A 230,686-nucleotide genomic window follows, 5' to 3' on the forward strand; every position below is an offset into this window, starting at 1 on the left:
TTTGGAGTATCGCTCTCGTCGGCCCCGAACCGCTGGAGCGCTGCACCGTCAATGTTGTACGTCTTCATCCATTCGAAATGCTTGTTTACCGTGTCCTGATCGTACGAAGAGAACAGCTTGGCCGGGCTGCCGTTGCCCAGATTGGCCAGGTCGGTCTGATACAGCTTCGAATATTCGCGAGTATCCGGATACAGCTCGAAATTCACGTTTCCGCCCGCAGACGGGGCGCTGCTGTTTTTGGACCAATGCACCCAGCCGCCGTTTGGCGACCCGTCCCCCGCCGCATTGAACCAGCCTTGGTAGCCGGCAAAGAGGTGGCCCACGACGTCTCCGTCACCGGATGAGCCGCTGTTAAACTTAAACCACAGTACATTAAACAAGTTGCCTGTCCCACCGGTAAATTTCAAATACAGTGTATGCACCCCGGTGACGGAGCTGACCGGTGCCGAGCGGGTCACCCAGGACTGCCACCCTCCCGTACCCGGAACCGTCACCGTGCCGATCAGCGTTCCGTTCGGATTGTCCAGCCGTACCTCAATCTGCCCCCCGTTATTATTGCTGGCCACCCTCACATCGATGGAGGAAGCGCCGCTTCCGAAGTCCACGTTCGAAAATGCGATGTAATCGCCGTTATCGATAAACGCCACATTCTGTCCGCCTTCGGTGGAGTTTTCCAATTGAATGCCGGATTGCGAGCTGAAGCTGGAAGCGGGCGTTTGGCTGAAGGCCGATGCGGCCAAGACTGCCCCAGGGAATAATGACAGCACCATGACAACCAGCATGATGGCAGACAAGCTTTTGAAGACATATTTTCGGACTGGCGGAATGTACATCTCATTTCCCTCCTTGATTCATTTGAGCTGCTGTATACGCGCCCTTTGCGCGGGCTCAACCTGATGCCGACCTTTCGGCAGCCTGGATCATTTTGTCTTAAACCCCGGAGCTGCGCTGCCGGAACACTTAAGTTGAGCGTCCCTCCTTTCTGTGGATCCGTCTCTCTTTCCTCTCCACTCCCCTAGCATACGATTAGGAACCACCCGCCTTCCATGAGGCGATTTTAAACTATTCAGGCCTTATGAAAAGAAAACGCGCCTCCCGCCTCTTCACCACCGCCCCTGAATTCCATCTGATGAAAGGGCGCAAAAAAACCTGCGCACGATCGCTCGCAAGCGATGCTGTGCACAGGCATGTCATTGCCAACTTGCCCTAAGGCAGCAGATTGTACAAACGGTACACCAGAACGGCCGTCTCCGCCCGCGTAATCGGTTCTTTCGGATGGAACTTGCCTCCGTCCCCCTGCAGCAGCTGCACATCCGCCAAAATTCGGACGGCATCGCGGGCATAGGCTTCGATCGCATCCGAGTCGGCGAATCCGTCCGCAGAGGCTTGGCTTCCAGCCGCTGCCGGCAGGATGCCTGCCGCATCCATGGCGCGGTAGATCATGACGGCCGCGTCTTCCCGCTTGATTGGAGCGTCCGGCAGAAAAAGATTCCCGCCCCCCTGAACGATTCCGAGCGCTCTCGCGATGCCGACGGCCTCGTTATAATAAGCATCTTGCGGCACATCCGCAAACCGCTCCGCGCTTTGGGCGTGATTCCGGTTGAGTTCAAAAGCTTGAACCAGCAGAGCCGCAAAGTCCGCTCTTCGGATCATCGCCTGCGGTTGATAGGCAGACTCGGATACGCCGTGAACGATGCCTTTGGCCGCAAGAGCTTCGATGGCCTGACGGGCCCAAGCGAGGTTCCCGATATCCTGAAACGTATGCTCATCGTAACCAACGGCGTACACGCCAGGCTGCCAAGCCTTGAATACGATTTGCCCCGAAGATGGGACATACTTGCCGCTCGGAACCGGTGTATATTGCCCTTGTTCTCCGGCAAGCACTACGACAAGCTTCTCCGGATTCTTTGCTTCACCGGAGCCTGGCTGATAAGGCAGCGTGACCTTGATCGGCGAAGCCGCATCCGTCCATTGGAGCGATACTCCCTTGGCAGCAGCAAGCTGCAGGGAGATTGCCGGTCTTTCGCCTGAGACGGACGCCGCATTCTTGCCCGTTCCTGCGCGATTCGCCTTGCTGATGTTCACGACGATGAATTCACCAAGCTGTACCTTGGACGCGGCCAGCAGATCGCCCGGAATCCACAGATTCCCCAATTCCGTATGAATGTCCAGCGAGCGCGCTGCCTGCTTATCCGCAACCAGCTCTGATGGCAGCACCAGGGCATACCCTTCGGCCCCGGCAGCAGCCTTCAGCTGCACGACCAGCGTCTTCGTCCCGTCTTGACCTGCCTGGATTCCGCCGAATGCCTGCTCAGCCTCCTTGCTGTCCAGGCGGACGCTCGCCAGCTTGGACGCTTTATCTAATACCGGCGTTAGCGTCAAGTTGTTCTTTCCGGATGGATCCGGGTTGGAGCCTCCGCCGGTTGGTGAACCGCTCCCTGCCGAACCGGAACCTGAGCCGGAACCGGAGTTCCCTCCTCCATTCGATCCCGGTCCTCCGGGATGCTCTTCTCCGCCCGGATCCGTTCCGGGCTTCGTGCCAATGGCAGCGAGCCGGGCCTGTAAGGATTTCTTCAGCCCGCCTTCTGGCAGGAGAAGCACGAAATTGGCAGCGGCATCAACCGTACTGACGTCCTTCTTTTGCTCCGCCGACTTCACGCTGGCCCCAGCGGATTTCTCCAGCAGTTTCACATAATCGTCCTGGAGGAGGTACAGATTGCCGAATAATCCGGCATCCTTGCTTGTGCCAATGCCTCCGTTAAACTCCATGAATCCGGACCGTCCGTCCCCGTCATTTTCGTTGACGAGCAGCGCAAGCCCTATCGGTTTATCCACGTGGAAATCATACCCGGCGCCGTGGAGCGCCTGGAACGGAAGGGTCAGCTCATAATGCGTCACCTTGGCCGTTTCGTCGCGGGTAACGACCGCCTGAACGGATTCCAGCGGACCCGGCGTTATCCCATCCGGAGCACGCCATCTCCATTTCTGCACGCTGCCGTCCTCGTTCAGCGCAAACCCGAGCTCGTTCACCTGGCGGCTGGCCGCACCATCTTCCTTCGCCAGGTCGATACCGACCTGCAGGCTGTCGCCCTGCCATATATCGCCGCCTGTAAACGTCTGGCTGTGGACGTTGTCCTTGACATCAACGTTGACGTACAAATGGGCTTCATCCCAGGTGACCTTGGAAGTAAGCCCGAGATCATCGGCTCCTCCCCAGCTTCCGCCAACGCTGTAGTAATGCTCCGGACCGGACACTTCAATGGTTGGCGTGTGGTCCGCAGTCTCGCTTCGCGATGCGTAGGACTGGGACAGCTTGACCGACGTTTCATAACGTTCCCCGTTGTCCAGAGCAACTCTGAACTTCAGGGAATCGGCTGATAAGTACGGAATGGCCACACCGCGGGTTTCCCCCTGCTTCAGATTGTCAAAACGGATCGGCTTCAGCGCTTCTTGATACATGCCTGGACTGACCCATTCAATTTGTCCCTTCAGCGTTCCATCTCCGGCCGCATTGGTTATCGACAGCACCGTTCCTGTATTTTCCGGGTGTGAAGGATCGAAGGACGCCTTCTCTAACTTCAGCGTCACAGGATAGAGATTGCTTCCCGACACTTTGCCCGGCGCATCGTTCCGAATTTGAAGTCCCCCGCTGGCCAGGTTGTTGGATACGACCATCTTGTCGATGCCCGGCCCGGCATACACATGGGTCGTTTGGGACTGCTGGAAATAGGAATCGTACAGTCCGATGTCACCGCCGACGGCGTTAATGCCGATGTCGCCGACTTTGGTGAAGTTGGCCTGTTGAATCCGAACAGTGCCCCCGAAGATATCGAAGGAACGGTTCGTATCGCCCCACATCGAAGAATTGAAAAACACCGCTTTGGAGCCGAAGTCTTTGCCGACCTCAACGTAGACTTTGTCGGTCGTGCTGATCGAGACCAGCTCCGTGTTGATGAACTGGAGTCCCGCCTTGTCCGCGCCTTCCAGCACGGCTCCTTTTTTGCTTCCGTCCGTGCCGTGGCCGATCACGACGGCTTCAGGGCCCTGCCCGTCCTGTCCTTCGAAATGGATGCCGAACTTCGAACCGAAGACGAAGGTGTTAAAAATGGTCTCCTGTTTCACGTTGCCGATGCGGAAAGCATCCAGATGGTCCTTCTGGTAACTCCAGACCATGTCGGAGTCCGCGCCGGTGGATGGATGGTTCGGGTAATTGCTACGCCCGTAATAATGCGGATTGAACTGGACGTTCCGCAAGTATCCGCCCTGCGCACCTCCGCCCAGGTAAATCCCTTCCTTCAGCGGGGAACCTGCCACGTAATCGATGTAATGCCCGCTCGTATCGTATGTTCCAAAATCGACAGCCTGGTATGGATTGACCAGCGTCGTATCAATTAGGTAAACGTCCTTCCCTTGGCCTTGAACGGTCCATGGGTAAGGCTTGACCGGATTCGCTTCGGTCCAGGTTTGATGGTCGTAATATACGGATATCCCACGGAGGCCCGCCGACGCTTTTAATTGGATCAACGCCGGGGCGTCCGGATCATTTTCCCCGTAGTTCGTAAAAATGACCGTGCCGCCGCCAATCGTATGATGCGGAACATCAAAGTTTCCGCGCAATTCTACGCCTGTCGGTACAACGAGCGGCTGCTCGACCCGGTAGATCCCGGCCGGCATATACACCGTGCCGCCGCCAGCGTCACCGGCATCGCTTAGAGCCTGCTGGATCACCTGGGAGGCATCCTCATTCCCGGTCGGATCGGCGGAGTACGGAGCATTCACCACATTAAACAATCCGCTCGCCGCCGGCTTGGGACGTGCGGCGATATCCACGGATGACACCTCAGGAAGGCGGTCCAGGACATACTTGTCGTCTTGGCGGATATTCAGGTCCGTTGACTGGCTGTGATTGGTTACGGACAGCTTGCCGTCATAGCCCGAGTTGATGGAATTTACCGTTCCGACATTCCCTTCAAGCAGGAGATGGCGATCGGTTTTGGCGAAGCTGGTGGCCCCCAGTATCAGCGATCCGCCTCGTGCGACGATCGCATAGTCTTCGCTGCCGTCCCCCCAGTTTTCGAATGAGCTGTTTTCGAAGGATAAGGTGCCGCTGCCCTCGTTCAGAACCGCCTGATCGGGGTGCCCGCCAACCGTAACGCCGTTAAACTGAACAATGGAATTGAAGCCCTGCGTCGCGTAAATGGCAATCGGATGCTGCCCGGCTCCGGCTTCAAACCGGCTGTCCGAAATCAGCAGGCCGTAATTGTTGACGCCCTCGATCTTGAGTGCGACATGGCAATCCTCGACCTGGATCTTGTACAGCTGCGCATTGGCCGACTCCAGGCTGCCGGTTCTTGTCGTCATCCGCATGCCCGTCTCATATCCGGAAATATGGATGTCCGACATGTATTCCCAGTCGGAGCGGCCCATGACGATGCCCTCGGCATGGCTCGTCATGTAATCATGCAGTTCGCCGCGTTCGGGCGATCCCGTTAGGCCCGAGCCGGACCAGAGATCCGGGGACAAATGAATCCCCTCCAGCCGTCCGATATCCGTCGTATAATCGAGGAAAATGCCTGTCTTCAGCGTGGTACCATAGAGATTTTTGACGTAATGCAGCTCGTTCCAGTCCGGTCCGATCTTGATCCCCTGGTAAGCATTGACCAGCGTGACATTCTTGACGGTCGCACTGTCGCCGGGAAGCTGTTCGATCGTCCACGGATATGGTGACGGATCGGATGCGCTTTGTTCCGGATACCAGATGGACAGGTTCGTCACGCCGCTGGAAGGCTGCAGCTTGATGAAGCTCGTGCCTGTCTCCTGTCCCTTACCGGCGTAGACGGCAAGAACGGTGCCCAGAACCTTGCCGCCCTGCGCTTCCGGATTCGCCCAATCGCCGCGGAGCGTGACTCCTGTCGGGACGACAAGCTCGCTGGTCAACCTGTACGTGCCTGAAGGCACGAACACGACGCCCCCGCCTTGGCTTCCCGCATCGGCCAGCACTTCCTGGAAGGCGCGGGTGTCATCCGTGCTTCCATCCCCTTTGGCGCCATAATCCGTCACACTGCGGTCGGCAATGACAATATCGTCCGTCGGATATGCCGTGTCATAGACTTTGGTTTCGTGGCTCCCCGACGATTCACGGGGCTGCTTCGTCACGGTCACCTTCGCCAAATACAGCTCGGGATTCTGCGCCTTCGCTCCGGCGCCGGTGACGCCGATCCGGAAATCCGCACCGTTTGTGCGGTTCTCAAAACGCGCGTCGCTCAGCTTGAAGGTATGCGTCTTCCAGGTCCCCGAATCTCCGTACGAAAACAGCGGGGCGTCCTTAAAAGCGGACTGCTTGGAATCATACTGAAGCACCATGTCCCCATTGCCTTGGTCATAATATTCGGCCGTTACCAAAACGTCCTGGTCGCTAAGATCTCCCGCGAAGTCGTCATCCACATTGAAATAAAAGTAGAGAATGTTCTGTGCCGGATCATTCGGATTTACCGCTTGATTGGTCTTCCAGTACGTTTTACCGTCCATTTCGCCCACCTGAAGGCCTTCCTCCGGACCGTCCCCCGGACGGGCGGTTACGCCTTGTCCTTCCGGCGTTTCCCCGAGCGTAATGTATACGGAATCGGTGACCGTTACCGGTGCGGACGGCGGAAGCTGGCTGCCGCCATCTGCATCAACGCCATCGGCGGCGGCTCTAAGTGGAGCCGGGGCCATCCAGAATGAGGAGACGACCATTACGATGACGGTCATTTGCGCGATAAAGCGCCTAAAACTCAATTGATTGCTCACGATTATTCCTCCCATGCTTGATTTGCTTATCAAGCTGCACGAAAGCAACGCTGCTTCGCTGCGGGATCATGATTGTATTCGCTTTCAATTTTGCAGCAAAAAAACCATCGGCAATACATCCGAGCTTGTCCCGTATCCAATTTAGCTTGCGGCACCTCCCCCTTTCAGCAGGCGGCTTGCTTCATCTATGACCTTAAGGAAAACCGGCCTTAATGGCCGGCGTTCCTCCAGGAATGAGCAGGCTCCCAGTTCAGGACCGACTTCGCCCGGGCGTTCGACACGAGCGCCGTCAGCTTACCTGGGTCCTTGCCTGGAAAAGGCACCTGCGGATAATACTTGGCTGCCAACTCGCTGACGCTTGCATCGCTCAGCAAGTCGCTGGATGTGATGTTCAGGCGGCATGCCTCTGCCTGGCCTTGCACGGGTGCTTCCAGCGCAAGCCTGCAGGCTGAAGCGGCGTCGCGCGCGTCGACATAGCTCCATAGAATGCGGTGATGTCTGGCGGTATCGCTGAAGGCCGCGATCTCCCGATCGTATTCATTCGGCGCCAGAATCAAAGAGAAGCGGAGGGCATAGATCTCCATGCCTGTACGGCGGGCGAACATATCGCCCGTCTGTTCATTCACCTGCTTGGACAGACCGTAGCTCTCCTGGGGCAGCAGCACATGCTCCTCGTCAACGGGGAGCGTAAGCGGCGGGAAGGGATGCTTCGCCCAGCAGAATCCATAGGCCGATTCGCTTGATCCGAATACGACGCGCTGGATGCCGAGCTTCGAAGAAGCCTCCAAGATGTTGTATGTCGCCATGACATTGTTGGCGAAGATCCGCTCCGGCGAAAAGTTGACAGGATTCGGCACGGCAGCCAGGTGAACCACCGCATCCGACTCCGCCAAAATACCGTACACCTCGCCAAGCTGGGTCAAGTCCCCCTGAACATAACGGGCATAACGGTTTCTCCCGCTTGCCGGGCGGGCATCCGTTCCGATGACCCTGTATCCTGCATGGTTAAGCTCTTGAACGACGTAGTGGCCCAGTTTTCCTTCCGAGCCGGTCACGACGATTTGTTTCATCATCTTTTCCTCCTTCCGGCCGGACCTTACGGACGAATCAGCGTTCCATCCGGCTTGCGGTCCAGCTTATATGGGTGATGGTATGCTGCCAGGGAACCTTGATCCTTGACCAGGGCTGCCGCCTTATGCTCGTCGATGTCGATGCCCAGCCCCGGCTTATCGTTCAGCTTTAAATGCCCGTGTTCCAAAACCGCGTGGCCCGGGAAGGCCTCCTTCTCTTCACTGCGGAAATGGTTGACCTCCTGTACGCCAAAGCTCATGATCGCCATGTCCAGATGCGCGGCAGCGATTTGGTTGACCGGGTCGTTCTCCCCGCCTTCCTGCCACGCGGTGCGGACGCCGAAAGCTTCGCAGACGGCGGCAATTTTGCGGCATGGGGTCATGCCGCCGGCCTTGGAGACGCGCATCCGGACAAAGTCGATCAAGCGCTCCTGCACCAGCGGGAGCCACTCCTGCGGGTGCACAAACAATTCGCCGACGGCCTGCGGCGTGGTGCTCGTTTCTTTGACCCGCCGGTACCATCCCGTATGCTCCGATTGCAGCAAGTCTTCCACGAAGAACAGGCGGTACGGATCCAGCGCCCTCGATAAGCTGACGGCGCCGGAAGGCGTCAGATGCTCGTGAACGTCATGCGTAAAGCCGAGGTTCATGCCGAACCGTACACGCAGCTTCTCGAACATGTCCGGAATCGCCGTGATGTAGCTGGCTTCATCGAACACGCTGGCAGGAGGAAATTTCGAAGTACCCTGCGGAGTGACGAATCCGCCTCCGCCGTAGCCCCCAAGCTGGCAGCGGATCACGCCGAAGCCCTGCTCCTGGAAGGCATGCACCTCTTCCTCCAGCTGCTCGTAGGTGGCACCGTTGGCATGCGCATAACAAGGAACGGCCGAACGGACCGCGCCGCCCAGAAGCTGGTACACGGGCATCCCCGCTTCCTTCCCCTTGATGTCCCACAGCGCCATGTCAATACCGCCCATGGCGGTATGGAGCGTTGAGCCGTTGCGCCAGTAACCGCTCGTATACATCGTCTGCCACAGGTCCTCGATCTGGCCGGCATCCCGTCCGATAAGCACCGGTGCCAGCAGTTCCTCAATGATGCTGACCACGGCTCCCGGCTGGTAAATATCACTGGCCGAGCCGATGCCGTATAACCCATCCTGGTCCGTCATGACTTTGACGATGACCCAGCTTCCATCATGTCTCGTTCGAATGCAGCGTACTGCCGTTATTTTGGCCATACCGCTTTCCCCTCCCCAAAATGGACTATATTATCACAGAGCCGGACGAATGCCGACCGTCTGAATTTTTGCCGGCCCCAGCTCTGCCGTATACCGGCTTTGCTCGTTTCTTCCCATCTCTTCTCCGCGCTCTTCAATGATGGTGCTCTCATAGACGCCGTTCACCTGGAATGAAGGCGCGAATGACAGAGTCGTCGGCGCTGCCGATGAAACGTTAAATACCCGGAACATCAGATCCTCATTCTCCTCGCCCAGTTTGAGTGCGCTGAAGGCAAGGTGGTCGCCCTCCCATTCGAGGAACGTATGATTCGCCGGCAGCTTGCCGCCGTGGACTCCCGTCTGATGAACCGTCCACGGAACCGGGAATTGATAGGCCTCGATAAATGCGCCCGATTCAACTACATCGGCATCATGGGATATCAGCTCCATTTCCAGGACATGCGTTCCCAGGCACTGCGCTTCGGGCGTCGCAAATACTCCCCAATCTCCGAGCTCTCTGACGCCGCGCACGAGCGTGACCGCCATCATGTTATGCGCGGGCAGCACCTCGTATTCGTTCAGTCCCTGATTCGCAACGGTAAGGCCCGCGATGCCGTCGCTCAAGCTGATGAACGCGTTCTGATGCTGGGCGTTGCTCGGATTGCTCCACGCGGCTTCAGGTTGAATCGGGCGCCGCGCCACTTCATAAATGGAGTCCGCCATCACATGAGCCGTTGCCAGTCCGGTCTTGAACAGCATGCGGATGCGGTGGTCCTTCACCGTGTTGTCGATCATGCTGCGGATGCCGACGGAGCGGCTGTCCTTGCCCAGGGTGAGCTCCGTGACGATCTTCACCCCGGCCGTCTCGCTAACGCGGCGGGATTTCCGGTACCGGAAAGGGACCATGGAGCGAATCTCTTCGTCCAGCAGCGCATCCGCTCCAAGCGGCAGGTTCCAGACGCGCTCGATCCGGTATACGGCGGCCAGCGGCGTATGCTTCACCAGCCGGATATCCGCCGAAAGGCCTTCTGTCGTCAGCGGCACTTCTCCATCCGGCTGCCGGTACATGTATTCGTTCCCGATGTCGCCCGTGTCCTCGTAAATGCCAAGCCCCTCATACTCCCGGCCATTCACTTTATCCAACAGCGTAAATGAGCCGTCTTCTGCGATCTCCACCCGAAGATAACGGTTCTCCATCGCGTTTCCATCTGCCTTCACGCCGCCTGCAGCAGGCGAAACGGACCCGGCTTTGGTCAGGGAATCCTTGCGGACAAGGGCATAGGTCCGATAACCGATCCCCGGAACATCCTTGACGTAGAGCTCCACATCCACCTGAAAAGCCCAATAAGGCTGACGGAACCGGTCATCCGGGAGGTCATAGCCGAATACCGGGCCGAGCGGCTCGATGTTAGCCTCAACCGGCTTGCCTCCTTCGTCCGTTACGATCCATTCCTCCGGATCAAAAGTCTGATACTCTTCTTTGAACGCTTCGTATTTCTCGTGCGGAGCCTGATGATCGAAATAGCGGCGCTCTATGTCCACCGTCGTGCGAACCACGCCGGAACGGGAATGGCCCGACGTGTTAAAGACGACGAAAGGCCGCGCCGATTCCGGGTCAAAGCCGGAGGTGTCCACGGCAGCAGCTACCGCCGCGGCGCTGTCCGCAGCAATCGACTCCGCCACCTGCTGCGACTTGGCGAAGCGCGTCATCATCTCGCGGTGCACCTCATCAACGCTGCAGCCGCAAATACTGTCATGCGGATGGTTTTGCAGCAGCGTCTTCCACGCATACAGCAGCTCGTGCCGCGGATAGGCCGTACCGGTCAAATGGGCCATGACGGCGAGCGGCTCGGCCACCTTTTCCAGCAAGGTCTGGCTCCGCACGTTTTGCTGTTTGATGTACACCCGGGCCGACGCGGTATTGACGAGCGTGATCCACCCGTCCGTCCACTGGCTTCGGAGCTCGCCGCGCACGACATCGAGGGCTTCCGGGATCGCCTGACGAAGCGCTTCTATATACTCGGGGAAGCTGGAATGGCGGAACTTCACGTCCGGCAGCATCTCGCCGGCGGTGCGCAGCGCCCTGGACAGATCCTTCTGCAGCGGCTGGTGGTCGCAGCCGTTCATGAAGAGCAGCTCCGGTCCCGAGGCGAACGCTTCGGCGGCCGCCAGCTTTTCCGCCCAATACGCCTTTGCGGCTTCAGGGTCCGTCGGAATCTCCATCCCGTTGTTGTACCAGTTGGCGAACAGGATCGCCAGAACCCGGGAGCCGTCGGGAGATTCCCAGTACATCTCGGAGTATTTTGACGTATGTTCGTTACCGGACTGGACCTCGTTGTTGAAGCCCACCGGCTTGACGCCGCGCCCGTATACGGCGACATCGATGCCCGCCTGGCGAATGAGCTGGGGTGCCTGCCCCATATTGCCGAAGGAGTCGGGAAAATAACCGATTTTCGTGTATCCCCCCATCTTTTTCGAAAGGAGGATCCCGATCAACAGGTTGCGCGCATTCGCTTCGCTGCTGACCAGAAATTCATCCTGCAGAATGTACCAGGGACCGACGATCAGCTTCCCCTGTTCGACCAGCGAACGCACTTGTTCCGCCCGGTGCGGCATCATCTGCAAATAATCCTCCAGGACGATATATTGGCCGTCCAAATGAAAGCTGGCAAACTCCGGATCCTGTTCGAAGGCCTCGATCAAATCCTCCATCAGGCGGACCAGCTTCAACCGGTGTTTTTCGTATGGCAAATACCACTCTCTATCCCAATGCGAATGCGCAATAATATGCGCTGTTTTTATGGTCATCTCTTTCATCCCATTCTTGTATGTTTTCTAGTGCGCTATCGATGGTACGGCATGAATGATGCGTTTTACATTTTGACCGAACCGACGGTCATGCCTTTAACGTACATCTTTTGCATAAACGGAAACGCGATCAGGATCGGTATGACGGTGATCAGCGCTCCGGCCATCAGCTCGTTCCATTTTTTAAATGAGGAGGAATCCAGGTACATCAGCCCCATCGGCAGCGTGAACATCTCCTGCTTGTCGACGATAATCATCGGCCACAGAATGTTGTTCCAGCTTCCGATAAAGTTCAGGATGGCGATCGTTCCGATCGCCGGCAGGGCCAGCGGCAGATAGACCCGCCAGTAGATCTTGAAGTTGCCACAGCCGTCCAGAACGGCGCACTCGTACAGCTCATGCGATATGGTCCGGAAATAGCTCGTAAACAGGAAAATGGCAAATGGCGCAGCCCCGTTAATCATCGGCAGGATCATCCCGACGTACGTATTCTGCAGGCCGAGGTTCGTCATGTTGATATACAGCGGAATGAGCGTCGTCACGCCAGGAACGAGCAGCAGCGCGATAAACGTGTAATACACGAATTTTTTGCCTCTAAATCTGAACTTGGCGAACGAATACGCCATCATCGTATAAATCAGAACGACTCCAATAATGACGATGATGCTGACGACCACACTATTGACGAAAAAGCGGTAAAAGTTCAGCTTGTTCCACACTTCTGCAAACGTGGACCACTCAGGCGCCCCTTTGGGGAGGGGTGACTGCGGATTGGCCAGCGCATCCTGGGATGTTTTCAAAGAGGTGCCGATCATCCACAAGAAAGGATACACGCAGGTCAGCCCGTATAAAACCAGAATGATGTGTTTGATAGTCTTGACCATCTCGGGTCCTCCTCTAAATGTCGACTTTGAACGACCGGATACTGAACATGGCAATGGCTCCGGTAATCAGGAAGGATACCCATCCGATCGCGCTGGCCAGCCCGTAATCGTTATTCAGAAACGCCGTCCGGTACACGAGCGTCCCGATAACCTCCGAGCTGCCCGAGGGTCCGCCGCCGGTCATGATGAACACGTTCTCGAACGCCTGGAACGCGCCGTTGACCATCTGGATGACCGCGATCAGCGTAATCGGCTTCAGAAGCGGCCATGTGATTTTCGTGATCATCGTCAGCTTGCTGGCTCCGTCAACGTTCGCGGCCTCATACAAGGTAGGATCGATTGAGGTTAAGCCGGCATAATACAGAATCAGCGTGCCCGGAAGGCCGCCCCATATCGAGGTAATGATGATGCCGATCAGCGACGTGGACGAGCTCCCCAGCATTCCCCCGGGTACGGTCAGAAAGTCGAGTCCGATCGCATGAAACAGGGAGTTAAAAGCGCCGGTAGGCTCAAACAGACCTTTCCATACGTAAAAAATCGCCACGCCCGATGCGATCATCGGCAGGAAGTACACCGTGCGGTACAGCGACGCCATCTTCGTATTCTGCAGGACGAACGCCAGCACGATCGCGATGGGGATGACGATAACGACCTGGGCTGCACCGATCAGGACGTTATGCAGCAGTGAGTTGTAAAAGTTCTGAGTGACGATCGGGTCATCCCCGAGCAGAAACTGCCTGAAGTTAGCAAGGCCTTCAAAGCGGGCCGTTGAAAAGTCGATCCCCGACCAGTTGTAAAAACTGAGCAGGATCGAGAAGCCGACCGAATAGACGCCAACGGCTAGAAACAGGAGAACACCCGGCAGCAAAAACAGATACGGTACCCATTTATTTCTAGTTGTTATCATCTTCCATCACCTTTGGATTTGGATTAAGCAAGCGGCGGAAAGGCGCTTGTCCCTGCCGCCGTTTGCATCATACAGCCAGAGCCGGTTATCAGTTGCCGCTGGCCTGCAGGCTCTTCATCGTATCGTCGAATTTTTTCGCAGCCTGTTCGGCCGTCATTTTCTTTTCGATCATGGATTGGATGGACTGGGCATACACTTCCCACTCCTTGTTCTTGCCCCGGTAAGCGCTGATCGCCGGCTGCGCTTCCGAATACGGTCCGGGCTCGGTGGCGAACGAGTCAACGATCGCCTTCAGGTTCGGATCGAGATCTTTGGCACGGTCGCCCAAATTCAGGGCCGGAACCGTATAAGCCGCATTCGCGAACGCAACGGCCGCATCCGGATCCGTGGTCATATACTTGATAAAATCAAGCGCGGCATCCTTGTTCTTCGAGTCTTTATTCACGGACAGCATCGTCAGTGTGAACGGATCTGTCGTCCAGGAAGTGATCTTCGAGCCGTCAATCGGCGGCACAGGGAACGTGACGATATCCTCCGGTTTCATCCCCATCGCAAGCAGCGTGGACATCGTGAACGAACCGCCAAGGTCAAATGAGGCTTTGCCCGCGGCGAACGCCTGGTCCGCGCCGTCGATATCCGTTGACAAAATGCCGGGCATCAGCAAGTCTTTGTCAGCGAGCGTCTGTACCGCCTGAACAACCGGCAGGTGCTCCGGATCGCTCATTTTCGCTTTTCGTTCCAGCAGGTCAATATACGATTGAGGCCCGCCATACATGATCGCCAGCGCCGATCCGGCCCAGTTCTCCCACAGGTCGGACGTTTTGGCGCCAAAGACAAGTCCCGGTGTTCCCGTCTTGCTCTTGATCGTCTCCATCATCGTGACGAACTCTTCCCACGTTTTCGGAGCTTCGGCGGTAAGCCCCGCCTTCTCGATCAGCTGCTTGTTGCCGTAAAAGGTAAAGAATCCGCCGATATCGAGCGGAAGTCCGTAGAACTGCCCCGCCTTCAGCGACTTTTGTACGGTCGTGGCATTTTTGTCCTTCTGCCAGGAATCGACTTGGCTCTGGGTCACCTTGATCGGATCCATGGCCGTACCGTAATACTTGCTCAGCACGTCGTCGCCGACTTCGCCCGACAGCTCAAGCACGGATCCTTCGATGGAGTCGCCCGCTGTCGCCCACCAGTTGACGACGTCGGGGAGATTTTTCGAGTTGGCCGCCGCCTGAAACTTTTGTCTGTAAGTATCGTCAGGCGTAAAGGTCTCGACATCCACTTTCACTCCGGTCTTCTCCTCGTACAGCTTGGCTGCCGCTTCGATTCCCGGCGTGTAAGCGACCTTCCAGGTCCACATGGTCAAATGCTTGCTGCCTTCCGCGCTGCTGCCGCCCTCCTGCTTCTGTCCGCCTGAGCAAGCGCTTACAAACAAGCAAAGAACGGACAGCATCGTTACCATCAAGGTTGCTTTTCTTTTCATGGGATAACCACCTTTTCGCTTAATCGATTAATATCGGTTGTTATTTCTGAAGGGTTCTACAGATTGCAATCCCTTTCAATATGGCGGATTTGGATACCACCCCCTTGTTAAAATATGACAAGTGCGAACCTTGCCCCGTATCGCTTCCAGCCTTCCTTCCACGATGCCTTCACGATGTTCGACTCAACTTATGATAACAATATAAACATCTTATTTTTTAATGTAAATGTTTATTTTTTTATTACAACTTAGTTATAGATATGATCAATATTACGAAAAAGCAGTGAAACAACTCGTATTTTCCACTAGATCATTTAGGGAAATGAAATATAAAAACATACCATTCGATATAATAACTTGTATTTTATACTTGTTCGGGTTGGATAATTGTAATATATTTTAAACAGACCTATTCTCGAATGGAGCGCCAAACATGACGAAAAAGTTTACTCCCATGTATAAAAAGATCGAAAATTATATCCTGGAGCAGATCCGCAGCGGGAACTGGAAGCCGATGAGCCGCATCCCCTCGGAGAATGAGCTCTCGGATCAATTCGGAGTAAGCCGGATTACGGTCAAGAATGCGCTGTCCGACCTCGTGGACAGAGGCATCGTATACCGCATGCAGGGAAAAGGAACCTTCGTGTCGGAACAAAGAGCGGAGGCTCTGTTTCCCCCGCTGTCGACCGAAGCGGCACTGCCGTCAAGCAAGTCCGTCGGCTTTTTGCTGCCCCGTCTGGACAACCGTTTTACCGCCAATTTGCTCAGCGGTATTGAGGATTCTTTAGCGGAGGAAGGCTATCATCTGCTATTTTCCAAAACGAATGACTCCCAGGAGTGTGAAATCCGGAAAATACGCGAGATGAAGCAGGCCGGCGTTGCCGGACTGATCATCTATCCTGTAGAAGGCGAAAATTACAATAACGAAATTCTGTCGCTGACACTGAACCGATTTCCGCTGGTGCTGTTGGACCGGCTGCTGAAAGGAGTGGAGACCAACTCGGTCAGCTCCAACAATTACGAAGCAGGCCAACAGGCTGTACAGCATTTGTACGATCTGGGGCATCGGCATATCGGATTTATCTCCACCAAATCGGAAGGAACGTCGAGTATTGAGGATCGGCTTGCCGGATATGAACAGGCACTGGAAGACCGTCACATTCTCATCGACCGCAGCCTGCAGATGACCCGTTTGGGGATGGACAATAGCGACGAAGAGGTCATCGAGATGATCCAGCAGTTTTTGCAGGCCAACCCGCATATGACCGCGGCCCTTTCTTCGAATTTCAGCCCGCATGTCATCCAGGCAGCCTTGGCTATGGGACTGCGCGTACCTGAGGATCTCTCCGTGGTCTTCTTTGATGACGTCGTATACCCCGATTTCAGCATCGTTCCCCCGACGGCCGTGGTGCAGCAGGAACGGGAATTGGGTAGGGAGGCCGGAAAGCTCATTGTCGAGCAGATCGAAAATGACGCACCCGGGTACAAGCAGATCAAGCTGCCGACCCGCCTCATTCCGCGCCGTTCGACGTCGGTGCATGCCGGCGCTTCCGTTTCCCAAAGAGGGCTGTGACGACGCATTTAAAAAGCAAAAAACCGACGTTTTCACGTCGGTTTTTTAATAGATAGAGAACCTTACGGCCCTCCCTATCGATTGAAAAATTATAGATATTCGCATGTGAAATTCGTAAATCGGGCGGCAGCGTCTTTGCCGTATGCGTACAAACCGATGATGACACCTGTAAATCCTCCCGCTACTTCGGAAGAAAGGTATTTCGTCTGTGCGGTGCCAAGCTGTATTTCCTGGCCGTCAGCTCGCAGAAGGAACCGGTAGCGTGTGTGGCTCGCCTCGACCACCAGGGAGACTCGGCTGCTATTTTTCAAATCGACAGCCTTCTCGATGGACTTGATATCCCCCACATTCAGGCGCTCAATGACCTCATACCCGCTTCCGCCTTGACGTATCGCCATATCGTAATGATGGTTCTCGTCCATATAGAGCGTAATGCCGGCTTCACCTTGAGTGAGGCTTACGTCGCAGGAAATCACCGCTTCAAAATCCTTTTGACGAATCCCGATGAAAGTGGGAGAATCCGCTTGATCGAGCGTTATCTCGGTTCCTCTCAGCTCTAGCATACCATGCTCGTACGAGTAGTTTCCAAGATCCGGATGGCGCAGATAGCACCAGTCCTTGCCCCATTCCATATTTTCAAAAGTGTAGCGCTTCTTCTCCTGCTGCACGACTTCATCCGGAATGCGGTCGGTTTCAAAGGACGACAGTGTCGTGCCATGATGTCCTGCCGTGAACCAGCCGTCCTCGCCGAACGTAACCGGTGTCAAAAATACCTCGCGCCCCAGATGATGATAAGGAATCCACTGTCCCATCTGCCGGAATCCGAGGTGAAGCAGCCACCAGTTTCCTCTGCGGTCTTGAATGAGATCGCCATGGCCCACTGCCTGCACTTCATAGCCGCCCATATTCCGGTTGGTTAACACAGGGTTATGGGCATACGGTTCAAACGGTCCGGAAGGAGAATCTCCCCGCGCGTAGGTCACCATATGTCCGAACTCGGTGCCCCCTTCTGCGGCTACTATATAATAGCGTCCGTCGATTTTGTATAAATGCGGGGCTTCGAGATAGCGTCCTCCCGTTCCCTGCCAGATGGAGCGGCTTGGCGTCAGCTTCCGTCCGGTTTCGATGTCGATTTCACACTGCACGATGCCGCCGATGCCTTCATCGTCCACGCCGTTGCTCATAAAATAAGCTTTGCCGCCTTCAAAATACAAATCCGGATCGATTCCGCCCTGATCCACACCGATCGGGTCCGACCATTCTCCGTAGATGTCGTCCGTCCATACATAGAAGTTTTGGCGCGTCGTATCGTTGGTCGTGGTCATGTAGAACCGTCCGCCGTTATACCGCAGGGTGGGAGCAAATACACCGCCCGAACTGTTGACCTTGTCCAGCTGAATTTGGCTCTTGCGCGTCAGGCAGTGGCCGATCTGGGTCCAGTTGATCAAATCCTTGCTTTCAAATAGAGGGACGCCGGGAAAATACTGCATCGAACTGCAAACGAGATAATAAGTATCGTTCACCTTGCAAACGCTGGGATCGGGATAAAACCCTTTAATGACCGGGTTATCGTATTTCATGGGTTCACCTCTGTATGAGATCTGCATAGATGGTTTGAATTTTACCTTACAGCGGATAACAAAAATACCCGAAAAATCAGCAGAAAAATCATGTCAAATTAAAACTTTATGATCATCCTGTTACTTGTTCAGAGCATCCATTGGATATAATCGCTAAAAAAGGAGGTATGTAGATGCCGCGTTTATCTATACTTGCTCTGACCATGACTCTCCTTTCCGGAATGATTGGCTGCTCCCAGGGGACGGATCATCCGGAATCTCATCCCCCAGAGGCTGCTGTACACGAAACCGGAGGTAAGCTAAGTGAACAAGGCCCGCCTGATTCAAATGCGTTAGAGTATGCCAATTCGGGCACTCTGGATGATGCCACAGCAGAAACAAGTACGACAAAAGACAACCGCAGCAGTGAACCAACAGCTCGAGCAACTGAGGATTTCCCCGAACCAGCCCAAGTGCCGGAGAATGCCGAACGGATTTACGCCCATGCCACAGGCTCGGAAGGTTGGTTTATCTATTCCGCCCTTCAAGGCGGCCAAGCCAGCTTATTGACCTTTTACAGTCCGGATCGGGGAGCAAACTGGAAATCGTCCGCATGGAAGCTGGACCCCGACCTGAATCAAAGAATGACCGACAGTAATATTTTTGTCGCGATGGCTGAAGCAGGCGGGAAGAATCAGATCTGGTTCTTGCTCACTTCCGATCCTGGCGCGGGGTTAATGACGAAGAAATTGTACCTTTCAGACAACGAATTGCAATCTTTTTCCCTGGTATCCGACGTGTCCGATAAGGTTGATGGTTATGTATCCGGCGTTACTTTTGCTGATGCCCAGCATGGCTGGATTGCCGCAAGTTATCACGGCAGCGTAACCGTCCCTCTATACAGAACCACAAATGGGGGCAAAAACTGGGCTCTGCAACACATCGATATCCCTGAAGGCTTTAAATACGGAAACGTGTCCCCGCCTCAATTCGATGCTACCGACAGCAAGACCGGCAGCCTGGCCATAGAATTCGTCAGTGATACGGAGAACCGGACATACATCTATACAACAAAGGATGCCGGAGAGCATTGGGATAAATTGTTCCTTTCAAAATAAGGAGGTGTATTACAAATCACTAATCTAGTGATTGTAGGGATATTATTTCTGGCAGTTTGTTGTATCCTAAACGAGCTCATAAAGTATCTAGATAGGCGAGATCATGATGAGCCAGCACCGCGAAAAGTAAAAGTATGGCTTGTACCTTTATTAGCTGTGTTAATTCTAGGTCCACTTATGGCTTTTGGAGTGTTATACAGTTTGTTTTTTTACTCTTTTGCTGAAATAACTAATTTATTGGACTTCAAGCAATATGATGACCTATTCGTATTTTCTATCTTTATAATTTCAGGATTCCTAATTTTCGAAACCCTAATAAATCCTTTGTTAGTCACTTTTGTAAGGCTCACTTCCGGCAAGCAAGTGTCTGCTTACACGAAGAATGCCATTACTATTACTGCAGATAGTCTCATGATTTATTTAATTGCACTTATGTTTAATGGTATTTATATAAAAAGCTATTTAGCTGCCCTATCAATATCCGTTTTTTATCATATTATAGAATGGATTTTAACTTGGATTTCTGATTATTTAAAAAAGAGGAAGAATACACCCATGAATTAATACATGTTTTTAAAATGGAAATTCAAGCATTTCCCAGGTTAATGTTTATCAGTTCGTGTTTCCATAGAAAGCCAACGCTTACACCCTTAGTTCGGTACCCTTCCGGATCAAGGGTTATTTGTTTTCCTGCTTGCCCTCTTTGCCATCTTCAGATTTTCTTTAGATTTCCCCCCATAAAGTCCTCAGATTTTTTCGTTATGATGGTTCATGCCAACCACAAGCGATACAGCTTGATGAATCATAACTTTTCATAACTGTCCGATCACTTTATTGGGGGGAACACCGCTTGAACATCAATGAACATCTGCTATTTTTACAGGGATTTTTTAAAGAGCCCAAACGGGTAGGGAGCGTCATCCCGAGTTCCCGCTACCTTGCCGCTAAAATGGTTCAGTCCGTACCCTGGAACGAGGTAAAGGCTGTTGCGGAACTCGGATCAGGTACAGGCGCGATCACACGTTTCATAAAGCCGCAGTTACATGAATCTGCAAAAGTGTTATTGTTCGAAAGAGATAAAAAGATGCGAAATAATTTAAGGATCGAGTACCCGTATTTTCCGTGTTACTCGAATGCCTGCCAGCTCGTTAAAACCATCCATCAAGAAGGCATCGGCCAGCTTGACTGTATTATCAGCGGATTACCCTTTTTTAATTTCACGAGTGAAATGCGCGAAACCTTGCTTCATCAAATGGTTGAGGCGTTAAAACCAGGGGGCGTTTTTGTCGCTTTCCAGTACTCCCTGCAAATGAAAAAGCATTTTGCCAAGGCGTTCACCATTGAAAACATCGAGTTTGTCCCCCTCAACTTCCCTCCGGCTTTTGTTTACACCTGCCGTAAAAAGGAGATGCTGTAAAACATCTTGGCGCCGGATCGGCTTGGAAATTGGTTTCGGCCAACCCGTTATGTAGAATAAATATGGGCCGCAAATGTTGAACGGCTGTAGTACCCGTAATCCGAAAATAAAGGAGCAGCATACCATGAACACCGTGCTTGTCGTAGACGACGATCCGGAAATTCGAGACGTCATCCACGTTTATTTACGCAATGAAGGATACCATGTCCTGGAGGCGGCAGATGGTCTGGAAGCGCTGAGTATCATTCAGACAACTCCAGTTCATCTGGTCATCCTGGACGTGATGATGCCGCGAATGGATGGGATTAAAGCTTGCATGAAAATCAGGGAAATATCCAGCACCCCCATTATCATGCTGTCGGCCAAAGAAGAAGATATCGATAAAATTACGGGACTGACGACCGGAGCGGATGATTACATGGTCAAACCCTTTAATCCGCTGGAACTGCTTGCCCGGGTCAAAGCTCAACTGCGGCGGCAATCCTTAATCGGAAAAGAGGAGTTTCATTCTCTGATCATCCTTAAAGACCTTGTCATAGATAAGGCCAAGCATGCCGTCACCTTAAAAGGGAACCACATTTCGCTGACACCTCTGGAGTTTTCCATTCTGGAGCTGCTCGCGACTCATCCTGGGCAGGTATTCAGCTCCGAGAAGATTTACGAAAGCGTCTGGAAAGAACCGTACGGCTATTCGGACAATACCGTGATGGTTCATATTCGCAATTTACGGGAAAAAATAGAGGATCGCCCAAGAGAGCCAAAATACATTAAAACCGTTTGGGGAGTTGGCTATAAAATTGAATGAACATGGACAGGAGCCAAAAAGGAAGAAAAAGATCCAAATCAATATTTTAATCCGCATGGTGCTCAGTTTGATCATCGCTACGGCCATAAATGATCTCTGCATTTTATTATTTTTAAAGATATTGAAATGGAACGTCCTCCGAAATATCTTTCCTTACTTTCTTACGCCCCTCTTTTTTATCATCTTTATCCTTACCTTTTTTATGTTGACACGGCGGATCGTAAAAGACCTGGTTCATCTGGAACACGGACTGCAAAAGATCTCTGAAGGCGATTTAAATTATCGCGTGGATGTGAAGCGAAAAGATGAGCTCGGAAGGGTCGCTTACAACATCAATTTGATGGCGCAGCGTTTGCAGCAGCAGATTGATAAAGAGCGGGAATTGGAGAACTCCAAGATGGAGATGATCACGGGAATTTCCCACGACTTGCGTACGCCGCTTACGAGCATTATCGGCTATATCGAGCTTTTAAGGACAAATTCCTTCCAGGATACAGACGAGTATACGCGGTTTGTGCAAAACACTTATAACAAGGCTGTGCATTTAAAAAAACTGCTCGATGATCTGTTTGAATATACCCGGCTGACCTCAACCGAGCCTCACCTCGACTTAAAGCCGATCGACATATTCCAGCTTCTCGATCAGCTGCTTTTTGAATTCGAACCGATTGCCCAGGAGAATGAAATCACCATCGTGAAAGAGATTGGCAGTTCTCCTGCGATTACCCTCATTGACAGTGAAAAGATAGCCCGAGCCATCGATAATCTGCTGATGAACGCCTTGAAATACTCGGAAAAACCGGGGACCGTGCGCGTCATGATGAAGTCGGATCATCGGCATATCATCATTGAAATCGAAAATAAAGGAAACCCTCTTACCGAAGAGCAAGAACATAAACTCTTCGAACGTTTTTATAAGGTAGACCATTCCCGAAGCAGTGAAGGCATTCAATCCGGCTCCGGTCTTGGCCTTTCCATTGCCCGGAACATTGTGGAGCTGCACGGAGGTACTTTGACGCTCCAGCATAGGAATCGATTGTTTACCTTTCATCTGTCGCTGCCTTTAAGGGATAACACAGATGAATAGGTCCATTAGGTATATAAAAAAACTTAAGCCAGTAGGGACGCAGGAGTCCCCGGCTTAAGTTTTTTCTTTTCCAGACTAACCGGCTAACCGGCAATGTCGCCGCATGAAACATGCATTACAGGGTGATTATTTACGTACAACCGTATAACCTTTATCCTCGAGCAGTTTAATCACGCCATGTTCCCCCAGATAGTGGGCTGCGCCGACGACGATGAAGTACTCCGATTTCTTGTCGCTTTTCAGGTATCCGTCGATTTTATCGGCCATGCCGATGTTGCGGTCGATCAGCATCGCTTTGTTATACTCCGCGTCTCCTGCCATGCTGTTCGTCAGCTCCAGCAGCGCCTTTTCGTCCCCTTTTTTCCACATGTCCGCCATTTGGTCAACGCCGTCGTCCAGGACGTCGAAATTGTCCAGTGCTGCTTTGAGGTTCTTCTCCTGCAGCTCTTTGGAGAACTGATCGAACATGCTCAGTTGGGACTCGTAGGATTCCAGCTCCACGATCGGAATTTTGCGCTCCAGCGCCTTTTGAATGAAGTATAGGTCAATGCCTTCCGTTGCCTCGTATCCGGCCATGACCGATTTCAGGCTGCTGATGGTCGTCTCCACGACCCATGGTTTGAATGCATCCAGTGCATCCCGTTTCATTCCGTTTTGCTCCAGAATGTCCCCCACTTTTGCATACGTTTCCTTAGACACATGGTCCTTCAGCGTCGTGCCGTCCTGGTACATGCCCAGCTTCATGATCATGTTCTGCTGCTCTTCGTCGGCTGCCTTGCTGAGGTCAATCTCAACGCCTAAATAATCGGCTTCGGCAAAGGCCTGCTCGAATTCCGGGCGAAGCGGATAGAAGCTGTCGTCCGCAATATGCATGGATCCTACCAGGTACACCGTGTTCCCGTTATTTTGCACTTCCCACATGAAGCCGCGGCCGGCTTCTTTCGTTGCTTTCGAGAGCAGGAATACCGTGCGGGTTGCCGGATCCCAATAGACCGTGTAACCGGCGGCTTCACCAATGGTGCGGACCGGCACGTAAGTCACGCCGTTAACCTGTTTCGTCTTGCTGCTCAGCGTGATCTTCTGATCACCCGCAACGGCATGAATGGTTCCGTTCTCTACATCGGTCAGCTTTACGTTTAGCGCTTCAAGCGTCGTGCGCAGCGGGACCAGCGTAGTGCCCTGATCAACAATAGGTGCACTCGTGGCAAAATCGATGGTCTTGTTATTGACCTTGAGTTCCGGCTGCAGCGGAGCAGCCATGGCCGGAGCCGATATAGCGAGCATTCCTGCAGAAATCATAAGAGATAAGAGCGTTCGTTTCCAACTTTTCATTTAGAGATTCCCCTTATTGTAGTTTATAGACTGGGCTGTTACTGTTCTGCCGTCTTCCGCGGCATCTTGATCACCGCCAGCAGTATACAGCCCATTCCCGCCCCAGTCAGCAGGCCGTCCGCAAAGTCGTTTAATACCACACCCGTATGCTTCAGGGCCAGCGGACCGACGATCAGCAGCATACCTGCCGCGATGACGTATGGAAAAGCCTTTTTACTCATGCCGAGTCTCTCCTTATCAAACAAATTAAATGAGAATCCTTGCCTAAATCTTGTAAGCTTTCATGGCCTTGCGCAGCTCTTTGATGGATGGGCGCTTGCCGTACATCAGGACGCCGGTGCGGTAGATTTTCGCGGATAGCCAGCCAAAAAACAGTATGGACACCAGCAGCAAAACGAGCGATATGAGAATCTGCCAAGTCGGCACCGTCCCCATCCCGATCCGCACGAGCATCGCGGTAGGAGCGGTGAACGGAATGAAGCTCGTCACCTTGATCAGCATGCTGCCCGATGCAGTAATGCTGAACAGTCCGATGTAAAACGAGACCAGACCCAGCATCGTAATCGGCATTACGGCCTGGCCGAGATCCTCGGTACGGCTGACAATCGATCCGATGGCCGCGTACAGCACCGCATACAGGAAGTAACCCAAGATATAGAACACCAGTCCGTAGAGCAGCACCGGCAGGTTAATATCCGAGATGCTCAGGCTGTATCCTTGCAGAATGTCCTGGTTATGCGGCAGCATCAGGTTCGCCCCGACCACGACGCCAAACACTGCAATTTGCACAATCCCGACCAGGAAAATACCGATCACTTTCCCGAACATCTGGGCCAGCGGCGAAACGCTGGTGATGAGGATTTCCATGATCCGCGAGCTTTTCTCCGACGTTACTTCGGCTGCTATCATGTTGCCTGTCATCATATTGGAGGTAAAGAACAGAATCAGCAGCACATAAACGACTACATAGTTCATGGCTTTCTGCATGTCTTCGCGGTGGGTGTCTCCCCCAGCCTCCGTCTTACCCTCCGCGTTAATCCGCACCGTATCAAGCTTGACCGGTTCGTTCAGAGCGGCGATCTGCTCCGCAGACAGCGCATCCTTGGCGATTACGGTCGTTTTGACCGTCTGCAGCGCAGGCATCAGAAAGCTGCTGATTCCCTGCCCCATGCCGTCTTCACCGCCGGTGAAAGTGACAGCAGGAAATGCCCCCTCCCCGCCGTCAAAAGAGAGGTAACCCTCGATCTTCCCGTCTTCCAGGTCCTTTTTCGCCTGATCCGGAGCGGTCCCTTCGTATTTGACGAACGTATAGTCCTTATTGCCGGACTGCGCGGCATACTTCTCCAGTTCCGCGGCAATGACCGGCTGCGAGCCGTAGAGAATCCCGATCTGTTCGGCCTTGGATGCGTCGTCACCCTTGATCAGCTTAATGATATACGGCACGTTCATGCCGATCGTAATGAGCAGTGCAAGAATCAGAGTAGTAATCAGAAAAGATTTCGTTCTGGCTTTATTTTTAAACGTAAAACCGATAATCGTCCCGAGCTTATTCATGCGAATCACCCACCTCTTGAATAAAGATTTGGTTCAGCGTCGGCTCCTTGATTTCAAAGCGCTCCACCGTGGTTTCCTGCATCGCCTTCTGCAGAATGGCCTGGGCCGTTTCCGGCGCAGCGATCCGGATGTGGTATCCCCGATCAATGCGTTCCACAGCCGTCACTCCCGGAATCACATCCAGGCCGCCGACATCGCCTGTCGTATGAAGCAGCACTTCCTCACGGGGATAACGGCTCTTGATATCCCGGATATTTCCCTGAACGACCGTATTGGATTTGTGCAAAATCGTAATGCGCTGGCACAGCTCTTCGACATGCTCCATCCGGTGTGTGGAGAATAGAATGCTGGTTCCCTCGTCCCGCAGTTCCTTGACGGTCGCCTTCAGCAGTTCAACGTTGACCGGGTCCAGTCCGCTGAACGCTTCATCTAAAATGACGATTTGCGGCTTGTGCACGATCGCGGCGATAAAGCCCATTTTCTGCTGATTGCCCTTGGACAGCTCCTCGATCCGCTTATCGTAATACTCCGGAACGTCAAAGCGTTCCAGCCAGTAGCGCAGGCTCTTATCCGCGTCTTGCTGCGACATGCCCCGAAGACGGGCCAGATAGACGATCTGCTCGCTGACCTTGATTTTCGGATACAGCCCTCTTTCTTCCGGCAGGTATCCCATGATTTGCTGAAGCCCCGCATGATAGGGCTTGCCGTTATACAGAATCTCTCCCCCGTCCGGATAAATCAGGCCAAGCACCATACGCATCGTCGTCGTTTTGCCGGCACCGTTCGCCCCAAGCAGCCCGTAAATTTCTCCTCTGCCGACCTCCAGCGAGATTTGGTTGACTGCGGTTTTATCTCCGTATTGTTTTACCACGTTAACTAGTTTTAATGGTTCCATGTGTCTGCTCCTCCCCCTCCTGCACGCCGGCAGGCTTATATCCTTGCAACCACAACGTTAAAATCTCGTCCAGCTCCAAAGCCCGTGTCTTCAGCACGTTGATACCTGAATCGTACAGGATCTGTTCCAGCTCACGGCATGACGTCGTCACCACACGCGTAACGCCATGGGATTCCTGCTGCGTCTGCACAATGTTCGGCAGTTCTTCCAGATCGGTCTCGGGGCACCCTGCCCACACTTCCTTCCAGTTGTCCAGCAGACTGTCCTTCTCCGCCATCCCCATCCACTTGCCGTGGTGAATCAGCATGACGTAGTCCGCCAGCCTTTTCACCTCATCAATAATGTGCGTGGACAGTACAATCGTCGTATCTTCGGTCTGCAGGCATTCCCTAAGCACCTCGATCATCATTTTACAGGCAAAAGGGTCCAGACCCGACGATGGTTCATCCAGCAGCAGCAGCTTGGGATGCGGTGCAAGGGCCGCGGCAATTTCGTATTTGCGGCGCTCCCCCTTGGACATTTTGCGCAGCCTCGTCGCTTTCGGTACCTGAAACAGATCGCACAGCTTTTCAAAATAAGGCTGATCCCATTCCGGATACCAGTACGCCCGAAAGGCCGCGGCTTCCTCGGCGGTCAAGTTATCCTCCTCCAGGTTGGATTTTTCCGCCACATACCCGATCTGTCTGCGCACTTCCGTAGGAATGCCTTTACTGTAAGCGTGGCCGAACCAGGAAATGCGCCCCGAATCCGGAAACACCGTCTGCAGCAGCATGTGGATCAGCGTGCTCTTGCCGGAGCCGTTCTCGCCAATCAGCCCGTACACATAGCCTTTCGGCAGGGCCAGGTCGATCGGTCCGATCGTTTTATGCCGTCTCTGCTTGGTCACGCCTTCCATTCGTATGATGGGCTGTTCCATTTATGCCTCACCTTCTCCCTTCTCCGGATGGTACTTTCTTTTCAGTATCGATAAAAACAGCTCCCTCAGCTCATCTTCCTCGCATTTAACGGACATCCCGACATCCACAGCATGGCTGAGCGCCTCTTCTACCGCCTCCCGCCGGAATACTTCACGCTGTGAAGTACCAACCTTGGCGACAAATGTGCCGGTTCCCTGCTTCGTGCGCAGAAGTCCTTCGCTCTCCAGATCCTGATACACTCTTCGAACCGTAATTACGCTGCAGTTCAGCCCGTTGGCAAACTCTCTAATTGACGGCAAAAGGGTTCCCTCCTCGATCTGTCCGCTGATGATCAGCGATCTTAATTGGGATTCGATTTGATGATAGAGCGGTTCAGCGCTGTTCTCATTCACTTGTATAGGTATCCACACCTTTCGCACCTCACCTTGCTATACTCGTCAGTCCTCTTATTGGTTTCAAAGCTTACACCAGATCTCTAGATTCCAGCCTGCGGAGCGTTCCGATCGAGCACAGCACGAGGCTGATGACTCCGGCCAGCAGCATCCCCCACATCGCCGGCGATAGCAGGCTCCATCGTTTGGATACCTCCACCGTGTACACCAGCAGGTTCCCTCCCGCCGCATAAACGGCTGCTGCTGCCACTACGGAGCCAACGAGGAAAATGAGGGTCGACAGCAGATAAGCTTTGCCATGATTGGAAAACTCAAAATAGATATAGGGTCCTGTCATCATAAGCCCGTAACCGACCCACGTCAGCGCAAAGGCCAGGTAATGTTCAAACCGCATATGATCCAGCAAGGTCCCCTGCACGCAATACATAATCACAAAGAAAATGATGCCGTTCACGGCAAAGGCCAGCACCGATTGTATCACCCGATATACCAAGACCACGCCGTTAGAGATCGGAAGCACCCGGAAGAATGCCAGCATTCGCGTATAGGAATCTTCCGTTAAATACTTGAAGGATCTTCGGGAGAAGTAAAACCCCAGCATCGGAACTAACATCAGCAGGATGAAATCAGCTACCGGACCAAGGGATCGTGCCTCTTCTCGCCCCAGCATCATGACCCCTGTGGTTCCTCCCATGTAGGCAGCAAATATGATCGACCACAGGAGGTACCTTTTCTCGCTGCGCAGATCCTTTCGTACCATCATCCAAGCGTCTTTTATGGTGTTCAACAACAATCGCCCTCGCTTTTTCCGTAATCCATAAGGGTGTATATACAGCACAGGTTCACTGTGCTTATTCACCACTCAGTGTGTATACTGTGTATATGTTTATACACAGTATACAGTGTGCTTGCCGGAGATGCAACGGCGAAATGAAAATATTAACAAAAAAACAGCACCCCATTGTCGGGTGCTGCTTGAAGCAGTGCATGTTGAGTTAGGAAACGCTTGGCATTCCCAAGTATGGCTGAACCGAAAGATCGGCGGCAACGGAACTCGGAAAGCGTGCAAAGAAATCCAGCATGACGTTCGCCATATCCAAATCCTCCGGCGGAACGCTGATTTCGTAACGCGTAAACATCGCATCCTGGGGTTCATGGCGCTCAAACGCAGCGCCGACCGTCTTATAAGCCGTGCTGCCCGGTGCTAAAACGTACGTGACGACATGGTTCCGAACGTAAGCATGATGCAGGAACTTCATCGTCTTCCCGGGAAAGCCCTTTTCTTCGGCCCAATTCTTTAAGGCCGTGAAATAGGAACCGATTAACGCAATGTTGCAGCCCTGACAGGGGCCGCCGTCCAAGTAAACGGCCCTGCGGTCCGGGTGCTGCGGATCAGCAAGCTCAAGGCCCACCGATCCGTTGGCTCCGGTATCGGCCCGGACGACTTCCCAGTGTCTCGGGGCGAGGAGCAGATGCCCCCAGGTTCCGGAAGAATCGCTTAACCAGAACGCTCCCAGATCCGACAAAATCTTCTCCGGGATGACGGTGTCAATCTTCACCTGCAGCGGGCTTGCCGGCTGCATCATGGGTGTGTCTCCGGCATGATATTTCCCTTCGATGCAGTACAGCGGGATTTGATCATCCTGCGGTTTTCGAGCGCCATGTCTCAGCTTCATCACGCCGCATTGAACGCTGCTTGGTTTGAAGCCAGCTTCCTGCTGCTGGCCGGTGGTTCCGCCGCCGGGACTGCCGGCCCCTTGACCCGCTGCCGGATCCCTGTCTGTTCCACCGGCCTGGGCCGTACGATCACCGTCGGTCACAGCGGGTATGTATTTCGGGATGAGCGAAGTGGTAAACATGACAATGAAGCCGCAGAAGAGCAGCATGATGAAAACCCACACCATTTTTTTACTATGTATAAAATTCCTTCTTCGCCTCATGTCATCCCCATACCTTCTCTTAGCTTCGTTCAGTGAACCTTATATATGAATAACGTTTGAAGAAGCACAAAAGTTTCCGCTAGATTGAATGAACTAAAGAAATAATTGTAACAGGACCGCATGGGACCCTTATAACTGGAAGTTCAATGCAAAACTTTGGTTCAATCTATATATCTCGTCTTTCTAAAACTTTTTAACCATTTTAACTGTACCCGACGCCAATACCCTAAAAAATGCAATACAGCACTTCGGAACTGACATCTGGCAAAGAAAACTTGGCGTTATTTCATCCTATTAAACAAACACGAAAAACCTTGGCTTTCCAGCGGAATCAGCGGCTTTTCATAAAAAAAGCCCAGCGGATGTTTCCGCCGGACTCTCTTTGTACCCGATCCACTCGGGTTATGCTCCCAAAATAACATCCCATACCGGCTTTGTATGCCCGCCAGGATACAGGACGTACAGCAGCACGTAAACCACAACACCGGTGATGGCTGTGACAAACCAAATACTTGCCGTAACCCGGCCCCATTTCCGGTGCTTCGCAAACCTTTCCCGGAATGCCAGAACCAGCGTTGTAATCCCGAATACCGCAGCAACCGTCGCCAGAACGATATGGAAGATCAGGAAGATCTGATAGTAGATCTTCATTTCGTCCGAGCCGCCCCATGAGGTGTTGCCGACAAAGGCCGTTCTGGACACGTAAATAATGAAAAACAGCAGCGCTGCAATAGCGCCCCAGATCATCACTTTTTTATGGGCGTCCCGTTTGCCTTGAACGATCAAGGCCCATCCGATGGCCACCAGAATCGCACTGATGACGATGAATGAAGTGCTGATCGTAGGGAACAGCGTATACAAATCCATGAAAATCCTCCTTAACGCTTAGACCAACTCATGCCCGGTTCAAAGAACCGTCAGAAAGATCGGTTGGAATGATATCGTCGTCATCCTCTTTATTTTCGCTCTTGTACCAGCGGAAGAATACCCTCGCCAGCATCGAAGCGAATATAAATTCCTGAATGAACTTCATGACGATGCCGCCCAGTTGTTGGTCGACCTTGGTGCTCAGCCCATAGAAAAAGCTTGGTCCGCCGAAAGTCTGCAGCAGAGCCGACGTATCGCCCGATACGCAGTATCCCATCGCTTTGGCCCACGTATTGGGATCGCTGTAGGTCGCATACATCGGTTGCGTCGAGAAAATGATCAGGCCGCAAGCAGGCGTCAGCAGCACCATGTTCAGAAAAATAAACCCGATCTTCGCAAGGCCCGATGCCTGGTGTTTCTCCGGCAGCGGATTAATGAGCGTCCACCACATAAGCGCGGCAGCGATGAACAAAACGATATAGTACAGCCGGTGTACCGCAAAATGCAGCATGACATAGTCGTGGATCGCAGGGATATGGTAGAACGAAAACAATCCGTTAAATACGACAGCTGCGACCACCGGCTTGGTCAGAAAACCTAGCTTCTTGAACGGGTTGATCCGGTCAAAAGCACGCCACAGCCAGGTCGGAATCCCCAGCATAATAAGCGGCGTAGCTACCAGGTAAGACAAAGCCATCGATGTCATGTGGAACGTAAACATAATGTGGCCCAGCAGACTCACCGGTCCGCCCTGAGCGAGATACAGGAAGAACATACCGCTGACGAACATGATCTTTTTGCCGATCGATACGGGCTCGGCATCCGCGAACTTCTCACTGAGCGGGCCGATAACAACAAAATATGCGGCCGTTACCAGCAGCATAAACGCCAGAAACAACGGACTGAACAAGGCGGCAAAGCTAAAATATTCTAACCCCAGCATATGAAAACCTCCTCCCGCCGGGCGGAATTTCTGTCGATATTGTGACACCTTGATGCCATTTAAAAAAAGAGGGGGCATCCGGCCCGCCTCTTTTTATTTTACCACCAAACCCAATACAATGCTGTGACGATCGCAGTAAATGCGACAAAGCCACCACCGCACATGAAGATAATCGGCATCAAATGTCCTTTATCCTTCAAGTGCATCCAGTATCCCAACTGAACCAGTGCCTGCAACACCGCCATCACGACGAGAAGTATAACCGTGAAGGCGACGTTCACCCCGCCAGCCATAACCGAAGCAAAAGCGATGGCGGTCAGGATAATGGAGAAAATAAATACGATGACATGCTTTTGCGGTCCTTCATGACGATGACCGTGTTTTACCGTATCATCTTGATGCTGTTCAACCGTAGTCATAATCTTAGCCCACCTTTCCAAGCAGGTAAACGACCGAGAAGATGAAGACCCATACGACGTCGATAAAGTGCCAGTACATGGCCGACACGTAAACCTTCGGAGCCGTTACGACCGTTAACCCCTTTTTGTACAGCTGGCCGATCAGAATACCGATCCAGCATACACCGAATGCAACGTGAGCTCCGTGGAAACCGACCAGCGTGTAGAACGCCGAACTGAAGGCACTTGTCGTCATGCCGAATTTCTCGGCGGTGACATACTCGTGGAACTCGTAAATCTCGAGGCCAAGGAAGCCAAGGCCCAGAATAACCGTAATGATCAACCACAATCTGAGTGCAGCTGCTTTATGACGGTGCAACGCCTGTACGGCGAATACACTCGTCAAACTGCTGACAAGCAGGATCAACGTGGCTGCAGCCGTCGTTGGCAGCGAGAAGAGCTCATGGGCTGTCGGGCCGTCATTGGTCTGGTTGCGAAGCGCCAGGAACGTGGCGAACAGGGTACCGAAGAGCACGGACTCTCCGCCAAGGAAGAGCCAGAAGCCAAGCACTTTGTTGCGGCCTTCCAGGGTTGCTTTCTCCGGTTCATGCGGCAATGAGCCGTTTACCGATTCTGCGTGTGCCGATGTCATGCTTTAACCCCCTCTTCTTCCAGTTCTTCCGGTTCGATATGCCAGCCATGATCGTCAAACAGCGAACGAAGCAGCATCGATCCGAACGTAATGACAAGTCCGATAATGACGACGATCCAGTTGTTGAAGATCATGCTCATAAAGGAATTGTTGAATTTCTCACTGCTGAACATCAGTCCGAGACCGGCGATGAAAATACCGACGGACATTACAAAAGGCAAAATCGTTGGCGAAGGCATATGGATGGATCCCAGCGGTTCTGCAGGAGTCATCTCTTTGTTGCCTGCCATTTTTTCTTTCCAGTAAGCGTCAAGTCCGCGTACCAGCGGGATTTGTTTAAAGTTGTACTCAGGAGGTGGCGATGGAATCGCCCATTCGAGCGTACGTCCGTCTTCCCAAGGATCGTTGGCCACGCCTTTTGGCTTGGCGGCAGTAATAAAGCAGTTGAACAAGAACAGCAGAACGCCGACAGCCATCAGGAACGCCCCGACCGTACTTACCAAGTTCAATGTATCGAAGTCCTGGTTAGGCAGATACGTAAAGATACGGCGCTGCATCCCCATGAGTCCGAGGAAATGCTGTACGAAGAATGTCAAATGGAAGCCGATTGCAAAGAACCAGAACGTCCATTTACCAATCGTTTCGTTGAGTACGCGGCCGAACATTTTAGGCCACCAGTAGTGCAGACCCGCAAAGAGACCGAATACCAGACCACCTACGATTACGTAGTGGAAGTGGGCAACGACGAAGTAAGTATCATGGAACTGGTAGTCCGCAGGCGCGGATGCCAGCATGACCCCGGTAACACCACCCATGACGAATGTAGGAACGAAACCAATGGCAAACAGGTTTGCGCTCGTAAAGCGGATCTGTCCGCCCCACATCGTAAAGAGCCAGTTGAAGATCTTGATCCCCGTCGGAACGGCGATCAGCATCGTCGCGATCGAGAACAGCGCGTTCGCAATCGGTCCGAGACCGGTTGTGAACATGTGGTGAGCCCAAACCATGAAGCCCAGGAAGGCGATCAGGATGGTCGCGAACACCATCGAGCTGTAACCGAAAAGACGTTTGCGTGCAAAAGTTGGAATAACTTCAGAAATAACCCCGAAAGCAGGCAAAATGAGAATATATACTTCAGGGTGACCAAAGATCCAGAAAATATGCTGCCAAAGAACGGGGTTACCGCCATTGGATACTTCAAAGAAATTCGCTCCCAAAATACGGTCAAATGAGAGCAGCACCAGACCTACCGTAATGGCAGGGAAAGCAAACAGAATCATCGCGGAAGTAATGAAAGATGTCCATGTGAACATCGGCATCCGCATAAAAGACATTCCCGGTGCGCGCATCGTAATGATCGTCGCCAGGAAGTTGATGCCGCCGATCAGTGTACCGAGACCGGCGATCTGGAGACCGACCGTATAGAAGTCGACACCGTGCGTTGTACTGTAAGTTGAAGTCGATAACGGCGTATAGGCCGTCCAGCCGGCGTCAGGCGCGCCGCCCATAATCCAGCTCAGGTTCAGCAGGATTCCGCCGAACAGGAACGTCCAGAAGCCAAGTGCGTTGACGAATGGGAAAGCGACGTCACGGGCGCCGATTTGCAGCGGAATTACAGCATTCATCAATGCAAAGATCACTGGCATGACACCAAGGAAGATCATGGTCGTTCCGTGCATCGTGATCAATTCGTTAAAGGTTTGCGCTGATACTAAATCATTCATAGGCTTAATCAATTGCAGACGGATCAGCAAGGCTTCCACGCCGCCGAATCCGAAGAACAAGCCGCCTGCAAGCAAATACAGGATGGCTATCTTCTTGTGGTCCACGGTGGTGAGCCAGTCCATCAAGCCCGTATGACGCTTGACACTGTGAGTATGAGCCAAGGTTGGTACCCCCTCTTATTCAATCTTGCTGTTACTAGTAATTCAATTTATAGTTGGCCAAGTAATCGGCAATACCATCGATTTGTTCGTCAGTCAGACCGAGATCCTTCGGATTAGGCATTTTGTTGCCTGGCTTAACGGCTTGTGGATCCATCAGCCATTCTTTCAGGTTCTCTTTGACTGGTTTCCCGCCATCTTGGCCTTCGTTCAGCAAGATACCTGCAACCGATTCACGGGAACCGATGCCGGTAAGGTTAGGGCCTACAGGTCCGCCTTGGTCGCCAACAGCATGGCAGGACAAGCATTGTTTCTTGAAGGTTTCTGCCAAAGCCGGATCTTCAGGAAGCACAGCCGGTGCCTTCATGGCAGTTACCCAGTTATTGAAGGAATCTCCGTTAACCGCTTTAACCTTGAATTCCATGAAACCGTGGGAAGGTCCGCAGAGCTCCGCACATTTACCACGGTAAACGCCTTCTTTATCGGCGCTGAAGCTGAATCTGTTAATGGTACCATCCGGGTTGGTATCCATCTTACCCGAGAGCGAAGGAACCCAGAACGAGTGGAGTACATCCGCCGTTTTCAGCTCAAACGCAATCTTCTTCCCAGTCGGAATAACCAGGGTTTGGGCCGTTTTCACACCGTACTGCGGATACTCGAACTCCCACCAGTATTGGTGCGACGTAACCTTAACCTGTACGGCGTCCTTATCATTGTAATGATCGTCACCGAAAGCAAAGATCTGCTGTACGGTAGGAACAGCCAAAATAATAACCAGAACGAGCGGAATCACTGTCCAGATGATTTCCAGCTTGAAGTTGCCTTCAACTTGCTCAGGCACACCGTTCTGCCCTTTTCTTCTGCGGAACTTCACAAGCACGTATGCCGCAATCGCGAAAACGATTACGAGTACCACAATCATGATTGAGATTGCGAGCTTCATCAATCCCAGCTGTTCTTGAGCCACCGGTCCCTGTGGTCTCAGAACCGACAAGTCCTCGCGGCCGCACCCGGCTAAAAGCAGAGAAAATACTGCGAGCAAGGGAAGAAGTCGCTTTACAGCCTGCCACCGTTTCATCATTGATCTACCCCACTTTTTCCATTTTCGCAGGCTCCGCTGAAAGCACATTCAACGGCCATTCACCTGCACTATCACGAATGATTTGCTACTGTCAATTAAAACAATCACCTATTAAATATAAGTTTCCAGTACTATTTTGTCAATGTTTCCAACCTAGTTCACAAATTGTTCGAAAAGTGCCGAAAGTCGCGCCACAAAAGCTTTTGCAATCGTTTTCAGCGGGTTTACATCCCGCTTGCCAGCCCCATTACGTGCAACCCGGTCCATCCTCCTTCGTATACCCAAGTTTCAACGTTTACATTCATTTTTACCTGTTATGGAATTTTTGAATCGTCAAATTCAAACAAAAAAGAACCTGGGGACAGGTTCTTTTTGTCGATCGAAATATGACAAATTGTGGCGAATCCTTCCGGGTCACTGCTGTGTTAATATCAACGGGCCGTCCCGGGTGACGGCAACCGTATGCTCAAACTGCACACCCCTGCTTCCGTCCGCTGTTTGCACGCTCCAGCCGTCATCGTTCCAGAGCACCGCCCCCGAAGGCCCGAGGGTAAAAATCGGCTCGATGGTGATGACCAGCCCTTCAACAAGCTTCAACCCCTCGCGACGATTCCCAAACGCCGGCACGTCCGGCGGCTCATGCAGCGACCGGCCGATGCCGTGGCCTACCAATGGCTTGACGATGCCGTATCGGCTCCGCCTGGCCACCTTCTCCAACGCATAGCCGATATCTCCGATCGTGTTGCCCGCGACGGCCTGCGCGATGCCTTTGTACAGTGCCTTTTCGGTGCGCTTCAACAAACGCTCCAGCGGTTTGCTGACCCTGCCGACGGGATAACTCCATCCGGAGTCGGCCAGCCAGCCGTCTTTGTTGACTACGATGTCGATGGTGACCACGTCCCCTTCCGCCAAGGGAACCTCGTCGGGAAAGCCGTGACATACGGTATCGTTCACCGAAGCACATGTGGCATAAGGATATCCCTTAAACCCCTTCTGTTCAGGAACGGCTCCCTGCCTGGCCAAATATTCCTCAACCCAATCGTTGATCTGCATTGTCGTAATGCCGGGTGTGATTTTATCCGCAACTCCCCGATGACAGGACGAAAGGATGCGTCCCGCTTCCTGCATGTATCCGATCTCTTCCCTGCTCTTCAGCGTAATCTCCAAGCGCCGCACGTCCTTTCCGATGCTAAAGAATGATGAATTAGACCGTGGTTTAATATATGCCCGGAGTCGCGCATACAGGTACATGAAATACAAAAAACCGTATCCCGCGCAGGTTCCGCGGAATACGGTCATGTTATCAGGCTATTCTTCAGCTTCATCGTAATCGTGTCCAAATCTTCAACTGCAATTCAATAAGCGATACGCTCGTTACGGCCAGCTTTGTCAGGAAACAGACGAATTCATCCGCCCTAACTCATGTTCCACAACCGAGGTTAATTCCTCTTCGTATCCCCCCATAATATGATATTTCCGGACGTACTCCTTAACAAACTTCTTCGGATCCTTGGGCCGGAAAATTCGTGTCATCTCGCGCAGACTTTCTTTAACTTCATTGTGACCTTTCGTTGCCATGATAGTTCCCTCCCAAAACACTTGAATGGATTGCTCCAGTTTGAGAATGCCGAAAAGACCTTACCTGACATCTGTGAAGTCGTCATTTGCAGTTATAGGTTTGGGCTGAACGCTCCCGGCTGCCGCTAAAGGTATCTGACACTAAGAATACCCTAAGAGGATGTTATTGAATCACTCCCTTCATTGTATCATATTCTAATGCTGAAAACAGCTTTCCAAAAAAATGTAAGGAATTACTTTTTTTCGAGTGCAGTCCTGCCGGATTTAAAGTACTTTCCAGACTGCCCGTTTATTTGGATATCGGCATTTCGGGTTAAGTTAATGATACCGGTCAACCATCGCCCGTACCGGAGAACGATCCAGAAGAGAGGAGCCGGTCCCATTGAATCGTCCCGTTCTGCTGTTATCCTCCCCGCCGCTTCACACGCCTGCCTTCCCCACCTTCTCGCCGGAGCAGGAAGACGTCAGGCCTGAACCGCTTGAAGAGGCACACGCCCAGATCTTGAGGCGTTATCCGAAAATGCGCAGCTTTCTCGTCGTCAGGCACGGCAGGCTTATTTATGAGCGGTATTATAATGAAGCCGGACCCGGCACCCTGCATGATCTCCGCTCGGCGACAAAGAGCATCACGTCCACCCTCGCAGGGATTGCCGTAAGTAGACGAGAGCTTCCCGGCCTGGACGAACCGCTGATGCCTTATCTGCGGGACTATGCGCGGAAATTGACCGACCCGCTCTTAGAGGAGGTGCTGACGCTTCGGCGCCTGCTCACAATGTCGACGGGGTTCCGCTGGCAGACAGGCAAAACGCTCGGCGAACCGTTGATCCACCGATTTCACCGCAGCCGTGCCTGGACATCGTTCGCCCTCTCGCTGCCGGTAGATGCGCACATGGCCGGCGTCTTCCAATACAGAAGCATCGATTCGCACCTGATCTCGGTGCTGATCTCGGAGTGCTGCGGCACGGATGCATACAGCTACGCCCGCCAGCATCTGTTCGGACCGCTCGGGATCGAGTATGCCGCCTGGTCTTCCAGCCCCGAAGCCCATACGATGGGCCATATCGGCTTGTATCTGACCGCCCGGGACATGGCCAAGTTCGGTCTGTGCTGCCTGAATAAAGGCCTGTGGCAGAACCGCCCGGTCATCCCCGAAGCATGGCTCGAACAGGCACTGACCCGGCAGCTCGACGGTTACCCCGCCTTTGGCGACTACGGATACCAGTGGTGGACAGGCCGGATGTGCGGTCAGCCGTTCAGCTGTGCCCATGGTCACGGCGGGCAGCAAATCTACCTTTTTCCAGAGCTGGATGCGGTAGTGGTGTTCACTGCGGACAGCAAGGTCAGCCGCTGGAGAAACCCGCGGTCCCTCCTTCAGCAGCATATTCTCGGCAGCATGGAATGATTAGGCCCGGCGGGATAATCCGCTCCCGGTCCGGGTAACTTAAATGAGAATCAGTTCGTTGAAGGATTTCCTATGGAACGAAGGAGGACTTGTCATGACTAATGAAGATAAACGCATGCTGCCGATTTCCCACGATAAGGTTGAGGTCGATGGCGTATATACCAACGAATCGGGTAGAGAGGAATTGCTTCACCGGGGTGACGAGTTCCCGGCTGACCTGATTTTGGGTTCGACGGAGTGGAAGCTGACCGAATTTACATTCGATAACCACCATGAGGGCCGTACGGACCCGCGCCTGGTTCCCAAAGAAAACGACACCAACAAGCGTGAGAAAATCGTCGGCCCGCGGCGGCAGTTCGGCCAAGGCGGCCACGGAGGCCAGGCGTGAGAGCAGCCCCACTCGTTTAATGCTCTCTTGTATTAAGCCGATCCGACTTTTGAATGGACAGAGTGGATCACTAAGGGCATCCCGCTACCTGAACCCCAGGCGGCCGGGTGCCTTTTTCACTGCTCATAACTTGTCTCCGGGGTTCATATGATAGAAGACAATCCTGCCGTATAGAAGGAGTGGTCTATCTTGTCCCCTTTCAAATCATCCACCGGTCTGCCGGAAAATATGGCCGCCACGCTCTGCTACCTGTTCGCTTTTGTCGGAGGCATCGTCTTCCTTGCCGTTGAGAAGCGCAGCCGCTTCGTCCTTTTTCATGCCTTACAGTCCGTTCTGACTTTTGGCGCGATTATGATCGCCCACATTCTGTCCGGCCTGATCCCGCTGATCGGCCCGGTCATTGCCGCCCTGCTCTCCATCCTGACGCTCGTCGTGTGGGTGGTCATGCTGTTTACGTCCCTGCAGGGAAAATGGCTGAAGCTCCCCTGGATCGGCGACATCGCGGAAAAGCAGCTGCGGCACCTGTAATATGCCCCATTACTAAGGTAGCCCTATCAATATGCCCCGTCTAATGCAGCATAGATGCGGCCCGACTAAACCGTTCCCTTTTCGGTCCGGACTTCTTACAATAAGAATGAAGGGTTTACGTTAGCGTTGGGGGAAAAGCAATGTACTTATTTATCATTAATCCAAAGTCCGGCAACGGCAGGAGCCTCCGTACCTGGAAACGGGTGCGCGAGGCTCTCGATTTGAAAAAGATTGCATACGCATCGCTGTTGACTGCTAGTGCGGAAGAAGTTGATGCGATGGTGACGGAAACGCTGGATCAGCACGGCAGCTGGAACGCCATCGTCGTCATCGGCGGCGACGGCACGATCCACAGCCTCCTGCCGGTATTGAAGCGGACCGGCATCCCGCTTGGGGTGATTCCCGCCGGTTCGGGCAACGACACCGCCCGGGGGTTTGGCATCCCCCGCGATCCGCTCGCCGCGCTGGAGCTCATTCTAACCGGCAGCGCCCAAGCGGCCGATCTCATCTCGGTCGCGGGCGTGCCCGTCATGACGGCGGTGGCCGCCGGCTTCGATGCGCAGGTGAGCGAGAACGTGAACGGCGGCCGGTACAAAAAGATCTGCAACGCCATCGGTGCCGGGCGCCTCGCTTACGTCATCGGCGTGCTGCATACGCTGGTCACGTTCAAGCCGGGTCCCGTAAGCGTGACTTGCGGCGGCCAGACGGTCAGCTATCCGTCAGCCTGGCTGACCGCGGTCAGCAATGTGCCCAGCTACGGCGGCGGACTGCTCATCAATCCGCAGGCGAAGGCGGATGACGGCATGCTGGACGTCTGCGTAGTCCACGATTGCTCTCGGCTCCAGCTGCTGTTCCTGTTCCCGACGGTCCTGAAGGGAACGCATGTGAAGATGCCGATCGTGACCCTCTTTCGCGGAGACACGGTCGGCATCAGGTTTGACCGCCCGCGCCTGGCTCAGGGCGACGGAGAAGACGTATCCGCCCTCCCGATGGATTTCCGGGCGGATCCTGGCGCCATCCGGGTATTCTCGGCGCTTTCTGATATCTAAAAGAAAACCGTCTATCGACGCACAATCAAAGGCCCGCCCCGTAAGAACACGGGGCGGGCCTTTTGAACTTCTATTTTATTCAGAGGAATTAGGCGGCATGCTCATTCCTGGCGGCTTCTCCCTTTTCCGCTGAGGAGACCCCGCCTTTAAAACCGTTGAACATCAAATTCAGAACAATCGCCGTCACGCTGCCGGCCACGATGCCGTTATCCACGAGGATGCGGAGTTCTTCCGGGATGGCCTTGAACAGATCCGGCACGACGCTGACACCCAGCCCCATGCCGACGGAGCAGGCGATGACGAACAGATTTTCAAAGCGGTTCAGGTCAACCTGCCCGCCCAGCATGCGGATGCCGGAGGAGACGACCATTCCGAACAGGGCGACCATCGCCCCGCCGAGCACGGATGTCGGCACCAGCTGGGTCAACGCTGCAATTTTCGGCACAAACCCGATCACGATCAGCAGGCCGCCGGCCACGACAATAACGTCGCGCGTTTTGACGCGGCTCATTTGAACCAGACCGACGTTTTGCGAGTACGTGGTGTAGGGGAAGGAATTGAAAATCCCGCCGAGCACGATCGCCAAGCCTTCGGCGCGATACCCGCGGGCCAGGTCTTTGGAGGAAATGTCTTTGTCGACGATTTTGCCGAGCGCCATAAAGACGCCCGTGGACTCCGCCACGCTGACGATCGCCACCAGAATCATGGTCAGGATCGAGGAGGCATGGAACGTCGGCGTTCCAAAGTTAAACGGCTTGACTGCATGGAACCAGCCGGCTTCCTTGAGCGGGCCCAAATCTACATGGCCGAAAATTGCCGCGGCAACCGTTCCGGCGATCAGGCCGATCAGCACCGAGATGGAACGCAGAAATCCGGTAGCAAAACGGTTCATCAAAATGATAAAGATCAATACGCCGAAGCCAAGGCACAAATTCAGCGGACTGCCGAAATCCTCTGCCCCCTGGCCGCCGCCCAGATCGTTCAACGCGACCGGGATGAGCGTCACCCCGATAATGGTGACGACCGAGCCGGTGACTACCGGCGGGAACAGCTTGATCAGCTTGCCGAATATCCCTGAGAACAGAACAACGAAAATCCCCGACGCGATGATCGCGCCGTAAATGGCCGAGACCCCGTCCTTAAGACCGATGGCGATCATCGGCGATACCGCCTGGAACGCACACCCCAGCATGACCGGCAGCCCGATGCCGAAGAACCGGTTGCCCCATACCTGAAGCAGTGTAGCCACACCGCAGGCCAAGAGGTCGATCGAGATCAGGTAGGTTAACTGTTCGGTCGTAAAGTCCAGGGCCCCTCCTACAATCAGGGGGACGAGAACAGCACCGGCGTACATCGCCAGCACATGCTGAATCCCGAGCGAAAAGGTTTTAAGCGGATGGCGTTTGCCTGTAAGTTGAGTCGTGTCAGCCTGATGATTCTGTTCCATGCCGGTTTCATTCCTCCCGTGTATTGTTTATAAATGAGCTAGTCTTGCTCTGCAAAAGTCACTTTGCCGTCATCCAGTGCCGCCACGCGGACCAGTGACTCGACACGGTAACCGGCTTCCTTCAGCAGCCGCCCGCCGGGCTGGAACGCCTTCTCGATCACGATGCCGATTCCGGCAACGGTCGCGCCCGCCTGCTCCACGATCCGGGCCAGTCCAAAGGCCGCTTCGCCGTTCGCCAGAAAGTCGTCGATGATCAGCACCCGGTCCCCCGGCTGGATGAACTTTTTGGCCACCGTAATTTCGTTCGTTTCCTGCTTGGTGAAGGAGTATACTTTTTCTACAAAAATATCGTCACGAAGCGTCAATGACTTCTGCTTTCTTGCAAAGATCATCGGCACTTCCAGCTCCAAAGCGGTCATAATTCCAGGGGCAATCCCGGACGATTCGATCGTAAGCACCCGGTTTACGGCCTCCCCGGCAAACCGGCGCGTAAACTCGCGGCCGACTTCCTTCATTAGAACAGGATCCATCTGGTGGTTCAGGAACGAATCCACCTTCAGCACCTGATTGCTAAGCACGATCCCTTCATCCAGTACTTTCTGCTTAAGTAATTGCAACTTGCTTCCCCCTTTGATGACGTTCCATTCCTCTGTAAAAATACAAAAAAGCCCATCTCTTCCCCTGCCTTGATCGGCGGAAATAGACGGACTCAGGACAAACTCAAAAATTCCGGACAAGCGCCCGAAAAATATCGTTCATCCCGTAGTCCGATCATTCCGGTGATCGGGTAGAGACATGCAGGCCGATTCCTGCACATATACGAGAAACCTATATTCATTCATAGACTGATGAAATGACAATGCATGAAGTATAACGCATAATGGGCTGAAAAATAAAGAGGTATTTGATGGACAATTTGAAAACATTTCAGAAACAAATACCAGTTTCAATGTTACAATGCCCTATAGAAGATCTGCTAGAATAGATGCATGACATTCAGGAGGTTTAGTGAAATGAAAGGATTTATTCATGAGTTTAAAGAATTTGCAGTGCGCGGCAACGTGATCGATCTGGCCGTCGGGGTCATTGTGGGGGGAGCTTTCGGGAAAATCGTCTCCTCGATTGTGAGCGACATTATTATGCCGCCGATCGGGGTGCTTCTTGGCGGTGTGAACTTCTCCGATCTCATTATCCGCCTGACCGGAAAAACCATGAAAGACGGCAGTAAGGTGAACACGCTCGCGGAGGCGAAAGAGGTCGGAGCACCCGTCATTGCTTACGGGCAGTTTCTGAACACGGTGATCGATTTTCTGATTATCTCGTTCTGCATTTTTCTGCTCGTTAAGGGCATCAACTGGATCAAAAACCGGGAGCACGAAAAGCCCGAGCCGGAGAAAACAACCAAGGAATGCCCGTACTGCCTGTCGGAGATTCCTGCGGCAGCTACGCGCTGTGCGCACTGCACCTCTGTGCTGGATACCGATCCCGAGCCGCTGCAGGCTTGAGGGGACCGAGCAAGTAGACAGACCCTGACCGAGCGGACTTGATGGAGAGCTTGCTCTCCTGAAGGTTTGCAGGTGTTATCCTTTTCTATCAAAAAAGACCGCCAGCCCCTTTCGGAATTCACTTCCGGGATCAGAGGCCGAGCGGTCCTTTTGGCATCAGCGTGCTGATGACGTTTTTCAAATCACGGTCTTCCGTGTACTTCTCTTTTCCGGTGTCCAGCTCCGTGATCCGTATCGACGTATACCCCGCGCCCGGGTCGAGCGGAACAAATTGCAGCTGTTCCCTTTCGGAGGCCCTCACGTTATATTTCATATCCTTAAACATTTGAATAAGCTGATCTTCGGTGGGGCGTCCGTCCTCCCCCGTCCAGATCAAGCCTCGCAGCTGCTTGTTCCCTTCCGGATATTTGACCTCAAACCGTACGATGCATTCCATCAATGTTTCCCCCTTCCTCTGTTCATGATCAAAACGCTATACTTCAAAGCTTATTTTCAGCAGCCTGTCTCCAGTCTTGCTACTTTTCCGGTAATCCTCCATAATTCAAAAATAGGAATGGAGGTTTCGCCACATGAAGAAAGAGTTCTTCGACATTTATAACGACGACCACGAATGGATCGGCACCGCTCCGCGCGAAGAGGTTCATGCCAAGGGTTATCTCCACCATACGTTCCACTGCTGGATCGTGCGCGATACGCCGGGTGGACGTAAGGTTCTATTCCAGAAGCGCCAGACGTCCAAAGACACCTTCCCGGGTTATTACGATATTACCGCAGCCGGACATCTGGCGGCTGGAGAAACCGTCGCCGATGCAGTCCGGGAGCTCGAGGAAGAACTCGGCGTCACCGTCAGCCTGGACCAGCTGATCCCGCTCGGCACCGCCGATTATGAGAATCGGGGGACAGCCGGGGGAAAAGCTTTTATCGACAGGGAGAGATGCTTCATCTTCGGCGCCAAGCTAGATCTGCCGTTAGCCGCCTACAAGCTTCAGGCCGAGGAACTGACGGGTCTCTACGAAGCCGGCCTGGACGATGCCCTGAAACTGGCGAATGGCGAGATCGGGGAAATGCAGGCAACCGGCATCCTTTCGGAACCGCGGCCTGCTTCCGACACCGAAACCTTTGCGTGTACAGTGAGCTTACAGCAATTTGTACCGCATAACAGTGATTATTATCACACCGTTTTTATGAAGCTGCGCGAACTGTAACGGGATTCGCACATCCCAAAACCCCGAGACCCCGGTGCGGCCGATCCGTCGCAAAGAATCAGAGAATCGTTCATGCCATGAACCATCTAACGCCGGACTTCATTAGACAAAACGGGTCCCGTCTCAACGGTACCCGTTATCGTGCTTTATACTTCCTCCGAATCCTCAGTACCGTCAAAATCCCCGATGGCTTCCGAGTCATCCTCGCGCGGATCGACTTCCACATACTTGCGGTAAATCCGCTCGTAAGCCGGACCGTACCGCTCCGCCAGCTCGCCCCCAAGGTCCTGCTCCACCTCGTAGAGCACCATTTCCTGTGTAAAATGGTGAAGCAGCAGCTCCACCATCACGGGATGCTCGGTGACCAGCGCCTGCGTCGCGCAGTCTTCCCCGCGCATGCCCAGCATGCACCAGCGGCGGTCAATGACGAAAGAGAACTTGCGGCCTTTCAAAGTGTGCCGGCCCCCTGCGTCCTGATTCCACGCCGGCCAGGGAAGCAGCCGCTCCATGCCCGTATCGCTGCCGATACAGGACCAGAGCAGCTTCACCCCCCGCTGCTCCGCCTGCTCCAGCTCGCTGCGCATCAAAGCCGCTTCCTCGCGCCAGACGTCGACGACGATTTCGTGCTCCGCCCGCTCGAGCTCTCGGGCCAGCGCCTCCATGACGTTCCGGTCCCCTTCCACGTTGTAGAAGGGCTGCTGATCCGGCTCTACCCGCGGCATCCGGTTTTCGATGAACGAAAGCGATTCCTTCATCTGCCCGGCGATCATCCGGGTGAGCTCCTCCGTCTTCAGCATGCTGTAACGGACCGGATCCCCTTCGCTACGGTGCAGATATCCCTGCTGGCATAACCGCTGCAGCGTAGAGTACACATTGGAACGGGACACGCCCAGCCCCTTGGCCACCTCATATCCGGAGGACGGGCCCTTGCCCGCCAGCTCCACCATTATTTTCGCTTCCATCTCCGTGAATCCCAGATTCCGCAGATGATGTAGCAGTTGTTCCATTACGTTTTGTCCTCCCAAGCTGCCTAAAACCGCTGTCCGCCAAAAAAGCTTCTATTAAGCGTAATCGTTTGTTTCTCGCACCCCTAAATCTGTTCCGCACCGCATCTCGGGCACCACTTTGAGCCCTTAGGCAGGTCTGCACGGCAAATCTGGCATTTGACCGTATCGCGCGGACCTTCTTCACGCGCCCCCGTATCGCCGTCTCCGCTGTTTTCCTTCCAATAGCGGATGCGGCGGTCCAGCTCCAGCTGGCGTTCCCGCTCGCGTTCGAGCTCCTCGGCCTGGCGCCGCTCCCGCTCCGCTTCCGGGTCATTTTCGTCGGTAAGGTCAAGATCATCCCACGCTTCCCTCATCGGAAACTCATAGTCGTAGTCCTGTTCCACCGCGGCTGCGGCTTCCTGCTGGCCGGAATATTCCCGCTCCTCCGGTTCTTCCCGGTAGGATGGCTCATCTTGGGCCTTGCTCCCGAAAATCGCTTCTTCATCAAAAGCAAAACCGACCGGTTTGACGGGCTCGCTCGGCTTCACCCCATCATCCGCCAGCTTTCTTCCGCAGGACGGACAGAAGTTGGCATCCAGCGTGGCGACGTATCCGCATTTGCACAGCCGCTCGTTTTTCAGCTCGGCAATCCGGGTACGCAGCTCATCGATTTCTTCCTGAAGCAGGTCGCAGGATTTGCACAGGTCGACCATTTCCTTCTCGGCCTTGCTCATATCGCCAATGCGGTAGCCTTCGTAGAAGACTTTTCCCATCTCTCTGTAGTGAATGCCCATTTCCCGTTCGATGTCGGCAATCTGGCTGTTCAGCTTGCTGACCTCCAGCGTTCCCTGAGCCTTTTCCGTTGCGCGGTTAGCCCCTTCTTTGAGGCGCTGAATAATGTTCATGAGTTCTCTCCTCCAGTTTCCATGTCATCCCATTTATTCATTTCAAATGATCATTTACAATAGTAATCTGTGCCCTTGAGCTCATATCATCTGCCCAGGCCGCTGCCCGGGCTGCCTATTACCAAGATACCATGCCGGAGCTTTCCTGTGAAATCCGGGCCTGCCGTCAAACGGCTATGAATCCGGGAGCTTGGAATCGAGCGGCTGCAGGCGCATCCTTTCCGGATGTGCATATATCATACCAAATTTACAGTGCACTTGTGAAAAAGGCAATCCCTTACAGCCATAAAAGGAGGTCCTATCGATGGCTCAGCCCCCCATACATCTGAATGTTTCGATACATAGCGTGCCTGCGAAGGTGCCCTCTTCCTCACCGGTTCCCCAAGCACGCCCCGCGTCCCTCTCCACCAGCCGGGAGTTGGTGGGCGCAGGCGACGCGGACGCGTTTTTCTTTCGCGAACTGGAGCGGATGGGCATCCTGCTGAACGCCCCGCAGATCGATGCCGTACGCCACGGCGACGGGCCAATGCTCGCCCTTGCGGGCGCCGGCTGCGGCAAAACGACCGTTCTGGCCGCCCGGACGGCTTACCTGATCGCGGTCCGCGGCATTCCGGGTTCACGGATTTTGCTGGTCACTTTTACGAGCAAGGCCGCCAAGGAGATCAAGGAAAGAATCGGACGCATGCCCGGCATTTCCGCAGCCGCGGCCCGTGCCGTAGAAGCGAGGACGTTCCATTCCTTCGGACTGCTGCTGCTCCGCCAGCACGGATATACCGAGCAAATTTTTGGCGAATTCACGGCTCAGCACACCATTATGAAAATGATTTTGCGCCGCCTGGATCACACCGGATCCTATCAGCCCGAGACGCTGCTGGCGGCGCTGTCCGCCTGGAAAATGCAGGGCGGATGGCCGGCTGACCTGCCTGAGGCAACCAAAGAAGAATCCGCCGTCAAACGCATTCTGCTCGGCTATGAAGATTGGAAGGCACAGCGGAACCAGTGGGACTTTGACGACATCCTCCTGCATGCCCGGAAGCTGCTCGACAACCCGGCTACGCTGAAACGGCTGCAGGACCGCTTTCATTATTTGATGGTCGACGAATTTCAGGACACCAACGCGATCCAGTACGACCTGGTCCGGCGGCTGGCCGAGCCCCGGCACAATTTGGCGGTCGTCGGGGACGATGACCAGACCATTTATTCGTTTAACGGAGCCCGGCAGGAATCGATCCTTGAGTTCGACCGCGTCTATCCGGGTACCAAAATCGTGAATCTCAACATCAATTACCGGAGCGACAGCCGGATTCTCGGCCTGGGGAGCGCCCTCGTCCGGCATAACCGGCAGCGCCGACCCAAGGAGCTGCTGGCGGCGGGAGCCCGCGGCTTTAAGCCTGCCTACTTGACTCCGGCAACCCCGGATGAAGAGGCACGATGGGTCGTTCAGCATATCCAGGAGCATGTCGGCCGGGACGGGCTGGACTACGACGATATCGCCATTTTGCACCGGACGTCCGACAGCAGCCGTGCCGTACTGGAGCAGCTGCTGCTGTGCGGGATTCCTTTTGTCCAGTTCGGCAGCGCACCGGTGTTCTACGACCAGACATTGATCAAACCGCTGATGGATCACCTGCGGCTGAGCCTGACGCCCCGGCGGAAGGAATCGCTGCAGAGCGTGCTGGGTCCTTTGTATGTACCGAAAGAGGACGGTATGGCTTATATCCGGCAGCAGGAGAAGCTCCAGGCCAAAAAGTACCCGCTCATCCATCTCGCCCGGTGGGAACGGCTTCAGCCTTTTCAGCAGGAGGCGGTCAAGGAGCGCATCCGGTTCATCAAGTCGCTGAAATCCCTCAAACCGGCCTATGCCATTCAGGAAATGCGCAGACAGTTCTACGACAAGTACCTTCAGGCAGGCGATCCTCTCATTTATACCCAGTATAAAGAGATGGTGAGCGATACGCTGGAGGAGTTCGAGAGCGCGGCTGGACGCTTTGATACCGTCGAGGAGTTCGTGGCTTATGCGGACGAGCTGACGGCCCGCCATGAGCAAATGGAGGCAGCCCGGGAGGAACGGAACGGCAGCGCCGTTCAGCTCATGACGATCCACCGGGCGAAGGGGCTGGAGTTCCGCCAGGTGTATTGGATCGGCGCCAGCGAAGGGATTCTCCCGCACAGCTCCGCTTTGAAGAAGCAGCCTCCGGCCGATATCAAAGCCGGGCAAGCGCTGACGGACGAGCAGCAGCTGGCGGCCGCGGCGCTGGAGGAGGAACGGCGCCTCGCATATGTCGCGGTCACGCGGGCCAAGGAGAGGCTGTATATCAGCTCGCCCGCGTACTACCACGGCAAGCCGTCGGCGCCTTCCCGCTTTTTGCATGAAGCTTTTGGCATCCTGCCCCAACAGGACTCGCCCAAGCCCGTTTCACCCAGACGCTGAGGTGTTTTCCTGATTCAAACCGGCCGGTCCCGTGTAAAAAGCAGTAAAAGCGTTCATGCCTGTCCGGAGCATCCACCGGAACTTGCCAACACACGGGATGCGCGGATGCCATGGATAAGGGAGGAATCTGCCTTATGGATACCGATAAGAAGCGTTACTATATTTCTGTGAGCCATCAGCTGATTCAAGATGTGCCTAATGATTCTGCCGAATATGAGGTCCTGATGACCGAGACGGAAGTGTCGAAGCTGCGGGATCTGCTGGAGGATCTCACCAAGGAAGACGAGTATGCGTTCAAGCGCACCTTTGTTCCGTATAAATCGGCCGACCATGATGAAGCGGCTGATGAGTATAACGATAGACTGATCGCCGTGTATGCTTATCTGCATGAGATCGGGGACGAAAAAACGCGGCGCACGATCGAGGATATGAATATTTTAGGTAAAATGCAGCATACCGACTACCACGATGAAGGTTATGAAGGATCTCCTCTGAACAAATAAAGGGTGATTTCCATATTCCTTTCCGGCCCTTGCCCCGCCTGACTTTCCGGTACCCCGGTATATGGAATTCGGGCGGATGGCAGGGGCTTTTGCGGCCTTTACAGGATTGCTGCACTGCCGTCTTGCTTTGCTTCACCCTCCTATTTTCAGGTAAAATGATTACATAAATAGAATGAACTACAGCAGCCATTTCTTTCATTCATTCTATACAGCACCCCAATTTGCAGATAGGTAGGAGATTGGCATGAACGAACAGCAGAATCAACAGCTCGTCGTAAGTCCCGTAACGTTGAAAGACCTCCATCAGCTCGATATAGATAACAACCTGCTCCGTCAATTTGAAGAGTGGAAGAAGCTTCCGATGCTGTACAAACTGGCCCTGGAAGAGCTTCAGAGCAAAATCAAGCTGATCAAGACCGAACTGAAGCTGCAGGACGGTTACAGCCCCATCGAACATATCAAGGTCCGGATCAAGGAACCCAAGAGCATCATGAACAAAATGGAGCGCAAAGGATATGAGCTGACGATGGATAATATCCTGAATCATATCCACGATATCGCCGGCATGCGGATCGTCTGCGCGTTTGTCCAGGACATTTACCGGCTGCTTGACCATTTAACCCACCGCGACGACATCCGGCTGATCGAGGTCAAGGATTATATCGCCCATCCGAAGCCGAACGGCTACCAGAGCCTGCACGTCATCGTGGCCGTGCCGCTGATTCTGATCGAAGGCACCCGCTGGATGAAGGTTGAAATCCAGATGCGGACCTTGGCCATGGATTTCTGGGCGAGCATGGAGCATATTATTTTCTACAAATATGACAAGCAGGTTCCGCCTCATGTGGTGGCTGAGCTGAAAGAAGCTTCCCTGGCCGCCGACAAGCTGGATCACCAGATGCTCCGGCTCCGCCAGGAGATTCTTGCGGAGAACGGCGATTTGATCGAGGGAGCTCTGCATGAAATGCACGAGGGAGAAAGCTGATACCGGGTGAAATTTGAGGTTGCGAAAGACCAGCGACCATGGATCGAGTTATATAACGATTGAATAGTGAAACAAAGCCGTCCCCTAACTAGGGGACGGCCTATTGGCGTATATCTAGATGGAACATCATTACAGCTTCATGTTCGTTTCGTCAAAATAGTCCTCGAGCGCAAGCCCGCTCCGGGCGATGTCCGGTGCCAGGTCCGTTCCGATATAGCGGATGTGCCACGGCTCGTACACGTAGCCGGTCACGCTCTCCATTCCGTCGGGATACCGGACGATAAAGCCGTATTCCGCGGCATGCGCCGCAAGCCAGCGCCCTTCCTCGGACGAGCCGAATACCGCCCCCAGCACGTTGCCGACGCTGGGGCTCGAAACGTCCATCGTCAAGCCCGTCTGATGCTCGCTCGTCCCAGGGACGGCGCTGACGCGGGCGGCTTCCTCCGCCCCCTTAGTGCGGACATGCTGCCCGTAAACGGCCTGCTGGCGCTCATACGAGCGGTAGCCGGAGACGGCCCGAAGCTCCAAGCCGGCCTGCGACGCCCCGGCGAACAGCCTTTCGAGTGCAGCGGCGGCTTCCTTTCGCAGCTGCCGTTTCTCATGGTGCCCGTCGAACGTAAAGGGCACGTCCGGTTCCACGAGGTCGGGAGGGGCATACCCTTCCGGAAGGCTGCGCTGCTTGTTGACTACCACGGTGACCGCATCCGGATTGGTCACCACCTGCTTCCCGTTCATGGTTCGGGCCGTAGCCTGCAGCGAATTTTCGCTGCGCTTGGCCAGTACGGGGTCGGCGACCCGCTCAAGGCCCGCCTGCCCTCCAGCACCCGAATCTCCGGGGGCGTGCAGGGCTTGTCCGCTCTCCCGTCCTGCCCCCTCCGACCGCTCGCAGCCGCTGAGCACGACGGACGCCGAGAGGATCAGCGCCGCCAGAAGGCAGGCGCCCCGGCTTCCGGCGCGGGATGGCCCGGTCATGTTCTTTTCTCCGAAGCCGGAGCCGAGGCCGCGGCTGGGGCTGGGGCCAACCCAGCGGCAGCCGGTGGTACCCTCTTCAGCTGCTCTTTGGCTCTCGCCGCCGTCTGCGTCTTGATCGAGCGGATTACCTGCCGGGCTGCCGTCACCTTGGGCAGGAGGCCCGACCAATCCTCCTCCGGCATATCCTTGGCGGGCACCGCCTTCAAATGGACGGCCACCTCCCGGTACGGCGCTCCCGGTTCATGCAGCATGCCCTGCTGCGCCGCTTCTGCCAGCCATTCGCCGGGAGACGGGCCGCCTTTGCCCTTCTCCTCCAGGGAAGACAGGTCGCTGTCGGCCAGCTTGGCATTCCCCGGCGGCAGGGAATCAGCCCAGTCGCCGAAGACCCGGCCGAGCAGCTCCTCGCGGGGAAGCCCCAGCAGTGCCAGCATAAGAAGCGGATCATCCGCCAAGCGCTGTCGGATGGCCGGCATCGACTCCGAAGCATGGGGGCATCCGTCTGCGCCGCAGCTGCAGACCGCCTCGCCCCAGGTCAGGGCGGTTTGCCCCAGCAGCTCATCCAGCCAAGGCAGCCGGCTTTCCTGAAGCAGTAAATAAAGGTCGGCGGGGCAATCGGCCAGCCTCTCCACGATGGTGCCTGCGGGCACAGCTCCGTCTACCGTCACCGGAATGCCGAGGGTCCATTCCTCACGGCCTTCTGCGGTTGTCCCTTGGGCCCGGATCAATCCGGGTTCCGCCTCCACGATCAGCTCCGTTCGGTCTTTACCTTGTGCCTTCATCCGTTGTTCCCTCCTTTGAGAAGACTTGAATCAGCCAACTGCAGTGCTGCGCTGAACCATAGGATACCCTTGCAGAACCTACTTCATTTCATTTCCATCAGAAGCGAGATCAAAGTACAGCTTTAGTTTGGCTTAGAAGACTTAGAAGGTCCCAAGCCAAGCCTACATCCTACATCCAGTCTTCCCCTTGCAGCATGATCAATTCCTTCAGCTCGTGATCCGACATCTCGGTCAGCCACGTTTCTCCCGAACCGACGACCTGCTCGGAGAGCGACTTTTTATGCTCGATCAGCTCGTCGATCCGCTCCTCGAGCGTCCCCTGACAGATCAGCTTGTGAACCTGCACGTTTTTCTGCTGTCCGATCCGGAATACCCGGTCCGTCGCCTGATTCTCCACCGCCGGATTCCACCACCGGTCGTAGTGCAGCACATGATTGGCCCGGGTCAGATTCAGACCGACACCCCCCGCCTTCAGCGACAGTACGAAGAAGGAAGGGCCTTCGCCCTCCTGAAAGGCCATGACCATGTCGTCGCGCTCCTGTTTGGACACGCCGCCGTGAAGGAAGAACGGCGCCCTGCCGTAACGCTCCTTCAGCCTGGACACCAGAAGATGTCCCATCGCCACATATTGCGTGAAGATGAGCGCTGACTCCTGATTTTCCCGGATGTTGTCAAGCAGATCGAAGAGCCGCTCCATTTTCCCGGAAGACTCGGCTTTGGCGCCCCGCACGTCTTCCCTGCCGAGCAGAAGCGGCGAGTCGCAAATCTGCTTCAGCTTCGTCAGCGAGGACAGCACCAGCCCTTTCCGGGCGATCCCCGTCTGCTGTCCGATCTGGCCCATCATCTGGTCCACGACCGATTGGTACATCGCTCCCTGCACTTCGGTCAGCGTGCAGTAAGATTTGATTTCCAGCTTTTCCGGCAGATCCTTGCGGATGTCGGGATCGCTCTTCAGGCGTCTCATCATGAAGGGCGATACAAGCTTATGCAGCTCCTGCAGCTTCCCTGGCGCGACCTCTCCCGTCGTGTACCGCTGCCGGAACGACGTGGAAGAACCGAGATAACCCGGATTGAGGAATTGGAAAATCGACCACAGCTCACCGAGGCGGTTCTCCACCGGCGTCCCGGTCATCGCGATGCGGTGAGGCGCCGACAGCTTCATGACGCTCTGCGCCTGCTTGGTCCGGTAGTTCTTAATGTACTGCGCTTCGTCCAGCACGACGGTGGACCACAGCACCGAGGCCAGGTCGGAGCCGTCCCTTCCGGCCAAATGGTAGGTTGTCAGCACGACGTCATGCCGAAGCGCCTGCTCCAAAAATTCCTCTCCGTGAAGGCGGCGGTTGCCGTGATGAATGTACAGCGAGAGCCCGGGGGCGAAGCGCTGCATCTCGCGCTGCCAGTTGCCGAGCAGCGAGGTCGGGCACACGATCAGCACGGGAGGATTGCCTTCCTTGTGCTGCTCCAGCAGGCAGGTGATCACCTGCACCGTCTTCCCGAGACCCATGTCATCGGCCAGGCAGACGCCGAAGCCCATGTCCCGCATCGCCGCCAGCCATTGGTAGCCCCGCTCCTGATATGGGCGGAGCACGCCGTGCAGCGAAGCGGGAACCGGGCGGACAGGCACTTTCTTGGGCCCCTCCTCGCCAAGAAGGGACTGCAGGTAGCCCATCGTCTCCAGCTCCAGCACCGGAATGCCCTTCCAGGTGCGTTCACCGTCTTCTCCTGCACTGAGATGCATCCAGTCGGACATATTCATTTCGCCTTCGTCATGCTTCTTGATATAGCGCAGCACCTGGCGGATTTCCTTCAGATCCAGCTCGATCCATTCCCCGCGGAATTTCACGTACGGCAGGGTCGACTCGGCCAGCTCGGCCAATTCCTCCCGGGTGAGGGTATAGCCCTCAAGGGCGGCTTCCACCCGGAAGGAGACAAGCTGCTCCAGGCCGATGACCGGATGGCCGGGCGCGCCTCCGCCTGCATTTTCCGCCAGCATCTTCAGCGACAATCCCACGCGGCGGCGCCCCTTCCGGCTCCACCGGGAGGGCATCTGAACTGTGATGCCGGCTTTCGTCAGCTTCGGAACCGAGAGGCGGACAAAGGCGATCATTTCCTCCGTAGTGAGTTCGAGGCTCTCCGGAGCCGGGCCCCTCAGCGCTTCGGCCAGTTCCGGGGACAGCCTCGACGCATCGCCGAGCGCACGGAGCATTTGCTCCTGCACATTCGGAAAGACGCGACCGCGGCGGCTGATATCCCGTTCCCGATACGACCAGATAGCCCGGATGGGAATCCATGCCCCGAACTCATCCTGAAACTCAGCCCAGAACGAGACGCACCAGCGTTCCTCTTCCTCGGTATGGCAGGGCTCGAGCCGCAGTCCCAGCTGCATCCGGCCCTGTGCCGCAGCATCCCCGTTCTCCACGGCCGGAATCGAGGTCCCCCCCGTCTCACCAACCGCGGACGCCAGCTCCTCCATCTCTTCCGTGCTCCCCTGAACCGGGATCATCCGGCTGGCGGTCAGGGCGCTGTTCCACCACAGCTCCGCCACCGGGGAATATCCTCTCCGGTAATCGGCATGGTAGCGGGAAAATTTGCTCTCGTTCTCACGGATCACTTCCCGTACCTGTGCATGGATCATGGCGCCCATAAACGAGTGCAGCAAAAATGCCCCCGCTTCCTCCTTGGTCATCGCATCCCTGCCGGATAGCGCCGGTACTCCAAGCGCCACAGGCGGCATCGCCGCCGCCAGCTGCAGGAACCGCTCCGCGTCCTGCGGCTGGTTCAGGCTCGGCTTCCATTCCGCCGTCAGCGCCTGCTCGCCCGATTTGCGGCGGGTGCCGTTTGTCGGCACAGGGGCCGTACCCGGCGCGATACTGCCGCGCAGCATCAGCTCCAGGGCGAACCGGGCCGCTTGGGCCCAGTACCCCATCTCCGCCCCGGGCTCCATTCCCGCCTGCCGGATATAAGCTTCATCCCATGCGAGAAGCAGGCTGAAGGCGTCTGCGGCGCTCAGGGCAAGTCCCTCCAGCGTTCTGCCCATAAGCTGGCGCCGTTCCCCACGGCGGCTCGTACGCTGAACCGCATGCGCGGACGGGTACTTGAGCTCGGCCAGCCTGAGCGCAGCCTGGGCAAAAGGGCGCGTCCCGTCCGTCAGCGTCAGCTGCTTGACCACTTTGCTCCATGCATCCACTCTCGGTTCGGACATCTCTCCTGAAAAACAAAAAAACACATCGCCAAGCCATACGCCATAAAGCGGTTGATTCATGGTAGTCTCCTGTCGTATCCGTAATTACACATATACTTCCATCTTATACGAAAACGCATGAATTTAAAAACGAGATCCGGGTCTTTTTTAGGCATTTTTCACTATTTTTTTACGCTTTTTGCCCACCATGCGGCCGCCTGCCCTCTGCCGGACCTGATCATGCAGTATCAGAGTAAAAGCATCTCATTGACGAGCATTCAACGAAGCCTGACCGCATTTAACACCGTTTTTCTGGCAATACCAGGAATCAGACTCTCGAAAAATTAAATTTTCATTATCAAAAAAACTAAAAAAGCCGGAAACCGTCCCGGGAGCATGAATCTCCCTGAACCGGTTCCGGCTTGAATCCACCATAGATCTGTATATTGGCTGATCAGGCGGAGATTACCGCCCACTGTCCGCCTTCGGGCCGATCCTGGACCTGAATGATCAGGTCGCCGCTCTGGCCATCGACGGCCCACCCGAGCGCCCCCTGCTCCATTTGCTCAAGCGTCACCTGCCCGAGCCCTTCAACTTCAGCCGGGCGGATCTTCGGCCGGCGCAGCACAAAGCGGAGGCGTTCGCGATTCGCTTCATACTGCCGATGCGGGTACGCATACGACAGGACAAGCCGGCCTTGCTCGGCCCGCACCTTCAGCTCCAGCTCACTGTAAGCTCCAACTTCGTAGCCGTAGCTCACCCCGTCATCTTCATACAGGCGGTAAGAAGCCGCATAGTCACCTTCCGCTTCCGCGCCGTATACATGGAACGTCACCGCATCATCCGCTCCGTCTTCCGCATGCTGCTTCAGCGGACCTTCCGCAATCACGCTGCCCGTCTTCACGTAGATCGGCATAACGGACAGCGGGCTGTGGGCCAGGATATACCTCCCGCCTTCATGCGCTTCGCCCGTCCAGTAGTCCAGCCAAGTCCCTTCAGGCAAGTAGACAGCTCGATGGTCGGTGTCCGGGCGATAGACCGGCGCGATCAGCACGTTGTCGCCGAGCAGGAATTGATCGCACAGATTCGTTACGTTCGGATCGTGCGGATACTCCAGAATGAGCGGGCGAATGACCGGCAGCCCGGTCACGGCCGCCTCATGGAACAGGTTGTACAATTGCGGCATCCAGCGGTATCGCAGGCCGATGTACTCCCGCAGGATAGCTTCGGCCTCTTCCCCGAACGACCACGGCTCCTGCCGCACCGTTTCGAGCGCCGAGTGGTTCCGGCAGTACGGGAAGAAGACGCCCATCTGCGTCCAGCGGATCAGAAGCTCCGCGGAGGTATGATGGGCGAAGCCGCCGATGTCTGGACCCGCGAACGCCAGGCCGGAGAGCCCCATGTTCAGCACCATCGGCATGGCCATGGCCATATGCTCCCAGAAGCTGCGGTTGTCTCCCGTCCAGACAGCCGCATACCGCTGGATGCCCGCATACCCGGCGCGGGTCAGCACAAACGGACGGCGGCGGTCCAGCTGCTCTTTCAGCCCTTCAAAGGTCGATTTGGACATAAGCAGGCCGTAGATGTTGTGCAGTTCCTCATGCGTCAGCGGTTTGCCGTTGTTGCGGTGCATCACGTCCAGATCCATCGTCTTGGATTCGTTGAACACCGCCGGCTCGTTCATGTCGTTCCATATACCTTCGATGCCGAGTTCCGTATAGAAGGCATGCTGATCCGCCCACCACTTCGCCGTGCGGTCGTCGGTGAAATCCGGGAAAGCGCTTGTCCCCGGCCATACCTCGCCGAAGAACAAATCTCCCTCCAGCTTCCTGCAGAAATGGTCCTCCCGGATCCCTTCCTGATAAATCGGGTATTTCGCATCCTTCTTGACGCCGGGATCCACAATCGGCACGATCCGAATCCCCATCTCCCGCAGCTCGCGGATCATGCCGGCCGGATCCGGAAACCGCACCGGATCGAACGTAAACACCCGGTATTCGTCCATATAATGAATGTCCAAATAAATGACGTCGCACGGAATCTGCTTCGCCCGGAACGTCCGTCCGAGCTCCAGCACCTCCTGCTGGTTCATGTAGCTGTAACGGGACTGATGATACCCGATCGCCCATTTCGGCGGCAGGTTGATCCGCCCGGTCAGAGCGGTGTAACGCTTGACGACATCCTTCAGCTCCGGCCCGTTGATGAAGTACAGGTCGTAGCTCCCTGTCGTGCAGCTGACCGTGAAGGCGACCCCATGGCTGCGCATGTCGAAATCCGACCGTCCCGGATTATCGAGGAACAGTCCACAGCTGATGCCGCCGTGCATATGAATCAGCAGCGGAATCGACTCGTACAGCGCCTCGATTTCCGGCATATGCGGAGCGTATACGTCGGTGTTCCAGTTCGTGTACCGCTCGCCGCGTTTATCGAGAAAGCTCGATTTCTCCCCGAGTCCGTAGAAATGGGAATCCTGCGGCATGTCGTACACGCCGAAGGCCGATCCGTCCGGGCTGAAGGTGATGCTCTTCTGCTCGGCCAGCACGGTTCCTGCCAGGTCCCTGACGGTCATGGACAATCCCAGCTTGTCCAGCGTCACTTCCAGCGACGCCGTGCGGAACCGGACGCCCCCTTCCGTCTCCTCCAGCTGTGCCTGGACCTCGCCCCCTGCCGCAGTGGCCGGATCGATAGCGACCGTAGTCGACATTTCCGGATCATTTCCGAGGAAATATTTAATGCGCAGCATGTCGTCCGTGACGAATTCCACGGCCGCTCCCCCGCGTTCCGTTCGTACCCAGTAGGTTCCTTCTCTTTTTTCCACGCCGGTATAGATACCCAGGTTCTCCCAAGCCTCCTGCACAATGACAGGTCCGTCTTTATCCGGCCGGATTGCTTCGCTGCCCTCCATATCCTGCTTCCCTCCTCTAAGATGAAGAGGCTCCCTTTCATTGGTTCAAAAGGAAGCCTCCAGGTCATTCGTATGCTGCTTAAGCTATTATTTTTTTAAATTATCCCACGTTTTTTGGAAGTCCTCGAACAGCTTGGCCTTGTCGGTCTTGCCGGCGATATACCCCTGCATGCTTGCGCCAAATTCGTTCCAGGCGCCTTCCGGGAATCTCGCGAACTGCCAGCTCAGCAGCTTGTTCTCTTTGCTGTATTTCAACACTTCCGCGCCGAGCGCCCCCAGATCCTCTTCAGTGGCGTTAATGCTCTTGAAGGCCGGAATGAACTTGAATTCCTTGGTGATATAGTTTTTGCCCTCGTCGGAGGTGACGAGCCAGTTCAGGAATTCCTTCGCGTCATCCTTCACCTTGGAGTTTTTGTTGATGACCCAGTTGTTCGGTACGCCAACGAGCAGCTTGTCGTTCTCCTCCGCGTTGTCGTTGATCGGCATCGGCAGGATCCCGATATTCATGTTCGGCGTGATGCCGTCGATCTGCACCTGCGTCCAGTTGCCCTGCTGCGTCATAGCTGCCTGTCCGTTCGCAAACATCGTCATTTCCGTGTTGTAGTCGGTCGTCAGCGGATTTTTGTTGCTGTATTTCAGCGTCAGGTCAAACAGATTCATGAACTGGTCCATTTGCTCGTTGCCGGCAAACTTGGCCGTTCCGTTGTTGAGGCCCTCAATGTAAGCGCCCGGATCCTTCTGATGGGCAAAAGCCACGTTCAGCGAGTGCTGGCCGAGAATCCAGCCTTCCTGGTATCCGTTGACGAACGGGGTGATGCCCGCGTCTTGAAGCTTTTTGGCAGCTGCCTCAAGCTCGGTTAACGTCTTCGGAATATCGGTAATGCCCGCCTTTTTGAACAAGTCTTTATTGTAGACAAAGCCGTAGCCTTCAAGGTTCATCGGCATGCCATACACTTTGCCGTCCTTGGAGATTTGGTCCTTGGCGACATCCACCATATCGCCGACCCATTTTTCACCCGACAGGTCTTCCAGCTTGGCCTGCCACGTATCCAGATCGGTATAACCGCCTACGTTGAAAATATCCGGCTCCTCGCCCGATGCGAATTTCGCCTTCAGCGCCGCACCGTAATCCGAACCGCCGCCTACCGTCTGAATGTCAAGCTTCACACCAGGATGGCTGGCTTCATAGTCGGCTTTCAGCTTGTTGAGCGCCTCGGCAATCTCCACCTTGAATTGGAAAATGTGAATCGTCTTGGTGCCGCCGCTGCCGCCGCTCGCGCCTTCGGCGCTTTTATCTGTTTTGGAGCCGCAGCCGGCCAGTACTACGGAAAGTGCCAGCACGGAAGCCAGCGCCATTTTGGTCCGTTTTTTCATGATCAAGAATCCTCCCTTTTTGTTCTTGCGTATCAAGCGGAATGCTTCATTAAAATGTTCTCTCGTTGAAATCGCTTACTCCCTCATTATAGGGAACGGCCTGTCCCCCCGGCACTTACGATATTGATCAAACAGGGGGACGGGATTGACCTGTTGTTCGCAGCTGAAGGATTCAGCCTTTCACCGCTCCCTGCGTAATGCCTTCGACGATATATTTTTGCATAGCCAGGAAAAAGACGATGACCGGCAGAATGCCCAAGACGAGCGCCGGCAGGGCCAGATCCCACTGCTTTGTGAACTGTCCGAAGAAGGCGAAGGTCGCGATCGGAATCGTCCGCAGGTCCGGGCTTTGCAGCACCAGCGACGGCAGCAGGTAATCGTTCCAGATCCAGAGCGTGTTCAGAATGATAACGGTAACGAACATTGGCTTCATCAGCGGAACGACGATCCGGAAGAACGTGCCGTAAATATTCGTTCCGTCCACCGTGGCGGCTTCCTCGATTTCCAGCGGAATCGATTTGACGAAACCGTGGAACAGGAATACCGTCATCGGCACCCCGAAGCCGAGGTAACAGGCGATCAATCCCGGAATGCTGTTCATCAAGCCCAGCGTACTGGTGACTTTGACAAGCGGAATCATGATGGATTGGAACGGGATGACCATTGCAGCCACGAAAATCATAAACAGAAAGCGGTTGAACCGCGTATTGTGACGCACCATCCGGTACGAAGCCATGGCGCTGAACAGCGCCAGCAGCACGTTGCTGACCACGGTAATGACCAGCGAGTTCCACAGCGCCGACGGGAAGTTGGTAATGTCCCATGCCCGGCTGTAATTGTGCCACTCAAAGGTTTTCGGCCAGCTGGCGGAGTTCGTCAGCAGGTCGCCAAACGTTTTCACCGAGTTAACGAACAGAAAGTAGAACGGAACCAGGAAGAGCAGCGCAACCAGCACCATAATGATTTCGGTGACGAGCGTCCCCCAGCGGTATTGTTTGGATGCTTCCATTACGATTCGACCTCCTTGCTTTTCGTGATTTTAACCTGAAGGCTGGTAATGATGGCAACCACGACGAAGAAGATGATCGCTTTGGCGGTTCCAAGCCCGTAACGGTTGTTCTGGAATGCTTCATTATAAATGTTGAGCGCCACCGATTCCGTCGAGCGGAACGGTCCGCCCTTCGTCAGCGACAGGTTCAGGTCAAACATCTTGAACGACCAGGAAATGGCAAGGAACAGACAGACCGTAACGGCAGGCATCACCAGCGGCACGATGACCGATTTCAGAATTTGCAGCTTGCTGGCCCCGTCGATTTCGGCCGCTTCCAGAATATCTTTAGGGATATTATTAATCGAAGAAATGTAAATGACCATCAGGTAGCCCGCAGTTTGCCAGACGAACACGATAACGATGCCCCAGAAGGCGGTCGTTTCGTCCCCCAGCCAAGGCAGGTTGAAGAAGTGCCAGCCGGTAGCGCTGCCGAGCGCCGAGAAACCCTTTACAAAGATAAACTGCCAAATAAATCCTAGCAGCAGCCCGCCGATCACGTTCGGCATAAAGAAAATCGTCCGCAGCACATTGCGCGACTTCAATGGCTTGGTCAGGAAATAGGCAAGGAAAAATCCGAGCACATTGGTTACAATAATGCCGATGACCGTGAACCTTACCGTAAACCAGAAAGCCTTCCCAAAATCGGGATCATTGGTTATGATTTGTTTGAAATTGTCGAATCCGACCCAGGTGACGTCGCCGGATACCCCGTTCCAGTCGGTAAAGGAATAATATAAGCCCAGCAGGAACGGAACGACAATGATGATGAGAAAAAAAATCGTGGATGGCCCCACGAATATCAGCTGCTGGAGCAGCCCGGATGACTTTTGGCGATTCATCCTGATCTCCCCTTTACGATTCGTATATGACTATTTCAGTATGAGGGAAGCGGTTCTTCAATAACACGGAGGATCGTGAACCGTTAGGGGGAAAATATTGATATGACATACCTCACACACCCCGAAAGCGTGGTGTTTCCATGAAATTCCGCAGCATCCGTTCGCGGCTGATTCTGTTTATGCTGCTGGCAACGACCGTCCCGCTGCTGCTTTCCATTACGATCACATACATCCATACCAAGGAGACGATCAAAGAGCAGGCGCTCGAAGAAAACCGGAACCTGATCTACCAGGGCAAGGTCAATTTGACCAACTATCTGAACAGCATCAACCAGGCTTCGCTCACCCTGTACACGGACGCCAATTTCCTGCGCAACCTGCGGAAAATCCCGGACGATTACCGGGCGGTGGCCGAGGTGTACACGTCCTTGCAAAATATCGTCAATACGGTGCACGGCATCGAGCGGATTTATCTGCACGCCACCCAGTCCGGACAGTCCACCTTGGTCACCCCTGCGATTTTCCCGAAGCGGGAGTACCGGACCGAGCCCTACATATCGACCCAAGGGTATGAAAAGTATACGACGGCGATCGAGCCGACCCATAAAAGCCATGACTATGGTTTTCCCCCGTCGCCGACCTCCTACTCGGACAAAATGGTCTTCACCTTCCACCGGTCCATCACCAATGTGCCGTCGGAGAAGGTGCTGGCCCTGCTGGCGATCGACGTCAGCCTGGATTCGGTGGCGGATATTACCGAGCAGCTGTTCAACAAGGACAAGGAGCAGCTGCTGGTCGTCGACCAGGGCGGTACCGTCGTCTATTCCGGGCGGGACAGCCAGCTCGGCACCCAGATCACGGACAAGGAGCTGCTGACGCGGATCAAGGGAACGCAGACCGAGGGCTTTTTCGAAAGCGGCGGGGCCATGAACGTATTCGAGAAGATGCAGACGCCTTATACCGAATGGACGATTATTAAACGAATTCCGAACAGCACGCTGTATGAGCGCGCGCGACAGCTGACCCAGATCAATGCCGCCATTGCGGTTATCGCTCTGGGAATCATCATCTTTGGCACGCTGTTCATTTCGATCCGGATCACCCAGCCGATCAAGAAGTTGACCAGTTACATGAACCGGATTCAATCCGGCCAGCTCGACGTCGACATTTCCTGGAACCGGCAGGACGAGACGGGCATCATGTTCACCCGCTTCAGGCAGATGATGGATACGATCAACAACCTGATCCTGCGGGAATACCGGCTGGAGCTGGCGAACAAGACCAATCAGCTCAAAGCGCTGCAGGCCCAGATCAATCCCCATTTTCTGTACAACACCCTGCAGTCGATCGGAACGCTGGCGCTGCAAAATAACGTTCCGCGGATTTATGCCCTGCTCTCTTCCCTTGCCAAAATTATGCGCTACAGCATGCGCAACAACGATGTGCTGGTGACGCTGAGGGACGAGGCCGATCACGTCCGGCTCTATCTGGAGCTGCAGAAGGAACGCTTCGGGGACCAGCTCGTCTATACGCTGGACCTGGCGCCGGATACGCTGGATGTGTCCATGCCGAAAATGATTCTTCAGCCGCTGATCGAAAATTACTTCAAGCACGGTATGGATCACGAAGGCCGCCAGGGCATGGTTCGCATCGAAAGCCATATGCGGGAAGACGGCGTGCTGCAAATCCGGATTGAAAATAACGGCAGCCGGATCGAGCCGGAGAAGCTGGCCACGCTGCAGGAACAGCTGGCTGGCCGAGGAAACGGCGAATTGGAGGATGAATGGACAGGCGATAACGGAGAAATCGGCTTGCGCAACGTCCTGCTTCGTCTGCAGCTGTATACGCCGCATGACGTCAGCATGCGGATCGAAAACCTTGAGCCGTATGGAGTCCGCATTTCCTTGGAAATCGATACAGAAGATATGCAAGATATGCAAGATATGCACACCGGAGAAAATAAAACGGCTGAAGCCCGCACAGGGGCCGGGCCGGGGGAAGTTCATACAGAGGAGAATTGACAGCCATGAAAGTGTTAATTGTAGACGATGAGAAGCATGTCCGGGAGGCTATCAAGCTGCTCGGGGAATGGGAGCGCCATGGCATTACGGACATTCTGGAAGCGGCCGACGGGAAGTCAGCGACGGAGATGATCGAGGAGCACGCTCCTCAGATCGTGATGACGGATATGCGCATGCCGCGCATGGACGGCACGCAGCTGATGGAATGGCTGAGCGGGAGCCATTCCGGGATCAAGACGATCGTCATCAGCGGTTATGACGATTTCGATCTGGTCCGCCATGCCATCCGCCACGGCGGGATGGACTATATCCTGAAGCCGGTGGACCCCGCCGCCTTGAACGAGGCGCTCGCCAAAGCCGCGGCCGCCTGCCGGGAGGAGGAGCTGAAGCGGCGGCAGAGCAGCCGCCAGAGCATCGAGATGAACCGGATGCGGCCGCATTATGCCGACAAGCTGCTGTCCGACCTGATCGGCGGGCACGGGCGCCGGGAGGAGATTCTTCAGCAGCTGCGGGAGGAATACGGCCTGCCGGAGCAAATCGACCGCTGCGCCGCGGCGGTCATCAGCACGGCGCAGCTGGACGACGAGCTGCTGGAGAAGTTTGCCCGCATGAAGCAGCTGCTCTATTTTACGCTGACGAACATCGGCAACGAGCTGCTGTCGGCCAAACGAAAAGGGTTCGCCTTCCATCATCTGGCGAACCCCGAAGAAATCGTGCTGCTCCTATGGGATGACTCCATGCCTATGTCCTCCCTGCTGGAGGACATCCACCGCGGCATCGACGCCACCCTGCACCGCAGCGTGCATATCGGCGCCGGGTCCTTCCAGCCGTTCCCGGAGGGCCTCGTCCGCTCCTATCAGGAGGCGCACCGGGCGCTCTGGCAGCGCAGCTTGCAGGACCCCGCCGCCTGGCTGCATACGCTGAGCGCCGCCGGCCCGGCAGCTCCGCGGCCCCTGCGCCTGATCGCGCATGAGGAGCAGTTCCGCCTGGCAGCGCTCAGCGGCAGCCGCGAGCAGATCAGCGCCGCCGTGGACGGCTGGATGCAGGCCGTCCGGCAGCTCGATCGGGTGACGCCCGAGCAGCTGGTGCAGTGGAACGCAGAGTGGGACTGGATGCTGAAGCAATGGATGGATCAGGGCGCCGAAGCAGCGGCGCCAAGTCCCGACAAGGACGCCTTGCTGGAGCTGCCCCGCTCCCTTCCGCTCGACAAGCATGGGCGGCTGTCCTATGACCTGTGGACTTCCCAATACGAAGGGCGGCTGACCGCAGCCAGCCGCATTTTGACACAGAAGCACTCGCGGGAGAACCATATCATCCACGACATCGCCGCATACCTGGAAAGCCATTATGCCGAGGATATTTCCCTGCAGGAAATGGCTGCACGCTTTTTTCTCAGCCGGGAATACATCTCCAGACGCTTCAAGCAGGAGTTCCATGTGAACCTTTCCGACTTTCTCGCCCGGATCCGGATTGAGAAGGCCAAGCTGCTTCTGCACAATCCGCAGCTGCGCATCTCCCAGATTGCCGAAATGGTCGGTTATCAGGACGAAAAATATTTCAGCAAGGTGTTCAAGAAGCAGGAAGGCCGCACGCCCAACGAGTTCCGGAAGGACCTCGCGGCTCAGACGCACTGAGCCCGGCGGTCATTAGCGGACGCTCAAGTTGTCCCAGTTCTGCTGGAACTGCTCGAACATCTCCTGCTTCGTGATTTTGCCGCCGATGTATCCCTGCATGGCCGCGGCGAATTCGGGCTGCATGCCGAACGGGAACCGGAACCAGTTCCAGGTCAGCGTCTTGCCTTCGTCGGTGTATTTCTGCACTTCCATGCCCAGCTGTCCCAGGTCTTCGTCCGTACCTTTAATGGACTTGAAGGCCGGAATAAATTTGAACTCCTTCGTAATGTACTTCTTCCCGGTATCGGAGGTCACCAGCCAGTTCAGAAACTCCTTGGCCTCCTCCTTGACCGGTGAATCCTTATAGATGACCCAGTTGTTCGGCACACCGACGTACAGCTTGTCCCCCAGCTGCGGATCGTCATTGATCGGCATCGGCAGGATGCCCAGGTTCAGCTTCGGATTAATGCCGTCAATCTGCACCTGGGTCCAGTTCCCCTGCTGCATCATGGCGGCTTCCCCGCTGGCGAACATCGTGACCTGGGTGTTGTAGTCCGTCGTAAGCGGACCTGGATTGCCATATTTCAGCGTCAGGTCGAACAGGTTCGACCACTGCTTCACGACTTCGTTGTCCGCGAACGTTTCCGTCTTGTCATTCAGATGCTGGATAAAAGCGCCAGGGTCCTTCTGGTCGGCAAAAGCCACGTTGATGTTATGGTTGCCGAGCACGAAATTTTCCTGATACCCGTTGGCAAACGGGGTAATTCCGGCGGCCTTCAGCTTCTTGCACGCTTCCTCAAGCTCGCTGAGCGTGGTCGGACGCTGTGTGATGCCCGCGTTCTTGAACAAATCCTTGTTATAAATGAAGCCGTACCCTTCCAGGTTCATCGGCTGCCCGTACAGCTTGCCGTCCTTGGTCATCGGCTCTTTGGCGATGTCCTTCACATCCTTGACCCAAGGCTGATCAGACAAGTCTTCCAAATATTCCTGCCACATGTCCATTTCGGCATAACCGCCGATATTGAAAATGTCCGGCTCTTTCGAAGCTGCAAATTTGGACCGGAGCGAGGCGCCGTAGTCGCTGCCCCCGCCGACGGTCTGTATATCCAGCTTGATCCCCGGATGGGACTGTTCATACTCCGCTTTTAGTTTATTTAATGCATCCGCAATTTCCACCTTGAACTGAAAAATATGAATGGTCTTGACCCCGCCACTGCCACTGCCACTTCCGCTGCCGCATCCGACCAGCAGGGCGAACGAGGCCAGCAGCACGCCAAGGCGGACTCCAACGGCATAGGCCTTTTTCTTCAAGCCGCATAACCTCCTTTATGGAATATACTTGAGCTGCCGGGACGGACTGAGGCTGGGTTCACCCCTTCACCGATCCCTGGGCGATGCCTTCGATAATGTACTTCTGCATGGCAAGGAAGAAGATGACGATCGGCGTAATGCCGAGCACCAGCGCGGGCAGGGCCAGATCCCACTGCTTCGTAAACTGGCCGAAGAACGCATAGGTCGCAATCGGGATCGTCTGCCGCGACGGGCTCTGCAGAATGAGCGACGGCATCAGGTAATCGTTCCAGATCCACAGCGCGTTCAGGATGATGACGGTGACGATGATCGGCTGCATGAGCGGCAGGACGATGCGGAAGAAGATACCGTACGTGGAGCAGCCGTCAACGCGGCCCGCCTCCTCGATCTCCCGCGGCACCGATTTGACGAAGCCGTGGAACAGAAATACGGACAGCGGCGCGCCAAATCCGAGGTAGCAGATGATCAGCCCGGTTCTCGTGTCCATGAGGCCGAGCGTGCTGACGACCTTAACGAGCGGGATCATGATCGATTGGAACGGAATGACCATCGCGGCGACAAATCCGGCGAACAGCAGCCGGTTGAACACCGTGTCCCTGCGCACCATCCGGTACGCCGCCATCGAGCTGATCAAGGCAAGCAGCACGTTGCTGATGACCGCGATCAGCAGGGAATTGCCGAACACTTTCGGGAAGGCGGTAATTTTCCACGCCTGTGCATAGTTGTTCCATAGAAAGGCATGCGGCCAGCCCGCGGAGTTGGTCAGAATATCGCCGAAGGACTTGACCGAGTTGACGAGCAGAAAGTAGAACGGCACCAGGAACACCAGGGCCAGCAGAATCATCAGCAGTTCAACAATCAGCCGTTTGGCGCGATACCCGCGGCTTGTGCTTGCGCCGGCTCTTGGGCTTGGACCTCGGTTTGTGCCTGTGTTGGTGCCTGTATTGGTGCTTGTGTGCATCATACTTCCACCTCCTTACGCTTCGTGGCGCGCACTTGAAGGATCGAAATCAGGGCCACGACGATAAAGAAGATGATCGCCTTCGCCGAACCCATGCCGAAGCGGCTGATGTTAAACGCCTCATTGTAAATGTTCAGCGCGACGGATTCGGTTGACTTGAACGGACCGCCCTTGGTGAGCGACAGATTCAGGTCAAAGAGCTTGAACGACCAGGAAATGGCGAGGAACAGACAGACCGTCACAGCCGGCATGACCAGCGGAACGGTGATCTTCCGGAGAACCTGTCCCCTGGATGCACCGTCAATTTGAGCGGCCTCAATAAGGCTTTTCGGCACATTGTTCAGCGAGGAAATGTAGATGACCATCAAATAGCCTGCGTTCTGCCAGACAAAGACGATGACAACCGCCCAGAAGGCCGTCGCCTCGGTGCCTAGCCATGGCAGTTTGAAGAAGGAGAGCCCGGTGGCCGCACCGACAGAAGAAAACCCTTTCACGAAGATGAACTGCCAGATAAATCCGAGCAGCAGACCCCCGATAACATGAGGGACAAAAAATACGGTCCGCAGCGCATTTCGCGTCAGCAGCGACCGCGTCAGCACATAGGCGAGAATAAAACCGAGCACATTGGTTAGGATGACTCCAAGTACGGTAAATTTGACGGTAAACCAGAACGAATTCAGAAACGCCGGGTCTTCCGTGAAAATGTGGATATAATTGCGGAAGCCGACCCAGCCCGCATGCCTCGACACCCCGTTCCAGTCGGTAAACGAATAATACAGTCCTAAAAGAAAGGGAACGACAACAATGACGAGGAAGCACAGGGCCGACGGTCCGACAAAAATGAGCTGCTGCAGCAGCTGAGACGATTTTTTCGAGTTCATGCCCTCACTCCTTACACTTTCATGGTTTTTCATTTAATTACCTATATCGACAAGGATTGAATCTGCATCATTTTGTTCTTTTTGGGACAAATTCGGGTATATTGGTAGGGGAAAGGCCGCTTTGCGGCAAGCCGTAGACATCACTTCAGGAGGCTGGTACGATGCTTAGAAGCAATCCGTATAAATGGTGGAACTGGCTCGCGTTCGTCGCCGCGATGGTGGTCAACGCGCTGGCCAATACTGCTGTGCTCGGGGGAAAAACGACAGGGGAAATATCGGGCCAGTACCCAACCATGATCACGCCCGAAGGGTATGCCTTTACCATCTGGTCCTTAATTTATGTACTGCTGCTTGGCTTTCTTCTCTATCAAAGCGGACGGGTCACCGAAACCCGGGATTCGGTCCGGTCCATCGGTCCGTGGTTTATCATTTCCTGCGTACTGAACATCGCGTGGCTGCTCTTGTGGCAGTATGAATATATCGAGCTGTCGCTCGTCGCCATGGTACTGCTGCTGCTCTCGCTGTTTGTCATCTATCGGCGGACGCGCAGCATCTATTATCCGACATCCGGAGAGATGTGGCTGATCAAGCTTCCTTTCAGCCTGTATTTCGGCTGGCTTAGCGTAGCCGTCATTCTTAATATCGCGATCGTGCTGAAAAAGAACGGTTGGAACGGCTTCGGATTGAGCGAGCTGGTGTGGGCCGTGGTTTTCCTGCTCGCCGGTGCACTGGTCGCCATTCTGGTCAGCTACCCGTACCGGGACAGCATCTATCCGCTGGTCTTCGTATGGGGCTATGTCGCCATAGCCCTGGAGCAGCAGGATCAGGTGGAGCGGGCCTTTATAGCCGCACTCATTCTGGCGATCATTCTGTTCGTCTATGCGATCTATCTTTTCTTCGCCCGGAGCCGGGATCGGGACTGAATGTAACCCCGCAAAGCACGGCCACAGTTTCGGCGTATATCCGGTATTTTGCGGGGAGCCCCGAAAATCACCCCACAAAGTGGGGACTCTACTCAGGCGTATATCAGATACTTTGCGGGGAGCCCCGAGATATAAACAACACAAAAAAGCCGGGCTTTGCGGACGGGGCGGCACCCCGGGCAAAGTCCGGCTTTCTATAGGATATGTAGCTTCCGATCTATTTAACGGCGGCAATCGTCTCGATTTCCACCAAGCCGTCTTTCGGCAAGCGTGCGACCTCAACGGCGCTGCGTGCAGGGTAAGGCTCGGCGAAGAAGGAGCTGTAAATCTCGTTGACCGCGGCAAAATCGTTCATGTCTTTCAGGAACACGGTCGTCTTGACCACTTGATCCAGGCTGCTCCCTGCCGCTTCAAGAATCGCCTTCACGTTGTTCAGAGCCAGGCGGGCCTGCTCCTGAACGCCGCTGCCGAACTCACCGGTCGCCGGGTCGAGCCCCAATTGTCCCGATGTGAAAATAAAGTCGCCGACCTGAACGGCCTGGCTGTAAGGTCCGATCGCTCCTGGCGCGGACTCGGTCGAAATCACCTTTTTACTCATGGAAGTCACCCTTTCGTCTTCGTACTATCCTTCTCATTGTAAACAGAGGTAGGCCAAGTTGCAATACGGCACCGCGCTGCTCCAGGCGTGCGGCTGCCGCGGTTGCAAGCCACCCTTCACCCGCCTTCTCCAGCCTGGCTCCAAGGACCGCTCAGCGTATATGAGCAGCGGAAGGACGGTTATTCCAGGCCCGGAACCGTTCCGGTGCGTCCCGGAAGCAGCGCCTTCTGCTCCACTCCGCCGACGGATGGGGTGATTTCCAGGGTGGCACATTCCTCCGCTTCGTTGGCCAGCGGCAAATAGAGCGAAAAACAGCTGCCCCTCCCCACTTTGCTCTCCAGGCGGATAAACCCACCCAGCAGGTGTGCCAGGTCCCGGCTGATTGAGAGCCCGAGGCCCGTCCCGCCGTATTTCCGGCTGATAGAGCCGTCCGCCTGGGCAAACGCTTCAAAGATCCGCCGCTGCTGCGGCGGCGAAATGCCGATACCGGTATCTTGAACGTCGAACACGATCCATGAGCCCGCAAGCTTTCCCTCCGGATTATGCTCCGCACGGATGACGAGGCTCACCTTTCCCTGATGGGTAAACTTGAATGCATTAGACAGCAAATTTTTTAAAATCTGCTGCACCCGGCTCGGATCGGTCCGGAACGTTTCCGGAAGCGAGGGGTCCAGTTTGATGGAGAAGCCGACGTTTTCTTTTTGAGCGACCAGTTCAAAATGCATTTGCAGCAGCTGCGGAATTTCGCTGATATTCATCTCTTCATGCATGATTTCCAGCCGGCCGGCCTCCACCTTCGACAAGTCCAGAATGTCGTTGATGATGCGTAGCAGCTCATGGCCCGACTGGTGGATAATTTCACCATACTCGGCCATTTCCTCCTTGGTACGGCTGTCGTCGTTGTCGCTGATCAGCTCGGCAAAATTGATGATGCTGTTCAAGGGAGTGCGCAGCTCATGGGACATGTTCGCCAGAAACTCCGTTTTGTAGCGCGAGGACCTCGCCAGCTCTTTGGCCCGTTCCTCCAGCACGCGCTTGGCCTGATGCAGCTCTTCGGCCTGGGCCGACAGCAGCACGTTGCTTTGTTTGAGCTGGATGGTGCGGGCTGCTTCAAGCTGAAAATCGCGGAGGATCAAAGAAAAGATCAAACTCAGCAAGAGAGTGAGCGGAAGCGTGGCCGGCATGATCGTTTCAAAATAATGAGCGGCAGGAATAACCCCTAAAAATGCAATATCGATACAATTCAGTACGTTCAACACCAGAATGGCAAGGAAGCCGCGGGTCACAAGACTGAACCCCTTGCGTCTCATCCAAATATTGAGCAGTGCCGCCGCAGCACCCAAAATGCACAGATTGAACAAACCGGCGACCGAGGCCTCGTTAACGCCGAACGTAAGGCGCGCGAATCCGATGCCGATGCCGATAATGACCAGCGTCACCGGCTCAGCGTAAGCAACCGTCGCAATGATGAGTGGGATGATCCGGAGATCGAAAATCACATTTTCGCTAAGCTTGTATCCGAAAACCATGCTCAGCCACCCGCAAAAGATGATCAGCAGCACCGAGCAGGTGTATTTCACATGTTTAGGGGCACGGGCAAGTCCATATTTGTAGACCAGATTGGCCAAGTAGGCAGCCGCTATGAGCAGGGCTGTGTTACCAAGAAATATTTTGCAAAAATCCATGTACTCACTCCTGAAGATGGATATTAGCCGTGCTCTCATATCATATCATGGCAGATCCATATATCCAGAATTTATATATAAAACGATGCCGGGCTAAGCCGCGATTACCGCGACAGCCCGCCGAAGCTGGGGGATTCTTGCTGATTTTGCGGCCCATACCGGGTAAATGGGGAACCTTCTTGTGGGTAAACCGGTCAGACCTTTGAGGTAAGTCTATGGCGGATAGCGTGCTTGAAGTCATCCAGGTGAGGTCAGGTCGTACTTGGGTAATGTAGATGAACACCCGAAAGAAGCGCAGCGCTCCCCGGTTGCCGGAGATTCGCTGCGCCTTTTGATATTTCCACATGCCGGCCGCAGGACGAAGGGTCCTACAACTGACGCGAACGCGTCCAGTCATGGTACTCTTTTTCCGCGGCGTCCTTGGTATGGCCATAGCGCTCCTGAAGCTTGCCGATCAGCTTGTCCTTTTCGCCGTCGATTTTATCCAAATCGTCATCCGTCAGCTCGCCCCACTGCTTTTTGGCTTCGCCTTTCAGTTGATTCCATTTTCCCTTGAATACGTTATGATCCATGAGGATCAGCTCCTCTCGGTATAAGTTGTTGGTCGGCGGAACTATCCGCTCCGCCTGTAGTTCTTTATTACCCGCAGGAACGCGAGCTGAATCCATCGAGCACCAGCAATGCTGCCCCAGTCTTCATAGCCATGAACCGGTGCGAAAAAGATTTTAACCGAAATTTCGATCGCCTATTGCATTAGGTGTATTAAGTGATATAATACACTTAAATCACATAAGTGACCTGAACGTTTGCTCTTATGCCGATAAGGAAAGCTGTGCTTCCAGACCAGCAGAGCTTTTAGGAGGGAAGGCCATGGAAGACCAACAGGTTGGCCCGCTGCGGTTCCACATCGACTTCAGCCAACCTTTATATGAACAAATTCTGGATCAGGTGCGCAGCGCCATTGCCAAAGGAGAGATTGGATTGGGAGACAAGATGCCTTCTGTGCGCGAGCTGGCTCAAGAGCTTCGGGTGAACCCGAACACCGTCATGCGGGCTTACCAGGAGCTTGAACGGGACGGACTTACCGAGAAACGGCGGGGTCAAGGAACCTTCGTCACCTCTTCCCCGGAGCATGTCCGGTCGTTCCGAACGGCGCTCGCGGCCAAATATATCGACAGCTTTATGGATCAAATGGAAAGACTCGGACTAACCTGGAACGATATCCAGTCCTATATTGAACAAAAATACGACGCGGAGGAAGGAGGAACAACGCGATGACAGCACCGATACTGCGATGCGAACAAGTAAGCAAGGCCTATGGGAAGAAGCAGGCGCTAAACGGGCTGAACATCACCGTTCCCGAAGGGCGGATCACCGGTATTCTGGGCCCGAATGGCTGCGGCAAATCCACGTTATTCCGGATGCTTACCGGCCTCGTCCGGCCAGACCGGGGCACCGTGGAAGTGCTCGGCTCGAAGCCCGGTTGGGATACCAACCGCCACATCGCCTACCTCCCCGACCGGGCCCGCTGGTATCCGAACCATACGGTGCGGCAGGCGTTCGAATGGGGAGAGTCCTTCCTGCCTCGCTTCTCGATGGAACAGGCCATCCGCCTGGCGGATTATATGGATGTTGAGCTGGATGCAAGAATCGGCGGAATGAGCAAGGGCCAGGAAGCCCGCGTTATGCTGATTCTTTGCCTTGCCCGGGAAGTGTCCCTCATTATTCTCGACGAGCCTTTTACCGGCATCGACGTGATGTCACGGGAGGCGATTGTGGCCGGCATCATCGACTACCTCGAGGACAGCGGGCAGTCCGTCCTGATCAGCACCCATGATATTCAGGAGGTTGAAGGGCTGTTCGATTACACGGTCATGATGAAGCAGGGTCAGGCGATCTGGTCCGGCGACACCGAAAGCTTGAGGGCGGAATACGGTTCACTTCGCGATGTATTCCGTAAAATGTACGCAAAGGAGTGGCAGCGTTGATGTCATCAGGCACGTTTATGGACCTTGTCCAGCATGAGTTTATGGTGCGGGGCAGCTGGAGAAAACTGAACCGCGTCCGCTTATCCAGAAGCTGGTGTGTCGCTTATATCCTGATTGTTGCCGCAGCGGTGGTCATCGTCACCACTTATCTGGCGGCACGCAACGACCTGGAACTGAGCAGCTTCTGGTATATGACGCTGGCGTTCCCTTACTGGATCTTCTTCCTGGGATACGGCGCTGTAAAAAGAGAATGGTCCAACGATACGTACGGCTGGTGGCTGACGCTCCCGATCCCGAGATTCCGCCTTATTGCCGCCAAATGGCTCGGTAACTGCCTGAAGGTATGGATCGCAATGATCGCCATATATATCGCCTTATCGGCGTACGTGCTTATTCTGACCTCGACCATCGATCATTACACCTACGACATGGCCGTCTCCTTTATGATTACGGGCATTAACTGGCTGACCGTCGTCGCCGGCCTGACCCCATTCATCATAGCCGCAGGCATGCTGACCATTAGCGTCATGTACAGCACCGCCAAGCCGCTGACGCCGCTGTTCTGGATTTTATTTATGGGAGGCTTCAGCATCGTATACTCCAACATGAACGAGTATTTGCTGCCGGAAGGCCGGCTGGAAACCGCAGGACCGGCGACGTTCTTCCCCTTTCCATGGGAGCTTCCGGCAATCATCATCGGCAGCTGGGCGGTAGCCTATGGCCTGATCCGGGCGGTGACATACGTCATGGATAAAAAGCTGGATCTGTAGCAAATTCAACACGCTTTTCTTCTATAAACTTAACGGGATATTCAACGTGGCCGCCGGAAGCCGTTCGTTCATCCGCGCGAGCCGGTACTGCCGGCGGCCCTCATTTTGCAATCATGCTGCTTCACAAAACTTAAGCTGATGCTTCCGACGCAAGTTTTGCTGCGACGACTTTGCTTTGAGGTTATGCATCACAAAACTTAAGCTTATGCTTCCGATGCCAGTTTTGCTGCGACGATTTTGCTTTGAGGTTATGCTTCACAAAACTTTTAGGAGGTTGTCCCTATGATCCAAACGACGACTCGCAACAACGCCGAATCTAATCAAACTTCTTATAACAACGGTTATATGCTAGAGGTTTCCCAGCTCCGCAAATCCTATCCGAAGAAACAGGCGCTTCAGGACGTGAGCTTCTCTCTGAAAGCCGGCACTTCGTTTGGCTTCCTCGGACCGAACGGCGCGGGAAAGTCCACCACGATGAAAATTTTGACCGGCATTGTCCAGGCCGACAGCGGCTCCGTCCGGCTGCTCGGCAAGGAGGCGACCAAAAATCCGGACGCCGTATCGAAATATATCGGCTACGTCCCGCAGGAAATTACGCTGTACGATAAGCTGTCCGCTTACGACAATCTGGAGTTTTTCGGTGAGGCTTACGGCGTCCGGGGCAAAATGCTGAAGCAGCGCATCCATGAGGTGCTGAGCCAGACCGGTCTGCTGGACCGGGCCAAAGAGGAAGTCGGCACGTTCTCGGGAGGCATGAAGCGCCGGATTAACATCGCCGCCGCGCTCCTCCACCGTCCCAAGCTGCTGATTCTCGACGAGCCGACGGTTGGGATCGATCCGCAGTCGCGGAACCACATCTTCGAAATGATCCGCGACCTGAATCGCGAAGGCGTGACAATCATCTACTCCACCCACTACATGGAGGAAGTCGAAGCGCTGTGCGATGAAGTGGCCATTATGGATCAGGGCACGATCAAGGCGATGGGCCCGCTCGGGGAACTGCTGGAGAATTACGGACAGAAGGCCATTTACGTAGAAATTGCAGGAGCCCATCACCTGCCGGAAGACCCGGATGTAACCGCGGTCCGCAAGGAAGGCTCCGGATACGTGCTGGAAACGGAAAATCTGCACGGCGTGATGCAGCGTCTGCTTCGCCTCGCATCCCAGCACAGCTGGGACGTGAAGCAGCTGGAAATCGTCCGTCCCTCGCTGGAGAACGTATTCCTGCGGGTAACCGGTACCGCGCTCCGGGATTAATTCTTTCACAAGCTTCCCTCTTACTCATTAAGGTGATAAATCGTTCATCGTATGAAACAAACAAAGAAATTAACAAGCAAAGGAGCAAAACCCATGAGAGCCATTATTATCAAAGAATTGCGGCTGATCCGCAAAGACCGCAAAAGCTTCTTCTTCCTGCTGCTGATGCCAATCCTGTTCATCGCCATGTTCGGTACGATTTTCAATAGCGGCGGAGGCGACAGTTCCTCCGTATCCATCCGCACCATCGACCAGGATCAATCCGCCGCGTCCCAAGCCTTTGTGAAGCAAATGCAGGGGATTATGGACGTGAAGCTGGAATCGGCATCCAGCCTGGACGACCAGGTCGACAGAATGAAGCAGGGCCAGTTCTCGGCCATGCTCGTCATTCCCGCCGGATTCGAAAAAGCCATGAAGGAAGGCAGTCCCGCGGATATCCAGCTGTACCAGGATCCCACCGCACAGACCGAGCTTGCGCCGATTCAGGCGATCCTCAGCAGCATTTCCAGCCAATACCGCGAGCAGAAGCTGACGGATGTCCTGCTGGCTAAGGGAGATTCCAAGGAGCAGGCAGAGCAGGCGCTGGCCTCCCCGATCCAGATTAAAGATGTGGCGACGACGTCCGACCATATCAGCTATATGGACTCCATGGTCCCCAGCATGACCGTTATGTTCGTCTTCTACATCATGATCACGATGGCCCGCCGCTTCTTTGATGAAAAGAAGACCGGCCTTCTGTCCCGCATTCGCAGCACACGCGTAAAGCCGCTGCAATACCTGGTCGGGATGTGGGTGCCCTTCATCCTGACGGTTATCGCCCAGTGTGTCGTCCTGTTCGCCTTCGGCCACTTCGTCTATGATGTGAAGCTTGGCGACGTCGCCGCCCTTACCTTGATTGTGCTCAGCCTCAGCATCTGCGGAACCGGCATCGGGCTCGGCTTATCCTTCCTGGTGCCCGGCGAGGGAGCCGCCATGGTCATCACCCAGGTCATTGCCATGGGTGGTGCCATGCTGGGCGGCCTGTGGGTACCGTCCTATCTGCTTCCGCAATCCGTACAGACCGTCGGGCACTTTCTGCCGCAGTACTGGGCGCTGCACTCGCTGCAGAACATTATCGCCCATGGCGCCCATCTCGGCGACGTTGCGGGACCTGCCCTCATTCTCCTGACGTTCGGGGCCGCCGGCCTCCTGGTTGCATTCTTCCGTCTGCCAGGGTTCCTGCGCTCGGCTGCAAACTGATTCCTTATCAAACGCTCCAAACGACGAAAAAACCTCCCGGCCGGAAGTCATCCTTCACGGCCGGGAGGTTTTCTTGCTCTCCGAACCTTGGTCATCGCTTATGTATCGTCGCCTGCCGCTTTTTCCAACCTTTGATTTCTCATATAATCGACAAAAATGCGGGCGTATTCCGGATCCCACTGCGTCCCTCCACCCTCTTCGAGAATGGACAGCGCCTTGGCGACATCCATGCCTTTACGGTATGGCCGATCCGAAGTCATCGCATCAAAGGCGTCGGCTACGGCGATAATTCTCCCGAGCAGCGGGATATCGTCCCCGGCCAGTCCGTCCGGATACCCTTTCCCGTCGTATCGCTCATGATGGGACCTTACGCCGGGAAGGAGCGGCGCCAGAGCATCCTTCGGCTCGATCTGCTTCAGAATCGTCTCGCCAAGCACCGGATGGGCCTTGATTTGGTCGAACTCCTCTTCCGTCAGACGCCCTTCCTTCAACAGGACGGTGTCCCGGATACCGATTTTCCCGATGTCGTGCAGCAGCGCCGACTGGCGGATCACGTTGATATCCTCCTCCGTCATCCGGCTGAGCCGCCCGATCAGCTCCGAATATTCAGCCACCCGCAAGGAATGCCCTGCCGTGTAGGCGTCTCTGGCATCGAGCGCAACGGCGAGGGTCACAAAGTAGCTGTCCAGCATCGCCCTTGTCTGGGCTTCACGCGACTGAAGCGCCCGGACCATCATGTTGAAGCCGGTGGCCAGCCGGGAAAACTCGTCCGAATACACGTTTTGGACCGTCTTCAGCCGGCCGTCCTTGACATGATTCATGGCGTCGTATAGATGGGAGATCGGCCGCTCCACCTCATGGGTCAACAGCCTGGCACCCGTATACGTAAAAATGATGTCGACCAGCAGGATCAGCCCCGCCCAGCCCCAGTACCCGGTCATCATTTCCTCGTTTAAATTGCCCAGCCGAATCTGGGCAGCCAGGGTGAACAGCAGGAGCGGGGAGGTACCGATCAGCATGGCGCTGAGCAGAAACTTCGGACGGATGGACAAGACGACATGCCCCTCCGGATTCAGCTCAATGCGGTGCGTTTCCTGGGCGAGCCGGTGAAATTCCTCCATCAGCGGCCGGACCGTCGCCGTCGTCAGGAAAAACTCGATCATTGCATGCATGCTGGCTACGAGGAAGGCGCCGGCTACCGCAGCCGCAACATAAATCGGCGGAAAATGAAGAAGGCCACGGCTCATCTGCCACAGCGTCAAGCCGGCCGCAGGTATGGCAAGCCCGAGGAAATGCGGGACCAGAATCCGGAACACCGCCAGCTGCGGCAGCTTATGTGCCTGCCGGTAGGCTGTTTCAATGGTCTGAACCGTACAGGTCCGGCAGAACAAGCCCTGCCGGATCGGCCGAACGTGCCGCGTGAATACCCAGGATTCCACCGCGACCATGACCGCCATGGAGCAAGCAAAGATGATCGCCAGCCGTTTGATCTCCTCCGGAGAAATGCTGATCGTGGTCAGAACGAGAGCGCTGCCCACGATCCATACCGCGAATAGCGATCCGAAAATATAATTCCGTACCAATTTGTTCCGAAAAGCGTAATACAGGGCAACCCCCTGCAAACGGGTAGAATCGGTATCCATAAGCCAGCCTTCCTTTTTCATCAATATAGGCCGTTCGGCGCAGCACTATTAAGAATATCGGTTATTCCATCCCAAAATGTGACATGAACCTGCGACAAAAACCAACTTTTATCATAAAATCCCTCCGTATGAAATGGTGCTTTTGCACATTTATACAAGTCTGGTGGGCGATATAATTTCCTATTGCATTTATTAACAATATGTGATAAATTATATTAATATAACTTCATTTAACCCTTTTCGTTCCCCGCAAGAAAGAATAAATCTTCAACCTCGAAGACTTAATTTCCTATTTTGAAATAACCCAATGCGAAGTATGAGATTTAAGATGCTATTTCTGATTCACGCTGGCGCGGTCATCGGAGCCGCAAGGACAAAAGAGAGGCAGGGCTTTTGTTGTTTTGGAAGTCATTATTCTGTTAACGAACTAGAACAAGGAACCAGACTGCAGCCTTGAACGGCTGTCAGGGGTTAAATATATGAGGCGGCCGCAGCGCCGCCAAAGCCAAACCCCCCGGAGAAATGTCCGGGGGGTTATCCATATTTTCCAATGTATTTACGGCTTACTGCCACTTCCTTCTCTCGTCAGGAGGCTTAGCCGGCTTTGCTGTATCCGCGGAGCGACTCCGCATGCTTCATCGATTCAATGAGCGCGATCGGGTTATTGTCCATGCCGCCCGCGTTGACCCGGTATCCCATGTACTGCCCGGGGCCGTCGATTCCCGGTTTGACGGTAAAGACTACCTGAATGCCGAGATTGCGGCAGAGATCCAACACCTGCTGCGTATAGCCGCCGTAGGGAAAAGCGAGAATATCGCGGCGGTTGCCGATTTCATTCCGGAGGATTTGATCCGCCCGGGTTAAATCACCCTTCACCCGCCGGATATACTCCTGCTCCGTCTCCACATGCCCGGTGGTTTTGTTATGCTCCGGCCCCATCAGCATCGGCTCCAGCCTGTCATGGGTTTTCCCTTCGGGGCGTACATAAGCGTAAGCGTGCGAATCAAACGTATGGCTGTAAAAGTCGATACCGCTCCGGTGCATGAGCTTGACCTGGGCCCAGGTCAGCTTCGGCAGTCCGGGATGCTTCGGATTTCCCACCGTCGACACGATCAGAAAATTCGTTGCCGGCACGTGGTACTTCTTCAGGATCGGGAACACATTGGTATAGAACGTCTCATAGCCGTCGTCAAACGTCATCAGCACGGCGTTGTCCGGCACCGGCTGATGCCGGGTGACGAAGTCGGCGTACTGCTCCATCGTAATCCAATGAAATCCGTTCGCCTTCATGGCCTGGAGCTGCTCCTCGAATACAGCGGTATCCAGACTTTTGTCATTAATCGGACGCGGGGAGACATCATGGTACATCAGCGTGATGACTTTGTTTTTATAATACACCGCACCTGGCGTCGGTCTGGTGGAAATAAAGCTGTAAGCCGGAACACCGCTCTCTTCCTTTTTGATGTGGGGCCTTCCGGGATAACGAACCAGATGATACACATAAGGGCCCTGCCTCCAGACGAAAAACGCCGCGAACAGCACAAGCACAGAAAAGGTGCAGTAGAGGACAATTTTTTTTCTCAGCATCACGTTCCAATCCCCTTCGTTCCATAAATTCACTTGCAGAGGGATGCATTCCCCGCCCTATAAACATACTCTGGAAACAAGGAGTGATGCAAATGCCAAAATACCGGATCATCGTCGACCTGTCGGACCGCACGTTATATTTGCTGGATGGCGACCAGACCGTCAAATCCTATCCCGTAGGCATCGGAAAAATGGTGACGAAAACCCCGACCGGAGAATTCACGATCGTCAATAAACAGGAAAATCCCGGCGGACCGTTCGGGGTGCTCTGGATGGGTCTCTCCAAGCCCCATTACGGTATTCACGGAACCAATGATCCCGCCTCCATCGGACGGGAAGTCTCCCACGGCTGCATCCGGATGCACAATGAGGATGTGCTGGATTTGTCTTCCTACGTTCCCGTGAATACAAGGGTGACCATCCGGCCGTAATCGCTGTAAGTGCCGTCAATCTTGATCCGAAACGACCTTGATTCCCTTTTCCTTACGGTACTGGATCACCAGCTGCCGCCAGAAATCATAACTTCCCGTTTCATCTGCAATATAAGACTTGTAATAGCGGTAAGCCTCCTTTGCCCAGTCCGGGCAGGGCATGCTTAACAGCGCCTGCTGCTGCTTGATCCATTCTGCCTGCTTCGCAACCGTGTTCTGCAGCTCGCTAAATGCCGCCTTTTCCTCAGGAGTCATATGCGCCCCCTCCTTCCAGGCATCGTATTGGTCCAGATTATACTGGTCAATAATCCGGATGAGCTTATCTGCATACTCCGGGTCCGTGGCATAACCGGCGGCGCCGATCGCGGCGGCGGCCGATCGCCCGTCTGTGCGGAGCGCGCCGACATACTTGTCACGGTCCCAGGACACGCCGTTCACCAGCAGGCTTGAGTAATCGGATACCGATTCGGCCCAGCTGTTGTACGCGCGGAAGTCGGCTATCACCCGGCCGGCCACGCCGCGAACGTACTCGGTGGTCTGCAGGCGCATGCTTCCTGCGGTGCCCTGTCCCTTGATGCCGAACAAATTGTTGGCCTTCACCGCCAGCTCGCTCGTACCCCAGGCGGATTCGAGGGCCGCCTGGGCGATCGTGAGCGATGCCGGTACACCCGACTGCAGCTGGTCGAATTCAGCCAACGGTGCCATGATGGCGATAAAATTTTGTTTTTTCATAATCCTCCCTCCTAACTCTGGTACATACAATGTTGACCGCTTGTTAACGGCTTGGACGCGGCTGTCGCCACCCCGTATCCGAGCGTCCGCGTCACGTAAAACATATCCGGACCGTTCCGGTGTGAGGCATTTGCCTAATTCTTCACGGCTTCTTACAATAAGAACATATGTAACGCTTGGAGGGTGGATGTATGAAGCAGGCAAAAGCAGATCATTTTATCATCAATCAGGAGTGGGTTACCCCGGAAATCCGTGCCGTTCAGGCCGGTCCGGAAGATGTCGCAGCCGCGCAGGGGCTGCTGTTTCGAACGGCGCAATGGCTTCAGAGCATAGGCTCCAAGCAGTGGAATCAGCTGCTGACCGGCGAGGACAGACATCATATCGACGAGGCGGTCCTGCGAGGGGACGTCTTCCTGTTCAAAAAGGAGGAGCGCCTTGCCGCCATCGTCATCCTCCAGCAGCATGCGAGCGAATGGGACCGCAACCTGTGGGGCGAGGATGGGCACGATACCTCCGTCTATCTGCACCGGCTTGCCATTGACCGCGAATTCGGGGGGACGGGTCTTGGCAGCGCCATTCTGCACTGGGCCTTGACCGGAATAAGGTTCCAGGGTAAAGACCGAATCCGTCTCGACTGCATTGCCGACAACCCCGGCTTGAACCGGTTGTACAGCGGGGCCGGCTTTACGCTGAAGGGCCAGCATGAGAGCGGGTTTAATATTTATGAGAAAATAGTGAGGTAGCATTCGCTCCTCAAGCGGATAACTACGCAAAAAAGCCTTCCGGCATGCCGGAAGGCTTTTCTCCTATCGTATATAAAATGCAGGTTTTACGAGATGGTTAATGGGACGATACCGAGGCTACGCCAATCTTGTCGATAATACGCTGGCTCTCCGGATTCAATCCCCGGACGGACACCTTTTTGTCCAGCGCCTCATACTTGGCCAACACCTTGGACACGGCGTTCACGCCCGACTGATCCCAAACGTGGGAATGGGAAAAGTCAATCGCAATCTGCTCCGGATCCTCCTGGTAATGGAAGAGATGCACAAAATGGTTCATCGTTCCGAAAAACATCTGCCCTTTGATTTCGTATACCTTTACCCCATGCTCATCGATATGGGTCTGCGCTTGAATCCGTGCCATTTTCCACCCAAAATTCAGAGCGCTCAGAATGACTCCGGTCACAACGCCGATAGCCAGATTGGACGTGGCCACCACGATCACGACGGTCACGACCATGACGATCGTGTCGCCCAGCGGCACCTTGTTCATCGTTCGTAAAGAATGCCAGTCGAACGTGCCCACCGACACCATGATCATAACGCCCACCAGCGCCGCCATCGGCACCTGTCTGACGACATCGCCGAGCACGAGGATCAGGAACAGCAGAAAGGCACCGGCGATAAAGGTCGACAGCCGGGAGCGGCCCCCCGACTTCACATTGATGACCGTCTGGCCGATCATGGCGCAGCCGGCCATCCCGCCGAAAAAGCCGGTGAGGATGTTGGCGATGCCCTGCCCCTTGATCTCGCGGTTTTTGTTGCTGCCGGTATCGGTCAGCTCATCCACCAGGTTGGCGGTCAAGAGCGTCTCGGTCATGCCAACGACCGCGAGCGCCAGCGCGTAAGGCAAAATCGTCAGGAACATATGAAACGACAAGGGAACCGTCGGAACATGAAATGCGGGAAGCGACTGCGTAATGGTACCCATATCGCCAACGGTACGGACATCGGCATGGGTCAGCACCGAAATGATCGTCATGACGATAATGGCGACAAGCGCTGAAGGCACTGCTTTGGTGAGCAGCGGGAACAGATAAATGATCAGCAGCGTCGCGGCCACCATCAAGTACATGATCCAGGTAGCCCCTTCAAAATTCGGCAGCTGCGCCATAAAAATAACGATCGCCAGCGCGTTAACAAAGCCCACGATGACCGATTGCGGGATAAATGTAATGAAGCGCCCGAATTTCAGCGCCCCCATGATCCACTGCAGAATGCCGGTCAGCACTGTGGTCGCAAACAAATACTCAATCCCGTACTTGGCAACGATCGGTCCCATCAAGGATGCCATGGCACCGGTGGCCGCCGAAATCATCCCCGGGCGTCCGCCGAAAAACGAAATGCTGACGGCAATCACAAAGGATGCGTAGAGACCGACCATCGGATCCACGCCGGCCATAATAGAGAACGCGATCGCTTCGGGAATAAGCGCAAAGGCAACGGTTAGACCGGACAAAATATCTTTTCTGACATTGCTAAAGAAGCCTTGTTTGATCCAGTTCAAAAACAAGAAATAATCCCTCCTGTGGATATAAAGTTGTATCTGTAGGGCTGATCGTGCTGCTATCCGTTCATGAAATGTTGCGAGAGGTTCAAGCGGGCTCCCCACTCTCAGGTTCGCCGGGTCCGATGGTTCACTGTTTTTCATTATAGCGTTATAATCGTCCGAACCCAAAACTGCATGTATGCGCTATTTCCCTCTGTATACTAATCCATTCTCCCATTTACTCGTCGGTATTTCCTTTTTCAATCCATATGTATATACTGCGGAATCTGCCTTTCTTATGAAATGACGAAAGCCCCGCCGGAGGGCGGGAGCTTCGCTGCCCAAGGACCGCTTGGGTCCATGGATTAATAAATAAAGGATTTGGTAATGATGACGAGCAGAATAAACAGAACCAGGATGGCTCCCGTTGAGGTAAATGGGTTTCCTACACCACTCATGGTTTCTCCCCCTCTCTCCTGTTTATACTCTATCGTATGCCGCGTAAGGTGAATCGGTTTGGACAAATATCATTCAAGTCCATTTGCCCTATGAAAATGCGCGATGTTCCCGAGGTTAAAGGACCTTGCCACCACAACCCTCTCGAGCTTATCAATGCTGATCCGAGGAAGGAAAGATATAGGAAATACCTATAAGTATAATACAGTTTATATATTTCCATAATGAACGGACTGCCGGTACAATGAAGTCAATTCCAACAATCCACGGGTAAAGGAGAATGGTGATGGACAGATCTGTGATCAAGCTTTTTGACGCCAATGCAAAGGATTATGACCGGCAGCGGAGGGGACTGATTCCCTGCTTCGACGACTTTTACGGGATGGCCTTGTCCCTGGTGGAGTGCGGCAATTCTTCTCCATGTATTTTGGATCTGGGGGCCGGAACAGGCCTGTTCTCCAGCATGGTACTGCTCAAATACCCCGAGGCCCGGCTTACGCTGATGGATTTAAGCGACAGCATGCTGCAGGAGGCCCGCCGGCGGTTCCACGGGGCACCCAATGTAGATTATATTACCGGGGATTACAGCAGTTATCCGTTTACGCAAACTTACGATGCCGTCGTCTCTTCCCTCTCCATTCACCATCTGACCCACCCGGAAAAAAGGCAGCTGTTCGCCACGATCCATCGGCTGCTGAATGAAGGCGGCATCTTTGTCAATGCCGATCAGGTGAAAGGCCATACCGACCAGGCGGACGTATATTACCGGAGACGCTGGCTGGAAGAAATCAGGGCAAGCGGTCTGCCGGAAGAAGCCATTCAGGCGTCGATTGAACGCAGAAGCCTGGATATCAACGCTACCGCCGCCGACCAGATGCAGTGGATGGAGGAGGCCGGCTTTGAAGACGTGGACTGTATGTACAAGTATTTGGACTTCGCGGTGTTTTACGGAAAAAAATCAGGGCCGACTTCCTAGTCCCCCTGATTTTTTTGCTTAGCGCCGGATCAGTCGGTCAGCCTCTGCCGGAAGCCGCCCATCAGGACATCCAGCCCGAATTCGAATTCCTCCTGCCATCCGGTACCGGTCGTATGGGAAGCCAGCCGGATCATATTCGGAAACTTCTCCCTTGGCAAACTGCGGAAGAACCGGGCGTACTCCTCGCTGAGCTGAGCCTGGGCTTCCTCGCCGGAACCGGCCATCCCCTTCAGCCGCACCTCCTCGGCCACAAAGCCGAGCACATGGTTCTTCACCATGGATGCCATCCACGGGATGTGAACATCCGCAAATCCGGCCGATGCAAAAATTTGGTACAGTCTTTCAATTTGCAGCAGACGGTGGTACCCCATGGCGATGCCGCCATTGAACAGGTCCACCGCATCACGGTAGCGGTGCAGTACGCGCCGGAATGCATGGCCCCACTGGATCAGCTGTTCCTGCCAAGGCAGGTCCGGGTCGGGCCTGTCCATTTCTTCGCTTATTTTATCCCCGATAAGCTGGAGCAGCTGTTCTTTATCCTTCACATGATAATACAGGGAAGCGGTCTTTACCTGGAGCTCATCGGCAATCTTGCGCATGCTCAGCTCCTTCAAGCCAAATTCGTTCAACACGCGGAGCGCCGTCCAGACAATCCGGTCACGGTCTAGTGGAATGTGCAGCTCCTCCTGTTCCCCCGTGCCTGAGAAGGGATGCTGGGGCACCGTTCGTTTTCTGGCCATCGAAGAGCCCTCCTTTTCACTTGACAATTATAGCATATGCCATTATTCTAATCCCATTAGATTATTCTAAAACCATTAGATTAATGGGCAAATTTTACGATGTGAAGGGAGTTTTATATGAATCCAATTTATTCGGTAGTCCGGTCCATGAACCGGCACCTGAGCGAAATTTGGGAGGCGATTCTTCAAGAGCATGCGGCGGAACTCAGCAGCATGTTTGCGGAATTCGGCGACCGCGCCTACGGCGTCTATATTCAACAGCTGATGGGTCCGATCTGCGAGGAGGTGCGGAAGTCGGGATACGAGGTCTCCGCCGGATTCCGCTTGTCGGAGTCAGTCGAGAACTGGGGCCCGCCCGAGGAGCGTGAGCGATGCGTATGGTATGTGGTCAGAGACGAAACCGGCAATCCGTGCGGTACGGCAGTGCTGCAAATTTTCCATTCTCACGCCCAGTTTCATCTCCCGCAGCCGCCGCGCTTTTTAGCCTTGGAAGAAACGGAGCAAGAAGCCATTCTCCAAGCACTCTGCACCACAGGCGTGCGCCTAAGCGGACTCCCCCTGCGTTACCGTCATTCCGCCGGCGACGAGCCGCTGGAATGGGAATACGGGACGGACGCGGGGCTGCTCGAATACGTGCAATCATATCGCGGCCATACGGCGGTGGACTTTAATTATGCGCTGTCCTCGTGGGGGCGCCATGGCTGGGAGCTTGTACAGATCGTACCGCATCAGGACCGCCTGATCGGTTTTTTCAAGCGTCCGGTTCAGCAAGCCGGCGAAGGGCAATAACAGCAAAAAAACACCCCCGAAGTGCTTGTTTTGAACAAGCACCTGGAGGTGTCAGGCGGTGAGCGGTACCCGTTACACCGCGGGCTGCCGCTGCTGCTTTGCCGCATCGATCGTCGCATGGATGATCACGCGCAGCGCCTGCAGCATCATTTCCTGCGGCAGCGAAGGCAGGCCCGGCTTCTGCAGCGCCATTTCCGTGGAGGCCGGAAAATGAACAAAACCCGCCAGCGTGGACAGCTTCTGCTCACGGATATAATCCAGCACGGCGTACATCGTGTTGTTGCAAATAAACGTGCCGGCCGACTCGGACACGGCAGCCGGAATCCCTTCCGCCTTCAGCCGGTTCACGGCCTCGCGGATCGGCAGCCGCGAGAACAATCCGTCCGGTCCTGCCGGATTAATGGGCAGATCCTGCGGTCTCTCCCCTTTGTTGTCGGCGTATGCCGCTTCCGGCGCCACGTCCTTGACGTTCACGGCGATCCGCTCCGGCGTTACCGCTGTCCGGCCTGCGGCCAGACCGCAGCAGATTACGGCGTCCGGCTGAAAGTCACGCACCGCCTCAAGCAGCCTTTCGGCGCATTCGTCATAGTGTACGGGAAGCAGAACCGTCCGGATCTCGGCCTCCGCAAACGTCTCCTCTCGGATATCCCGCACGAGCTGCTCCGTCGGATTGACCGCATTTCCGCCAAAGGGCTCAAATCCTGATACCAGTATTTTCATGAAGCTTCTCCTCCCGGCAAGTCTTTCCTTCCATCATATCAAACGGGACGGATCGTTCCTACCTGAAATCGTTGCTGCCGAGAAGGGATGCTGCTTCCCCGCGGATTCAGCTGCTTTAAGTGGAAACCGGAATTCGGCAAAAAAATACCCTGCCCGGCAGCTGACGGCTGCACGGCAGGGTTCCCGTCTACAAATTATATCCGCCGCTGTTCGGCTTGGTCGGGTTGGAGATAATCCCCAGCGTCGCCAAAATTCCGAGCACCAGGTCCGCGGCCGCCACGAGCTCTTGCCGCTTCATATCCGACAGTTCAAACGCGCCTGTGAGATGGCCGATCAGCTGCACCAGCAGAAGCACCTGTGAGACCATACTGATCCAGAGCGCATAGTTGCGAAACCGTTTCTTCTTGAGCATCATATGACCTCCTTTAAGGTCATATATATTCATCCGCCCAGGCAAACTTGTCCGAAACTTTTACGGGATGGAGGGGCGATGCCAGCGATTTTAGAGAAGCCCTGAGTCCAGCGCCTCCAGAAACGTCTCTTCGGACATCACCCGAATGCCCTCCCGTTCCAGCAGGGCGGTCGTCACTCCGCTGCCGGCAACCTTCTCATTGGCGAAGGAACCGTTATAAATCATGGCGCTTCCGCAGGAGGGGCTGTACTCTTTGAGCACCACCATGGACGCACCGACTTCACGGGCTTTTTCCAGCGTCCGGTGAGCCCCCTGAATATACATACCGCTGACGTCCCGGCCCGATTTCTCAACAACCCTGGCCCGGCCCTCCAGCACGTCCCTCCCATCACCGCCTACGATCTCCGCAGGCTCTCTCGGGGTGACGAATCCCCCCAGCAGTTCGGGGCAGACCGTCACTGCCCTGTTCTGCTCCACCAATTGCTGAATCACGTCATTCAGGCTGTCCGTTCCGTTATAGCGGACCTTCAGTCCGGCCAGACAAGAACTGACCATAATCACACCCATTCACCTCCTGAACTGTTAATCCGTTTCACGTAAACTATTTATTCGGTCCACGTAAACTATTTATTACTTTAATGAAAGTATACTGTATAAGCGAACTGCTGGGGAGGCCCGTCTTCACGGTGTAGGATTTGGCAGAAAAACGAGGAAAGCCCGGGACCAGGCTCCCGGACTTTCCTCGATATCTCTTTTTCCCCTTGCCCCAAGCGGTGCAGATGTTACATGCTTAACGCCTTTTTCGCATTTTCCATATCATTGGCCAGGAGCCGCTCCAGATCGTAAGCAGGGTACAGCGAACGCTCCTCCATAAAATCAAAAACCTTGGCATGGAGTTTAATCGCATTGTTCAGATGCTTAACGAAAACATCCCTTAAGGCCGGTGTTGCCGTTTCCGTAATCGCAAGCGCGTAATTGCGAACCCAGCCTTTGGCCTTGCCCAGCAAATGGCCGGTATAAAAGCCCGTCATGTCTGCCGCTTCGGCTTTGCCGCCTCTCGCTGCCGGGATCGGTGCTTGCGGGTAAAACTGCAGCAGGTCCTTTATGTTTTGCTCCAGGCTCATAATAGCCTCTTTATACAGAGCGTGCAGCTGCGGATCGGTGACCTTGCCGATGTCCATTTTCAGGCAAATCAGGTCGTTGGACTGTGCTGCTACCAGCTCATGCATTTCCAACGTTTCGTGCCATGCTAAGTGTTTTACTTGGGCTTTCTTTCCAGAAGACAATGCAATCCCTCCAATCGATGATGGGATAGCATATGCCCAGGGCGCCCAGAGGGGAAGATGTCTTGCCAAAAAAATTAGGCGCGCTCCCTTTTCCCCTTCTGCCTTCCCTTCTTCCCTCGGACCGAAGCCAGCGTCGCTTGTTCCGGCAGGCGCAGCAGCCTGGACTTGGACACCCCAATCCGCTGCGACACATAGATGCCGGTATGCCCGGAAAAATAATAACTGACTACGCAGGCGATGAACATGTATACCAAATTCCCCGAACCAAACAGCTCGATCCCCATAATAAAGCAGGCAATCGGGGTATTGGTCGCACCACTGAACACTGCGATAAAACCGAGGGCTGCCATAAACGGCACCGCTAGATGGAGCAAGTCCGCCAGCGTGCTGCCCAGCGTTGCGCCGATGACGAAGAGCGGAGTCACCTCTCCGCCTTGAAATCCGGCCCCAAGCGTAATCGAAGTGAACACGGTTTTCCAGAGAAACGCCAGCTTTGGCGCCGTCCCTTCAAAAGCATCGCCGATCAGTGGAAGGCCAAGCCCGAGGTATTCCCTTGTGCCGAATGCATAGACAATGGCAATCAGGATGCAGCCCCCGGCGAAGCTCTTCACCGCCGGATTCCGGAACCAGCCGGTGAACCGCGCCTTCAGCCAATGCGTCAGCTCGCTGAACAAAATGCTGGCCAGGCCGAACACCATCGACGCGAGCACGACCTTCAGCACCGTGATCAGCGTGATCGCCGGAATCGTGTTTACGGAATAGTGAATATGATGAATTCCCCAGGCCTTTGTGGTCAAATCCCCGATAAAGCTCGCCACAAAACAGGCAAACAGCGCTTCGTAACGGATCATCCCTAGCGTAAGCACCTCAAGCCCGAAGACCGTTCCGGCGAGCGGCGTCCCAAAGACCGAGCCAAAACCGCTGCTGATGCCGCACATTAGAATGATGCGCCGGTCGGCGGGGCTCAGCCGAAGTCTCTTGCCAATCCATTCCGACAAGCTTCCCCCCATCTGCACCGCCGTTCCTTCCCGTCCGGCCGAGCCGCCGAACCAATGGGTCAGAATCGTTCCGAACAGGACGAGCGGAGCCATGCGCAGCGGAATAGCTCCGCCACCGTTATGAATCTGCTCCAGTATCAAGTTGTTGCCCTTGGACGCGTCCTTGCCGTATTTCCAATACAGGTAGCTCACCAAGGCTCCCCCAAATGGAAGCAGCCATAGGAGCCATGGGTGCTGCAGACGCTGCTGCGTAACGGCATCCAGCGCTGCCAGAAACAAGGCTGATCCGGAGCCTGTGAGTACCCCCACCAGACTCCCGATGACCGACCACTTCACGATATAGCCAAGCAGCGCGAGATGCATGAATTTGCCTGCGTATACATATAACCTGCGTTTTCCCCTCGTCATCCGTTTTCCCATTACAGCGGTTTCCCCCCAGCTATGATGTATTTCCTATTGTTCCTCATTCAGGGGCAAATTACCGCTCCCCTGCTTGTCCCGGTGCCGGAGTGTCTGCAAAAAAATAGACTCCTACCAGTGTCTGCACTGGTAGGAGTCATTAGCTCACGGGCGGTTAAAGGCGAACTCCATCGCCTATGTTGTTACAAATTATTGTAATGAGCGATTGGCCTGAAGTCAACAGAAAATCTGAACGTCACACTAGACGAAAAAGCACCCGTATCGCGCTTTCGCTTTACGGGTGCTTCTGCTGCGAACTAGTTTCCCTGCAGAGCCGTCCTCTTAATGGAGAGGTTCAGAAATTTGGCTGAGCGCATCGCCGGCTTCGTTGATGTGGATGTTCATCGTCGCCAGGTCGCCAATTGCGCAGATCCCTACCATTTCTCCGTTCTCTACAACCGGAATGCGGCGGATTTGATGGTCTGCCATCAATTGCGCGCACTCGTGGGCATCGGTGTCCGGCGAGCACGAAATGACATCACTTGTCATGCAGTCATGGCAGTGTACGCTGCTAGGGTCTTTACCCGCAGCTACGCAGTTCAGCACGATATCGCGGTCGGTAATCATACCTACCACTTTTTTGCCTTCGCAGACCGGAACCGATCCACAGTTGACATCGCGCATGATTTGCGCCGCAGCCGTGACCGAATCATGGGGTGCGCATACCTTTACGTCTTTGGTCATTACGTCGCGAACCATCGTCATTGCTGTTTACCTCCTCTTGGAATGATCCCCCGTATTTTACCCAGGGGTACCGGGATTATTCAGGCTTGGGACGCTGTACTAGGAACTATAGAAATCTGGGGCAGGCTGTCAGCCTTAACGATTCATATCCGTGATCCCAGGGCTGTGCTCATCGGCCAGCTCAGGCATCATCGGTACCGGGAAGCCCTCCGGCGGCTGGATCACTCTCAGCTCCCCGCCGTTACGGCTAGGCGTTTGTCCGCTGAAAATTTCGCCGATTCGGGTACTGTCCAACCGGAAGTTAAATTGTGCGTTATGGAAGCCCATATCGACATACTTGCGGCATTCCGGATACTTGTTGATGTCATAGTTAGGTACCGGAAACAGCTTGGCCCAATTGACACCGAGCGTTTCCAGCGCCTTGGCGAAGGCGTTCTGATGCGCATTGTCGCGTACGATCAGGAAGGCCAGCGTCTCGCGGAACGTCTGGTTGGTGCTCATTTCGTAAATCCGCGATTTTTGCAGCACCCCTGTCGATTCCAGCACCAGGTTGTCCAACAGGTTGCTGATCAGGTTGCCGTGGTCATACACATAGTTGCCGTTCCACGGGTTGCCGGCGGCATCGACCGGAAGCGAGCTTTGGGCTCCCATAATAAAATGGTGCGGGTTGGCGTGCTTGATCGCCTCATCCAGCGGCGCACCGTCCGACCCCGAATTTCCGGCACCTTCCGCGCCCGAGCCGGTAAGAAGCTGGTTGATGGTGTGCTGCACCAGCTCGACGTGGCTGATTTCCTCCAAAAACACGCCGCGGATCAGATCGCGGAACTGGGTGTCTTTCCCGCGGAAGTTGTTGCTTTGGAAAAAGAACTGCATCATCGTGCGCATTTCGCCGAAGCGTCCGCCCAGCGTTTCCTGCATCACCTTGGCGGCGCTGGGATCGGGCTTGTCCGGTACGATCAGGTTAATCAGGTCTTCTTTATAAAAATACATGGGGTGGTACCTCCTAATTCTCAGCAAATCGTATCCTACCCATTGTGGCTTCGGGGACAGGAAATTATGCACGGGTTACGTTCTATATGAAAAAAGCGCAGGATCCATAACGGATCACTGCGCTTCGCTTGTGTTGGTCTCATGCCTCCGGATCGATCAGGCAGGCTAAGGACCGTTCAGCAATTAATATCCCCAAGTTTTCGCGATGATGACAAGCAGAATAAAGAGGACGAGAATGATGCCGACGCTCGTCGACCAGCCGCCACCATAACCAACTCCACCAACTTCGCTCATGTGATATTCCCCTTTCTTCATAGGATCAGTTTTATTCTATGAAAGAAACCTTTCCGCGTTGTGGACAGAGTCAGCGGTTTAAAAGACTATTTTTCTCAGTCTCGAGAGAGCCCACGGCGGGCTGACGGGATTAGCACAACACGTGCTACCCTAGTAACCAACCTGTACGGACCTAGATAGTAAGAAACTACTTTATTTATAAATAAAAAAGCCCCTGCCAGCACTTTGCCAGCAGGGGCTTCCTCATTCCTGACTTTTTATTACCAACAGAATGCCTTAACGATAATTACCAAAAGAATAAAGAGGACCAGGATAGCACCTACATTGCTGTGCAAACCGTAACCGTATCCTACGCCACCAACAACACCGTCGCTCATACATGTCCCTCCTTTGTCAGAAGTTAATATTACAATATGTGTATTCCACTATTTTGTATGGGTAAACGCACTTAAAGGTAGAAAAATGGTAGAAGATTGCCCAAATCAACAAAAAAGACGCGGTCTCCGAAATCCGGAAACCCGCGTCCTGTAAGGCTTATGAAGGATGCTGGTGAAGGGAATTGAACCCCCGACCTACGCATTACGAGTGCGACACCGTAAGAATCGATAAGGTTTCTTAAGGTTTGCAAAGCTTAATTTTACAGCAAATTATGCTGTTGTCGGGTTTCTAAGGTTTGATTGGTATTTGCACGCCGTTAGAAGTTTGGTTAGAAGTTCTGTTAGAAGTAAATCCAGCAAAGAAAAAGGTACCTCCGGCCTCTGGAGGTACCTTTTGTTTATGTAGTAGCAGCAATGATATCGCCGAAATTAATCCATTCCCATTCGTCATCATAACACAACTTGATTTCATTTCTGTAGGTGTTGATGACCGTCACAAAACCAGAGACTGTCTTTGTCTCAAATGGGTCGAACAGCTCCAAGGTAACTCGAACATGTTGGTTAAATGATGCAGATAATACTTCACCGATCAGCTGCCATTCTTGCTCATCGATGACCGGCTTATTATTTCGGTTCAATTCATGCTGATGCTTCAGAATCTCCTCTTTATGCTGCGGCAGCATCATTCTGGAGCTATCAAACAATCCGTTATCGGTTAGCTTCTTGCTCATCATTTTCCCCCTCCTCAATACATTGTCCAGTAATCAGCTCCGCGACTTATGTTGGGGCTTTTAATCGAAGACATCCCGTTCTCCCATGCTTGTAAGATAACAACGTACTCCACCGAAGATTTGTTCTCCCAGCGGATGAATCCCTGTTTTTCGAGCTCCATTAGTGCCTGAATGATTTGATCTTTACGCTTGCCTGCCATAGTCTCCAGTTGTTCCAGCGTCGGCAGTTTGTTATGCCTAGACAGATAATTACTCAGGATCCGCAGCAGTTTTCGTTCGGAGTCCTTTAGCAATTCAATCCCTCCCACAAACATTCGTTCTCCAAAATTATAACCAAACATACGTTCGTTAATCAATGTAAATATTCCCCTGCACGTCCCCAAAACTTACCTCCTGATTAAGCACTGGTGGAAAGTTATAATTACGGAAAGAGGTGTTTTTATGTTTATTGAGCCTATGTTACTCGCAACCGCACCAGGGCCGTTCTCACATTCAAACTATATATTTGAGCCCAAAGTGGACGGACACCGACTTATATATTCGCAGCAATCCGGAATTATCCGGCTATATACCCGGCACAATAACGACTGCAGCCGGCAGTATCCCGAGCTGCTGCTTCCGTTTGATGATGACATTATTCTGGATGGCGAGGTAGCATGCGTCGATCCTGCCACTGGCATATCGGACTTTGAGGAAATCATGACGAGGTTTCAAGCAAAAAGGACGGATAAGATTGAACGCTTTCGTCAAACTAAACCGGCAACGTTCGTCATTTTCGATGTACTTCAATATAAGGGCCGCGACCTTCGTCAGCTGCCGCTCATGGAGCGAAAGGCAATCCTAAGCAACCTGGCCTTACCAGGCCCATCTTTTGGAGTGGTACCCTACATCGAAGGCGCTGGGGATGAACTTTTCGAGCAGGTGAGAGCTTGGGGCATGGAGGGCATGGTCGGAAAGCGCAAAAATAGCCAGTACGTCAGCCGAAGATCAGACGCCTGGCAAAAGGTCATTAATTGGTCGTATGCGGAAGTGTTTATTACGGGATACTGTAAAGAGGAATTTGGATGGCTTACTGCAGTCCCGGATGGAGCCGGCAGGCTCCGTTCGACTGGGATTATTGAGCACGGGCCTGGCACAAAAGAAAAAAAAGCTTTTTATGGAGTTACCAAGAGTATTATCTTAGGGGAAGACAAAAACTTTATTTATTTAGAGCCTCGGATACGTGCCGAGGTTAAAATGCGAAACTGGACCAAGTCAGGATTGCTACGGAGCCCAGTTTTTACAAGGTTTATTATCTAAAGGCATATTTAAACGTACATGCATCTCGAACATAGAATTCACCAGCGATTTTAACAGTATAATCCGTTATTTGATCAATTTTACCGCTGCCAACCATTTCTCCCCCAATAAATACAGCGACATCTGTACCATCTAACTTTGCAGTGTATAACTGTATTGGGGAATGTAATGGTTTCAATACATTCTTCATAATTTATCGCCAACCTTATTTATCATTTTTGTGTTATTTATTTCATAAAAGCATAATTTAAATAAAAAATAAATATTGAAACTTGGGTAAGTACAATAAATAATGGAAATTACCAATAATGTATGCAATAATCGAACTGATTAAATAAAGGACAAAAGGAGGGGAGTTTTATGAGCAAAAAGTTGTATATGTACAGACTTCTTTCAGATCATATTAAGGAAGAATATTTAATGTATGTTGGTGGTTTTTACTTTTCAGATAAATGGAATCTGGTTGGTTTAGACCGTCACTACTGGAAAGACGCAAACATACGCGACTTTTTTAAAGATGGGAATATCCGCCCTTTTGAAGTAAGACAAAATAATTTTGATTTATTGCTCTCTACAGCTCCCCTCCTTGATATTAAAATAATTAAAGTTGATTTTACAGATGAGCTATTAGAAGAGGAGCATGAGGAACTTATTCAAATTCTACGATCAGAATCCTACGATGATTTAAATGAATTTGTTGAAAACCAAAGGTTTGAATTTGAAAGAGACATAGAACAAATAACATTTAGATTTAATAATATTAAATCATATCACAACATTACTTTTTCTAGAGATGGTGTTCTTGTTATAGATACTACCGACGAAAACAAACTTCCTAATGTAATATCAACAGAACCAATAGGACTTTTATCTGGTGTTTATCTCCCTAATGATTCCGAGAGACTTCACTGAATGAAGGGAGCTTTATAAATGGAGCGCGGATCTATTATTCGAACCTTAATTAAGGATGCTATTACATTAGTTCTTTTTTATTTTTTAATGAGAATATGGTGGGGAAACGAATCCTGGTTTACCGATAAAGTGAAAGAGCTTGGTTTTTTTCTTTGCGTAGGATTTTTCTTTTTTATTATGTCCATATTTAAATCCTTAATTACTAGACCAGTTGCAGTAATAGTAACACAAGAAAACAAACATTTCAGGGAAAACAAAACTAATTTTTCTATTAAAGGAAAGAGAAAAACTCAGGAACATGAGAGAGAAGTTGAGTTTAACGTAATTATCAGCCGTAACAGCTCCGTTTGGGGCTGGCTAGCTTTGAAAATTGTAAATAAATTCAACTTAATACTTTTAATAGAGCCAAGTTCACCCGGAGTTCTTGTAGAAGCAGATAAAGCACCTTTAAGGAATGACATTTCAGAAACAACAACAGGCTTCACTCTTAATCTTTCATCTTACCTTTCTAGTATAATTTCTAATGTTAACTCAGGAGTTTTTAGTAAGGGTTGTCTATACATAATTCATGAAGATAGAGTTAATATGGTCACAAATGAAACTCTAGCAATTACTCCAAGACTTATACAATCCAACATGAAAAATATCCCCTGGTTTATTACTTGTTTGATAAAATTTGATAACTCAAAATCAATTCATATGGTCAACTTCAAATGGGATTAAGGAGATTATAACAATGGCAGGCAAGGATATAAAATTATCACTATGGGCTCTTGACCCCAGTATTAATATCGAAAGCGTCTCAGAGTTAATGACATTAAATTACAACAAACCTATCGATTACTTAAGCGATCGGCCCGGTATTTCAAGTTTCGACAGAACATTAATGAACCGCTGGAGAGAATATAAACCCGATCAAGGTTTTGAGGTTCAAGAAATTGAGGTATTTGATACCACTTTCAGATATATACCGGCTAAGGCTTATTTCGAAACAACTGTGGGACTTAACCAAGCAATAGTAAACGGTACGGTTCTTCCAAGGGAGTATAGAATATCAGATAATGAGCTACCCGTTTTTTTCTTTGAATATATTGGTCGTGTCTATGTTATTGTTTCTGGATCTGAATATAAAGTAAGCAGTATTCGCAAACTGCTAATGGGCCACGGCAGACACGCCACTGAAGAACAAAAACAATGGCAAAAGGTTCATCTCAAAGATATTCCAAATTATAATTTCACTAGTGATTTTTTCTACTGGTTGATAAGCAAAGAAAATCAAATTGTTGAAACTTCACTAGTGAAAATGGAGATTAGTGATATTCGTTTCCTTGCTCAAACAGGGACAGAGCGTTCTGATGTGCGTCACGAAAGTCAAGGAGCAAACATTTTAGACGAAGCCGTGTCTAAGACTGGTCTCGGTGTAAATAGTAGAGTTGACAAAATTGGAACAACTATTTCTTTTGAAGGTGGGCATATTAACCTTATTATTTTTGATAACGGTGCATGTTGGGTTGATAATTATAGTTCAGCAATGAACGGTGTGGCGGGTGAACTAGAAGCATTTGAGGAAAATCTTGAAACCGGTACATTAACATTATTCTGTGGTATTCTACCTGAACTGAGAACTGCGTATAACACCGAAAAGGATGATGATAAATGGACTACCGGACATCAAGCTGCTGCTAGAAAACTGTGGGCTCTCGGAGCAATTAACGAGTTATGTTCAGAAAACGAGATTACTTTAGATGAGATTTCACAGTTAGAATGGTTTTTTAATAAAAGATGAGCCGGCCTTTCGGCTCATCTTTTTTTAAATTCCCTATATTTTGTTTATCCAGATTAATCGCAGATCTTATTATGCTCGGAGATTAGTAGTAATAGATTTTTTCTTAGTCTATTTATTATGACGCAGACTTCTTCACGAGTAACTGTTGCTCCTGGTCGAGTCCCGTCAACATACCCATTCTTGGTCATTTCCTCCCAATCTTTTACCGCCCACTCGCTCACCTTGGTAATATCTCTTGGCACTTTGACTTCCTCCTTGGCCGGCAGCTGCGGAGCAGCACCCCACAGTCCCGCATCACTATATTGGTCATTCCAGTCAACCTTAATCCCGTTGGCCATAACGTCAATTTGTTTCTGGAAGATATTCGCTTTGGCCGATAGTAGGCCGCGGCTCCAGGCCAACGTCTGCCAAAAGTACGCTGCAGCTCCCCGGATCGCCATGGCCTCGATGACCGAGAAAGAGCCGTACACCCCGATTTTGTAACCCGGGATCTCTTTGGCAGCTGCTCGGAGATACGCTTCAATGTTATCGTGCTGGCTCGCCGGCGCGTCATAGTCGACAGCGAAATAAATGGCCGTACCAATCGGCTGGCCTATTGATCGAACATGGGCATAAGCCCGTCTACCGTCCTCCGCCCCGTTCGCTGCCCCGCCCTTCGTCCGGTCCGCCGTTCTCTCGAACACGGGGAGGATTTGCAGGCCGGCAGCGATAATCGTGTCCGCCTCTTCCTTGCACATCGACTTCCAGCTGTTTGGTGTGACGTAGCGGCCGATGAAGCTTACCCCGTCAGCCTTAAACTTCTTGGCGGCGGCAGCTGTCACTCGAGTAGAGCAGTCAATTCCCTTTGCTTTGATCTGCATCTTTATCAGCTCCGATCTGGGCCTGCTTCACAACCTGGTGGCCGAACACAGCAAAGGCGCCGGCCAACAAGCCCTGGACAATGGACTCCGCGCTCCAACCAAGCGATAATCCGGACAGAAGAACTGCAACTATAACGACGATATAAACAATGCCCCAATCTGGTACTACTGGCGTCCGCTTCAGCATAATCCCAACAATCCAGCAAGCAGCCACCACGCCGATCAGCTTCGGATCAATCAACTGCCAAATCATATTCCAATCCATTTTTCATCAACCTTCCTGTTTTTTATTGTCCTGTGAGCTTAATTGCAGTCACGATCGCGGCCATGACAATCGTGATCGCCGCCCCGCCTACCGTCCGCCACAACCACTTCTGGCCATCCTCAATCCGGTCCAAGCGGTGGTGTGCCGACTTGACCGATTGCATGGCTTCCCGAGAGAGCTCCTTGGCTGCCTCAGTCGTAGCCGTCAGCGTCGGCACCTGCTCCAAGGTCTTTTCAATGCGCGCTAGTTGGATTTGAATCTCCACCAACGCTTTGGTTGTTTCCTCCACGTCAATCACCCTTTCTTCTGGCACGGCTTTTCCCCCTTCGATATCTCTTTTTAGGCATAAAAAATACGCCTTGCGGCGCTTACTCTGTTCCTCTCTACTGTGAGTTTTTTGGTGTTTCCATAATTGTCTGAGCTTCTTCCTCGGTGATCAGCTGTTTCTGAACTGCAAGATCGATCTGCTCAACGGTAGCCCGGTTGTTTACCCAGTTACGAAGGAAAAGGTTATAAACTGCATTGCTCATTTTACGCGCCTCCCAACATGATTTGCATGATAAGCTCGTCCTGATCAGCTTGGGACTTTTCTATTTTTTCCATTCGATCTAGTTCGATCTGTGCATAGTCAGGAAGAAATTTTTCCTCTGACCATTCCCCATTCTCGTATTTGCGATATGAATAAAGCTCAAAATCCATCTTGTCAATTTCTACATGCTTTCCGTCATCTATCATTTCTCCAACCATTTTAACACCGACGCAAACGTTATTTTCATTCAATTCTGCTAAAATAACCACATTATCACCTCTCTAAAAATATTATTGGTATTCGACTACATACCATGTAATCGTACTTGAAAGCGGATAAGCAGTGCGAAGCGTAGCACTCGTAGGATTTTGTATTATTCCTCCGCGTCCATAAATCGTGGTGGTTGCAGCTGATATTCTATAAGAATAGTAAAACGTAGATTTTGCTGGATTTACTGCCGAAAATGTTATAGTTGCTCTGTCTGTGGTGAAAATTCCGGTACCAGATTGCACACTTTTTGCTCCTACAAATTCTATTACCTCCCAATAAACATCTACACCATACGGAGATGAGCTTGCTGCTCTATCTAAATATAATGTTGTTGGGTTAGTGAGTGCAGCTTTAACGTATGTTTCAGAGTTCATGGTATTTCCCGTAACGAATCCAATATTAACGATTGAGTTATTCACATTCACCGCATTTATTGTTGGTTGTACGAATAGTGATCCCGCCGGTATTAATGCGTATCCTCTTTGAACATTAATCGTTGCTCCGGTTGGTATCTGCTTAATCTTATCCGCTAAAACCGGGAATATATCGCTCCCTGAAGCCGGGACACCTTTGCCAGTAATGGCGGAAGCGATAGCATTTTTCCCATTACTGACAGATTGAAAAAGCAATTGATTGTCAATTTCATTGGAATAAGGCATTTCAATACTTCCAGAATTAATTTTAATTCTTGTATAAGCAGCAGTTCCAGAAGCTGGAATTCCTGTACATGCTAATCTTACAAGTATAGATGGAGTTCCAGAAGGAACATTGAATGTAACACTCTTTCTATGCCAATCCGAATTAGGATCAGCATTTAAAAATGCGATCAAATCATAAGGTGATGAAGCATATCTAATTTCTATTGATACTGTTCCAGAAACCACTCCACCAGAAAAGAAATCAGCAGATAATGTTTTAGGACCATCACCAACAAATATAGGTTCACTATCTAATATAGGATATTGTCCTGTGGGAACTTCTCCAGCAACCGTGAAATAACTACCTATATTAGTATTTCCTATCTGCCACCCTGAACCAAATTCTTGTACTTTCCTCCAATTCGTAAATCCAAATAGAGCTTCCGAATTCGGAACAAAATTTGGATATCTAAATGCGTCTTTACTGTAAAAATTATCATCAGAATATTTTTCACTTATTGTAATTGCATTTTGCTGAGCAATATCCGCCTTTTCTTGTGCGCCTTCCGGCGTTTCCGCTGCATCTGCCGTTGCTTGTGCTGCATCTGCTGTTTCTTGTGCTGTCTGCGCCGTTGTCAGAGCCTGCCCAGCAGTGTCAGATGCTGCTTGAATATCGGCAGCCTGATCCGCTACAACGCCCTGAAGTTCAACCAAATCTGGAATAGGGTCGGATCCGTCGGAATCATGCGAACTTCCGTGTGGCCCTGGCGTTGCTTCCCCTGTGGCCGTGACCGTAACTTTCTTGGTGACGGGATCAGTTGTTATTGTGATTCCGATGCCGCCAACAATAAAGAACTGGTCCGTGGTGGTAGAAGCATTGATATCATTCACCTTGACGAAGGCGTTCTGATTCTTCTGTGCTCCTTCCTCGATCCCGGTGAGCTTTTCGTGCTCCTGCTGTGTGAGGTGAGCGACCGTATCCGCGATATGTTCGTCAACTTCCCCCTGCAGCGTTCCGGCAGCCTTGCTGTCCCACTCTTCTTTCTGTACGGCGGTGACATGGATGTCCGCATTCTCAACGTGCTCGTCCAGCTCGGTTTGTGTGCTCCCCGGAGCCTTGCTGTCCCATTCGGCCTTTTTGGCAGCCGTTACGTGGATATCGGCATTTGCGATGTGATTATCCGCCGTGGTCTTGTTGGTATCCACATCCTGCTGGACCTTGTCAAAGCCCGCCGGAATCAGTGTATATGTGTCACTGATCTTCTTGGACCCGTCCAGTGTCAGGTACCGGTTGCTCATGGGTATCAGCTCCTTTCAATGCAATTTCAATATCTTCCTTGATCTTCCGAAGCATGAAGACCTGCTCTTCCTGCGTCTGCAGCGTAGCCAAGACAGCGCGGATCGCTAACTGCGTTTCTCGAACCGGATCCGACAGGTCAACCGAGAGCTCCAGGATCTTCCGTACTTTCACGGCAGCCCCTCCTTTGCATAATAAAAGGCCCCGCCTGTTGGCGAGACCTGTTCAGATTACTTATTTTCTATTGCAGCGAGTGCTTCGTCGATCAGCTGTACTTCCTTAGTGTATTTCTCGATGTCGGCATTCAGGCGAGCAATTTCTGCCTGAATATTCGCTATTGCCTTGTCATCTTGAGCAGCCGTTGCAAGAGAGAGCAAATTTTCTTGCCGTTTTAAGCTATCCTTTGCTGGTTCCAGAATGTTTTTCTGATAGCTCTCTTTCGAGTTCAATAAGCTCTCTTTCGTACCACCCATATATTTGTTCTGAGTAGTATTAGTAGGGCTGCCAGTGCTGCTTCCGCTGCTTGAATCCGGGGTAGTAACCCCTGGCTCAGTAGATGTAATCGAAATTGTCTTACCAGACACTTGTACATCAGCTCCTAACGCTTCCGACAAGGCGCGAACAGGAGCATTTGCTTTGCTATCGATTACCGCGCCTTTATCGCTTAACGTTTTGCCGTCTACAACAACCGTATATTCACCAGTGACCTTTTTACCTACCAGGCTTTTAACCTGGGCTGCAAAAGCACTGCTGGAAGTAGCGATAATTGCACCGATAACGACCCCACTAAGCAAATAAGTCCATTTCTTCATAACTTCTCACCTCCGTTGTCAAAATTATCCTCATGATAACATTACGGGGTTGAAGTTGTGAAGTTACCGCCATTCGCCGGCCAGTTTTGGTTTTGTGGGTTGCCATGATTGTGCGTGCCGATATTGACATTATGCGTATGGCTATAAAACGCCTGTGACAATGTATTGATCTGAGATTGTAAACTAAATAGTTGTGAAGAAAGTCCACTAATATTATCTACGGTTATTCCGCTTATTCCAGAATTGATTGTTACTAAACCATTGAATCTTGTCGCTCCATTCATGTAGATAGGGTTAGCATTGCTATTTGAGCCTATGAGAATGGAATCCGAAATAATATTCAGTTGGTTTTGCGATTGATAGGAGTTAATTTCTCCCGCGAAGCCCCCTCCTGTCCCATAGAAAGATATAGCGGATACGCCGTTATCATTGGCCGTAGTGATCCGGATCCGGTTGTTATTACTCGAGTCAAATGTCCGGAAACCACTCGTCGAATCGATCTCAATCCGTCGGCCGGACTGCGCTGTTTTCAGCACTGAGCCGATAATCGTTGATCCATTTATCGTTGTCCCAGTAATATCCCCGCCGACCACCTTGCCCGCCTGCAGCGTACCGGTAAACGTCCCGTCCACCCCCTGCAGCGTACCCGTGAAGGTGCCACCTACCGCGGAGAGGTCTCCAGTGAAAATCCCATCCACTCCATTTAGGGTCCCGGTAAAGGTCCCGCCGACAGCCTCCAGATCGCCGGCAAACTTGAACTTGCGATTCGGCAAGTCGAACCATAGAGCCTTATTCCCCCCGGCATAGAAGCTGAGCTCATCAGAATTAAAAACCGCCTTGCTCAAGTGATCCTCGCGCTCGATGGTGAGGCCGGCCGATCGGGTGATGGTTGCCCCGTAATACGCCTTGCCTTCCTTGACGGCATTCTTATTCAGATTATTCACCTGTGAAGTCAGGCTGCCATCGATCGCAAATTCGCTTTGCTGCTCGGAAATGCTCGGCGCCTCGATCGTCAGCTTCAAGCCACCTTTGAAACTCAGTACCTGATGGAGGATCAAGGTCTGATACTGGACAATCCCGCTCCAAGGGATATTTGCGCTATCCCAGGGGATCGTCGCGTCCAGCCAGGAATTCCCCTCGTATTTTGCAAAGCTGATCACATCACCGTGCTCCAGCTGTGGAAATCCCCGGGCCTCCATGGTCATAGGCAAATAGGAAAACCCGTTCAAGGTAGCCTGCAGGTTATTCACCATCGTCTGGGTCATAAACGGATTTTCATACTTCAGGGTATGGTTATCATCACCGGTACCGGCGGTATAGGTTAGACCGTCTTCTGTGTCATAGGTGACCTCGATCCGCGTGAAGGACTTCACTGGATTGGTTTGCTTGACGCGAATGTAATCGGAAGAGGTCATTTCAAAGACAGCCGGCGCCCCGGCCACGTAACGCTTGAATTTGATTTTTCCGTCCTTGCCTACAAATACGCTCGCACTGTTGGCACCGGCGATATAACCCATCATCTGTCTGCAGGTGAACCCGACCGGGCCCGCCTGAATCTTATAGGACGAATTGATCTGCACGCTGCTGTCATACGAGAAGCCCAGCCGCGCGCAGATCTCGTCCCAAACCGCTTTCATCGTCGCCGGGTAGGTGAGCTGGGATATATACGCCACGTCGGCCGTAACCAGCTTGTCATAGCAGGTATAGACCCATACATCATTGACCTTTTCGCGGGAGTCCACAAAGAACTCCCCGAGCGGCATCCACTCCGTCCCGCCTCCGGTCCAAGGAATCGTCATCTCCTGCCAAGGATAAGCCGCATTGTCCCATGTGAGCCCGCTCGTTGAAAGAGAGATGTATGGCATAATGCGGGCGTTAGAGGGAAGCTCATTCTTCAGCCTGAGCTTGATGGTCAGCTTCGAAGGGATCGCATTCCCGATTTCAAACCCTTGCGAGAGGGACAGGCTGTTCTCAATCGAATGCTCCACGATTACAGCGTTGCTGTACTCCTCGCCATTGATGATGGCCTTGATCAGGAACTCCCTGTCGTGACGTTTCAGGTAATCCGCAAATAGTGGTGATATTGGATACATAACATCACTTCTCCGTCAGAGTGACCTTCAGGCCATTCCATAGGATCTCATTGCCATTCTGTACTGCGAACGGCGCCGGCCGGTTTCCGACGTAGAACGACTTGGTCTCGTGTTGGCCTGTCATGGGATCCGGATAGGTGAAGTCAAAGAAAACGCCATCCATAGCCTGCAGAATGGCGGAGATCTGGGACCATCTCAGTACTCCCCATGTCATATCGACCTGTCGCTTGACGGTGATTCGGTCCCGGTTAAGCGTTCCGTCCGACGTTCGGACGGAGGATTCACCGTCGTCCAAGTCCAGCGTAGTCACCGAGAACTGAGACGGATAGACGGCGATATCCTGCCCGTTAATCTTCAGCATCCAGCTCCACCTCCTATACTTCTAATAATGTGCGCCCGGCCTGCCGCTGAGCGCTGTTGATTGCTTTAATGACCATCCGGCCGAATTCGGTTTCCCCGATCTGCAGCACGGCTTTGTTGTCCTGATTCCGAAGGGCGTCCAGGATCAATAAGAGCATGTCGACCACGGCCTGGTTACTGCCTCCCAGCAGTCCCTCCAACTTGGACAACGGCGATATGACTTCCGGATCCGCCGCAGCTCCCCGGTTATCGCCGACCACGGCCAGCGTCGGGCCATAGGCCAGACCTCCCTTGGCCAGCTTCGGAATGGTCGGAATGCTGAAGCCCACTGAACCGATCCCATCCGGAACACCTGGAATACTCTTGACCCAGTCCGGCACATCCACTTTGACTCGGTTCAGCGATCTGATCATGAAATTCAAGGCGTCAATGATCAGGTTCACCGCGCCTTTGAAAATGCCGACCAACGCGTCGCCGATGCCTTCGAAGAAGGTCTTAACGCCGTTCCAGGCTTTCTTCCAGTCCCCGGTGAAGGTTCCAGCGATAAAGTCCACGATCCCACCCAAGGCCTTGATGATACCCTTGGCCACATCAGCAATTACGCCCAGGGCTGTGCCAATCACCTCACCGATCAGGGTGAAGATATCCGAGAACGTTGGCCCGAGCTTTTCAACCAGCCAGGTAGTGATCGGCATAATAAATTTGTTGTTGATGTCCTGGGCTGCTGTGATCAGCTTCCCGATGAACGTCCCGACCTCCTCGACCAAGCCCTTCAGATGCTTATCCCAAAGCCAGGTCAGTGTGTCCAGCATGTTATTCACGAACGGCTGCAGGAAACCGGTCCACAGGGCGTCCCATAGTTTCTTGATGCCGTCCAGGTTGGCTTTGATGCCATCCAGGATCTTATGGCCCCAATCATCCCACCACTTGAAGATGATATCGAGCGTGTCCAGGATGACTTTGGAGATCAGCTTCATCGCCGGATCAACGACCCCGGACCACATATCATCAAAGATGTGTTTGACCAGGTCGAACATTTTGTTAAAGATTTCGTCAACCCCGAGCAGAAAATCTGTCAGCCGCGGTAAGCCGTCCGTGACAAACTTCTTCAGGATCGGGAACGCAGCGTCCCAGATGCTGGCCACCACCTGCAGCACAATATCCAGGAGGCCGGCTAGAACATGCCCAGCCGTCACAATGCCGGCCTGCCATAATGGCACCAGCCCGGTTTGGACCCAATTGGCCAAAGGAGCGCCCAAGGACATGATGTCCGAGAACATTGTCTTGAATTGCTCCTTCCAGCGGCCAAGAACTGGCGTCAGTTCGTTGATTGCCGTCTGGATCGACGGGCCGAAGGTCGTCTTTAGCGACTCCCATACGGCGTTGGCCATGTCCTTAATGCCGGCTAGTGACTGCTTGAAGGCGTTCAGCTTGGTGTCATCGAAGCCGAGATCAATGTTTCCGGTGGGCATGGATCCGAGATCCATACCGCCGATACCGCCAGCTCCTCCCAACTTATCAGCAGCATCGTCCAGCGCGGCCGCCGTGGACTGGCTCAGCGTATTCAGCTGGTCAAACCCAGCCAGGCTGCCCTTCACATCCTTGCCGGCCTTCTTGGCCGCTTTGCCCATGCCTTCCGTCGCCTTCTTCGCCCCATCCGTCGCTTGGCCCATGCCCCCGATGGAGTCGGTTGCAGCTGATGCCGCAGCGGTCGACGTCTGGGCTGCCGACGCAGTGGCTGCAGCATTTCCGAAGATCATTTCCGTGAACGCTTTGAAGTACTCCGCCGCGACCTGCAGCTTGCCGATCAGAAAGTTCAGCCATTTGACGACAGGCGCCAGAATATTAATAAAACCCGCCCCCATGGTGCCCTGGAAGATTCTCCATTGCTCCGTGAGTAGACGGGTTTGGTTGGCCCAGCTGCCGCTGGTTCTTGCAAAGTCCCCCTGCGCGTCTTTGGAGACGGATAACAGGTAGTTATAACGCAAAAGGGTTTGCTCTGCCTGGTTCATGGATTCCCAGCTTTTCGTGATGCCCTGGGAAAGGGCGTATGCCTCCAGATTCGCAACTGAAAGGTTGATCCCGAGCTGCTGCAGCGGATCGACTTCGCCGGCGAGACCCGAACGAATCTTCTCGAACGCCTCGTCGTTGCTCAGGTTGTAGAAAGATGCCATGTCCGCGGATAGCTCGGTCAGCTTCTTGGACATCTGCTCCATCTGGACGCCGGCAAGGCCGGAGCTTTTCATCATCGCGCCCAATGTCGACGAATACCTCTTGGCTGAGAGCTCGGATAGGCCAAAGCTCTGCAGCGTCGATTTTGACCAGCTATTGATATCGGCTGCCATGCTGCCAAACGTCACGTCAACGACGTTTTGGACTTCCTGCAGATCGGATGCCAGGTTGATCGCTTCACGTCCGAAGTCAACAATCCCCTTTACAGCAAAGGCTGCAGCAATAATGCCGCCAAGCTGCTTGAATGCCCCGCCGACAGCGCCAGTTGCCTTATTCGCAATGCCATTCAGCTCCGAGTTAAACGCGCCGTAATTGAGCCCTAGATCAAGGTCAATGCGGCCAACGCTATCCGACATCTGCCCCACCTCCAAACATCCGGGCCAGCGCGGCCTCCAGCGTCCTCATTTCCTTATCCAGCTTTGCGGGATCTTCTAGCTTGCGCTCGGCGCGGCGAAGGCGCCATTCGTTGTAAATGCGCCGTTGGTCGCCCGTGAACGACTTACGAATCTTCGCATCCTTCTCGCTACGGATAGCCACGATGCTACCCAGAGGTGTGTCCGGCATAAAGCCGGCCACCAGGGTGCAAAACTCGCTCCACGGCATATCTGCGTGGGAACGGATTCGGATACCGTACTGCTTCGCCAGACTGGCCTCAATCAAAGGCCAATCCTCGCGAAGGTCATACCAGTTATCAGGGGCTTTGTTATTGTTGAAATCGGGCAGCGGCTTCCTCATACGGCAGGTCTTGCATGGCCGCCATGACACCGAGCATCAGCACTTTCACATCGGATACCGGCAACTTCATAACACCGATCTCAGCAAATGCCTCTTTCCCCAAGATTTCCTCTATGGATGACAGCAATGCCTTGATGCTTCCGTCGCCGGCCATCTCCTCGAATTTCATTACAGCCTCTACCGAGTTATTGACCGGGTACTTCTTTTCACCGATCTGAATCGATGGCTTATCCTTGCTGAATTTATCCGTAATATTGATAGTCGCCATAAAGTAATGCCTCCTTAGGATCCGGACGCCGCCGTAAAGGTCGGCTTGCCGTCAGATAGTAATTCAAATTCCAGACCGTCAATGTTGGTCGAATCGCCCCCGGCCGGCTGCGTCAGGTTAATGACGCAATCCATGGTGAGCTTGGCGCCGCTCGGCATGGTCCACTCGAACTTGGTTTCCACCTCTTGGCCTGTACCGATCAGGAGACCGGCGATATAATCGTTGCCCGGGTCGCCATAATTCCGCTTTCCAGAAAAGCTGAAGGTCAGCCCTTTCCCGGTCACGGCCCGGCGCACCCAGCCTCCTTGATCCATCGGGGTCCACTCTTCCGTGTTGCCATCAATGGACGGGCTAAAGGTCTCCAGGTCCTTGACTGTGACCATGTCCTCCGCAGCTGAAGACCGGCCTTTAATGCCGATCTTAAAAACGTTGTTGTGAACCGGAAATACACCGGTCTCAGCAAATGTCTGCAGGTCCAGTTTCAGCATGTATTTTCCCTACCTTTCGTAATAGATCGTTGTATCGATCACGTATTCATAAATCCCCTCGTCGTCCGTGCCAACGCTGACAGGCTCAGCCGTCCGCATATCGAACGAAATCACCCGGTGCCCGGCAATCTCCCCAGCCTGGCCAAACAACGCCGTATAGACCTCATGGGCTTTCTGCTCGGCCACATTGGCGTTCTTGCCCCAATGGATCAGGATCGTGATGGCCTTACTTGCATAGCTCGTATTCTCCAGACCGCCGATCGCAATATTCGGTGCGCCCGCCTGCAGGTTATAAACTCCAATACACTGCTCCTTACTGCCGTCGATTTTCCCGATGTACCACTGCGGGCACTGCACCTGGGTTTTGAGCCAGTCACGGATATTAGCCAGCGTCATCATTGGATCGTCCCCCTGTTCAGCCGGCGGTAGAGCTCCTGGAACGCCTTTTTGGCAAAGGTACTGTTACTGCCGGTGATCCAGTCATCCAGCCAGCGCCCGCGGGCATTGGCATTCTTGTCCTGGCGAAAGGAATATTCCGGATGCCAGTAAAGTCTGCGGGCATAAGGGGTATCGTACACGAGCTTGACCCGACCCTTTTGGACCAGTGAGTCGTCTATATGCCCGCTGCGCTCCAGCTCCCCGGTCTGTTTCGGAACGACGGCCGCATTCATGACTTCCGTCTTCACGGCATCGGCTGTCATTACTAGCGCTCTGATCTGCGTATTTGAGAGCTGCCGGAGTGCGCGGTGATTCATGGTTGCCTTCACCTTCATATCAGCTCAGCTCCAATTCGGTCGAAAATACGGATCCGTCTGGATTTCGTGGGCGGGCCGATCGGAAGATAGTCCGCTTTACACTGCTGATCATCACGTATCCCTGGATGAGTTTGTCCGGTAGGATGTCCCCCTGGATAATCACCTTCCCAGAGAGCTGTACCAGCCGGCGCTCGGCATCCAACACCTGCCGAGCCGTCTCATCATAAAAAGCGAGCCCATCGAAGATCATCTCCTCGACAGGCTCGCCGTCCTCGCTCAAATCGGTTTGGTATACCTTAACTTGCGTCTTCAAGATCCACTTGGGAAACGGCAGCTTGCCCCGCATCAGCATAACCTCCGATCCATCAGCCCCGTGGCCCTCAGAATGCCCGTGACAAGCTCCGATGTCCGGACTCCTCCTGCACCCTCCACTGCCTTAAAAGACAGCGACACGCTGCCGGCAGAATAGCCAGCGAGCGGAAAGTCTAGGTACTCCCCATACTGGAAGACGAAGTCGGCTTGTTGGCAGACAGCCTTCCTTACATTTGTCTGCTGAAAAAGAGTGAGCTTGTCAAAGCCCCACGCCACAATCCGGTTATAGGTCAATGTGTCGATTTGGTCGGATGCCTGGTCCAGCTCTTTCTGCAGTTCCTCTGCAGGGATCAGCCCGGACCCATACCGGGTGTAATCCTCCGCCGTCGCGTAGGCCATATGATCACCGCCTATTCCTTGGCTGCGTCTTTCAGCTTCTTATTCGCTTCCTTCAGCGCCTTGTTTTCCTTGGTCAAGGTGTCCACCTGTTCCTGGAGGCTCTTCAGCGTCTCCGGAGTGCCGGAGCCCGCCGCCACCAGCTGCTCCTTCAGATCCGCATTTTCGGTAACAACGGCCTGGTAATCTTTCCAGGATACGGTTTTGCTTGGGGACGTCTCCACCGTCTTGAGCTCATTCCCCGATACCTGAGCGATATCATACCCGAGCTTCAGGTATGTTTCCTTTTCAGCCTCGTCGATCTTCAGCTGCTTATTGCCCTTCACTGCGTACAGCATTATGCGCCACTTCCTTCCACGTTAATTTGGATTCCGTCAGCCTTCCGCTCGATCAGGAACAGGTCCGTATAGCGGCGGTTCTGGTACAGGTACCCGTCGCCGCCAGTGTGCGAGCCCGGTTCCCACAGGTAAATGGCCGTGTGCTTAATTGGAGCAATAACGGCGGATGGATGGATCAGGATCATGTTGATCTGCTTCGCGCCTACACCAGGCACGGCACCATTCGTGAAGTCATAAACGGTCTTCATCCGGCTGGATGGAACCTTGACCAGCATTACATCGTCCAAACGGGAAACGGTCCGATCGACCACGCCATTGTTAGCCGTAACCGTTACGTTCCGGCTGACCTTGTCCGCTTCTTTCAGCAGCTTGTTAACGGTAGGCGTTGTATACAGGATCCGGCCCTCCAGCGGCACCTCGGCTTCGTCCATGTTGAGCATCAGCTCGTCGAATACCTCCAGCACGTTCGAGGCAGTCAGCGCCGTGGTATCCGGAGTCTTGCCCAGCGCCGTGTAGTCAGAATACAGTTTGCTGTAGCGATACTTATCCAGCTCCGGGATCGCCTGCTCCGTTTCAAAGACATTCGTCGTGTTGGCCGCAGAGAGGATTTGATTGGTCTCGTCCACATCCATCGCATCCACGTAAAACTCAACATCACGATCAAAGGTGAGGACCTTTGGTTCGAAGTCGTTGCTCATGGCTTGGCGATTCCATCCGCCGGCCCGGTTGTGGTCTTTGTATCCGCCAATGTCCAGACGCGGAATCTTGATGGTTCTTGCGTTCATGAACATAGCATTCTGCGTGGTCAATCCCGCCGAAGTCAGCTCCTTGGAGTACTTCTGCTGCAGTACCGTTTGAAAACTATCAACGTAGTTATAAGGCATGTTTACATCGCTCCTAATTTAAAATGTAGTGATTACTTCGATTCAGCGACACCGAAAATCGATGCCAGCTGTTCATTCGTTGCCTGGCCGGCATTTCCGCCTCCGGCTCCGCCGACTTTGAAACCTGGCTGCTGTTGTAGCTCTTCAGCCTTGAACAGGAATGCCTTCGACTCCTGCAGCGTCTTCAGCTGCTCGTCCAGGCCGACGACCTTGTCCCCATCGATCACCAGCTTGCCCTTGTCAAAAAGACCGGCCACAAGCGCCTCGTCATGGACCTTGCCATTCAGTGCCGACTTGATCGCGGAGGTTACCGTGAGATCCTTCAGTTCGGACTCATACTTCTCCTTGGCTGTCTTGTTTTCGTTCTGCAGAGTCTCGATTTGGCGCTTCAGATCTTCGCTAGAACCGGCCGCCTTCTTCAGTTCCTCCAGCTGGCCGTCCCTTTCAGAGATGTCCTTCTCCAGCTTCTTCCGCTGTTCGGCCAGGTCGTTATACTGGCTTTTGGGGACGAAGTGTTTCGGGATCTCCTTATTCACATCAGAGACAATGCCGTCAATCTTCGTTTCCTCAACGCCCAATTTCTTTAAAAGCTCTCTTAACCAATCCATTTATCTCGACCTCCATAGATTTTTATAGCTGCTCTCCAGCTAAGGGAGCCGGCCGTTATGCTCCGGCCAACGAGCAATAGGCCCCGGCAGTCTCAGCCGGAGCCCAAAATCAAACGGGTACCTGTATCTTCTCGCGTCCCCGGTCTCTCCGGAGTTGTGGGTTTTCAGCAATGTGCGTGCGGATCCGCCCCTGCCATTCCTTCACCTTCGCTTCAGCTGCCGCCTCATTCGTCGGATTAATACTGCCGGCTGCACGGCGCTTATAACGCCGCACCTGCCGTTCCATGTACCGCTGCGCCTGTTCCGCATGATAGTTCTTCAATGCTTCTCGGGCATTAACTGGTGCCGGCATTGAGCTGATCCCAGGAATGTATGTGCTCTTGTTGTGTCGGCAATTCGGATGGAACAGACCATTGGCCATGGCGGTGCTAAGCAGCGGATACGGACCATCGCCGGGTTTTCCGCCACTGTAAACGTCATCGATGTACACCTTGCCTTGCCATGGGAGACACAGGTTCGAGCAATTATGATGAGAGGAAACTACAACGGTATGAATGCCCCACTCGGCTCGGCGGGCGCCTTCGCCGGCGAATACGGCGCGCTGGGACGATGTCCGCAGTGCCATCTCAGCGTAAGAGGCGATATTCATCCGCCGGCCATCCTTAAACTGAATGCAGTTGAAGCCTTTATTCAGGAAGTCCATGGTCGCCATGTCTATCGCCTGCCCAAGGGAGGAAGCGCCGCTATTGAGGTATACCTGCGATTTGAAGATGGTCTGCCGGTATACGTCCTCGGCCTGTCGGAGCATGGCAGCCTGGCCATTCTCCAGATCCTTCAGTACCGATTCGATCAGGGCATTCAGCCGTCTTTCATTAATAGCGAAGAAGCTGTCATCTGTTCCGTCGACTCGAGTCACTGGGGCCGTCAGCCTTCCGGACAGCAGCCGGGCTTCCAGCTGCTCCTTCTTGATCAGACGGTTAATGAGACGATCCACGCCGGACGCTCCGGACAGAAAGGAGTCCTTGATCAGTTCCTTGGTCCCATCGTCAATATCTCGACTGTGTTTCTGCAGCTGCTTCCGGATCTCCCGGCGGTATCGGCTTAGCGCCTGCAGCTTTCGCCGCTGCCATTGCTCCCACTCAAATCCTTCCTTCGCTTCTTCGTCCTCATGGCTTGCCAGGTTGCGCTTCATACTGGCGATCAGATCAAGCTCCAGCTCGGCAAAGATCTGGGCGATGTCATAGGGCCTCATGCCGTTTCATCCTCGTTGTCGTCGGCGCCTGGCGGTTGATCCCGGTTAATGCCCGGATCCTCGACCATGCCCTGCTCTTCCTTCAGCCGGCGGACCTCCTCCGCCTTTTCCTCATCGGTCCAGGTATCGCCGTACAGCTCGTCCACGGCCCGCTCGACGGACATAATACCGAAGGTCCGGGCCTTGCCGACCGTCTCCACCACGGAATCAAAGGAAGGGCTGGCATATTCCCCGAAGCTTACGCTGACTTCATATTGGCCGGCATTCCGGTTCTGCATTGTGTCATACACCTTCATGATCACGCTGATCAGCTGAGGAATGACCTCATTCAGCCGCTCAATGATCTTGCCGCGGGTGTACAGCGTCGCCTTCTCCTTCTCGCGCTGCGCCTCGGCATTGTCCGTCTTCTTCAGGTCGATGCCAAGCGTGGCCGGGCTGATAATGCCCTGCAGACACATGTCCATGGCCGACGAATACGAATTGACGAACGCTTCATACAGGATCTGCGGCTGCACCATATCGATCTGGCCTTTGGAATCCTCAGCTAGGCTGGAGCCAAGCTTGATGAACTGATTGTCAAACGGGTTTGGTCGCATCGGTGCTCCGTTTTCGGGATTCTTCGGGATCAGATCGTCGGGAATGTACTTCTGCACACGGCCCGCGCGGATCGCGTCGATCCATTGGCTGATGACCTCGTCCAGGGCGTCGAAGCTATCCGACTTGGATTCATAGATCGACTTGCCACGTCCTGGCCATTTCTTCGAACGGAAGAACATGAGCGGAACGGCCATCATAAAGTCACTGGTAAACGTGATTTCCGGCACCAGCTCGGCCGTCTCCGGCACCGTGGCCAGCGGAACATCTTTGCCTTCAGCATTCAGCAGCCGGCACCTAATATATCCCATGCCATAGGTCTCCTCCAGCCGATAATCCTTATCCCGGTATCGGTAATCCGTGAAGAATACGACCTCCTTCAGCCGGCCGCGATCGCGTCTGTAATCGACCTGGTCGCCGCTGTAGAACTCGATGATCGGGTATGGTGTCACCGCCGGATCAATCGTAATCTTGAACGCCCCATCTCCTACTACCAGCGCCTCCCCGATGCTGTCCCCCAGCAGCTCGTCAAACTTATTGTCCTCCGCGATTTCATTCCAGAGATCTACTTGTTGCTTGTTGCCGAGGTCAATGCCGTCCAGGTCTGAGATCACGATATCAGCAAGCCGTTCGACGATCATCGCCGGCAGACCCGAGTGGATCTTCCGGATAGAGAGATCCGCCGAAGGTACAGCAGCCCAAAACCGTGAACGGCTCACCGCGTCGTTCTTCGATTGCTTATAAAACTGATCCAGCTCAGACGGGTCGCCTCGGTACCACAGCCGATTCCGGAGCACGTTGGTACGGTAGCTGAACGGCTCGGTGATCGTGATGATCTGATTCTCCGGCGCTGGATTGATTCGCAGCATTTTCATCATCATGTTTTTAAACCACCCCATTTCTATACCTCCAGTCTGCGTTTAAACGGCTGCACGGCGTACTCGCTGCTGTCCAGGCAATCCACCGGATAGCTGCCATCGTCCGTCCGGACCCATTCGCCCTTCTGCCGCTCGTCCTCATCCCAGGTCGCGTTCTCGATGGCCTCGATCCACGGCTTCATGTGCTGCATGACCTTGTAGCGGCCCTGATTGATCAGAATGTTCGTCAGCCGGATCCGGTCGACGATGCCCTCCTTCTTGTATGAAGGGGTCACGGTAATGTGGATCCCCTGCCGCTTCAGCTCATTGGCCAGCGCCTGCCGGAACAGCTTATCCGCCGACTCTGCAAAGATATGAGCACACGCAAAAAAAGCAGGGTACGTTTCACCCCACTCCTTGATCTTGGCCACGATCTCCTGCGCATATTGGTTGTGCGTATAACCGTTGTCTTTGCCCTGCTTGTGGTAATAGCCATCCAAGAGAATGACTTCCTTATAGCCCACAGTATAGCCCGTCAGCGTGGCCACCGTAGCGTCTGTGCCGCCGATATCGATCCCGATCGAGAACTCCAGGAATCGTTTGTCTCTGACCTGGTCCCGCGTGACGATGACTTCCTTACTCGAGTATCCAGTATAGATGCGCCCGGTCGCCGCGGTGCGCTTTCCTTTGATGTCGGCCAGATACCATAGGCTCGTCTTGTCATACGTCCGGAGCAGATCCTTCAGCCGATCGTCGGGAATAGACAGATTATCGAACAGCGTGAAGTGCTCATAATTATAGCCCGGGTTCTCCCCGCGCTCCCTCAGCTCATCTTGGTAATCCAAGACGTCACGATAAAACCAGTGTGCCGGCGGCTTCGGGTTGAGATCGAAGAACAGCTGCCGCTTGCTGCTGGCCAGCGTTCGGTCGAAGACTTCCTGAACGAATGACTGATGACACTCGTTCACCTCGGTAATGTATGCCGTACCGTAAGAGTTACCTTTGATCAAGGCAGCGTTATTCGCCTTTCCTCCGCCGGCGATGATAACGACCTTCTCGCCGGTTTTGGTCTGGATATACAGAGCAGCGCGGTCCTTATACTCTCTTTCCCGGCAGCGCCCCGCAAACAGGTGTTGCAGGCCAAAGCCGTTCGAGTCGATCACATTCATCTTCGCTGCAGCCATAGACACACCAGCGACCAGGTGCAGCTTGTCCGGATGAACCTCCAGGCACATGGCATAGGCGATCAGGTTAATGATGTTCTTGCCAGCACGCTTGCCGCCTTCCGCCACATTGAGCCAGGAGTCTGTACACCGCCGGATATATTTAGCCTGCTTGACGTTTAACGGAGCGTACTCAATCATCATCGATCACCCTTGCCGGCACTGGATTGTTGATCAGATCGGCAAGTGCAACGATCTGAGCGTTCATATCCTTCGTGTCCTGATTTGGTACCTTTGCACGAAGAACCTCAATGCGGGCCTTTTGCTCCTCGGTAGCAAGGTCACTTATTAGCAACTTGTTCATGAGCTCAATAGCCTTCAGTTTTTTGTCTTGGATCCGGGTCAGGGCCTCCTCGATCTTTACGATATCATCGATCGGCCGAAATTCATTCACCTCGATCTGTGATTCGACCATCTCGGTCCTTGTGATGGGAACCGTCTTTGTTAGCCCGGTTTTCTCATCATGGACGGTCATTACGTCTTTGATCGCTTTGAGCTCACTAAGAACGCGACGCTGATTTTCCGTCAAGCCATTCATAAGCTTGCTGATCCTCTGAAGCATGCGACGTTCCCGGATGGTCAATAGCTTTATGGAATCAGCAGCCTGCTGGATCGGGTCAGTGGCAACCTGATCCAGCAGTTCCTGCTCATCATCTTCTAGGGCATCCATCCAAATAGATTCGTATTCCCCAGTCGTCACGGCCTTTTTGTTTCCGACTGGCCCGCCTGGACCGCCTCGGTTTCCCTTAGCATTGTTATTTCCATTTGGAGCCCCGCCCCTATTACCCTGGGCATTCTTGTTCCCTTTGGGGGCACCTCGTTTAGTAACGTTCCCTTTTGATTGATTGGTAACGTTACTATTCAGATCGGCAGCCCAATTGTCCTGAGACTTCCACTTACGAACCTGCGTCTCACCAATAGAAAGAGCGGCGGCGATGCCCTTAAGCTTCATCGTACCGCCGCTATCCAGCCACATCTGCTTTGCCTTGTCCCGATCAGGACTTCTTTCCCTCGCCATGCTACACCATCACCACCCCCAACAATTCGTGCTCCCCGTTATTAATTACTTGGCGACAGAACGGGTTCAGTCGTGTAAGTGTATCCAAACCGCTCTTGATACTCCTGCACAAGGGTATTCTTGGATTTAAGAGAAGGAAGCCCGTAGACATCCGCCCCCATACTTTGTCTTTCTACAACCTTACGATTCCAAACTCCAACATTTCCAACGCCTTCAATGACATTGAATAGCTTTTTGTTGCGGTCAACCACCACAAAACATGACGCATTTCTCTTATGCATCAGTGCACCTCCAAATAAGTTGTAAAGCCCTTTAGGCTCCCGATCACATTATAAGGAGCAGTCCTAGGTTTTTAACACGTTTGAAAGTTTATAGGTCATCCCTTTGAAGCTCGATATCTATTTCTATCAGCTTTTTGAGATCATCCACCGTCTTGATCTCTATACGTCCATCTTGAAAGTCCTTAACCCACCGGGCAATCCCAGCCTTGATGATCTTCCGATATTGGGCCTTTGATTCAAGGATGCCTTCCATGACGGCAAGCTCATGCTGCAGTAGAATATCTTTTTCATGTTCTGTTCCCATTTACGTATCCCTCGGCTTCCGTGTAGAATGGAATGCGAGATAGCGGATGTCAGCTAAATGCCGCGCGCGGCGGGCCGCTATCTCAGCCGGGGGATACCCTGGTCGAAGGGGAGGACGTGTCAGCGTCCTCCTTTTAATTTGGGATCAAGCCATTGAAGGTGAATCTGCTCTGCGATCCGGTGCATCATGATCGGCGGAACGCTCATGCCACAGACGTACGAAACGTCAGCATCCATGAAGTCGTAGTCGTTTGGAAAGGTCTGAATTCTAATTGAATCCATATCGCTTATTCGGCAAGGTTCATCGTTCCGAAGCATCCATGACGAGCTGGCCAGCGTATTCGAGACCTTCTGATCCTTGAGGATTATTGTATTATAATCGCTTGCCTTGCCATCCTCTCTTTCAGTAATATCCCCGATGCTCAAATCACTTGGGCGTTTCCGCTTCCACCTGTGGTATGTTTTCTTCGAAGTGTTTAATGGCTTGCCTTCACCGAAACGGATAGTACGGTAAAGGATCGGCGGTTCGTTGAATTGAAGCCGCAGCCTCGGTAAATCTTGATCTTGTCTCGAAGCAATAAAAAATAGGCGTTCCCTCTTTTGAGGTACACCCATCGTTGCTGAATTAAGAAGGAATAACTGGGGGCTATAACCTATCTCTCGTAGCCTGGATAAAACAAGGCTTACAAATCCCTTGGCTTTGCCTATCAGCATTCCTTTGACGTTCTCGGCCACGATAACTCGAGGCTTTAGCTTGTTCGCCACATCCAAGAAATCAAAGAATAAATCATCAAGCCGCTGTACTGCCTGCCCCTCCCGGAAAGCAAACTCACCTCCCCATTTTTCTTCCCGAGCCCCAGCTGTCGAAAATACACTACAAGGCGGTGATCCGTCGAGGACGTCCAGATCAAACAACTCGGGTGGCAGCTCGCTGTCCGGCAAATGCTTAAAATCCTGAATCGGCATCAAGAATGGAAATTGTGGTTTGTGATTTCGTCGATAGATACGCATCATCTGCGGATCAATTTCAACATTCCCCAGCACTGTAAACCCAGCCAATTTATAGCCCATTGTGGAGCCACCACCGCAGGAAAAGCAAGAAAACACGGTCCGTCCATGCTTCTCTACCTTGTCCAAATCCGCAAGCTTCCAATCCCAATATGGCCGCTTCATAGTTTGCCTGCCTTGTCAAAGATGAACCCGCAACGCGGACACTTGCAATCGAAATTGGATTCGTCGAACTCGGATACATCCAACTCACTGTTGCTGAAATCACCCAATTTATCCTCTGGCGGCTCTGAAAAGTCGGCTATCAATTTATTGATCTCCATATCATCAAACCCAGACAACGCCAATTCAGCCCCTGCTGTCTGCAATTCACCCAGCAGTGCGGCCAGTGCTTCCTCATCCCAACGTCCCGAAACCTTATTTAAAGCTAGATTAAGCAGGCGTTCCTGCTGATCGTCCAGGTTGACGACGCTGACGGACAGCTCCGTGCATCCCTGCTCGTGAACCATGATCTTATACCGTTGGTGCCCGCCGACCATGTTGCCGGTGCGTTCATTCCAAACGATTGGTTCAACATACCCGAAAGATTCAATGCTCTGACGTAGTTTCTCGTACTCCGGGTCGCCCGGCTGGAGATCCACGCGTGGGTTATATGCTACCGGGTTGATCAGATCGATCGATATAACTCTGATGTCCATTGTTTGCCTCCTATTTGAGTTGAGTTGGTTTCTCCTATACTTGCATGCAAAATAGAGCCGTACAGCTATTCTACGGCACGCTCCCGTCTGTTTCTCTCCATTTCCCTCGACATGCAAAGGGTAATGGCTAAAACAAGCTTTTATTTGGTCTAGAGAGCAAAACAAAAGCACCCGAAGGTGCTTTTGTTTCAGTTGCCGTTTTATAAACTAATCTGATGTTTCAGTACTCTGATGCTTGTTTGCTAGTTCCATCATTTTGGTATAATACTTTCCAGGAAAAGTAAGGCCCACACCGTGAACTCTTTCGTTTTTTGATGGATCAAAATTCAAAAATTGCTCTCTACTTTCACATTCGTAGGTAGCGCCAAAGGCAGTGAATTCCCCTTTATGTTTATACGGTCTACCTAATAGCTTAATAGCGCGAACATAACCCTTCATGCAAAAGTCATCATTCTTAACTGGGGGTAAATATATCAGCATATGGGATTCAGTGAAACGATATTCCATAGTGTTATCACTAATTTGTATTCACCTCCAAACATCTGCGAATATACCACCATATTAGCATCGAGTGCTGTTTGAATTCAAACTCTATATGGTATAATTTCCAGAAAAAGAATACGAGGTGTTACATGAATGGATTTAATTTTGGCCCTGTTATAGTATTAATTATAATCCTGGTTATTGTTGGGATAATGGCGCTTAGGAGACGACGTTAGAAATTATTCCTATTAAGAAACAAATCAGCCCCAGGCCCGTAGTAAAAGGACTGAGGCTGATCTGTTTTGTATAACGTTTATTCAACAGTAAAATCAAAAGTAGAATCAACATTTGCTGCAAAATCAGCAGTACCAGCTATGAAAGGCGTGTCGCAATCAGGCGCAACCCAAGAGAATTCTCCGTTTGTATCCCAGCACCAGCCCGTAAGTGTGGCCGTATATCTTCCACTTTTCAGATTAACGCTTACCTTACCAGATGTTGTGAATCCAAAGAAATTATCCCCGATAGCCTCATATTCTGTCACATAATTACCAGTTGCGTAATCGGTAATCGTAATTGTGCCGGTAAAATTATAATATATACTGTAGCCTGGATTGACAGACCACCAAATTGAATTAGACCCTTGCTGTTCAATTCTTGCTGTTCCTGCATTCCCTTTGCACAATTTATATGGTTGAACAATCAAAGACTCTTGAATTGCTTGTGTTGCTTGATCGGTATCGTAACAAATCTTATCATCAGACTGAATCTGAGGAGTGGTGCTCTCCTGCGCCGAAGGCTGTTCAGCAGGATCAGCGAAAGCTGCAGGAACAATAGCCACCAAAGACAAAATAACTGCTAACAACATAGAAACTAGTTTTTTCCTCATGAAACGAAACACCTTACCTTTCTATATATGATTTTTATGTACAAAAAACAATATATTACATACTTAGTATATTTGTAAAGATATTCCTGTATTTGAAGAATTGATATCTTCTTTTAATACATGGGTTTAGATATGTAATATTACATATGAGGCGAGAAGAGGTACGCCCCGGTTATCCGCTGCATTGGCTGCCGTGCGTGTCATTCTCGCCTTTTTCTATGCTTACATCCTATCACGGGAAAACCGTCATATGGTGCTCAACTTGGGGTCAGTTTACGTTCAAGTTGTGCTCACTTTAGAGTCAAAATTCCGTTATGGCACCATCCTTATAATTGTCGCTCCCCAAATCACTTTTTAGAGTGAGAGAGCTTGTAAAGCTGCCTGCCAGCACCCCTAAGAGTAGGGGGAAAAGCCCTCAATACCTTTATGGGAGTGGTTTTTATGAAAAAGATTATATTTTGGTGCTATCTGAAAATGTTGTTGTACGGTGAAGAGATTGTAGAATTAATCGTAGACTTAGCCACGTCCGGGGGAATCACTTGGATCGTGGCTATTTCTTTGCTCAAATTTGGTTGCATGATATGGAAAAAAAGAGCGGGTAAATAAAACCCGCTCTTAAAACTCCACATTATCTTGATCAAAGAATCCCATCAATTTTAACGTGTTAGCCATACTCTCAGTGCCGTCAGATAGCTTTCGACGAATAGTGCTGTCACTCAGACCGTGCCGGAAGAAAAGCAATGTCTCCTTAAAAGAAAATCCTTGAATGTACCTGTAATCGATCGCTTTCTTCTCGTCGTCGTCCTGGATGAGTGACCAGGCTCTCCGCAATTGCTGAGTATAAAATCGATACTGCTGATATACCCAGCGCTGCTTCTCGATCAGAATCGTGGCATTAGCGGTTTTATCCGCATGCAGTTCATCCTGATCGATTCGGCGAGCCGTCTCTCCATCAATCGTAGTTTGCTTCAAATCGTTTTCAAATTCCTCAAAATCCTGCATCAATGAAATCATATTCGTGTATTTACTGAGCAGGAATTTCGTCCGCTGGATCTCTTCTAGATTTGCTTGTGGGAAAAGCTCCCCTTGTCCCCATGCCATCGCCATTCCCCTCATTCCCCTTTGTATGATATATTGGGTTTAAGGAAATGTTTACCACGCATTGACCCCCGCGCCGGCCAAGGTATTGGGGGTCTTTGCATTTTTACCGATTACCTGCAGAGTCTCTGATATTCCCCACGCTTACACCCCCAAGGACTGCAGCTCAGACCCTTCGGTATCTTCAAGGGTCACAGTGACCATTCCGTCCCATTGTTCCCGGATCTCTTTGGCTTTGGCCATAACTGCTTTCTTCTGCTTTGGCTGCAGGACGATGTCCATCGCCTCCAGATAATGTTGCTCAGCCTTTGCATATGCCCTGGAGTGGATGAAATTCATCCAACTCCAGAACTTATTATTCGAATAGGTCTTCACTTTTTGAAACGCCCGCCGGCGCTGTTCTTCAGTCATCGATTTCCCCTCCTATGTTTAGGTAAAGAGGGGCGGCTTACGCCACTCCTCCGTCGATCATTTGCTTCTTGACAGCGTCTCTGTACTTCGTGAGCTTCGCGTTCAGCTGGCCAGTGGTCATTCCGATGTCTTTAGCGATACTCCCCCAGGTCAGCCCCTGGTTTCTTCTCTTGTCGAAAAGGTCGGGAAAGTCGAGGGGAAGATCCGGGAAGGACGGGCGATGCTCTAGGATGTATTCCTCGACGGCGGACTTGTCGATTTCGATGTTGGCATCCTGCTCCCCATCAACGCCTTGGTTCTCCACTTGATCGTCCTGGCTCTCGGCCCCGCCTTCGGACTCGAAATTCATCTCTGGCGTATCTGCAGAACTATCACCGCCGGAGGCCTCCTGCATCCATTCCGGAAGGTCCGAGTCGGCATCAGCGTTACCCTCGCCCATGATTTCCTTCTCATAATCGTTCAGCTCGTCATCACCTGCAGGTGTATCCCCTACTGGGTTGTCGGTTTGTTCCTCACTTTGACTAGCGTCACCCTCAGCTGCAGTTTCCTCGGTAAAAAGCTCCCCCTGATTCTCGTCCTTTTGCTCCTCTGGCTGCTGGATCGATGTCACGACTCCGGATGCATCTGCTATAACCCGACGCCCGCCGGTGTAAGGCTTGTACATATCGTCTTCCTCATCAAAATCAAAAGCCATTTGCGGATCCCCAAGGATAACGTGAATCTCCTTGTTCAAGCTGCTAGTCAAGAACTCCAGGTTTTGCTGAGCAACCTTGTGTGGAATGGTCAGCTTGAGCTCAACGTCCTTGTCACCGAAAACAATCTTCTTATCAGTAGTAGCCATAAATTTCGCAAAATTTTTCCCCATATCGATCACGTTCCCTTCGAATTTTTATAATGATAAGTCCTTGATCTTAACTTCGATGCGCGGGCGGCCGCTGTACCGCTTTTGAGCAAACACTTCGACGACCTGGCTGTCATCCTTCCAGATAACGCCCTTCAGCGCATCCTTGACGCCTTTGAGATAATTGTCGACGTCTGGCTTAGACGTCGGTCGGATCTCCCCTGCCTCTGCAGCAGCTGCCTTTCGTTTGCTAAAGCTCTTAGGCATCGATCGGTAAATGGTGAGCATCATCCCGATCGGTCCTTCGAGCAGCGAAGGCGGCGCATATTCAGCTGCAGCCAGCCGGACATAATCCTTGTAATCGCGTGACTTGGCAGGATCATAGAGTTTAACGAATCCGCCAGCGGTTGATGCTCTTGGTCTTCCTTGAGCGACCGGTTCGCCGTATACCACGAACTGGATCATAGGGTGTTGCCTCCTTTACTCGCAATCACGCCCACCGGCGCTTTTTGATATTGGTGACCTTCTTTTGTTCCTGTGGCTGCGGCCCATGTTCAACATGCTCCCGGGAACGATTCACGAATTTATTGAATTGCTTCATGAAGACCAACTCGACTGTACCCACCGGGCCGTTCCGTTGCTTGGCTATGATGATCTCGATGATGTTCTTTTTCTCGCTCTCCTGATCGTAGTAATCGTCTCGGTAGAGGAAGGCAACAATGTCCGCGTCCTGCTCGATCGAACCTGACTCCCGAAGGTCGGACATCATAGGACGCTTGTCCTGGCGCTGCTCGACCCCGCGGCTCAGCTGAGATAAAGCAATAACCGGCACGTCCAATTCCCTAGCCAATGTTTTCAGCGTCCGGGAAATTTCGGATACCTCCTGCTGCCGGTTCTCCGATCCGCGGCGTCCGGCAATCAGCTGCAGGTAGTCGATCACAATTAACCCGAGACCTTCCTGTTGTTTTAGCCGGCGGCACTTCGCCCTGATATCATGGACCGTCACACCTGGGGTGTCATCAATCCGGATATTCGTCTCCCCGAGCTTCCCCGCCGCAGTCGCCAGCTTGTTCCAGTCTTCCTCGGCCATATCACCCATCCGGAGCTTGCTAGCGTCCAGGTTCCCCTCTGCACTTACCATCCGTGTTACGAGCTGTGCTGCAGACATCTCCAAACTAAAAATCGCGACGGGCTCCTTGATTCGAGACGCCACGTTCTGAGCGACGTTTAGCGCGAAGGCTGTCTTCCCTACGGATGGCCGGGCTGCCACAATGATCAGATCGCTGTTTTGAAGTCCGGCTGTGATTGCATCTAAATCCGTATATCCAGTCTCAATCCCCGTTACCTGGCCTGTCTTGAACACCTCAGATTTGGTTTCCGTTGTCTCGATCACTTCGACCAGGACATCATTAATTTGCTTGAAGTCACTTTTGAACGCCGTGCGATCAGCCAGCGTCGTAGCTACTTGCTGCGCCGTTGTTACAAGGTTCTGAATGTCTTCGCCTGCAGCTGCAGCTTGAATGCCTGCGTAACTTGATTGGATATATTCTCGAATCACAAATTTGGATTGTACTTCAGCGACATAAGACTCGATGTTTTTTGTCTTCGGTACCGAATGTGCCAGTTTGGAGAGATACGTCACGCTGCCTATGATATCCAGCTCGCCGCGGTCCTGCAGGCGGGAAGTTAACGTCACGAGATCGATCGGATGCCCATCATCCGCAAGCTCCCGCATACGCCGAAAAATGGTTCGATTCGAATCGTGAAAGAAGGCCTCCGGTGGTAATGCCTCCGCCTGTTCGTAAACCTCCGGATCAATCAGGATCGACCCAAGCACCGCGCACTCCGATGCTAAGGAATGCGGCATCGGTAGGGGCATTTCAGCAGCGGCCGAGTTTTGCATAGATAGCCTCCTTCCAGCCTGGCGGCGGCGGGCAAGCTTCCAGTTTGGCTCTTGCGCGTTCCTCGAAGTATTCCTCCGTCGCCGTTTTCATCCGGCTGCGCTCCATCTGCTCACCGACGCTCCCGCGGATCTCCGCGATGTTCGGCGGGAATTTACTCGTCCGTATGTGCTCGTCTACGTTCTGCAGTGCCCGCTCGTATGGAAAGTCTTGCAGATACTTGAAATGGCGATCAACGCTTTCCGCGCTGGCGTCAAAGGTCGGATAGTTTTCCTTGAGGATAATGAGCAAATCAATAACCTCTGCTCTGTTCACGTTCGCGTTCCTCCTTCGCTCGTCTGCGTAATTCTTCAAGCTCTCGTTGCTGCTTGGTCATACGTTTTGGCTGTTCAGGTGGCATATGAGCTGGCTTCGTTCTATCCGGCTTGTTCAATGTAGCCAGATGATTCTGCCATGCCTCCTGGATGCCCTCCACGTAATACAAAAAGCTCTTAGGTAATTTGAAATTGGCTCCTTCACGAATTCGCTTGGCCTCAAGCAGGCTCTCCATAGTTCGGATGGTAAAAGGGTTAGGCGTACCTCCGGCGACCATCTTACCCATGGCTTCGCGTTCGTTTGCAGAAACGTGGATATCGAATTTGTTATGCAGTTTGCAATAGGCATTTAAAATTTGGATCATGCTACCTTCTGCTTGTTCATCTGGTTCGATGTCATCAGCAGTAGTAGTAGCAGTAAGATCTTTTATAATATCTTTTAGATCAGACATTTTTGTCTTATCACTAACCGACTGATCGGACATTTTTGTCTGTTCACTTTCTTTGTGATCGGACAATTCTGTCTTATCACTTCGGACATTTTTGTCCGCCCACTTTTTGGAGTTTCTGACTGATAGGATCAATCCTCTGGGAGCCCTGGTCACTCGTATGTAGTGATGATCTTCTAAGGTGTCCAACCAGCGGCTCACTGTTTTGTCGTTAACTCCAAATCTTTCAGATATGTCTGACAGCTTCATAGGCTTGTTCCCAAGGACGATGCCCCAGACTGTTCCCTCTTCTTCCTTCTCGAATGTCGTGGAGCTCACGCACCAAAGGAAAAGCCATATCGCGCTGCCTATTTTCTTGTAGTGTTCTGGCTCCAACAATCCGGAGTACATCGGAAAAGGGTAACTGCCATCGGGCATATTGCTCATCCCCTAAACTTGCTTATTTCGATCGTCCCGAAGGTAAACCATCGGGTACTTCACCTTGACTACGGTCCAGCCGGGGTACGCCCGGGCGAAATATGCCCGGGTTTCCCGTTTGAATGCTTCTGGATCCGACTGCATCAGCCGCCAAATCCCCATGCCCATCATGCTGCGTAATAGGACTGGTTGCGTTAAGTGGTTCATTCAAAATTCATCTCACCTTGTTCTTTTCCATCCTGAGGTTCATCACCAACTCGATAATCCTCAGGCGTAAGATCAATTGGAGGATCTTCCTCATTTTCATTGTTAAGTGGAGGTATAGCCTCGATTTCTTTGCTATAGGCATCCTGCATTTCGATCGAGAGGATCCCCCACTTCGAAAGCATGTTACGAATGATTGTCTTTTTGGCCATTGCATCATAATCTTTCTTCCATCCGAAATCAGACTTGGAAAATTTCTTTCGGTGGGATTCAATTTGCTCTCTTGTCCAGTAAACCGACTTTCTGAACCCATTGATCAGTTCGAAGTATCCCGCATATCCAATAACCGCATCAGATTTTCTTTTTTCAAAATCGAGCTCCAGGGCCTCTGTTAGTGGATTCCATTTCACAAGTTCCCCTTCATACACTTCAATAACGTTTATAGCTTTGTACTGCCCGGTTCTAAGGGCTAGCTGAATATACCCCTTGTATCCCAGCTGAAATTGGGCCTTACCGCTATATGGAACAATCCACGCATAGCCGAGGTTCTTGTCCACTGGAAGGTCAAGCGTTGCTGCAACGATGCAGGACGAAATGACACTCATGGGCTCGGCTTTTTGAAGCATTGCGTCCGAGTTGTACAGGTTCACGATCGACGTCATATATTGCGCCGACCGCTTGTCCAGCAGCTCATCAAAACGCTTCTTGATGGCCGGTGAGTTAAGCAGTGCTTTAAGGCTTGTCCCTTGCGTTGACGGTGTACTTGCACCAGCAGCGCGCTCTTGCAGTTTGTTCTCTAATAAAGCCTTTGCCATTTAGTCCTCCTCACTTCACCACGAACCGTCTTGAGTTGGTGGTAACGGCGTATTCTTGATATAGTTTGGGGTGTTCTTTTTTTAACCGGCTCGTGTCCAGTCTGGTCGTGCTGGTTGATTTCCAGGTCACTACAGGGTCACCCTTGAACAGTGCGGCCTCGTTCTCCCCGATGATTGACTTAAGCTCGTTTTCCAAGGCTTTCACAAGCTCTTCAGCTGCTTTGGCATCTTCCTTAGCAGCTCGAAGACTTTCTACCAATTCGGCTTGTACTGCTGTAAGTTCCAGTTCGCTAGCCGGCTTGGACTCGGGATACAATTTGTTCAAAAGGTCAGTTGATGCCTGGCTACCATCGAGCGCTGGCGGAATCCCCTTCAGCACGTTCTCTGTCCAGAACTCCTTCTCAATTTTGATCAAAGAATCGATAATACCCGGGTTGCGTTCAACGTACCGAAACTCAAATCGGTTCCCACCGATCAATACGGCGAAGAAACCGTAATTCATGCCCAGAACCGCCAGGTAATGCTGTAGCTGAATTGCGTATTCATCAGGCACTTGGTCGCCCTTCCATTCGTCCGCCTTATATGCGCTTGCCGTTTTGCATTCCAACACTCCACGGCGCTTATTCTGATCAGTAATCAGACGGTCGACGTTACCCAGCATCCAAGGATATTCGGGGTGCATGTACATCTTGTTGCTCCGCTGTACCCGCAAGCCGGTGCGCGCAGCAAACTCCTTCGCTACCAGGTCTTCGAGCTGCGATCCCCAGTAGGCTGCTTCTCCCGCTTCTTCTGGCTGTACTTGCCCGGTTTTCTCCATAAAGACAGATACAGGGGATTTGTACCGATTCAGCCCAGCTACAGCAGAGGCATCGCTTCCACCAATCCCCTTTTGCCGGAGCTTTAACCAATCCGATCGTTCAATTCCCTTTGTTAGGGCCGCCACATTCATTGCCAAATGGGTAACCTCCCTTAGATAAAATCATGAATTCTCAGGCCGTTATATTTCATCGCATCGGGCCTCCAATCAGCGGCTGCCTGCAGTTCAATTCGAAGCTGTTCGTTTTCCTCTTCCAGCGACCGGATCCGCTCCAGGGCCATTTCCAGTTGCTCACTCAATGTCACCTTGATTCCTCCCTTGTGTGATTTGCCCCCGTCTGCTAATATGGGGTCAAGTAAATTTTATTAAGTGCCCGATATGACCCGTTGCCGCGGGTCATTTTCTATTTCGTCGTGTTCGGCAATGGTCTGCCACTCGACGATTACAGGGCAGTTCTCTATGCTTGCAATCAATTCGCCGTTTTCATCAAGAACCCAATACTCCGAATGAATATGATCTTCGTATTCATCACTCATATTTTTGATCTCAATGACATCCCGGCCGTTCAGCTCGGTGCCCACTTCGTAGAATCGCGGTGGACTGCAGACGACCATAAGCTTCTGAATGACCTCCATAGGGCTGCGACCTCCTTTCATATTTGATTGATGCGTCAGCCGCATCTTCCGACGCCGAACAGGAGAAAGGTTAGAAAACTGTCCGACGCCGGAAGACAGGGCCGAAACCTGTCCATTATCCGATTTGAGCACGCATTTTCTCGACTTGTTGGTGAACCATTAGTACTTCTTCCAGCGGCAGCTCCCGGAGGGCGGCCGCGGCATTTGACCATGAGAGGAACGCGCTATCTCGTTCTACCCAAAGCCTTTGGAACTTTGGGCTTTCCGGCCCCTCTGCCTCCAGAACCCGAATGATTTCGTCCGTGTTGCTCTTCATCGACTGTGAAATGGAAAAGTACGCATGGGCCATTTTCATGGTTCTGTTCATGCTGTCTCCCCCTTGCCTTTTCGATTCTCAGAGGCTAGAATAGACGACAAGAGATTTCTTAGCTGGGATCTCAGACGAAGCGCTCGGCCTGCACGCCGTGCGTTTTTTTGTGCTTTCTGGTCGTTCTTATGTAGACGAATCATCATTTCAAGGAACTTGATGTTCTTGTCCAGATCTTCAGGATTACAGATTACAGGGTTACGTTTGATCAACTTCAGATTGTGCTTCGCATGCTTTGCGACAAAGCGGACTTGCTCTTCTATTTGCATTCAAATCCCCTCACTTCACGTATTTTTTAGATTTCAGATAAGCACGATGTTCCTTCCAGGCACCCATCCATGAAAAGCAATATTCCTTACATAAGACGGCTACATAGTGAGTCAGGGCAGTTATTGCCTCTACGCATTCCATCATTGTGAGCTTGATCTGTTTTAAATCTGCCTCGTCCAGCTGATCTTTGGTCTTGGTTATTGGTGCCTTCATCAGAGAATCCAATGCTTCCCTGATCTCTTCGATCGTCTTCAGGTGGACGCTTGATTTATGTAGATCCACATTGTTCAGCCAGGGGACGAACGCGCCATGCGTCACTTCCCCAGCTGCCGCAATGTATAACTGTCCGTCATCATAATGTTTGGTTGTGGATGCCATTACCTCTTTTGATGGCTTCCTAGTTCCCTTAACGATCTTTCCGATCAGTGAGGCATCTACGTGAGCGGCCGCCCCAGCTGCTCCTCGACTTTCTCCATTTCTTTTCAGTACCTCGTCAAGCGCTGGTCCAAATTGGTTTTGTCCGATTGCCATGTTTATCCCGTCTCCTTTGTCCGATTTATAAGGAGATGACGGACAAGGATGTGATGTATTATTTAGTTGTGAGCAAAACCTTCCCCATGTCATCCCCTTCGCCGCTGGTAGCTGGTACCGCTCTGGCGGCTTTCTTCTATCCTTTTTAATTCCATTTTTGAATCTTTCAGAAGGCGTTTATGTTCTAGCTGTGATATTGACTCATGATTGATTGCATAATTCGGGAGTGCCTGGTCAAGCGCAACTTCCATTCTTAAATTCCGAAGGATCACTCGAGTTACCGTTGCTGATATGCAGGCTGCCCTTGAGGATTCACGCATCCATCGGAATCGTCTCATCAATATCACCCCCCTGATGCAACTCTGTATTTTTGGCGAAACCAGTTAAGAAAATCTCCCCAGATGAGACGTTTCTGTCTTTCTCCTCCGAGATCGTACAGAGGGCAACCAGGTTCACTTACAATGTCGTAAGCCCTTTGTTTTTCGATTTTTAAGCGCTTAGCCAATTCAGGAATCGTTATGACATCCGTTTCTGAAAATAGTGGATGATCCAAGTTAGATCACCTCCTCTTTTGTTGACTTAGTCCCCATTACCGTTTTGGCAACTTATTCGACAAAAAAAAGGCTGTCTATCGGCACCTGAAATTCATCTGCTACTTTTGCCAATGCCTCTGCTGGAAATTTACCTCGACCAATTTCAAGATAATAGTAACCATTCGGGCTTTCATATCCCAAAGTTTTCGCCATATATTCCAAGGACAATCCGGCTTTTTTTCTGAGATCCTTAATCCTTTCCAAGTTGACACGCTTCATATGTCTCACCTCCGTATATTACCGAATCGGTAACTATTGATTTAGATTATATATTGCCATTTCGGTAATGTCAACATCATATATTACCTTTTTGGCAAATATGTTTTATTACCATATTGGTAATGGTAATATTGCTGTATCCTAGTTAATGAGGAGTGCCCTATGCAAAACCTGGGAGACCGTATTAAATACCTTAGAGAAAGAAAAAAACTCGTACAGAAAGAACTTGCAGAAAAAGCCGGGTTAACGATTGTTCAACTTTCTCGCTATGAAACAAATGATCGAAAACCAGATCCTGATACCTTAAAGAGACTTGCCGACATCCTTGAAACAAGCGGAGACTATTTACTTGGCAGAACTAGCGATCCGTCGCCTGCTCCAAAGCAGAGTTTGGATGCTGATGAGTTAGCTGAATTTGAAGCTTTTATTAACGATCCTGAGAACGGGATATTTTTTAAAGATTACCTCAAAGCTCCTGCGGAAAGACGTGAGGAAATGAGGATGATCTTTAAGATCCTGCAAGAGAAGGAAAAGAATCGTAAACCAGGGGATCGTCAAGGGGAATAGCCATAAAGCCAGCAATGGCTTTTCTTTTTAACCACAAGCCGAACATACATTCGTGTTACAGGGGGAGTTCAGCATGTTTGAACAATATCGAATGACTGATTTAGAAAAATTTGTGGAGGAATTGTACATTCAAAATGGCATTTGCAATCCATATCAAATCAATATAGCTGATCTATCTTCAAGGCTAAACGTTTGGGTGCATTTCGTAGAGGCCAAAAGCCGGGCGGTGGAATCGAGAACAGGCCTTCGGAGCATGTTTATTGACAGCCGGCTGACGCCTGAGGAGCAACGTATGGATTTTCTTCATGAACTATGCCATTTGCTCCGGCATGTCGGGAATCAAATGGTATTGCCGGAGTTATTTACTGAGGCGCAAGAAAACGAGGCAAAAAACTTTGTTTATTATGCGGCCATTCCATTTTTTATGCTCAGAACCATGCCGATCCCCATCAATAGACAAATGGCGATTGAATACATAGCTTTCAATTTCGATGTGACACTTCGTTTTGCCGAGAACCGTTTGTCTCAAATTGAACGTCGGATTCTTCAGGCCCAATTTGATGCAGTTACAGCAGCAGCTCAATCTGCCTCCTGGAATGAACCTACGAATGACGAGCCTATTAATGGCACCAATGTTTACGCCTATTACGATTCAACATCTGATGTCTCTGGGCCATCCCAACTTGTTATTGAAGCTGACGCAACTGCCGTAGAATCTGCAGTGGATTTCTTGTTCTCTGTTGACGGCCCTTTTGATCGCTTGGATCAGGAGGATTTACCAAAATACAGCCACAGCAAGCGTCTCTTTGCTCAGGATCTAATTTATAAAGACGGAAAGATCGGCATCAATTTTGCTGTCTTAAATATCAAATATGGGCGAAGTCAGCAGTATGTTCTCCACATGAAGGATATTGAACGAGCTGTTTATATGAAGAAATACTTCTAAAGGGAGGCACAAATCATATGAGAGGTCATATAGCCAAAAAAGGAAAGAAATATTATATCGTAATTGACTTGGAACGAGATGAATTGACAGGCAAGAGAAAGCAAAAATGGCTATCGGGATATGACAAGAAGAAAGACGCGGAAAAAGCATTGCCGGACGTTCTATCCGATTTTATGAAAGGAACATTTGTTGAACCCACAAAAAAGACATTTGGGGAAATTATGGAGTCGTGGCTGGAGGACAAAAAAACATCCGTCAAGCACGGAACGTGGAAAGCTTATGAATGGCTGGTTAATTCACATATTATCCCCAACCTGGGGAATATACAGGTCACGAAATTAAAGCCCCAGCATTTGCATGATTTGTATCATAAAACACTGAACGGTAAGTTGTCAGTTGGATCAATTAAAAAAACTCACGTCCTTATCCTGGATGCCCTGAACCGAGCAGTTATATGGGGAATGATTTCTCAGAATGTAGCCCAGTATGTTGATCTTCCCCAAGGTAAGAAGAAAAAATTTGAAGTCTGGAATGAAGATCAGCTCAGATTGTTCCTCGACGTCGCATCCAAAGATCAGTACTACATGGCATTCGAACTCGCAGCATCGACCGGTATGCGGCAGAGTGAAATCTTGGCATTAAGAAGGGTAGACGTGGATTTAATAACCAAAACAGCTTCCGTCCGCCAAGCATATACTTTGGCCGAAGTCGGCCATGACTTTGATGATACGAAAAACGACAGTAGCGTACGTTCTATTGCTTTATTTGTGGATACAGTCAAGCTCCTAGAATCGCACTTTAGAAAGCAGGAACATGAACGAGCAACCAATCCAATGTATAACGATTCTGGTCTCGTCATTCAAACCAGTGCCGGTACCCCACTCGGCCCGCGTAACCTGATGCGTCATTATTACAGGATATTGGATTCCATTATAAAGGAACATCCTGACTTTCCTAAGATCCGCTTTCACGATCTGAGACATACTCATGCGACATTGCTGCTGAAGGCTGGAATACACCCTAAAATCGTTCAGGAACGGCTTGGGCATAGTTCCATCAATGTAACCTTGGACACCTATTCGCACGTCCTCCCAAACCTTCAGGAATCGGTATTAAAAAACATTGGCGATTCGATCACCGGAGCCCGACTAAATACCAAAGAACCCACTTTACTTAAGTAAAGGTTAGAAGAATGTTAGAAGTCCGCCCGAATTCACAAAAAAGACGCGGTCTCCGAAATCCGGAAACCCGCGTCCTGTAAGGCTTATGAAAGATGCTGGTGAAGGGAATTGAACCCCCGACCTACGCATTACGAGTGCGTTGCTCTACCCCTGAGCTACACCAGCGTGGAAAATGAAATTTTCCGTCAAACAAAAACTATTATACAACTTCTTCTCCAAAATGCAATACTTCATTGCGATTGGAATTTATTTCAATTTGTCGCGGACCGATTGCAGCTTCTGGGCGCTGGAAGAGGCTTTGTCCCGTCTGTCGTCGATTTTGACCGAAGTGGATACGCGCTGCGCGCCGGCCAGGAACGGTGCTTCGTGAAGGGCCGCTATCGCCTGCCATACATCCGGAAGAGCCCCCTCGATGATCGTGCTCATCGACGTCAGCTCGTAGCTGATCCCCTTCTGCTCCGCCAGCACCTGCTGCATTTGTGCCACATAGGAGCTCAGGCTGGTCGTTGCCGTTCCGATCGGAATGATCGTTACCTCTGCAATTGCCATGGTCGTGCGCCTCCTTTATCCTTTTGCAAGCGGATCGAACTTTATTCCTAATTTTATTGTACCCGACCGCCTGCGGAATCGCAAAAGGATAGCCCGCAAAATTTTTTATTCGCGTTTTTCCTGCAAATTCCGCCCGATTTCTACCTTTTCAGCCCCCTCTAGAGGTTAATCTCCAATGGTTCACAGTAGCGCCCCGGGGGTCCATCTGGTATAATTCTCATTGCTCGTCTTTTAAGAGGAACTATGTTTACAAACACAAGATATTGGGTTAAATTAGTATGAAAGCAACCAAATATAGTGGAAACAGGTGAACACGGCTGAATTTGCCAGGCGTTCATAATAGGGAAGCACGGTGTGAATCCGTCACGGTCCCGCCACTGTAACCGGAAGGCCGAGAGCTCCGAGCTTTCGGCACGATATCGGCTAAGGCCACTGTCCGTCAATGCGGACGGGAAGGCGCCGAATATCGCATTTTCGGGAGTCAGGAGACCTGCCTGTTTTGTCTCACGAAAGGCCTACGAGGAATAGGTGCGTGATGCCAGTCGATATCTATACATAGGATGATAGATATTTTTTCCCATGCTCGTAAATAGGGCATACGGGATCTAGCGGCATTTTCGTACCTGTGCTTCAGGTTCTTCGGAAATGCCTTTTGTATGGGCAAGCACAGCAAGAGCTCCCTCTTAACAGCATCGTCCTACTTTCCGTTATACCAAATATACAAACTTTGAAAGGAGATCTGCACCATGCCGCAGCTCGTTACCAAACCGAACAACCGCCAGCTGGCTTTTGATGAAATCCGTCTCTCCGTTTATGCCGACCGAATCCTGGAGGGGCTGGAGACCCTGGACAAGGAGCGCCTCCTCCGGGGCGTGCAGAGCAAACTGCGCCGCGAGGAAGTCACCGGCGACGAAATCAGCAGCGCGTTCACGATGTCGGCGCTTGAGCTGGTCACCAAGGAGGAGCCGAACTGGAAGTTCGCCGCAGCGCGCTCGCTGCTGACCTCCCTGTACAAGAAGGCCGCTTACAACCGCCGCTACAAAGCCTATCCTGACGAGCCATATGGTGCGTTCTACCCTCTCATTACCGAGCTGGTGCAAAAAGGAATCTACCGCGAGGAGCTCCTCACCTGCTATACCAAAGAGCAAATTGAAGAATTGGGCCGCTGCATCGATTACAAATGCGACCTGCTGTTCGACTATATCGGGCTGCTGACCCTGTCCGACCGCTACCTGGCGCATGATTTCGACGGACGCGTCATGGAGCTCCCGCAGGAGCGCTACATGGTCATCGCCATGTACCTGATGCACACCGAGCCAGAGGACAAGCGCCTTGAGCTCGTGAAGGAAGCGTATTGGGCCATGAGCAACCTATACATGACCGCCGCTACGCCAACGATGTCCAACGCCGGAAAGAAGGTCGCCGGACAGCTGTCCAGCTGCTTTATCGACACGGTGGACGACTCGCTGGAAGGGATTTTCGACTCCAATACCGACGTGGCCCGTCTCAGCAAAATGGGCGGCGGCATCGGCGTCTACCTCGGTAAAGTCCGGGCGCGCGGCTCCGACATCCGCGGTCACAAGAACACCAGCTCCGGCGTCATCCCTTGGATCCGCCAGCTGAACAACACGGCGGTCAGCGTTGACCAGCTCGGTACCCGTAAAGGTGCGGTTGCCGTCTACCTGGACGTCTTCCACAAAGACATCCTGGCCTTCCTGGACCTGAAGCTGAACAACGGTGACGAGCGCATGAGAGCGCATGACGTGTTCCATGGCGTGTGCCTGCCTGACCTGTTTATGGAGGCGGTCGAAGCTCGCAGCGAGTGGAGCCTGTTCTGCCCGCATGAAGTGAAGAAGATCATGGGCTGGAAGGATGCCAACGGCCGTCCGGCGGGTCTTGAGGATTATTATGACGAAACGGTCGGACAAGGATCGTTCCGCGAGAAGTACGCCGAGGCGGTTGCCCACCCGCTGCTTCCAAGAATTACGGTGCCTGCGATCGACATTATGAAGCGCATCATGAAATCGCAGCTGGAAACCGGCACGCCGTACATGTTCTACCGGGATACCGTCAACCGTGCGAACCCGAACCGTGCACATGGCATGATCTACTCGTCCAACCTGTGCACCGAAATTATGCAGAACCAGTCCGCCACCGTGGTGGAAAAAGAAGAACTCGTGACCAAAGACGGCCAAACCCGGATCGTCATTTCCAAGGTTCCCGGCGACTTCGTCGTCTGCAACCTGAACTCGATTCACCTGGCCCGTGCCGTTCCGGACAATGTGCTGGACCGTCTGGTGCCGATCCAGGTACGCATGCTGGATAACGTCATCGACATCAACAACATTGAAGTCCTGCAAGCCCAATATACGAACAGCCAATACCGTGCGGTTGGACTCGGCACCTTCGGCCTGCATCACCTGCTCGCCCTTGAAGGCATCCGTTGGGAGTCCGACGAAGCGGTTGAATATAACGACAATCTATACGAAAAAATCAACTACCTGCTCGTCAAATCCAGTATGGAGCTGGCCAAAGAAAAAGGCCACTATCCGAAGTTCAAAGGCTCCGACTGGGAGAACGGCGCTTACTTCACCAGCCGCGGTTATGTCGACGGCGAGCATGAAGGCAAGTTCGTTACCACCGAGCAGTGGAAAGAGCTCCAGCAGGAAGTGCAGCAGAACGGCGTCCGCAACGCCTGGCTGTTCGCCATTGCGCCGAACGGCTCGACTTCGATCATTGCCGGCTCCACCGCCAGCATCGATCCGCTGTACGACCTTCTGTCTTACGAGGAAAAAACGACCTACAAGATCGCCAACCCGGCTCCGGACCTGTCCGAGAAGACGATCTGGTATTACAAAACGGCATTCCTGATTGACCAGCATTGGTCTATCAAGATGGCCGCGGCGCGTCAGCGCCATATCGACCAGGCTCAAAGCTTCAATCTGTACGTTCGTCCGGATATCCGGGCGACGGAATTCCTGGAGCTTCACCTTCACGCCTGGAAAGCCGGCATCAAAACGACGTACTACGTCCGCAGCCGTGCGCTGACGATTGAAGAGTGCGAGTCGTGTGCATCGTAAAATTTGTTAAAAGCTAAAACCTTTTTCGATCCCTCCCAAACCCTCCCTTCCAAGGGAGGGCCCCGAGGGCGCTGCCCTCTGGACACCCGGAATGTTGGCGGATGACCGGCGGGTGGCGGATTTTTTTGATGTGAATATGTGCTGAGAGTCGCTTTCGTCCCCCTCCTGCTTTGCAGGTTATGGGGGACACGCTTTTACGTTTGAGCGGTGCGAGTGGTGGTCTCCTCGATTCTCGGAGACCTCTTGCGTCGCGCGGCTTTGCTCCCTGTTTTGCTTTGCAAAATGCGGGAGCTCGCCACGCGTCCGGCTAAACTGCCAACTAAAAACGGGAAAGAGCTACTGTATCAAACCTTATAAATACACTACTGCATCATGATAAGTACAAAACCATTTAGACAGATTTTTTGGGAAAGAGATGAATGATTTAGATCAACTGATATGGATTACAGCATTCTGCGGTGGATGTTGATATATAAGCAAGTAAAAACAGAACTACGAGGAGGAATCGAGTATGCAAATGCAAAAGATTTTTAACACCGAAGCGCCGAACCGCTCGACCCGCATCATCGAAGGAGAATGCTCGGGCATCCTGAACTGGAACGATATCCGTATGCCCCATATGTACAAATTGTATAAAGTTCTGCTGCTGAACCACTGGATCGCCGACGAAATTCCGATGGCCAAAGACGCGCAGCAGTTCGTCAACCTCGATCCGGAAGAGCAGCGCACCTTCAAGATCAACATTTCTTTGCTAGCCGTGCTGGACTCGATGCAGACGATGTTCATCGGCGACGTAAAGCGTTATTTTACCGATTCCTCGCTGGAGGCCATCTCGGCTATCATCGGGCAGCAGGAAGTCGTGCACAACCAATCCTACTCCTACGTGCTTTCTTCGATCGTATCGGAGCAGGAGCAGAAAGAGATTTTCGAATACTGGAAGCATGATCCGGTGCTGCTCGACCGCAACCGTTTCATCTCGGAAATTTACCAGGAGTTCCGCGACGAGCAGAATCCGACAACGTTCTTTAGAGCACTTGTGGCCGACCTGATCCTGGAAGGCATTTTCTTCTACAGCACGTTCGCCTTCTTCTACAACCTGGCCCGTGACCAGAAGATGATGGCGACCAGCCAAATGATCTCCTACATCCAGCGCGACGAGAACCAGCACTGCTACTTCTTCGGCGAAGTGTTCAAGCAGCTGCTTAAGGATTTCCCTGAGCTGAACACGAAGGAGAACATGGACTACGTCTACCGCACGATCGACCGGGCGGTTGAGCTGGAAACGAACTGGGCGCATTACACGCTCAGCGAGGTCAAAGGCATCGATTTGAATGAGCTGTCCGACTACATCAAATACATCGCCAACAAACGCCTGAAAATGATGGGGATGGAAAAAGGCTACGAAGGCGTGGATTCCAACTGCATGCCATGGATTCGTCCTTTCTCCGACGAGGCGCTGAACGCCACCAAAACGGACTTTTTTGAAGCCAAATCCCGCAACTACGGCAAAGTCGGCGACGACAACGGATTCGACGATCTGTAAGCCGCTCGCCTGCAATATACTAGTTTCGCAACAACCGGGAAGTGCAGCTCCGCTGCGCTTCCCTTTTTCATTGGATCGTGTATGATGGAACAAAAGATTAGATCCGCATGTTACCGTTTGGAAAGGAGCTGCCCGTTGCCCGTGAATAAATCCTTGAAGGCTGTATTGTTTCTTGTCGCATCCGCGATTCTGACCCGGCTGATCCCGTTCTCCTCCTGGTTCCGCACCCTGGATACGATGATTCATGAGTTCGGCCATGCGGTCGTCACCCTGCTGCTCTCCGGAAGGGTTCTGCGCATCGAGCTCAATGCCGATCACAGCGGGACCACCTACTCCTATTTATCCTCCGGCTGGAGCTCCGTGCTCGTCTCGCTGTCGGGGTATACGATCGCATCCATCTTCGCTGTACTTCTATTCTACGGGTACGCGAAACGCAAGCAGGCCGCCGGGCTGATCCTGATCACGCTGCTGGCTGCCGTCAACCTGCTCTTTTTTGTCCGGAACAGCTACGGCGTTTGGTGGCTCGTCATCTTTATGGCGCTGAACATCGTGTTTTATTTGCTGGGCAGCACCGTGCGCAACTTCTATTACCTTCTGCTCGCCTTCCTTTGCCTGGAAGAATCGGTTGTCGGGCCGCTTACCCTGGCCATCACTTCCCTGACCCATCCGCGGCAGGCCGGTGACGCGGCCAACCTGGCCCACATGACGGTGCTCCCTGCCATAGCCTGGTCGGTGCTGTTTCTGCTGTTTGCGCTTTGGTGCACCACCCAAAGCCTGACCTTGTTTTGGCGGAAGCCCGCGCGAAAGCCTGCTGCAAATACCAGCATGCGGACCGGATAAAACGTATGCGTTTCGAATTCTCTCAACCCAAAAAAAGGCTTGTCCCACACGTATGTGGGCGCAAGCCTTTTCTGCTCTTATCGAGTGTTCGTATGAACGGGATCAGCGGCGCAGCTAGCGTCAACTGCTCCGTCTTCTGCCAAAAATCAGCGACAGAATAAACAGGATCAGGAAGACGAAGAACAGCACCTTTGCGACGCCAACGAGCGCAGAAACGATGCCGAAGAAGCCGAAAATCGCAGCTACGATGGCAATGATCAAAAACAAAATCGCGAGTCCGATCATCGTGATCACCTTTCTTTCGTTAGAATGTGGTACTTGTTTTTAACCCTGAATCGGAGATTTGAACCTTGAAAAATGCCCCAGATCCGCATATAATTTGTCCATACTCGAACTGTTCATCATTGAACAAATTAATAAACGAAAGGTTGCCTGAGCCATGGATCACCAAGAACGCCAAGATCCTCAAATCAAGCTGGCCGGTGAAGTCGTTCAATCCTTTTCTGGCATTCAAAAACGCCTTCTGGAGTTTACCCGCAGCAACGCGGAGGGCCTGGGATTAACCGTGCTGCAGCTCGCCATCCTGAACACGCTGTATACCGCGCCCGGCATGACACTAAGAGAATTAACCGAGCGTCTCTCTTCTCCTAAAAGCACCCTTAGCGTTCAAGTGGAAGGCCTCGTCCAATCGGGACTGGTGGACCGTGTTATCTCCGAGACAGACCGCAGGGAGGTCAAGCTGAGCCTTACCGCTGATGGACGGGAGCGTTCCCTTCAGTCGGCGGCTAAGCCCCGCTCCTACCAAGCTATGGCGTATGCCCTTGAGCAGCTCCCCGCTTCCGATGTGGAGAGCCTGCTCCGCATTCACCAAAGCATACAAAAGCTTTTGGAGGAGTATTCATCCAGGTAAGGGATGTACGTATATTGTGCTTTTGATCGGTTTACGCTATACTAAACCGCAAAGAACTGAACAGTGACATTACGCCGATGAACAGCATCCAACTGTGAGGCGTTTTCGACCGGAGCGGATGGCGATTCCCATGTGTACGCAGCACAACGGTGCAGCGGCTTCACCATTCTCTCTCTAAGTTAACCGGCCTCCGTCCGTTATCGCGGAACCAAGCGGATCGGCACTGCCTTCGGGCAGGCTGGTCAAATTGGGTGGCACCGCGAGCAAGCGCTCCTCGTCCCAAGGGATGAGGGCGCTTTTTGCATTTTTACAGGACAAAGAGACAAAGGAGACGGTATCGATGCTAAACATTCAGTTCATCCGTGACCATCAGGAGCAGGTACAGCAAGTCGCGGAGCAAAAAAACATCCCCTTTCAGGTGGACGATCTGCTGGAATGGGACGAGAAGCGAAGAAGGCTGCTGCAGGAGACGGAATCGCTAAGGGCGCAGCGCAATGAGCTGACCAAGATCATCGCGGGGCTGCTGAAGCAGGGCCAGGACGAAGCCGCAGAGCGGCTTAAGCGCCAAGTAAAGGAGATTAACCGCAGCCTGGACGGCTGCGAAGCCGGTCTGCGCGAGGCAACCAGCAAATTTGAGGAACTGATGCTGCTCGCCCCCAACGTTGTCTCGGAGGACACGCCGATTGGCAAGGACGACAGCGACAATGTGGAAGTCCGCCGGATCGGGACGCCGCGGCAATTCGATTTTGAGATGAAGGATCATGTCACGCTCGGCGAGCTGCATGATCTGTTCGATATTCCGCGCGGGGTCAAGACGGCGGGCAGCCGCAGCTATTATTTGAAGGGAGCTGGCCTGTTCCTGCATCTGGCCGTGCAGCGCCTGGCGATTGACCTCCTTGCGTCGCACGGATTTACGCCGATGGACGTGCCGGTCATGGTCCGTCCCGAAGCGCTGGCCCGCTCGGGATTCTTCCCTACCGGGAAGGATCAGACCTATGAGCTGGCCGGTGAGGACAAGTGGCTCGTCGGCACTTCGGAGGTGTCGCTGGTGTCGTACTACAGCGACGAAGTGATCGACGCCGCCCTTCCTATCCGGCTCGCGGGCGTGTCGAGCTGCTTCCGCCGGGAAATCGGCTCGGCGGGCCGCGACGTACGCGGCTTGTACCGTGTCCACCAGTTCGCCAAGGTCGAGCAGGTCGTCCTCTGCGAGAACGATCCCGCAGCGTCGGAGGCGATGCTTCAGGAAATCACCGGCCATGCCGAGGAGATCCTGCGTCTGCTGGAGCTTCCTTACCGGGTGATGGCCGTCTGCACCGGAGACATGTCGCAGAAGACGTATAAGCAGTACGACATCGAAACCTGGATGCCGAGCCGCGGAGCCTACGGCGAAACCCATTCGTCGTCGAATCTGCTCGACTTCCAGGCCCGGCGCTCGAACATCCGCTACCGCGATGCGGAAGGCAGGCTGCAGTATTGCCATACGCTGAACAATACGGCGGTGGCCTCGCCCCGCATTCTGATCCCGCTGCTGGAAAACCATCAGCGGGAAGACGGCTCGATTTACATTCCGAACGCCCTTCGGCCTTATATGGGCGGCATCGCCGAGCTGGTGCCCCCTGGCCCCAAAGCAGAGTAACCGTATCGTAGAGTCACCTCCCTGCTTGCCGGGAAAGAAGGACGGCCACTATACTGGTGTGAAGAAATCATTTTATAGCGGAGGTGGTTGGAATGAGCGCCAACGACATCGGAACCGAATATTTCCGGGTGGTCAACTATAAATTCGCCGAGCTGAAGCGTTCCGCCGAGAAGGCGATCGCGCAGGTTCCGGACGATAAGCTGAATTGGTCGTTAAACGAAGACTCCAACAGCATTGCGGTTATCGTTCATCATATGAGCGGGAATATGATCTCCCGCTGGACGGACTTCCTTAATTCCGATGGGGAAAAAGAAGGCCGCGACCGGGACAGCGAGTTCGAGGGCACCGTGGCCTCGAGAGAAGAGATGCTGGACATCTGGAACCGCAGCTGGACCGTCTTTCTGCAGGCGCTCGGCTCCCTCGGCAGCGATGACCTGCTGCGGACCGTCTACATCCGGGAAAAGCCGCATTCGGTGCTGGAAGCGATCGAACGGCAGATGTCGCACTATTCCAGCCATATCGGGCAGATCATTTACATCGCCAAGCAGATTCAATCGGACGCTTGGGAGACGCTGACGATTCCGCGCCGAAAGAACTAGCGGACAAAGAAAAACGCTTATCGACGCACCTTCCTATGAAGACAGACCGCGTTTATCCAAAAACGGGACCCGCCGGCATCACGCCGGGCAGGTCCCGTTTTTGCTTTCACAATTATAGACTTTTCCCTTTCACCGCATACCGCTCTTCGATCCGGTAAACCTTCCAAATGAGCACTGCCACGCCCCAAATGGCCAGAAACGCCACAACCAGGAAAATGCCCAAATTTCCAAAGTCGATGCCTGCGATCACGTCCCAGATGCCGCCGGATAAATGCAGCTTCTCCGTCGTGATCTGCGCCAGTTCCACCGCGCCGACTGCCACAGCGGCGATCACCGAAATCGCCGTGACGATCAGGTTGTAGTAGACCTTCCGGATCGGACGGTCACTGGCCCAGGCATAGCTCTTGGTCATCATCAGGCCGTCCAGCGTGTCGAACAGGCTCATGCCAGCCGCAAACAGCAAAGGCAGCGCAATGATGCCCAGGACCGGAAGCTGCTGGTTGGCCGCCCCAGCCGACATCGTAAGCAGCGAAATCTCGGTGGCGGTGTCAAAGCCGAGGCCGAACAGAAATCCGATCGGGTAAATATGCCAGCTTTTCGTGACCAGCTTGAACCATTTGCCCATAAATCGCGTAAAGAAGCCTTTGGCTTCGAACATCTCCTCAAGCTCCGCTTCCCCGATCCGGTCTTCCCGGATTCGGCGGAACGTGCGCCAGAGCTGGGCAAACAGCATGAAATTGAGCACGGCCAGAAACAGCAGGAACACCCCTGACACGGTCACCCCGATGATGCCGCCGATCTCCTGCATCCCGGACATATGCTCGGCGACAAAGCGCACGGAGATGGCCGTCAGCACCGCCAGCAGGAAGACGACGGTCGAGTGCCCCAGGGAAAAGAAGAAGCCCACACCCCGGGAATCCTTTTTCTGCGACACCAATTTGCGGATCGTGTTATCCACCGCGGCGATATGGTCGATATCAAAAGCATGGCGGACGCCAAAGACGTAAGCCGCAATTCCCATGCCGACAAAAGCCGGATGGGCGGGCACCACCGCAAATAAGGCAAGCAGCCCAAAGACATGGAGCAATGCCACGCCCAGCATGTAACGGTTCCAAATGAATTTCATGTTTCCACCTTTCGCCCTTCATTCATAGGTATCTATCCAACCCCGCCGTTTCCATCCTGCTGTCTAGTCCTAGTTTATCCTCTAACCTCTTCAAATGGTATCTTTCATTTGCAAAGGCTTACAGAAGGAACGGAAAGATTCCACCTCTCCTTTGTTCTTTGAATAAAACAGCACTGTTATATGAAAATAGCACCTAGTGTACATTGGAGCCCGTCAATGCAAATAAATGAAAAAGGGACGAAGCGAAAGGTCATCTTTCGCTTCGTCCCTCTTGTTTGTGGCCAGAATAGAAACTGGCCCCCTCCATTGTTTAAGACGGATTCTTGGCCAAATCCGCCGCCTGCGCAGGAGTCAGTGCGCCATCGTACACGCGCAGCTCGTCGATCAGCCCTTTAAACGGCGGGTCCCACCAGTTGACGCCCAGGCTAAAGCTTGCCTTCGTGCCGGTAAACCAGTCCGGGAAGTTCGCTCCCTTGAACTTCTGCACCCCATTCACGTACACGGTCAGCGTGCCGTTCTCCACGGAAAAGGCCAGATGCGACCACTCGCCGGCCGGAATGGTCAGTCCGGTCGCCCCGTCATACCAGCTCGTGCTGCCCGACCACACCATCGTATTGTTGGCGACGGCTCCCCGGGGGACGAGGCTCACCCAATGGTCGCCGTCCTTCGCGCCAAAGAAAGCGGTCGTGTACGTCGTCAACTCCTCCGGTTTGATCCACAGCGCAACCGAATAGGCATTGCTTGAAATCAGACCGTCCGGCAGCCGGATCCCGGAGGCTCCGTCGAACTTGGCGGCCTGGCCTTGTCTGCCCTCGGCGAACGTGATGCTGCCGCCGGACTTGTCAATCCGGTCGCCGGTCACCGTACCTGCGGCAAACCGCCCCTGACTGTCCGCAAAGCTGCCATCAAGGCCGTAATAAGCGGACAGCTTGGCGTCCTGGTACGGCAGAACGGTCACCGTAAAGGACTTCGTCAGCGAAGCGCCGCCTTTGGTGATTGTCGCAGTGAGCACCGCTTGGACCGGCGCGCCGCCCGCCGGACGGTGCACCTCACCTGAGGCCGATACGACCGCTTCGTCCGAGCTCTTCCAGGAAATCGCGGTATGCCGGGCTCCTTCCGCCGGAAGGGTCAGGTCCGACACGACCTTCGCCGTATCCCCCAGACTCAGATCGTTGTATACGTCCTGAACCAGCGCCTGATCGGTTTTGTTTTCAAGCCGGCTGCCCCAGACCGCCACGCCCTCCCGCGAAGAAGCCGTGAAGGTCATGACATAACGCTCGGACACCGGATCCCAGCCGCTGGCGAAGACGCCCTTGTACACGGAACCGGCAATGACAAGCTCCGCCTCGTTGTGCCCGGTCTTTTTCCAAGTGCCGGTCAAGTCGCCCGAAATCGTGTTGTCCTTGTTCAGCCGGATATACACGGAGGACTGGATATCCGCCGTCGTCCCTTTTCCGTGGTTGATGAATTTATATTCCCCGATCAGGTCCTGACGGTCCACCTTGCTCAACGTTTCTCCTGCATACCGGTATGGGGCAACCACCGGCCAGCCGTCCGCATTCATGTACATTTGATGCACCCGCACCTCATGCGCTTCGCCCATCTGCGGGAAACGGGTATGGAAGACGAGGAACCGCTTGCCGGTCGCATCATCCAGCAGCACGGAGTTATGCCCTGGAGACACATAGCCGACGCCGATGCCGGTGCCCGGATCGCCCACGTCTCTGGCAAACAGGTAGTTCCCCATCAGCTTGTTGCCGTACGGCGCGTTGTCCGTGTCTCCGGGCAGAACGGCGTTCAGGCCCTGGGCATCCACATACGGTCCGTCCGGGTTCTTCGCGCGGAACACCCGCATGTTGTAACCGCCGTCGGCTCCCAGCCAGCCGTAGGTCATGTACAGGTAGTAGTAGCCGGTAGCTTTATCAAACACCACATACGGACCTTCGCCCGATTTGCCGTAGCCTCCGGCCACCTTCGTGCCGAAATACCGGTCCACCAGGCGTCCGTCGGCGGTCTTGCCGTCTTTGCCGGGATATTTCACTTTGCCGGTCTTTGGGTCCACGGGAAGGACGAAGATACCACCGGACCAGGAGCCGTAAGACATCCAGAGCTGCCCGTTTTTGTCATAGTACAGGTTCGGATCGATCGCATTCGGATACGTGCCGTTGGCAAACGACCCGTCAGCGTTGAACCAGGCACCGCTTGCCCCGCTGAGCTGTCCGGCATCGATCAGCTTCGGAATGTTCGTGTTCGTCCACTTTTTATTGATCACGCTGTCCTTATCCTTGGCATCGCCCTCCGTAAAGCCGGAGTACACCAGGGTATCGACATACTGATAAGGCCCCTCGATCTTTGGCGACACGGCAAACCCGATGGCCGACCGGATATACGTCGAGGACGTGCAGTAGTACAGCATATAGGCGCCTTTGGTGCCGTCCGCATTCACATATTCGGGATTCCAGAACACGTCGGGAGCCCACACGGAAAAACCGCCCTTACTGTCCGAATCATTTTGTCCGGCCCAGGCGAACGACCCGGCCAAATTTTGCGCCAGATCGCCATACAGCACGTTGCCCGGCGTCGTATACCCGTTCGTGAAGCGGGACCAGCTCTGCAGGTCCTTTGATCGGGCCGCTTCAATATGCGAACCGAATACGTAATACGTATCCCCGTCTTTCACGATGGATGGATCGTGTACGGATACGTTTTGATACACCGGCGCCTGTCCCTGCTGCTTCTGTGTCTTGCCGCCTTTCTCCGCCGTACTGTCCGGCCCGGTGCCAAATACCTGCCCCGGAACCGTGACGAACAGCATCATCATCAACAATGCCGAAACCCACCTTCTGTTCATGTTTGCTCCCTCCAACAAATAAAATCTCAGAAAATAAGATCATTCAACCTTTTGCGAAAACGCATTCATTGATCCGCACAGCGCTGCTTCATCGTGACGCCTGCCGCGGCCCAGCGACCGATCCCTCCCTTTTTACCGTTTCATCGACCTGTAAACCGCTTTCCACATGTATTTTATTTAAATAAAACTAAAATGTTTTAAGTAATCATATAATGACAAACATGAAATTTCAATCGCTTTTGGAAAATATTTAACTTATCGCTGCTAAAATAACGGTTTTCACCCTTTATTAAGTTTAGAAAAGTATAAAATAAAAAAAGAATGAGACCCTAAAGTCCCATTCCTTTCGTCAATTCAAGTATTCAGCTGTAAAAAAACGGCTTCGACCGCTCAACCTTACACGTTCAAATCGCCCATACGCCGCAATACAATGCCCGCTTATTCCCAATAAAACGGTCCTTTCCCCTGCAGCCGGGCGAGGCCCTCTACGAAGAAAAAGTCGCCGTAAATCAGCGGCACGTCCACATTCGTTTGGTTCGGATAATGGCTCGTCCCATGCAAAATGAGGCCTTCCTGCGCATGATCGTCAAAAGCGCCGTAGTTCACGTACAGCGACTCCAGCATGCGCACGGCCGGCTCACGGTAGACGGCTGCTTCCAGCTCGCCCACCTGCTCCGACAGCAGGAGCAGCCCGCTGGCCGCGCACGCGCCGGCTGAGGAGTCGCGGTATTGCCTTTCTTCCAGCGGCGCCCGGAAGTCCCAGTGCGGCACGTGGTCTTCCGGCAGATTGGCAAGGAAGAAGTGGGCGACGCGCTTGGCCGTGTCCAGATAGGCCTGCTTGCCGGTATGATGATAGGCCAGCGTCAGGCCGTAGATGGCCCAGGCCGTGCCGCGGGACCAGGCCGACTCCGGGGCATAACCCTGGCCCCCGAGGCCGCCGAGGCGCTCGCCCGTGTCCGGGTCGTAGCGCATGATGTGGTAAACGGAGCCGTCCGGCCGTACAAAGTCGGCGGCCACCGTGTCCATATGCGCCTCGGCGACGTGGCGGTACCGCGGATCGCCGGTCATGGCGGACGCCTGGAACAGCAGCGGCACGTTCATGGCACAGTCGATGATGGCGACGCCGGCATTGTCCTCGCCTTCGGACCACGGATTCCAGGCGCGGATGAACCGGCCTTTCAAATTAAAGCGGGCAGCCAGGTAATTGGCCGCCTTGAGAGCCCTCCGCTTCGACTCCTCGCTTCCCGTCAGCTTGTAGGAAGCCAGGCTCGTCAGCGTCCACATAAATCCGAGGTCATGGTCGAGACGGGTGTAGCCGTCCAGCACTTCATCGAGCCGGGCCTCGCATTCCTCGGCGATCCCCCGCAGACGCTCGTCCCCGCTGCCGTTATACAGCAGCCAGAGCAGCCCCGGCCAGAAGCCCGCCGTCCACCAGTGCGGGGGTTCCAGCACATACTCGCCGTTTGGGCTGGCATGGGGAAATCCCGCCCCGATGCGCTGGCTCGTGCGCCGGACTTTATCCAGCGCCTTCCCCCAAGCTTCATTTACCCATACCGCTTGCGCGGCCTGTTCCGTCATATTCACTCCCGATCCCCGCTTTCCTCGTCATTTGGCTCAAACTCGAAGGTGACGGCAACCCGGATGGAGGGCTCCGGCTTCCGGACCGTCAAATCGATCGTGTACCATTCGGCTTCACATCCGTCATGGTCCATAAACATCCGCCGGGTAATCTCCGGCGAGAGCATCCCGCCGTCATAACGCATGATCAGCTTCAAGCCTTGCTCTCCTGATCCTTGCAGCTCGATCCGGTCCCCCGCAAGCCGCGGCCGGACGCGGGTGACAAACCGCTCCACCACCGAGCTTGGCGCTCCCGCAAACCGGTACTCGTCCGTAAGCGCCAGACTCGGCAGCCCGCCCTGCATCTCCCAGCGGAGCGCACGGCGCAGGCTTTCCAGCCCCGCGTACCGGTAGGCTTGCGTGAGGTCCACGCCAAACACCGCGCCAGCCTCATCGGCATAAGCCTCTTCGACCACCGCCCGGCTGTCCTCTCCTTCGGCCTGATACTGGCCGCCGACGATCGGCACGCTGTGCCCCTGCGAGCCGTTGCAGTCGTAGGTGTAGCGCTCCGGTCCGAAATACGACTTCGTGTATTCTCCGCTGCCAAGGTCGGCGAGGAAAAACTCGCCGTCCCCGTACAGCATAAACTGCCCGAGGTCGTTATGATTGTGGGGCTCGGCGTTATGCCCGCCTTTGGCTGCAAAGCCAAACGCGCAGCTGGGGCCGGCATGCCGCCAGATGAGCCACTGTGCGTCGGGCAGGTAGCCGAAGAACGGCCCCCACTCGCTCTGGGCCGGCTCCCCGCTCCGCCAGAGCAGATTCCGGATGGCCGGCGCCCAGCGGCTGCAGTGATCCTCCGTAAACGCAGCCCGGAGGCGGGCCGGCGGCCGCTGGAACTCGGGATACAGGCCGGCCAGATAATCCGACAGCCCCGGCTGAATGCTGCCGCTTGGCCTGGAGTCGGAGAAGTTCGCCACCGCGCTTCCGCCAAGAAAGCATTTTTGCTGAAACAGCGCGATGCGGCGGACCTTGTCGCTGGCGAACCAGTCCAGCCGTCCACGGGACCGCTTCCGGAGCAGATCGGCGTAATACGTAAAATAACCGAATCCGTAATTCCAGTAGCCGAGGCCCTCCTGACAGGCGCCGTCTTCACCGAACCCCGTCAGATAGCAGTGCATGCTTCTCTCCGCCTTCGCCAGAACGGCCGCCAAACGGTCCGCATCCTCCATCAGCAGCAGGGCCGCCGCGCCGATCGAGCCGGCGCACACGGCGGACCAGTTATGTACGGCCGACTCCCAGTGAAACTCCCGGGCCAAATACGACTCGAACAGGCGGCGATGCACTTCATCCCGAATCCGGCTCCGGATCAATGGCGACAGACCGTCGCCCGCCAGGTACAGCAGCTCACTGAGCGCAAAGCCAGTTTCAGCGCTGAACAAATCGATCTCTCCCCCAGCGTCCCCTTCCCCTAAGTGGGCGGGGAGGCACCAGGTATACTCCTCCAAAATAAGCCACAGCGTATCGCACAGTGCCTCGCGGTATTCATCCCGCTCCGGCTCAAGCATTGTCAGAATCGCAAAGGTGTTCAGCCGGCGGCGCCGCTCGAAATACACCCGCTCATACCCAAGCCGACGCCCGGTACGGGCAAAGTCGGCATACAGCGAGTACGTTAATACCGGCAGCTGCAGTCCCAGCAGCCGCTGACCTTCTGCCTGAATTTCACGCCGGTCCGCTTCATACAGGTCCGAAGTCCGGACCTTCTGCCAGAAACGGGCCGCGTCGCCGTCCGGATAATACAGGTCCAACCCGGCGGGAGCCATGTCATGAGCCACTTCCTTCAGGGACGGACTTCCTTGCTCATGACGGGATGATGATTCCAGCAATTGCGAATCCTCCTCTCTTATGCGGTCCAAGCCTCACCGCAGCCGGCTCCGGTATTCGACCGGGGTCACGCCGGCATAAGATTTGAATGTCTTAATGAAATAGCTTTGATTGTCATAGCCCAGCTGCTCGCAAATCTCCCCGACGGTCGCTCCCGTCCGGTCCAGCAGCTCCTGGGCCCGCATCATTTTGAGCCGGGTCACGTATTCGATAAAGGTGCTGCCCGTCTCCTTCTTGAACAGCCGGCAGAAGTAGCTGGTGTTCATGTGAAGGTGCTCCGCCACCTCGTCCAGCGAAATCCGGCTGTGCAGCCGCCGCGTGACGTACACGCAGGCTTCGGTAATCTCGGCGCGTCTGCCGGACTTATGTCCGCCAAAATCGGTCGCCGCCCACGACTCCAAATGCCCGTTCAGCCAGGCATGAAGATCAGCAAGCGAATCGATGTCCGCGATTTCCTTATGGAGCGTATCCGCGGACGATGCCGTCGAAACGGAAGGGATGGCTTGAAGCTTCAGCTTCAAATCAAGCAGCAGCTTGAGGACCCAATCCTTTACCGCCTCCGGCGGATACCGCTCCTTGCGGATCCTCGCGGTCCAGGCGGCCGTCGCCGACCGGATCGCCTGCGGCTCCCTGTCCAGCATGGCCCCGCGCAGCTCGCCAAGTGCCTCATCGTAGAAGCTGAACAAATCCCGCGGCGGCAGGTCATCCCCTTCCGGCTCCGTCTCCGGCTTCAGCCTTGATGCGCGCAGCTTCACCGTCTCCCCGGGCTCCAGATAGAAACGCAGCCCGCCCGAGGCCAGCAGCCCGACAAGCGTCTGCTTCAAGCTCTCCGGCGAAGCACAGGGCTCGCCGATGCACAGCGACATGTCAACCTTAAGTACTTTTCGCATCGCGGACTGGATTTCCTTCAGCATCTGCGCCGTTTCCTCATATAAATTCCGATGGAGCCCCGGCCTCCCGGAGAAAAACAGCAGCCAGGTTCTGGCATCGTAACCCGCGTGTACCCCGTATGGTGCAAAGTTCTCCAGCACTTCCTTCAGGACGTTGCCGACGGCAAAGCGCAGCGTTTGATCCGAGAAGAAGCGGTATTTCACCTGCCGGTAGTTCTCCAGAAATCCGGCGACCGGCAGGGTGTGCTCGCCTTCCCGGAGCAGGCCGTACTCCGCTGCTTCCTTCCTCCAGTTCTCCGGGGACAGCAGGGGCAGATCGATGAGGTTTTTCAGGCTTTGTTCCTTCCGCAGCTCCTTCGCCTCATCATACATGCGCTTCATCCGGCTGTGCTCCCATCCGGCCTGCTTCTCCTCATCCATCGCCTGCTTGAACCGGGTGAGCCGCTGTACCAGATCCTCCGGGTCAAGGGTGTCCTTCAGCAGATAGTCCTGTACGTTCAGACGGACGGCCTGCTGCGCATACTGAAACTCACTGTGACAGGACAAAATGGCGATTCGCACGGCGGGATTCAACTCCCGGATGCGTCCCGACAGCTCCAAGCCGTCCATCTTGGGCATCCCGATATCCGTAATGAGAATATCCGGGGTCTGGCGCTGAGCCTGCTCCCAGGCGCTCCATCCGTTCTCGTGGGTGGACATCAGCCTCAGCCCGAGCTCCTCCCAGCGGATCGTCTCTGACAGCAGCTCAATCACGGGGTAATCATCGTCGGCCAGCATGACATTATACATCCCGCAGCCCCTCCTTCCGTGGAATATGCATTTCAATCACGGTTCCGGCCCCCGGCTCACTGTTCACGCAAGCCTGGAATCCATCGCCAAACATCATGTTCATCCGCTCCGCCACATTGGGCAGGCCAATGCCTGAAAAGGATCCGCTTGACGGCGAAGGCTCGGCTGCATAAGCGGCTCCGTTCAGGATCCGCATCAGCTCCTGCCTCCGCTCCTCTTCCATTCCCGCGCCGTCGTCAGCGACCGTCAGAATGATCCGCTCCGCCTCCGTCACCGCCCGGATCGATATCGTGCCCGCCTGTCGGCTCAGCCCATGAATCATCGCATTTTCGACCAGGGGCTGCAGGAAGAAGCGCGGCACTTTGATCAGAAACGCCTCCGGGTCAATATCCAGCTGCAGCACGGCCTCCTCCTTCTGCCGCAGGTTCATCAGAGCGACGTAATGGGAAATCAGGTCGATCTCCTCGTGCAGCAAAATTTCATCGTCCTCGCGGCTGATCGTCATGCGGAGCAGGACCGACAGCGAGCCGATCATTTTGGCGCTCTCCGGATCGCCGCGCTTCATCACCTTCATCCGGATGGAATTTAACACGTTGAACAAAAAATGGGGATGAATCTGCGCCTGCAGCATTTTAAGCTCGGCCCTTCGCTTGCGGGCCTGGTGGTCCGACACCTCGGCGATCATCTCTTTGACCCGGTCCAGCATCTGGTCGAACAACAGTCCGAGCCGCCCGATCTCATCGTTGCCGGCCACGCCTGAACGCACGTCCAGGTTGCCGCGCTGCACCGCGTTCGTTACCTTGCCAAGCCGGACGAGCGGCGTCGTGAACCTGCGCACCAGCACGATCAGCAGCAGAAGGAAGACGAAGAACGAGATCATTTCGAACAGAAATACTTTGCTGAAGATGGCATTCAGGTCCACGATTGCGTCCCGATACGGCTGCATCAGCACGAGATGCCAGCCGTTCATCGGAATCTCCTGCTCCACCATCAGGAACTTCTCCCCATCGATCCGTTCAATCGAATACGGCTTGTTTCCCTCGTTCAGATCAGCATAAGCAAACTTCCTGCCGATTTGGCCGGCCGGTCCCGATACGATCGTGCCCGAGCCGTCTACCATCAGCACCCGGTTTCCTTTGGAGAGCCGGTCAAAGATGCCGCTAACCTGGTCCTCCACCCAAGACACCACCACATAGCCGTAAATTTCCGAATTGGCCAGCCGCAGCGACCGGGCAATGGACAGCTGATAGGGGTGATCGGCTTGATCCTGCACGTAGACGGTTCGCTCAGGCCCGGTCCAATAAGATTCCAGCCCTCTCAGCTCCTTCATCTGCCTGAACCAGGGCTGCCGGGTCAGGTCCGGCGGATTGTAATCGCTTACGGAATAATTCATGTAATACGCCCCGTTTGTCAGCAGCACGGTCACATACGTCTGCTCGCCTACCACCGTCAAGCTGTCGAGCTGCTCCAGCACCCGGTTCGCCTCGGTGAACCGGCGGTACGGATCCTTGTCCTCGTTGCCTGAGGCGACCTGCTTGAAGTAGGTGTTCAAACCGGAATTGACCTGAATGTAGTTGGCAATGTTCAGCTTGCTGGACAGCAGGTTCGTGACGGATCCGGCCACCAGCTGCAGCGAATCCCTTGCGTTCGATACGGCCTGCCGCTTCACCGCCTCCCGCGATAATCCGTTGTATACGATCAGGCTGATGACCGCGGGAACGACAATGCAGACAATCGACGCGAAAATGAGCTTGTGGCGGATCGAGCGCAGCGCCAAGTGCCGCAGCCGGTTGATCATGATGGTCCCCCCAGGGTACAAAAAAGGGACGAAATCGCCGTCCCCTGTTTTTGGATCATATTATACCAAAATTATTTTTGGTTGGATTCGATGATTTTGTTCACGCGCTCCTGCGAGTTTTTCACCGTCGCATCGATATCCTGGTTGCCGAGGATCAGCTTCTCGTATTCCTCGTTGACCGCTTTGAACACTTCGGCCTGGTAGGAGGCCGGCGGTACGATCGCCGATGCTTTCGAGGCGACCAGCGTGTCGACCAATGACTTCTTGTCGACCTTCTCCGGGGTTTTCGTGCCGGCGAGGATCGTATCGATAATCTGCTCCACCTGGTCGCTCTTCACCTGGCTCCAGGCCGGAATATTTTTACCTTGGACCGTCTGCCCTTCGGTTGTATACCAGCGAACGAATTTGTAGGCTTCTTCCTTATGCTTGGACTTGGCGGCGACGGCGACATAATCGGTCGTGACCGGGGTGATGCCCGTGGGATCGCCTTCTTTGTTTTTCGGGAACGGCGCGACGGCTACGTTAAACTCCAGCGGCACCTTATCCGTCCCGCCGATTTCGGTATTCATCCAGCTGCCGATCACGATCATGCTCGCCGATTGGTTAAAAAACTGCGTCCGGTAATTGAGCTTCTGCGAAATCATATCGGTATACGGAACGGAGGACTGATCCTCTTTTTCCATTTTCAGCCGCAGCTCCAGCGTCGCTCGGAAATTGGGATCATCCAGATTCGACGAGCCGTCAGCCTTGAGAAAGTCGGAGTTTTCCGGCTGATTCTCCATCTTCAGCTTCAGGAATTCCAGCCAGCCCCCGCCCTGCGGGCCGTGGAAGTACGTGCCGTAGCGCTTGCTTGCACCTTCGCCCTTGGTGAGCTTTTTCGCATAATCGGCAAACTGGTCCCACGTCCAATCCGTCGGCACGCTCAGGCCTGCTTCATCCAGATGGTCCTTGTTCAAAAGCACATACCATGGGTTGAACTTGCCCGGCAGCGCATACACCTTGCCGTTCAGGCGGGTATCGACTTTATAATCCGTCTCTTCCTTATAACCGTCCTTGGCAATGTAGTCGTCCAGCGGCTCCGCCATGCCCAAGGCTACGCGCTGCGCGTATCCGGCCGGATCGCTGAACATCAGGATGTCCATCTGCGCGGAGGACGCCGCCTCCAGATCCAGTTTCTTGGAAGCCTCCTGCGTATCGCCTTTTTCGCTGAGCTGCACCAGCTCGATCGTGACGCCGGGGTTGGCGTCTTCGTAGGCTTTGAGCGTCTTGCTCCAATTGTAAGCTTCCTCGGTTCCATAGGTGTATAATCTCAGGTTGACCTTGTCCTGGCCGCCGCTTGATCCGCCGGAGCCGGACGCCGCCCCTTCGCTATCCCCGCCGCCGCTGCTTCCCCCGCAGCCTGACAGCAAACTGATCAGCAGCATGCCGGCTGCCGCACCGGTAAGCCATCTTTTTCTCTTCATCCCTCAATAACCTCCCTTGGATTATGCTTGCCCGTGAAAATGCTTCTACCGACAACGACCTTACGGCTAACAGGATACCGGCCTCGGGCCGTATGCCCGCTGTATCCGCCTGCCTCCGTTTGCCTCCGCATGCTTTCACATGCCTCCGTATGTCCACCGCTTGCCGGCTGCGTTTTCCCGTATCTGACGCTTTGATTATACCGGGGCCGTTCCCCCGGCTCATGACGCTAAATTGACCGTTGATCCTGCTATCTTGACGGATGCTAGCCCTTGACTCCCCCGAGGGCGATGCCAGCGATGACGTTTTTTTGCCCAATGATAAAAATCAGCAGCAGCGGGAAAATGGCGGATACCGCCGCGGCCATAATCAGCGAGTAGAACTCCCCGCTTAAAGACGTAAACTTCTGCATCGCCAGCGGAATCGTAAACAGCCGGTCGCTCCGCAGGAAGATCAGCGGATTCTGGTAATCGTTCCAGGTCCAGATAAAACGCAGAATAGCGTAAGTCGCCACCGCCGGCTTCACAAGCGGCAGCGCGATCGAGGAGAAGATGCGGGGATGGCCCGCGCCGTCGATTTTCGCCGACTCGATGAACTCCTGATGAATGCCCATAAAAAATTGACGGAGCATGAACGTGCCCAGCACGCTGAAGCTGCCTAGAATGATCAAGCCGAAATGGCTGTCGAACAAGCCGATGTTGCGGTACAAAATAAACTGCGGAATCAGGATGGCCTGCCCCGGAATCATGTAGGTGACCAGCACAATCATGAACAGCCAGCGCCCGGCGGCAAACTGGATTTTGGAGAAGCCATAGGCGGCCAGGGCCGACGCCGTGCAGGAGATCAGCGTCGTCAGCACGCTTACCTTGATCGAGTTCCAGTAATAGAGATAAAAAGGGTAATCCCCAAACCATACCTCTTTATAATTCGCCACCGCGTTCCATTTCCTTGGGATCCACTGGATCGGGTAGACGAAGACGTCCTTTTCGATCTTGAAGGAAGTGACCAGCATCCAGATGAACGGCATCAGAAACAGGATGCTGACCGCCAGCATGACCACGGTGATGACCAGCCTGCGCCAGTCGGGCCCGGTACGTGTCATCATTTTCCGCTCAGCTCCTTTCGCTTAGTAATTGACCCATTTCTTCTGGGCGGACCACTGTCCAAGGGTAATCAGCATAACAAAGGCGAACAGGACCGCGGCGATCGCCGAAGCGTAGCCCACCTTCAAATTGACGAATGCCGTGTCGTACAGGTACCAAACCATCATCGTCGTGGAGCCCACCGGGCCGCCCTGCGTCATCACCGCAATGATATCAAACACTTTGAACGTTGAAATGATGCCCGTCACCATCAGGAAAAAGGACGTCGGCGACAGCAGCGGCACCGTAATCCGGGTGAATTTTGTCCAACCGTTGGCGCCGTCGATGTCAGCCGCCTCGTACAGGTCGCGCGGGATCGACTGCAGCCCGGCGATGTAAATGATCATGTTGAAGCCGATGGAGATCCAGACCGAAATCATCATGATCGACAGCAGCGCAAAATGCGGATCGGCAATCCATTTTGGCGGATGATGCACCCCGATCGATTTGAGCAGTTCGTTGATCGGGCCGTAGGAGGGCTGGAACAGCACCTGCCAAACGACGGCGACCGCGACGACGCTCGAGATATAGGGCATGAAGTAAGCGACTTTGAAGTAGCTCTTCATGTACACGAACCGGTCGATCAGGATGGCGAGCACCATCGAAATGAGCATGTACACCGGTACGGTCAGCAGAAAGATGACATTATTGCGGACCGATTTAATAAACATGTCATCATGAAGCAAATTACGAAAATTTTCAAATCCGACCCAGCGGATGCCGTTCCACCCCTGCACAAAGTTCCAGTCGGCAAATCCGAGCACCATCGTTGCGACGATCGGCACCAGCACGAGGATGAATACCCCGAGCAGCATCGGGCTGACAAACAGCATTCCCCACAGCGTTTCGCCCCGCTGGAGGGAGCCGCTCTTCCGGGTGCGTTTCCCTATGCCCGGCGGCGCTGCCGCGGCCGTTTCCATTCGTTGTTCCAAGCTCCACACCCCGTTTCTTCTGCATTCCTTAAAGCCTGATTTGATTAAAAGAAAAACGTCGATCGACGTACCTTCACCGAAGACAGACCGCGTCTAAAGGAAGTTTTTCTTGCCATATCAGGAAGCAATGGCTCTGGAATTTATACTTGATATTATAAAAAAAATACCGTCAGCAGCTTTGACGGTATTTTGATCATATTCACGCTAATATTTACTTTTTTCAGCAACGGAACTCCAAACCCGCACCGCTAAAACCTCTGCCGTCTGCAGATGACATCCCCAGTCACCTTTGCTCCGGCATCCGATTATGCTGTACTACGTACTATGGAATCACAAGGAGAGAAACTTGATGAATTCAGACCGCTCCCCCTTTATCTCGTCCAGGCTCAAATCGGGGCTGTACGCCCTGAACAAGCTCGCATCGGCCGGCTTGACGCTGCTCCTGCTGGTGATACTCTCCGGCATGCTGCCCCTTCAGGATCAGCTTCCTCTGGCATCGGACACCGATCTGCCCATTCCCTTGTCCTATTGGGTCTACGGTTATGCGATGACCGCCTCCATTCTGGCGGATTTTGTGCTGTACGTGCTGCCTCCCCTGTCCAGGGACAAACAAATCTCGATCTACGCGGCGGCCGGTTTTTTGTGCTTCTATGCGCTGTATGTACATGACGCCGCAGGAACGGACCATATCGCCTCCACGGTGGCGGGCATGTGTACGGTGCTGCTGTTTTACGTCGGGAAAAAGCTGTTTGTACGCGATTCACTCATCACGCTGATTTTCGCCCTGCTGGTTCCCCTGCTCTGCTGGGGCTTTCTGTAGCCGCCGCTTTTGCGGCTCCGGGCCGGCTACAGCGCTTCGATGATATCGCCCGCCACGAGGGATGCCGGATTGGAACGGCGCCGCGCCGCCGCTTCTCCGGCCAGTCCGTGCAGGTACACACCGAACGCGGCGGCCTGTGGGCCGCTTGCGCCCTGGGCCAGCAGCCCGGCGATGATGCCGGTCAGCACGTCGCCGGCGCCGCCGGTTGCCATGCCCGGGCTGCCGGTCGCGTTCACGAACGCATCGCCGTCCGGCGTGGCGATGACCGTCCGTGCGCCCTTGAGCACCAGCGTCACCCGGTGCGCCTTGGCGTATTCGGACGCCAGGCGGATCCGGTCGCGCTGCACCTCGGCGGTGGACAAGCCGGCCAGCCGCGCCATTTCGCCGGGATGCGGCGTCAGCACCGTGTCTGCCTGACGCGGCTTCCACGCGTCCAGGTCGTCGCTGGCGGCCAGCATGTTGAGCGCGTCGGCGTCGACGACCATCGGGCATGCCGCCTCCTCCCAGAGCGTGCGCAGCCAGCGGCCGTCGCCCTCGAAGCGCCCCAGCCCGGGGCCGACGGCGAGCACGTCGCGCCCGGCCAGCAGCTCGAGCACGCGGGCGGCGGAGGCCTCGTGCCAGTCGGCGGCGGTCGCCGAGGCGAGCATGACCTCAGGCGCAGCGCCCGCCATATGCGGCAGCAGCGGACCGGGCAGCGCCCAGGTAACGAGGCCGCTGCCGGCGCGCAGGGCCGCCCGCGAGCAGAGCAGGCCCGCGCCGCTCATCGGCAGGCTGCCCGCCGCTACAAGCACGTGGCCGTACGTGCCTTTATGGCCGTCCGGCGAGCGGCGGCGCGCCGTATCGACCCCAAGCCGCGTGCGCAGCACCTCCTCCGTCAGCAGGAACGTGCTGACGTTCTGCTGCGCGCACAGCAGCGCGGGGATGCCGATGGCGCGCACCACGATCTCCCCGGCGGCTTCCGCGCCGGGGAACTGCGCCAGGCCTCGCTTCAGGAACGCGAGGCATACGGTCCGCCGTGCACGGATACAGGGATCGTGCACGGCCCCCGTGTCGGCGTCCAGCCCGCTCGGGATGTCCGCCGACACGATGTCCCTGCCGCTGCCGTTCGCTGCGGCAATCAGCTCGGCGTAGGCGCCGCGCGGCGCACCGCGGCTGCCGGTGCCGAGCAGGGCATCCACGATGCCCGTGCAGGCGGTGAAGTCCACGTCGTCCCGGCCGTGGACGAGCACCGGGATGCCCAATGTGCGGGCCGCGTCCCGCTGCAGCGCCGCCTCGCCGGTGAGGCTGCCGGGCTCTGCGGCGTACACGATCGTGACGCGCATGCCCGCTTCACGCAAGTACCGCGCCGCGACCAGGCCGTCCCCGCCGTTGTTGCCCTTGCCGGCCAGGACGAGCCAATGCTCGCGCTCCGGTTCCTCCAGCCGGAGCGCAGCGTCTCCTTGAACGACCGGCACATTATCGCCCTGGCTTCCATTTTTGAACTCAGCGCCTTTCCGGCTGCCACCGCTGACATAACGGCGCTCCCTGCACCACCGGATCACCTCCTCCGCGATGGCTCTGCCGGCGTTCTCCATCAGCGCCACAGCCGGGATGCCGACCTCCTCGATCGTTCGGCGGTCCAGCTCTCTCATTTCGTCGGATGTCACGATATACATCTGCCGTCTCCTCCTTATATGAAACAACCCCACCGATGTGGGGTTGTCTTCGATGTCATCCAGCTGTTTTAAAGGGACCCTCGTATTGCTCCATTCCAAGGCAGCCTCCGCCCGGATGCTTAATATAGAAGCAGCCTGTCCGCGGAGGCCCGTCGCTAATCTAGTAAGCTACCGTAAACCGGGTGCGGACGAAATACGGATCCTCCATTTCGTCGATCAGAGCCGCGGCCAGATCTTCGATCGAGATCCGGCTGCTGCCCAGTTCATCGGTGATGAGCATGTCCATGCCGATCCGGAAGTTGCCGGTGCGCCGTCCGGTTTCCAGCACCGCCGCCGGACTGAGGTAGCTGTAATCCAGGTCGGACAGTCTGTAAATGTCGTACGCATCCGCATGCGCCCTGGCCAGCGGCACTAGCTCCTGCGGAAATTCCGGCGTATCCATCAGCAGCGTGTCCGGACCAGTCTTCAAGCTGCCCGCCCCGCCGACGATGAGCAGCCGCTTCACGCCGGCACGCTGCACGCCCTCGATGAGCGAACGCGCAGCTTCCAGCAGCTCCTGCTCCTCCCCGAACGTCGGACCGTACGCGCTGATGACCGCGTCCTGTCCTTCGCAAACGCTGGCCACTGATGCAGGGTCCAGAATGTTTCCGGTCACCACCTTCAGCCGTTCGTGCTCCTCGGTCAGCTTGGCGGGATCCCGCACGACGGCCGTGACCCCGTGCCCGCGCTTCAGCGCCTCACGAACGATGGCTTTTCCGACCTGTCCACTGGCTCCAAATATCGTAATATGCATTGCATTGATCGTTTCCATAGGTTATTGTCTCCTTCGCTGTTATGCCTGTTATTATTCTACATGACCTGTCTTCCGCATGCTATCCTTCCGCTTTTTTCAGACGTCCGCTCCCCGTCTGCCCTTCCCGGTTATGCTGCAAAATGTATAATCCTTTCCCTTCCTCCCACTCGACATAGGCCAGCTTGCCGGGATCGCTGAAGCCTTTTTCCTTCAGCATGGCCGCCAGCCATTTCCGGTCTCTTCCGATCTGCTGCAATTTATCGTCGTTATATTCCCCATCCTCCAGCAGATTATAGGTCAGGCCGGACGGATCCGAATCCAGATCCAGATCCTGTTTTTGGACCGCTTCAAAATCCGCGTTCTTCAGAACGCTGAGCGAGCCGTTCGTTTCAAAGATGGCATAAGCAACCTCGCGCAGGGAAAAAATATCCTTTTGACGCAGCATCATGCGCAGCTGCTCGAAATCCAGCCGGTTCTTTTTCATTTCCCGCATATCCACTTTCCCGTTGTGTATTAATATGGAAGGCGTACCCTCCAAAGGCCCCCTGGTTCGGCGCGCATACTGGGTGACTTTTTCAAATAAATACGATAGGATGAACCAAACCGCCAGTCCGAACAGGAGCTGGCCATAGTGGACGTCCTTCTGGTATACCGTATTCCCCACCAGCTCGCTCAGCATAAGCGAGGAGACGAAGTCGAAGGGGGTCAGCTGGGAAATTTCCTTTTTCCCGAGAACCCGGGTCATCAGCCACAAGCCGATGAATCCCGTAATTAATTTTATGGTGATCATGCCATAATCCATAACCTCCGCCTCCCGTGTCTCATCGTTTGCTCAATACTTACCCATTTCAGGGCGGGGGTGAAAATCCCGATTGGCATCGGCGGGCGGAATGGGTAATGTTACCTGGGGAGCAGTACTTTAGGGACGGTGGATGGTTGCAAAAACATTTGTAGCATGGAGAGGAGCTGTTGTCACATGATTGGTGAATTTATCGTCCGGCTGGCCGTGGCCGGCCTGCTTGGAGCCGTAATCGGTCTTGAGCGGGAGCTGAGAGCCAAGGAGGCGGGGCTGCGCACCCACTTTCTCGTTGCGGTTGGAAGCGCATTAATTATGCTGGTATCCAAGTACGGTTTCTTCGACATTATGGACCACGACCACGTTGCGCTCGACCCGAGCCGGGTCGCCGCCCAAGCTGTCAGCGGCATCGGCTTTTTAGGTGCAGGCATGATCATTATTGAGCGGAAAAGCGTGCGCGGCCTGACGACCGCGGCCGGCGTGTGGGCGACATCCGGCATCGGCCTGACCATCGGCTCGGGCATGTATGCGGCTGGGATCAGCGCCACCATTCTCGTCATGATCGGTCTGGAGCTGCTGAGCATATTCAAAACCGGCAAAGCGCTCAGCATTTCATTTGAGCTGGATGACAAGGAGTCCGTGAAGCCGATTCTCGAGCGCCTGTCGGCGCGGAAAATCGCAGTGACCTCCTACCAGCTCGAACAGGACCCGGGCGACAGCAGCCTGTATCACCTGAACATCAAGGCCAGGGCCAAGCATAACGGGACGCTGCAGGACCTGCTGCGGGAGCTGGGTGAACTGCCTCATATATTATCCGCAAACCTTGAGTAGCGAAGGTTTAACCTGTTGAAATCCCGGAAAGGTTATGCAATAGTTAAAATAAAACCGCTGCTGATGCAAATTCACAGGAGACAGACCACATTTAGCGGATGTTTTTCTTGCGATCATTGGATGATTCAGCTTCACCTTTGAAATTCCTGATCTTGATAAAATAATAATGACTGAAGGGAGGTGGCGCTGTTGTCCCTTGCTCTACAGACCGGCCTTGACCGGCTGACCGGAACGGAGTCGAATTTGATCGTAGCCGGGCTCGCGGTCATCGTCTTCCTCTGGCTGTACATCCGCACATCCCGTTCCTTGAGGGCCGAGGCCGCCGCGCGGCTGGAGCTGCTGCAGCGCACCCTCGCCCTGTACAGCCGGGCGCAGGGCGTCCTTGGCGAAGAAGTGGAAGCCGCCCATGTCGGCGCCCAGGAGCCGGACCAGCTTGTCCAGCTGCTCCAGGAATGCAAGGCGGCCCCGCTGATGACTCCGGAGCTGCTGGACATGATCGATGCTTACATACGCGAACGGGATTTCTCCCGGCTCCTGATGCTGCAGAAAATGCTGGACCGGGAAATCCACCGGCGGATTCATGAACAATCGGTGCTGATCCGCAAAATAGACAATCCCGGCTGGGGCACCAGCTTCTGGAGAATGATCCGCCCGGCGGTTCCTTTCGCCGCTCTGGTCCTCACCCTGTATTGGTTCATCCAGCTGTATAACGGCTTTCAGGACAGCGGCGCCGCCGCCCTGTCATGGACAAGCCTCGAGCTGTGGACGCGTCTCATTTCATGCCTCGCGGCCACGCTCTTCCTGTACTGGGTCATCATGGATACCCGAAGGGATACGCCGGGCATTCTGTACCGGCTGCTCGCCCTGATCATCGCCGCGGTGGCGCTTCTGCACCTGCTCGGTTTGACCGCGGCACCTTACATACTGGCCGTCCAGGTGGTGCTGTTCCTGTTCGGTTTTAACCTGAACCCCAAGCCCAGCCGCCGGAACCGGCCCTATGCCGGCCACCGCGAAGTAACCCAAGACAACGAGGAGAATCCGAAGGATCGCTGAGTCTCCACAGACCGCGTCCTGCGGCCCTTCCCCCTCGTTCCACTTGTGGAATAGGGTTGGCTCACAGAAGACAGACCGCGTCTAGAGGAAGTTTTTCTTGCGAGATCAGGAAGCAGAAGCTCCGAAACTTATACTTTCTGATCTCTTAAAAAATAACCCCGCTGTCCTGCCCCCTTCCACGATGGAAGGTAAGGCATTCAGCGGGGTTATTTATTGTCCGTTCGTCATGCTGACGGGGGGCGTCCTCGGCTAGCGCAGCCCGGACTCTCTTCCGGTCCTCCGCTCGGCTCTTGCTGCCGCCTTCACGGAGCTACCCGACGTGTTCTCAAACCGTTTGCGTTCCGTCCGCTCCATCTGCACGATCTGTCCCTCATGCACAACGATGTGAAGCGAACCGAATTCCATATCGTTCAGCTGACTCGCAATACGTTCCTTCCATACTTCATCAACGATAAGAGGTTTTGCCACAATTGACGCCTCCTTTAGTTCCTGGATTTTAAGGAATATGAGCCATTGGGGATGAATGTAATAATAATCCTTCTTTTCCAACCAAATTAGTATGGTTTAACATTATCACGCGGGTAAAATCGCTGTCAATGAGCATTTTTCCACGACAGCCAACTTTTAAAAAGAAGAGTGACCAGCGCCAGCAGCAGGAGCAGCGACGCCACCGCAAACGACGCCGAGAACTGGTATTCGTTATACAAAATTTCAACGTGCAGCGGCAGCGTATTCGTCTGTCCGCGGATATGCCCGGAGACGACCGACACCGCCCCGAATTCCCCCATAGCGCGGGCGTTGCACAGGATCATCCCGTACAGGAGGCCCCATTTGATATTCGGCAGGGTCACCCGGGTAAATACATGCCAGCCGCGTGCGCCCAGCGTTACGGCCGCCTCCTCCTCTTGGGTGCCCTGGTCCTCCATCAGCGGGATTAATTCCCTCGCCACGAAGGGAAAGGTTACGAACAGCGTTGCCAGGATGATGCCCGGCACGGCATAGATGATTTTGATATCGTGGTCGCTCAGCCAGGGGCCGAACCAGCCGTTGGCCCCAAACACGAGCACGAAGATCAGCCCTCCGATGACGGGCGACACCGCAAAGGGCAGGTCGATCAGCGTGATCAGCGCCCCTTTGCCGCGAAACTTGAATTTAGTAATGGCCCAGGCCGCGGCGATGCCGAACACCGTGTTCAGCGGAACGGTCACCAGCGCAACGATGAGCGTCAGTTTCAGGGCGGACAGCGCATCTGGATCGGCGAGAGCTGCGACGTACACATCCCATCCCTTCTTGAGCGCCTCGGTGAGAACGATGAGCAGCGGCAGCACGATCAGCCAGAGCATCGCCAGCCCGGCCGCCGCGATTAGCAGCCATTTAACCCAGGCCGCTTCCGTCGTGGCCGGCGAAGCCTGGGCACTCGTTTGGACGGAAGTCATGGGCACGGTACCTGCCATAGGGAAGCCCTCCTTTTCTTAGTGACACTTGAGCATAGGGTATAGTCCGGGCCGGGTTAAACCCGGGCGGGGCATTAACGCACCGAGCGCCGTGTCCACCGCTGCAGCGAATTGATGACAAGCAGCAGCAGAAACGAGATCAGCAGCAGCAGGATCGCTACGGCGGCGGCGCCGGCATAATCGTACTGCTCCAGCTTTGACATGATGAGCAGCGGGGCGATTTCCGTCTTCATCGGCATATTTCCGGAAATGAATACGACCGAGCCGTATTCCCCGATGCCGCGTGCGAACGCCAGGGCAAAACCCGTCAGGAGCGGCGGAATCAGCTCCGGCAAAATGATGGTCCGAAACGTCCGGAATCGCTTCGCCCCGAGCGTGGCGGCTGCTTCTTCAGCGTCCCGCTCCGCGTCCTGCAGCACAGGCTGCACGGTCCGCACAACGAACGGAATGCCGATGAACATCAGCGCGATCGTAATGCCCAGCTGCGTAAAGGCCACCTTGATGCCCAGCGGCTCCAGCAGCGAGCCGATCCAGCCGTTTTGCGAGTAGAGCGCCGTCAGGGCGACCCCCGCTACCGCGGTCGGAAGCGCAAAGGGCAGGTCGATCAGCGCGTCAAACAGCCTTTTACCGGGAAACTCGTAACGCACCAGCACCCAAGCGATCAGCAGCCCCAGGATCGAATCGATCAGGGCGGCCGCCGCCGAGGTCAAAAAGCTGATCTTGTAAGAGGCCAGTACCCGCGGGTCGGTAGCCACATGCCAAAATTTGTCCCAGCTCAGCCCTGTGGAATTTAGGAGGAGCGCCGACAGCGGGATCAGCACCACCAGGCTCAAATACAGCACGCTGTACCCCAGCGTCAGCCCAAAACCCGGCAGCACCCTCCGCCGGGCCGCATTCACTTGACTCATGACCGTTCATCCTTTCCTGCCTTCGGCCTTGTGTGCGCCGATCAGCTGCCAGGCGTATAAATTTGATCGAAAATGCCTCCGTCGCTAAAATGCTTCTGCTGCGTCTCATCCCATGTTCCGAATACATCCTGCAGCGTGAACAGATTGATGTCGTGGAATTTATCCTTGAACTTCTCCTTGACGCTATCCAGTGTCGGCCGGTAGAAGTTTTCCGCAGCGATCGTTTGGCCTTCCTCCGAGTACAGGTACTTCAGGTAAGCTTCGGCTACCTCGCGGGTTCCGCGCTTATCCACGACTTTGTCAACGACGGCGACCGGCGGTTCGGCAAGGATGCTGACCGACGGATAGACGATGTCGAATTTGTCCGGACCAAGCTCCTTGACCGACAGCATGGCCTCGTTCTCCCAGGCAAGAAGCACGTCGCCGATGCCGCGCTCTACGAAGGTTGTCGTCGCTCCGCGAGCGCCGGTGTCGAGCACGGGTACGTGCTTGAACAGTTCCTTGACGAACTCCTGCGCTTTGGCCTCGTCGTTATTGTTTTGCTTCAAGGCATAGCCCCACGCCGCCAGGTAATTCCAGCGGGCGCCGCCCGATGTCTTCGGATTCGGCGTGATGACTTCCACGTCGCCTTTGATCAGATCGCCCCAATCCTTGATGTTCTTCGGGTTGCCCTTTTTCACCAGAAACACGATCGTCGAGCTGTACGGCGTGCTGTTGTGCTCGAATTTGCTTTCCCAGCCTTCATTGATCAGGCCTTTCTTCTGTATTGCATCGATGTCATAGCCGAGCGCCAACGTGACCACATCCGCTTCGAGTCCGTCGATGACGGAACGGCTTTGCGCCCCCGAGCCGCCATGCGACTGCTTAATTGTGACCTTCTGGCCCTTTTCTTTTTCCCAATAGGCCGCAAACGCCTTGTTGTAGTTCTCGTACAGCTCCCGTGTCGGGTCGTAGGAAACGTTCAGCAGTTCAACCGGTTTGGCCGAGCTGTCCGCCTGCGCCTCCGTGCTTTTCCCTTCGGTCGTGCCCCCCGCCTCTTTGTCCGTACTTCCGCTGCCGCTTCCATTTCCGCAGGCCGCTAACGCAGCAGTCAGCAGCAGCGCCAGCCCTGCGCTCATCCCCCGCCTTACGATTTGTTTTCTTCTCCATACGTGTACCATATGACCCACTCCCCAGTGATAAAATGTACGGCCTGACCATGATTCACCGTGAAATTCTCGGTTTGGCCGATGTTCGCCAAGCAAAAAAAGGACAGAGGAAAATCCGGCACAGCCTGCAGACAAACCAGTCATGTATCGACCTGTCTGCTCCTGTTCCAGAGGTTCCTCCGTCCGTACGGTGAGAACTTCAATTTGTAATTATTCCTACCTGATTAGTATGTTATATGGCTATATTGTAGTGAGCCGAAACGTACCTGTCAAACCTTTTTTTTACAAAAATCAATTTCTCTTTCTGGACCTGAACACCAGGTTCGTGACGGTGCCGACAACCAGACTGACCAGCATTGCGGATACGGCGAGTTTGGCTATAACACCAACGTAATTGGCCGGCGGGACGATATTGATGATCCCCAGACCAAAAACGAGGACAAACACAATCGCGTAATCGAGCCATCGGAACTTCCTCATCCTATCCCCCTCTCATCGCTCCGTCATATCGGAAATTTGCAATGGAGCCTAACCTCAATGTATCACAACAAAAAAACCAGGGGAACCATAAAATGGAACCCTGGTTTTGGTTGTTAAGAAATTAGCCTGCTATTCGCCTTTCACCCACTGCTGGATGCATACCGGCTTCGGCAGCTCCAGCGCAAAGCCGGTCGGCGTCAATCGCCCGGAATCCGAATCGATCTTGTACGACAGCATATTGCCGGTGTTCTGGTTTGCCGCTATCAGGTATCCCGAAATGATCGCGAAATTGCGCGGAAACTCTCCGCCCGTCGATACCCAATCCACCGGGGTCAGTTCACCAGTCGACTCGTTGATATGGAACAGGACGATGCTGTCATCTCCCCGGTTGGACCCGTACAGGAAACGCCCGCAAGGGGAAATATGGATGTCGGCGCAGAAGCTCTCCCCGGTAAAATCCTCAGGCAGCGTAGATACGTTCTGCAGCACTTTCAATTCCCCGGCCTGCCCATTATAGGCAAACACCGTTACTGTATTGTCGAGCTCGTTAATGCCGTACGCCCACTTGCCGGACGGATGAAAATCAAAGTGGCGCGGTCCCGCTCCAGGCGTCGTTTTTACTTCCCCGTGGGTCACCAGCTTGCCGTCTTCCAGGCGGTAGAGCACGATTTCATCCAGCCCCAGGTCGCAGACCAGCACAAACCTACCTTCCGGATCCTGAAAAATCGAGTGCGGATGCGGCCCTTCCTGCCGGTCGTTCCGGATGCTGCGCCCGCTGTGCTTGACGATGGAGGTCATCTCCGCCAGCCCGCCGGTTTCGCCGATCCGAAACACATTAATATGCCCGCTGGAATAATTGGACACCATCGCAAACTGCCCGTCCCTGGTCAAGGAGACATAGCAGGGGTCCTCCCCTTCTGTCGGCATCCGGTCCAGCAGATGCAGCTCGCCGGTTTCATTGTCGATCGAATAGGCGAAGATCTCACCGCTTCCCGTTTCGCTCACCGCATACAGCCGGTCCCCCGCCGCGTTCAGCGTCAGATACGAGGGATTGGCCATGCCGGGCAGGCCGTTCACGACGGCCATTTCCCCGGTTTCCGTGTTGAGGGAACAGAGGAATATCCCCTTTTCCGCCTCAGGGGCGTATGTACCTGTATAGAAGAAGCTTTTATTTTCCGGGTTCACCATTCACCACTCCTTGTCCATTCAAAAATAGGATCCACATCTGAATTCATTATAGATTCATTTTTGTAGTTCATTCTATATATTACCCTATTTTATTCTCGGCGACTGCCTGCGGCTGATGAAGAAGAAGCACAGCAAAAAAGCGCTCCTGCGAGCGCCTCGATGGTATGGAAACGAACGGACCGGTGGGCGGTCACTTTCCCTGTATATTAAACCCGTTTATGAATGAATCCGTCTTCTCGCCTTAAACTGCTTGTATTGAAAATACACCGTACAGCCGATGCAGTAACCGCACAGCGCCACGAATGCCGCCAGAAACAGCAGCGCCGAAAAAATATACCCGAGCACCGGCAGCTGCAGCGCAAAAAAGAGCAGCGACAGCGTCAGGAACAGCACGGCCAGCACATTGTTGAACCGCTGCAGTTCCAGTGCCTGAGTCGGTTTGCCTTGGACACGAAGAAACGGTTTGGCCAAGAGCACGAACGCATTTTTCCCTGTCAGCAATCCAAGCACCTGAATGATCCACGGCGCCAGCAAAATGTATGGCTGGTTGAACACGGCGGTCAGGATCACAAACAGCACGATGCCGGTCTGATTCGCTTTGACATAGGGTTCTGGAATTTCCTTCATCGGGTTTCACCGTCCTTTAAAGAAGAGATAGGGGTCTTTGACCTTACTATAGAATATTAATCCGATGAGTACAATAGGAATAAAACGAGGTGTGATTTACGCAATTCATCTTTTATGATCTAAAACGTTTACCGACTCCAATGGAAAAGGCCCTGCGCCGCGGCAGAGCCCTTCTCATCGTGAAGCTTACTTGATCTCGATTTTAAAATCCTGCTGTATCAGTCCTCCAGGGTAATCCCTCAGGTCAAATGTGAGCGGCTGGGCGTACTGGCGAGCCGGAATATCAAAATAATATTCGCTCCACTCCCCGCTGCTGTGCCACCTTTCATGGATTTCACCATCCTGCGGAAGGGAATAGACGGCCCCCTTCGCATCCTTAAAATCGTTTTTCGGCCGTGCCACGTAAGCCATGCCTTGCAGTGGAGTTTTAATCGCAGTCCGGATCCGGATAAAGCTGCCTGACCGTTCGATGCTCTTAAGCTGCAGGCGGCTGTCCGGAGCTTGAACCAGCGTCTTCGTCGCGGTGTTAATCACCATCTTCTTCTCGCCATCAAACGCCGTTTCCAGCCCTTTTCCTGTTAAAATGAGCGGATCGCCGCGCTGGTATTCTGGCGCAAGGTAACCCAATTTCCAACCCTCTCCGTTCGAAACCATCGTAACGAGGTTATATGCGGCGTACCCTCCCTTCCGGTTGTTATACAGCACCAGCCCATTCATTCTCTCTGCACGCTTATTGTTAGACGGATCGGCCAGCAAGGTGACCTCCAGCTGCTGAACGACCTGCTTCACGGTCGATACCTTGATTTTCTGTCCGTCGAAGTCCAGTGTCCGATTGACATCAATGTCCCGCTCCAGAACAGCCAGCCGATTGACCTTGACCGGGATCTTTACTTCCAGCCACTCATCATCGGGAACCGGACTCCCTTCGTTCCGCCAGCGACCGGCCAAATAAAACTCGGACGGCAGCGTTTCGCCTGAGGGAAGATCAAAAATGATCATGTCGTGATAGATCCCGCCCTCTTCCGTAACGCCTTTAAACTGCTGTGAGCCTGCCATGAACTGGACGGCGTTCAATGGATCATATCCCAGGGTGAACAGCCTTGGCGAATCCGGCGTAATCCGCTCCCCGGTATCGCTGCGGGACGACGTATAGAACAGGACGACATGATTCAGGTCCGTCAGCATGCCGTCCACCGTAACCTGGTACCCGCCATAGGAAGCCGTCCGCGCGACCGCCTGGTATTTCCCGTCGTCCAGCGCTTCCCGCAAAATTCCCCGGTCCCCGGCCAGCTGCTCGACATAATCGGGAATCTCCGCTCTGCCTATCAGATTAGCCGCCAAACCTTCCAACCTGGAAAGGCTGTAGGCCTGCGGAAATGCGATCCCGATCCCCAGTATCACCGCTGCCGCCACTGTCCCAATGAAAACCGCGGATCGGCGCATGATCGCCCGACTGCGCCTGATTCGCTTGCCGCGGTTCAGGCCGGCCGCCACTGCTTCCTCCAGCAGAGGCTCAGGGATCCGCCGGCTCGCAATGGCCGCGGACTGAAAGTACTGCTCCAGCAGACGCTCCTTTTCCTCACCCATGAAACAACTCGCCTCCTGTCTCCATTTTTCCCCGCAGCTGCTTAAGACCTTGATGCAGCCATGTTTTCACTGTGCCCTCCGGCCGGTTCAGCACCCGGGCGATTTCGGTTAAGGTCATGTCCTCATAATATTTCAGCATCAACACGTGCCTGTACTTCGGTTTCATAAGGTCCAGGGCACGCTCCAGATCGATTTTGCTGTCGCTGATCATTTCGTTCGACCGGATGTCCGCATGGTCCGGAAGCGGCTGCACCCTCTTCTTGCGCTTCTGCTCATCCACGCAGCATTTGATCAGGATCCGGGTCAGCCACGGGATAAACGCACCCGGATCCTTCAGCTTTCCGCACTTGATCCAGGCCCGGCATACCGCTTCCTGCACCGCTTCAAGCGCATCCTGCTCATGATGCAGGTAGCTGTAGGCAATGCCGTACAAGCGCCTCTGCTGCCCGGACACCAGGATATGAAAAGCCTGCTCGTCCCCGCGGCATGCTGCAGCGGCCAGCTCGGTTTGTTCCATCGTCAGACCCCTTTCCCTCTCCCCTTCGCCGGCCCTGCCAGCGTCTGTATATCCAAGACAAACATCTATCGTCATACTTCCAATGAAGACAGACCGCGATTTGAGGAAGTTTGTCCTGCGAGTATAGACCTTCAGCTCCGCTGAATATTTAAAAGTCTATACTCTAAAAAGACTGTGGAAAGCACGGAACGGTTTTAAATGAAGTTCACTTTTTTCAAAAAAAGATAACCTGGCTCTCAGGAACGCCCATCACCAGGAGGCAAATAAACAAAAAAAGACCGCCGTTAGGCAGTCCTTGCCTGCTTAACGAAGGTCCTTCCCTGTTTTTCGGTCAGCCGCTGGTTTAGACCGGAACCCCCTTCGGCTGTCCCTTCTCACGGCTTCCCTAAAGTTACCCGATCCGCTCCTCAGCCTCCTCGGCCAGGCGGAGCAGCTGCTCCCGCACATGCACCACCTCGCCGAAAATGAGCAAGGCCGGGTTTTTGACGTGCATGAGGGTAGCCAGCTTGTGGATGCTGCCCACCGTGCCGGTAATGACCCGCTCCTGTTCGCTCGTCCCCTGCTCGACGATCGCAGCCGGGGCCGAATGCGGCCGGCCGTGAGCGATCAGCTCGCGGCAGATATCGGCCATGCCGGCGACACCCATGTACACGACCAGAGTGTCGACGCCCTGGGCAAGCAGGTCCCAGCGGGGACCCTGCTCCCGGCCGGCGCAGCTCGAGCCGCTGACGAAGGCGACCGAGGCGCTCCGCCCCCGGTGGGTCAGCGGGATGCCCGCCGAAGAGGCGGCGCCGATCGCCGAGGTCACGCCCGGCACGAACTCGTACGGGATGCCGCGCAGCGCCATCTCCTGCGCCTCTTCGCCGCCGCGGCCGAAGATCAGCGGGTCGCCGCCTTTCAGCCGCACGACCTGCTTGCCCTTCAGGGCGAAAGCGGCGAGCTGCTCGTGGATTTCCGCCTGCGGCACCGCATGCTGCCCCGGCGCCTTGCCGACGTAGAGGAGCGCGGCGCCTTTCTTCGCGTACCCAAGCAGTTCCTTGTTCACCAGGCGGTCATACAAGATGACGTCCGCCTCCTGGATCCGCCGGAGCGCCTTTACTGTAATAAGCTCCGGATCACCGGGACCAGCGCCGACGATAGATACCATGCCCGGCTTCATCGGCCGCGTTCGGCAGACACAGCCGCCGCCTCCATGGAGCCGCGGGCCCCGGCCGATCCGATCGCGCCGGATTTACTTCTGCCAAATCCGCGGATGGACACGTAATACGCTACGCCCGTAAACAAAGCGCCGCCAATGAAGTTGCCGATCAGCACGGGGATCTGGTTCCACAGCCACCAATCGGCAAAGCTGACGTTGGCGCCCAGCATCATCCCGGCCGGAATGACGAACATATTGACGACGGCATGCTCGAATCCCTGGCCGAAGAAGATGAGGATCGGCAGCCACATCGCTGCGATTTTTCCAGCGGTAGACTTGGACGTAAACGCCATGACCACGCCCAGCGTCACCATCCAGTTGCACAGCATCGCCTTGATCACGACCAGCAGCAGACCTTCGCCGCCGAGCTCCTTATAGGCCAGCGTCTTTGCTTCACTCGTCTTGATGATCGTCTGGACAAGCGGGCTGCTCATGTCGTGCCCCATTTTGGTAATGGTCAGGCCGTACAGCACCGCATAGACCAGGCAGCCGATCACATGGCCGAGGATGACCCATCCATAATTGCCAAGCATGGAGCGGACCGAGGCCTTTTTCTGCATTACTGCCAGCGGAATGAGCGCAAAGCTCCCTGTCACCAGCTCCAGCCCGAGCAGCACGATAATCACAAAGCCCACGGGAAAAATAAGCGCACCGGCCATCGGAATATTCGTTTGGGATGAAGCGGTAAAGGCCAGCGTCGTGGCACAGGCCAGTATTGCCCCCGCCAGCATGCTGCGCACCAGCATTTGCCCCGGACTCAGCTTCGCTTTGTTCGCGCCTCCCTCAATCATGTCATTTAGAACCTCGCCTGGTTTTACATAATCCATCGGCTGCTCCTCCTCCCTCTCGCTTAAGATTCCGTCAGGCAATAAATCGCCCCGCTTACCGGATCCACCTCAACCTCATAGGTGCTGACCTTGCCGGTATCCGGCTCCTGTACGCAACCGCTGCGCAGGTCGATTTTCCAGTCGTGCAGCGGACAATGCACATCCTTGCCGCACACCATGCCTTCGGAGAGCTTTCCTCCTTTGTGCGGGCACTTGTTCTCCACCGCCAAAATATCCCCGTCGCTTAAGCGGAACAAGGCAATTTCCGTCCCCTCCAGCACCACCGTCCGCGATCCTTTCGGATCGATTTCCGATATGTTTCCGATCAGATGCTTAACCATCCCGTTTCCCCCTTAGTTCTTCACAGGCTCTGCATTCGGCAGAGGTTCAAAGTTTTTGCGGAGTTCCTTGTCGGACAAAATCTCCTTCCACGGATCCTTCTGCGTGCTGAGCGCCAGCTTCAGCCGCGCCTGGAGAGCCTCGCGGTCTTCCTTCTTCTCCAGCGCCTTCTTCACGCTGTCCAGCCCGACCCGCTCAATCCAGACCGAAGTCCGTTCGTTCCACTGCGCATGCTCGCGGTAATATTGAATAAAGGCACTCGCCCATTCGACCACTTCATCCTCCGTCTTCACGACGCAGAGCAGCTCGGTTGCCCGCACATGCACGCCGCCGTTGCCGCCGACATGCAGCTCCCAGCCGCCATCGATGGCGACCACGCCGAAATCCTTAATCGTCGCTTCCGCGCAGTTCCGCGGACATCCCGATACGGCCAGCTTCACCTTGGCCGGTGTACTCAAACGCTCCAGCTCCTTTTCGAGCCGGATGCCCATGCCGATGGAGTCCTGGGTACCGAACCGGCAAAAGGTGGAACCGACGCAGGTTTTGACCGTGCGGAGCGCTTTGCCGTAAGCATAACCGGAAGGCATGTCGAGCTCCTCCCACATTTTCGGGAGATCCTCCTTTTTGACGCCAAGCAGGTCGATCCGCTGCCCGCCGGTGATCTTGACCATCGGCACGTCGAATTTCTCGGCGACCTCGGCGATTTTCTTCAGCTCGGACGGAGAAGTGACGCCGCCGTAAATCCGCGGCACCACGGAATAGGTTCCGTCCTTTTGAATGTTCCCGTGGTATCTCTCGTTGGTGAACCGGGATTCTTTTTCATCCTTATAAGACTCGGGGAACAGCATACCCAAATAGTAGTTCAGCGAAGGACGGCATTTGGAGCAGCCTTCGGGATTGTTCCAGCCCAGCACGTTCATCACTTCTTTGATAGACTTCAGTCCCATCCGGGAGATTTCCGCGACGATTTCGTCCCGGTTCAGTGTTGTGCAGCCGCATATGCCTTCTTTGACCGGCTCTCCTGCCGCATCACCCGCATAGAGCTGAACCAGTCCCTCGACCAGCGGCTTGCAGCCGCCGCAGGACCCAGACGCCTTCGTGCACGCTTTGACCGAGGATACAGTCGTGCAATTTTTGTTCAGGATCGCGTCCTTGATCGTCTCTTTGGTGACGCCGTTGCAGCCGCAGATGATCTCGTCATCCGGCAGACTGGCCAGCCGTTCTTCCGGCGATACGGAAGACCCGGCGCCAACGGCGAAGCCGAGCAGCAGCTCCTTTTCCCGGCCCTTGACCGATTCCCGACTCTTCATCAGCGAGAACAGCTTGGAGCCGTCGCCTGTGTCCCCGAACAGGACGGCGCCGACGAGCCGGTCGTCGTGGATGACGATCTTTTTATACACACCCTCCACTTCATCTTGGTAGCGCAACGCCCTGGTGCCCTCCGGTTCGGCAAAATGCCCCGCGGAGAATACATCTACGCCTGACACTTTCAATTTGGTGGAAGTCACGGAGCCGGCATAACCGGCGGTATCGACGCCCGCAAGCCGTTTGGCGAGCACGGCCCCTTGTTCATACAGGGGAGCGACCAGTCCGTAGGCGATGCCCCGATGCTCCGCGCACTCTCCCACGGCATAGATGCCGGGAATGTTCGTTTCCATATAATCGTTGACGACGATGCCCCGGTTGACCTCAATTCCGGCGGACTTCGCCAAGGCCACATTCGGCCGGATGCCGACCGCCATGACGATCAAATCGGCGTCGACCCGGGTGCCGTCGGTAAAGCGAAGCTCCTTGACCCGCTTGCGCCCCATAATGGACTCGGAATGCTTGCTCAGCAGAAACGTCATCCCTTGGGCTTCCAGTTCCCGCTGCAGCATCCGTGATGCGGTTTCGTCCAGCTGACGCTCCATTAAATAAGGATGGATATGGACGACCGAGACGTCCATGCCGAGGTGCAGCAGCCCTCTCGCCGCTTCGAGCCCCAGCAGTCCGCCGCCAATGACCACAGCTTTTTTATGCTTTTTAGACGTCTCCATCATCATTTCGCAGTCCTTGATATCCCGGAAGGCGATGACCCCTTCCTTATCTGCGCCCGGAAGCGGGAGCATGAACGGATTGGAGCCCGTCGCCATAATCAGCACGTCATATTTCGCCTCTGCACCTTGATCGGAGTAAACGACGCGGTTTTTCGTATCGATTCGGGTCACCATGTGCCCGGCATATAGTTGAATCCGGTTTTCTTTGTACCAGTCCCAGTCGTTGATCACAATTTCCTGAATATCCGCACCGCCCGCAAGGACCGATGACAGCATGATCCGATTGTAGTTGGGATAAGGCTCCGCCCCGAAAATCGTGATTTCGTACGCATCCGGCGCCAGCTTCAGCAGATGCTCCAGCGCTCTTACCCCCGCCATCCCGTTACCGACCATGACCAGCTTTTTCGTCGCCATGTCTCTTCCGCTCCCCTCAATAGTCCAATCTTCTGAATCTTGTACCAAAAACCAGAAAAGCCCGCCTTCGGGCCCCGGACAGAGTGGACGCACTCTGGCTCAGGAGTCGAAAGCAGGCTTCATTGCCGCTATAAAGGATACACCGTTGTATCCGGCTGTTATCAAGTTCTTGAGGGAAATATACACTATCCCCCGAGCGTTTGTCAACATATTTAACATGAAAACACAATTTCATTTGGTTATCGACATGTCACCTTGTTTTATGTTATATAAATTAACATACAAATCTGTTGCACTCATCTTAAACTCTGACTGGACTGAATTAAGAAGGGAGCGTCTATGCATGCGTTCATTGCTGGTTATCCACCGCCAGACCCCTCCTTCAGAGCGAAGTGATTCAGATAGCAGGACGCTTCTGCCGGAGTACATCCTTCGTTCCTACGGGTACCAAGTCCATCTAGCACGCAACGAAGAGCAGGCGATCGCCGGAATCGGAGATGCGGACGGTGCGGTGCTTCACCTTCCGGTCTCCGAGATCAAGGCTTGGTGCGGCAAGCTCGAGAAACACAAACAAACGCCGGTTCTTTGGTGGTGCAGCGATACGGCCGCTTCCATGTCCCTCGAGGCATGTGAGGATGATGTTATTATTGACGGGCTTTTATTTCCGACCATGAAAGCGCACGAGCTGCATTGGTCGCTGCATTTCAGCTCCGCCCACTTTTATGAGCGGCAGCAGTGGAAGAACGAGCGCAAGCAGCTTCTCGCCCGCATTGAGGAACGAAAGTGGATCGATATGGCCAAGGGGATTCTGTGCGAACTCAAAAATATATCGGAATCCGAAGCCTATGACGTCCTGCGCAAGCAGGCGATGAATGAACGGAAACGGATGGTGGACGTCGCGACCTCCATCGTCAAGCTGTATCAGCTGCTTCAGGAATCCGGTTCGGGAGGTGCCAAGAAATCATGATCCATTTATTAAAAGAAGTCGGCCGGGGCAAGCGGGGCGCCCGTGACCTGACCTATGAGGAAGCCCTCCAGGCGGCTGAAGCGATCCTCGGTTTAACCGCCACGCCCGCCCAGATCGGGGCGTTTTTTATCGCCGAACGCATCAAAATGGAAAGCGTAGAAGAGCTGGAAGCCTTCGTGTCGGTCCTGCGCAAACACGCCGCCCGTTCGGACCTTCCGCAGGGCATCGACTGCGCCGGCCCGTATGACGGGCGGAAGTCGTCCTTTATGTCCACGATCGCCACCTCGTTTGTGCTGGCTGCCGCCGGACTGCCTGTTACCCTGCACGGGTCTGCGTCCCTTCCGCCGAAGTGGGGGATGACGCTGGCCGATGTGTTTGCCGCAATGGGTATTTCCGATGCGTCGCTGTCCAGGGAGCTGTGCCTGGAAGCAGCGCGCCAGACGGGCGTACTGTACGCCCATGCCGAGACTTGGTGTCCTCCGCTGGCAAAGCTTCGCCCCATCCGTGAGGAGCTCGGCATGCGGACCGTGCTCAACACGGCCGAGAAGTTTGCGGATTACGGGCACTCCCCTTTCTTAACGTTCGGGGTGTACCATAACACGGTCTTTGACCGGCTCGGCCGGCTCATCATGAACCTCGGCTATGAGCGGGCCTTGATTATCCAGGGAAGCGAAGGCTCGGATGAGCTGTACATCCACCGCCCGACCCGAACCTACCGGATCGAACACGGGGAGGCTTCGCTCCAGATCATCGATCCGGAGAGCTTTGGCCTGGATACGCCGCTGCCAGAGGTCGACTGGACGCCAGCCGAGCAGGCGGCGGTCACCGGCCAGGTGCTGCAGGGCAAGGGCAATATGGCTTTTATGTATCAGGTGCTGCTGAACGCGGCAGTGCGCCTGCATCTGGCAGATCGGGTGCAGTCAGTTGAGGAAGGCCTGTATACGGGCAAGGCGCTGCTGGAATCCGGCAAGCCGCGGGAGCTGTATAAAAAGTGGCAGGCGGTGCTTAAAAACCAGCCGTTAACGGTCTGAATCCCCTGTCTTCCTGCTATCGGTAGAGGCAGAACAAAGAACGTCCCGGAAAATTCCGGGGCGTTCTTTGGTTTGTCTACAGTGTAGCCCCATTAGCTGACTACTGCCGCCTAAGCCTCGCACTGCCTAACCCCGCCGCTTACGCCTCTGCCGTTCCGAACCGCTTCGCCGACCGCTCTTTCGCCTTCTGAGCCTCGATCTCGCGGTCACGGGGACTGGAGTTCGTAACCAGGGAGTCCAGCAGCTTCCTGGATGCCGCCGCGACCTCCGCTATCGCCAGATTAAAAGCTTCCTCATTCGCCTTCGACGGGCTCTGGAAGCCTGACAGCTTGCGCACATACTGCAGGGACGCAGCCTGAATCTCTTCATCGGTAGCCGGCGGATCAAAATTAAACAGCGTTTTGATATTTCTGCACATAGCCCTTCTCCTTTGGAATGTTTTTCGAATGCGTTTTATGTCCAATATAACGCACCCGCTGCCGTTTTCCAAGAAAAGGGATACTCTCTCCCGCATCAAGTCTGTTTCCCGGACATTCAAAACCGCATAGGAATCGGCTTCGCCTCATGATGGGCCAGCGCCGCAACGCATTCCTCTCTCCCGGCGAAATCCCGCACCCACTGCAGCGATTTCATCGCCTGATCCGGATCCGACGTAATCCCCGGCAGAATCATCTCCTGCCAGGATCTCTCCGCATACCCAGCATCGGAAGCCAGGAGCAGCCACCCTTTCTCTACTTTGGCCAAAATGGACAAATGTCCTGGCGTATGTCCCGGGGTATGAACCAGATACAGCAAGCCGTCGCCGAATACATCCAGACCCGATTGATACGGGCCGTAGGGAATCGGCTCAAGAGCAAACGGCGTTACGGGCACTTCCCGGTGCCATGCCTCCTGGCTCACGGCCGCAAACTCCCATTCCGGCTGGCTGACGAGAAAACGCCCCGCACCCTTCAGCAGCCCAAGGCCGCTGATATGATCGACATCCAGATGGCTGATGACAACAAGATCAATATCTTTCGGGGTAAGCCCGCGTGCCTGCAGCTGTTCCCTGACAGAGCTGCCGGCAGGCAAATCGTATTCGATGAACTGCCATAAATCGCTACCCAGGTGCTGCTCCGGTCGGGTTCGTATATCCTCATGCCATCCGGCATCGACGACAACGCGCCGTCCACTGGGATGCTCAATCAAATAGCTGGACAGCGGAACCTCGGACTGGAAGGACTCGCCCCGCTGATTCACCGGAGGGATGCTGTCCAGTTCCTTAAATGCGAGCGAGCGGTCATATTTCAATCGGCCGGTGTGAAGCACTTCTACCTTAACAAAATCGTTCATCATAACTCCCCTCCCTAAATCGGTTAAACGCATTATCCAATATTTAGCGATTTTCGGGAAGAAGGCACTTTAAAGTGATATACGAACCCGAAGGTTCGTGCTGCACTCCGGAACAGCACAAAAAAGCCCGGCTTACGCCGGACTTCATGTCGTTCCATTCTGTTCATCACGTGGGGTTTGCCGCGCTGCCCGCTTCCTCGATCTGCTTTATGACATCCGTCAGCGTAATGCCATCCAGATACCGCTCCAGCGCGGCTTCTCCGCCGCTGTATATCTGATCCATAATTCCCTCGATATTGGAAGCCACTTCGCAAGGCAGCTCCTCTCCGCCTGAACACCAGCTCGGCTTCAAGGATCCTCTTGCTAGCAGACGGTACAAATCACCCAATGTGACCTTCTCGGTGCCCGGATTCAGCAAATAACCCCCGCCGACACCTTCCTTGGTCGTTACATACCCCTGTTTGCGCAGCAGTCCAAGCACTTTCCGAATCCGTGCCGGATGCGTGCAGACACTCTTGGCAATCTCTTCACTGTTAGCCATTCGTTCTTCTTTCAAGCTAAGAAGGGTTAAACAATGGACGGCAATGTTGAACTCACTATTCATTTTCGCTCCCCCTTATTACTGTAATTATATGGTTTACAGTTGCTTGTGTCAACCGGATTGCCAGGGTTTGGAACGTTTTCCGTTGAAAAATAAATGAAGGACGTTAACGAGACTGCCGGAGCTGTTTTTCCTCCGGACCAGTATGCTTAGTTTGACTTAAATCCCCTTGGATTAAACCTCCTCTCCTGACAGATCCAGCGATGTTTTCCCGGCTTTGAAAAGTTTGTTATACTAAAGCGGGATCCTGCCCTTTAGATCTAAGGCTGCAGGCTCCCTAAATTCTGCGTGAAAGAGGTTGTGTAAACCATGATCATTCAGTTTATTCGTTACCGTTAATGTAAGGTACAGATAACAAAAGCCCCGTTTTTTTCAAAATACTGACGAGGGTTTATTTGTCTGTGCCTTTTTCATTCAAACGGAAAACGAATGAATGGGGTGTTTTTGGTGCACAACGCTAAATTAACCGTGCTCACCGGACTGATATCCCGGCATGAGCACCTGTTTCGCTGCCCAATCTGCTCCCGCCCATTACAAATGGACGGATCTCGCAGCATGATATGCGGCAGTCGGCATTGTTTTGACTTGTCCAAGGAAGGCTACATCAACTTGATTCCGCACGCCGTGCGGTCCAAATACAACAAAGACCTGTTTACTTCACGGCGGGAAACCAGCCGCCACGGCTTGTTTGACCCGCTGATCGATGCGATTCGCAACAAAATTGAGGATACGGCGCCTTCTCGATCGAGGGAATTACGCATTTTGGATGCGGGATGCGGCGAGGGCTCCCATTTGGCGGCGATTCTGTCTGCCCTGCAGAAGCCGGATGCTCCAGACATCCTTGGCGTGGGCGTGGATATCGCCAAAGAAGGGATTCGCCTGGCCGCCAAATCGGGCGCACCGGCGATCTGGTGTGCGGCCGACCTGGCCGGCAGCCCGTTTGCCGACCGGCAGTTCGACGTCATCCTGAACATCTTGTCTCCGGCGAACTACCAGGAGTTCCAGCGCCTACTCCGGGATGATGGCATGTTGATCAAAGTCATCCCAGGAAGCCGATATCTGCAGGAAATCCGCGCCTTGTTCCAAGGTGAGGCTGCAAACCGGACATCTCCTGCCGAGGTGTTTCCCGCCGGATGCACAATAGACCGCCCGTCTCCTGCTGCCGACAGCACCACCCGACGGCTCGTTCCTGCTACCGGACGTACCGCCGAATTGTTCGGCAGGAATTTTGCCAGCGTGGATGTTCAGCATGTGGAATACGACATGCTCGTCGCCGGAGAAGCCTTGGAGCATCTTCTGCGCATGACCCCGCTCTCCTGGGGCGTGCCGGAAGAAGCGATTCAGCGGGCTGCCGGGCAAGGCCCCCTGCGTGTCACCTTTGATTACGTAATGTTATGCGGCGGAATGAACGAATAAGTGATCGGTCTTATCGACATTAAAGCCCCTATCGGCCAGCAGAGGCCGGTAGGGGCTTTTTCATACAACGATTCTGTTATGGGGTGGGCGGAGAAATCGTCATGGAGATTCCCAATAATCCTTCGGATTCACGTTTTCCAGCCCCTTGATGGGCTCGCCTTTCGGCAGGTCGAAGGACCAGTTGACATTGGTGTACCACTTGTCAGTGACCTTGCGGATGAGGGTCGCTTTTTGAGGAAGGGTTGTTAAGCCTTCGACGATGAAGCCGGGGTCGCCGTTGACGTCCTGGAACTCGTTCAATCCTCCATATGAACCCCTAAAAGTTGCGGGGAATTCCCTACCTGACTTCTCGTCTCTCATCACCCATTCGTCATGGGAAAACATATTTCTGAATTTTCCTTCCACATGAAGCAAACCAACCATTTCTTTCTCAAGCGAACTTGGATCTTGGCCAATCTTCATGCTGCTGATGGTCAATGAATCCCCTTGCCCTTTAAACTCTACAGGCTTCAAAGACAATTCAAGAGGGTGAAATTGCACCGAATCGTCACTTATCACAGGAATGGAATACCCGTCCAAAACAAACCTTACCTTCTCGCGGTCATAGGGAAGATACTTAAACGTGTAGTACCAGTGAAGCGTATCTCCATCCAACTGAGGCTGTTGGGCAATCAATGTTTCCATATGCGGACTTCTATGGTTATTGACGCTTGAAAAGTCAGTTCCATTCTCGTCCTCAAAATGGTACATGAGGAGCATATTCTCCAAACCTGATTCCGGGACCAGCTTAGCCAGCTTCCCATCTAATGAAGTAGATAGCTCCAGCCGTACAGCACTTGGCGTTCGAACCAGCCGTTCCATCTTAACGTGTAATCCATCTGGTGTAGTATACTGCTGATCCAATGGTGTTACTTTGGTCAGTTCATTCGCTTTTTTCATATCCAGGGAAAATTTGAAGTTCCAATTCCCCTTAACGACCTTATGGGAAAACAGCTTTCGCCCAATTTGGGTGATCTTCCCTTCCACGGTGAGCGTATCGGATTGAACTCCGTCCGGGAAAAGTGAAGATACATTTTCAATTACGGCGGATCCCCCTAAAGAATGAAGCTTTGCCACTTCTTTGCCCTCGGTATCCTTAACTGTAACTTGGCTCCAGTCTACCTTGTTTACCACTGGCTTCCCATTCGGGTCGGTAATTTTGACTCCCATCATAATCCGGGCCGCATCCACAACAACTTCATTAATTTCTAATGTATATCCTTTGTCCTTTACTTTGATATGCGGATTTTGGACAAGTCCGAGTGTTTGAGAATCCAACAGCCCAATATCCGTATTATCCCTCGCAAATATCGACCTCACCCAATCCGCTATCGAAGGCTGGGCGTAAACCGTCAGTGCGGCGGCGACGATCAGTAAGCAGGCTGCGGCCAGAGCGGCGCGGCGTATGAACGGGGATCGCCCCATTTTCCTTAACAAAATCGTGTCCAGCTCGTTTTCCTCAACTGCAGGCTCAATCGGGACATCAGCCAGGGAAGCCATCACCTGCCGGGTGAAATCATCCGTCAACTGCTCCGGGTACAGCGCCTGGGTCCAAGCTTCCTGCTCCTGTCGGATTTCTGCCATCAATGCCTGACAGCGAGAGCAGTTCTGCACATGATTAGTTAACCCAGCCCCAGCAGACGCTTCTTCAAGAATGAACTCTTCCATCTGAGCACGATTCAAGCATTTCACGGCTGATCCCCTCCTTTCCTTTCAGCTTTTTTTGCAGCTGCTTTCTGGCCCGGTGCAGCCGATTGCGAACCTGATCCACCGTCAGGCCCGTGACGCTGCCGATTTCGTCATAGCTCAGCTCATTTGTGTACCGCAGCAGAAACACCAGACGGTATTGTTCCGGCAGTTCCCGAACTAACTGCAAAGCCTCCTGCCGAGCTTCCTTGCGAAGGAGAGCCCTCTCTGGCGTGTTCTCATCCCGTACCGCCTGGTACGCTTCTTCCTCCGGGGCCTGCGGAAACGACTTCCGCCTTCCCGCATCCCGCAGCACATTTACCGCGATCGTATACAGCCAGGACGCAAAACTCGATTCCAGGCGGTAACTGGCCAGCTTGCGGTACGCTTTGACAAAAGCCTCCTGCGTATAATCCTGGGCATCCTGATGACCCGCCCCCATACTCCGGAGCAGACCGTATATTTTGTTTTTATGCGCATCGACCAGCTCGGCAAAGACTTCCTTGCGCCCCGCCAATACCTGCTCGATCAGCATGCTTTCCCGTTTCGGGTCTATCATGACGATCCTCCCTGCTTTAATAGCCATCTGATTCTATAGACGGCATATGAGGACGAATGCTCTCACTTTCTGGAAAAAACATCTGCCCATCGGTCGAACAGATGCCAAAGTAGATTGTCTCAACTCTCCCCGACTACCCATCAGACGCAAAAAAGTCCGCCACACTGAACATCACAGCGGCGGACTCGAGAGGGATTTCCGGAGTCAAAATCCCCATAAACACAAAAAAAAATGAGCCCTTCAGCGAAGGAGCTCCAAATCAGATTAGACATATGAAAGGGTTTACAATAGGTATTATAGTATAAATCTTCCTGATTGAAAACGCTTTTTTATCCTTTAATTTCATTTTATCTCATGTGTACTGTGTATCGTATATCTTTTGTACCTCGTGTCTCATATTACCTTCATGTCCTCGTATCCCACACCCTCATACCCTCATAACCTCGTGTCCTTAATCCCACACGTTTCTCAGTACATGTTGTTCACCACATGTTTACCAAGCCTTTTCCACATATCCGCTAATTAATTTTAAATTGGGTATTGCCAGAACTAATGTCATTAGTTATTATACTAATATGATTAGTTTGAGGAGGAGTTATCCATGAAAATGACGACCGTTCAGCAAGTAACCCAGGTTGCTTTTATGCCCCGCTTGTTTCCCGTTAATGTGTATCTCGTTGAAGAAGAAGACGGGTTGACCCTAATTGATACCGGTATGCCTTTTAGCATAAAAGGCATCCAGCAAGCCGCCGCCCGCTTAGGCAAACCGATCGTAAGGATCGTTCTTACTCATGCGCATGGCGACCATATCGGGGCATTCGACCTGCTGAAGGCGGCTCTTCCTCAAGTGACGACTTATATTTCCCGCCGCGACAGCCGCCTCCTTGCAGGCAGCAAGGAGCTCGAACCCGGCGAGCCGCAGGAGCAGGTCCGCGGAGACATCCCCGCCCCGGGCAAGGTCACCACGAAGCCTGACGTGCTGCTGGAAGACGGAGACCGCATCGGGTCGCTGCTGGCCGTCGCCTCCCCCGGACACACGCCGGGACATATGGCGTTCTACGACACGCGCAGCGGCGTACTCATCGCGGGCGACGCCTTTCAGACCCGCGCGGCGCTGGCCGTATCCGGCCATATGCAGCCGCTGTTCCCTTTCCCGGCGATGGCCACCTGGAGCAAGGCCACTTCCATCGCCAGCGCCAAACGGCTGGCCGGTCTGAATCCGACCTGGCTGGCGGTCGGCCACGGCAAAATGATTCCGCAGCCGACCGATAAGATGGCTGTCGCCATTTCCCGGGCCGAGGAGGCCCTGAAGAAGGGGGCGGTCTAATGGTGCGCCGCATGGGGCTTGACCGCGAAACCCTGCTGATTGCCGCGGCCGAACTGGCCGATGAAGCCGGATTGGATAACCTGACGCTGTCCGCTTTGGCCCAGAAGCTCGGCGTCCGCTCCCCTTCCCTGTATAACCATGTGAACGGACTGCCGGACCTGCGCAGTGCGCTTGCCGCCTACTGCATGCAGCATCTGGTCGATTTGATGCGCGATGCGGTCATCGGCAAATCTGGCGAGGAAGCGATTCTGAGCTTGAGCACAAGCTACTTGACATTTGCCCGCCAGCGCCCCGGCCTCTATGAGGCCTTTTACAAAATCGAAGCGTCGGATTCCCCGGAGACCGCTAAGCTGGGTGAGCAGCTGTTGAGCATCTTTATTCGGGTTCTCGAACCCTACGGTCTCGGGGAACAGAACACCTTGCATACGATCCGCGGTCTGCGGAGCCTCCTGCACGGCTTCGCCTCCCTGGAACAGAACAATGGCTTTCAGATGAAGCTGGATTTTGACGAGAGCCTGCATTTTGTCATGAGAGCCTTTCTGAAAGGACTGGAATCCGGCACATAACCGCCCGGCAGCCTTGCCCTCAAGGCCAGGTAAAGATGTCATATGACGTTCAAGTTTACTTCTCTAATTGTGTGATATACTATTAGATGTGATAAATGATATTGACAAGAGGGGAGTCCTTGACGTGCCTCATATCAGTCCCTTGTATTTGCAAATTGGAACGACCGTGGGGACGTTGGTTTTGGCCCTGATGACCATATTCATCCGTCTCAAGGCGAGCCACAGACCCGTTACGATAAAGAAAATATTAATTCCGCCGATGGGCATGGCGACCGGTTTCCTGATGTTCGTCGCCCCGGCTGTGAGAATCCCGCTGTGGTGGGCGCTCATCGCCTTTTTAGTCGGCTGGTTCCTGTTCTCCTATCCGCTGATACGCAGCACCAAATTTGAAGTAAGCGGGGGACAGGTCTTTGCGCAGCGCTCCAAGAGCTTTATCATTATTCTCTTCGCCCTGCTTGCCGTCCGCATGCTGCTGCACCAGGTGATTGAGGAATATGTATCGATTCCGCAGACCGGCGCCCTGTTTTTCATTCTGGCCTTTGGCATGATCCTCCGCTGGCGGATTTTCATGCTGAGACAGTACCGGAAATATGCGCCCGCTGCCGTAGATTCGGTATCCGATCCCTTAAATCCGGCGGAATGATCCCATGATTGATATTAAGCCAAATAACGTCTTCCACGCAGGGTTTCCTGCCCGAGGCAAACGATAAGCCAATTTCCTTAAGATAAGGAGATTGGCTTTTTTGATATCAGAAGATTTCCTCAAAAAATAAACCCGCCAATGCATAGCGCTAGGCCGTTTGGAAAATGCTTAAAACGAATGAAACAAGCGGGTCCGCTACGCTGGACGCCCGGCCTGCAAGCTCTTTTCCAATCGATGGCGGCGATACCATGTATATTTTTTCACATTTCTTTCGTAAAGTGGTCCTTTTTACGATCATTTATGTTAACATTAGGAGGACGATAGTGACTAGGCCTTTTCGGACGGAAAAGGTCTTGTGGCTTGTAGATACTCCTTCGAAGGGAGTCTATGAGCTCCTTTTCATTATAAAAATACTTAAGCACAACTGCTTACGCAAAGGAGAAATGGACATGTCAGAAGCAATTTCTGAACAAGAGACACAAAACGTGTCTGTCGGCAAGGAACAAAACGACGTGCTGGACCAGCTGCTCAAACCTGAGGTGCAGGAATCCCTTACGATTCTGGTCGACCAGCTTCCAAAGCTGACTGAGCTTGTGAATCTATTGACAAAGTCTTATGACTTCGCTCAAACCGTCGCTACCGACAAAGTGCTGAAGAGCGACACCGTCGGCGCGATCACCGAAATTGTGGAGCCTGTGAAGCATTCGGTGAAGAACATCGCCGCTACTGTCATCGAAGCGAAAGACCGCGCTGAAGACAGCAACGAAGTGATCGGTCTTTTTGGTCTGCTTAAAATGCTGAAGGATCCGCAAGCTCAAAAAATCTTCCGGTTCCTGAACGCTTACCTTCAAATCTCTGCGGAAAAAGCAAAACAACAATAATCTTTTATACATCTAACCAGTAAGGACGGAGGAAAAACCATGTCAAAACATATTGTCATTTTGGGTGCCGGTTACGGCGGCTTGCTTGCCGCTCTGACCGTACGCAAATATATGAACAAAGATCAAGCACGGGTTACGGTCGTGAACCAATACCCTACGCACCAAATCATTACCGAGCTGCACCGTCTGGCTGCAGGCAGCATTGCTGAGAAAGCGATCGCTATGCCGCTCGAAAAACTGTTCAAGGGCAAAGAAGTCGACCTGAAGATCGCAACGGTCAACTCTTTCTCCGTAGACAGCAAAGAAATCAAACTTTCCGACGGTTCCAGCCTGTCTTACGACGCTTTGGTTGTCGCACTCGGAAGTAAAACGGCTTACTTCGGCATTCCAGGGCTCGAGCAGTACAGCTTCGTGCTGAAGTCTGCTGAAGACGCGCTGAACATTCATAAGCACATCGAAGACCGCATCCGTGAATACTCCAAAACCAAAAACGAAGCTGACGCAACAATCCTCATCGGCGGCGGCGGCTTGACCGGCGTTGAGCTTGTCGGCGAAATCGCTGATATCATGCCTGGTCTGGCTAAAAAATACGGCGTAAATCCAGCCGAAGTGAAGCTGCTTCTGGTTGAAGCCGGCCCTAAAATCCTGCCTGTACTGCCTGACCCGCTCATCGAGCGCGCGCAAAGCAGTCTGGAAAAACGCGGCGTAACCTTCCTGACAGGATTGCCTGTAACAAACGTGGAAGGCAACGTGGTTGACCTGAAAGACGGTCAAAAGATCGTAACCAACACCTTCGTATGGACCGGCGGCGTGCAAGGCAACCCGCTCGTAGGCGAATCCGGCCTCGAAGTGAACCGCGGACGCGCTACCGTCAACGAATTCCTGCAATCCACTTCCCATCCGGACGTGTTTGTGGCTGGGGACAGCGCCGTTGTATTTGATCCAAGCGGACGTCCACAACCGCCAACCGCGCAAATCGCTTGGCAAATGGGCGAGCTGATCGGCTACAACCTGTATGCCCTGCTCGAAAACCATGCGTTCGAAACATTTGCTCCGGTGAACTCCGGTACGCTTGCAAGCCTTGGCCGTAAAGATGCCGTGGCTACCATCGGCGAAAGCAACACGGCCCTCAAAGGCCTGCCTGCATCCCTGATGAAGGAAGCAAGTAACATCCGTTACCTGTCCCACATCAAAGCTCTCTACACGTTGGCTTACTAATCTGTAAACCATCGTTTGACGCATTAAACCAAACAGCCCTCTTTCCAAGGCATTTGCCATGGAAGAGGGCTGTTTTTTTGTTGGGATTGGTGCCCGCTCACCTGCCGTTCAGCGCATGCCGGAGATCGGCGAGCTCCTGCTCGATATCCGGCACCAGCGGCAGCTCCAGCCCGTCGGTTCCCTCCGGCCCCTCTTCCGTCTCCCGCCGCTGCTCTGCGGACTGGGCCATTTTCTCGAGATGGAGCAGCACCGCTCCCAGTTCCTGGTCAGGCAGGACGGGCCGGAGGGCGCTCAGCGCGTAGGAGTTCAGCACGTACCCGAACTGATCCAGCGACCAGATGACGGGCAGCAGCTTCTCCAGCTCCTCCTCGCTGCGCGGAATCTCGCCGAGCGCGGTCTGGTACACCGTCCTCAGATTGGACAGGTGCCGCCGCATGGAGCGCTGCTGGAGGATGAGGCTCAGCCTCGCTGCGGCACTCGCAGGCTGCCGAATGAACAGCAACGCCAGAAACTGCGCCTGGCTGCGGATCGTCCGGCTGAGAAGGTACGGAATCCGGCTGGAAGCCGAGCGGCTGCCGACCAGCAGCACGCCGATCAGGCCGATGACGCTGCCGACGAGCACGTCGGTCAGCCTAGCGCCGGCAAAATAGCCGAAGTTATGTATCCGGGTATTGGTCTCCGCCATCAGCAGCGCGTTGGGCGTGATGAACAGCATAGCCAGGGCGTAGTTGCGCACAATCAGCAGTTCCGTAAAAAAGGTGAACAGCATGATCGCTATGGATACGACGAAGCCCTCCGGGTGGGTCCACAATATCACGCTCGCGATGAGGATGCCGAGTATCGTTCCGAGGGATCGCTGAATCGCCCGGTGAAAGGTGGCGATGACGGTGGCGCCGAGCATCACCGAAGCGCAGGAGAGCGGCACCCAGTAAGACCGGTTCAGCTGAAACGCATACGCGGCAGCAGCAGCCACCATCAGAATGACACCGAACCGGATCGCCTGCAGAAATACGATCGAGTCCTTATCCAAATTGCCCTCCAGGATGCTTCGCACCGGCGTACGGGTCAGCTTGTGGCGGTCCTGCTCCCCCTCGGGTTCCGCATTGCTAAAAATAGCATCCAGCTGCCCAACAAGGTCCCTCAGATCCCGGATGCGGGGATCCGGGTCGTCCGGCAGCGGCGTTCGAACCCATGCATCCGGCTGCCCGCACGCTTCCCCTGCCCTTCTGACGGCGGCGCTGAGCTCGGGCGGCAGCTTCTCCCCCATGGCCAACGGAATTTTGTCCGTCATCAGATAAATGTGGTGCGCAAGCGAGTACATCTGCGACAACCGGCGCGGTGTTGCATCGCTTCGCCGATCGAATCCGCCAGTCGCGAGCGTGGTTTCCGCGCTGTACATGGACAGCAGCGTCTGATGCCGGGCCCGGCTGTATTCCAGGGTGCCCGCACCATCCAATAGGGAGCCCAGGTCGAGATACAGCTGGCGGACGGCACCGATTTCGGGACCGTGCGGCCGAAGCAGCCAGCCGGCCATGGCAAAGCACCAGGCCAGCATTCCGCCTAGAAACACCAAGCCGCCGCGGAGGAACGCCTGGGATGGATCGGGTGGCATCCCCGTGGCCAGCGTGAAGCTAAGCACGAAGAATAACGCCCCCGGACCTTTAAACTTCAGCACGCCGAACAGGTAGGACGCCGCTGCCCCGATGCAGCCCAGAACAAAGGCGGCAAGAAGCGGGTAGGGAGCCAGCAGCGTTCCCGCTGCCACAGAGAACGTCAGGCCCAGGGCGGCAAACAGAATTTTTTTGGCCCTTAACGCATACGGCTCGCTCGCCACGTACAGATAGGCGAAACCGCCTGTTCCTGCCAGCATCCCGTACGAAAATTGGCCAAGCCAAAATCCGATCAGGGATGGCAGGCCAATGCACAAGCCGGCGCATAAAGCCCGGTTCCACGGGAGCGCAGCCTTCTTCATCTCAAAGGCTTGTTTGATGGTTTGCGATAAAAACAGGCGATGCTTTTTCGTTATCCCAACTTGGATCCCCCCCTTCCGCACCTGATCATGCCAAAAGAGCAGCCCCACACCTGTAAGGCCGCTCCCGGTTTACCATGTACTATATTTATTGCCATCCGTAATCCGCAATATGCTGAGGCCTGCTTGTATCGCCGCACACTTTTGATGTCTTCTCCCATTGATCAGGGTACGTAAAAAAAGGACGCCCTGCGACCGAAACCTTCCACTCCGCGTGAGGAGCGAATAGCCCAAGCCTGATTTTCCATAAAATAATATGATTCCACGATTCAAAGTGCCGCTTCAAATTTACCCCAGGGCACAGGGCAGGAGGAAAGGAATGAAGAAGGACCTAGGGCGCCCCAGGCGGCGTTCCGAGTTTACGGTTTGGGTCGTGTCCCGATCCGATGTGTTTACGTTTGTGGTCTACGAAATGATTCTCAGCTCTGCGGTGTATGCCGGCCTCAAGCGGGCCAACGGGCATGAGCTGATCGCCATACTGGGCAGTTCGGTCAGCACGACCGTGTGCAAAAGGTGGGTACGTCTGGATGCGCTGGCCTGGTGGAGGCGCGGGCGGGAGCTCCATATTGTTCCCTGGCCAAATCGTCCTTAGGGAAATTCGAGGAATTCTAGCTCACGGAGAAGGAGGTGGCGGAAATGAAAAGAAGAAAGCGCAGGGTCGCCATCGTCGGCTCGGGCATGGTCGGTGCAACTGCGGCCTATTCCATGATCAACCAATCGATCTGTGACGAGATCATGATGGTCGACCGCACTTATGACCGCGCGCTGGCGCAGGCACTCGACTTGTCGCACTGCATTGATTTTACGCATACGCGCACTTCGGTTTACGCTGGAACATACGCGGACTGTTCGGATATGGACGTCGTAATATTGACGGCAGGAGCTAATCCGAAGCCGGGCCAGAACCGGCTGGACGTGCTTGAAGAGGCTGTACTTATCACCCGGCAGATCGTTACGCCGATTTTGAAGAGCAGCTTTGAGGGCATATTCATCACCGCGGCCAATCCGGTCGATATTGTCACCTATCTGATCCGGCAGTTGTCGGGCTTCCCACGGAACCGGGTCATCGGCACCGGAACGTCCATCGACTCTTCGCGCCTCAAAACGCTGCTGTCGGACATTTTTTCGATCGACCCCCGCAGCGTTCACGGGTATGCTCTGGGTGAACACGGCGAGTCCCAGTTCGTCGCCTGGTCGCATGTCACGATTGGCGGCAAACCGGTTCTGGACATTCTCTCACAACACAAGGAGCGCTTTAAGCACGTGGACCTGACGGACATCGCCCGAAAAACGAAGGACGCCGGCTGGGAGATCTACACCCGCAAAGGATCTACGCATTTTGGCATCGGTAGTGCCATTGCCCACATCACCCGCGCGGTGCTGAACGATGAGCATAAAATAATCGCCGTGTCGGCCATCCTCGAGGGAGAATATGGCGAACACGGCGTGTGTACCGGCGTCCCGGCGATTATTCACAGCGACGGGATCCAAGAAATTATCGAGCTGAATCTGAATGATTATGAGCGCGGGCTGTTTGCCGCGTCCTGTGGCGTCATTCGCAGCAATTTGGATAAGCTGAATCTGGTCTAGCCGGCTACATCCACCGGATAAAAAATCTCTGTTCCACGGGGATTGAATGCTCCTCTGCCCATTGCAGAAGCTCTGGCTCGCCGGCGGGCTGACGGGGCTGCAGGACAAAGCACAGCTGCATCGGCACGATCCGCCGCTGCTTCAGCTTGATTCCATACCAGCGCTCGTTGATCCACACGCCCTGAATGTCCGCAGCGGATACTTCCTTGCCTTCCAGAACAAGCTTTCCGGATTCGAGCAGCAGCGTTTTGGGTTTCCCTGCCGAGCGGAAGAGTGCAACCGTAATGGCCCCAATAATATATAGAAGCAGCAATATATTCATGACGTAAATGCTTATTTTAAAATTGTCATCCAACGAATTAACAATTAACATTTGAATCGTAATGGCTAGAATCACAGCCATGCCGATCAAAAATTTTGCCCGCAGCGGATATTTAATAGCAAGCTGGGAACGCATGAGCTTCCCCCTTTCCGAGTGTTATTTTACATATTATGGGACGCAAGCTATACTGCTATCATACATCACTTTTTTGGAAAGGGGGAAGCCCGCGTGAATTTCGCCTTATTCGGTCTGGCTGCTGTCTTGATGATCCTATTTTGGTCCGCTCTAGTGATCGGGGGTATCAAGCTCCTGTTCAGCAAGGGACTAAAACGCAGGCTGGATCCTTTTATCCTGTTGTCACTCGTTCTTGGACTGGCTGCCGTCGCCCGGATCGTCCAATGCTGGATTTACGGCCAACCTATGCCCGCAAGTCTCCTCATGCTTTTCGTTTCCATCCTTCTGGTCGGGTCATCGCGGCGGCGTTACTTGAAAAAGCAGCTTTAAGTTTTCACTATCCCCCTTGCCTACTCCTGAACAGGAGGCACCCGGTGCCTGGTGGCTTGTTCATAGCCGTAAGCGATCTTGATCAGCGTCGGCTCGCTGAACGCCCGGCCGATAAAAGAAATCCCCTGAGGCCCTTTTGTGGTATAACCCCCGGGTGCAATGACCCCGTGCTCGGCGAATCCGCCCGGCACGGTAATGACCGGGAAACCGGCCCGTGCCGCCAGGTCATCGCCCCCTTCACTCCCCAGAAACAAGAGGGCATCCAGCTTATGCTCATCGAAAGCCCCGTTCAGCCCCTGCCTTGCCTGACTGATGCTGCGCTTCAGGCTGTCGATATACTCCTTTTCGGTCAGTGTGCCGCTGGTAGCTTCCGAATGGATCAGAACGTCCTGCCCGTAGCGGAGGCAGGTATCCGCATGCTCTTCATTGAACCGGATCACCTCTTCGAGAGAATGCACCGGCACGGTTTCCGGCAAGCGGGACAAGTAGTCATTGACCCCTTTTTTAAATTCATAGGTCAGCACATGCCCATCCCACTCCGCCTGCTCGCAGGATAATTCAACCGGGTCGATGATCTCCGCTCCCTTCTCCTTCAGCACCTTGATCGCGGCTTCGATGATATTCAGCCGATCCTCATCCAGATCCTGATAGTAAAACCTCGGAATCCCAATTCTCGCCTGCGGGAGAAATTCGGCATCCAGAAACGGCGTATAGTCCGTATAAAATTGGCCACTGCTGCCGTGTGTCACCTCGTCCTCCGGATCTACGCCGGTCAAAGCGCCAAGCAGCACCGCCGCGTCGGCCACCGTTCGGGCCATGGGGCCTGCCGTATCCTGCGTATGCGATATCGGGATAATGCCAGCTCGGCTTACTAACCCGATCGTCGGTTTGATTCCGACGATATTGTTCTGGCTGGCCGGACTGATGATCGACCCGGAGGTCTCCGTGCCGATGGCGGCCGCGGCCAGATTCGCCGCCACCGCGCTGGCTGAGCCGGAGCTCGAGCCGCCGACAAACAGTTCGCCGGGCCCGTAAGGGTTCAGACATAACCCGGCCCGGCTGCTGTAACCTGACCACATCGTGCTGGACATAAAGTTGGCCCACTCGGTCATATTGGCTTTTCCGAGCAATACCGCCCCGGCGGCCCGCAATTTTTCCGCCACGAAGGAGTCCTTCACGGCTATCGAATCCGCCAGCGCCAACGCCCCTGCGCTGGTATGCATCGCATCCCGCGTAGCAATGTTGTCCTTTAACAGAATCGGGATGCCGTGCAGCGGCCCGCGGGTGCCGATTTCGTACCGCTCTTCGTCGAGCGCCCGCGCGATATCCAGAGCCTCTGGATTCACTTCGATGATCGTTTTCAGTTTTCCATCAAACTGCCGGATTCGTTCCAAATACAGCTGGACCAGCTCTTCCGAAGTGATGGTGCCGGTATTCATCGCTTCCTGCATGCCGGCGATATCGGCCTCCACGATCCACTCAGCCGGGTTTATTGGACTGCTGCTCATTATAATCGCCCCCTGGGTAAGCTGCCTTCGTCAGCATGTATCTGCTTACCATTTTTCGTAACACTTGATCTGTATAACCGCTTTTTTCTTTTGTATTCTATAGGCCGCTAGTATTTTGCAGCACGATGCGCCAGCCGTCCGGGTCACAGATGGTGATGCCGTTAACGTCCCAGTACGGGTTCTCGGCTTTGACAGCCGGGTAACCCATCGCCTGAAGACGCTGTGCGACGGCATTTCGCTTGTCGGCATCCGGTATGTAAAACACCAGCAGATTGTCCGCTGAAGGCGGCGGCACGGGAACCCCGTGTTCATGCTGCGTAAATTCGAGATGATAGGAGGAATCCGGCAAGCCGAACATCACGCCGTCATAGCCTTGGTGCTGCTGAAACGAGCCGATGACCGGCAGTCCGAGACCCTCATGATAGAACTGTTTGATTTTCTCGATTTGGTGCGTCGGGCGCGCCACCCGGAACTGAACGGCCGGCATCTGCTCCGACCAGACAGGGTTGTTGTCCATGATTGACCTCCTATATAGTAAAGTCATACCAACTCATTTCATTTTCGAGAAAGAAGGTACACTTAATGATTATTTACCAGGACCATCTGCAGGGAATCACGGAGTCATCGGTTGCCCCCGGCTTTTTCGACGGCTGGCCCAACCCGCCCTCGCCCGCTGTGCTGATCCGGGTGCTTGCGAACTCTACCTTTATCATACTGGCTATCGATTCCGATACCAAGCGAATGATTGGTTTTATTAATTGTTTATCAGACAAAGTATTAACGGCCTATATTCCTTTACTTGAAGTGATTCCGGAATATCAGGGCCGGGGGATCGGCAAGGAGCTGACGGCACGGATGCTGGAGAGGCTGAAGGGGCTGTATATGGTGGATTTGCTGTGCGATCCGGATGTGCAGGAGTTTTACGCCCGTTTGGGTATGAAAAAAGCAACGGGCATGCTGATGAGGAACTACGAGCATCAATCAGGGGCCGGGCAATAGGAATAGGCGGCTCCGGGTCTTCCGAACTCGAGGAGGGTGTTCCCCATGGACGACTTCTTCCTGATACAGGCGCGTTTACACGCCTTCATTGTTCCCCTTCCGATTCGCCGGCAGGCTGCTTCAGCGCCTCCTCCAGCACCAGTCCCAATAAGGCATGATCAATAACATAACGAAACTCTTCAGGCTCCACCCAAATTCGGGCCAGGCACTCGTTTTCCCGGTTAAACGGCAGGCATTCCTCAATGTCCATCCGGTAAAACAGCTGGTAGCCGACCAGCGGATATTTGCCGTTCGGGTCAAAATGCTCGTTCTCCTCGTGGCTCACTTCCATCATCCCGATGTACACGGCACGACCGCGGACGCTGCCTTCCTCCAGCACCTCACGGTGAAACGCCTCCTCCGGCGTCTCGCCCGGCTCGACATGCCCGCCGGGGATATCAAAACCGCGCCCGTCCACATGGACGGCCAGCACGTTACCCCGCAGCATACAGATGCCGTGAACGCTGGTCACTTTGGCCGGATCCGGCATGTCCTTCGTTGGGATCCAGGTCAGCTTGACCGGCTGGCCGCCCCATTCTACGCGTATCGTTTGACTCACAGATATAAACCTCCTTCATTGCAGTGCACGATGCTTGCCGTCAGCCTTTGCTCACATCTCTAAAATGAGGGCAGCAGATATTTGATTCTCTTTCCACACCGCCCAAAGTACCTTAATATGGGAATGAATACTTGGGAGGTGACTACTATTCCTCGTAAACCACTATTAAAATTAATTCTCCGCCGCCGCGCTCTGATCCTGCCCTTCGCACTCCTGGCCGTAGCCCTTACCATTTTCGGCCCGGTCCAGAATACCCTTATATCTAAAAGAACCGACAGCCCGCTCTTGCAGGCCATCGGTTCTTTCAGGAAATGATCTCTATCGACCCGTGTTTTGGCTTTATTTCCCGGCAATCCGCCGGTACGTCGCCTCATCGGCAACCACATACAGCCTCGCATCGGCCGGAATCGGCTCGCTTAACCGCCGGTTGATCGACATGTCGTTCCGGTCGGCCAGCAGGGTGGCGCCCTGCCCTAGCAGAGCCTGAAACGCTTCGCCGTAGGTTTTCCAAGCCGGATTGCACGGGACTTCGTAGATATCGTCCCCGTGCTCGCGGCTGATCAGCTGGCTGATCACCGCCGAATTCCCCTCCTGCAGCGCAGCCCGCACCGCCAGGCTGGAGATCGCATCGTGGGACAGCACGAATTCGTTGACCTGGACAAACCGGAAGTTCTGAATGTGCTTCTCGTGCATAATTTCCACCGTCGTGTGCACCTCGGGCGCGATCCGTTCGATGCTGGAGGCGATCAGCAGCGACTTGCCGTCGGTCAGCGATGTTTCCTCGATCCGGGTATCGGCAAAAATAATGGCTGCCCGCGCCCGCTCAATCCCAGCCTTGATCAGCGTCTCCGCAGATGAAGGATCCCCGCTGACAAAATGCACCTGGTGCATCTGCAGCATCGGATGGCGGTCCGTTTCATCGACGATGACGATCTGCGCCTTCGGGTCGTACGTGAGGATCTCGTCGATGGCGGACCTCGCCTTTCGGCTCCAATTGATTAAAATGACATGATTGCCTCCGTGAAAATTCAACGTTCCCGCCTCCCTTTGGCGCTGAATGCCCGCGATGGAATCGATGATTTTACCGATGACCAAGCTGAGCAGCCCGATACCGAAGATGTATAGAAACAGCGTAAATATTTTACCGGCTACCGTAGCAGCAAAGAAGTCGCCGTACCCGACCGTGGCCATCGTCGTCATGACCCAGTACAGGGCATTAAACCAGCTGTGAAAGGTAGACGGCTCGAGCAGATAGGCAATCGTTGCGCTCACCGTTACAAAAATAACAATAATCAGGCCAATCGTCGTTTTGCGCATCCGCATCATCCGGGCGGATAGCCGGAGAAAAAAATGCAGCGGTCTCACCCTCTCTTCAACATGGCGGCTTTATTTACAGCCTTATACAATCAGACTGCTGATGGCAAAAGCCATGCCGACGAACACCATGGACAAGAGGACGGCGACGGCCGTGTTTCCCTTTTGCAGCTGCTCGGAAATTTTAAAGCCCGGGGTCACCAGTTCAAAGATCCAGTACACGGCGACCAGACACACATACCCGACGGCAAACCACATGGCCAAAAACCAAATGGACGTGTTCGTATAAGCCGCCACGCCGAGAATGATGGCCGTCCCCAAAAATTTGCCCCCAAGCGCGATGCCGACGGCCGTATTGCCTTTCTTCAGCTCTTCCATGTCCTTGAACGGCGTCATCCAGCTGAAGATCACCATTCCGAGCAGCTGCAGGATGATGATGACGATGACACTGACAACAATATTAACGACGACCATTAACTGGCCCACCCCCTGAATTTTGCGTATGCCGAATCGTAATCGGCGAAATCATGAACTTCCTCGAGTTTGACGGAAACTTTCTTCTTCTTCTCCAGTTCCTTGTAACGCGCATCGTCGATCGGCTGCTTGATCCGGTTGCCGGAAGGCAGCTCCACGACCGCAAAGTCCCGCGTCTGATCCTTGTATTTTGTTTGGTACACACCGACCAGGTCGACTTCGGTCGTCACGTTAACTTTCAGATTGGCCAAGTCCTTCTTGGCCTCCTCCTGCGTCTTGAACGTCTTGATCGTGTCCCAGGAGGACAGGCGGACATCGGTCTTCTGGTTGGCACCGGTCGTCATCTCGGCGTCCATGTACTGTAAAGACCAAATTTTGTCCCCTGTAGCATAGTTGCCGTCGTTAGGCATCAGCTCGTTGTCCGGAAGGACTGTCATGTCGCTGCCGATAAGATCGCCGACCGTTCCTTCGACGATCCGGTAATCCCAAGGCACCCGGGATACGTTCGTATCCTCCGACGTCGACACACTTGTATCGAATACGGAGGGTTCATTCGAAGAGCATCCGCTCAGCAGGAGCGCCGCCAGCAGGAACAATCCCAGACCCGTCCGGAAGAACTTGTGGTAAGTCTTCATTTATTTCACTCCCATCGCGATAAAATGGCTCGTATTCCCCGTAATCAATACGCCCGCTCTTCCGAGCAGCCCGCACGGCTGTCCGTTGATCACGAACATACCGGTCAGCAGGTGCCGCGGCCCTGCGGCGGTCTCAATCCGCGGTAGCTCCGCCCGCAGCTGATAGACGGACGGGAACAGGACGCTCGTGTCGAATCCGGCCTCGTCCTGGATATCCATCTCACCTTGTTCATTGAACATCCGCACCGACCCGCCCTCGCGGCCGAACATCGATTTGGACACATAGCTTCCCGAGAACACGGGCTTATTGTAGGTTGGCAAAATATATTTCTCCACCGTCTCCTGCTCCTGTTCGTCAAACAGGAGGCCCAGTTCATACAGACCCCAGGCCGCCGCCAGCAGTCCTTTGGACTGCAGCAGGATGCTGTGCGGTCCGTTAAAAAGCGCAAGCTTGCCGGTCTCGATCGCATAGGCGAGCGCGTCTCCGCCGTCGTCGACGGCCATCCACTCCTTCGGGTACAGCGCGAACATCCGCTTGATTTCCCGGCCCGTCGCGTCCTTGACGATCCCCTCGTCGATCCACAGATCGAGGCAGTCGACGCAGGTCACGGGAAGGCCGCTGTGCTTCACCAGCGCCTCGATCGTTCCCGAGTCCTCGAGGTGGCTGCCGTAGGCGACGCAGGCGGCGGTATCCGGGCGCTCCACCGCCCAAGCGGCCTTCACGAGCTCCTTCATCCGCCCGTTCGGCGTCGAAATTCCCGCTTCGCCGCACAGCCAGGGGGTCGCGATCGACGCTTCCACATAGCCGGTCGGCGTATCGGCGTTCAGCTCATACAGCTTGATGCTTCCGTCATGGCCGACCGCGTAATCGAACCGGGCATAGCGGCTGATCAGACCTTTTTCGGGAATCGGACAGTCGTCCAGCATATCCCACAAAATCTGCGGAATGCCGATCAGCTCATACAGGTCGCGGCGCTTGTGCACATAGCGGACCGTCTTGTCGAGCACGCCCCACAGCCTCGAGGAGGCCTCCTCGAGTTCGCGGTACGTCTCCCCGTTCATGACGACGATCTGGTCCAGCCAGTACTCCTCGTCCTCCAGATCGGCCCAGGCAAAGCCCAGCTGCCGCAGCTGCTCCACCCGCTCCGCGCGTTCGCCGGTTCCCGGGGCAAGCACCTCAAATACGCTGCTCATCCGCCAAAACCGCCGCTTCTGGAGCTGGAGTGGGAGCTCGAAGAGGAGCTGAATCCGCTTGACTTGCCGCCGATGCTGCCGGACGAAGACGACGTTCCTCTCCGGGTGATCGACCCGGTCGAAGTCGACGTTTTCGGGCGCACCGTCGAGCCGACGACCGGCTTGTTCTGGAACGTGCCGCTGGTATAGGACCGCGGCTTATACGTTTGGCTGGTGCCGGTGTAGTACGTCGGCCGGCCGTTGTAATAGTTGGTGGTAGAATAACTGGATCCGCTGTTGAACAGCATGTGGTACAGCAGCAGGTCATCCCAGCCGAATCCGGAATGAGCCGAGCCGTAATTGTTAATGACGGTCGTTCCGCCGCCCGACGATCCGGAGCCTGTCGACGCCGATTGCCCCTCCTTGTCTTCCTCCGGCTGCTCCTTAAGCGGAATGTTCCAGTCCGCGTTTTTATCAAAATACTGTTTTACTTCCTCTGTCGACCAGGAGACCAGGATCGGTTCATCCGCCGCGGTCTGGTCACCTGATGTATTGGCCGACGCTCCGGCCGCTGTCGCTCCCGGGATCAGAAAGGCATTGGCCAGCAGCGCTACGCCCAGGGACGTAGACAATACCCGGGCTGCCTTCCCTTCAACCGGAAACCGTCTTGATCCGGATTCGTCGCTCCGCTTCGCCTTTTCTTCGTTTGCCATGATCGCATCTCCTTTCGCCGAGTTCCCTGTTACTCGTTTCGTATCTGCACCAGCAAAAGCTCAAGCTTGCCGGTATCGACATTCAGCCTTCCCTCAATCGTTTCGTATTCCTTGCCGTCGACGACGATATAGTTGACATGCTCCAGCGCAGCCACCATATTCATGCCCCATCTGCGCTCTTCCATCGTCCGCAGGCTGCCGTTTGACATCTTCTCGACCAAAATGACATCCATCTCATTTCCCATTTTCGTTACACCCCTTATTTCATTGCTTTGTACTTTACAGCATTTTTTTACGTCGGATCTTCCAGCCGGTTCCAAATGATTTTCACTTCCGACTATGACAGGATGTACATATCCTCCCAAAACGCTCTCCATTCAAGCCTTGATGGCATTTTGTCAAATTTAAGTATAAATTGTCTGCTGCTGGAGGGAAACCAAAAGTTTGGGGTTTTTCCTGTTTTCCGAATCTTACCTGCCGACGCGATTGGAGAAATCGCAGTACGGTGATATGATTCAAAGCATTGAACACAACGCTCGCAGTGAAAAGGGACGTCCTTAACGAGTCTTGTGGCCTACGATAAAAGGCTGCCCCGGATTAAACGGAGCAGCCTTTTGCCGCAGCGTTACTCTTATACGAATTGGGCTTGTCCTCCCGGATGTGAACGCGACCAGGCGCGGAATGGAGCACTCCAACCGGATCCGAGCTCCCCTGAGCTCAGCCTCCCTTTTGCTTCGTCTTGTTGATCATCGCGCGGCTCTTCTCCAGGTAGTCCACCGACTGGTCATAGCTGCGGCTGGCGACACCCAGGTACAGCATATCGATGATGTTCAGCTGGGTGATCCGGGAGGCGGTCGCCCCGCTGCGGATATCGTTTTCGGTCGATGATGTGTACAGCTGGATGTCGGCAATCTCGCTCAGCGGCGAGTTTCCGTATTTCGTAATGCAGATCGTCACCGCCCCCGCCTCCTTGGCGGCTTTCATACCGGAGATGACATAGTCAGTTTTGCCGGAATACGAAATGCCGACGGCGGCATCCCGCTCCGTGAGCAGCACCGAAGAGGTCAGCTGCAGATGCGGGTCGGCAAACGAAAAGCTTGGCTTGTTGATCCGCAGAAACTTGTGCTGCGCATCTTGGGCAATGAGGTTCGAGGCGCCGATCCCGAAGAAAAAAATCCGCTCCGCCCGGCCGAGCGCCTCGATCGCCCGTTCAACCATGTGCTTGTCCAGCACCTTAACCGTGTTGCGGATCGACTGAATATTGTTATTCGTCACATTATGAATAATGGCATCCACCGAGTCATGCGGGCGGATCTCCTGATACCCTCCGGGCTCCTCCTGGCCTTCCTGCAGATCGCCCGCCACCTTGAGCATCAGCTCCTGGTAGCTCTTAAATCCGGCCGATTTGCACAGTCTAACGACGGCGGCCTGGCTTCCCCCGCTCCGACGGGACAACTCGGCGATCGAAAGCCCGATCATCTCGCCCGGGTGCTGCAGAATAAAATCGGCCACCTTGCGCTCCGATGGTGTAATGTCATCCAGAATTTCCCGCAGTCGGACAATTCCTCCGTTCATGTCATTCCTCACTTTCGCTGGCTCGAAAATACGGATCCGTTATGATCCGCTGACCTTCACAAAACTGGAAAATGTTCACAGACCTTATCCCTCTATTTTAAAGGAATCATACTCCCGAGATAAAGTGATTTTTTAAAGATATCCGTATGCATCCGAGGTTCCACCATCTCCGAGATCCGGCCTGGTTGTCGCCCGATGAGTCTGATGGCAGAATACACCTGATTTTACCAGCGTGGTTTGGAACGGGCTGACCAAGAGAAAGGTGAGATGAGCTGAGATGAGTGTAGACATCATTAAAAAAGGAGCCGTTTGCGATAGCGCAGACTGCTCCTTTTTTTGATTTCAGAAAGGATACGTGGCGGTTTGAAGGGTATCCGCTTATCGATGGTCAAACAGGATCTCCGCAGTGAGTTGGATGTGCGCCTTAAAAATCTCGACGGCACGATCGCCGTCACGGCTTACTACGGCATCCGCTAATGCCTTATGTTCGGCGCGGCCATCACGAACGGACTGCTGCGGGGGTGAATAATGCCGATAAAACTCGCTTAAATCCCACAGGCGTCTGCAAATATCCAGAAGCACCGGATTGGGACATGCAGCGATAAGTTCGTAATGAAATTGACGGTGAATGTCGGACCACTCTTCGCGAACGACGAGCTTTGGATGACCATCCTCGTACTCGGGTGTTTGCGATAGTTTATGGTGAACAGCGATGACATTGGATTCCCATGTGAGATCGCCGTGAGCGATGGACAGGCGTAAGGCTGCGGATTCATTGATCAACCGCGCTTCTATGATGCTTTTCAGTTCTTCTTCCGACGCCGTCTTCACGGAAAATCCGTGATTCGGGTTCTGTATGACGAGGCCTTGGGTCGCTAAACGGGTTAGCGCTTCCCGAACGACGGCAACCGAGACTTCGAAACCTTTGGCTAATTCCGAAACGGTTAACGGAGCGCCCGGTTCATATTGTCCGTCCAAAATATCATACCTCAGTTTTTTTGTGACATTTTCACTTAAAGTGGACGAACCGTTTCTCTTGGCCATGAAGCCGACACCATCCTTTATGCATATCGGGATTGTACACGTTTAAATAATTTACACCGAAACCTACAAAAAAACAAGAAATAAATCGATAATAAATATCCAAAACGATTTCTATTTACAGAATCGATTCTTGTGTATATAATCGACTCATACAAAAAAGGAGGAGTTTAAATGAACAACAACCCATTTGCCAAATTGCCGGAAGTTGAAGCCTTTCGGTTAACGAGTCATGATATTGCGGAGGGCCTTCCCCTTCCTCCCCAGCACTACGCGTCTGGAGTGGAGGGTGGTAAAGATCTATCGCCCCATTTGAAATGGTCCGGTGCACCCGAAGGGACGAAGAGCTACGCCGTAACCGCATATGACCCGGATGCCCCGACCGGATCGGGCTTCTGGCACTGGGCCGTCATCAACATCCCTGCCAATGTCACCGAGCTGCCGACTGGCGCAGGCGACGAGCATGGCAGCGGTTTGCCGCAAGGCGCCCTGCAGCTGCCGAACGATGCCCGGCTCGAACGCTTTATCGGTGCGGCGCCTCCAGCGGGACATGGTCCGCATCGGTATTATTTTGTCGTTCATGCGCTGGATGTCGAGGATATCGGCGTTGATCGCAGCGCCACGCCAGCCGTCTTAGGATTCACCATGCTGGGTCATACGCTGGGGAGAGCCGTGCTCGTGGCTACAGGGGAAAGCAAGTAACCCAAACCGTTTGTCGATGGAATGAAAAAAGAGTTCGTTTGCGTTGTTGCCGGTATAGAGCATCGAGGCAGGAACCGCACGACAAATGCACCAAGCGAAGCCGAGTTAAGTACGGAGGTGGCTGTGAGATTGAACGATCCAATTCATCAAAGCATATGCCCCCTGTGCCATCAGCCGATTAAAGATTTGAAGCACACGATCATATGCGGCTGTGGGAGCAAGATTAAAAACACCATCAAATTCAAATAACCCCTTAAGCAAAAAAGGTACCCGTACACTAAACACTTTTTGAAGTGTCAGTGTACGGGTACCTTTTCATTTCCCTAACCTTTTTTATAGCAAACGGCGGCACGGTTTACCCCTGCGTTCGGTCTTCAACCTGACGCCGCTCAAGGCTAGCCCTTTTCCTTATCTCGCTTCAATCTTTTTCTCTATACACCATTTGATCACGTACAAAAAGGCGACGCACAGCAGCCCCTCAAACACGATGGAGCCCCAGGTTTGCCAGGCAGACAGGAGACCCGGCAGCTCCCGGGCCAACACGCCGGACTGAGAGCTCCACTCCAGATCCACGCTTCCGAACAACGCGGACGAATCCTGGCCGAACAGAAAGTCTTCAACATAAGACAGGACGATGGTCAGGACGATAAAAATCAGCAGTCCGATCCAAAACACGCCTTTGGTCACCAGGCTGCGCGCCAAGGCGATCGTCACATAAAAGGTTAAAAAGCCGTATACGAGCAGAAACAGATATTCGACAACGATCAGCACGATGGCCCAGACCGGAATCTGGCCGGCCCAGCTGAATCCGCCCCCTAAGTTGACCACCATATAGGCAGTGAATGCCGCGCCAATTACGGTCAGCACCAGCGAGTTCAGCAGTCCGTACAGCAGGGAAGCTCCCACGTAAGACAAGGCACCTACCGGTACGAGCCGGCGGCTGACCGTGGTGATGTTGTAGTCGAACACACGGAGGCTGGAAATGAAGTAAATCACCGCGACTGCGCCGAAGAACAGAACCGAGAGGACAATTTTCACTTCATCCGTAGCCCTGGACCAGAGGAGGACGAACTCGCACAGGAGGAGAATCGCCATTCCGCCGAGCAGCAGCGTCGCGTTGCGCTTTAAATCGTATTTTAACAGCTTGATCATTCGCCAAACACCTCTTTAAACAGATCGTCAATGCCTTTTCCACGGTTGATGCGGATGCTCTCGACTTCCTCGTGCAGGACGATGACGCCGTCTTGGATAAACATGACTTCATCAAAAATCCGCTCCATATCGCGCACCAGATGCGTGCTGACAATCAGGCTGCTGTCTTCGCTGTAGAAGCGGACGATCGCGTCCAGAATTTTACCCCGGGCCACCGGATCCACGCCGCCGATCGGCTCGTCGAGCAGATACAGGTTCACTTGGCGGGAGAGGGCCAGCGTCAGCTGCAGCCGTTCGCCCATGCCCTTGGAAAGGGAGCTGACCCGGTCGTTCTCCTTCAAATTCATAAAGTCGAGCATCTCGCGCGCCTTTTCCAAGTCGAAATCATCATAGAAATCCCGGTAAAAAGCAACCGCATCCTTCACCCGCATCCAGCTCTCCGTCAGCGGAAGGTCCGGCATATAAGAGATCAGGCTGCGCGTCTCCTTGCCCACCGGCTTGCCCAGCACGGAAATGCTTCCCGTCGTAGGCAGCGTCAGCCCGGCGGCGATCCGCATCAGCGTGCTCTTCCCGCTGCCGTTCGACCCGAGCAGGCCGACGATCCGTCCCGTTCCGATGCGCAGTGACACGCTGTTCAGAGCCAGCTTGCCTCCGTATTTCTTGGATACGCCGTCAACTTTGAGCAGTGTTTCCACCCTTAGCCCCCTCCTTTACGCTTTGCTTTCGGTCCTCCGCGACCGCCTCGCTTACGATGGAGACGATGTCTTGATTTTTGAACCCCAGCTCCTGCATGCCATGGATAAACTGGTGAAGCAATTCGCCCGCCATTTCCTTTTTAATCGCCATAATCTTCGATTCCTCGCTTGTCACATATCTTCCCAGCCCGCGCCGGGTCTCTACGACTTCCTCGCGTTCCAGCTCCTGAAACGTGCGCTGGATCGTGTTCGGGTTGATCTGCAGGTCGGCCGCCAGTTCCCTTACGGAAGGAATTTTATCGCCCGGCTGCAGAATGCCTGAGACAATTTGTCTCTTGATATGGTTCATGATTTGCAGATAGATCGGCAAATTGTTGTCGAATTCAATACTCACTTCAGGACAGACTCCTTTCGCCGTCAGCTTACGTTCCCGCGCATCAGGCTATATCACGTTTCTTAAACGTAACAAAGCTGGCGACAAGAAACAAGACGAGATATGCCGCCAGAACGGCGATGGAAAAGCCCAGGCTCATCCCCTGGATCGGTGCGTGACCGCCCTGACTGTACACCGACAGGTCTGCGTTCGGGAACAGCACGTATTTATAGAAGCTTTTCGGAATAACGATTCCGCTGAACATCACCGAGGCCATGCCTACGCCCATCGCGGCTCCCGTCGACCGGGTCAGCACCCCCATCATAAAGGCAAGCGTCATGAAAATGATGCTGTACACCAGCGTGCTGCCTCCGGCCACCAGCACATCCCGCCAGCCGGCTTCCCCTGCATCCGTGCCGAAGAAGAACGCACCCGCTGCAAAGCTCAGCACCGTCAACCATACGGCAAGCGACAGTGTAAACAGGACGGCCGCCGTGTACTTGGATGCCAGAACTGCGGACCGGCTCTGCCCGCGGATCAGCAGGAACTTGATCGTTCCTTGGTTGTGCTCCCCGGATACGATGCCGGCCGTGAAGATGATCGCCAGCATGGCCGTCATTTGGCCAAAGCCGTTCATACCCGCCATCAACACCGTATAATCCAGGGCGCTCGCCCCTGTCATCATCTCGCCACCCCAACGCTTCAGAATCCAGCCCAGGGCGATCGCAGCCACCGCAGCGATGGCATAAGGAATGAAGAAGCTGCGCTTCTTGGCCATCTTGAGCCATTCGTTGACCACCAGTAAAGAAAAACTACGCAATTTGGTTTCCTCCCGTCCATTTCAGGAATTCGTCTTCTAGGGACTGCTTGAGCTCGGTAATGAGGTAAATCGGGATCCGGCCGGTGCCCAGCCGCTCCACTACCCCCGGAATGTTCTTGTACTGCAAGGAAAGTATCAGCTCGCTTTGTTCCGGGTTCACCGCGAGTACCTCGGCCAGATCCAGCCCTTCGAGCAATCTCTTGGCCTCTTCGAGGCGGCCGACGCGGAACATGACGCGCATCGCTTCCTGCTGCCCTGGCTGCTCCGCTTCCCCGCTGCCTCCGCCAATGGAGCGGACCGTCACCAGCTTGCCGTCTTGAATGACGACGACCCGGCTGCACAGCTGCTCCATTTCAAGCAGGAGGTGACTCGACACCAGGATGGAGATGCCTTCTTCGCGGGCGATATTTTTGAGATAGTCACGCATCTCCCGGATGCCCGCCGGATCCAGGCCGTTCGTCGGCTCATCCAGAATGAGGACCGACGGTTCATGCAGCAGTGCCTGGGCGATGCCGAGCCGCTGGCGCATGCCGAGCGAGTAGGCTTTGACCTTCTTCTTCATGGCCTGCTCCAGCCCCACGAGCCGGACAACCTCGTCGATCCGCTCCCGGCTGATCCAGGGATTCATCCGCTGGTACTGCTTCAAATTATCGTATCCGGTCATATACGGGTAGAACTCCGGGTTCTCGATAATCGCCCCGATATGGCGGATCGCCTGCTTCCATTCGCGGCGGATGCTGCTCCCACGGACCAGCACATCTCCTTCCGTCATCCCGATCAATCCGGCGATCATGCGGATGGTTGTCGTCTTGCCCGCACCGTTGGGCCCCAGCAGGCCTACCACTTCGCCTTTATGCACATCAAAAGAAAGCTGGCTGACGATCCACTTGCTTCCGATCCGTTTCGATACCCCTTGGAGTGAAAGAACCGGCGCATCGGCATCCGCCTGCATATTTGTTCGATGGTTCATGCTCACAACTCCCTTGTATTAGTGTTATAGTTGGATAGTACACTAGAACATTAAGATTGTAAAGCCCAATCATTGTGTTTCGGAGTGAATTTTCTCTGTGTCACTCCCTCCAAGCCGCGCAGTTTGTAGGAAAATTTGAGTTAAAAAAATCGGCGACCACTCTCCGGTTGAATACCGGAAGCGATCGCCGTGCAATGTAATCCTCTTTTATACTTTTCAATCGGTGCAGGCCGTTTCTCATGTGACAAGCTGGTTTTTATTATAAAACGGCCTATCTACTAGTTACGCTTCAAACATGACCGTTAAAGCGCTCTTGGGCGGCATTTCAAGCTGCAATGCCTCTTTTCCGTGCAGTTGAACAGCTACACTCTCCGATGCTTCGCTGTCGTTAAACATAACGGCTGCAATAGAGCCATCCGTATTTTTAAAGGCAACCGAGCGGATCAGATCATTGCTGGTCGAAGCAATACGCCGCGCTTTCGGACGGATCCCCTTGCTGAAATGCGCCAGCGCATAGTAGTCCAGCGTATAGGTTAGTTCCTTCGTCTGTTGATTCACGGTCACAATACCGCGACAGGTGCTTGTACCAAAGCCGGGTACGGTAGGGCCATTCTTCTCATCCAGTGCCATATTCCACAAGACGTAAGACTTGCTGTGATTGCGGAGAATCTCGATACCTGTTCGCATGACATTCGAGAAGGCTTGCTCAAACGGCGGAATCCACTCCCCGCCTGATCCTTCCGTAAAATGAACCTCTTTATCAGGGAAAGCTTCGAATACGTCCGATTGGGCTGACGGCTTACCGCCGTACCAGTGCCAGGCTACACCATCCACCGCATCGCCGGCCTGCTCTAACACCGTCAGCGGGTAGCCGGGTTTATCCCAATTGTGATCATAGCAGAGGATTTTCGTATCGATATGATTTTTCACGAATTGCGGCTTCAGGTGATTCTTAATGAAATCACTTTGTGCCTCAGGCAGCATGATCATGCCGGGATAATGACCCGGTGAATACAAGGCCTCATTTTGTGGGGTAACCGCATAGATAGGCAGACCTTTTGAAGCATACTCCTGAATATAACGAACGAAGTAATTGGCATAAACCGAATAGCACTCTTGCTTCAGCTCCCCGCCGATCATCGACCCGCTAGTCTTCATCCAGCCTGGCGGACTCCAAGGCGAACCCATCAGCTTGATTTCCGGATTCAATCGCAGCGCTTCCTGCAGGAGTGGAATAATATCATCCTCATCGTGTGCAATGGAGAACTGCTTCAGCTCCATATCGGACTGGCCTTCCGGCAGATCATTATAGCTGTAGAAGTCACGTGCATAATCAGATGCGCCCATGGGCTGGCGCAGTACCGACAAACCAATCCCTTCGTTCGGATCGAACAATTGGGTCATAAGCTCCGAACGCTGCTCGGCCCCCAGTACTTGATGAATCAGATAAGCCGCGGAATCCGTGAAGGACGCACCAAAGCCATCCATCTCCTGATACGTCTGCTCCTCATCGATAACAACCGTATTCAGCGGTGCAGTGGGAGATACAGGCGAAAGCTCCTCCTTGGTTTTCTTAATGAATAATTCCTTTTCCCCATTCGACTGGTAGATTGTCATGTTCAGCATGTTGTTCCCTCCAGATTTCTATATATCGTTTCCTATCCGTGAACGCTTATTTCAGCCCAAGCTTTTCTTTGTTCGCTTTCATCTTCTCGTTGCGAACCTCCACGATTTTGTCCCAATTGTTACTGTCCAGGAACTTTTTGTATTCATTCAAGAGGCTATCAAACGCAGCATCATCCTTCGAACGAATCATACTGATGAGTGTTGAGTTCCATTTGGTATTGATTGCGGCCAAAGAACGCGCTTCCGGTGTGCCTTGGTCAGGGTTGATATTCTCCAGAATAAAGTGTGGTACCAGCTTCCCTTTACCCCATTCCTGCATTTGCTTGATGGCATCCGGGAATGCGTCACCACTGAGCGCTTTGTGGCGGTCATGGCCAAAGAACATAAATTCGCCCATGCGGTAATCCTTTTTAAAAGAATCCGGGTTATTCAACTGAAGCTCCTTCACCGCAGGCAGGAACTCAACCTTTCCATCCGCGTTCACTTTATAGGTCTCGCCTTCAATACCATAGTTCATCAGCATTTGTCCTTCTTCGCTTAACAAGTAGGTGAAGAGCTGAATCGATTTAGCGGGATCCACATTTTTTTTCGTAATAAAGCTGATCATCCAGCCTGTGATCCCGGATTGGTTCAGTGTCGGTGAATGCCCGACCGTGCTTTGGGGGCCGTCAATCGCGATATACTCTTTGCCTTTATTATTACTGTAGAAGCTCTGCAGGTTGCCGCCCTGCTGCGGTGTTCCATCCAGTAAAATGGTTGCATATTTGCCGGCCTTGACCTTTTCTTCAAAAGCTGTTCCGTCATCGGCAAAGCTGTCATCGCTGATCGCCCCGGCTCTGTATACGGAATTAAGCGTCTTTACCCAGGTTAAATAGTCTTCATCGAGGTTACGGTTATAGAATCCGCCATTGTTGTCTTCCAGCGGCACGCCGATGAAGTCCTGAAGCGTATCGCCAAGCGAGCCTGTTCCTTCACCAATGGAGTTGAACCCGAATGGAATCAGCTCAGGGTATTTATTTTTGATATCCTGGAGGACAGCCTGAAATTGTTCTGGTGTGCCCATGACCGGCTTACCCAGGGCTTCGTAAACATCCTTACGGATGATAAATGCCGTTTTCGCAGGAATATTGCCGCTGTCATAGTCCTTTTGTGTATTGGAATAGTTCGGATATCCGTAGGTTTTGCCGTCCTTGAGCTGGAACCATTTCAGTGTGTCTTGTGCAGCAACTTTATTGAAGTAGGGATCGTATTTCTCTGCCAGATCATTTAACGGCAGCGCCCATGTGGCCGCTTTTTGCACCACCGGGGAGTTGGAGTCGAACGTTGTGATCAAATCCGGCATTTCCCCGCCGGCAAAAAACGTGTTCAATTTGGTATCGTCACCCGTGATGAACTTGATATTGATATTCAGATCTTCCTTGATTTTCTTGGTGACAACGTCCTTGCCGAAATCCGTATTCCACCAATCCGCATTGACATACCAAGTCAGGTTGGTTACCTCTTCTTTTTTATCCAGCTTCCAAGCCGGAGTCTCGGCATCCGGTGTATAACGGTCTTCGATCGAAACCCAATTCTCCTTCTTTGAGCCGGACTTGCCGCCCGATCCGCTGCAGCCACTTACAACCAATACAACACTCATCAATACAGTAAGCAGTGTGAGTCCTTTCTTTCCAAAAGCTTTGTTCGCAAACATCCTGTACCCTCCCTTTTAATTAAAGCGCTTTCCTGATAGAGCCTGTGTCTTTACAGCCAGCTTCTTGTCCACTTATTCTTTGACTGCCCCAAGCATCATCCCCGAGATAAAATATCTTTGCAATATCGGATACATCACAACAATCGGCAGCGTTGTTACGACGATTGTTGCTAGTTGGACCCCTTTCGTGGTGGTTTGAATCGCTACCGAACCGATATTTTGCATCGATTGCGTCTGAGACTGCACAATAATTTCATACAGCATCATCTGTAAGGGATATAGCGATTGGTCGGTGATATACAGTTTTGTGGTCATAAAATCATTCCATTGCCCTACCCCGTTAAACAGGGCGATTGTGGCCATGGCCGGCATAGAAAGAGGAATGAATATGCTCAGAAAAACTCTCCAGTCGCCGCCGCCATCGATCTTTGCCGACTCTTCCAGCGAATCCGGCACATTGCGGAAGAAATTCATCAGAATGATGACATCATAGAAGCTTAAGAGAGCCGGAATAATATACACCCAGAAGGTGTTTAGCAGTCCCAGGCTTTTAATCAATAAGTAGGTCGGAATCATACCGCCCGAGAAAAACATGGTGATGACACCCATCGCAACGTAGAACTTGCGGCCGCGGACGTATTTTTTGCTCAGGCCGTAACCAACCATGGCACAGAAGAATACATGGGTGATAACCCCGATCACGGTTTTGGCAACCGAGATGAAAAAGGCCTGCCATATGCCTGTATCCCTGAACACAGCCTGATAATTTTCAAGCGATAATTCCTTAGGCCAGAAAATAAACCCGCCCTCGGCAAGGGCCCTGCCCGAACTGAAGGATGAAACGACAACGTTCCATAACGGAACGACAATAATAATCGTAAATACAACCAATAGGATGATGTTGATCGTATCAAAGATCTTGCTATCGAGATCCCCTTTTGCTGCTTTCAAATTCACCGTAATGCCTCCTCCTGCTTGGCCTATAGAACGGATTGATTATCATTTAGTTTGCTGGTCACCTTATTAGCCGTAACGAGCAGAATGACTGATATGATGGATACACCCAAACCAACCGCGGTGGCATAAGAGAAATCCCCTTGCGTCATCCCCATCCGGTACACGTACGAGTTAATGACTTCTGCCTTTTCCCGGTTCTGTGAATTCATGAGCACCAAGGTTTGATCCAAATTCGACCCCAATAAACCGCTTACAGTCAGGATCAGATTTAAGCTGATAATCATCTTCATGTTAGGCAGTGTGATGTTCCAGATTTGTCTGAGGCGACTCGCACCATCGATTTTTGCGGCCTCATAGTAGGTAGGATCAATCTTGGACATGACCGCCAAGTACAGAATCGTCCCCCATCCAGCTTCTTTCCAGATGTCCGATAAGGTCGCAATCCACCAATACTTGCTCGGGTCGAGCAAAATGTTTTGCGGCTGCGAGATCAGCCCTAAGCCAAGCAGCACTTCGTTAAGTAAACCGGAGGTGGAGAACCAGGTAATGAGCATTCCGCCCAGCACGATCCATGACAAGAAGTGAGGCAGATACGAAATGGTCTGTACGAACTTTTTGAACCGGCCTATGCTAACCTCGTAAATCATAATGGCCAGAATGATCGGAATGACAAAGCCCACCGCCAATTTTAAAAAGCTGATGCCCAGCGTGTTGACTACGGAATCCCAAAAATACTTGTCCGATATAATAATTTTGAAATTGTCCAGGCCAACCCACGGGGCGGAATCCAGCGTATCAATGACGGTGTAATTTTTAAAAGCAATGGATAAACCATAGATCGGTATGTAGCAAAAAATGAACATAAAGATAATACCGGGAAGAATCATCGATTGAAGCTCCCATTGCCGCCTGAAATCAATGAAAAATTCCTTGATTCTCTGCCCTCGCGGCTTCTTTCCGGTTGATTGAACCGGGCCTGTGCCGGTTGGCTGAACTAAAACTGTTTTGCCCACCTGGTAAGCCTCCTTTGATCACAAAATGACAGACTTAAATAAAAACGTTTTTATTTTTTGGCAAAAAATATCCTCCTATGTGGTATCATTTTTAAAAAAAGAATCGGAATAATCATCAGCCCTTTCACTTAAACCGGTTTATTCCGACTGATCTTCACATGACTGGTGCCGCGAACGACAAGCTCCCCAGGCAATTTCTGAGTCTTGCCTTGCTCTTTCTTCTGAATCATGCGAACCAGGTGATCCACTGCCAGAATGCCTTGTCTGGCAATCTGATTGCGTACGGTCGAGAGAGGCGGTGTAAAATACTGTGCAATATCAATATCATCGAAGCCCACGACGCTTATATCTTGGGGAACCTCGTATCCCAGAGATTTCAGGGCCCGGATACAACCGATGGCACTCACGTCGTTACCGGCAAGAAAAGCATCCGGCACTTTGTCGGGGTGCAGGTGAAGAAAGGATTTCACAGCGTTATAGGAGCCTTCTTCCTCAAAATAACCTTGCAGGATATAGTCTCCATCGATGGGAAACTGACACTCGCGCAGTGCAGCCAGATATCCTTCTTTCCGCTGAACGCTGTCAAACATCGTATCCACGCCGGAAATATAGGCAATCTTCTTATGCCCCAGGCTGATCAAATATTTCGTCGCTTCATAACCGGCCTCATAGGAGTCGAAAATGATGCTGCCCATCGTTTCTTTCTGAATCTCGCGATCCAGGAACACGGCATTGATCTTGTCCTTCTCCATAGCGGCGATGTCTTTATCGTCGATCCTCAACTCTTCGAATATGATGACGCCATCCACCCGGCCGCCCATAATATTGCTCATAATAACCTGCTTATCCTTCGTAATAAACACATTCAATCCGTAACCCAAACGGTCGCATTCATGTGACATCGACTCAACCAGTGTGTAGAAGTAGGGCCCTGCCACGCTTGTTGTAAAGAAGCCAAGCATCTTGGTCTTCCCCGACTTCAGCAGCTTCCCGTTCAGGTTCGGTACATAATTTAATTGTTCTGCCACCTTCAGAACATGTGATTTGGTCTCCGGAGTCAATACATCCACGTCATTCAACGCATTCGAAACCGTAGAAATGGAAACTCCGGCCGCTTTAGCCACATCCTTGATCGTTACCTTACCCATATAACCATTCTTCCTTTGCTATAAAAACGTTTTTATGTACATAAAATACCATACAAGCGCTTTCAACACAATCCTTTTTTTAGTAAGCGGGAAAACAAACCAAAAGACCGCCCACTTTACGTGAACGGTCCACTGAGCCCGCCTTCCATACCAACGATAAAGTTCTACTGTTTAAGATATCGTTAAACATGCTTATTGTTTATTCTCATGATCGACAAACCCCAGTTTCTCCAGCACCGCCATACGCTCCAGCAGCTTCACACCGCTCAGCTGGGTGCTCAGGGATACCGGTTCTGTCGGCGCCTGGCTCCAGTCCGTCCCGAACAGGCATGTGGCGCTTCGCCCGGCGTCCCACAGCACGCCGGCATTTGCGGCGAGCATCGGGACGGCAAGCCGGGCCGCCTCCTCCGAGGCTAGGCTCAGCTCAGCCAGGTAGCGGACCAGGATGCCTTTGAACAGGCCGCCGTCCCCGCTTCCTTCGTCCGGGAACACGCCGTCATCCGCGGCAAGCTCCGCCTTGGCGGCCTCGGCCGTGCGCAAAGCATCCCTGAGGAAGCCCGACTCCCCGCTCACCCGCCACAGCTCCAGGCCCGCTCCGATAAAGACACCCTGGCAGTAGGTAAACTTCCAGTCCTTATCAATGCTTCCGTCCCCGGTCCGGTTCATGCCGTCCCAGACGAAGCCGGTGGCGGGATCGACCAGGGAGCGCTTCTGCCAATCGTAGATGTTGCGGGCCCACTCCAAATCCTCCGAGCTGCCAAAGCACCGGTACAGCCTTGCCGCGAGAATGGCGGCGGGCGCATTGGCCGGGGTGTTTTTGTAAGCCAGCTGGGATTTATGCCACGCGATGCCGCCTCCCATATGGTCATTCCATCCGGTCTGGATGTCTTCCCACAGGATGTGGACGTTTTCCTTGTACTTCTCCTCGCCGGTCGCCTCATACGCGCGCAGCCAGGCGAGCGCCATCCATTCCATATCGTCGTACAGCTCATTCGGGTACACGCCGCCGTTCCGGCGCCGGATGCCGTCATGCAGCTCCGCGAGCGTCTCCCCGTACACCGCCTCGCCGGTGCGGAGCAGTCCGTCCACCAGCACGTCGGCGGCATGCGCCATCCACCAGTAATGAAAAATCGTGTTGCATTCGCCGTTCGGGCACGGCGTTTCAATATTAAACATCGCGATATCCGGATTCCAATAATGCCGGCGCAGCGCTTCCTGCGCCGCATCCGCGCGTTCTGACCACAGCATGGCGACCTCTCTCCCCTTTCAACAGCACTCGAATGGAGTGCTGTTCAATCCACTTACTCAACCAGCCCGGAACGCTCCACGCCTTGAATGAAATACCGCTGCAGAAAGAGATAGACGACAAGCATCGGAATCAGCGCAAGGAATGTAGCGGCCATGACGACAGGCAGGCTGAACACTTCAAAGCTGCTGCCTGTCAATGTATCCAGGGATTGATAGAGCCGCGGAAGCATCATCGGCAAGGTGAACTTCTCCTCCGACGTCAGGAAGATCGACGGCTCGAAGAAGTCATTCCAGTGCCATACCAAGGACAGCAGGGTTGTTACGACGATCGCAGGCGGTGTAAGCGGGAGAATAATTCTCCAGTATACGCGGAAGCTTCCGCAGCCATCCACCCTGGCCGCATCCTCCAGCTCCCACGGAAGCCCGCGGAACAGCTGGCGGAAAATAAAGATGAACAGGGCCCCCCTAAGCCCATTCGCAAAAAAGGAAGGCACGATCAGCGGCATCACGCTGTCCAGCCAGCCGATCGTCTTGTACTGCATATACAAAGGGACAATGATCGTTTGCGGCGGAATGATCATCGTGAACATGCACAGTACGAACAGGACTTCCCGCCCGGGAAACCTAATTCGCGAGAAGCCATAGGCGACGAAAGAGCAGGATAACACCTGGCCGATCACGCTCACTACGGAAATGAGGGCCGAGTTATTGAAATGTGTCCAAAATTGCAGCCCTTTCATCCCGTAGTAGAAGTTTTCCCACGCCAGACTCGTCGGAATCCACTTGATCGCGAAGTCGATCAGATCCACCGGATGCTTAAGCGAGGTCGTGATCATATAGATAAACGGATAGAGAAAAACAAAGGCCAAATCGATCAGAATGACATACACGAAGATACGATAAATGAGCGCGAACCAGCGGCTTTTGCTGCTGATCCGGCTGATGATGCTGTTATTTTTTAACGCTTTCGCCCGGTTAGCGATACTTTCGGGCTGCACAGCCACACGCTGCTTAGTCTTCGACATCGGAATCGGTTTCACGCTGCACCACCTCCTTGCTCCTCGTTCTCATTTTTCACCTGTGTATACGACTAAGCGTCTGGTCGAAGCAAATACGATAATGAGCAGCAGGAAGATAAACAAGAAGTAGATCCAGCCCATACCGGACGCGTAGCCCATTTCGATCTTCGTAAAGGCCGTATCTTTGATATAGACCATCATCCTGTTGTTGATATCCGTAAAGGAATCCACGCATGTGTAGACCAGATTAAGCAGGATGATCGGTGAGATCAGCGGCAGCGTGATTTTCCAGAACATCTCCCATTCGGTTGCCCCGTCGCATCTGGCCGACTCATAGAGCGACGGAGAGATCCCCTGAAGTCCGGCTAAAAAGAGCAGGATCTGCACACCCGTCTTCCAGAAGATCACGGTAAGCCTGCTCAGCATATCGAAGACGATCTGCGAGAACGTCGGGCCCATATACAGAAATACTTCTTCCGGAACGCCGATGCCGTTCACCAGCGTGTCTTTGCCGACCCCTGCGTAGAGCAGCTGCTGCATCGCAAGGCCGGAGCCGATCAAAACAGGCAGGAAAAATGCCGCCCGGAAGAAGGCGCGCCCGCGGATCTTATGATTCAGCAGAATCGCGATAAACAAAGAGAAGACCAGGATCAGCGGCGTATTGATGACGGCATCCTGCACCACCGAAATGAACAACGGAATAAACTGCGTATCCAGCACGAACGCTTTGTTGAAATTTCCCCAGCCGACAGGCTCCAGGTCGAAATTGCCGACACCGACCACTTCATGAAAGGCCAGCCAAAGGGAGTAAATCAAGGGATACAGCATGAACAATGCGAACCCGATCGCCCATGGAGCGATATAAACATAGCCTGCCAGCATCTTTTTTCGTTCCAGACTCAACTTTTTCCCTGTCATGCGGATCCCCCCTTCGGCACCACGATGAAGTTTTTGCCCGGAACGAGATGGTGATCGACCGTCACCTCACCCGGCGTATAATTGACAATGACGCGAGTCCCGTCCTCATATACGACCTCATAGACATCATCCTGCAGCTTGCGGTGCTCCTTCATCGTCTGCGACCATACCGGCCTCAGCTTGTCGTTCATCTCTTTGTAGTATTGGACCGCTTGATCCACCCAGTTGCTGTAGGCCGAGCTGAACAAATCGCTGTAGATGGTGTCCTTCAAATCTTCAGAGTGGTTCATCGTTAATTGGTAGTAAGGCATATAGCCGTATTCCACCATCTTTAAGTACTGCAGCTGTGGATCGTAAAATAAATTTTGCGGATCGCCCGAGTAAGGAATAATGCCATGCAGCGCCATTTGGTAGAACGGAATCGTTTCGTCGGTAAAGAAGAAGCCGCTGTCCTCCATCGGGATGCCGAACAGGCGGGAGGAATGCTTCAGGCTGTATCCATTGCCCCCAACTGAGGCCGCACCGCCGAACTGCAGGACCGATTTCTCCATCATTTCCGTCCACTGCTTGGCTGTTCCCCCGCGCTTCAGCGGGTACTCGTCGTTATAATCGTAGTAGAGCTGACTGCCGATGCCGTCGAAGTTAATGCCCGTAATGTCCAGCTTGCGCAGCGGATTCAGCACTTTCTTCTGGAAATGCGCATTCTGCTTGCCTGCATTCAAGTAGAAGAGCTCGCTGTAACGGTCGGTCACGACAAAATGATTGGCTCCGACAACGACATCCTTACGCGACGAGAACCCATCGTTGCCCTTCCATGCCTCGACATAGTTGTCCTGCAGGAAAAGCTGGTAGTTCTTCGCCTTCGCATACTCGCTCAGCTTCGCAAGTCCGCTTGTGCCTCCCAGCTTACGGGAAGGCTTATATCCCGACGGATAACTCATATAGCCTTCGCCCGTCCATCCGAGCAGGTTCGCCGAAATCGACTGCACGCCGCGCTGGCTGAGGTCTTCCATCATGTCCTGCGCCTCTGAGAACGTCGTATTCTGAATAAAATGATCGATCAGAATCTGGTCCTTCTTAATGCCCATAAGCAGGTCAAGCCCGAAAGGAACCGCCTCCCCTTTCTTCACCTTCGGAACCACGCCCTGCTCGTCGAGCAAATACTCCCTGTAGGCGGTCGCCATATGGCTGTAATCGGCCTCTTTGCCGCTAAAGAACACGTAGCGGATGGTATGATCCTCGCGGATCAGATCCTTTTCGGGCTTCTTCGTCAGGTTGCCGTCTTTTTTAACCGCTTCATACTCGCGCCTGTAAACAAGCTCGGAAGATACACGGTTCAAATTAATGAGATAGCCGCTCGGCGAATAGAGGATATTCGCGTCGTATTCCCCCTGGGTGATGATCCCCATAAAGGAGTTATCGCCCACTTTCAAGCCGAAGATCGGCAGCATCGCGTTCTGTTCCCGTCCGAAAAAATTGAAGGTAATCGTATCCGCGCCGTAAACGCTCGCACGATAAGGATTCAAATAATTCGGGTGGTTCGTCTTAAAGTAAGACAGCGCACCCGGCCCGTCGGGATAGACCGCATAGCCTTTATCGTGATCCGATGCCGCTCCGAAGAAGGGAAGCGGAGCAACCGACATGAGCCAGTTGTCTTCCCCTTCCTGGATCGATTGGCCGGGTACGGTGACTTCAAGGGCGTTCCCCTTCAATTGGAAGCTCATATCGAAGCTGATTTTTAATCTTGGCAGCTCGTAACGGACCGATATCCCGTTTTCCAGTGAGGTCGTCGTCATCTTCGGCTGCTCGAGGGCAAAGTTCGTCTCCTGCGTTTCCAGCGCAGGCAGATGGGGATCCGTGTAGGTCAGATGAAAAATGGACTGACTGCTGGCGGTCCACAGCTCATTCCCGTCCGTTTCGACATCCTGGAGCGGAACTGCCGATTCCCACCGGTACCCGTTGCTCTTGTCGATCACCGCGATGGCGGAATCGGATGAGCGGAACAGCAGCTCAAGCCGGTCGTTTTCAGCGATCTTCTCAAAATTGGTCGGCTTCTGCGGCTGTCCGCTCTCCTCTGGAGCCGGCATCTGCTCACTCTCAACGACCTGGTTCTTATTCGGCCGCATTTCCTCCTTGGCCCGTTCCATAGCTTTTTGCACGGAGGGTAACGCCAGGAGCACGAGCGCAGCAAGGATGACGCTGACGGTTAAATAGTAGATCCATCGTTTGGCGAGTCTCGTTTTCATGGTACCCCCCTCAATTTTCCAGTAAGTATCTGACTTCTACGGCCACTTCACGCACAAATTGAAGAACGTGGTTCGTCAAAGCGAAGACAAGCCCTACCGTTCCCCAGAAAATAATAAAGGCAAAGATGGATAAAAGGAGGACGCCGACCGCCTTCTTAAAGGTGTAGTCGTTCAGCACCTTCAGTTGAATGAAGATGAGCAGGGCCACCCACAGCCATATGATCGAATTGATGCTGTTGTACAGCCCCAGTTCGCCCCTTGACATCACCAAGGAAACGGCAGCCAGCGGGATGGTAAATACGATATAGGGAATCAAGGCATAGGACATCGCGGTCAGCACTTGGCTGAAGTAGGCCTCGCCGTCCATAATCGCCGTAATTAAATAACAGGCAATAACGCCCGAGATCAGCGGCACGACGAAGCGGATGATTTCCAAATTCAAATTGGCATCCTTTGGTTGAAGCGACGTCATATGAAAGCTGGTCATATAGATCGATATAATTCTGACGCTGATGGTCAGTAGGATTAGGACGAATGCCGAGATCAGATGCTTGTTTTTCTGCAGCTCCTCAAAACCGTCCACCGGATGGAACAGTATTGCTATGCCCAGCCGCAGTGACCGGAGACCCGACTGTTTGATATCCGCCGTTCTGATCAATAGCCATACCTCCTTATGACGGTATTCGTGACGCGGATCATGAATTTGACGATAAAGTAGATGGCGACCACGATGAGAACGACGGCCATGATGATCCAGCCCAAATATTCGCGCAACAAGCCATGCCGATACTCGGCGAAGGCCAGTGAATACCCTTCCTGGTCATTGCCCAGCTTAAATTCCCGCATCGCTTCCTTCCATCTCTCTTCCTTCATCAACGCTTTCGCCACGCCGCGATGGGCGAGCGGATAGTTCTCGTCGATCTTCAGCACTTCCTTCCAGGGCACCATCGCTTCCTGGTAACGCCCGTTGAAGTGCAGCTGGCTCGCTTGGTGGACCAATTCCGCGAAGCGTGTCGGCTGAAAAATTTGAATGTTATTGCGGTCCCGGTCCAGCACGTAGATTCTGCCCGCCTTATCGACGACGATGCTCGTCGGGTATTCAAAGCGCCCCTTCTCATCGCCTTGTCCGCCGAATACGGCAAGCAGATTGCCTTCCTGATCGTATTGATAGATCTTCCGTGACATTGCGTCGAGTGCGTTCACGACCCCGTATTGATCGACGGCCATATCGATGAAATAAGGGTTTTCCAGCGCCCCGCTTTCGATCGAGGCTTCGCCGAAAAATGCCTTCTTGTAGATGTTTTCACCCATGGCATTGAACTTCTTGAGCTGGTCCGCTTCGATCAGAACCGTCGGTGTATAAATAAATCCTTTACCGTCGATCGTGATATTTGAATTTTGCGGAGGAACCGCATTGTTCAGCTGCTCCCGCTGCTCCGGCGTTGCCAGTAACCGGATGAGCAGCTTCTTCCAGTCGAACGGAACGCGGTTGGCGCCGATGTAGCCGCGGAACTGGTTCATCGCGTCGATCATCATGAAGCCGCTGTAATCATTTTTATTGAGCGCATAGAGATAACCGCGCCGGTCCATGATGACTTTATCCGGGGCAAAATCCAAATCCTCGCTCAGTAAGGAAGACTCCGGCTTGACGAACTCTTCGATCAATTCACCTTTCGGAGACAGGTGAATAATCCTGCCGCTGCCCGTGTCGGCTACGAACATATGACCGAGGCTATCGACATAGATACCGCTCGGACTGCTGAGCTCGACGCCTTGTTCTTTCCCGAAGATGCCCAGCACTTTCCCTTGACCGTCCAATTTCACAATCCGGTTGTTATCCGTGTCGGCTACGTATAAGAGCCCCTTCTCGTCGATAAACAAGTCGTTCGGTTTATTCAAGCCGGGCTGGCCAACATCCATAATGATCGTGTCTACCGTATAGGTCAGGGGGATCGGCATCCGATGGCCATACATCGGATCAAGCGTATAGGACATTTGCGGGAGCGCATGGGCAGGGAAGCTGCAGATCAGAAACAGCAGACCGCCGAGTATACCCGCTGTAATTCGTTTGTACACCATATCCGCCCCCTATGATTTGATCCCGGAATGAACCATCGTATTCATTATCAGCTTCTGGAACAGCAGGAAGATGAGAATCGGAGGAAGCGTCATCAAGAACGTGCCGGCAGCCAGCGCACCTGTCCGCGCAACGACACCCGGTCCCCCGGCCAGCGTCTGGATCGCCAGCGGCAGCGTCTTCATCGATTCGCTTGTCGTAAACACGAGCGCCGAAAAGAAATCGTTCCAGTTCCCGATGAAAGAGAAAATAATCAACGTTGCCCAGGCCGGCTTGCTCACCGCCATAATCACCCTCCAGAAGATTTTCCAATCCGATGCGCCGTCGATATGCGCCGCCTCGATCAGGGCATCGGGAATTTGGTCGAAGAATTGTTTCATGAGGAAGATGTTGAAGGCCACGGCGATCTTCGGCAGAATTAACGCCCAATACGTATTGACCAAGCCTAAGCTCGATACGATCATATAGGTCGGAATCTGGGTCACCTGCGGCGAGAACATCAGGGCCGACAAAATAACGGAGAAGATGAAGCCCGCACCCGGCGGTTTGAACTTGGATAACACGTACGCTCCCAGGCAGCACACGACCAAGCTGGAGAGCACGACCGCAACGGAGACGAACAAGCTGTTAAAGATGTACCGCGAGAAAGGAACGACAGAGCTGTCCGTCGCGGTAAGCAGATCAAAAAAGCTGCGCAGGGTCGGCTTCTGCACGAAAAATCTCGGCGGGTAAAGGAACAGCTCGTCGAGCGGTTTGAAAGCCGTGGAAATCATATATACGATTGGCAAGGACGTAAATCCGACCAATGCGATCATAAACGCGTATAACAACCCCCTGTTGAAACGGGCGATAAATTTCGTAAAGCTCATCGTCACGTCCTTTAACCCCCTTATTGATCTTTGGACGATAGTAACCGCATCACGATGCGGCCTAAGCCGAACGTGACTACAAACAGGAAGACGGCGATTGCCGATGCGTATCCCAGCTCGAACCGGATGAAGGCATAGTCGAACAGATGCGCAATAATCGTATGGCCTGCATAGTTCGGGCTCGGCATACCGGAGATGGCCACGGCAATGTCGAACACCCCGAAAGCGCCGACGATGGCGTTGACCGCGCCGAACAGCAGCTGCGGCTTCATCAGCGGCAGCGTAATGAACCACAATTCCTGAAACCGGCTGGAAATCCCGTCAATGGCACCCGCTTCATACAGCTCTGGCGATACATTCTGCAGCCCCGCCAGGAACACCAGGAATCCCGTACCCATGCTCATCCACAAAGAAACGATGATGATGACCGGCATGATCGTATTCGGATCCGTATTCCAGAGAATCGGTTCGCTGATCATGCCCCAGTTGAGCAGCGCATTGTTCAATAACCCGTAGCGATCTCCGGAGAATATGTACAGCCAGACGATCGATAAAGCGATTCCGCTCGTAATCGAAGGGACGTAAAAGGCCAACGAGAAGATCATTTTGGCCTTCAGCGTATTGATCACCCACGCGAGCAAAAAAGATAAGCAATAGCTTAGCGGCCCGGCGATCACAGCGAAGATAAATGTATTTTTTAGCGATGTGAGAAAGATGTCGTCTTCCAGAAACAAGACGCTGTAGTTGGATAAGCCTACCCACCTCGCCGGTTGGAGCATGTTGTAGTAGGTGAAGCTGAGATAAACCGACTGCACGACGGGAATGACGGTAAACACGATGAAGAGAATCAGGAACGGGCTGAGAAACAAATAACCGAGCGCAGCCCTCTTTCTCGCGTGAGTCAATTTGAATCGACGTGCCTTCTGCGGTGCCAGCTGGAGCGGCCCTTTAACCTCCACGCTGCTTTGCATACTGCTCCTCCTTCCGCCGCCTTAGTCTTTCGGCGTGAACCCGAATTCCTTCTGCTTGGCGTTAAGCTCTTTGTTAATATCCTTGATGCCCTTCTCCAGCGACTCCCTGATATTCATGCCGCCAAGAACGACGCGGTTCCAGGCGTTATCGATGTTCCGCCCCGTGAAGTATCCGCCGAGCACGTACGGCTGCTCTTTGTAGTACTTCCATTGGTCCTTCAATGCCTTGAGGTCGTCCTCCGGCCATGGCAGCTGCGATAAAGCGTCTATATTCGCCGTATTCCAGCGGGCCTCGACGCCGAGCAGCGCCTCCAGCTCTTGGCCGAACTGCAGCTGAACCTCTGTACTCGTCCACCATTTCAGAAACTCCCAAGATTCCTGCTGGTGCTCCGATTGCTTGAAGATCGCAACGGACTGTACCGCTCCACCGGTCGTGCGGTCAATCGATCCATCGGCCTTCTGATGACCGGGAGACGGAGCGACGCCCCAGCGTCCGATCAGCTCCGGCGCTGCGGTAGAGAGCTGTACATACGTGAGATAATCCGCGATTCCGATCGGCATTTCCCCGGTACGGAACCTGTTGAAGAAGTTGGCCATGACCGGGAACTTGTAATTGGTATACAGCTCCGTCCATTCCGTGAAGGCCTGGAAGGCTTCCGGTGAATCCAGCGCCGACTTTGTTCCGTTCTCCTTGTAATAGTCGCCGCCATTCTGGTAGAGAAACGGCATGAAGCCCAGCTGCGTAATCGGATAATACATCTGCATCCCGTTCTGCTGCAGAATCGGAAGCAGGGCATAGACCTCATCCCATGTCTTCGGGATGCTGACGCCCAGCTCGTTCAAGATATCTTTCCGGAAGACCAGCAAGTTGAAATCCTGCGTTTCCGGCAGCGCATAGTTCCCCCCATTGTATTTGAAAGGAATGAGCGATCCCGCAAGGAACCGCTTACTGACTTGTTCATAATCAGGAAACTGCGTTAAATCGACGGAAGCGTCCCGGATCGCAAATTCGACGGGCAGATGCGCATCGACGCCTGTTGCGACATCCGGCGCTCTGCCGGAGCTTGCCGCGAGCAGCAGCGTGTTGACGGAGCCCGAGTTCAATTGGCCGGCGGGGAGCGTATTGATGTTGATGCGTATGCCGGTTTTGGGCGTGAAGTCTTCCTCTGCCATTTCCTTCATAATTTCCGCCCACTCTTTGCCACGGGATACCCAAACCTCGATAACCGGCCCCTCTTCCTCCCCCGTTTCGTTGTCGTAGACGCTGCCTACGCCCGTATAGTCCTTCGTAAAGGAAGCCATGAAGTTTTTGAACGTGCTGACCGATTTTTGCAGAACGTTGGATTTTACCTTCGGATATTTCGTATCCGGGGCGCTGATCAGGATGTAATCCAGAACAAGCGGCACATTCTGGAGATCCATCAGCAGCGTGCTGAGGTTCGTTTGGCTGTTGCTGAGCTCCGATAGTTGTCTTGGAATCGAATCGGGGTTACGGATCATTTTCTCGAACGTGTGGTTCATCATCCGCAGACTGTTCACCGTGCTCGGCTCTACATCCGACAGAGCCTTGAGCGCATCCATCTGAACGAGCAGATCGTCCGCGATGACCTTCAAGTCCTCAATCAGCTTCGGCACCTTCTTGTTCAGCTCGTATTCGAAGTTCGGATCCGGCGTCGGTCCCGTGATCATAATAATGCGCCTGTACAGATCAGAGAGCTTCTGGGTATCGGCCGTCAAAGCTTCCATGATCGGTTGATACGGCCCGACCTGGGCGGTCATCGTCAACGTATGCTCGCCTTTCGTTAAGTACACGAGCAGGGGTTCGTCTTTGCCTGTTTGTTCATTGTCCTTATGCAGCGTTTCGATCCGCCAGTTGCGCGAGTAGGTAAAAGGGTAGAGCTCCATTTCCTTGAACGGAACTTTTCCATCTATAAGAATTTGACGATAGGACGGCAGCCCATCGCCCCACCATTGTCCAAATTTCAGCCCAATCTTATACAATCCGTCCTGCGGAACCGAGAACGCCCACGATGCCTTCTGACCGCCCTTCCTCCAGCGCCAGTCGCCAAATGCGTTCAGCCGGATTCGCCCATCGCCTGCCGGCTCCATTAACGGATCGCCATTCGATTCTCTGCGGATCGTCGGATCGGATTTCGTCGGATTGTTCTCCGCCTGCACTTTCACATTGATCTGCTGGGCGGACTCATAGCCTTGCGCGGTGTAGGCCTGCTTCACTTCGGCATAGCTGGGTAGCTGCTCCGGTGACGTGATCCGGATCTCGTCGATGGCCATCGGTTCGAGCAAATAATTCATCCGAATGACATGCTTGCCTGCGGTCATATAAAATTGGAAGGGTTCCGGGTACAGACCATTCCCGTCCGAAACCGGAAGGTCCATCCACTGCGGCTTCTCGATTTGCTTGGGTCTGACGTCGTCTCCCTGGTTGTTTTGGGCCGGATCGCCCCGGTCAACCCAGCTGCGGTAGAAATAAATACGCTGCGCCTCGCGAAACGGGCTTTCTCCGTCAATAAGCAGCTCCCGCTGAATCGGCATTCTTTTTCCCGGCATCGGATAATAACTTAGGGCCAGGTTGTAAAGACCGTCCTGCGGGATATCTACCGACCATTCGATCCACGTTGTCTTGCTGTCCCACACAAGAGCGGAAAGGCCGTCTACCGTTTCCAAGACCGGCTTCGCGCCTCCAAACGCCGAGTGCTGATCGGCTTTCATCACGATGTCCGGCTGATCGGCAGGCGGATAGCCCTCTTTCTTATATCCGGCCAGCGTAGTCGCATAAGTCGGCTCCAATATACTGTTAATGGCTAATTGGTCATTCGCCAGCGGAACGCCTTGATTCTGATTCCGGTCCCGTAAACGTTCGTTGTCGGCATAAGAATGAAAGCTCTCACCGAAGGTCAGCGAAAAGACAAGAAAAGTGATCGATATAAGCATGACTCTCTTCCACTTTAGTGCATCATTCCAACGCCATTTCAAGCACCGTCACCTCTTTGTCGTTCAATTCATCAGGATGTCCCTTAAGCGGTTCTCTTCCTTCTGATGAAGAAAGGGGACAGGCGATTCAGCCGCCCCCCTCCTTATGAAACCGGTCCACCTTGATTATTTCGATTCCAGCTTTTTGAGCTCGTTATCGACGTTCTTCTTGACTTCGTCCAGCAGCTTCTTTGGCTCGCCCTTTCCATTCAAGGCCAAATCCTGAACGCGGAAGGTTTCATCCCACAGCTTCTGGCCAACAGGCGTAACAGGGCGGTAATGCGCCACAGGCATTAAATCGACGAATACCTTCAGCTTCGGATTCTCGGTGATTTTAATCTCTTCGTTGACCTTCGGCATCGTCGTAATATCGTTGCCTGCGTCCGCCCGCTTGGCCCAGAGCAGCGTGCCCTTATAGCCGCCGATAAACTTGAGGAGCTCCCATGCTTCTTGCGGATGCTTGGCTCCCTTCGGCATGACCCAGGAATGGCCGCCTGCCCATGTCGTTTGAGGATAGCCTTCCGCGGAAGGCATCGGGGCGACGCCCCACTCGAAGGTAGGCTTCACCTTCGCATTGCTGGTCAAATCGTTCAGCACCCAGTTGCCGTCCACGACGAATCCGACTTTGCCGGTCCAGAACGAATTGATGCCGGTTTTGCCCATGACATCGTTAAACTTGTTAATTTTGGACATATCGTATTTTTTGGCGTAGCTGACCATCCATTCGAGCGCCTTCACAATTTGCGGGTGGTTTGGCGTCAATTCCTCGCCATTGGTCCATTCTCCGCCGAAGTTCCAGCTTTGCGTGTATAAGTAGGTTTGGTTTGCCCATGGAATAAAGCCGACCTGCTCATAGCCGCTGCCGTTGCTTGTTTTCTTGAACATTTTCTCCGCCATCGCGTCCAATTCCGCAATCGTAACCGGCGGTTTTTCCGGGTCGAGACCCGCTTCCTTCATAAGCGTTTTATTATAATAAAGCGCCCGGTTATCTGTGGTGAACGGCATCGCATAGAGCTGGTCCTTGTAATTCGCTTCCGCCCAGACGCCCGGATAATAATCGTCGGCGCGTACTTCGTCTCCGGCATCGACGAACGGCTGCAGGCTTTCCAGCGATCCCTTCGCCGCCCATTGCCCTACCATGAAGCGGTCGAGAACCGCTACGTCCGGAGGCGTGCCGCCGGCAATCAGCGTCGTCAGCTTATCCGTGCCCCCTTGATCGATGATGTATTTCACCTTGATATTCGGGTGCTCTTTCTCAAATTCGCTGATGACAATTTTCGTGTAGTCCGTCTGGAATTTGCCTCCCCAACCCCAGAGCTCAAGCGTTACCTTTTCACCGCTGCCTTTACCCGTATCGGTATTTTTCTTGGCGGTATCGGTCTGTTGATTCGTACTGTCCGTTCCCTTTGTATCGTTGGCTCCATTCTCTCCGCTGGACCCGCCCGAGCCCCCGCAGCCTGTTAATACGAAGCATACCGATAATGCGGTAACCAGATACTTGAGCATCGCTCTTCTCAAATGAGTGGCGCCCTTCTTTTTCCTCACTTACATGCCTCCTTTTTGCCAGGTTTTAATGGTATGAATAGTTCCTTTTTAGTGTAAACGCTTTTATGGGAGGGGATAATGAGACTGGTTTTGTATTTCGTGTGCTATCTTTACTTTCTTGGAGGGGGAACCATCGGCTTCGCATTTCAATCCGGGGCAAGAAAAAAAGAGTGCCTGTCAAAAGCATGACAGACACTCTTATGGCTGCACATCGCGGCCTTGGGGATGCTCCATTTTGCTGTTTCCGTACCCCATGACCTTAGCCAATTCAGCATCGACGTTCTTCTTCATTTCATTCAAGAGCTCTCCCGGTTCTCCCTGCAGATTCATCGCCAGCGTTTGCACGCGGAGCATTTCATCCCACATGTATCCGCCCACAGGTGTGACGGGTCTGATATAAGCATTCCCGAGCAGCTCCGTAAACACCTTCATCGGTTCCTTCTGATCCAAGCCGAGCTTGGCGTTCACTTCCGGAATGCACATCAGATCATTCCTGCCGCCCTCGCGGCTGGCCCATAGGAGCGAGCCTTCCTTGCCCGCTACGTACTTCATAAACCTCCAAGCTTCTTCTTTATTTTTCGCCCCTTTGGGCATGACGAACGACCACCCCCCTGACCATGTGACCGGCCGGCTGCCATCGATTGTAGGCATCGGCGCCACACCCCACTCGAAATCCAAATTTTCCATCCCATTAAGAAGCCAGTTGCCTTCATAGACAAATCCGACTTTGCCGGACAAGAAGGAGTTTCTTCCGGTTTGTCTCATCATCTCCGAAAATTTCAACAGTTTCTTTACATCGTACTTCTCGGCGTAGCCCTGCACCCACTCCAGCGCTTTAACGTTCCGCGGATCGTTCGGCGTCAGCTTCCCGTCTCGCTCCCATTCGCCGCCAAAGTTCCAACCATGCGTATACAAGAAGCCCTGACCCATCCATGGGACGAATCCGACTTGCTCATATGCGCCGTCCCCGTTCGTTTTGAACATCCTCTCTGCCATGGCATCCAGGCCGGCAATGGTTCTCGGGGGATGGTCAGGGTCAAAACCCGCCTGCTTCATCATCGTTTTGTTATAATACATGGCGCGGCTGTCCATATTCCAAGGGAGGGCGTACGTTTTGCCGTCGTATTGGGATTCCGCCCATACGCTTTTATAATAAATACTCGCCATATCTTCACGATTCGCATAAGCCGAAATGTCTTCAATAGAGCCCATCGCCGCCCATTCGCCTACAATAAACCGGTCGATCATCGCGACATCCGGCGCCTTCCCTCCGGCAATCGCCGTCAACAGCTTATCCGAGCCCTGCGAATTATCCGAGTTCTCGATGAAGGTCATTTCAACCTTGATATCCGGGTTTGCCTCTTCGAACGGCCTCACGACCGTATCGTAGAATTCGTCCTGAAATCCTCCGACCCACGAATACCAGAAGCTTATCGTTACAGGGCCGTTATGCTTAATCGAGCTGCTCGCAGCATTTTTGCCTAATAATTCCGAATTGACGTTGAATGTCGCTCCCTTGCTGACATAAGCGTTCCATACCATGATTACGGTGGCCAGGAGTACAAGTACGAAAAGAACAGGCATCTTTCGACGAGTCAAGAACACTTTCATCGTTACCTCCACTTTTAACTTTCTCTTGTAATCATCTACGCACGCTGTCCTATGAAACTCGTTTCAACTGACTTGCTGAGCAGGGCTTCGCTTCGTGAGCGGGATCGTCATGGTTACTTTCGTTCCTTCCCCCAGGCTGCTCTCCATCTCGATCCCGTACTGGGCGCCATATGCGATTTTGATTTGTGAATTAATATTTCTCAGCGCGAAGCTGCTTTCCTCCGCAGGCTGTTCTCCGCCCAGAATGTGCTTCAATTCAGCCAGCTTATCCGGCGCAATTCCGGCACCGTCGTCCGTAACGACGAATTTCAGGCAGCTGCCTTCCCGGGTAAAGGCGATATCCAGCCGGCCCTTGCCTGATTTTCGCTCCAGCCCGTGATAAATCGCATTCTCTACGATCGGCTGAAAAATAAATTTGAGCACTCTATAATCCATCAACGATTCGTCCGCTTGCACATAGAGCGTAAACTTGTCCTTGTACCGGACCTTCTGGATCATGATATAGCTCTCGATCAAATGTACGACCTGGCTGACCGGCACTTCATCCCTTCCCTCGCTCAGACTGATCCGCAAATACTTCGACAGTCCGAAGATCATCGTGCTAATGTCGTCAACTTTATGTATGCGGGCAATCCAGTGGACGGAATCGAGCGTATTGTACAGAAAATGAGCGTTAATTTGAGATCCCAGCATTTTCAGCTGAAGATCCCGTTCCAGCAGCTTCTGCACATACAGTTCGTTGATTAATTCTTTGATATGGGCCACCATCTGGTTAAAATGGGTGAACAAATAGCCGAATTCGTCCTCTCGTTTATCGACAATCCGGATGTTGAAATCGCCGTCCCTGGCTCGGCGCATCGCATGCGTCATCTTATGAAGCGGCCGGTGAACGGTAGAAGCGATAATGATTGCGAGCAGGATACCGATGCAGGAAAAAACAATGCCCAGCGACAGCATGTACCAGCGAATATCCATCGCTTCCTTCATCAAATCATTGCTGCGCAGCATGCCGACGAGCCTCCAATGGTTCGTCTCCAGTTGACTGTAGACGACCAGCATCTCTTGCCCGTCTATGGAGTAGCTTAGCGTTCCCTGACGCTCTTCCTTAAACGGAATGTCCAGTTTGCTGGACAAGAGAATCCCACCCTTATCCCCTTTGATCTGGCCGGTATCGTCCATCATGACGTTGATTCCCGACCCGTCATAATCGATTTCCGCCAAAATTTCCCGGACCTCCGCCGGATCGACTTCGTACAGCACGACACCGATAATCTCTCCGCGGCCTTTCATATTTTTCTGGGCACGGCCAAAGGTAAAAACAGGCTCGGAGCTCGGACCTTTTATTAATGAGGGCATGATGCCGAAATAGACGAGCCTGCCGTCAGCCTGTCGGATTTGTTGATACCAGGCCTCCGTGAAATATTCATAGGGGTAAGAATTGTAGACTGGAAAGGATTCTTTGGGTGAATAGCGGTAGGAGTAGCCCCTCTCGCTGAGCAGATAAATATTATTCATATCATTTCTGGAGTTTACCAGGTTCGATAGAAAGGCGGTATTCGCGTTGTTCGTCTGAATCCTTTCCTTCTCGTCCATAAAATCTCCCATGAGCTGCTTCTGAATATCCTTATTGCCGACGACGAGAAGGGAACGGTCCTCGTATCCCTCCAGAAGGATATCGACCCGCTTGCTCATCTGCTGAACATTCTGAAGCGCCATGCCTCCGATTTTGTTCTCCATCATCTGAGCGGATTTATCATAGGATAGATATCCCATAACGGTAATAATGACGATCATGCTGGCTACATAGAATCCGAACACCTTCATTCCGACCGAATTGAACTTGATTCTATCGATGAACTGCAGTCTCATGAGGTCCCTCTCTTCTTATGCCCCGTAATTACGGTATTGAGCGGGCGTCATGCCTTCCCATTCCTTAAAGGTTTTGACGAAATGCCGAAAATCCCGATAACCGACCCGGTCTGCGACTTCATATACCTTTAGAGGGGTCTGTTCAAGCAATTCTTTCGCCTTCGTGATGCGGATTCGAATGAGATAGCGGCTGAGCGTTTCGCCAACCTCTTCGTGAAACACTCTGCTGAAGTAAGAGGGATTCATGTAAATCTTTTCGGCCACGTTATGAAGACTGATGCCAAGGTGGTAGTTATCATGGATATAACGCAGCGCCGTTTCTATCGTTCGCTTATGCGCAATTGAGGGTGCATGAGTATCCTTTATGAGGAAGGTGTCCATGATCATGGCCTTCCAGTCGCCAATGGAACACCTGTAGAGCTGAAGCTTGCGTTGATGCGTAATGGTGGAAGCCTTGGAATGA

At 53.7% G+C, this 230,686-nt stretch carries 231 protein-coding genes, 1 tRNA gene and 3 riboswitches (1 of these 235 cut by a window edge); of the genes, 55 read left to right on the top strand and 177 right to left on the bottom strand.

From position 1 onward, the window contains the following. From C7820_RS20935 to C7820_RS20970, 8 genes are all read right to left on the bottom strand, one after another. A partial coding sequence (locus C7820_RS20935) for a carbohydrate-binding protein (RefSeq protein ID WP_147306293.1) occupies positions 1–833 on the bottom strand: 833 nt, incomplete at its 3' end. Between the two features lie 373 nt (positions 834–1,206). Further along, the gene (locus tag C7820_RS20940; protein ID WP_181909145.1) at positions 1,207–6,789 is read right to left on the bottom strand and encodes a glycosyl hydrolase family 28-related protein; all 5,583 of its coding nucleotides are present in this window, start codon (positions 6,787–6,789) and stop codon (positions 1,207–1,209) included. A gap of 209 nt (positions 6,790–6,998) precedes the next feature. Further along, a complete protein-coding gene (locus tag C7820_RS20945) occupies positions 6,999–7,862 on the bottom strand; it encodes an NAD-dependent epimerase/dehydratase family protein (protein WP_251678098.1) in 864 nt (287 codons plus the stop codon). Between the two features lie 23 nt (positions 7,863–7,885). After that, positions 7,886–9,097, bottom strand: a complete 1,212-nt coding sequence (locus C7820_RS20950; RefSeq protein ID WP_116232701.1) for an enolase C-terminal domain-like protein — start codon at positions 9,095–9,097, stop codon at positions 7,886–7,888. 33 nt (positions 9,098–9,130) lie between these two features. After that, on the bottom strand, positions 9,131–11,884 hold the full coding sequence (locus C7820_RS20955; protein ID WP_116232702.1) for an alpha-mannosidase: 2,754 nt from the start codon (positions 11,882–11,884) through the stop codon (positions 9,131–9,133). A 65-nt stretch (positions 11,885–11,949) separates the two neighbouring features. Continuing rightward, positions 11,950–12,768: a carbohydrate ABC transporter permease gene (locus tag C7820_RS20960; RefSeq protein ID WP_076172898.1), complete on the bottom strand. Its 819-nt coding sequence runs from the start codon at positions 12,766–12,768 to the stop codon at positions 11,950–11,952. A gap of 13 nt (positions 12,769–12,781) precedes the next feature. After that, positions 12,782–13,675: a carbohydrate ABC transporter permease gene (locus tag C7820_RS20965; RefSeq protein ID WP_116232703.1), complete on the bottom strand. Its 894-nt coding sequence runs from the start codon at positions 13,673–13,675 to the stop codon at positions 12,782–12,784. A gap of 88 nt (positions 13,676–13,763) precedes the next feature. Next, positions 13,764–15,149, bottom strand: coding sequence for an ABC transporter substrate-binding protein (locus C7820_RS20970; RefSeq protein WP_116232704.1), 1,386 nt, complete (start codon positions 15,147–15,149; stop codon positions 13,764–13,766). A gap of 433 nt (positions 15,150–15,582) precedes the next feature. Here C7820_RS20970 and C7820_RS20975 point away from each other — a divergent pair, with 433 nt between their 5' ends. Further along, entirely contained in the window at positions 15,583–16,722 is a 1,140-nt protein-coding gene (locus C7820_RS20975) for a GntR family transcriptional regulator (protein WP_116232705.1), read from the top strand. Between the two features lie 89 nt (positions 16,723–16,811). Here the strand turns inward: C7820_RS20975 and C7820_RS20980 are convergent, their stop codons facing one another. Then, positions 16,812–18,302, bottom strand: coding sequence for a glycoside hydrolase family 43 protein (locus tag C7820_RS20980; RefSeq protein ID WP_116232706.1), 1,491 nt, complete (start codon positions 18,300–18,302; stop codon positions 16,812–16,814). 173 nt (positions 18,303–18,475) lie between these two features. Here C7820_RS20980 and C7820_RS20985 point away from each other — a divergent pair, with 173 nt between their 5' ends. The 4 genes from C7820_RS20985 to C7820_RS21005 all read left to right on the top strand — a co-directional run bounded on the left by C7820_RS20985 (position 18,476) and on the right by C7820_RS21005 (position 22,708). Next, positions 18,476–19,399, top strand: a complete 924-nt coding sequence (locus C7820_RS20985; protein WP_116232707.1) for a WD40/YVTN/BNR-like repeat-containing protein — start codon at positions 18,476–18,478, stop codon at positions 19,397–19,399. A gap of 850 nt (positions 19,400–20,249) precedes the next feature. Beyond that, complete coding sequence (locus tag C7820_RS20995; RefSeq protein ID WP_116232709.1) at positions 20,250–20,816, top strand: class I SAM-dependent methyltransferase; 567 nt, start codon at positions 20,250–20,252, stop codon at positions 20,814–20,816. A gap of 124 nt (positions 20,817–20,940) precedes the next feature. Continuing rightward, complete coding sequence (locus C7820_RS21000) at positions 20,941–21,621, top strand: response regulator transcription factor (RefSeq protein ID WP_105445633.1); 681 nt, start codon at positions 20,941–20,943, stop codon at positions 21,619–21,621. Further along, positions 21,614–22,708 carry a sensor histidine kinase gene (locus C7820_RS21005; protein ID WP_116232710.1) on the top strand — a complete coding sequence of 365 codons (1,095 nt, stop codon included), beginning with the start codon at positions 21,614–21,616 and terminating at the stop codon, positions 22,706–22,708. Before C7820_RS21000 ends, C7820_RS21005 begins: the two co-directional genes overlap by 8 nt. Positions 22,709–22,834: 126 nt before the next feature. Here the strand turns inward: C7820_RS21005 and C7820_RS21010 are convergent, their stop codons facing one another. The 16 genes from C7820_RS21010 to C7820_RS21085 all read right to left on the bottom strand — a co-directional run bounded on the left by C7820_RS21010 (position 22,835) and on the right by C7820_RS21085 (position 37,140). After that, positions 22,835–24,040, bottom strand: coding sequence for a TraB/GumN family protein (locus tag C7820_RS21010; RefSeq protein WP_116232711.1), 1,206 nt, complete (start codon positions 24,038–24,040; stop codon positions 22,835–22,837). 38 nt (positions 24,041–24,078) lie between these two features. After that, positions 24,079–24,261, bottom strand: coding sequence for a hypothetical protein (locus tag C7820_RS21015; protein WP_116232712.1), 183 nt, complete (start codon positions 24,259–24,261; stop codon positions 24,079–24,081). A gap of 43 nt (positions 24,262–24,304) precedes the next feature. After that, entirely contained in the window at positions 24,305–25,594 is a 1,290-nt protein-coding gene (locus C7820_RS21020) for an ABC transporter permease (RefSeq protein ID WP_116232713.1), read from the bottom strand. After that, positions 25,587–26,489 carry an ABC transporter ATP-binding protein gene (locus C7820_RS21025; protein WP_116232714.1) on the bottom strand — a complete coding sequence of 301 codons (903 nt, stop codon included), beginning with the start codon at positions 26,487–26,489 and terminating at the stop codon, positions 25,587–25,589. The genes C7820_RS21020 and C7820_RS21025 overlap by 8 nt, the downstream gene beginning before the upstream one ends. Then, entirely contained in the window at positions 26,467–27,405 is a 939-nt protein-coding gene (locus C7820_RS21030; RefSeq protein WP_116232715.1) for an ABC transporter ATP-binding protein, read from the bottom strand. The genes C7820_RS21025 and C7820_RS21030 overlap by 23 nt, the downstream gene beginning before the upstream one ends. Beyond that, positions 27,406–27,816 carry a GntR family transcriptional regulator gene (locus C7820_RS21035; protein ID WP_116232716.1) on the bottom strand — a complete coding sequence of 137 codons (411 nt, stop codon included), beginning with the start codon at positions 27,814–27,816 and terminating at the stop codon, positions 27,406–27,408. A 52-nt stretch (positions 27,817–27,868) separates the two neighbouring features. Next, complete coding sequence (locus tag C7820_RS21040; protein ID WP_147306294.1) at positions 27,869–28,585, bottom strand: hypothetical protein; 717 nt, start codon at positions 28,583–28,585, stop codon at positions 27,869–27,871. A gap of 208 nt (positions 28,586–28,793) precedes the next feature. Next, entirely contained in the window at positions 28,794–29,738 is a 945-nt protein-coding gene (locus tag C7820_RS21045) for a DUF4850 domain-containing protein (protein WP_116232718.1), read from the bottom strand. Between the two features lie 402 nt (positions 29,739–30,140). Further along, complete coding sequence (locus tag C7820_RS21050; protein ID WP_116232719.1) at positions 30,141–30,605, bottom strand: DUF420 domain-containing protein; 465 nt, start codon at positions 30,603–30,605, stop codon at positions 30,141–30,143. A 28-nt stretch (positions 30,606–30,633) separates the two neighbouring features. After that, positions 30,634–31,548: a cytochrome c oxidase assembly factor CtaG gene (gene ctaG, locus C7820_RS21055; RefSeq protein ID WP_076172879.1), complete on the bottom strand. Its 915-nt coding sequence runs from the start codon at positions 31,546–31,548 to the stop codon at positions 30,634–30,636. A 98-nt stretch (positions 31,549–31,646) separates the two neighbouring features. Beyond that, positions 31,647–31,967: a cytochrome C oxidase subunit IV family protein gene (locus tag C7820_RS21060; RefSeq protein WP_116232720.1), complete on the bottom strand. Its 321-nt coding sequence runs from the start codon at positions 31,965–31,967 to the stop codon at positions 31,647–31,649. A gap of 4 nt (positions 31,968–31,971) precedes the next feature. After that, positions 31,972–32,598: a cytochrome (ubi)quinol oxidase subunit III gene (locus tag C7820_RS21065; protein ID WP_116232721.1), complete on the bottom strand. Its 627-nt coding sequence runs from the start codon at positions 32,596–32,598 to the stop codon at positions 31,972–31,974. Then, on the bottom strand, positions 32,595–34,445 hold the full coding sequence (gene ctaD / locus C7820_RS21070) for a cytochrome c oxidase subunit I (RefSeq protein ID WP_076172975.1): 1,851 nt from the start codon (positions 34,443–34,445) through the stop codon (positions 32,595–32,597). Before ctaD ends, C7820_RS21065 begins: the two co-directional genes overlap by 4 nt. 73 nt (positions 34,446–34,518) lie before the next feature. Continuing rightward, positions 34,519–35,562, bottom strand: coding sequence for a cytochrome c oxidase subunit II (gene coxB, locus C7820_RS21075; RefSeq protein ID WP_076172876.1), 1,044 nt, complete (start codon positions 35,560–35,562; stop codon positions 34,519–34,521). Between the two features lie 414 nt (positions 35,563–35,976). After that, positions 35,977–36,729, bottom strand: a complete 753-nt coding sequence (gene map / locus C7820_RS21080; protein ID WP_116233115.1) for a type I methionyl aminopeptidase — start codon at positions 36,727–36,729, stop codon at positions 35,977–35,979. 222 nt (positions 36,730–36,951) lie between these two features. Beyond that, positions 36,952–37,140 (bottom strand): hypothetical protein, encoded by a 189-nt coding sequence (locus tag C7820_RS21085; protein ID WP_036651115.1) that lies wholly within the window; start codon positions 37,138–37,140, stop codon positions 36,952–36,954. A 382-nt stretch (positions 37,141–37,522) separates the two neighbouring features. On the opposite strand from C7820_RS21085, the gene C7820_RS21090 reads away from it, so the two are divergent. The 4 genes from C7820_RS21090 to C7820_RS21105 all read left to right on the top strand — a co-directional run bounded on the left by C7820_RS21090 (position 37,523) and on the right by C7820_RS21105 (position 40,507). Continuing rightward, the gene (locus C7820_RS21090; RefSeq protein ID WP_258875336.1) at positions 37,523–38,542 is read left to right on the top strand and encodes a serine hydrolase domain-containing protein; all 1,020 of its coding nucleotides are present in this window, start codon (positions 37,523–37,525) and stop codon (positions 38,540–38,542) included. 94 nt (positions 38,543–38,636) lie between these two features. After that, positions 38,637–38,930: a transposase gene (locus C7820_RS21095; RefSeq protein WP_116232722.1), complete on the top strand. Its 294-nt coding sequence runs from the start codon at positions 38,637–38,639 to the stop codon at positions 38,928–38,930. A 189-nt stretch (positions 38,931–39,119) separates the two neighbouring features. Continuing rightward, positions 39,120–39,458, top strand: coding sequence for a DUF4870 domain-containing protein (locus tag C7820_RS21100; RefSeq protein ID WP_076172872.1), 339 nt, complete (start codon positions 39,120–39,122; stop codon positions 39,456–39,458). A gap of 140 nt (positions 39,459–39,598) precedes the next feature. Further along, on the top strand, positions 39,599–40,507 hold the full coding sequence (locus C7820_RS21105) for a diacylglycerol/lipid kinase family protein (protein ID WP_116232723.1): 909 nt from the start codon (positions 39,599–39,601) through the stop codon (positions 40,505–40,507). Between the two features lie 88 nt (positions 40,508–40,595). On the opposite strand, the gene C7820_RS21110 is transcribed toward C7820_RS21105, so the two are convergent. Together C7820_RS21110 and C7820_RS21115 are read right to left on the bottom strand one after the other, a co-directional pair. Next, positions 40,596–41,954, bottom strand: coding sequence for a nucleobase:cation symporter-2 family protein (locus C7820_RS21110; RefSeq protein ID WP_116232724.1), 1,359 nt, complete (start codon positions 41,952–41,954; stop codon positions 40,596–40,598). A gap of 38 nt (positions 41,955–41,992) precedes the next feature. Next, a complete protein-coding gene (locus C7820_RS21115; protein ID WP_116232725.1) occupies positions 41,993–42,571 on the bottom strand; it encodes a xanthine phosphoribosyltransferase in 579 nt (192 codons plus the stop codon). 126 nt (positions 42,572–42,697) lie between these two features. After that, a riboswitch (purine riboswitch) is annotated at positions 42,698–42,797 on the bottom strand. Between the two features lie 170 nt (positions 42,798–42,967). On the opposite strand from C7820_RS21115, the gene mscL reads away from it, so the two are divergent. Further along, the gene (gene mscL / locus C7820_RS21120) at positions 42,968–43,459 is read left to right on the top strand and encodes a large conductance mechanosensitive channel protein MscL (protein ID WP_116232726.1); all 492 of its coding nucleotides are present in this window, start codon (positions 42,968–42,970) and stop codon (positions 43,457–43,459) included. A 130-nt stretch (positions 43,460–43,589) separates the two neighbouring features. On the opposite strand, the gene C7820_RS21125 is transcribed toward mscL, so the two are convergent. Then, positions 43,590–43,895, bottom strand: coding sequence for a hypothetical protein (locus C7820_RS21125; protein WP_116232727.1), 306 nt, complete (start codon positions 43,893–43,895; stop codon positions 43,590–43,592). Positions 43,896–44,028: 133 nt separating this feature from the next. Between C7820_RS21125 and C7820_RS21130 the strand changes: the two genes are divergently transcribed. After that, entirely contained in the window at positions 44,029–44,664 is a 636-nt protein-coding gene (locus C7820_RS21130) for an NUDIX hydrolase (protein ID WP_116232728.1), read from the top strand. Between the two features lie 146 nt (positions 44,665–44,810). On the opposite strand, the gene C7820_RS21135 is transcribed toward C7820_RS21130, so the two are convergent. Together C7820_RS21135 and C7820_RS21140 are read right to left on the bottom strand one after the other, a co-directional pair. Then, on the bottom strand, positions 44,811–45,671 hold the full coding sequence (locus tag C7820_RS21135) for a TrmB family transcriptional regulator (protein WP_116232729.1): 861 nt from the start codon (positions 45,669–45,671) through the stop codon (positions 44,811–44,813). Between the two features lie 83 nt (positions 45,672–45,754). Continuing rightward, complete coding sequence (locus C7820_RS21140) at positions 45,755–46,555, bottom strand: zinc ribbon domain-containing protein (RefSeq protein WP_116232730.1); 801 nt, start codon at positions 46,553–46,555, stop codon at positions 45,755–45,757. Positions 46,556–46,859: 304 nt separating this feature from the next. Between C7820_RS21140 and C7820_RS21145 the strand changes: the two genes are divergently transcribed. The 3 genes from C7820_RS21145 to C7820_RS21155 all read left to right on the top strand — a co-directional run bounded on the left by C7820_RS21145 (position 46,860) and on the right by C7820_RS21155 (position 50,474). Then, positions 46,860–48,986 carry an ATP-dependent helicase gene (locus C7820_RS21145; protein WP_116232731.1) on the top strand — a complete coding sequence of 709 codons (2,127 nt, stop codon included), beginning with the start codon at positions 46,860–46,862 and terminating at the stop codon, positions 48,984–48,986. Between the two features lie 134 nt (positions 48,987–49,120). Beyond that, positions 49,121–49,489, top strand: a complete 369-nt coding sequence (locus C7820_RS21150) for a hypothetical protein (RefSeq protein ID WP_116232732.1) — start codon at positions 49,121–49,123, stop codon at positions 49,487–49,489. Between the two features lie 244 nt (positions 49,490–49,733). Next, on the top strand, positions 49,734–50,474 hold the full coding sequence (locus C7820_RS21155; protein WP_076172861.1) for a GTP pyrophosphokinase: 741 nt from the start codon (positions 49,734–49,736) through the stop codon (positions 50,472–50,474). A 129-nt stretch (positions 50,475–50,603) separates the two neighbouring features. Here C7820_RS21155 and C7820_RS21160 read toward each other — a convergent pair whose 3' ends face one another. From C7820_RS21160 to C7820_RS21190, 7 genes are all read right to left on the bottom strand, one after another. Next, positions 50,604–51,446: a M15 family metallopeptidase gene (locus tag C7820_RS21160; RefSeq protein WP_116232733.1), complete on the bottom strand. Its 843-nt coding sequence runs from the start codon at positions 51,444–51,446 to the stop codon at positions 50,604–50,606. Further along, a complete protein-coding gene (locus C7820_RS21165; protein ID WP_116232734.1) occupies positions 51,443–52,225 on the bottom strand; it encodes a hypothetical protein in 783 nt (260 codons plus the stop codon). The genes C7820_RS21160 and C7820_RS21165 overlap by 4 nt, the downstream gene beginning before the upstream one ends. Before the next feature lie 169 nt (positions 52,226–52,394). Continuing rightward, complete coding sequence (locus C7820_RS21170) at positions 52,395–55,487, bottom strand: DEAD/DEAH box helicase (protein ID WP_116232735.1); 3,093 nt, start codon at positions 55,485–55,487, stop codon at positions 52,395–52,397. Positions 55,488–55,860: 373 nt separating this feature from the next. Further along, complete coding sequence (locus tag C7820_RS21175) at positions 55,861–58,311, bottom strand: glycoside hydrolase family 31 protein (protein WP_116232736.1); 2,451 nt, start codon at positions 58,309–58,311, stop codon at positions 55,861–55,863. Between the two features lie 87 nt (positions 58,312–58,398). Then, positions 58,399–59,685, bottom strand: coding sequence for an ABC transporter substrate-binding protein (locus tag C7820_RS21180; protein ID WP_116232737.1), 1,287 nt, complete (start codon positions 59,683–59,685; stop codon positions 58,399–58,401). 172 nt (positions 59,686–59,857) lie between these two features. Then, positions 59,858–60,694 (bottom strand): carbohydrate ABC transporter permease, encoded by an 837-nt coding sequence (locus C7820_RS21185; protein ID WP_076172855.1) that lies wholly within the window; start codon positions 60,692–60,694, stop codon positions 59,858–59,860. After that, positions 60,694–61,575 carry a carbohydrate ABC transporter permease gene (locus tag C7820_RS21190; protein ID WP_076172854.1) on the bottom strand — a complete coding sequence of 294 codons (882 nt, stop codon included), beginning with the start codon at positions 61,573–61,575 and terminating at the stop codon, positions 60,694–60,696. Before C7820_RS21190 ends, C7820_RS21185 begins: the two co-directional genes overlap by 1 nt. Positions 61,576–61,715: 140 nt before the next feature. Here C7820_RS21190 and C7820_RS21195 point away from each other — a divergent pair, with 140 nt between their 5' ends. Beyond that, positions 61,716–63,596: a cache domain-containing sensor histidine kinase gene (locus C7820_RS21195; RefSeq protein WP_116232738.1), complete on the top strand. Its 1,881-nt coding sequence runs from the start codon at positions 61,716–61,718 to the stop codon at positions 63,594–63,596. A gap of 5 nt (positions 63,597–63,601) precedes the next feature. After that, positions 63,602–65,230 carry a response regulator gene (locus tag C7820_RS21200; protein ID WP_116232739.1) on the top strand — a complete coding sequence of 543 codons (1,629 nt, stop codon included), beginning with the start codon at positions 63,602–63,604 and terminating at the stop codon, positions 65,228–65,230. A 12-nt stretch (positions 65,231–65,242) separates the two neighbouring features. Here C7820_RS21200 and C7820_RS21205 read toward each other — a convergent pair whose 3' ends face one another. From C7820_RS21205 to C7820_RS21215, 3 genes are all read right to left on the bottom strand, one after another. Next, positions 65,243–66,520 (bottom strand): ABC transporter substrate-binding protein, encoded by a 1,278-nt coding sequence (locus C7820_RS21205; RefSeq protein ID WP_116232740.1) that lies wholly within the window; start codon positions 66,518–66,520, stop codon positions 65,243–65,245. A gap of 58 nt (positions 66,521–66,578) precedes the next feature. Next, complete coding sequence (locus C7820_RS21210) at positions 66,579–67,364, bottom strand: carbohydrate ABC transporter permease (RefSeq protein ID WP_258875369.1); 786 nt, start codon at positions 67,362–67,364, stop codon at positions 66,579–66,581. Positions 67,365–67,480: 116 nt separating this feature from the next. Further along, positions 67,481–68,362 (bottom strand): carbohydrate ABC transporter permease, encoded by an 882-nt coding sequence (locus tag C7820_RS21215; protein ID WP_116232741.1) that lies wholly within the window; start codon positions 68,360–68,362, stop codon positions 67,481–67,483. Between the two features lie 161 nt (positions 68,363–68,523). Between C7820_RS21215 and C7820_RS21220 the strand changes: the two genes are divergently transcribed. Continuing rightward, positions 68,524–69,285, top strand: coding sequence for a TspO/MBR family protein (locus C7820_RS21220; protein ID WP_116232742.1), 762 nt, complete (start codon positions 68,524–68,526; stop codon positions 69,283–69,285). A gap of 217 nt (positions 69,286–69,502) precedes the next feature. Here C7820_RS21220 and C7820_RS21225 read toward each other — a convergent pair whose 3' ends face one another. The 3 genes from C7820_RS21225 to C7820_RS21235 all read right to left on the bottom strand — a co-directional run bounded on the left by C7820_RS21225 (position 69,503) and on the right by C7820_RS21235 (position 72,140). Continuing rightward, positions 69,503–69,883, bottom strand: coding sequence for a RidA family protein (locus tag C7820_RS21225; RefSeq protein WP_116232743.1), 381 nt, complete (start codon positions 69,881–69,883; stop codon positions 69,503–69,505). A gap of 179 nt (positions 69,884–70,062) precedes the next feature. Then, positions 70,063–71,568 carry a sensor histidine kinase gene (locus C7820_RS21230; RefSeq protein ID WP_116232744.1) on the bottom strand — a complete coding sequence of 502 codons (1,506 nt, stop codon included), beginning with the start codon at positions 71,566–71,568 and terminating at the stop codon, positions 70,063–70,065. Between the two features lie 368 nt (positions 71,569–71,936). Further along, positions 71,937–72,140, bottom strand: coding sequence for a CsbD family protein (locus C7820_RS21235; RefSeq protein WP_105445664.1), 204 nt, complete (start codon positions 72,138–72,140; stop codon positions 71,937–71,939). A gap of 298 nt (positions 72,141–72,438) precedes the next feature. Here C7820_RS21235 and C7820_RS21240 point away from each other — a divergent pair, with 298 nt between their 5' ends. The 5 genes from C7820_RS21240 (at position 72,439) to C7820_RS21260 (ending at position 76,822) form a co-directional block, all read left to right on the top strand. Continuing rightward, complete coding sequence (locus C7820_RS21240; protein WP_116232745.1) at positions 72,439–72,846, top strand: GntR family transcriptional regulator; 408 nt, start codon at positions 72,439–72,441, stop codon at positions 72,844–72,846. After that, positions 72,843–73,556: an ABC transporter ATP-binding protein gene (locus C7820_RS21245; RefSeq protein WP_116232746.1), complete on the top strand. Its 714-nt coding sequence runs from the start codon at positions 72,843–72,845 to the stop codon at positions 73,554–73,556. Before C7820_RS21240 ends, C7820_RS21245 begins: the two co-directional genes overlap by 4 nt. Beyond that, positions 73,556–74,326, top strand: a complete 771-nt coding sequence (locus C7820_RS21250; protein WP_116232747.1) for an ABC transporter permease subunit — start codon at positions 73,556–73,558, stop codon at positions 74,324–74,326. Before C7820_RS21245 ends, C7820_RS21250 begins: the two co-directional genes overlap by 1 nt. A 282-nt stretch (positions 74,327–74,608) precedes the next feature. Beyond that, entirely contained in the window at positions 74,609–75,583 is a 975-nt protein-coding gene (locus tag C7820_RS21255) for an ABC transporter ATP-binding protein (protein ID WP_258875337.1), read from the top strand. A gap of 93 nt (positions 75,584–75,676) precedes the next feature. Next, positions 75,677–76,822: an ABC transporter permease gene (locus C7820_RS21260; RefSeq protein ID WP_181909146.1), complete on the top strand. Its 1,146-nt coding sequence runs from the start codon at positions 75,677–75,679 to the stop codon at positions 76,820–76,822. A gap of 98 nt (positions 76,823–76,920) precedes the next feature. Here the strand turns inward: C7820_RS21260 and C7820_RS21265 are convergent, their stop codons facing one another. Together C7820_RS21265 and C7820_RS21270 are read right to left on the bottom strand one after the other, a co-directional pair. Continuing rightward, on the bottom strand, positions 76,921–78,465 hold the full coding sequence (locus C7820_RS21265) for an HD-GYP domain-containing protein (RefSeq protein ID WP_116232749.1): 1,545 nt from the start codon (positions 78,463–78,465) through the stop codon (positions 76,921–76,923). Positions 78,466–79,059: 594 nt separating this feature from the next. Beyond that, the gene (locus C7820_RS21270; RefSeq protein WP_116232750.1) at positions 79,060–80,052 is read right to left on the bottom strand and encodes a polysaccharide deacetylase family protein; all 993 of its coding nucleotides are present in this window, start codon (positions 80,050–80,052) and stop codon (positions 79,060–79,062) included. A gap of 92 nt (positions 80,053–80,144) precedes the next feature. Between C7820_RS21270 and C7820_RS21275 the strand changes: the two genes are divergently transcribed. Next, entirely contained in the window at positions 80,145–80,483 is a 339-nt protein-coding gene (locus C7820_RS21275; protein WP_116232751.1) for a L,D-transpeptidase, read from the top strand. A gap of 15 nt (positions 80,484–80,498) precedes the next feature. Here the strand turns inward: C7820_RS21275 and C7820_RS21280 are convergent, their stop codons facing one another. After that, on the bottom strand, positions 80,499–81,215 hold the full coding sequence (locus C7820_RS21280) for a glycoside hydrolase family 73 protein (RefSeq protein ID WP_116232752.1): 717 nt from the start codon (positions 81,213–81,215) through the stop codon (positions 80,499–80,501). Between the two features lie 191 nt (positions 81,216–81,406). Between C7820_RS21280 and C7820_RS21285 the strand changes: the two genes are divergently transcribed. Further along, on the top strand, positions 81,407–81,958 hold the full coding sequence (locus C7820_RS21285) for a GNAT family N-acetyltransferase (protein ID WP_116232753.1): 552 nt from the start codon (positions 81,407–81,409) through the stop codon (positions 81,956–81,958). Positions 81,959–82,055: 97 nt separating this feature from the next. On the opposite strand, the gene C7820_RS21290 is transcribed toward C7820_RS21285, so the two are convergent. Both C7820_RS21290 and C7820_RS21295 read right to left on the bottom strand, forming a co-directional pair. Then, positions 82,056–83,510, bottom strand: coding sequence for a SulP family inorganic anion transporter (locus C7820_RS21290; protein WP_258875338.1), 1,455 nt, complete (start codon positions 83,508–83,510; stop codon positions 82,056–82,058). Between the two features lie 341 nt (positions 83,511–83,851). Next, positions 83,852–83,944, bottom strand: coding sequence for a sporulation protein YjcZ (locus C7820_RS21295; protein WP_084203986.1), 93 nt, complete (start codon positions 83,942–83,944; stop codon positions 83,852–83,854). Between the two features lie 284 nt (positions 83,945–84,228). Between C7820_RS21295 and C7820_RS21300 the strand changes: the two genes are divergently transcribed. Then, positions 84,229–84,918, top strand: a complete 690-nt coding sequence (locus C7820_RS21300; RefSeq protein WP_116232755.1) for a class I SAM-dependent methyltransferase — start codon at positions 84,229–84,231, stop codon at positions 84,916–84,918. A 29-nt stretch (positions 84,919–84,947) separates the two neighbouring features. Here the strand turns inward: C7820_RS21300 and C7820_RS21305 are convergent, their stop codons facing one another. Then, positions 84,948–85,658, bottom strand: coding sequence for a TetR/AcrR family transcriptional regulator (locus C7820_RS21305; protein WP_116232756.1), 711 nt, complete (start codon positions 85,656–85,658; stop codon positions 84,948–84,950). Positions 85,659–85,775: 117 nt separating this feature from the next. Between C7820_RS21305 and C7820_RS21310 the strand changes: the two genes are divergently transcribed. Further along, positions 85,776–86,447, top strand: coding sequence for a DUF6022 family protein (locus C7820_RS21310; RefSeq protein WP_116232757.1), 672 nt, complete (start codon positions 85,776–85,778; stop codon positions 86,445–86,447). A gap of 72 nt (positions 86,448–86,519) precedes the next feature. Here C7820_RS21310 and C7820_RS21315 read toward each other — a convergent pair whose 3' ends face one another. The 11 genes from C7820_RS21315 to C7820_RS21360 all read right to left on the bottom strand — a co-directional run bounded on the left by C7820_RS21315 (position 86,520) and on the right by C7820_RS21360 (position 93,754). Continuing rightward, positions 86,520–87,167, bottom strand: coding sequence for a pyroglutamyl-peptidase I (locus C7820_RS21315; RefSeq protein ID WP_116232758.1), 648 nt, complete (start codon positions 87,165–87,167; stop codon positions 86,520–86,522). A gap of 187 nt (positions 87,168–87,354) precedes the next feature. After that, positions 87,355–87,579 carry a phage holin gene (locus C7820_RS21320; RefSeq protein ID WP_076172832.1) on the bottom strand — a complete coding sequence of 75 codons (225 nt, stop codon included), beginning with the start codon at positions 87,577–87,579 and terminating at the stop codon, positions 87,355–87,357. Between the two features lie 90 nt (positions 87,580–87,669). Continuing rightward, positions 87,670–88,140, bottom strand: coding sequence for a 2-thiouracil desulfurase family protein (locus C7820_RS21325; RefSeq protein WP_116232759.1), 471 nt, complete (start codon positions 88,138–88,140; stop codon positions 87,670–87,672). Positions 88,141–88,361: 221 nt separating this feature from the next. Further along, on the bottom strand, positions 88,362–88,808 hold the full coding sequence (locus C7820_RS21330; protein ID WP_116233119.1) for a spore coat protein: 447 nt from the start codon (positions 88,806–88,808) through the stop codon (positions 88,362–88,364). 131 nt (positions 88,809–88,939) lie between these two features. After that, entirely contained in the window at positions 88,940–90,271 is a 1,332-nt protein-coding gene (locus C7820_RS21335; RefSeq protein ID WP_116233120.1) for a voltage-gated chloride channel family protein, read from the bottom strand. 135 nt (positions 90,272–90,406) lie between these two features. Further along, a riboswitch (Fluoride riboswitch) is annotated at positions 90,407–90,467 on the bottom strand. A gap of 137 nt (positions 90,468–90,604) precedes the next feature. Then, positions 90,605–91,027: a CBS domain-containing protein gene (locus C7820_RS21340; protein WP_116232760.1), complete on the bottom strand. Its 423-nt coding sequence runs from the start codon at positions 91,025–91,027 to the stop codon at positions 90,605–90,607. Positions 91,028–91,141: 114 nt separating this feature from the next. Continuing rightward, positions 91,142–91,996, bottom strand: a complete 855-nt coding sequence (locus C7820_RS21345) for a manganese catalase family protein (protein ID WP_116232761.1) — start codon at positions 91,994–91,996, stop codon at positions 91,142–91,144. Between the two features lie 183 nt (positions 91,997–92,179). Continuing rightward, positions 92,180–92,290, bottom strand: a complete 111-nt coding sequence (locus C7820_RS21350) for a sporulation protein YjcZ (RefSeq protein ID WP_105445680.1) — start codon at positions 92,288–92,290, stop codon at positions 92,180–92,182. A gap of 260 nt (positions 92,291–92,550) precedes the next feature. Next, positions 92,551–92,667, bottom strand: a complete 117-nt coding sequence (locus C7820_RS33700) for a YjcZ family sporulation protein (protein ID WP_208837126.1) — start codon at positions 92,665–92,667, stop codon at positions 92,551–92,553. Positions 92,668–93,065: 398 nt separating this feature from the next. Next, entirely contained in the window at positions 93,066–93,401 is a 336-nt protein-coding gene (locus C7820_RS21355) for a YolD-like family protein (RefSeq protein WP_116232762.1), read from the bottom strand. Between the two features lie 11 nt (positions 93,402–93,412). Beyond that, positions 93,413–93,754: a LexA family transcriptional regulator gene (locus C7820_RS21360; protein ID WP_147306295.1), complete on the bottom strand. Its 342-nt coding sequence runs from the start codon at positions 93,752–93,754 to the stop codon at positions 93,413–93,415. Between the two features lie 85 nt (positions 93,755–93,839). Between C7820_RS21360 and C7820_RS21365 the strand changes: the two genes are divergently transcribed. Next, on the top strand, positions 93,840–94,697 hold the full coding sequence (locus tag C7820_RS21365; RefSeq protein WP_116232764.1) for an ATP-dependent DNA ligase: 858 nt from the start codon (positions 93,840–93,842) through the stop codon (positions 94,695–94,697). Here C7820_RS21365 and C7820_RS21370 read toward each other — a convergent pair. Next, a complete protein-coding gene (locus C7820_RS21370) occupies positions 94,690–94,887 on the bottom strand; it encodes a hypothetical protein (RefSeq protein ID WP_258875339.1) in 198 nt (65 codons plus the stop codon). The two genes, C7820_RS21365 and C7820_RS21370, sit on opposite strands and share 8 nt — an antisense overlap. 170 nt (positions 94,888–95,057) lie before the next feature. Here C7820_RS21370 and C7820_RS21375 point away from each other — a divergent pair, with 170 nt between their 5' ends. Genes C7820_RS21375 through C7820_RS21385 form a run of 3 tightly spaced genes read left to right on the top strand, consistent with a single transcriptional unit; the run spans position 95,058 to position 97,395 of the window. Continuing rightward, positions 95,058–95,609, top strand: a complete 552-nt coding sequence (locus C7820_RS21375) for a hypothetical protein (RefSeq protein ID WP_116232765.1) — start codon at positions 95,058–95,060, stop codon at positions 95,607–95,609. Between the two features lie 18 nt (positions 95,610–95,627). Then, the gene (locus tag C7820_RS21380; RefSeq protein WP_116232766.1) at positions 95,628–96,332 is read left to right on the top strand and encodes a hypothetical protein; all 705 of its coding nucleotides are present in this window, start codon (positions 95,628–95,630) and stop codon (positions 96,330–96,332) included. Between the two features lie 13 nt (positions 96,333–96,345). Next, positions 96,346–97,395, top strand: coding sequence for a hypothetical protein (locus tag C7820_RS21385; protein ID WP_116232767.1), 1,050 nt, complete (start codon positions 96,346–96,348; stop codon positions 97,393–97,395). A 53-nt stretch (positions 97,396–97,448) separates the two neighbouring features. Here C7820_RS21385 and C7820_RS21390 read toward each other — a convergent pair whose 3' ends face one another. The 46 genes from C7820_RS21390 to C7820_RS21615 form a co-directional block, all read right to left on the bottom strand. Then, on the bottom strand, positions 97,449–98,255 hold the full coding sequence (locus tag C7820_RS21390) for a DUF1906 domain-containing protein (RefSeq protein ID WP_116232768.1): 807 nt from the start codon (positions 98,253–98,255) through the stop codon (positions 97,449–97,451). Next, on the bottom strand, positions 98,230–98,520 hold the full coding sequence (locus tag C7820_RS21395) for a phage holin family protein (protein WP_116232769.1): 291 nt from the start codon (positions 98,518–98,520) through the stop codon (positions 98,230–98,232). The genes C7820_RS21390 and C7820_RS21395 overlap by 26 nt, the downstream gene beginning before the upstream one ends. A 22-nt stretch (positions 98,521–98,542) precedes the next feature. Beyond that, complete coding sequence (locus C7820_RS21400) at positions 98,543–98,833, bottom strand: hemolysin XhlA family protein (RefSeq protein ID WP_258875340.1); 291 nt, start codon at positions 98,831–98,833, stop codon at positions 98,543–98,545. A 70-nt stretch (positions 98,834–98,903) separates the two neighbouring features. Continuing rightward, a complete protein-coding gene (locus tag C7820_RS33515) occupies positions 98,904–99,050 on the bottom strand; it encodes a hypothetical protein (protein ID WP_181909147.1) in 147 nt (48 codons plus the stop codon). Between the two features lies 1 nt (position 99,051). Next, on the bottom strand, positions 99,052–99,318 hold the full coding sequence (locus C7820_RS21405) for a hypothetical protein (RefSeq protein WP_116232770.1): 267 nt from the start codon (positions 99,316–99,318) through the stop codon (positions 99,052–99,054). Positions 99,319–99,339: 21 nt separating this feature from the next. Continuing rightward, the gene (locus C7820_RS21410; protein WP_116232771.1) at positions 99,340–101,256 is read right to left on the bottom strand and encodes a hypothetical protein; all 1,917 of its coding nucleotides are present in this window, start codon (positions 101,254–101,256) and stop codon (positions 99,340–99,342) included. After that, positions 101,210–101,428, bottom strand: coding sequence for a hypothetical protein (locus tag C7820_RS21415; RefSeq protein WP_116232772.1), 219 nt, complete (start codon positions 101,426–101,428; stop codon positions 101,210–101,212). The genes C7820_RS21410 and C7820_RS21415 overlap by 47 nt, the downstream gene beginning before the upstream one ends. A 56-nt stretch (positions 101,429–101,484) precedes the next feature. Further along, positions 101,485–102,066, bottom strand: a complete 582-nt coding sequence (locus C7820_RS21420) for a stalk domain-containing protein (RefSeq protein WP_116232773.1) — start codon at positions 102,064–102,066, stop codon at positions 101,485–101,487. A 41-nt stretch (positions 102,067–102,107) separates the two neighbouring features. After that, on the bottom strand, positions 102,108–104,159 hold the full coding sequence (locus C7820_RS21425) for a bactofilin family protein (protein ID WP_116232774.1): 2,052 nt from the start codon (positions 104,157–104,159) through the stop codon (positions 102,108–102,110). 4 nt (positions 104,160–104,163) lie between these two features. Next, positions 104,164–104,520, bottom strand: coding sequence for a DUF6711 family protein (locus tag C7820_RS21430; protein ID WP_116232775.1), 357 nt, complete (start codon positions 104,518–104,520; stop codon positions 104,164–104,166). A 13-nt stretch (positions 104,521–104,533) separates the two neighbouring features. Beyond that, positions 104,534–107,107 (bottom strand): phage tail protein, encoded by a 2,574-nt coding sequence (locus C7820_RS21435; RefSeq protein ID WP_116232776.1) that lies wholly within the window; start codon positions 107,105–107,107, stop codon positions 104,534–104,536. Continuing rightward, positions 107,097–107,486 (bottom strand): Gp15 family bacteriophage protein, encoded by a 390-nt coding sequence (locus tag C7820_RS21440; RefSeq protein ID WP_116232777.1) that lies wholly within the window; start codon positions 107,484–107,486, stop codon positions 107,097–107,099. Before C7820_RS21440 ends, C7820_RS21435 begins: the two co-directional genes overlap by 11 nt. Then, positions 107,455–107,754 (bottom strand): hypothetical protein, encoded by a 300-nt coding sequence (locus C7820_RS21445; RefSeq protein ID WP_116232778.1) that lies wholly within the window; start codon positions 107,752–107,754, stop codon positions 107,455–107,457. The genes C7820_RS21440 and C7820_RS21445 overlap by 32 nt, the downstream gene beginning before the upstream one ends. Positions 107,755–107,768: 14 nt before the next feature. After that, on the bottom strand, positions 107,769–108,242 hold the full coding sequence (locus tag C7820_RS21450; protein WP_116232779.1) for a phage tail tube protein: 474 nt from the start codon (positions 108,240–108,242) through the stop codon (positions 107,769–107,771). A 9-nt stretch (positions 108,243–108,251) separates the two neighbouring features. Continuing rightward, complete coding sequence (locus C7820_RS21455) at positions 108,252–108,641, bottom strand: minor capsid protein (protein ID WP_258875341.1); 390 nt, start codon at positions 108,639–108,641, stop codon at positions 108,252–108,254. Next, positions 108,638–108,997 carry a minor capsid protein gene (locus tag C7820_RS21460; protein ID WP_258875342.1) on the bottom strand — a complete coding sequence of 120 codons (360 nt, stop codon included), beginning with the start codon at positions 108,995–108,997 and terminating at the stop codon, positions 108,638–108,640. Before C7820_RS21460 ends, C7820_RS21455 begins: the two co-directional genes overlap by 4 nt. Positions 108,998–109,016: 19 nt before the next feature. Then, the gene (locus C7820_RS21465; RefSeq protein WP_116232781.1) at positions 109,017–109,343 is read right to left on the bottom strand and encodes a hypothetical protein; all 327 of its coding nucleotides are present in this window, start codon (positions 109,341–109,343) and stop codon (positions 109,017–109,019) included. Continuing rightward, positions 109,343–109,708, bottom strand: coding sequence for a head-tail connector protein (locus C7820_RS21470; protein WP_116232782.1), 366 nt, complete (start codon positions 109,706–109,708; stop codon positions 109,343–109,345). Before C7820_RS21470 ends, C7820_RS21465 begins: the two co-directional genes overlap by 1 nt. A gap of 11 nt (positions 109,709–109,719) precedes the next feature. Continuing rightward, positions 109,720–110,043, bottom strand: coding sequence for a hypothetical protein (locus tag C7820_RS33520; protein WP_181909148.1), 324 nt, complete (start codon positions 110,041–110,043; stop codon positions 109,720–109,722). Then, positions 110,043–110,927 carry a capsid protein gene (locus tag C7820_RS21480; RefSeq protein WP_116232783.1) on the bottom strand — a complete coding sequence of 295 codons (885 nt, stop codon included), beginning with the start codon at positions 110,925–110,927 and terminating at the stop codon, positions 110,043–110,045. Before C7820_RS21480 ends, C7820_RS33520 begins: the two co-directional genes overlap by 1 nt. 32 nt (positions 110,928–110,959) lie before the next feature. Further along, positions 110,960–111,535 (bottom strand): phage scaffolding protein, encoded by a 576-nt coding sequence (locus C7820_RS21485; RefSeq protein ID WP_116232784.1) that lies wholly within the window; start codon positions 111,533–111,535, stop codon positions 110,960–110,962. Between the two features lie 109 nt (positions 111,536–111,644). After that, positions 111,645–112,787 carry a phage minor capsid protein gene (locus C7820_RS21490; RefSeq protein WP_116232785.1) on the bottom strand — a complete coding sequence of 381 codons (1,143 nt, stop codon included), beginning with the start codon at positions 112,785–112,787 and terminating at the stop codon, positions 111,645–111,647. After that, positions 112,784–114,280 carry a capsid protein gene (locus tag C7820_RS21495; RefSeq protein ID WP_116232786.1) on the bottom strand — a complete coding sequence of 499 codons (1,497 nt, stop codon included), beginning with the start codon at positions 114,278–114,280 and terminating at the stop codon, positions 112,784–112,786. The genes C7820_RS21490 and C7820_RS21495 overlap by 4 nt, the downstream gene beginning before the upstream one ends. A 2-nt stretch (positions 114,281–114,282) precedes the next feature. Beyond that, entirely contained in the window at positions 114,283–115,605 is a 1,323-nt protein-coding gene (locus C7820_RS21500) for a PBSX family phage terminase large subunit (protein ID WP_258875343.1), read from the bottom strand. Beyond that, a complete protein-coding gene (locus tag C7820_RS21505; RefSeq protein WP_116232788.1) occupies positions 115,595–116,479 on the bottom strand; it encodes a phage terminase small subunit-related protein in 885 nt (294 codons plus the stop codon). The genes C7820_RS21500 and C7820_RS21505 overlap by 11 nt, the downstream gene beginning before the upstream one ends. A 41-nt stretch (positions 116,480–116,520) precedes the next feature. Next, positions 116,521–116,760 carry a hypothetical protein gene (locus tag C7820_RS21510; protein WP_116232789.1) on the bottom strand — a complete coding sequence of 80 codons (240 nt, stop codon included), beginning with the start codon at positions 116,758–116,760 and terminating at the stop codon, positions 116,521–116,523. A gap of 88 nt (positions 116,761–116,848) precedes the next feature. After that, the gene (locus C7820_RS21515; protein WP_116232790.1) at positions 116,849–117,064 is read right to left on the bottom strand and encodes a hypothetical protein; all 216 of its coding nucleotides are present in this window, start codon (positions 117,062–117,064) and stop codon (positions 116,849–116,851) included. 119 nt (positions 117,065–117,183) lie between these two features. Next, positions 117,184–118,236: a DNA cytosine methyltransferase gene (locus tag C7820_RS21520; RefSeq protein ID WP_116232791.1), complete on the bottom strand. Its 1,053-nt coding sequence runs from the start codon at positions 118,234–118,236 to the stop codon at positions 117,184–117,186. Then, on the bottom strand, positions 118,233–118,769 hold the full coding sequence (locus tag C7820_RS21525) for a ParB N-terminal domain-containing protein (protein WP_116232792.1): 537 nt from the start codon (positions 118,767–118,769) through the stop codon (positions 118,233–118,235). Before C7820_RS21525 ends, C7820_RS21520 begins: the two co-directional genes overlap by 4 nt. 796 nt (positions 118,770–119,565) lie before the next feature. Further along, positions 119,566–120,138 carry a hypothetical protein gene (locus tag C7820_RS21535; protein ID WP_116232794.1) on the bottom strand — a complete coding sequence of 191 codons (573 nt, stop codon included), beginning with the start codon at positions 120,136–120,138 and terminating at the stop codon, positions 119,566–119,568. Between the two features lie 615 nt (positions 120,139–120,753). Continuing rightward, complete coding sequence (locus tag C7820_RS21540) at positions 120,754–121,245, bottom strand: hypothetical protein (protein ID WP_181909149.1); 492 nt, start codon at positions 121,243–121,245, stop codon at positions 120,754–120,756. Positions 121,246–121,380: 135 nt separating this feature from the next. Beyond that, entirely contained in the window at positions 121,381–121,647 is a 267-nt protein-coding gene (locus tag C7820_RS21545; RefSeq protein WP_116232795.1) for a hypothetical protein, read from the bottom strand. A 37-nt stretch (positions 121,648–121,684) separates the two neighbouring features. Next, a complete protein-coding gene (locus C7820_RS21550) occupies positions 121,685–122,512 on the bottom strand; it encodes a hypothetical protein (RefSeq protein WP_116232796.1) in 828 nt (275 codons plus the stop codon). A gap of 24 nt (positions 122,513–122,536) precedes the next feature. Further along, positions 122,537–122,953 carry a RusA family crossover junction endodeoxyribonuclease gene (locus tag C7820_RS21555; protein ID WP_116232797.1) on the bottom strand — a complete coding sequence of 139 codons (417 nt, stop codon included), beginning with the start codon at positions 122,951–122,953 and terminating at the stop codon, positions 122,537–122,539. A 25-nt stretch (positions 122,954–122,978) separates the two neighbouring features. Next, entirely contained in the window at positions 122,979–124,391 is a 1,413-nt protein-coding gene (dnaB, locus tag C7820_RS21560) for a replicative DNA helicase (RefSeq protein WP_116232798.1), read from the bottom strand. After that, positions 124,369–124,704, bottom strand: coding sequence for a replicative helicase loader/inhibitor (locus C7820_RS21565; RefSeq protein WP_181909150.1), 336 nt, complete (start codon positions 124,702–124,704; stop codon positions 124,369–124,371). The genes dnaB and C7820_RS21565 overlap by 23 nt, the downstream gene beginning before the upstream one ends. Next, on the bottom strand, positions 124,682–125,569 hold the full coding sequence (locus tag C7820_RS21570; protein WP_181909151.1) for a MarR family transcriptional regulator: 888 nt from the start codon (positions 125,567–125,569) through the stop codon (positions 124,682–124,684). Before C7820_RS21570 ends, C7820_RS21565 begins: the two co-directional genes overlap by 23 nt. Before the next feature lie 12 nt (positions 125,570–125,581). After that, entirely contained in the window at positions 125,582–125,776 is a 195-nt protein-coding gene (locus C7820_RS21575; protein WP_116232801.1) for a hypothetical protein, read from the bottom strand. Next, entirely contained in the window at positions 125,773–126,588 is an 816-nt protein-coding gene (locus C7820_RS21580) for a recombinase RecT (protein ID WP_116232802.1), read from the bottom strand. The genes C7820_RS21575 and C7820_RS21580 overlap by 4 nt, the downstream gene beginning before the upstream one ends. Positions 126,589–126,598: 10 nt before the next feature. Continuing rightward, positions 126,599–127,537 carry a YqaJ viral recombinase family nuclease gene (locus C7820_RS21585; protein ID WP_181909177.1) on the bottom strand — a complete coding sequence of 313 codons (939 nt, stop codon included), beginning with the start codon at positions 127,535–127,537 and terminating at the stop codon, positions 126,599–126,601. A gap of 20 nt (positions 127,538–127,557) precedes the next feature. After that, on the bottom strand, positions 127,558–127,710 hold the full coding sequence (locus C7820_RS33525; RefSeq protein WP_181909152.1) for a hypothetical protein: 153 nt from the start codon (positions 127,708–127,710) through the stop codon (positions 127,558–127,560). Between the two features lie 60 nt (positions 127,711–127,770). Beyond that, the gene (locus C7820_RS21590) at positions 127,771–128,040 is read right to left on the bottom strand and encodes a hypothetical protein (protein WP_116232804.1); all 270 of its coding nucleotides are present in this window, start codon (positions 128,038–128,040) and stop codon (positions 127,771–127,773) included. 115 nt (positions 128,041–128,155) lie between these two features. After that, positions 128,156–128,407: a hypothetical protein gene (locus C7820_RS21595; RefSeq protein WP_116232805.1), complete on the bottom strand. Its 252-nt coding sequence runs from the start codon at positions 128,405–128,407 to the stop codon at positions 128,156–128,158. Between the two features lie 279 nt (positions 128,408–128,686). Further along, the gene (locus C7820_RS21605; protein WP_116232807.1) at positions 128,687–129,208 is read right to left on the bottom strand and encodes an XRE family transcriptional regulator; all 522 of its coding nucleotides are present in this window, start codon (positions 129,206–129,208) and stop codon (positions 128,687–128,689) included. A gap of 343 nt (positions 129,209–129,551) precedes the next feature. Further along, positions 129,552–129,761, bottom strand: coding sequence for a hypothetical protein (locus C7820_RS21610; RefSeq protein ID WP_116232808.1), 210 nt, complete (start codon positions 129,759–129,761; stop codon positions 129,552–129,554). A 52-nt stretch (positions 129,762–129,813) separates the two neighbouring features. Next, positions 129,814–130,020: a helix-turn-helix domain-containing protein gene (locus tag C7820_RS21615; protein ID WP_116232809.1), complete on the bottom strand. Its 207-nt coding sequence runs from the start codon at positions 130,018–130,020 to the stop codon at positions 129,814–129,816. Positions 130,021–130,182: 162 nt separating this feature from the next. Between C7820_RS21615 and C7820_RS21620 the strand changes: the two genes are divergently transcribed. The 3 genes from C7820_RS21620 to C7820_RS21630 all read left to right on the top strand — a co-directional run bounded on the left by C7820_RS21620 (position 130,183) and on the right by C7820_RS21630 (position 132,714). Next, positions 130,183–130,587 carry a helix-turn-helix domain-containing protein gene (locus C7820_RS21620; RefSeq protein WP_116232810.1) on the top strand — a complete coding sequence of 135 codons (405 nt, stop codon included), beginning with the start codon at positions 130,183–130,185 and terminating at the stop codon, positions 130,585–130,587. 73 nt (positions 130,588–130,660) lie between these two features. Next, the gene (locus C7820_RS21625) at positions 130,661–131,533 is read left to right on the top strand and encodes an ImmA/IrrE family metallo-endopeptidase (RefSeq protein WP_116232811.1); all 873 of its coding nucleotides are present in this window, start codon (positions 130,661–130,663) and stop codon (positions 131,531–131,533) included. A gap of 17 nt (positions 131,534–131,550) precedes the next feature. Then, positions 131,551–132,714, top strand: a complete 1,164-nt coding sequence (locus C7820_RS21630; protein ID WP_116232812.1) for a site-specific integrase — start codon at positions 131,551–131,553, stop codon at positions 132,712–132,714. 93 nt (positions 132,715–132,807) lie between these two features. On the opposite strand, the gene C7820_RS21635 is transcribed toward C7820_RS21630, so the two are convergent. Further along, positions 132,808–132,879: transfer RNA gene (locus C7820_RS21635), tRNA-Thr, on the bottom strand. Positions 132,880–132,960: 81 nt separating this feature from the next. After that, positions 132,961–133,263 (bottom strand): MTH1187 family thiamine-binding protein, encoded by a 303-nt coding sequence (locus C7820_RS21640; protein ID WP_116232813.1) that lies wholly within the window; start codon positions 133,261–133,263, stop codon positions 132,961–132,963. Between the two features lie 288 nt (positions 133,264–133,551). Further along, positions 133,552–133,775: riboswitch (cobalamin riboswitch) on the top strand. A 234-nt stretch (positions 133,776–134,009) separates the two neighbouring features. On the opposite strand from C7820_RS21640, the gene C7820_RS21645 reads away from it, so the two are divergent. From C7820_RS21645 to C7820_RS21655, 3 genes are all read left to right on the top strand, one after another. Then, complete coding sequence (locus C7820_RS21645; RefSeq protein WP_076172826.1) at positions 134,010–136,343, top strand: ribonucleoside-diphosphate reductase subunit alpha; 2,334 nt, start codon at positions 134,010–134,012, stop codon at positions 136,341–136,343. A gap of 511 nt (positions 136,344–136,854) precedes the next feature. Continuing rightward, positions 136,855–137,886: a ribonucleotide-diphosphate reductase subunit beta gene (locus tag C7820_RS21650; protein WP_116232814.1), complete on the top strand. Its 1,032-nt coding sequence runs from the start codon at positions 136,855–136,857 to the stop codon at positions 137,884–137,886. A 141-nt stretch (positions 137,887–138,027) separates the two neighbouring features. Then, a complete protein-coding gene (locus C7820_RS21655) occupies positions 138,028–138,726 on the top strand; it encodes a M50 family metallopeptidase (protein WP_116233125.1) in 699 nt (232 codons plus the stop codon). A gap of 120 nt (positions 138,727–138,846) precedes the next feature. Here the strand turns inward: C7820_RS21655 and C7820_RS21660 are convergent, their stop codons facing one another. Continuing rightward, the gene (locus C7820_RS21660) at positions 138,847–139,011 is read right to left on the bottom strand and encodes a DUF1328 domain-containing protein (protein ID WP_076172824.1); all 165 of its coding nucleotides are present in this window, start codon (positions 139,009–139,011) and stop codon (positions 138,847–138,849) included. Between the two features lie 154 nt (positions 139,012–139,165). On the opposite strand from C7820_RS21660, the gene C7820_RS21665 reads away from it, so the two are divergent. Beyond that, entirely contained in the window at positions 139,166–139,636 is a 471-nt protein-coding gene (locus tag C7820_RS21665) for a MarR family winged helix-turn-helix transcriptional regulator (protein WP_116232815.1), read from the top strand. A 174-nt stretch (positions 139,637–139,810) separates the two neighbouring features. Here C7820_RS21665 and C7820_RS33530 read toward each other — a convergent pair whose 3' ends face one another. After that, entirely contained in the window at positions 139,811–139,987 is a 177-nt protein-coding gene (locus C7820_RS33530) for a hypothetical protein (protein WP_181909153.1), read from the bottom strand. Here C7820_RS33530 and serS point away from each other — a divergent pair. Together serS and C7820_RS21675 are read left to right on the top strand one after the other, a co-directional pair. Continuing rightward, positions 139,977–141,272 (top strand): serine--tRNA ligase, encoded by a 1,296-nt coding sequence (gene serS / locus C7820_RS21670; protein ID WP_116232816.1) that lies wholly within the window; start codon positions 139,977–139,979, stop codon positions 141,270–141,272. The genes C7820_RS33530 and serS overlap by 11 nt on opposite strands. Before the next feature lie 92 nt (positions 141,273–141,364). Beyond that, the gene (locus tag C7820_RS21675; protein ID WP_116232817.1) at positions 141,365–141,871 is read left to right on the top strand and encodes a DUF1572 family protein; all 507 of its coding nucleotides are present in this window, start codon (positions 141,365–141,367) and stop codon (positions 141,869–141,871) included. 112 nt (positions 141,872–141,983) lie between these two features. Here C7820_RS21675 and C7820_RS21680 read toward each other — a convergent pair whose 3' ends face one another. The 9 genes from C7820_RS21680 to C7820_RS21720 all read right to left on the bottom strand — a co-directional run bounded on the left by C7820_RS21680 (position 141,984) and on the right by C7820_RS21720 (position 156,286). Further along, entirely contained in the window at positions 141,984–142,997 is a 1,014-nt protein-coding gene (locus tag C7820_RS21680; protein WP_116232818.1) for a HoxN/HupN/NixA family nickel/cobalt transporter, read from the bottom strand. A 310-nt stretch (positions 142,998–143,307) separates the two neighbouring features. Then, positions 143,308–145,848 (bottom strand): LamG-like jellyroll fold domain-containing protein, encoded by a 2,541-nt coding sequence (locus C7820_RS21685; protein ID WP_116232819.1) that lies wholly within the window; start codon positions 145,846–145,848, stop codon positions 143,308–143,310. 438 nt (positions 145,849–146,286) lie between these two features. Continuing rightward, the gene (locus C7820_RS21690; RefSeq protein WP_116232820.1) at positions 146,287–147,426 is read right to left on the bottom strand and encodes a glycoside hydrolase family 88 protein; all 1,140 of its coding nucleotides are present in this window, start codon (positions 147,424–147,426) and stop codon (positions 146,287–146,289) included. Positions 147,427–147,428: 2 nt separating this feature from the next. After that, on the bottom strand, positions 147,429–149,288 hold the full coding sequence (locus C7820_RS21695) for a heparinase II/III-family protein (RefSeq protein WP_258875344.1): 1,860 nt from the start codon (positions 149,286–149,288) through the stop codon (positions 147,429–147,431). Positions 149,289–149,321: 33 nt separating this feature from the next. Then, the gene (locus C7820_RS21700; RefSeq protein ID WP_116232821.1) at positions 149,322–150,965 is read right to left on the bottom strand and encodes a response regulator transcription factor; all 1,644 of its coding nucleotides are present in this window, start codon (positions 150,963–150,965) and stop codon (positions 149,322–149,324) included. Beyond that, positions 150,958–152,763, bottom strand: a complete 1,806-nt coding sequence (locus tag C7820_RS21705; protein ID WP_116232822.1) for a sensor histidine kinase — start codon at positions 152,761–152,763, stop codon at positions 150,958–150,960. The genes C7820_RS21700 and C7820_RS21705 overlap by 8 nt, the downstream gene beginning before the upstream one ends. Before the next feature lie 71 nt (positions 152,764–152,834). Then, positions 152,835–154,226, bottom strand: coding sequence for an ABC transporter substrate-binding protein (locus tag C7820_RS21710; protein ID WP_076172816.1), 1,392 nt, complete (start codon positions 154,224–154,226; stop codon positions 152,835–152,837). 263 nt (positions 154,227–154,489) lie between these two features. Next, the gene (locus C7820_RS21715) at positions 154,490–155,329 is read right to left on the bottom strand and encodes a carbohydrate ABC transporter permease (protein WP_116232823.1); all 840 of its coding nucleotides are present in this window, start codon (positions 155,327–155,329) and stop codon (positions 154,490–154,492) included. A 21-nt stretch (positions 155,330–155,350) separates the two neighbouring features. Then, the gene (locus C7820_RS21720; RefSeq protein WP_116232824.1) at positions 155,351–156,286 is read right to left on the bottom strand and encodes a carbohydrate ABC transporter permease; all 936 of its coding nucleotides are present in this window, start codon (positions 156,284–156,286) and stop codon (positions 155,351–155,353) included. A gap of 361 nt (positions 156,287–156,647) precedes the next feature. On the opposite strand from C7820_RS21720, the gene C7820_RS21725 reads away from it, so the two are divergent. Continuing rightward, positions 156,648–157,118: a hypothetical protein gene (locus tag C7820_RS21725; protein ID WP_076172813.1), complete on the top strand. Its 471-nt coding sequence runs from the start codon at positions 156,648–156,650 to the stop codon at positions 157,116–157,118. A gap of 26 nt (positions 157,119–157,144) precedes the next feature. On the opposite strand, the gene C7820_RS21730 is transcribed toward C7820_RS21725, so the two are convergent. The 3 genes from C7820_RS21730 to C7820_RS21740 form a co-directional block, all read right to left on the bottom strand. Next, positions 157,145–158,773, bottom strand: a complete 1,629-nt coding sequence (locus C7820_RS21730) for an NAD(P)H-hydrate dehydratase (RefSeq protein ID WP_116232825.1) — start codon at positions 158,771–158,773, stop codon at positions 157,145–157,147. A gap of 160 nt (positions 158,774–158,933) precedes the next feature. Beyond that, positions 158,934–159,566: an NAD(P)-dependent oxidoreductase gene (locus tag C7820_RS21735; protein ID WP_116233127.1), complete on the bottom strand. Its 633-nt coding sequence runs from the start codon at positions 159,564–159,566 to the stop codon at positions 158,934–158,936. Positions 159,567–159,645: 79 nt separating this feature from the next. Beyond that, a complete protein-coding gene (locus C7820_RS21740; protein ID WP_116232826.1) occupies positions 159,646–160,368 on the bottom strand; it encodes a DUF421 domain-containing protein in 723 nt (240 codons plus the stop codon). A gap of 174 nt (positions 160,369–160,542) precedes the next feature. Here C7820_RS21740 and C7820_RS21745 point away from each other — a divergent pair, with 174 nt between their 5' ends. Further along, positions 160,543–161,193 carry an MgtC/SapB family protein gene (locus tag C7820_RS21745; RefSeq protein WP_105445702.1) on the top strand — a complete coding sequence of 217 codons (651 nt, stop codon included), beginning with the start codon at positions 160,543–160,545 and terminating at the stop codon, positions 161,191–161,193. A 189-nt stretch (positions 161,194–161,382) separates the two neighbouring features. Continuing rightward, complete coding sequence (locus C7820_RS21750; protein WP_116232827.1) at positions 161,383–162,246, top strand: hypothetical protein; 864 nt, start codon at positions 161,383–161,385, stop codon at positions 162,244–162,246. Positions 162,247–162,495: 249 nt separating this feature from the next. Here the strand turns inward: C7820_RS21750 and C7820_RS21755 are convergent, their stop codons facing one another. The 13 genes from C7820_RS21755 to nirB form a co-directional block, all read right to left on the bottom strand. Then, positions 162,496–162,714, bottom strand: a complete 219-nt coding sequence (locus tag C7820_RS21755; protein ID WP_116232828.1) for a YezD family protein — start codon at positions 162,712–162,714, stop codon at positions 162,496–162,498. A 125-nt stretch (positions 162,715–162,839) separates the two neighbouring features. Next, complete coding sequence (gene cysW / locus C7820_RS21760; protein ID WP_089549136.1) at positions 162,840–163,700, bottom strand: sulfate ABC transporter permease subunit CysW; 861 nt, start codon at positions 163,698–163,700, stop codon at positions 162,840–162,842. A 74-nt stretch (positions 163,701–163,774) separates the two neighbouring features. Continuing rightward, complete coding sequence (gene cysT, locus C7820_RS21765; protein ID WP_076172807.1) at positions 163,775–164,608, bottom strand: sulfate ABC transporter permease subunit CysT; 834 nt, start codon at positions 164,606–164,608, stop codon at positions 163,775–163,777. Positions 164,609–164,649: 41 nt separating this feature from the next. Continuing rightward, the gene (locus C7820_RS21770) at positions 164,650–165,768 is read right to left on the bottom strand and encodes a sulfate ABC transporter substrate-binding protein (RefSeq protein WP_116232829.1); all 1,119 of its coding nucleotides are present in this window, start codon (positions 165,766–165,768) and stop codon (positions 164,650–164,652) included. A gap of 279 nt (positions 165,769–166,047) precedes the next feature. Further along, entirely contained in the window at positions 166,048–166,236 is a 189-nt protein-coding gene (locus C7820_RS21775) for a hypothetical protein (RefSeq protein WP_116232830.1), read from the bottom strand. Positions 166,237–166,365: 129 nt separating this feature from the next. Further along, entirely contained in the window at positions 166,366–167,424 is a 1,059-nt protein-coding gene (locus tag C7820_RS21780) for a lactonase family protein (RefSeq protein WP_309545774.1), read from the bottom strand. Between the two features lie 216 nt (positions 167,425–167,640). Beyond that, positions 167,641–168,051, bottom strand: coding sequence for a DUF4395 domain-containing protein (locus tag C7820_RS21785; protein ID WP_116232831.1), 411 nt, complete (start codon positions 168,049–168,051; stop codon positions 167,641–167,643). A gap of 186 nt (positions 168,052–168,237) precedes the next feature. Beyond that, positions 168,238–169,638 carry a DUF4179 domain-containing protein gene (locus C7820_RS21790; protein ID WP_116232832.1) on the bottom strand — a complete coding sequence of 467 codons (1,401 nt, stop codon included), beginning with the start codon at positions 169,636–169,638 and terminating at the stop codon, positions 168,238–168,240. After that, positions 169,631–170,155 carry a sigma-70 family RNA polymerase sigma factor gene (locus C7820_RS21795; RefSeq protein WP_116232833.1) on the bottom strand — a complete coding sequence of 175 codons (525 nt, stop codon included), beginning with the start codon at positions 170,153–170,155 and terminating at the stop codon, positions 169,631–169,633. Before C7820_RS21795 ends, C7820_RS21790 begins: the two co-directional genes overlap by 8 nt. Positions 170,156–170,546: 391 nt before the next feature. After that, positions 170,547–171,314, bottom strand: a complete 768-nt coding sequence (gene cobA / locus C7820_RS21800; protein ID WP_116232834.1) for a uroporphyrinogen-III C-methyltransferase — start codon at positions 171,312–171,314, stop codon at positions 170,547–170,549. Further along, the gene (locus C7820_RS21805; protein WP_116232835.1) at positions 171,311–172,180 is read right to left on the bottom strand and encodes a formate/nitrite transporter family protein; all 870 of its coding nucleotides are present in this window, start codon (positions 172,178–172,180) and stop codon (positions 171,311–171,313) included. Before C7820_RS21805 ends, cobA begins: the two co-directional genes overlap by 4 nt. A 23-nt stretch (positions 172,181–172,203) precedes the next feature. Further along, the gene (gene nirD / locus C7820_RS21810) at positions 172,204–172,521 is read right to left on the bottom strand and encodes a nitrite reductase small subunit NirD (protein ID WP_089549144.1); all 318 of its coding nucleotides are present in this window, start codon (positions 172,519–172,521) and stop codon (positions 172,204–172,206) included. 12 nt (positions 172,522–172,533) lie between these two features. Then, positions 172,534–174,969, bottom strand: coding sequence for a nitrite reductase large subunit NirB (gene nirB, locus C7820_RS21815; RefSeq protein WP_116232836.1), 2,436 nt, complete (start codon positions 174,967–174,969; stop codon positions 172,534–172,536). A 343-nt stretch (positions 174,970–175,312) separates the two neighbouring features. Here nirB and C7820_RS21820 point away from each other — a divergent pair, with 343 nt between their 5' ends. Beyond that, positions 175,313–175,936, top strand: a complete 624-nt coding sequence (locus C7820_RS21820; RefSeq protein ID WP_076172798.1) for an ANTAR domain-containing response regulator — start codon at positions 175,313–175,315, stop codon at positions 175,934–175,936. After that, complete coding sequence (locus C7820_RS21825) at positions 175,933–176,967, top strand: anthranilate phosphoribosyltransferase (RefSeq protein ID WP_116232837.1); 1,035 nt, start codon at positions 175,933–175,935, stop codon at positions 176,965–176,967. Before C7820_RS21820 ends, C7820_RS21825 begins: the two co-directional genes overlap by 4 nt. Positions 176,968–177,106: 139 nt before the next feature. Here C7820_RS21825 and C7820_RS21830 read toward each other — a convergent pair whose 3' ends face one another. The 3 genes from C7820_RS21830 to C7820_RS21840 form a co-directional block, all read right to left on the bottom strand. Further along, on the bottom strand, positions 177,107–177,385 hold the full coding sequence (locus C7820_RS21830; protein WP_076172796.1) for a DUF2277 domain-containing protein: 279 nt from the start codon (positions 177,383–177,385) through the stop codon (positions 177,107–177,109). 116 nt (positions 177,386–177,501) lie between these two features. Next, positions 177,502–178,302 (bottom strand): N-acyl homoserine lactonase family protein, encoded by an 801-nt coding sequence (locus tag C7820_RS21835; RefSeq protein ID WP_181909154.1) that lies wholly within the window; start codon positions 178,300–178,302, stop codon positions 177,502–177,504. A gap of 163 nt (positions 178,303–178,465) precedes the next feature. Next, a complete protein-coding gene (locus tag C7820_RS21840) occupies positions 178,466–178,903 on the bottom strand; it encodes an RrF2 family transcriptional regulator (RefSeq protein WP_076172795.1) in 438 nt (145 codons plus the stop codon). Between the two features lie 426 nt (positions 178,904–179,329). On the opposite strand from C7820_RS21840, the gene C7820_RS21845 reads away from it, so the two are divergent. Next, on the top strand, positions 179,330–180,316 hold the full coding sequence (locus C7820_RS21845) for a putative RNA methyltransferase (RefSeq protein ID WP_116232839.1): 987 nt from the start codon (positions 179,330–179,332) through the stop codon (positions 180,314–180,316). Between the two features lie 99 nt (positions 180,317–180,415). Here the strand turns inward: C7820_RS21845 and C7820_RS21850 are convergent, their stop codons facing one another. Next, the gene (locus C7820_RS21850) at positions 180,416–182,047 is read right to left on the bottom strand and encodes a DUF4179 domain-containing protein (RefSeq protein ID WP_147306296.1); all 1,632 of its coding nucleotides are present in this window, start codon (positions 182,045–182,047) and stop codon (positions 180,416–180,418) included. Beyond that, positions 182,004–182,600 carry an RNA polymerase sigma factor gene (locus tag C7820_RS21855; protein ID WP_105445719.1) on the bottom strand — a complete coding sequence of 199 codons (597 nt, stop codon included), beginning with the start codon at positions 182,598–182,600 and terminating at the stop codon, positions 182,004–182,006. Before C7820_RS21855 ends, C7820_RS21850 begins: the two co-directional genes overlap by 44 nt. 601 nt (positions 182,601–183,201) lie before the next feature. On the opposite strand from C7820_RS21855, the gene C7820_RS21860 reads away from it, so the two are divergent. From C7820_RS21860 to C7820_RS21880, 5 genes are all read left to right on the top strand, one after another. Beyond that, positions 183,202–183,927, top strand: coding sequence for an MBL fold metallo-hydrolase (locus C7820_RS21860; protein WP_076172791.1), 726 nt, complete (start codon positions 183,202–183,204; stop codon positions 183,925–183,927). Continuing rightward, positions 183,927–184,493: a TetR/AcrR family transcriptional regulator gene (locus C7820_RS21865; protein ID WP_116232841.1), complete on the top strand. Its 567-nt coding sequence runs from the start codon at positions 183,927–183,929 to the stop codon at positions 184,491–184,493. The genes C7820_RS21860 and C7820_RS21865 overlap by 1 nt, the downstream gene beginning before the upstream one ends. 124 nt (positions 184,494–184,617) lie before the next feature. Beyond that, positions 184,618–185,136, top strand: coding sequence for a CcdC family protein (locus C7820_RS21870; protein WP_076172789.1), 519 nt, complete (start codon positions 184,618–184,620; stop codon positions 185,134–185,136). A 449-nt stretch (positions 185,137–185,585) separates the two neighbouring features. Next, complete coding sequence (locus tag C7820_RS21875; protein ID WP_076172788.1) at positions 185,586–186,017, top strand: helical membrane plugin domain-containing protein; 432 nt, start codon at positions 185,586–185,588, stop codon at positions 186,015–186,017. 39 nt (positions 186,018–186,056) lie between these two features. Further along, a complete protein-coding gene (locus C7820_RS21880; protein ID WP_116232842.1) occupies positions 186,057–187,235 on the top strand; it encodes an NAD(P)/FAD-dependent oxidoreductase in 1,179 nt (392 codons plus the stop codon). 97 nt (positions 187,236–187,332) lie between these two features. Here the strand turns inward: C7820_RS21880 and C7820_RS21885 are convergent, their stop codons facing one another. Beyond that, positions 187,333–189,315: an FUSC family protein gene (locus C7820_RS21885; RefSeq protein ID WP_116232843.1), complete on the bottom strand. Its 1,983-nt coding sequence runs from the start codon at positions 189,313–189,315 to the stop codon at positions 187,333–187,335. Positions 189,316–189,583: 268 nt separating this feature from the next. Here C7820_RS21885 and C7820_RS21890 point away from each other — a divergent pair, with 268 nt between their 5' ends. Both C7820_RS21890 and C7820_RS21895 read left to right on the top strand, forming a co-directional pair. Further along, positions 189,584–189,856 carry a hypothetical protein gene (locus C7820_RS21890; protein WP_116232844.1) on the top strand — a complete coding sequence of 91 codons (273 nt, stop codon included), beginning with the start codon at positions 189,584–189,586 and terminating at the stop codon, positions 189,854–189,856. 44 nt (positions 189,857–189,900) lie between these two features. Then, a complete protein-coding gene (locus C7820_RS21895) occupies positions 189,901–190,854 on the top strand; it encodes an L-lactate dehydrogenase (RefSeq protein WP_116232845.1) in 954 nt (317 codons plus the stop codon). A gap of 4 nt (positions 190,855–190,858) precedes the next feature. On the opposite strand, the gene C7820_RS21900 is transcribed toward C7820_RS21895, so the two are convergent. Continuing rightward, entirely contained in the window at positions 190,859–191,311 is a 453-nt protein-coding gene (locus tag C7820_RS21900) for a hypothetical protein (protein ID WP_116232846.1), read from the bottom strand. 93 nt (positions 191,312–191,404) lie between these two features. On the opposite strand from C7820_RS21900, the gene C7820_RS21905 reads away from it, so the two are divergent. Beyond that, on the top strand, positions 191,405–191,680 hold the full coding sequence (locus C7820_RS21905) for a hypothetical protein (RefSeq protein WP_116232847.1): 276 nt from the start codon (positions 191,405–191,407) through the stop codon (positions 191,678–191,680). A 20-nt stretch (positions 191,681–191,700) separates the two neighbouring features. On the opposite strand, the gene C7820_RS21910 is transcribed toward C7820_RS21905, so the two are convergent. Both C7820_RS21910 and C7820_RS21915 read right to left on the bottom strand, forming a co-directional pair. Beyond that, entirely contained in the window at positions 191,701–193,188 is a 1,488-nt protein-coding gene (locus C7820_RS21910) for an amidase family protein (protein WP_116232848.1), read from the bottom strand. Positions 193,189–193,285: 97 nt separating this feature from the next. After that, complete coding sequence (locus C7820_RS21915; RefSeq protein ID WP_116232849.1) at positions 193,286–193,705, bottom strand: VOC family protein; 420 nt, start codon at positions 193,703–193,705, stop codon at positions 193,286–193,288. 65 nt (positions 193,706–193,770) lie between these two features. Here C7820_RS21915 and C7820_RS21920 point away from each other — a divergent pair, with 65 nt between their 5' ends. Beyond that, a complete protein-coding gene (locus C7820_RS21920; RefSeq protein WP_116232850.1) occupies positions 193,771–194,187 on the top strand; it encodes a GNAT family N-acetyltransferase in 417 nt (138 codons plus the stop codon). An 85-nt stretch (positions 194,188–194,272) separates the two neighbouring features. On the opposite strand, the gene C7820_RS21925 is transcribed toward C7820_RS21920, so the two are convergent. The 9 genes from C7820_RS21925 to C7820_RS21970 all read right to left on the bottom strand — a co-directional run bounded on the left by C7820_RS21925 (position 194,273) and on the right by C7820_RS21970 (position 201,713). Next, entirely contained in the window at positions 194,273–194,785 is a 513-nt protein-coding gene (locus C7820_RS21925; RefSeq protein ID WP_251678017.1) for an NUDIX domain-containing protein, read from the bottom strand. A gap of 339 nt (positions 194,786–195,124) precedes the next feature. Then, positions 195,125–196,102, bottom strand: a complete 978-nt coding sequence (locus C7820_RS21935) for a potassium channel family protein (protein ID WP_397334206.1) — start codon at positions 196,100–196,102, stop codon at positions 195,125–195,127. Positions 196,103–196,183: 81 nt separating this feature from the next. Further along, complete coding sequence (locus C7820_RS21940) at positions 196,184–196,573, bottom strand: DUF350 domain-containing protein (protein WP_116232853.1); 390 nt, start codon at positions 196,571–196,573, stop codon at positions 196,184–196,186. Then, positions 196,573–197,208, bottom strand: coding sequence for a hypothetical protein (locus C7820_RS21945; protein ID WP_116232854.1), 636 nt, complete (start codon positions 197,206–197,208; stop codon positions 196,573–196,575). Before C7820_RS21945 ends, C7820_RS21940 begins: the two co-directional genes overlap by 1 nt. Continuing rightward, positions 197,209–198,402, bottom strand: a complete 1,194-nt coding sequence (locus C7820_RS21950; RefSeq protein ID WP_116232855.1) for a glutathionylspermidine synthase family protein — start codon at positions 198,400–198,402, stop codon at positions 197,209–197,211. Further along, on the bottom strand, positions 198,399–199,094 hold the full coding sequence (locus C7820_RS21955) for a hypothetical protein (protein WP_105445735.1): 696 nt from the start codon (positions 199,092–199,094) through the stop codon (positions 198,399–198,401). Before C7820_RS21955 ends, C7820_RS21950 begins: the two co-directional genes overlap by 4 nt. 29 nt (positions 199,095–199,123) lie before the next feature. Continuing rightward, positions 199,124–199,339, bottom strand: coding sequence for a hypothetical protein (locus tag C7820_RS21960; RefSeq protein ID WP_105445736.1), 216 nt, complete (start codon positions 199,337–199,339; stop codon positions 199,124–199,126). 472 nt (positions 199,340–199,811) lie between these two features. Continuing rightward, complete coding sequence (locus tag C7820_RS21965; protein WP_116232856.1) at positions 199,812–200,669, bottom strand: MurR/RpiR family transcriptional regulator; 858 nt, start codon at positions 200,667–200,669, stop codon at positions 199,812–199,814. Positions 200,670–201,047: 378 nt separating this feature from the next. Next, positions 201,048–201,713, bottom strand: coding sequence for a GntR family transcriptional regulator (locus tag C7820_RS21970; protein ID WP_116232857.1), 666 nt, complete (start codon positions 201,711–201,713; stop codon positions 201,048–201,050). A 171-nt stretch (positions 201,714–201,884) separates the two neighbouring features. On the opposite strand from C7820_RS21970, the gene C7820_RS21975 reads away from it, so the two are divergent. After that, on the top strand, positions 201,885–202,412 hold the full coding sequence (locus C7820_RS21975) for a YbhB/YbcL family Raf kinase inhibitor-like protein (protein WP_116232858.1): 528 nt from the start codon (positions 201,885–201,887) through the stop codon (positions 202,410–202,412). 408 nt (positions 202,413–202,820) lie between these two features. Here C7820_RS21975 and C7820_RS21985 read toward each other — a convergent pair whose 3' ends face one another. From C7820_RS21985 to C7820_RS22095, 23 genes are all read right to left on the bottom strand, one after another. Next, positions 202,821–203,564, bottom strand: a complete 744-nt coding sequence (locus C7820_RS21985) for a hypothetical protein (protein ID WP_116232860.1) — start codon at positions 203,562–203,564, stop codon at positions 202,821–202,823. Continuing rightward, on the bottom strand, positions 203,561–204,259 hold the full coding sequence (locus C7820_RS21990; protein WP_116232861.1) for an ABC transporter ATP-binding protein: 699 nt from the start codon (positions 204,257–204,259) through the stop codon (positions 203,561–203,563). The genes C7820_RS21985 and C7820_RS21990 overlap by 4 nt, the downstream gene beginning before the upstream one ends. Beyond that, a complete protein-coding gene (locus tag C7820_RS21995; RefSeq protein WP_116232862.1) occupies positions 204,237–204,653 on the bottom strand; it encodes a GntR family transcriptional regulator in 417 nt (138 codons plus the stop codon). Before C7820_RS21995 ends, C7820_RS21990 begins: the two co-directional genes overlap by 23 nt. Positions 204,654–204,696: 43 nt before the next feature. Next, on the bottom strand, positions 204,697–205,452 hold the full coding sequence (locus C7820_RS22000) for an ABC transporter permease (protein ID WP_116232863.1): 756 nt from the start codon (positions 205,450–205,452) through the stop codon (positions 204,697–204,699). After that, on the bottom strand, positions 205,445–206,422 hold the full coding sequence (locus tag C7820_RS22005; RefSeq protein ID WP_258875345.1) for an ABC transporter ATP-binding protein: 978 nt from the start codon (positions 206,420–206,422) through the stop codon (positions 205,445–205,447). Before C7820_RS22005 ends, C7820_RS22000 begins: the two co-directional genes overlap by 8 nt. A 282-nt stretch (positions 206,423–206,704) precedes the next feature. Then, a complete protein-coding gene (locus tag C7820_RS22010; RefSeq protein WP_116232864.1) occupies positions 206,705–208,048 on the bottom strand; it encodes a glycoside hydrolase family 30 protein in 1,344 nt (447 codons plus the stop codon). Positions 208,049–208,094: 46 nt separating this feature from the next. Continuing rightward, the gene (locus C7820_RS22015) at positions 208,095–209,741 is read right to left on the bottom strand and encodes a type 2 periplasmic-binding domain-containing protein (RefSeq protein ID WP_116232865.1); all 1,647 of its coding nucleotides are present in this window, start codon (positions 209,739–209,741) and stop codon (positions 208,095–208,097) included. A 72-nt stretch (positions 209,742–209,813) separates the two neighbouring features. After that, positions 209,814–210,698, bottom strand: coding sequence for a carbohydrate ABC transporter permease (locus C7820_RS22020; protein WP_089549172.1), 885 nt, complete (start codon positions 210,696–210,698; stop codon positions 209,814–209,816). Between the two features lie 23 nt (positions 210,699–210,721). Continuing rightward, positions 210,722–211,711 (bottom strand): ABC transporter permease, encoded by a 990-nt coding sequence (locus tag C7820_RS22025; RefSeq protein WP_181909156.1) that lies wholly within the window; start codon positions 211,709–211,711, stop codon positions 210,722–210,724. Positions 211,712–211,839: 128 nt separating this feature from the next. Beyond that, entirely contained in the window at positions 211,840–212,859 is a 1,020-nt protein-coding gene (locus C7820_RS22030) for a LacI family DNA-binding transcriptional regulator (protein ID WP_105445744.1), read from the bottom strand. A 192-nt stretch (positions 212,860–213,051) separates the two neighbouring features. Then, complete coding sequence (locus C7820_RS22035) at positions 213,052–214,107, bottom strand: glycoside hydrolase family 76 protein (protein WP_116232866.1); 1,056 nt, start codon at positions 214,105–214,107, stop codon at positions 213,052–213,054. Between the two features lie 53 nt (positions 214,108–214,160). Further along, positions 214,161–215,147, bottom strand: coding sequence for a carbohydrate ABC transporter permease (locus C7820_RS22040; protein WP_116232867.1), 987 nt, complete (start codon positions 215,145–215,147; stop codon positions 214,161–214,163). A 27-nt stretch (positions 215,148–215,174) separates the two neighbouring features. Continuing rightward, positions 215,175–216,044, bottom strand: coding sequence for a carbohydrate ABC transporter permease (locus tag C7820_RS22045; protein ID WP_105445746.1), 870 nt, complete (start codon positions 216,042–216,044; stop codon positions 215,175–215,177). Next, positions 216,041–218,290 carry a DUF5696 domain-containing protein gene (locus tag C7820_RS22050; RefSeq protein ID WP_116232868.1) on the bottom strand — a complete coding sequence of 750 codons (2,250 nt, stop codon included), beginning with the start codon at positions 218,288–218,290 and terminating at the stop codon, positions 216,041–216,043. The genes C7820_RS22045 and C7820_RS22050 overlap by 4 nt, the downstream gene beginning before the upstream one ends. Before the next feature lie 10 nt (positions 218,291–218,300). Further along, positions 218,301–218,948: a Yip1 family protein gene (locus tag C7820_RS22055; RefSeq protein WP_076172755.1), complete on the bottom strand. Its 648-nt coding sequence runs from the start codon at positions 218,946–218,948 to the stop codon at positions 218,301–218,303. Beyond that, positions 218,945–220,369 carry an NHL repeat-containing protein gene (locus C7820_RS22060; RefSeq protein ID WP_116232870.1) on the bottom strand — a complete coding sequence of 475 codons (1,425 nt, stop codon included), beginning with the start codon at positions 220,367–220,369 and terminating at the stop codon, positions 218,945–218,947. Before C7820_RS22060 ends, C7820_RS22055 begins: the two co-directional genes overlap by 4 nt. Positions 220,370–220,378: 9 nt before the next feature. Beyond that, positions 220,379–221,236: a carbohydrate ABC transporter permease gene (locus tag C7820_RS22065; RefSeq protein ID WP_089550416.1), complete on the bottom strand. Its 858-nt coding sequence runs from the start codon at positions 221,234–221,236 to the stop codon at positions 220,379–220,381. Positions 221,237–221,256: 20 nt separating this feature from the next. After that, on the bottom strand, positions 221,257–222,207 hold the full coding sequence (locus tag C7820_RS22070) for a carbohydrate ABC transporter permease (RefSeq protein WP_076172753.1): 951 nt from the start codon (positions 222,205–222,207) through the stop codon (positions 221,257–221,259). Between the two features lie 21 nt (positions 222,208–222,228). Then, the gene (locus tag C7820_RS22075; protein WP_116232871.1) at positions 222,229–225,159 is read right to left on the bottom strand and encodes an extracellular solute-binding protein; all 2,931 of its coding nucleotides are present in this window, start codon (positions 225,157–225,159) and stop codon (positions 222,229–222,231) included. A 165-nt stretch (positions 225,160–225,324) separates the two neighbouring features. Next, on the bottom strand, positions 225,325–226,743 hold the full coding sequence (locus tag C7820_RS22080) for an ABC transporter substrate-binding protein (RefSeq protein ID WP_116232872.1): 1,419 nt from the start codon (positions 226,741–226,743) through the stop codon (positions 225,325–225,327). A gap of 198 nt (positions 226,744–226,941) precedes the next feature. After that, the gene (locus tag C7820_RS22085) at positions 226,942–228,354 is read right to left on the bottom strand and encodes an ABC transporter substrate-binding protein (RefSeq protein WP_116232873.1); all 1,413 of its coding nucleotides are present in this window, start codon (positions 228,352–228,354) and stop codon (positions 226,942–226,944) included. Positions 228,355–228,417: 63 nt separating this feature from the next. After that, the gene (locus tag C7820_RS22090; protein WP_116232874.1) at positions 228,418–230,223 is read right to left on the bottom strand and encodes a cache domain-containing sensor histidine kinase; all 1,806 of its coding nucleotides are present in this window, start codon (positions 230,221–230,223) and stop codon (positions 228,418–228,420) included. A 15-nt stretch (positions 230,224–230,238) separates the two neighbouring features. After that, positions 230,239–230,686: the final stretch of a response regulator transcription factor gene (locus C7820_RS22095; protein WP_147306297.1), read on the bottom strand. It continues 1,262 nt past the right edge of the window; only the last 448 of its 1,710 coding nucleotides appear in the window; the start codon falls outside the window, past its right edge — the gene reads right to left on this strand; it ends in the stop codon at positions 230,239–230,241.

The sequence above is a fragment of the Paenibacillus sp. VMFN-D1 genome (assembly GCF_003386155.1).
Lineage (GTDB): Bacteria > Bacillota > Bacilli > Paenibacillales > Paenibacillaceae > Paenibacillus_AQ > Paenibacillus_AQ favisporus.

Bases quoted from the DNA above. Each gene is read 5' to 3' on its own strand.
- C7820_RS21880 (WP_116232842.1), top strand. From the start codon at position 186,057: ATGTCAAAACATATTGTCATTTTGGGTGCCGGTTACGGCGGCTTGCTT.
- C7820_RS21335 (WP_116233120.1), bottom strand. From the start codon at position 90,271: ATGACGAGGGGAAAACGCAGGTTATATGTATACGCAGGCAAATTCATG.
- C7820_RS21935 (WP_397334206.1), bottom strand. From the start codon at position 196,102: ATGCGCAAAACGACGATTGGCCTGATTATTGTTATTTTTGTAACGGTG.
- C7820_RS21010 (WP_116232711.1), bottom strand. From the start codon at position 24,040: ATGAAAAGTTGGAAACGAACGCTCTTATCTCTTATGATTTCTGCAGGA.
- C7820_RS21550 (WP_116232796.1), bottom strand. From the start codon at position 122,512: ATGGGGAAAAATTTTGCGAAATTTATGGCTACTACTGATAAGAAGATT.
- C7820_RS21190 (WP_076172854.1), bottom strand. From the start codon at position 61,575: ATGAATCGCCAAAAGTCATCCGGGCTGCTCCAGCAGCTGATATTCGTG.
- C7820_RS20960 (WP_076172898.1), bottom strand. From the start codon at position 12,768: ATGGTCAAGACTATCAAACACATCATTCTGGTTTTATACGGGCTGACC.
- C7820_RS21130 (WP_116232728.1), top strand. From the start codon at position 44,029: ATGAAGAAAGAGTTCTTCGACATTTATAACGACGACCACGAATGGATC.
- C7820_RS21180 (WP_116232737.1), bottom strand. From the start codon at position 59,685: ATGAAAAAACGGACCAAAATGGCGCTGGCTTCCGTGCTGGCACTTTCC.
- C7820_RS21165 (WP_116232734.1), bottom strand. From the start codon at position 52,225: ATGAAGGCACAAGGTAAAGACCGAACGGAGCTGATCGTGGAGGCGGAA.
- C7820_RS21485 (WP_116232784.1), bottom strand. From the start codon at position 111,535: ATGGATTGGTTAAGAGAGCTTTTAAAGAAATTGGGCGTTGAGGAAACG.
- C7820_RS21860 (WP_076172791.1), top strand. From the start codon at position 183,202: ATGAAAATGACGACCGTTCAGCAAGTAACCCAGGTTGCTTTTATGCCC.
- C7820_RS21665 (WP_116232815.1), top strand. From the start codon at position 139,166: ATGGATCACCAAGAACGCCAAGATCCTCAAATCAAGCTGGCCGGTGAA.
- C7820_RS21145 (WP_116232731.1), top strand. From the start codon at position 46,860: ATGGCTCAGCCCCCCATACATCTGAATGTTTCGATACATAGCGTGCCT.
- C7820_RS21275 (WP_116232751.1), top strand. From the start codon at position 80,145: ATGCCAAAATACCGGATCATCGTCGACCTGTCGGACCGCACGTTATAT.
- C7820_RS21465 (WP_116232781.1), bottom strand. From the start codon at position 109,343: ATGCGGGGCAAGCTGCCGTTTCCCAAGTGGATCTTGAAGACGCAAGTT.
- nirD (WP_089549144.1), bottom strand. From the start codon at position 172,521: ATGGTTAAGCATCTGATCGGAAACATATCGGAAATCGATCCGAAAGGA.
- dnaB (WP_116232798.1), bottom strand. From the start codon at position 124,391: ATGCAAAACTCGGCCGCTGCTGAAATGCCCCTACCGATGCCGCATTCC.
- C7820_RS21605 (WP_116232807.1), bottom strand. From the start codon at position 129,208: ATGGCAATCGGACAAAACCAATTTGGACCAGCGCTTGACGAGGTACTG.
- C7820_RS22070 (WP_076172753.1), bottom strand. From the start codon at position 222,207: ATGCAAAGCAGCGTGGAGGTTAAAGGGCCGCTCCAGCTGGCACCGCAG.
- C7820_RS21455 (WP_258875341.1), bottom strand. From the start codon at position 108,641: ATGATGACGCTGGCTAATATCCGTGACTGGCTCAAAACCCAGGTGCAG.
- C7820_RS21015 (WP_116232712.1), bottom strand. From the start codon at position 24,261: ATGAGTAAAAAGGCTTTTCCATACGTCATCGCGGCAGGTATGCTGCTG.
- C7820_RS21105 (WP_116232723.1), top strand. From the start codon at position 39,599: ATGTACTTATTTATCATTAATCCAAAGTCCGGCAACGGCAGGAGCCTC.
- C7820_RS21830 (WP_076172796.1), bottom strand. From the start codon at position 177,385: ATGTGCAGAAATATCAAAACGCTGTTTAATTTTGATCCGCCGGCTACC.
- C7820_RS21820 (WP_076172798.1), top strand. From the start codon at position 175,313: ATGCGTTCATTGCTGGTTATCCACCGCCAGACCCCTCCTTCAGAGCGA.
- C7820_RS21770 (WP_116232829.1), bottom strand. From the start codon at position 165,768: ATGGTACACGTATGGAGAAGAAAACAAATCGTAAGGCGGGGGATGAGC.
- C7820_RS21895 (WP_116232845.1), top strand. From the start codon at position 189,901: ATGAAAAGAAGAAAGCGCAGGGTCGCCATCGTCGGCTCGGGCATGGTC.
- C7820_RS21965 (WP_116232856.1), bottom strand. From the start codon at position 200,669: ATGAACGGAGGAATTGTCCGACTGCGGGAAATTCTGGATGACATTACA.
- C7820_RS21390 (WP_116232768.1), bottom strand. From the start codon at position 98,255: ATGCAGATCAAAGCAAAGGGAATTGACTGCTCTACTCGAGTGACAGCT.
- C7820_RS21620 (WP_116232810.1), top strand. From the start codon at position 130,183: ATGCAAAACCTGGGAGACCGTATTAAATACCTTAGAGAAAGAAAAAAA.
- C7820_RS22005 (WP_258875345.1), bottom strand. From the start codon at position 206,422: ATGAACCATCGAACAAATATGCAGGCGGATGCCGATGCGCCGGTTCTT.
- C7820_RS21380 (WP_116232766.1), top strand. From the start codon at position 95,628: ATGGAGCGCGGATCTATTATTCGAACCTTAATTAAGGATGCTATTACA.
- C7820_RS21785 (WP_116232831.1), bottom strand. From the start codon at position 168,051: ATGAAGGAAATTCCAGAACCCTATGTCAAAGCGAATCAGACCGGCATC.
- C7820_RS21285 (WP_116232753.1), top strand. From the start codon at position 81,407: ATGAAGCAGGCAAAAGCAGATCATTTTATCATCAATCAGGAGTGGGTT.
- C7820_RS21160 (WP_116232733.1), bottom strand. From the start codon at position 51,446: ATGACCGGGCCATCCCGCGCCGGAAGCCGGGGCGCCTGCCTTCTGGCG.
- C7820_RS21305 (WP_116232756.1), bottom strand. From the start codon at position 85,658: ATGGCCAGAAAACGAACGGTGCCCCAGCATCCCTTCTCAGGCACGGGG.
- C7820_RS21715 (WP_116232823.1), bottom strand. From the start codon at position 155,329: ATGATGACACGTACCGGGCCCGACTGGCGCAGGCTGGTCATCACCGTG.
- C7820_RS20965 (WP_116232703.1), bottom strand. From the start codon at position 13,675: ATGATAACAACTAGAAATAAATGGGTACCGTATCTGTTTTTGCTGCCG.
- C7820_RS21370 (WP_258875339.1), bottom strand. From the start codon at position 94,887: ATGAAGAATGTATTGAAACCATTACATTCCCCAATACAGTTATACACT.
- C7820_RS21640 (WP_116232813.1), bottom strand. From the start codon at position 133,263: ATGGCAATTGCAGAGGTAACGATCATTCCGATCGGAACGGCAACGACC.
- C7820_RS21250 (WP_116232747.1), top strand. From the start codon at position 73,556: ATGTCATCAGGCACGTTTATGGACCTTGTCCAGCATGAGTTTATGGTG.
- C7820_RS21175 (WP_116232736.1), bottom strand. From the start codon at position 58,311: ATGGAGGGCAGCGAAGCAATCCGGCCGGATAAAGACGGACCTGTCATT.
- C7820_RS21310 (WP_116232757.1), top strand. From the start codon at position 85,776: ATGAATCCAATTTATTCGGTAGTCCGGTCCATGAACCGGCACCTGAGC.
- C7820_RS22085 (WP_116232873.1), bottom strand. From the start codon at position 228,354: ATGAAAGTGTTCTTGACTCGTCGAAAGATGCCTGTTCTTTTCGTACTT.
- C7820_RS21065 (WP_116232721.1), bottom strand. From the start codon at position 32,598: ATGACATCGGCACACGCAGAATCGGTAAACGGCTCATTGCCGCATGAA.
- C7820_RS21645 (WP_076172826.1), top strand. From the start codon at position 134,010: ATGCCGCAGCTCGTTACCAAACCGAACAACCGCCAGCTGGCTTTTGAT.
- C7820_RS20970 (WP_116232704.1), bottom strand. From the start codon at position 15,149: ATGAAAAGAAAAGCAACCTTGATGGTAACGATGCTGTCCGTTCTTTGC.
- C7820_RS21705 (WP_116232822.1), bottom strand. From the start codon at position 152,763: ATGATCAACCGGCTGCGGCACTTGGCGCTGCGCTCGATCCGCCACAAG.
- C7820_RS21480 (WP_116232783.1), bottom strand. From the start codon at position 110,927: ATGCCTTATAACTACGTTGATAGTTTTCAAACGGTACTGCAGCAGAAG.
- C7820_RS21720 (WP_116232824.1), bottom strand. From the start codon at position 156,286: ATGGAAACGGCCGCGGCAGCGCCGCCGGGCATAGGGAAACGCACCCGG.
- C7820_RS21060 (WP_116232720.1), bottom strand. From the start codon at position 31,967: ATGACTACGGTTGAACAGCATCAAGATGATACGGTAAAACACGGTCAT.
- C7820_RS21340 (WP_116232760.1), bottom strand. From the start codon at position 91,027: ATGACGATGGTTCGCGACGTAATGACCAAAGACGTAAAGGTATGCGCA.
- C7820_RS21740 (WP_116232826.1), bottom strand. From the start codon at position 160,368: ATGGATTATGGCATGATCACCATAAAATTAATTACGGGATTCATCGGC.
- C7820_RS21270 (WP_116232750.1), bottom strand. From the start codon at position 80,052: ATGCTGAGAAAAAAAATTGTCCTCTACTGCACCTTTTCTGTGCTTGTG.
- C7820_RS33520 (WP_181909148.1), bottom strand. From the start codon at position 110,043: ATGCTGTACGCAGTGAAGGGCAATAAGCAGCTGAAGATCGACGAGGCT.
- C7820_RS21690 (WP_116232820.1), bottom strand. From the start codon at position 147,426: ATGACGGAACAGGCCGCGCAAGCGGTATGGGTAAATGAAGCTTGGGGG.
- C7820_RS21220 (WP_116232742.1), top strand. From the start codon at position 68,524: ATGCTTAGAAGCAATCCGTATAAATGGTGGAACTGGCTCGCGTTCGTC.
- C7820_RS21425 (WP_116232774.1), bottom strand. From the start codon at position 104,159: ATGTATCCAATATCACCACTATTTGCGGATTACCTGAAACGTCACGAC.
- C7820_RS21320 (WP_076172832.1), bottom strand. From the start codon at position 87,579: ATGCTCAAGAAGAAACGGTTTCGCAACTATGCGCTCTGGATCAGTATG.
- C7820_RS21200 (WP_116232739.1), top strand. From the start codon at position 63,602: ATGAAAGTGTTAATTGTAGACGATGAGAAGCATGTCCGGGAGGCTATC.
- C7820_RS21825 (WP_116232837.1), top strand. From the start codon at position 175,933: ATGATCCATTTATTAAAAGAAGTCGGCCGGGGCAAGCGGGGCGCCCGT.
- C7820_RS21185 (WP_076172855.1), bottom strand. From the start codon at position 60,694: ATGGAAGCATCCAAACAATACCGCTGGGGGACGCTCGTCACCGAAATC.
- C7820_RS21085 (WP_036651115.1), bottom strand. From the start codon at position 37,140: ATGGCAACGAAAGGTCACAATGAAGTTAAAGAAAGTCTGCGCGAGATG.
- C7820_RS21960 (WP_105445736.1), bottom strand. From the start codon at position 199,339: ATGGGAAATGAGATGGATGTCATTTTGGTCGAGAAGATGTCAAACGGC.
- C7820_RS21215 (WP_116232741.1), bottom strand. From the start codon at position 68,362: ATGAACTCGAAAAAATCGTCTCAGCTGCTGCAGCAGCTCATTTTTGTC.
- C7820_RS21955 (WP_105445735.1), bottom strand. From the start codon at position 199,094: ATGGCAAACGAAGAAAAGGCGAAGCGGAGCGACGAATCCGGATCAAGA.
- C7820_RS21330 (WP_116233119.1), bottom strand. From the start codon at position 88,808: ATGCATGAGCTGGTAGCAGCACAGTCCAACGACCTGATTTGCCTGAAA.
- C7820_RS20950 (WP_116232701.1), bottom strand. From the start codon at position 9,097: ATGGCCAAAATAACGGCAGTACGCTGCATTCGAACGAGACATGATGGA.
- C7820_RS21710 (WP_076172816.1), bottom strand. From the start codon at position 154,226: ATGAAGAGAAAAAGATGGCTTACCGGTGCGGCAGCCGGCATGCTGCTG.
- ctaD (WP_076172975.1), bottom strand. From the start codon at position 34,445: ATGGACTGGCTCACCACCGTGGACCACAAGAAGATAGCCATCCTGTAT.
- cysW (WP_089549136.1), bottom strand. From the start codon at position 163,700: ATGGCAGGTACCGTGCCCATGACTTCCGTCCAAACGAGTGCCCAGGCT.
- C7820_RS21520 (WP_116232791.1), bottom strand. From the start codon at position 118,236: ATGAAGCGGCCATATTGGGATTGGAAGCTTGCGGATTTGGACAAGGTA.
- C7820_RS21615 (WP_116232809.1), bottom strand. From the start codon at position 130,020: ATGAAGCGTGTCAACTTGGAAAGGATTAAGGATCTCAGAAAAAAAGCC.
- C7820_RS21515 (WP_116232790.1), bottom strand. From the start codon at position 117,064: ATGGGAACAGAACATGAAAAAGATATTCTACTGCAGCATGAGCTTGCC.
- C7820_RS21630 (WP_116232812.1), top strand. From the start codon at position 131,551: ATGAGAGGTCATATAGCCAAAAAAGGAAAGAAATATTATATCGTAATT.
- C7820_RS21875 (WP_076172788.1), top strand. From the start codon at position 185,586: ATGTCAGAAGCAATTTCTGAACAAGAGACACAAAACGTGTCTGTCGGC.
- C7820_RS21375 (WP_116232765.1), top strand. From the start codon at position 95,058: ATGAGCAAAAAGTTGTATATGTACAGACTTCTTTCAGATCATATTAAG.
- C7820_RS20945 (WP_251678098.1), bottom strand. From the start codon at position 7,862: ATGATGAAACAAATCGTCGTGACCGGCTCGGAAGGAAAACTGGGCCAC.
- C7820_RS21260 (WP_181909146.1), top strand. From the start codon at position 75,677: ATGAGAGCCATTATTATCAAAGAATTGCGGCTGATCCGCAAAGACCGC.
- C7820_RS20955 (WP_116232702.1), bottom strand. From the start codon at position 11,884: ATGACCATAAAAACAGCGCATATTATTGCGCATTCGCATTGGGATAGA.
- C7820_RS21680 (WP_116232818.1), bottom strand. From the start codon at position 142,997: ATGAAATTCATTTGGAACCGTTACATGCTGGGCGTGGCATTGCTCCAT.
- C7820_RS21495 (WP_116232786.1), bottom strand. From the start codon at position 114,280: ATGGGGTGGTTTAAAAACATGATGATGAAAATGCTGCGAATCAATCCA.
- C7820_RS21675 (WP_116232817.1), top strand. From the start codon at position 141,365: ATGAGCGCCAACGACATCGGAACCGAATATTTCCGGGTGGTCAACTAT.
- C7820_RS21975 (WP_116232858.1), top strand. From the start codon at position 201,885: ATGAACAACAACCCATTTGCCAAATTGCCGGAAGTTGAAGCCTTTCGG.
- cobA (WP_116232834.1), bottom strand. From the start codon at position 171,314: ATGAAGCCGGGCATGGTATCTATCGTCGGCGCTGGTCCCGGTGATCCG.
- C7820_RS21840 (WP_076172795.1), bottom strand. From the start codon at position 178,903: ATGAATAGTGAGTTCAACATTGCCGTCCATTGTTTAACCCTTCTTAGC.
- C7820_RS33700 (WP_208837126.1), bottom strand. From the start codon at position 92,667: ATGAGCGACGGTGTTGTTGGTGGCGTAGGATACGGTTACGGTTTGCAC.
- C7820_RS21535 (WP_116232794.1), bottom strand. From the start codon at position 120,138: ATGAGGAAAAAACTAGTTTCTATGTTGTTAGCAGTTATTTTGTCTTTG.
- C7820_RS20975 (WP_116232705.1), top strand. From the start codon at position 15,583: ATGACGAAAAAGTTTACTCCCATGTATAAAAAGATCGAAAATTATATC.
- C7820_RS21650 (WP_116232814.1), top strand. From the start codon at position 136,855: ATGCAAATGCAAAAGATTTTTAACACCGAAGCGCCGAACCGCTCGACC.
- C7820_RS21230 (WP_116232744.1), bottom strand. From the start codon at position 71,568: ATGGATTTTTGCAAAATATTTCTTGGTAACACAGCCCTGCTCATAGCG.
- C7820_RS21505 (WP_116232788.1), bottom strand. From the start codon at position 116,479: ATGGCGAGGGAAAGAAGTCCTGATCGGGACAAGGCAAAGCAGATGTGG.
- C7820_RS21435 (WP_116232776.1), bottom strand. From the start codon at position 107,107: ATGTCGGATAGCGTTGGCCGCATTGACCTTGATCTAGGGCTCAATTAC.
- C7820_RS21395 (WP_116232769.1), bottom strand. From the start codon at position 98,520: ATGGATTGGAATATGATTTGGCAGTTGATTGATCCGAAGCTGATCGGC.
- C7820_RS21020 (WP_116232713.1), bottom strand. From the start codon at position 25,594: ATGAATAAGCTCGGGACGATTATCGGTTTTACGTTTAAAAATAAAGCC.
- C7820_RS21210 (WP_258875369.1), bottom strand. From the start codon at position 67,364: ATGATTCTGCTGGCCCTGGTGTTCCTGGTGCCGTTCTACTTTCTGCTC.
- C7820_RS21940 (WP_116232853.1), bottom strand. From the start codon at position 196,573: ATGGTCGTCGTTAATATTGTTGTCAGTGTCATCGTCATCATCATCCTG.
- C7820_RS21920 (WP_116232850.1), top strand. From the start codon at position 193,771: ATGATTATTTACCAGGACCATCTGCAGGGAATCACGGAGTCATCGGTT.
- C7820_RS21125 (WP_116232727.1), bottom strand. From the start codon at position 43,895: ATGGAATGCATCGTACGGTTTGAGGTCAAATATCCGGAAGGGAACAAG.
- C7820_RS21775 (WP_116232830.1), bottom strand. From the start codon at position 166,236: ATGAGGAAGTTCCGATGGCTCGATTACGCGATTGTGTTTGTCCTCGTT.
- C7820_RS21970 (WP_116232857.1), bottom strand. From the start codon at position 201,713: ATGGCCAAGAGAAACGGTTCGTCCACTTTAAGTGAAAATGTCACAAAA.
- C7820_RS21805 (WP_116232835.1), bottom strand. From the start codon at position 172,180: ATGGATTATGTAAAACCAGGCGAGGTTCTAAATGACATGATTGAGGGA.
- C7820_RS22075 (WP_116232871.1), bottom strand. From the start codon at position 225,159: ATGCTTATATCGATCACTTTTCTTGTCTTTTCGCTGACCTTCGGTGAG.
- C7820_RS21855 (WP_105445719.1), bottom strand. From the start codon at position 182,600: ATGATAGACCCGAAACGGGAAAGCATGCTGATCGAGCAGGTATTGGCG.
- C7820_RS21155 (WP_076172861.1), top strand. From the start codon at position 49,734: ATGAACGAACAGCAGAATCAACAGCTCGTCGTAAGTCCCGTAACGTTG.
- C7820_RS21735 (WP_116233127.1), bottom strand. From the start codon at position 159,566: ATGCATATTACGATATTTGGAGCCAGTGGACAGGTCGGAAAAGCCATC.
- C7820_RS21110 (WP_116232724.1), bottom strand. From the start codon at position 41,954: ATGGAACAGAATCATCAGGCTGACACGACTCAACTTACAGGCAAACGC.
- C7820_RS20985 (WP_116232707.1), top strand. From the start codon at position 18,476: ATGCCGCGTTTATCTATACTTGCTCTGACCATGACTCTCCTTTCCGGA.
- C7820_RS21985 (WP_116232860.1), bottom strand. From the start codon at position 203,564: ATGATCAAGCTGTTAAAATACGATTTAAAGCGCAACGCGACGCTGCTG.
- C7820_RS21900 (WP_116232846.1), bottom strand. From the start codon at position 191,311: ATGCGTTCCCAGCTTGCTATTAAATATCCGCTGCGGGCAAAATTTTTG.
- C7820_RS21460 (WP_258875342.1), bottom strand. From the start codon at position 108,997: ATGAATCACCGCGCACTCCGGCAGCTCTCAAATACGCAGATCAGAGCG.
- C7820_RS21580 (WP_116232802.1), bottom strand. From the start codon at position 126,588: ATGGCAAAGGCTTTATTAGAGAACAAACTGCAAGAGCGCGCTGCTGGT.
- C7820_RS21780 (WP_309545774.1), bottom strand. From the start codon at position 167,424: ATGGTGAACCCGGAAAATAAAAGCTTCTTCTATACAGGTACATACGCC.
- C7820_RS21345 (WP_116232761.1), bottom strand. From the start codon at position 91,996: ATGTATTTTTATAAAGAAGACCTGATTAACCTGATCGTACCGGACAAG.
- C7820_RS21910 (WP_116232848.1), bottom strand. From the start codon at position 193,188: ATGAGCAGCAGTCCAATAAACCCGGCTGAGTGGATCGTGGAGGCCGAT.
- C7820_RS21445 (WP_116232778.1), bottom strand. From the start codon at position 107,754: ATGGCGACTATCAATATTACGGATAAATTCAGCAAGGATAAGCCATCG.
- C7820_RS21410 (WP_116232771.1), bottom strand. From the start codon at position 101,256: ATGAGCAACCGGTACCTGACACTGGACGGGTCCAAGAAGATCAGTGAC.
- C7820_RS21255 (WP_258875337.1), top strand. From the start codon at position 74,609: ATGATCCAAACGACGACTCGCAACAACGCCGAATCTAATCAAACTTCT.
- C7820_RS21140 (WP_116232730.1), bottom strand. From the start codon at position 46,555: ATGAACATTATTCAGCGCCTCAAAGAAGGGGCTAACCGCGCAACGGAA.
- C7820_RS21685 (WP_116232819.1), bottom strand. From the start codon at position 145,848: ATGAACAGAAGGTGGGTTTCGGCATTGTTGATGATGATGCTGTTCGTC.
- C7820_RS21595 (WP_116232805.1), bottom strand. From the start codon at position 128,407: ATGAACAGAACCATGAAAATGGCCCATGCGTACTTTTCCATTTCACAG.
- mscL (WP_116232726.1), top strand. From the start codon at position 42,968: ATGAAAGGATTTATTCATGAGTTTAAAGAATTTGCAGTGCGCGGCAAC.
- C7820_RS21440 (WP_116232777.1), bottom strand. From the start codon at position 107,486: ATGAGGAAGCCGCTGCCCGATTTCAACAATAACAAAGCCCCTGATAAC.
- C7820_RS21500 (WP_258875343.1), bottom strand. From the start codon at position 115,605: ATGATGATTGAGTACGCTCCGTTAAACGTCAAGCAGGCTAAATATATC.
- C7820_RS21225 (WP_116232743.1), bottom strand. From the start codon at position 69,883: ATGAGTAAAAAGGTGATTTCGACCGAGTCCGCGCCAGGAGCGATCGGA.
- nirB (WP_116232836.1), bottom strand. From the start codon at position 174,969: ATGGCGACGAAAAAGCTGGTCATGGTCGGTAACGGGATGGCGGGGGTA.
- C7820_RS33515 (WP_181909147.1), bottom strand. From the start codon at position 99,050: ATGAGCAATGCAGTTTATAACCTTTTCCTTCGTAACTGGGTAAACAAC.
- C7820_RS21295 (WP_084203986.1), bottom strand. From the start codon at position 83,944: ATGAGTGGTGTAGGAAACCCATTTACCTCAACGGGAGCCATCCTGGTT.
- C7820_RS21315 (WP_116232758.1), bottom strand. From the start codon at position 87,167: ATGAAAATACTGGTATCAGGATTTGAGCCCTTTGGCGGAAATGCGGTC.
- C7820_RS21470 (WP_116232782.1), bottom strand. From the start codon at position 109,708: ATGGCCTACGCGACGGCGGAGGATTACACCCGGTATGGGTCCGGGCTG.
- C7820_RS21555 (WP_116232797.1), bottom strand. From the start codon at position 122,953: ATGATCCAGTTCGTGGTATACGGCGAACCGGTCGCTCAAGGAAGACCA.
- C7820_RS22035 (WP_116232866.1), bottom strand. From the start codon at position 214,107: ATGCTGTGGTCAGAACGCGCGGATGCGGCGCAGGAAGCGCTGCGCCGG.
- C7820_RS22045 (WP_105445746.1), bottom strand. From the start codon at position 216,044: ATGACAGGGAAAAAGTTGAGTCTGGAACGAAAAAAGATGCTGGCAGGC.
- C7820_RS21385 (WP_116232767.1), top strand. From the start codon at position 96,346: ATGGCAGGCAAGGATATAAAATTATCACTATGGGCTCTTGACCCCAGT.
- C7820_RS21950 (WP_116232855.1), bottom strand. From the start codon at position 198,402: ATGAGCAGCGTATTTGAGGTGCTTGCCCCGGGAACCGGCGAACGCGCG.
- C7820_RS21150 (WP_116232732.1), top strand. From the start codon at position 49,121: ATGGATACCGATAAGAAGCGTTACTATATTTCTGTGAGCCATCAGCTG.
- C7820_RS22050 (WP_116232868.1), bottom strand. From the start codon at position 218,290: ATGAAAACGAGACTCGCCAAACGATGGATCTACTATTTAACCGTCAGC.
- C7820_RS22065 (WP_089550416.1), bottom strand. From the start codon at position 221,236: ATGAGCTTTACGAAATTTATCGCCCGTTTCAACAGGGGGTTGTTATAC.
- C7820_RS22015 (WP_116232865.1), bottom strand. From the start codon at position 209,741: ATGTTTGCGAACAAAGCTTTTGGAAAGAAAGGACTCACACTGCTTACT.
- C7820_RS21000 (WP_105445633.1), top strand. From the start codon at position 20,941: ATGAACACCGTGCTTGTCGTAGACGACGATCCGGAAATTCGAGACGTC.
- C7820_RS21915 (WP_116232849.1), bottom strand. From the start codon at position 193,705: ATGGACAACAACCCTGTCTGGTCGGAGCAGATGCCGGCCGTTCAGTTC.
- C7820_RS21050 (WP_116232719.1), bottom strand. From the start codon at position 30,605: ATGGATTTGTATACGCTGTTCCCTACGATCAGCACTTCATTCATCGTC.
- C7820_RS21170 (WP_116232735.1), bottom strand. From the start codon at position 55,487: ATGAATCAACCGCTTTATGGCGTATGGCTTGGCGATGTGTTTTTTTGT.
- C7820_RS21030 (WP_116232715.1), bottom strand. From the start codon at position 27,405: ATGGAACAGCCCATCATACGAATGGAAGGCGTGACCAAGCAGAGACGG.
- C7820_RS22090 (WP_116232874.1), bottom strand. From the start codon at position 230,223: ATGAGACTGCAGTTCATCGATAGAATCAAGTTCAATTCGGTCGGAATG.
- C7820_RS21660 (WP_076172824.1), bottom strand. From the start codon at position 139,011: ATGATCGGACTCGCGATTTTGTTTTTGATCATTGCCATCGTAGCTGCG.
- C7820_RS21195 (WP_116232738.1), top strand. From the start codon at position 61,716: ATGAAATTCCGCAGCATCCGTTCGCGGCTGATTCTGTTTATGCTGCTG.
- C7820_RS21890 (WP_116232844.1), top strand. From the start codon at position 189,584: ATGAAGAAGGACCTAGGGCGCCCCAGGCGGCGTTCCGAGTTTACGGTT.
- C7820_RS21545 (WP_116232795.1), bottom strand. From the start codon at position 121,647: ATGACTGAAGAACAGCGCCGGCGGGCGTTTCAAAAAGTGAAGACCTAT.
- C7820_RS21430 (WP_116232775.1), bottom strand. From the start codon at position 104,520: ATGCTGAAGATTAACGGGCAGGATATCGCCGTCTATCCGTCTCAGTTC.
- C7820_RS21625 (WP_116232811.1), top strand. From the start codon at position 130,661: ATGTTTGAACAATATCGAATGACTGATTTAGAAAAATTTGTGGAGGAA.
- C7820_RS21280 (WP_116232752.1), bottom strand. From the start codon at position 81,215: ATGAAAAAACAAAATTTTATCGCCATCATGGCACCGTTGGCTGAATTC.
- C7820_RS21510 (WP_116232789.1), bottom strand. From the start codon at position 116,760: ATGCATAAGAGAAATGCGTCATGTTTTGTGGTGGTTGACCGCAACAAA.
- C7820_RS21095 (WP_116232722.1), top strand. From the start codon at position 38,637: ATGACTAATGAAGATAAACGCATGCTGCCGATTTCCCACGATAAGGTT.
- C7820_RS21795 (WP_116232833.1), bottom strand. From the start codon at position 170,155: ATGGAACAAACCGAGCTGGCCGCTGCAGCATGCCGCGGGGACGAGCAG.
- C7820_RS21045 (WP_116232718.1), bottom strand. From the start codon at position 29,738: ATGAGGCGAAGAAGGAATTTTATACATAGTAAAAAAATGGTGTGGGTT.
- C7820_RS21540 (WP_181909149.1), bottom strand. From the start codon at position 121,245: ATGGCGATGGCATGGGGACAAGGGGAGCTTTTCCCACAAGCAAATCTA.
- C7820_RS21365 (WP_116232764.1), top strand. From the start codon at position 93,840: ATGTTTATTGAGCCTATGTTACTCGCAACCGCACCAGGGCCGTTCTCA.
- C7820_RS21590 (WP_116232804.1), bottom strand. From the start codon at position 128,040: ATGGAGGTCATTCAGAAGCTTATGGTCGTCTGCAGTCCACCGCGATTC.
- C7820_RS21835 (WP_181909154.1), bottom strand. From the start codon at position 178,302: ATGATGAACGATTTTGTTAAGGTAGAAGTGCTTCACACCGGCCGATTG.
- C7820_RS21865 (WP_116232841.1), top strand. From the start codon at position 183,927: ATGGTGCGCCGCATGGGGCTTGACCGCGAAACCCTGCTGATTGCCGCG.
- ctaG (WP_076172879.1), bottom strand. From the start codon at position 31,548: ATGCTGGGGTTAGAATATTTTAGCTTTGCCGCCTTGTTCAGTCCGTTG.
- serS (WP_116232816.1), top strand. From the start codon at position 139,977: ATGCTAAACATTCAGTTCATCCGTGACCATCAGGAGCAGGTACAGCAA.
- C7820_RS21240 (WP_116232745.1), top strand. From the start codon at position 72,439: ATGGAAGACCAACAGGTTGGCCCGCTGCGGTTCCACATCGACTTCAGC.
- C7820_RS21025 (WP_116232714.1), bottom strand. From the start codon at position 26,489: ATGGAACCATTAAAACTAGTTAACGTGGTAAAACAATACGGAGATAAA.
- C7820_RS21525 (WP_116232792.1), bottom strand. From the start codon at position 118,769: ATGGACATCAGAGTTATATCGATCGATCTGATCAACCCGGTAGCATAT.
- cysT (WP_076172807.1), bottom strand. From the start codon at position 164,608: ATGAGTCAAGTGAATGCGGCCCGGCGGAGGGTGCTGCCGGGTTTTGGG.
- coxB (WP_076172876.1), bottom strand. From the start codon at position 35,562: ATGATGAAACGGTGGCAGGCTGTAAAGCGACTTCTTCCCTTGCTCGCA.
- C7820_RS21575 (WP_116232801.1), bottom strand. From the start codon at position 125,776: ATGAACCACTTAACGCAACCAGTCCTATTACGCAGCATGATGGGCATG.
- C7820_RS21730 (WP_116232825.1), bottom strand. From the start codon at position 158,773: ATGTATATCGTGACATCCGACGAAATGAGAGAGCTGGACCGCCGAACG.
- C7820_RS21355 (WP_116232762.1), bottom strand. From the start codon at position 93,401: ATGATGAGCAAGAAGCTAACCGATAACGGATTGTTTGATAGCTCCAGA.
- C7820_RS21700 (WP_116232821.1), bottom strand. From the start codon at position 150,965: ATGTATAATGTCATGCTGGCCGACGATGATTACCCCGTGATTGAGCTG.
- C7820_RS21450 (WP_116232779.1), bottom strand. From the start codon at position 108,242: ATGCTGAAACTGGACCTGCAGACATTTGCTGAGACCGGTGTATTTCCG.
- C7820_RS21490 (WP_116232785.1), bottom strand. From the start codon at position 112,787: ATGAGGCCCTATGACATCGCCCAGATCTTTGCCGAGCTGGAGCTTGAT.
- C7820_RS21350 (WP_105445680.1), bottom strand. From the start codon at position 92,290: ATGAGCGAAGTTGGTGGAGTTGGTTATGGTGGCGGCTGGTCGACGAGC.
- C7820_RS21745 (WP_105445702.1), top strand. From the start codon at position 160,543: ATGATTGGTGAATTTATCGTCCGGCTGGCCGTGGCCGGCCTGCTTGGA.
- C7820_RS22010 (WP_116232864.1), bottom strand. From the start codon at position 208,048: ATGCTGAACATGACAATCTACCAGTCGAATGGGGAAAAGGAATTATTC.
- C7820_RS21245 (WP_116232746.1), top strand. From the start codon at position 72,843: ATGACAGCACCGATACTGCGATGCGAACAAGTAAGCAAGGCCTATGGG.
- C7820_RS21265 (WP_116232749.1), bottom strand. From the start codon at position 78,465: ATGGATACCGATTCTACCCGTTTGCAGGGGGTTGCCCTGTATTACGCT.
- C7820_RS20980 (WP_116232706.1), bottom strand. From the start codon at position 18,302: ATGAAATACGATAACCCGGTCATTAAAGGGTTTTATCCCGATCCCAGC.
- C7820_RS21725 (WP_076172813.1), top strand. From the start codon at position 156,648: ATGAATTCAGACCGCTCCCCCTTTATCTCGTCCAGGCTCAAATCGGGG.
- C7820_RS22060 (WP_116232870.1), bottom strand. From the start codon at position 220,369: ATGGTGTACAAACGAATTACAGCGGGTATACTCGGCGGTCTGCTGTTT.
- C7820_RS21135 (WP_116232729.1), bottom strand. From the start codon at position 45,671: ATGGAACAACTGCTACATCATCTGCGGAATCTGGGATTCACGGAGATG.
- C7820_RS21235 (WP_105445664.1), bottom strand. From the start codon at position 72,140: ATGGATCATAACGTATTCAAGGGAAAATGGAATCAACTGAAAGGCGAA.
- C7820_RS33530 (WP_181909153.1), bottom strand. From the start codon at position 139,987: ATGTTTAGCATCGATACCGTCTCCTTTGTCTCTTTGTCCTGTAAAAAT.
- C7820_RS21945 (WP_116232854.1), bottom strand. From the start codon at position 197,208: ATGAAGACTTACCACAAGTTCTTCCGGACGGGTCTGGGATTGTTCCTG.
- C7820_RS21420 (WP_116232773.1), bottom strand. From the start codon at position 102,066: ATGAAGAAATGGACTTATTTGCTTAGTGGGGTCGTTATCGGTGCAATT.
- C7820_RS21570 (WP_181909151.1), bottom strand. From the start codon at position 125,569: ATGCCCGATGGCAGTTACCCTTTTCCGATGTACTCCGGATTGTTGGAG.
- C7820_RS21790 (WP_116232832.1), bottom strand. From the start codon at position 169,638: ATGGGTGAGGAAAAGGAGCGTCTGCTGGAGCAGTACTTTCAGTCCGCG.
- C7820_RS21585 (WP_181909177.1), bottom strand. From the start codon at position 127,537: ATGAATGTGGCGGCCCTAACAAAGGGAATTGAACGATCGGATTGGTTA.
- C7820_RS21300 (WP_116232755.1), top strand. From the start codon at position 84,229: ATGGACAGATCTGTGATCAAGCTTTTTGACGCCAATGCAAAGGATTAT.
- C7820_RS21845 (WP_116232839.1), top strand. From the start codon at position 179,330: ATGAATGGGGTGTTTTTGGTGCACAACGCTAAATTAACCGTGCTCACC.
- C7820_RS22030 (WP_105445744.1), bottom strand. From the start codon at position 212,859: ATGGGTAAGGTAACGATCAAGGATGTGGCTAAAGCGGCCGGAGTTTCC.